Source organism: Streptomyces sp. NPDC111507 (assembly GCF_055638955.1).
Window position 1 is genome coordinate 1 of sequence record NZ_JBVKBU010000020.1, and the last position, 173819, is coordinate 173819.

The following is a 173819-nucleotide window of genomic DNA, read 5'->3' on the forward strand; positions in this document are numbered from 1 at the left end:
CTTTGTTCTTGCGTTTCCGACTCTATCAGACCGTTTCCCGATCCGATTTCCTCGGTGCTTTCCAGGTTTCCGCTTTCGCGTTTCCCTTTCCGGCGGTTCCGACTCTATCAGATCCTTTCGGGCCTGATTCCCAGTCAGCGGGGCTTGTCTTCCCAGCCCTTGGGCCGTTCCGACGTCCCAAACTTTAGCGGATCCTCTCGGCAGTTCCTAATCGGACCGCCGCGCCCCAGGCGAATTGAATTCGGGCACGCCGAATTCACCCGTTTGGGAGATCGTGCTGATGGTTGGGGTGCCGCTTCTGCGGCGGAGGTGTGACCGCAGAACCGTTACGGCTCCGTGGCAACTCGGAGAACTTTACGGATCCAGCAGGGTGGTGTCAACCGCCTCTGTCAAGATCTTTTAATCGAGGTCGCTGAGCCGGCCGCCCGCGTCCGGCTGAGCGTGCTCCACGCGTCGCAGGAGACGCGTCAGAACCTCGCCGAGGACACCGCGCTCGTCGGCGGACAGGTCCTGGAGGAGGTCCTCCTCGAAGACCGTGGCGAGGCGCATGGCCTCCAGCCACTTCTCGCGCCCCTCGTCCGTGAGCTCCACGATCACGCGGACACGGTTCGACTCGTCGCGCTCCCGGGTGACCAGACCCTCCGCGACCATCCGGTCGATCCGGTGGGTCATCGCGGCCGGGGTCAGGCCCAGCCGCTTGGCGAGGTCACTGGGGCCCATCCGGTACGGCTCGCCGGACAGGACGAGGGCCTTGAGGACCTCCCACTCGGCGTTGCTGATGCCGAGGGTGGCGGTCTGGCGGCCGTAGGCGACGTTCATACGGCGGTTGAGGCGGCCGAGCGCCGCCACGATCTTCTCGACCTGGGGGTCGAGGTCCCGGAACTCGCGCTGGTAGGCGGCGATCTGTTCGTCGAGTGTCGGCTCGGTTGTCGGCGCGGTGCGGCCGGGAGTGTCGCCCATGTCCGAAGTATCGCACGGGCTCACTTGGCGTTGAAGTCCTTGAAGCTGTACAGTTCAACATCTAACTTTAGCTTCGAAGTCTTCAGGCCTGCATCCATGCACGCCGAAGCTTCACGACCAAGGCAGGTGAAAGTGACCAGGGCGATGGGCGCAGCGATGCGCCGGATCCACGTGGGCAACGCACTCGGAGCGTTCGGGCTCGGCTTTACCGTCCCCTTCCTCTACGTCTATGTGGCGCAGGTACGGGGACTCGGCTCCATGACCGCGGGCCTCGTGCTCGCCGTCTTCGCCGTAGCCGCTCTCGTGGTGCTGCCGTTCGCCGGACGGGCCATCGTCCTGCGCGGCCCGCTGCCGGTCCTGCTCACCGCCCTGGTCACCGCCGCCGTCGGGGCGCTGAGCCTGGGGCTCGCGAGCAACGCCACGGCCGTACTGCTGTCGGCGGCGGCGCTCGGTGCGGGACAAGCGGTCATGCAGCCGGCGCTGGCGACGATGATCGTGGACTGCTCGACGGCGGACACGCGGTCGCGCGCCTTCGCGACACAGTTCTTCCTGCAGAACCTCGGGCTCGGCGTGGGTGGCCTGATCGGCGGCCACATCGTCGACACGACCCGCGCGAGTTCGTTCACGCTGCTGTTCGCGATCGAGGCGGCGATGTTCCTGGTGCTGGTCGTGATCATGGCGACCGTACGGGTGCCGCACGCGCCGCGGATCGAGGGGGAAGCGCCGCAGGCCGAGGGCGGCAGCTGGAAGCAGCTGCTGGGCAACCGGGCCATGGTGCAGCTGTCCGTGCTGGGCTTCGTGCTGTTCTTCGCCTGCTACGGGCAGTTCGAGTCGGGGCTGTCCGCGTACGGCGTCGAGGCGGCCGGGATCTCGACCTCCGCGCTCGGTACGGCGATGGCGGCGAACACGGCGATGATCGTGGTGGCGCAGTTCGCGGTGCTGAAGTTCGTCGAGCGCCGGAAGCGGTCGCGGGTGATCGCGGCGGTGGGCCTCATCTGGGCCGTGGCGTGGCTGGCCGCCGGATACGCGGGGCTGGGACACGGCAGCCAGACGATGGCGACGGCGGCGTTCGTCTCGACGTACGCGCTGTTCGGACTCGGCGAGGCGATGCTGTCGCCGACGGTCGCGCCGCTGGTCGCGGATCTCGCGCCGACGGGACTGGCCGGCCAGTACAACTCCGCCTTCGCCCTGGTGAAGCAGCTCGCGCTGGCCGTGGGTCCCGCGGTGGGCGGCCCGATGGGGGCCTCGCTGCACGGTCCCTACGTCGTGACGTTTCTGCTCTTCTCGCTCGGCATCACGTTCCTGGCGCTGCGGCTCGGGCGGCAGCTCAGCCCCGTACAGAACCAGCCGTGGCTGGCGAAGAGCCGGGTGGTGGCTCAGGGCGGGGCGGCACCCGCGGAGCCGGTACCGGCGAGCGCCTGACGGAGGTTCGTACGACGTTCTTACGACGGCTGTCACCACGTTTCACCGTGGCGGCAGCCGTCTGCTGTTTCTCGGGGAACGCCCTGGGTGTTTCTCGAGGAACACACCCGGGGCTGGGGTCAGCCGGCGGCGCGGGGCAGGGCGAACTCGCACCAGACCGCCTTCCCTCCCCCGGGCGTACGCCGCGACCCCCAACCGGAAGCGATCGTCGCGACGATCGCGATACCGCGGCCGGCCTCGTCGGCGGGCTCGGCGCGACGCCGACGCGGCAGATGGTCGTCGCCGTCGGTGACCTCGATGATGAGGCGGCGGTCGGTACGGCGCAGCCGAAGGCGCATCGGCGGGGTGCCGTGCTGGAGGGAGTTGGCGACCAGTTCGCTGGTGGCGAGGACGCCGAGATCATGGAGGTCGGACGGGAAACGCCAACTCGTCAGCACGCCGGAGGCGAAGGCACGCGCGCGTGGCGCCGCTTCCACGCCGCCCAGCAGCTCCAGGGCCGCGTTGCGGAAGAGCTCGCCGTCGGGGCCCGTACGGGCGGGGTGCTGGAGGACGAGGACGGCCACGTCGTCGTCGTGGTCGGCGGTGACGCCCGCGGAGCGGACGAGGCGGTCGCAGACGACCTGGGGCGTGCCCGTCGCCCCCGCGAGGGCGCGCTCCAGGGACGCGATCCCCTCGTCGAGGTCCTCGTTGCGTCGCTCGACCAGGCCGTCGGTGTAGAGGACGGCCGTGGAGCCGGGGCCCAGCGGGACCGAGCCCGAAGCGTGCATCCAGCCGCCGGTGCCGAGCGGTGGTCCGGTGGGTTCGTCGGCGCGGATCACGATGCCGTGCTCGTCGCGGACGAGGATCGGGAGGTGGCCCGCGGAGGCGTACACGAGCCGGCCCTCGTTGGGGTCATGGACGGCGTACGCGCAGGTGGCGATCTGGTTGGCGTCGATCTCCGTGGCGAGTCCGTCGAGGAGCTGCAGGACCTCGTGCGGGGGCAGGTCGAGGCGGGCGTACGCGCGTACGGCGGTGCGCAGTTGCCCCATGACCGCCGCGGCCCGCACTCCGCGGCCCATCACGTCGCCGATGACGAGCGCGGTGCGGCCACCGCCGAGGGTGATCACGTCGTACCAGTCGCCGCCGACCGCGGCCTCGGTGCCGCCGGGCTGGTAGGTGGCGGCGACGCGCAGGTCGTCGGGTTCTTCCAGCTCCTGGGGGAGCAGGGAGCGCTGGAGGGTGACGGCGGTCTCGCGCTGGCGGCGCTCGCTGGCGCGCAGTCGCTCAGCGGCCTCGGCGTGGTCGGTGACGTCGGTGACGAAGACGAGTACACCGCCGTCCTGGCCGTCCGGGGTGGCGTCGACGGGCGTGCAGGTGAAGGTGTACGAGCGACCGCCGGGGGCTTTGCGGGACTTGACCGTGCGCGGCTTGGCGCTGCGCAGCACCTGGTCGAGGAGCGGGAGCAGGCCGATCTCCGCGAGCTCGGGCAGCGCCTCGCGTGCGGGTTCGCCGACGGGGCGGGCGCCGAAGGCCGCCACATAGGCGTCGTTGACGTAGGCCACGCGGTGGTCGTGGCCGTGCACGAGGGCGACGAGGGCCGGGACGCGGTCGAGGACCTCACGCACGGGCAGGTCGTCGACGGCGGGGACGGGCGGCGCGTCGTCGGTCAGCTGCTCGGCGCGGGCCGCTGGCACGGAGCCCTCGCCTCGACGGTCCGGGGAGGCCGTGTGTTCGGTCCGCGCCGCGGCGCGGCGCTGCGTTCCGGGGAGCCGGGCGCTCCAGCGGGTGAAGTTCACCGAATCCTTGCCTCGTGATTGTCGTCTCCGGTCGGCTCCGGAATCCGGCCGGGGGTCCGGCCCGCGGCCGGAGCCACTGGAGCGCTGCCTCCCTGATCGGAATCCGGGAAATGCGGCGCTGGGGAAGAAGCCTGTGGGTGCGAATGAGCGAACCGTCGGCCCGCCCAAGGTCGGGACCAGTCTGGCCGACGGGACCGACATCCGTCAGACGCCTGCCTGATCGGTGGAGTTCCTGGGTCCGGTCAGGACGACCCCTTCGGGTCGAGCTTCGGGTCGATGGGATGCTTTCCACCGGCCGCGAGTTCGAACTCCGCTCGAGGATGTTCGAGCGATCCGAGGGACACGATCTCCCTTTTGAAGAGCCCCGCCAAGGTCCATTCGGCGAGCACGCGGGCCTTGCGGTTGAAGGTCGGGACCCTGCTCAGGTGGTAGACGCGGTGCATGAACCAGGCAGGATAGCCCTTCAGCTTGCGCCCGTAGACGTGCGCGACACCCTTGTGCAGCCCGAGGGACGCGACCGAGCCGACGTACTTGTGGGAGTACGTCTCCAGGGGCTCCTCGCGCAGGGAGTGGGCGATGTTGTCGCCGAGGACCCTGGCCTGACGTACCGCGTGCTGGGCGTTGGGCGCGGTCTCCTTGCCGGGCTCCCCGGCGGTGACGTCGGGGACGGCGGCGGCGTCTCCCGCCGCCCACGCGTGCGGGGCGCCGTCGACGGTCAGCTCCGCGGTGCACTTGAGGCGGCCGCGGTCGTTGAGGGGCAGGTCGGTGGCAGCCAGGATCGGGTGCGGTTTCACACCGGCGGTCCACACGACCGTGCGCGTGGGGAAACGGGCGCCGTCGCTGAGGACGGCGGTCCGGTCCGCGCAGGAGTCGAGGCGGGTTTCGAGGCGTACGTCGATGTTGCGGCGGCGCAGCTGGGTGACCGTGTACTTGCCCATCTCCTCGCCGACCTCGGGGAGGATGCGGTTCGAGGCCTCGACGAGGATCCACTTCATGTCGTCGGCGTTGACGTTGTGGTAGTAGCGGGCGGCGTAGCGGGCCATGTCCTCGAGTTCGCCGAGCGCCTCCACACCCGCGTAACCACCTCCCACGAAAACGAAGGTCAGGGCGGCGTCGCGGATCCCGGGGTCGCGGGTGGAGGAGGCGATGTCCATCTGCTCGATGACGTGGTTGCGCAGCCCGATGGCCTCCTCGATGGTCTTGAAGCCGATGGCGTAGTCGGCAAGTCCGGGGATCGGGAGGGCGCGTGAGACCGAGCCGGGGGCGAGGACGAGCTCGTCGTACGTGATCTGCTCCGTGCCCGCGCCCTCCTCGGCGGTGGCGAGCGTGCTGAGCGTCGCGGTGCGCTTGGCGTGGTCGATGCTGTGGGCCTCGCCGATCACGATCCGGCACCGGTCGAGGACCCTGCGCAGCGGGACCACCACGTGGCGCGGCGAGATCAGGCCTGCGGCGGCTTCGGGAAGGAACGGCTGATAAGTCATATAGGGGTCGGGGGAGACGACGGTGATCTCGACCTCGCCCCGATTCAGTTCCGGCTTCAACTTTCGTTGGAGGCGCAGGGCGGTGTACATCCCGACGTAGCCGCCGCCGACGATGAGAATGCGCACAGGTTCCTTCACCATCCCATGACGCACCCCGCTCTTGAGTTTGTCCACAGGCTCGACAATTTGTGTGACCGACGGCCGGGGGCCCGGGGGGTTGGCCGGTTTGCCGGAGTGCGGGAGGAGTGCGCAGGTCAGATGGGGTCATCGGAGGGTTCGGAGGGGGCGTAATCGGGAGGTAACCGACCCGTACTCCGATCGGGGGGCGCTCCGTGCGGAACCTGCCCCTTCTGAATTGACCCCCACTCAACTATGTTCGTGTGTCGACGGGGTGTAGGGGGATGCGCTCGACGAGTCCGCACGACGGGTTCGTGAATCAAGCTTGTTCCGCTCGCTCCGGCTTCCAATGGCGGGGAGAGTCTCCGGGGGGAGACGTCATTACCGGGGGAACGCTTATGCACATTCAGGATGCTCATTGGTCTTCCGCGTCTGCCATCGCGTCCGGTGGCACGGTCGGCGCGGCAACGGGCGGCAATGGCCGCGGTCCGGTGGACGGATCGCGGACGACGCCGCTACGGGTGGACGCACAGCGCAATCTGGAACACGTACTGCGCGCGGCGCGCGAGGTCTTCGGCGAGCTGGGGTACGGCGCGCCGATGGAGGACGTCGCACGGCGCGCCCGGGTCGGCGTCGGCACGGTGTACCGGCGCTTCCCGAGCAAGGACGTCCTGGTCCGTCGGATAGCCGAGGAGGAGACCTCCCGGCTGACCGACCAGGCACGCGCGGCGCTCGGTCAGGAGGACGAGCCGTGGTCGGCGCTCTCGCGCTTCCTGCGTACGTCGGTGGCCTCGGGTGCCGGGCGGCTGCTGCCGCCGCAGGTGCTGCGGGTCGGCGTCGCGGAGGAGGGGCCCTCGGCGGACGAGGCACGGGTGCCGCAGCAGCGGTCCCAGCTCGCCCCCGAGCTCCGGCTCGTCGAACAGCGGTCGGCGCCCGAGGAGGAGGCCATGGCCGCGGTGGCCGACGACGCCGGTGCGGCCGCGCTGCTCGACGTGGTGGGCCGGCTGGTGGACCGGGCGCGCGCGGCGGGCGCGCTGCGGGCGGACGTGACCGTGGCGGACGTACTGCTGGTCATAGCCACGGCGGCGCCCTCGCTGCCGGATGCCGCCCAGCAGGCCGCGGCCTCGGCCCGGCTGCTGGACATCCTGCTGGAGGGGCTGCGCTCGCGGCCGATGTGACGGCGGCCGGGGTGACGGAGTCCGAGGTGACGTAGTTCGGGGTCCGGGCATTCCGGCCGTGGCGCAACTGCCTTGTGGGGAGCGTTTATTGACTATTCCCCACACGGGTGACCACTAGTGCTGTCGTGTGGCAAGTCCCCACGGACGAGTGGTTGGTCCGTGCGGTGGGGTCCGGTCACTGCAGCGTGTGGCACTCTGTCCCGGTATTCGGGTCCGAGTGTGCAGGCGGGGGCTTTCCGCGATGAGCGTTGACGGGCGGGACGAGTCACTCGGTGACGGTGGCGCGGAGGCCGGCGGGCCGCCCTCGCGGCAGGTACCGAGCCAGGGCGGTCCGTCGGGCATCACCCCGGAACCCTCGGGTCCACCGGTTGCTCCAGGTACTTCGGGTGCTTCAGGTACTTCGGGTGTCCCGCGGGACGCGAGCGTTCCGGCGCAGCGCGACCGGTTCGACCGGCGTGATGGCGTCCTGCCACCCCCGATCGAGCCGCCGCCCTCCGACGCCGATCTGATCGGGCGGATGCGGGCCGGCGACGACACGGCGTACGAGGAGTTGTACCGCCGTCACGCCGAAGCCGTCCGTCGCTATGCCCGAACCTGCTGCCGGGACGCGCACACCGCGGACGACCTCACCGCCGAGGTGTTCGCCCGCATGCTCCAGGCGGTCCGCCGCGGCCACGGCCCCGAGCACGCCGTACGCGCGTATCTGCTCACCACGGTCCGCCGCGTCGCCGCGAGCTGGACGAAGTCCGCAAAACGGGAACAACTGGTCGAGGACTTCGCGGTGTTCGCCGCGCAGTCCTCCCGCACCTCCGAGGTGTCCGACGAGGAAACGTTGGACCTGGGTGCCGACGTACGGGCGATGCACGAGGCCGAACAGTCGATGGCGATGCAGGCGTTCCGGTCGCTGCCGGAGCGCTGGCAGGCCGTGCTGTGGCACACGGAGGTCGAGGACGAGTCCCCGAGCGAGGTCGCCACGCTCTTCGGGCTCGACGCCAACGGCACCCGCGTCCTGGCCAGCCGCGCCCGCGAGGGCCTCAAGCAGGCCTACCTCCAGGCACACGTCAGCGCCACGCTCATCATGGACGAGGAGTGCGCGCGCTACGCCGACCGGCTCGGCGCCTACGCCCGCGGCGGCCTGCGCACCCGGGCCGAGCGCGGACTGCGCAAGCACCTGGAGGAGTGCGCCAAGTGCCGACTGGCCGCGGGCCAGATCAAGGAAGTCGCCGGCGGGATCCCGGCGGTCGTGCCGGTCGCGGTCATCGGTTGGTTCGGTGCCGCCGGGTACGCGAAGGCCGTCGCGCTCATTGCCGGTGGCGCAGGAGCGGCCGGGGCGGCGGGCGCAGCGGCGGCGGTGAGCGGCGGCTCGGGCGGGGCGGCGGTCTCGGGCGGGGCAGCGGCCGGGGCGACCGGCGCGGCCGGGGCGACTGGCGGCGGCTCGGGCGGAGCGGGCGCCGGGGGCGGCGCGGCCGCCTCGGAGGGGCTCGGCGCGCCGGTCAAGGCCGGTATCGCGGCGGGAGTCGTCGCGGTGGCAGCGGCGGCGGTGGCACTGGCCCTCGTCGGCAACGGCAGCCCGGCCAAGAAGCCCGAGGCCAAGCCATCGGCCGCCTCGCCGGTGGTCGAAGCACCACAGCCGACACCGACACCGACGCCGACTCCGACTCCGTCGAAGAAGCCCGCGCCAGGGGCCCCAGTGGTGGCCTCCGCACCGAAGCCCGGCCCGACCCCGACCCCCCGGCCCACCCCGAAGCCCACATCCAAGCCGTCACCCACACCCACACCGACGCAGGCGAAGCCGCATCCCACCCCCGCACCGGCCCCCACTCCGACGCCCACACCGCCGCCGCCTCCCGCACCGGTCGTCTACCAGTGGAACGAATTGACGTACAACGTCACCGGTGACCACACCAGGCCCGAGATGCGGCTCGGCGTGAGCAGTTGGGTGTGGCAGCGGTGGGGAGTCTCGATCGCGGGTCAGCGGTACACCCACGGCGTGACCGTGCACGGCCGGTCCTCGGTCACCATCGACCTCAACCGCAGCTGCTCGGCGTACGACGCACTGGTCGGCGTGGACGACCTGACGCTGGGCCTCGGCCAGGTGAGTTTCTCCGTGTACGCCGACGGAGCGCGCCTGTGGCAGTCGCCGCTGATCAAGGGCGGCGAACCCGCGATCCCCGTGCATGTGGACCTCACCGGCCGTACGACGATTCGGCTGGCCGTCGAACCGCACACGAGATTCGACGCGGTGGCCCTGGCGGACTGGGCGGAGTCCACGTTCCAGTGCCGGTGAGGTGAACTACTCCTTCAGCGCCTCCGCGAGCTCCCGCAGGGCGTCGGCCTGGCTGAAGCCCGCCCCCGTCGTCCGCTCGGACTCATGGCGGACGGGACCGAGAGCGGCACGCGCGGCGGTCTCCGTGCGCTCGGCACGGGTGCGCTCCTGGGTGGGACGGGGGTGACCGCCGCGCCAGGAAGTACCGGCCGCGAGCAGACGGGCCGCTCGGGGATGGTCGCCGAGCTCGGACAGCAGGCCCGCCGCACTCTCGACGAGGCTCGCCGTCACCACGTCGGCGCACCGCCCCGCCACCGCCCCGGCCAACGCGTCGGCCATCTTGCGCAGGCCGGGCTCCGGGCCGGACTCGACGGCCGTGACGAGCGCCTCGACCCAGTTCAGCGCCGCCATGAACTGCGGCGGCGGGGTGCCGCGGGCGATCATGTCGCACGCCTGCTCCCACTGTTCACGCGCGACGGCGACCTCGCCGTCGTCCAGGGCCAGCTGGGCGCGGAGCAGACGGACGAAGGCGCCGGAGTCCGTGACGCTGTACCGCTCGGCCGCGGCGTTCGCCTCGTCCAGGGCGGCCAGCGCCTGCGAGCGCTCGCCCGCTCGGTAGGCGAGCTCTGCCAGCCGCGCCATGAGGAAGGGCGTCTCGGCGTACGCGCCGACCTCGAAGGCCAGCCGCAGTGCCTCCTCGTACTCGCCCTTGGCCTCGTCGTAGAAACCGCGCGCCATGGCCGTCTCCCCCGCGGCGCTGCACACCTGGGCGCGCACCCAGCGGTCGCCCACCCGCCGGCTGAGCACCCGTAGCTCCGCGAGGTCGTCGTCCACGCCCGGCATGCCGCCCGGGGCGTCGACGACCATGTGCGTACGGAACATCAGGGTGACGCCGATCTCCCACTCACCGCCGTACGCACGGCAGTTGGTGAGCGCCGCGTCCATCGAGGGACGCACGTCGTGCCAACCGCTCAGGAAGAAGGCGGTCATCGGCCAGACGATGCCCGGCATGGTCGCCGCGTCCGGACCGCCCTTCTCGAAGAAGTCCCGCACCCGCAGGATGTACTCCTGAATCCGCGGGTACTCACCCGCGTCCCAAGGATCGATGTCCACCAGCATGAACAGGTGGAGCATGCGCGCCCGCATCCGCATGCCGTGCAGCGGATGGGACTCCTCGTGGTCCGGGGCGTCGAGGAAGGCGGCCAGTGGGTCGAACCGGTCCAGGTCGGCGAAGAGGTCGCCACCGCCGCGGCCCTCGCACCCCTCACCACCGTCGCCGCTCTCCCCGCCGTGCGCCCCCTTCGCCTCGGACACGACGCGCCTCGCGTCGAGCGCCGCGCCCAGCCGCAGCAGGCGGTCCGTCCATTCCCCGCCCTCGCGACGGAAGTTGCGCAGCCACCAGAACCAGCCCATGGCGAGGACGATCGCACCGGTGTCCTCCTCCGCACCGGCGACGATCGCGCGGTGCAGCGCCGCCCGGATGTTGTCGAGCTCGGTCTCCAGACGGTGGATCCAGGGCAGCTGCGCGGCGGAGCGCAGCAGTGGCTCGGCCTCCTCGACGAGGTCACGCGCCCACGCGCGGTGGCGCCGCTCGGCCGCGGCGCGCAGCTCGGGGACTTCGGCGGCGCGCTCGGTGGCGTACTCGTGGATCGTCTCCAGCATGCGGTACCGCATGCCGCCACCACCGTCCTCGTCGTACGGGGCGGACGGGTCGGACGGGGTCGCGACGATCAGTGACTTGTCGACGAGCGCCCCGACAAGATCGGCCACGCCACCGGCGACCGGACCGGCGAGAGAAGCAGTGAGGGAACCGGTGCAGACGGCTTCGGCGGCCGTGAGGTCCCAGCCGCCCGCGAAGACGGACGCCTCGCACAGCACGGCCCGCTCCCGTTCGTCGAGCAGGTCCCAGGACCAGTCGACGACCGCGCGCAGGGTCTGCTGGCGGGGCAGCGCCGTGCGGCTTCCGGAGGTGAGCAGCCGGAAGCGGTCGTCGAGCCGGTCGGCGATCTGGCGTGGTGTCAGCAGCCGCAGGCGCGCGGCGGCCAGTTCGATGGCCAGGGGCAGGCCGTCGAGCCGTCGGCAGATCTCGTCCACCGCCTCGGTGTCGTGGAGCGCGGCGTCGGTGTCGGGGCGTACGGCCACCGCGCGCTCCATGAACAGCCGGCGCGCGGGGTCGGGCGGCAAGGGCTCCACCGGGCGCACCAACTCGCCGGGGACGCCGAGCGGTTCACGGCTGGTGGCGAGGATGGTGAGCCCCGGGCAGCGGGTGAGCAGGGTCTCGGCGAGTGCGGCGGCCGCGCCGATGACGTGCTCGCAGTTGTCGAGGATCAGGAGCTGGCTGCGCGGGGCGCAGTACTCGACGAGCAGGCCGAGCGGGTCGTCCTGGCCGGCCATCGCCATCTCGTGCGTCATCAACACGGTCTCGCGCAGACCGAGGGCGCTGACCACCGCGCCCGGGACCGCCTCGGGCCGGTCGAGCGGGGCCAGCTCGACCAGCCAAGCCTGCGGGAGCCCGGCGGCGGCTTCCTCGGCGAGGCGGGTCTTTCCCGAACCGCCCGGTCCGGTCAGCGTGACCAGGCGTGCCCTCTGCACATCCGAACGGATCGCGTCGAGTTCGGGTTCCCGGCCGACGAAGGAGTTCAGACGGGGGCGGAGGTTGCCGGTGCGCTCGGGGTCGAGGCGGGGGTCGGAGAAGTGTCCGTCCTCGGCCGATTGCGGAGCCGGCCGCTCTCTGGAGGCGCCGGCGTCGACGCGCCGGCCGCTGCGGGTGGCCGCCTCCGCCCCGCCCCCTTCCCGTCGTACGCGCTGGTCGGCGTCCACGGGTGTGGCCCCCGGCCCGCCCGCTCCCGCCGGGGCGAGCAACTCCGCGTGCAGCCTTTGCAGTTCCGCGCCGGGATCCGCACCCAGACCCTCCTGGAGGGCGCGGCGCACCCCTTCGTACGCGGACAGCGCGTCCGCTCCCCGGCCCGCGTCGCGCAGGGCGCGGATGAGCAGGGCGTGCAGGGCCTCGTCGTACGGGTGGGCGGTTGTCAGCTCCTTCAACTCCGGTACGACGTCGCAGGCGCGGCCCAGTCGCAGGTCCGCGTCGATACGGGTGCGCGTCGCCTGCAGGCGGAGCGCGTCCCAGCGGGTGGCGGCGTCTGGGTCGGGGAGGTCCGCGAGGGCCGGGCCGTGCCACAGGGCGAGGGCGGCGCGCAGGGTGTGGGCGGCGGTGGGCGCGTCGCCGCGATCGAGGGCGGCCTTGCCGTCCCGTACCTGCCGCTCGAAGACGAACAGGTCCACGTCGTCCTTGGTGGCCCGCAACCGGTAGCCGCCCGCCTCCGAGGCGACCGCGTCCTTGCCGATCGCTCGGCGCAGCCGGCCGACCAGGGCCTGCAACGCCGCCGGGGCGTCCAGTGGGGGATCATCCGCCCATACCTCGTCGATCAGGGTCTGGGGGGTGGTCGCGCGGTCCGTTCGTAGGGCGAGCGCCGTGAGCAGGGCGCGTACCCGGGGGCCGCCCAGCGCGACCGGGGCACCCTGTTCATCGTCCGCCTGGGCGACCCCCAGGATTCTGTACCGCACCCGCCTATTCTCACCTCGCCCGGTGCGCAGAACCGAGGCTTTCCCCGGCGGGCCCGCGCCCAGGTTCTCCGCCCCCAAACCCCCGGCAAACCCCCGATCGGCCTGAACGACCTCGTCCTCACACGCCGGACAAGCTGACGACGCGGGCCGGGGTGGACGGGGTGCGGCCACCAGCCACGCCCTGGAACGCCGGACGACCGGAGGCTTTCAGGGGCGCGGTGAACGGCGCGACCAACCCCCACCGCCCCGCAGCCGCCCCCGTACGAAAGGGGCCGTGCCGGTGCGTCGCAAGCCCGTCGCTTACGTTCAGGTCTGGAAGCGGCTCCCTGTAGGGCAAGGCCTGATCCGGCGGCGACGGGCTCGACGTACCGGCGCGGCCCCGACCCGACGACGGCCCAGAGCGACCCGGAGCGGCCCAGAGACGGCACAGACGACCCGAACACCCCAGAGACGACCCGCCCGCTAGCCCCGCCCCCCGGCCCCCGCCCCCAACGCCCGCCCCTGCGGCACGATCCCCGCGGGTACGGCCCGTTGACGGGCGGGCGTGCCCGTCCAGCACGTGCCGCGGCGGGCCAGCAGACGGCGCAGCCACAGTTCCAGGGAGACCAGATCCGCCAGCCCGTCCAGCGGCAGCGGCTCCCCCGCCGCGGCCGCCCGCAGCGCCTTGCGGACGACCCGTGCCTCGACGAGCCCCGCCTGCGCCAGCAGAGGAGTGTCGAACAAAGCGATCAGAGAATCCGCGGCCACCCGCAACCCCGTCCGCGCAGCGGCCGCCGAGGACGCGTGCGAGGGCGCGCCCCAGCCGGGCGGCAGGTCGGCCACCCCGGCACCCTCCAGGACGGTCCGGAGGATCGCGGCGCGCGCCCCGGGCTGAACCCGCAGCGCCTCCGGCAACTCACGGCACGCGCGGACGACCTGGTTGTCCAGGAACGGCGCGTGCAGCCGCTGGAAGCGGATCTCGGCGGCCTGTTCCAGAACGCGAAGATCGGCGGCGTGGCGCGCGAGCGCCGCCCGGGCGCGGAAGTCACCGGGCCGCTGCCCGGGACCGACCACCCCCGTCCGACCTGCGGCTCCTTGTAGGCGAACCGATACTTCAGCCAGCGCCTCACCGGTCAGCCAACGCGCCGCGGGACCAGGCCTGGCCCAGGTGAGCGCAGCGAGAGACGCACCCACCGCGCCTCCCGGTTCGTCGAAGCGCCGATGCAGCAGCCGGTCGGCGAGAACGTCGACGCCGGTCCGGTACGGCGTACGGGCGAGCTTGCGCGCGGCGCCGTACACGCGCGCGGGAACCATGACGGACCCGTCCGCCTTCGCCAACGCGGCGACGGGCCGGACCAGATGGCGTCTCTTGCGGTCCATCAGCAGGTCGGCCAGGCGCGCGGGGTGCGCGTCCAGGACCTGCCGGGCCCCGTACCCCGTGAAGTGGTCCGCGCTGCCGGAGGACAGCCGCGCGCGGTGCCGGGCCGCCGTCACCAGCGACGGCCCCGGCTCGTCCGTCAGCGGCCCCTCCAGGTCGGCGTACGGAAGCGTCTCCTCTCCCCCGGCGACGACCACGTGGTGCAGCCGGGGGTTCGCGGCAAGCGTCCCGGCCCGCTCCACCTCGGCCTCCCGTCCGCGCACGGCGAGGTCGTTGAAGGTGACGGCGAGGAGCCGCTCACCGGCGCCCGTGCCGTGCCCGAGGACCGTGCCGGGCGCCCCCGGCAGCCCCGCCGCGAGCAGGGCCAGCGTCCCGGAGGCGGGCCCTCCGGAGAGGTCGGCGCCGATTCCCGGTACGGGCATCCCGCGCGCCGCGCGCCGCTCCGCGGGCCCCATCCCGGGTACGGGCCCGGGGTCGATGTCGGTCCCGGGTACGTGCCGGGGAGCGGCGAGGCGCGCGCGTACGGCCTCCACCAGGGCGTCCCGGACGCCGTCCACCGCCCTGTCGGGGTCCGCGCTGGGCGCGGCGACGGCGAGGGAGGCGACGGGCTCGTAGCCGGCGACCTCGCGGGCACCCGCGCGCAGGATCAGCGCGTGCCCCGGCGGAATGCGTCGTACGCCTTCGTACGGGGTCGAGTCGTGGACCGCGGCCGGTACGTCGGGGGCGGCGAGCAGGGCCGCCAGGTGCCCGAAGTCGAGGTTGGCCTCGATGAGGTCGGCCAGGGGCAGGGCGGCGGTCGCGTAGGCCGTACCGCCCGCCCAGGGTGTGTGGAAGACGGGCCGTGCGCCCGCCAGGTCGCCCGCGACGGTGGTGCGGCGGCCGACCTGGACGACGGCGGTGTAGCTGCCGGACCAGGCGGTGAGGTGGCGCAGTGCGCCGCCGCGCGCGGCGAAGAGGCCGACCTTGAGTTCCTCGTCGCTCGCCCCGCAGGTGCCGAGGACGGCGATCCGGTTCTGCGCGTCGGCCTTGATGACGCGGACCTCGTCGGGGCGCCAGTCGCCGACCGCCCAGAGCGGATCCGGGTCGCCCCACAGGAGTTGGGAGCCCACCGGGTGCACGGTCTCGCCGTCGCTTCCGGTGGCGCCCGCCATGCCGATCTCGGGCGCTCTGGCGGCGGTACTGCTCCACCCCACCAACCACCGCATCGACGCCTCCACAGGCTGTGGACAACCAGTGCACCGTACGAACTCGGCTCCATGCTGCCACGAAGACCGCGTACGGGAGGGCCCCTGGGGCGGCTTGCGCCCCCTGGAATGCGCCCCCGCGAATACGTTCGCGCCGTTGGGAGGCCACTGCAAAGCCGATCCGAAGCAGATGCGAACACCCGCCCGAGGCAAGGCGATCACGAAGGATTCACTGGGAACGACGAGTGGGCGGGGGTGGATCGGCGACGCGAATGCGCCCCCGGTACGCTCCCCGAAAGCACCTCATGCGCCCTCAAGTGACGTGGTGGGAGCGATATTTGCCCGCAAAGGCCACCGTCGATTTTCGGCCAAATCGGCTGCGGGCGGACAGGCGTGCACACGCTCCGTACAGGCCCAGCGCACCGCTCCGACAACGCACAGTCCGGGAGGCGGAGTTCGCCTCCCGGACCGGTCCGCCGCCCGCGGGGATGTAGGCGGCGGTGTCCCCCAGCCCACTGGATCCAGTACAGCGGGCCGACCCACGCACGATCCATGGAAGCGCTCCCCCGGTGGCCGGAGAAGAGCGCACGGACGGGCGCACGGCCACACAGCGGGAGCACGATGCAACCGTCCGTACTTCCGTACGGACCACAATCCCGCCATCCGGAACAACGCCCCTTAACGCTTGGGATGCGGCGAACTACGCTGGGTTTACGAATGCCGCATGGTTATGCCAGCGCGGCAGCCGTCTGTGTCGAGGGGTGGCGCATGTCCAGGGAGCAACGCGGGCCGAACGAAAAACTCGGCGCCGTTCTCGCCCTCGCGGGAATCAGCAATGCAGGACTCGCGCGGCGCGTCAACGATCTTGGCGCTCAACGCGGGTTGACTCTTCGCTACGACAAGACGTCGGTGGCGCGCTGGGTGTCGAAGGGAATGGTGCCGCAGGGTGCGGCGCCACATCTCATCGCGGCCGCCATCGGTCAGAAGCTCGGCCGCCCGGTGCCGCTCCACGAGATCGGCCTGGCGGACGCGGATCCCGCGCCCGAAGTGGGCCTCGCCTTCCCCCGTGACGTCGGGCAGGCGGTGCGGTCCGCCACCGAGCTGTACCGCCTCGATCTCGCCGGCCGCCGGGCCGGCAGCGGCGGCATCTGGCAGTCCCTGGCGGGATCCTTCGCAGTGAGCGCTTACGCGACTCCCGCCTCACGGTGGCTGATAACCCCGGCCGACAGTTCGGTGGCGCGGGACGTGAACCCTTCCGAGGGCTCCGGGGCACCACTGAAAGTCGGCCACAGCGATGTGCAGAAGCTCCGCGAGGCAGCAGAGGACGCCAGGCGCTGGGACTCCAAGTACGGAGGTGGCGACTGGCGTTCGTCGATGGTGCCGGAATGCCTGCGGGTCGAGGCGGCACCGCTGTTGCTCGGCGCCTACTCCGACGAAGTGGGCAGAGCCCTGTTCGGGGCGAGTGCCGAGCTGACCCGCCTGGCGGGCTGGATGGCCTTCGACACGGGCCAGCAGGAGGCCGCCCAGCGCTACTACATCCAGGCCCTGCGCCTGGCCCGAGCCGCCGCCGACGTCCCTCTGGGCGGCTATGTACTGGCCTCCATGTCCCTCCAGGCGACCTACCGCGGATTCGGCGACGAGGGCGTCGACCTCGCCCAGGCCGCCCTGGAGCGCAACCGGGGGCTCGCCACCGCCCGCACCATGAGCTTCTTCCGCCTCGTCGAGGCACGCGCCCACGCACGCGCGGGTGACGCCCAGGCGGCCGGTGGGGCCCTGAAGTCGGCCGAGGGCTGGCTGGAGCGGGCCAGGGACGGCGACCACGACCCGAGCTGGCTCGGCTTCTACTCGTACGACCGTTTCGCGGCCGACGCGGCCGAGTGCTACCGCGACCTGAAGGCACCGCGCCAGGTGCGCCGCTTCACCGAGCAGGCACTGTCGAAGCCGACGGAGGAGTTCGTACGCTCCCACGGTCTGCGACTGGTGGTGTCGGCGGTCGCCGAGCTCGAGTCGGGCAATCTCGACGCGGCATGCGAGCAGGGCGTACGGGCGGTGGAGGTCGCCGGGCGGATTTCCTCCGCGCGCACGACGGAGTACGTGAAGGACCTTCTGCACCGTCTGGAGCCCTACGGCGACGAACCGCGTGTGGTGGAGCTGAGGGAGCGGGCACGGCCGCTGCTGATGGCCCCGGCCTAGGGCCTGTCCGGCGGATCAGGTCGCAGGAAACGGGCGGTGCCTCATCGACGCTGGCGAGTGGGGCTTGGTGCGTACAGCTGCAAGGCGGAGGAGGGCGTCGACGCGATGGGGGTCCCCCCGCTCGAGCGAAGCCGAGAGTGGGGGAGTCGGCAACCGACGACAACGCCGCAGATGTGCGTGCCAAGCCCCACGTCTGCGGCATGATCCGCCGGACAGGCCCTAGAACTAGGGCCTGTCGCGCCCACGCGGCGGATCCGCACCGTGCCGCAGCCCCGCGCCCCTTCGGGGACACGGCCCGCTTCCTGGGTTTGAAGGCATTGTCAGTGGCGCAGTGCACTCTTGAAGCCGGGAGGTGGAACAGGTGCGGGTCGCTTACGACTGCGATGTGCTGGTGATCGGCGGCGGGATCGTCGGCCTGGCGACGGCGTACGCGATCACGCGCGCCGCGCCGGGCACGCGGGTGACGGTGCTGGAGAAGGAGCGGGGCCCCGCCCGGCATCAGACGGGGCGCAACAGCGGGGTGATCCACAGCGGGATCTACTACCGGCCCGGCTCTCTGAAGGCGCGGTACGCCGTGCGGGGCGCCGCCGAGATGGTGAAGTTCTGCGCGGAGTACGACATCGCGCACGCCGTCACCGGAAAGCTGATCGTCGCCACGGAGAAGGCCGAGCTGCCCCGTCTGCACGGGCTCGTGCAGCGCGGCCGGGAGAACGGCATTCCGGTGCGGGAGCTGGGCCCCGCCCAGATAGCGGAGTACGAGCCGCAGGTGCGCGGGCTCGCCGCGATCCACGTGGGCACGACGGGGGTGTGCGACTACGTCGCCGTGGCCCGCCAGCTCGCCGAGTCCTCCGGGGCGGAGATCCGGTACGGGGCGCAGGTCGTGCGCATCGACCGCCGGCCCGCGCTCGGTGTCGCCGTCCGCACGGAGGACGGGGCGGTCGTGCGGGCACGGGTGCTGGTCAACTGCGCCGGGCTGCACTGCGACGAGATCGCGCGCCTAGCCGGGGACGAGCCCGGCATGCGGATCATCCCCTTCCGCGGGGAGTACTACTCCCTGGCGCGTCCCGAGCTGGTCCACGGCCTGGTCTACCCGGTCCCCGACCCCGCCTTCCCCTTCCTCGGCGTGCACCTCACCCGGGGGATCGACGGAGACGTCCACATCGGACCCAACGCGGTGCCCGCACTCGCCCGGGAGGGGTACGGGTGGGGGGTCGTCCGGCCCCGTGAGGTGGGCGTGGCCGTGGCGTGGCCCGGTTCCTGGCGGATGGCGCGGCGGCACTGGCGGTACGGGGCGGGAGAGCTGCGGCGGTCGGTGTCCAAGGCGGCGTTCACCGGGGCCGTGCGGCGGCTGCTGCCGGCGGTGACGCCGGACGATCTGATCCCGGCCTCGGCAGGTGTCCGGGCCCAGGCCGTACTGAGGGACGGCACCCTGGTGGACGACTTCCTCATCGAGGAGGGCCCGCGGACCGTACACGTCCTGAACGCACCGTCTCCCGCCGCCACGGCGTCGCTCCCGATCGGCCGCGAGGTTGCGCGCAGGGCGCTGGGGGTGCTGGCGGGGACGTGACGGGGTGACGGGCCGGTGGGTTCTTCGTCTGCGGGCCGGTGAGGAAGTCCGGGGCGGAGCCAGTGGGACGGGCAGGGGCGGCAGGCTGCTCCCGGGGGCGCCGTAAAATCGTCCTCACTGTGTCTGACTCCATTGACTCCCCCGAAGAGCCCCGGTCCAGCTCCGTCGCCGGAGGTGAGCCCCATCGGCATGTCCGGGCCAAAGGGGAGCCCCGGTTCCCCGACGGGCCGAAGGCCGACCCCGCCGGATCGCACTTCGAGCGGCGGATCCGGAGTTTCCAGCCGCGGCGCAGCCGGGTCACCACGGGCCAGGCGGACGCGTTGCAGCGGCTGTGGCCCAAGTGGGGGCTCGACATCGACGGGCAGCGGGTGATCGATCTCGCGGAGTTGTTCGGGGGCGAGCGGCCCGTCGTGCTGGAGATCGGGTTCGGGATGGGCGAGGCCACCGCGCGGATGGCGGCGGAGGACCCGGAGACGGGGATCCTCGCCGTCGACGTGCACACGCCGGGGCAGGGCAACCTGCTCAATCTCGCGGACCAGAACGGCCTCACCAACATCCGCGTCGGCAACGGTGACGCGATCATTCTGCTCAGGGAGATGCTCACGCCGGACTCCCTGAGCGGGCTTCGCGTGTACTTTCCCGATCCCTGGCCCAAGAAGCGGCACCACAAGCGGCGGCTGATCCAGCCGGAGTTCCTCAGCCTCGCCGCGACCCGCCTCAGGCCCGGCGCCCTCGTGCACTGCGCGACCGACTGGGAGCCGTACGCCGAGCAGATGCTGGAAGTGCTGAGCGCGCACCCGGACTTCGAGAACACCCGGCCGGACGGCGGTTACGCGCCTCGTCCGGACTTCCGGCCACTGACCCGTTTCGAGGGTCAGGGACTGGAGAAGGGTCATGTGGTGAACGACCTCCTGTTCCGGCGCGTACAGCACCGAGACCAGGACACATCCGGCGACTGAAGCCCCGCGGACGAACACCACCAGGCGCCGTCGCGGGCAGCGCCCCTCCCTCGTTAGGGTCAATGCCGTGGCCACCTTCCCCCCGTACCCGACGTATCCCGGCGGTCCCACCGGTGGGCCGGCCGACGGTGCACTGCGGCACGCGCACTGGTGGCAGCGGAAGTGGGTGCGCTACGGCGCGCTGATCACCCTGCTCGCGCTCTCCGGCCTCGTCATCCTGGCCCTGGTCCGCCAACAGACCGGCACCGAGGGCTTCCTGGTCGGGCTCGGCCTCGCCGTGCTGCCCGTGCCGCTCCTGGTCGCCGCGTTCCGCTGGCTGGACCGGGTGGAGCCTGGCCCCTGGCGCAATCTGCTCTTCGCCTTCGCGTGGGGCGCCTGCGCGGCGGCGCTGATCGCGATCGTCGCCAACAGTTTCGCGACCAGATGGATAGCGACCGCCACCGCCGACCCGTCCAGCGCCGACACGCTCGGCGCGACCGTCATAGCGCCGATCGTGGAGGAGTCCGCGAAGGCCGCCGCCGTGCTCCTGGTCTTCCTCTTCCGCCGCCGGGACTTCACGGGGATCGTCGACGGGGTCGTCATCGCCGGAGTCACCGCGACCGGCTTCGCCTTCACCGAGAACATCCTCTATCTCGGCACCGCCTTCGGCACGGACCAGCTCAACGGCGACCACGGCCTGGCCTCCGTCACCGCCGCGACCTTCTTCGTCCGCGTCGTGATGTCGCCCTTCGCGCACCCCCTGTTCACGGTGCTCACCGGAATCGGTTTCGGTATCGCGGCGCTGGCCGCCGAGCGCCAGCATGTGCGCCGCGTCCTGCTGCCCCTGACCGGACTGCTGCTCGCGATGGGCACGCACTCGATGTGGAACGGCTCGTCGAACTTCGGGGAGTACGGCTTCTACGCGGTGTACGGGGCGTTCATGGTGCCCGCGTTCGGTCTGCTCACCTTCCTCGTCATCTGGACGCGGCAGCGGGAGCTGAAGACCGTACGGACCGAACTCCCGGCGTACGCGGCGGCCGGGTGGCTCACCCCGCCCGAGCCGTACGTGCTCGGCTCGATGCGGGCGCGGCGGCTGGCCCGCGACTACGCCGCCCACCACTTCGGCAGGGCGGCGGCGCGCTCGGTCGCGCAGTACGAGGCGTACGCGACCTCGCTGGCGTTTCTGCGGCACCGGGGGCGCAGTGGCCGTGCCAACGCCGACTTCGTCGTACGGGAGCGGGAGTTGCTGCACGAGCTGTGGCGCCGCCGGGAGGTCGCCCGCCCCTCCCTCGCGTACGCGGCCCACGCGTCGGCCCCGGCCGTACCGGTGCCGCCGCAGCTACCGCCGCCGTGGCCCGGGTACGGCTACGCGCCGGTGCCCGGCCAGGTGAACCCCGCCGGCACACCCCCGTACCCCGCCGGCGCGACGACCCCGTATCCCGCCCCGGCAACGCCGTACCCCGCGTACAACCCCTACCAGTCGTAGGCCTCAGGCGGACGCTTCCGTCAGCCTGGCCACCTCCGCGTCCGTCAGGGTCAGGTCGGCGACCGCCAGCAGGGCCGGCAGCTGCTCGACCGTCCGTGCGGAGGCGATGGGCGCCGCGACCGTCGGCCGGGCGGCGAGCCAGGCGAGGGCGACCGTGGCGACCTCCGCGTCATGGGCCCCGGCGACCTCGTCGAGGGCGGCCAGGACGCGGATGCCGCGCTCGGTGTCGAGGTGCTTGCCTGCGCCCTCGGCCCGCGCGGAGTCGACCGTCGTACCCGGGCGGTACTTGCCGGTGAGGAATCCGGACGCGAGCGCGAAGTACGGCATGGCGGCCAGGCCGGTCCGGGAGGCGACCTCCTGGAGCGGGCCCTCATAGGTGTCGCGCGAGACGAGGTTGTAGTGGGGCTGGAGGGCGACGTAGCGGGCGAGGCCCTCGCGGTCGGAGAACTCCACGGACTCCGCGAGCCGCTCGGCGGAGATGTTGGAGGCGGCGATCTCCCGGACCTTGCCGGCCCGGACCAGTTCGTCCAGCGCGCCGATGATCTCCTCGACCGGCACCGAGGTGTCGTCGAAGTGGGTGTAGTAGAGGTCGATGTAGTCCGTGCCGAGGCGGCGCAGCGAGGCGTCGGCGGCGGCCTTGATGTTCGCCGGGGACAGGCCCTTGTACTCGGGGTGGGTACTGACCTTGGTGGCGAGGACGATGTCGGAGCGGTTGCCGCGCGCGGCGAACCACTTGCCGATGACCGTCTCCGACTCACCGCCCGTGTGGCCGGGGATCCACGCGGAGTAGCCGTCGGCGGTGTCGACGAAGTTGCCGCCCCCGGCCGTGTACGCGTCGAGCACGGCGAAGGACTGCGCCTCGTCGGCGGTCCAGCCGAAGACGTTGCCGCCGAGGGAGAGCGGGAAGACCTCGAGGTCGGAGGAGCCGAGCTTGCGTAGAGAAGTCATGCCTTATTTCAACAGCCGTAGCGGATTCCCATATTCCGCATACGGCCCGCGGGGACGATCAGGGGTTCAGGCCTTTGCTGTGCAGCCACGCCATCGGGTCGATCGCGCTGCCGCCGCCCGGGTGAACCTCCAGGTGCAGATGCGGCCCGGTCACGTTGCCGGTCGCGCCCACGCGCCCGATGACGTCGCCGGTGGCCACCTTCTGCCCCACGCTGACGCTGATGGAGGACTGGTGGCAGAACCACAGCTCCGTGCCGTCGTCGAGGGTGAGGATGGTGCGGTAGCCGTACGAGCCGGCCCAGCCCGCCTCCGTGATCGTGCCGCTGTGGATGGCCTTGATCAGCGTGCCGGTGGGGGCCGCGAAGTCGAGGCCGGTGTGGTAACCGGAGGACCACATGGAGCCCGCGTCACCGAAGCGGGAGGTCAGGGTGTACGAGGAGGTCGGCAGCGAGTAGCTCTTGGCGAGCTCGGCGAGGCGCGCGGCCTCGGCCTTCTGCTTGGCGTCCTCGTCCGCCTTCTTCTTCGCGGCGGCGACCTTGGCCTCGGCGTCGTCCTTCTGCTGGGCGGCCAGCGCGACCGCCTTCTTCGCGGCGGCGGACTCGGCGGCGTCCTGGGCCGCCTTGTCGATCTGGTCCTGCTGCGACTCGGCCTGCTGGATGATGCGGGCACGCAGCGCCTCGCCCGCGTCCGTGTTGCCCCGCGCGGCGTCGGCGCTGGTCACACCGGCGCTGGTGAGCGGGGTGGCGGAGCCCTTCGGCGTGCTGGAACCGCCGTCGGATATCAGCGCCTTGGCCGATTCGGTGACCGAGGAGAGGTCGGGCAGCGAGATGGAGACCGGCGGCTTGCCGGGCGCCGCGGTGGCCATGCCGCCCGCGCCGACGGCGGCGATGACGCCGACGCCCAGGACCGTGGAGCTGCGGGCGAGTCCTCCGCCGCGCTGCTTGGAGACGCGGTGCCGGCCACGGAGGGGACGGATGGAATCCTCGGTGGGGTTCCACTCCTCCCAGGGGCCCTCGTCCTTGCCGTAGGCGTAGCCAAAAGTCTGGGTGTCGTTCGGCGGGAACGAAGTGGGCTGGGCAGGCCGGTTGGACGCCACGTGGGCGTGCTCCTTTCCTTCCTTCTCGCCTACCGGGTTAGCTGACGGGTTCGGAGCAGGAAGGTCTCCTACGCGCGTCAACCCACGGTGTCTCCACCGTGAAAGACGCTCGATTCACCCCAAGTTGGTGGTTCCCCGGTTCCCTCGCGGGATTCGGCGCGTGCGCACGGAGCCGACTCTTGTGACGGCTGGGACGACCGCGCTGCGTTATCGAACGTTAATAGACGCGGGTACCGGATTCCAAGCTGTTCGTACTGATCATTAACGACTTTCGGCCAGGACTTACCGCCCATGACCGGCGGAAATCGGGCGAGTTGGCCGCGCCTCCCTACCTGGCGGTCATTTGACGGTGCATCAGTTGTTATGCGGAGGGACAGCGACCGATCACCCCTCGTGATATCGATCAAGAACGCCCCTTCCGTGGCTACGGCCGCCGTACGGCGAGCAGTGCCATGTCGTCCGTCAGGGCGCCGCCCGTGTGCAGCCGGACCTCCTCCACGAGCGTGGCCAGCAGGGCGTCGGGGCCGGGGAAGGTCCGTCCGGCCAGGCGCGCGGCCGGATCGTAGAAGCGCCCCTGCACGTCGCGGGCCTCGGACAGTCCGTCCGTGTAGAAGAGGAGCGTGGCCCCGTGCGGGAACTCCGTCTCCTCGGCACGGTCCGGCCAGCTGCCCAACTCGCCCATGCCCAGCGGCAGCGCGGGGTTCGCGGCGGAGAGCGTGACCAGCGTTCCGTCCGCATGCAGAAGCAGCGGCAGCGGGTGGCCGCGGTTGACGATCCTCACGAGGCCGCCCTCGTGCGTGATCTCCGCGAGGACGGCGGTGGTGAACCCCTCGAAGGCGTCGAGGCCCTCACGCCGGGTGCCCTCGCGGGCCAGCGCCCGCTCCAGCCGCTGCGCGACCGCCTCCGGCGTGGCCTCCTGCTCGGCCGCCTCCCGGAACGCCCCGATGACCACGGCGACGGCGGCCACCGCGTCCATGCCCTTCCCGCGTACGTCACCCACGGCCAGCCGCACCCCGTGCGGGGAGTCCTGCACCGCGTACAGGTCGCCGCCGATGAACGCGCCCGCCTGCGCAGCCTCGTAGCGCGCGGCGACGTCGAGGCCGCCGATCCGCCGGTCGGGTTCCGGCAGGACGGCACGCTGGGCCGCCTCGGCGATCTGGTGGGCCGAGGCGAGTCGTTCGTCGGTGCGGCGGACGAGAATGTTGATGAGCGCGGCCAGCACGCCGACGGTCGCCACGGTGGCGACCTCCGTGAGCGCGTCCACCTCGAGGACGATGCCGAGCCGGATGTGGATCGTGAGCACCGCGACGAGCGCCGCGACGCCGGTGAGCACGGTGCCGCGCAGCGAGAAGAGCGGGGCGGCCACGAGCGGCGCGGCCGTGAAGAGGGGGCCCGCGGTAAAGGCCATCGGGGTGAAGTAGTCGTAGAACGCGCCGACCAGGATGAGCAGCGCGGGCAGCACCCGGACGAGGCTGCGCGCGCAGGAGATCCGGCTGCGGTCCGCCTCGGGCCGTCGGGGCACCGGCTCGTCCCCCAGCCCCGGATCGGGCACGGGGTCCTCGGGCAACCGCCCACCGGACCGGTCGTGCTGCTTGTCATCCGGCTTCTCGTACGGCTCGCCGTACGGCTCCTCGGCCCGCTGCGCGCCTCCTTCCTGCTGCCCCACCCGTCCAGGCTTCCCGGCACGGGGGCGGGGGGCGAGCGGTGAGGGGCCGACCGGGGGACGCGTCAGTCCGAGGCCGACCACCGGACGCCGCCCGCTCCGCCGCGCCCGTGGTGGTGCCCGGCCGGGGCGACGACGGTCCCGCCGTCCGGCACGAAGTCATGACCGCCGTGACAGGCCCCGAGGAACAGCGCGCACACGGCGAGCAGCAGCGCGAGCGCCGGCGCGCGCCGGACCAGCCACCGAGGACGACTCATAGTGAGCGGAAGACTACAGAAAGTCGGGTCGGCAGGGAAAAACCGGGGCGGGACGGCGAACGGGAAAACCGGGCGGCAGGAAAACCGGAACGGCGAACGGGAAAAAACCAAGGGCCGGAACTCGTTTCCGAGTTCCGGCCCTTGGCCTTCAGTAGCGGGGACAGGATTTGAACCTGCGACCTCTGGGTTATGAGCCCAGCGAGCTACCGAGCTGCTCCACCCCGCGTCGTTGAAATTAGTGTACGCCATCCACGGGGCCCGATTCACCAGGCTTTTCGCGGACGACCGCGAGGCCGCCCCTACCCGGCCGCGAGAAGGTGACGATTGGGCGCCACAGCCCGCTCCTCGAACTCCGGCAGTACGACGACGTCCGCCCCCGCGGCCACGAGCAGACCGTTCCCGTCGGCCTCCGTCACGAACGTGTCGGGCTCGCGCCACGCGGTGACCACCCGCCGTACCCCCGCGTTGAGGATCAGCCGCGCACAGGGCGCGGGCCGGGACGCCCGCCGCGCGCACGGCTCCAGGCTGCTGTACACGGTGGCGGAGCCCAGCCGCGGATCCGCGGGGTCGATCTTCGCGAGTGCCGCCTCCTCGGCGTGCACGACGGGGTCGTCGCCCTCCCGCGAGTGTCCGCGCGCCAGCTCGGTGCCGTCGGCCGCCACCACCACCGCCCCTACGCTGAACGCGGTCTGCGACGGCGGACACAGCGCCGCCAGCTCGCAGGCGACGCCCAGCCAGTGCCGGTCCGCGGCGGAGGCGAGGGCACCTTCCCCGGGTGCGGTGGGGACGTAGCGGATGAGGACGACGTCCCCGACCGGCCGTGTCTCCACCAGCCGCATCCGGCCCGGCGGATATCCCCCGGGTCCGAACAGCCGTGGCGCGTGCGGCTCCCCCACGAAGAGCGGCGCGACGGCGAGCTGCAGCTCGTCCGCCAGCCCCTGTGTCATCAGTTGGGTGTGTACGCGCCCCCCGCCCTCGACCATGAGCCGCCGCACTCCGCGGACGTCGTGGAGGTGTTCGAGCACGACGCGCCAGTCCAGCTCGGCGCCGGTCGGGACCACGTCGACATCCAGTCCGCGCAGGGTGTCGGTGGCGCGTTCGGCGCCCTTGTCCGTCGTATAGACGACCTTCTCGCCGCCCGTGTGCCAGAACTGGGCGTCCGGGTCGAGATCGCCGGAGCCGCTGACGGTGACCTTGAGCGGGTACTCCGGGCGCCCGGCGGCGACCCGCGCCGCCCGCCGCTCGGCGGAGTTGACCAGCAGCCGGGGGTTGTCCGCGCGGATGGTGCCGGCGCCGATCAGGATCGCGTCGCTGGACGCCCGTACCTCGTCGACCCGGTCGAAGTCGGCCGGGCCCGAGAGCAGCAGGCGTTCGGGGCCGGTGTCGTCCAGGAAACCGTCGAGGGAGACGGCGGCGGACAACAGGACATAGGGGTGGGGCATGAGGCGCACTCTCCAGCTCCGAGCGCAGGGCTCCTAGTGGTTCAAGTTTTAAACAATACCTAGACTGTCGGCATGACGACCCGCTGGCTCTCCCCCGCCGAGCAGCGCGCCTGGCGCGCGTACATCGGCGCCGCCTCGCTCCTGGAGGACACGATCGACCGGCAGCTCCAGGCCGAGACCGGCATGCCCCACCTTTACTACTCCATCCTGGCCATGCTGTCCGAGGCACCGGACCGGCGGCTGCGGATGACCGATCTCGCCGAGACCCTGAAGATCACCCGCAGCCGGCTGACGTACGGCGTGACCCGGCTGGCGAACGACGGTCTGGTGCGCCGGGAGGGCTGCCACAGCGACAAACGCACCCAGGTCGCGGTCCTCACGGACGAAGGGATGGCCGTTCTGGAGCGGGCGGCCCCGGGTCACGCGGAGCAGGTCATGACGGCGGTCTTCGACCGGCTGACCCCTGAGCAGGTGGGGCAACTGGAGGAGATCTGCGAGGCCATCACCCGCGGCATCCAGGGGGAGAATCCCGGGGCCTGCGGGGAAGATCTGCCGTGGCGACGGCGTTCTTCGTGAGTCGGCGACGGCGTTCCTCGTGATCCGTACGGCAGCACTCTTAGTGAGCCGTATGACACAGAATCGAGCGAAACCGTTGCTTGAACTTTAAAGCACCGTGTACTGTCTGTCTCCGAGGCAGTGCTTCAAAACTGAAGCACCACCGGCACAACTCGCACCACACCCGCTGGACCGGAGAGACAACATGCGCGAATTCCCCACCGCCACGGTGCGCACCCGCGTCACTGTGCCCCTGCGCTTCGGCGACGGCTACTCGGTCGACGCGGAGTTGGTCACCTTCCACGGCCTCACCGACGACAAGGAACACCTCGCCGTCGTGCTCGGCAAGCCCGGCGCGACCCCGCTGGTGCGGCTCCACTCCGAATGCCTGACCGGTGACGTCTTCGGCTCGGCCCGCTGCGACTGCGGCCCGCAGCTGCGCGAGGCGGTGGAGCAGATCGCGGAGCGCGGCGGAGTGCTCCTGTACCTCCGTCAGGAGGGCCGCGGCATCGGCCTCTACAACAAGCTCGACGCGTACGCCCTGCAGGACCAGGGCCTCGACACCTACGCCGCCAACGCCGCCCTCGGCCTGCCCGAGGACGGCCGCGACTACACCGCGGCGGCCCAGATGCTCCAGGCCCTCGGCATCGACGACCTGGACCTGCTCTCCAACAACCCGGACAAGGCAGAGCAGCTGCGCGACCTCGGCGTCACGGTCTCCCACCGCGTCCCGACGGGCGTCTTCACCACGGCCCACAACGTGCGCTACCTGCGCGCCAAGGTCCTCCAGACCCAGCACACACTCCCCCTGCCGGAACTCACAGCAGGCTGAGCCACCGGGCCCCACACCCCCCGGACACACCGAAGCCCCAGGTCAGAATCCCTCTGACCTGGGGCTTTTCGGTAGACCCTGTGGGACTCGAACCCACAACCAATGGATTAAAAGTCCACTGCTCTGCCAATTGAGCTAAGGGTCCACACGTCGGCCCGTATCGATCCCGTGCCGATGCATCCCCGAGCATAGCCGGACGTGGCCGGGAGTCCGATCGGGTATCCGCGTCCCGGCCACGCCAACAGCGAACAGCCCTATGGATCAACCGGTTCGGGCGCGTCCTTGCGTGCCGCCACGCGGGCGAGCGTGCGGGCGTGGTCGGGGTTGAGGAACCAGTGGCGGGCCGACGCCAGCCACCAGGTCGCGGCGAAGCCGAGGACGACGAGGACCGCGACCGGGGCGTAGTTGAAGGTCTCCCAGGTGACCGGGGAGACCTGCGGCAGCATGAACAGGACCGTGATCACGACGACCCAGGCGACCGAGACGACGCCGATCGCGCGCGACCAGCGGCCCAGGTGCCACGGCCCCCGCTCGAACGCCTCCCCCTTGCGCAGCCGCAGCAGCGTCGGGATGACGTACGCGATGTAGAGCCCGATCACGGCGATCGACGTCACGGCCGCGTACGCCGTCACATTGATCAGGTACGGCAGCCCCAGCACGAGCGCGCCCAGGGCCGCCAGCCACACCGCCGCGACCGGCGTGCGGGTGCGCGGGCTCACGGTGTGCCAGACCCGGGAGAACGGCAACGCCCCGTCGCGCGAAAACGCGTAGATCATGCGGCTGTTGGCGGTGACGGACGCCATCCCGCAGAAGAGCTGCGCGCCGATCACGACCAGGAGCAGGAGTTTGCCCGCCGTCGCCCCCAGCGCGTCGAGCAGGATCTGCGCCGGCGGCGCGCCCGTCGCCGAGCCCAGCTCCTTGTCGTACGACTGGATGGCGAAGGTGAAGCCCAGCAGCAGCACGAATCCGGCAATCCACGAGGTCCAGATCGACTGCACGATGCCCTTCGGGCCCGCCGTCGACGCGTCGTGGGTCTCCTCGGTCATATGGGCCGAGGCGTCGTACCCGGTGAAGGTGTACTGCGCCATCAGCAGGCCGACGAGGACCACGTACACGCCGCTGCCCCACCCGGTGTTGTTCACGAAGTGCGTGAACACGAAGGACGCCGACTGATGGTGGTCCGGCACGAAGGCCAGCGCGCCCACGATCACCCCGACGCCCAGCACGTGCCACCACACGCTGATGTCGTTGAGGAGGGCGACGATCCGGACCCCGAAGGTGTTCAGCAGCCCGTGCAGGACGAGGATCCCGGCGAAGAGCAGGATCGTGCGGCCCGGCGTGATCGTGAAGTCGAACTGAAGGTTCAGATACGCGCCCAGGAAGGACGCCGCACCGAAGTCGATCCCGGCGGTCACCGCGACCTGCCCGAGGACGTTGAACCACCCCGTGAACCAGGCCCAGGCGGCGGCCGACCGCGCGGGCGCCAGCCGGTGGGCCCAGAAGTACAGCCCCGCCGAGGTCGGATAGGCCGAACAGATCTCGGCCATCGACAGCCCGACGAACAGCGTCATCAGTCCGACCGCGACCCACCCCCAGGTGATCACGGCGGGGCCGCCGGTGTTCATGCCGAACAGATACAGCGTCAGACACCCCGAAAGGACCGAGATGATCGTGAACGAGACCGCGTAGTTGGAGAACGCCGACATGCGGCGGGCGAGCACCTGCGTATAGCCGAGCTGGGCAAGCCGTTCTTCGTCCGACAGCCCACTCGCCTTGGCGTCATCTGTCATGCCCCCAGCGATTCCCTCGCCGAGGGATCGGCATGCACCGATCAAGACGTGGGGTTGGCTAGAAAAGGCCCCTGTAGCCCTGCCAGCCGCTCCCGATCTTCACCCGCGCCGCGAACGACCCCTTGCCGGTGCCGTTCTGACGGTAAAGATTCCCCGCGGTGTCCCGCGCGACCAGATCCGCCTTGCCGTCACCCGTGATGTCCCCGGCGCCGACGACGACGTTGTACGACCCGCCCCAGCCCGCGGCCACCTTCGTCCGCGCGCCGAACGACCCCTCAGAAGTCGGCTGATCGTACAGCGAGTTCAGAGTTTCCGGAAAGCATTTCGAAAGCACGGGGGCACCGCCACGGGTACGGAAAACGCCGTGGCCCCCACCGGATCGGTGGGGGCCACGGCGTTCAGCATGCGCGGACGTCAGCGGACGTCAGCAGATGTCATCGGACGTCAGCCGTTGCGCTTCCAGCGGGGCTTCTCGTCGCGGCGGCCGAAGGAACCGGTGCCGGTACCCGTGCCGGTGCCGCGGTGGTCGTCGCGACGGCCGTACGGGCGGTCGTGGCTGCCGGCGCGGAAACCGCTGGAGGGACGGTTGTCCTGGCGGTCGCGGTTGAAGGGACGGTCGCTGCCACGGTGACCGCCACGGTCGTCGCGGCGCTCGAAGGAGCGGCCGGCGGTGCCACGGTCGTTGTCACGGCGGAAGCCGGAGCCACCACGGTCGTCACGACGCTCGAAGGAACGACCACCACGGTCGCCGTCCCGGCGGTCGCGGTCGAAGCCGCCACGGTCGTCACGACGGTCGTTGTCCCGGCGGAAGCCGGAGCCACCACGGTCGTCACGACGCTCGAACGAACGACCACCACGGTCATCACGACGGTCGTTGTCCCGACGGAAACCAGAGCCACCACGGTCGTCACGACGCTCGAACGAACGACCACCACGGTCATCACGACGGTCGTTGTCCCGACGGAAACCAGAGCCACCACGGTCGTCACGACGCTCGAACGAACGACCACCACGGTCATCACGACGGTCGTTGTCCCGACGGAAACCAGAGCCACCACGGTCACCGCGGTCGTTGTCGCGGCGCTCGTAGTTGCCCCGCTCGTCACGGCGCTGACGCGGCTCGTAGGACGAACGCTCGGCGACGGGCTGCTCGGACACGGCCGGGGCCTCGGCGGGAGCCTCGGCCACCGCCTGCTCCGCCAGTGCCTCGGCGGCCGCGACGACCGCCGCCTCCGGGTCCTCGCCCCGCTCGCGCGCGGCACGGGCCACCAGACGGTCGGCCTCCCCACGCAGCTCGACCGCACGACGCTGCGCGCGCTCCAGCTCCTTGGTGAGCTGCGAGACCTCGCGCTCGGCCTGCTGCGCGGCGTCGCCGGCCGACTGGGCCTGGACCTCGGTCATCGACCGGGCGCCGGTGATCTCGGCGACCTCGGGCTCGAAGGCCGTACCGGAGTTGATGATGTGACGCGCGGCGTCGACGCCCGCGTCCTCCATCAGCCGGAAGATCTGACGGCGCTGGTGCGGCAGGGAGAGGGACACCACGGTGCCGCTGCGGCCCGCACGGGCCGTACGGCCGGAGCGGTGCAGGTAGTCCTTGTGGTCACCGGCCGGGTCCACGTTCAGGACGAGGTCGATGCCGTCGACGTGGATACCGCGGGCGGCGACGTCGGTCGCGACGAGCGCGTTGACGTAACCGTCCTTGAAGTCGGCCAGCGTCCGGGTCCGCGCGCCCTGGGTCATGCCGCCGTGCAGTGCGTCGGCCTTCACACCGGCGTCACGCAGCTGCTCGGCGATACGGTCGGCGCCCAGCTGGGTGCGGACGAAGATGATCGTGCGGCCCTTGCGGGAGGCGATCGCGGCGGTGACCGGCGCCTTGTCCTTGGGCTTCACGATGAGGATGTGGTGGGACATCGTCGTGACGTTGCCCTGGGCGCTGTCGACCTCGTGCGTGACCGGGTTGGTCAGGTAGCGCTTGACCAGCGTGGAGATCTCGTTCTCCATCGTGGCCGAGAACAGCATCCGCTGACCGCCGGCCGGGATCTGGTCGAACAGCTCGGTGACCTCGGGCAGGAAGCCCAGGTCGGACATCTGGTCGGCCTCGTCGAGAACGGCCACCTCGACGTTCTCCAGCGAGCAGGCGCCACGGTTGATGATGTCGCGCAGGCGGCCCGGGGTGGCGACGAGGACGTCGACGCCACGCTCCAGGGCGTAGATCTGGTTGCCCATCGACGTACCGCCGCAGACGACCTTCATCTTCAGGCCGAGGACGTCGCCGTAGGGCTGCAGCGCGTCGGCGACCTGCATGGCCAGCTCACGGGTCGGCGTGAGAATGACGGCGCGCGGCTTCTTCTTCTCGGTGTGACCGCCGGCGAGCCGCGCCAGGGTCGGCAGACCGAAGGAGAGGGTCTTGCCGGAGCCGGTACGGCCACGGCCGAGGATGTCCTTGCCGGCCAGGGCGTCCGGGATGGTCGCGGCCTGGATCGGGAACGGGGTGGTCACACCGTTCTGGGCGAGCTTGCGGACGACGCCCTCGGGGAGGCCGAGGGAGTCGAAGGTGATCTCGGGGGCGGCGTTGACGGCCTCGACGGTCTCGACCGTCTCCACGGTCTCGACGGCGGCCTGGACGCCCTCGTTGTTGTCGTTCTCGTTGTTCTCGGGCACGACGACGTGATCAGTACTGGAAACAGACATGCGAAATGCGAACCTTCCGGAGTTCTTCGGCACGCGCCCAAACTCCGTGAAGTCGCAATCGACCGCCTCTATGCGGTCCGGCCACGGCAAGGGAGAGTACGCGCCACACGCGGCGCTCTCTGCAATGGCGCCGGGCAAATGGGATCAAACGATCTACCACCATACGCACCCCCCACCCCTGAAGGCAAACTGACCCCCAAAGGGGCAGGTCAGGCATGCAGGGGAGGTCTTACGTCTGCTGGCAGGGGTTCCAACACCAGCGATGGCCGAGCGTATTCCCGCCGCCTCCGCCGACTTTCCCGCCACCCCTCCGCTCGTCGTTCCTCCGCCCCTCCTCGCCGCCCGTCCACCACCCCGTTCACGCCGGTTGGCCCGCCCGCGGCGCCGGCTCCCGATCCACCAGCTGCGTGGTCTGCTCATGCGCCGAGGACGAGGGCTCCGCCGTGGTCGGATCGGGCGTCGGCGACACGGGCGGTGGCGGAGGAGGGGGCGGCGGAGTCGGATCGGACGTGGCGTGCGTGGAACTCGGCACCCCGTTCGACGGCGGAGGCTGCTCCGGCTGCCCCTTGCCGTCCCCCTTGCCCGTCGCCCCGGCGGACGGCTTCGCACCGCCGGAGGCCGACACGGACGCGGACGCCGACCCGGAGGCCTGCTCACCGGGCTTGGCGGAGGCGCCGCCCTTCACACCCGTCCCTCCGTGGAACCCGCCACCGCCCCCGCTCTCCGCGGACCCCCCGTCGGGGGCCTGGCCGCCGTGCCGCCCCGCCGAGTGCGCGGGCCCGGGCCGGCCCGCGTCGTCACCCACGCTCACACAGCCGGCGGCGGACGCGACGACGATGACCGTGGCGGCCAGACGGACGGGTACGTACAAGGCGCGCACGGGCAGCCACCTCCGGAGGGGGTCTCCCCTGCTCGGCGAGGCCGAGAGCCTGGGGATGGATCGGGGAGTCCCCCTGCCCAACTCCCGCCGCCCGCAAGAGGACACGCGGGAACATGACACGCGTCCCGAGCCCCAGGGGGCGCCGGACCCCGCCACCCCCTCCCCGCTCACTCACCCGTAGCCGAGCGCGTGCAACCGTTCGTCATCGATCCCGAAGTGATGCGCGATCTCGTGCACCACGGTGACCTCGGTCTCCGCGACCACGTCCTCCCGCGTCTCGCACATCCGCAGGGTCGGCCCCCGGTAGATCGTGATCCGGTCCGGCAGCACCCCCGCGTACCACTCCCCGCGATCGGTCAGGGGAGTTCCCTCGTAGAGCCCGAGCAGCTCGGGATCGGCGGGGTCGGGCTCGTCCTCGACGAACACCGCCACGTTGTCCATCAACCGCGTCAGCTCCGGCGGAATCCGGTCCAGCGCCTCGGCGACCAGTTCCTCGAACTCCTCGCGCGTCATCTCCAGCACACGGCCATTGTCCGGCACGACCGCCTCGCAGGAGAGTCGACGACAGCCCCGGACACCCCGCATACCCACCCCCGCACTTGGGCATACGGGACCAATGGCCCGCGTCCCCGCTGCCGTCACCGCCGTCACATCCGCCGTCACCACCTCCATATCCGCCGTCACCACCGCCCTGACCCGTAAGCACCACACCCTCCGCACTCGCCACTTCCGCCGCACCCGCCGCTTCCGCCCCGTCACCGAGGAACTCGTCCAGCAGCCGAACCCCTACGCCCGGGCGCTCGGCCTGATGGCGGTCGTCCTCCTCGGCGCCTGGCTGGGCCTGCTGATCGTGGGCAATGTGCGCGTCCCGGTCGGCCCCATGAACACCACGATGACCCTGCGCCCCTCGGTGAGCGGCGGCACCAAGATCAACGTCTCCCCGCTCGGCGCCCTGGAGCTGAACAGCCACATCGCCCCGGTCCGCCTCGACGTGAACGTCGACCAGCTCGACCCGGTCCGCGCGCAGGCCCTGGTCGACCACCCCGAGCGGCTCTCGGGCCTTCAGGACGAGGTCGCGCAGGACGTCGAGCACGGCACGCTCGACCTGGCCGTACGGTCCTGCGTCGCGGTCGTGTCAGGCGCCACGGCCCTCGGCCTCGCGGTCTACCGCCGCCCGCGCCGCGCCCTGGCCGCCGGCGGCCTGGCCCTCACCCTGCTCACCGCCTCCGGCGCGACGGCCTTCGCCACCTGGAACCCGGATTCGGTGCTGGAACCGAGGTTCTCCGGACTGCTCTCCTCCGCCCCCTCCCTCGTCGGCAACGCCCGCAACATCGTCAGTGAATTCGACGTCTACCAGAAGGAGTTGGCGCGTCTGGTGACGAACGTGACGAAGCTGTACGACGTCACCTCCACACTCCCGACGTACGAGCCCGACCCGTCCACGATCCGGGTCCTGCACGTCTCCGACATCCACCTCAACCCCGCGAGCTGGAAGATCATCGCGTCACTCGTGAAGCAGTACGCGATCGACGTGATCGTCGACTCCGGCGACACCATGGACCACGGAACCTCGGCCGAGAACGGCTTCCTGGACCCCATCCCCGACCTCGGCGCGCCCTACATCTGGGTGCGCGGCAACCACGACAGCCTCGTCACCCAGCGCTACCTGCATCGCCTGAAGAACGTGCACGTCCTGGACGACGGCCGCGCGATCTCGGTCGCGGGCCTGCGCTTCGCCGGCATCGGCGACCCCCAGTTCACCCCCGACCGCTCAGTCACCCCGGGCGGCGGCGCGGCGGAGGACCTGGCCGGCGCCCGCCTGGCCTCCGCCCTCCGCGACCAGCGCACGGCAGGCACCCCCGTCGACATCGCCATCGCCCACGAGCCGTCGGCAGCCCGCGGGACGGACGGCGAGGTGCCCCTCGTCCTGGCCGGTCACCTCCACCACGAACAGACGGAGGTCATGAAGTACGGAACCCGCCTGCGCGTCGAGGGCTCGACGGGCGGCAGCGGCCTGCGCGCGATCGAGGGCAAGTACCCGGACCCCATCGAGGCCTCGGTCCTCTACGTCGACCGTGACACCCGCCGCCTCCAGGCCTGGGACGAGATCAAACTGGGGGGCCTGGGCCTGACGACGGCCGAGGTCAGCCGCCACCTCCCGAAGGAGAACCACCCCTGAGCCGCCCTCCCTAATCTGGTTTGGTCCGCGTCCAGGCCACGTAGTACAGTCTGTTCGTGCCCAAGGGCGCCGGTCAGGGCTTGACCGTCCCGAGCTTCTTTCGAAGCGGAGGAGAAGCGGAACCCCTCGGGGGGAAGCGGAGTCACATGCTTCTCACGTCCCCTTTGGGAACGCGAAGACGAAGCAGAGCGGTATTGGCTGTTCGCCCTCATCGTCTAGCGGCCTAGGACGCCGCCCTTTCAAGGCGGTAGCACGGGTTCGAATCCCGTTGGGGGCACGCAACACCGTGTGCGACACTGTTTACGCGTCGCACGCAACAGCTTGGTCCTGTGGAGCAGTTTGGAGTGCTCGCCACCCTGTCAAGGTGGAGGCCGCGGGTTCAAATCCCGTCAGGACCGCTGAGGTTTCACATGAAACCTCGTGGCTGGGTAGCTCAGTTGGTACGAGCGATCGCCTGAAAAGCGATAGGTCGCCGGTTCGACCCCGGCCCCAGCCACCACACCGAAGGCCCCGTCCATCACGGACGGGGCCTTCGTCGTACCTCCGGCGAGCCGAACTTGGCATGCCCCCGGCAGGACACTACGTTCTGGCTGACCGACGTCGTGTGGTGAGCAAGGGGGACCAGTGAGGGTGGGCAAGGACAGGGCGAAGCCGATCAGGGAGCTCGACCTGGAGCGATACCGGGCCCTGTACGGGCTGACGGCGGTCGTCCTGAGCAACTTCGCGATCGTCGCCGTCGCGATCGTGGGCGTATGGCGCCTGGGCGGCGACAAGTCGGTGATCATCGGCGTACTGACGGCGGCCTTCACCGCGGTCAGCACCATGACCACGGCGTACCTGGGCATCAAGGCCGTCTCCAACACCGCCCAGGCAATGTCCCAGGGCACCCCCCACCGCACCCCGACACCCCCGGACGAGACGCCGACACCGCCCACCACACCCGCCGAGACACCGACCCCCACGCCTCCCTCCCCCCGCACCCCCGACAACCCGCACCCCTGACCACCCGCAGCCACCGACCGCCCACGGCCGCCGACCACCCGAGGCCGCCCCGCGACGCATGGCCGCCCCGCGATGCATGGCCGCCCCGCGACGCGCGGCCACCCCGCGACGCGCGGCCGCCCTGCGACGCGAGGGGCCGTGGCGGTACGTCGCAAGCCCGTCGCTTACGTCCGGATCGAGCAGCGGCTCCCTTGCCCGGCCCACGTCTGATCCAGCGGCGACGGGCTCGACGTACCGCCACGGCCCCGCCCCACCACCGGCACCAGGCGCACCCACCACCCGCGGACAGCGGACCGGCGCAAGGCACCCCACGGCGCCCGAGATAAAGCACTCGCCAGTAATTTCGGCGAGGTGAGATCCTGGACGGCGTATGTCTACGCATCCTGCCCCCGTCCTCGGCGACCTCGCCCCCCGCCTGGCCGAGCTGTCCCTGCGCGACGCGCACCGGCTCGGCCGCAGGCTCGAGGGCGCGCGCCGGATCCGCAAGCCCGAAGCCCGCGCCGCCGTGCTCGCCGAGATCGACGCGGAGGTCACCAAGGCCGAGGCCCGCATGGCCGAGCGCCGCACCCGCGTGCCCGCCGTCACCTACCCCGAGCAGCTCCCGGTCAGCCAGAAGAAGTCCGACATCGCCGACGCCATACGCGACCACCAGGTCGTCATCGTCGCAGGTGAGACCGGCTCCGGAAAGACCACCCAGATCCCCAAGATCTGTCTCGAACTGGGCCGCGGCGTCCGCGGCATGATCGGCCACACCCAGCCCCGCCGCATCGCCGCCCGCACGGTCGCCGAGCGTGTGGCGGAGGAACTGGACACCCCCCTGGGCGAGGCCGTCGGCTGGAAGGTCCGCTTCACCGACCAGGTGAACCCGGACGGCACCTTCGTCAAGCTCATGACGGACGGCATCCTGCTCGCCGAGATCCAGACGGACCGCGAGCTGCGCGCGTACGACACGATCATCATCGACGAGGCCCACGAGCGCTCCCTCAACATCGACTTCCTGCTCGGCTACCTCGCCCAGCTACTCCCCAAGCGCCCGGACCTCAAGGTCGTCATCACGTCGGCCACGATCGACCCGGAGCGCTTCTCCCGCCACTTCGGCGACGCCCCGATCGTCGAGGTCAGCGGCCGTACGTACCCCGTGGAGGTCCGCTACCGCCCGCTCCTCGAGGAGGACGGCGACGACGCCGACCGCGACCAGATCACCGCGATCACGGACGCGGTCGAGGAGCTGCAGGCCGAGGGCAAGGGCGACATCCTGGTCTTCCTCTCCGGCGAACGCGAGATCCGCGACACGGCGGACGCACTCACCAAGAAGCAGTACCGCTTCACCGAGGTCCTCCCCCTCTACGCCCGCCTCTCCCACGCGGAGCAGCACCGCGTCTTCCAGCCCCACACCGGCCGCAGGATCGTTCTGGCGACCAACGTCGCCGAGACCTCGCTCACCGTCCCGGGGATCAAGTACGTCATCGACCCGGGCAACGCCCGTATCTCCAGATACAGCCACCGCACCAAGGTCCAGCGCCTGCCCATCGAGCCGGTCTCGCAGGCCAGCGCCAACCAGCGCAAGGGCCGCTGCGGCCGTACGTCGGACGGCATCTGCATCCGCCTGTACTCCGAGGACGACTTCACCACCCGCCCGGAGTTCACGGACGCGGAGATCCTCCGTACGAACCTGGCGAGCGTCATCCTCCAGATGACGGCGGCCGGCCTCGGCGACATCGAGAAGTTCCCCTTCATCGACCCGCCGGACCACCGCAACATCCGAGACGGCGTCCAGCTCCTCCAGGAACTGAACGCGCTCGACCCGTCCGAAAAGGACGTACGCAAGCGCCTCACGGACACCGGCCGCAAGCTCGCCCAGCTCCCCGTCGACCCCCGGCTGGCCCGCATGGTCCTGGAGGCCGACAAGAACGGCTGTGCGCGCGAGGTCATGGTGATCGCCGCGGCGCTCTCCATCCAGGACCCGCGCGAGCGCCCCGCCGACAAGCAGACGCAGGCGGACCAGCAGCACGCCCGCTTCAGGGACGAGACGAGCGACTTCCTCGCCTTCCTCAACCTCTGGCGTTACGTCCGCGAACAACAGAAGGAGCGGGGCTCGTCGGCCTTCCGCCGCATGTGCAAGCAGGAGTACCTGAACTTCCTGCGCATCCGCGAGTGGCAGGACATCTACACGCAGCTGCGCACGGTCGCCAAGCAGATGGGCATCCACCTCAACGAGGACGACGCGGCGGAGCAGAGCGTCCATGTCTCCCTCCTCGCCGGCCTGCTCTCGCACGTCGGCATGAAGGACGTGAAGGAGACCGGGGGCGAGAGCGGGAGGAGCACGGGCAAGAACGAGTACCTCGGTGCCCGCAACGCCAAGTTCGCGATCTTCCCGGGTTCGGCCCTGTTCAAGAAGCCGCCGCGTTTCGTGATGTCGGCCGAGCTGGTGGAGACCTCCCGTCTCTGGGCCCGGGTGAACGCCAGGATCGAGCCCGAGTGGGTCGAACCCCTGGCGGAGCACCTCCTCAAGCGCACCTACAGCGAACCGCACTGGGAGAAGGACCAGGCGGCCGTGATGGCGTACGAGAAGGTGACCCTCTACGGCGTCCCGATCGTCGCCCAACGCAAGGTCAACTACGGTCGTATCGACGCCGAGACGAGCCGCGACCTCTTCATCCGCAACGCCCTCGTGGAGGGCGACTGGCGCACGCACCACAAGTTCTTCGCCGACAACCGCAAGCTCCTGACCGAGGTCGAGGAGCTGGAGCACCGTGCCCGCCGCCGGGACATCCTGGTCGACGACGAGACGCTGTTCGACTTCTACGACCAGCGGGTGCCGGCCCACGTCGTGTCCGGCGCGCACTTCGACTCCTGGTGGAAGCACAAGCGTCATGACGAGCCCGAGCTCCTCGACTTCGAGCGTTCGATGCTCATCAACGAGAAGGCCGGGTCGGTCACCAAGGACGACTACCCCGACTCGTGGCGTCAGGGCCGCCTGAAGTTCCGGGTGACCTACCAGTTCGAACCGGGCGCGGACGCCGACGGCGTGACGGTCCACATCCCGCTCCAGGTCCTGAACCAGGTGACGGACGAGGGCTTCGACTGGCAGATCCCGGGTCTGCGCGAAGAGGTGGTCACCGAGCTCATCCGTTCCCTCCCCAAGCCCATACGCCGCAACTACGTCCCCGCCCCGAACTTCGCGAAGCGGTTCCTCGACCAGGCCGTGCCCCTTCAGGAACCGCTGCCGACGACCCTCGCCCGCGAGCTCAAGCGGATGGTCGGTGTGCCGGTCACGGCCGAGGACTTCGACTGGTCCCGTGTCCCCGACCATCTGAAGATCACCTTCCGGATCGTCGACGAGCGGCGCCGCAAACTGGCCGAGGACAAGGACCTCCCGACCCTCCAGCTCCAGCTGAAGCCGAAGGCGCGCAAGGCGATCTCGCAGGCCGCGGCGGCGACGGCGGAGCGCGAGGGCGGCGAGTCCCTGGAACGCACGGGCCTCACGGACTGGACGATCGGCACGCTGACGCGTGTCTTCGAGACGCGCCGGGCCGGTCAGCCGGTGAAGGCCTACCCGGCCCTGGTCGACGACGGTCCGACGGCGAACACCGTCTCCGTACGTCTCTTCGACACGGAGGCCGAGCAGGCGCAGGCCATGTGGACGGGCACCCGGCGGCTGATCCTGCGCAACATCCCGGTGAACCCTGCCAAGTTCGCCTCGGACAAGCTCACCAACGCCCAGAAGCTCGCCCTGTCCGCCAACCCGCACGGCTCCGTGCAGGCCCTGTTCGACGACTGCGCGACGGCGGCGGCGGACAAGCTGATCGGCGACTTCGGGGGCCCGGCGTGGGACGAGGAGTCGTACCGGAAGCTGTACGACAAGGTGCGCGCCGAGATCGTCGACACGACTGTCCGGACGGTGGGCCAGGTGCAGCAGGTCCTCGCCGCCTGGCAGGCCTGTGAGCGCCGTCTGAAGGCCACCAGCAGCCCCACCCTGCTGGCCAACCTCACGGACGTACGGACGCAGCTGAACGCCCTGGTGAAGCCCGGCTTCGTCACGGCGACCGGGCTGCGCAGGCTCCCGGACCTGATGCGCTATCTGGTCGCCGCCGACCGCCGCCTGCAGCAGATGCCGACCGGCGTCCAGCGGGACACCACCCGCATGGAGAAGGTCCACGAGATGCAGGACGAATACGCGTGGCTCCTGGAGCAGATGCCGCAGGGCCGGCCGATCCCTTCGTCGGTCCTGGACATCCGCTGGATGATCGAGGAGCTCCGGGTCAGCTATTTCGCCCACGCGCTCGGCACGGCGTACCCCGTCTCCGACAAGCGCATCGTGAAGGCGATCGACGCGGCGGTGCCGTAACGGGACCTGCACGGTGGGTGAGTTCGACCCCGGGCTCACCCTCCTGTACAGTCTCTTCTCGCAGCACAGCGCAAGAAAGTGACTGCGAAACCTGGTCCTGTGGAGCAGTTTGGAGTGCTCGCCACCCTGTCAAGGTGGAGGCCGCGGGTTCAAATCCCGTCAGGACCGCAAGAAATACGAGAGCCCGGGTCTTCGGACCCGGGCTCTCGTGCGTACGCACTCCGCGCAGCCGCACGAACTCACGGACCCCTCGCGCATCCGGGCTCCCGGACCGCCCGCGCGCCGAACCCCGGCAGCGCACATCCGAACCCCCGGCAGCACACGTTTCGGGTCCCTGGGCGCGCATCCGCAGACTCCGGGCGCCGTACGCCCCGTCACGCGCCTCGCGCGCCCACACCCCCACACGGCCGCTTCCCAGGCCCTCCCACCGAACGCAGGACGCGGCCCCGCCCCACCGGCGGAGCCCCCCGCACCTTGACGCCGTCACATTCGGCGGGTACCCCGGAATCCAGGGCACTCGACCTCCCGGAGGTGGTTCATGGCGGCGTCCGCTCGGCACGAGACGCGCGCGCTGCTCCGCGCCCATCTGTCGGCCGCTTCCGGGTACCGCCATCTGACGCGGCACTGCCCGATCTGCCATCAGCTCCTGAGACTGGCCATGGAGCCCTCCGCGCACGGCGAGGAGGACGAGACGGCAGCCGAGGACGAAACCCCCTCCCATGCGTGACCTCGCGCGGAAGGGCACATCCGCTCAACTCCCTTAGCGCAGACGCGTCACAGGCAACAAGGACTCTGACATGTGACGGGTGTCACCGCATAAGTTTTCAGAAGGTCGGAACTTACACCCCACCTACAACTGGTCAATTTAATATGTGCAATTGCACCACTCTCCGAGGACTCCCACAGGAGATCCGACAGCCCTCCCCAGACTCCGACAAGGCCGCTCACAGCCCCACCGCACGGCCCACACTCGCACCCCTTTCGGCGCCTGAGCAGGGCATAAAAAAATCGCGCTGGACCCGGCGGAGTCCAGCGCGATCGACGACGCACCCTTGTCGCATGTGTAACTGGGTCGGGCGTGAGTCCTGTTGGGGCAGGACCCGCGTCGCTTGGAGCTGTGGTTCGGGCGTCTTGACGGGTTGGGGGACCTGCCGAATTGCCCGATTATGCGATTGTTCAGGCTTCGCTGCGCTGCTGCGGGATACCCGCGAGTAGCGCGCGGACCTCAGCCTCGCGGTAGCGGCGGTGCCCGCCGAGCGTGCGGATGGATGTCAGCTTGCCGGCCTTCGCCCACCGCGTGACCGTCTTGGGGTCGACGCGGAACATCGTGGCGACCTCAGCCGGGGTCAGCAGCGGCTCGGCATCAGGGGTGCGAGCGGTCATGAGCGGCCTCCTCGGGAGAACCGAACCTTCTCGGTTCTTTCCTCTAAATTCTGCACCTTGACCCGCGTTGCCCGAAATGGCGGACGCGAGTCGAGTCGGTTATAGGACGAACGGCTTGTCCTCGGCACTACAACTACACCATCCGTCCAGCCGCGTCGGCCAAACCGATGGAATTGCCCTCCCAGGTGTTCATCAGCGACGGAAGCCGATGGACCATGCCATAGCGGACAGTCACGCCACTGTGACGATCAGTCACAGGACGATCAGGAGTCGTCAGACCCCCCATAGCGCGCAATACCGAGATTCCCACCCAAACATGGACGGATGGAGCCCTCCCCCGGGCTCCTTGTCCTATTTTGGCACGAGGAGGGGCAAGCGATGCAAGAGCCAGGTAAGTGCCATCCGTCACGCTTGACACATCGTTGACACAAAAGACCGGATCGGGACCTAGGTCCCACCTGCGCGGTCTTCTCCCGCAGTGAGGGTTCTTCAGCGTGCGAGGACCATACGTCAGTTCGGGCGAACACCAGTGAGAAGCACATCACACTTCTCGTGCGGCAAACCCGCTCCAGCCGTCCCGAGGCGCCCAGACGTCCCGAAATACTCAGACACCCCACAGGACGCACCGGACCCACAGGCCCCACAGAACCCACAGAACCCACACGGCACACAGGACCCACACGCCCTCGGGTCCAAAGACCCTGGACGCCCCTCAGTTCGCCGAACGCCGGTCCCGGACCGAGCGCCAGCGCTCCACGAGCCGCCCGTACGCCTCTCCCGCCGCCGCCCCGTCCCCGTGCCGCAGCGCCTCGATGCCTTCGGCGACGTCGGCCGCCGAGTGGTCGTCCTCGAGGTGCCCGGCCGGCAGGGCGTGCACGAGCCCGCCGTAGTCCAGCTCGACCAGCGAGCGCGGATGGAACTCCTCCAGCCAGCGCCCCACGTCCACCAGGCCGTCGATGAGGGGTCCCTCGTCCAGGGTGTCCCGCAGGGTCTTCAGGGCGCGGGCCGTCCGCCGCCGCGCCTGCACCATCGGCGTCCGGTAGCGCAGCGTGGGCGCGGCTCCGTCGCCGCCCGTCCCCTTCTCGTACCGCCGCTCCTCGTCGGTGACGAGCACGAACCAGTTCAGCGGCACCTGCCAGGTCGAGCTGCGGATCCACGGGCGGGCGTCGGGGTTGCGGGCAAGCCAGCGCTCGTAGTCGAGGGCCGTCTGGCGGCGTACGAGCGGCGGCAGGACCGCGTCCAGGACGGACACGGGCAGTTCGTCGGCCAGCTCCTCCAGCGCCAGCCAGCCGCGCAGCCGGGTGCGCCAGGGACAGACGCAGAGTACTCCGTCGACGCTCAGCACGAACGCGTCCGCGCTCTCGTGCACCGGCACGGGGATCGGCGGGGTGGGCAGCAGGTCGGCCAGGGAGCGGCGCAACTCGTCCTGGTACGACGGGCGCTCGGCGCGCCGTGCGTAACGCGCCCAGTGGGTCCGCTCAGGCTCCGGGAAAGCGGCCAGCGGTTCGTACACGCGCAGATAGGACGCGTACGGGACGATCACCGAGGACACCTTGGGCACCCCTGCTCCCTCCCCAACGGACCGGACACGAAACCCGGACGGAATCCCGGGCGAGCGGCACGCGGGCGACCGGGAAATCACTGCAAATCGTCCCACGACCGTGCGGAAACGTACTCCGGGAGGAGGTGATCCTGAACACTGCGCGGATGGCGACCGGGCACAGGCTCTAATCTCATGCCCACGGAAGCCCGCCATCCGCACGGGCACCGTCCACAACCGCCGCTACTTACCTGGGAGTCACCACCGTGACCGACGTAACCGACGGCGTCCTGCACACCCTGTTCCATTCGGACCAGGGGGGTCATGAGCAAGTCGTGCTCTGCCAGGACCGGGCCAGCGGCCTCAAGGCCGTCATCGCCATCCACTCCACCGCTCTGGGCCCCGCCCTGGGCGGGACGCGTTTCTACCCGTACGCGAACGAGGAGGAGGCCGTCGCCGACGCGCTGAACCTCTCGCGCGGGATGTCGTACAAGAACGCCATGGCCGGTCTCGACCACGGCGGCGGCAAGGCCGTGATCATCGGGGACCCCGAGCAGATCAAGAGCGAGGCCCTACTCCTCGCCTACGGCCGGTTCGTGGCCTCGCTCGGCGGGCTCTACGTCACCGCGTGCGACGTCGGTACGTACGTCTCCGACATGGACGTCGTGGCGCGCGAGTGCCGCTGGACGACGGGCCGCTCGCCCGAGAACGGCGGCGCCGGCGACTCCTCGGTGCTGACCGCCTACGGGGTCTTCCAGGGCATGCGGGCCAGTGCCCAGCACCTGTGGGGCGACCCGACGCTGCGCGGCCGCAAGGTCGGCATCGCGGGCGTCGGCAAAGTGGGCCACCACCTGGTGGACCATCTGCGCCAGGACGGCGCCGAGGTCGTGATCACGGACGTACGCGACGAGTCCGTACGACGGATCCTGGACAAGCACCCGACGGGCGTCACGGCCGCCACGGACACCGAGGCGCTGATCCGCACCGAGGGCCTGGACATCTACGCCCCCTGTGCGCTGGGCGGGGCGCTGAACGACGCGTCCGTGCCGGTGCTCACCGCGCGGATCGTGTGCGGCGCCGCCAACAACCAGCTCGCGCACCCGGGTGTCGAGAAGGACCTCGCGGACCGCGGGATCCTCTACGCGCCCGACTACGTGGTGAACGCGGGCGGTGTCATCCAGGTCGCCGACGAGCTGCACGGCTTCGACTTCGACCGGTGCAAGGCGAAGGCCACGAAGATCTTCGACACCACGCTGGCCATATTCGCACGTGCGAAGGAGGACGGGATTCCGCCGGCCGCCGCGGCCGACCGGATCGCCGAGCAGCGGATGGCGGAGGCGCGCCGCCGCGGATAACGGAACCCTCCATTCCGTCGCATTCCGCGCGCGTCTCGACGCTTGTCAGGGACCCGCCGAGGGGACACTTCGAGAGAACTCTCACTCCCGTCGGCGGGTCGTCCGCCAAGAAGAGGTTAAAATCGCGGTTGACCAGCGAGGACAGGGCACCTCGCGGGTTCTGGGCCAAGGCGCGTCCTGCGGGCGACGTACCGTATGGGCGCGGGCTCAGGTACCGTGGAAGCCCTACGGACCGGTCTCTCCACGGAGAGCCCGTTCCAGATCATGAACGCGTGTCAAGACTCTGGGGCCACCGAGCCCCGTATCCGAGGGGGTCGAGCCATGGGGCGCGGCCGGGCAAAGGCCAAGCAGACGAAGGTCGCCCGCCAGCTGAAGTACAGCAGCGGCGGGACTGACCTCTCGCGTCTGGCCAATGAGCTGGGCGCTTCGACTTCGAGCCAGCCGCCGAATGGCGAGCCGTTCGAGGACGACGACGAGGAAGACGACCCGTACGCCCAGTACGCGGATCTCTACAACGACGACGATGAGGATGAGGACGACCAGTCCGGTCCACAGTCTCAACGTCGCGGCGCTTGACGCACCAGCGTCCCTCGCGGTTTCCGCGATCTCTCGTAGCTGTAGCGGTGAGCAGATCTCTGTTGGCGGATTTCTCGTAGTAGCGGATTTCTCGTAGTAACCGCACTTCACCCGGTCCGGGGCCTCAACGCCGGACCGGGTTTTGTGCTGCCCCGAGGGCCTCAGCTCGCGTAGTCGCCGATCAGGGCCGCGCCCGTCGCGTGATCGCCGCGCTCGGTGATCTCACCGGCGATCCAGGCGTCCACGCCGCGGTCCGCGAGGGTGGCCAGCGCCGCGTCCGCCGATTCCTCGGGGACGATCGCGATCATGCCCACGCCCATGTTCAGCGTCTTCTCCAGCTCCAGACGCTCGACCTCGCCCGTCCTGCCGACGAGGTCGAAGACCGGGGCCGGCGTCCAGGTCTCGCGGTCCACGATCGCGTGCAGCCCGTCCGGGATCACCCGGGCCAGGTTGGCCGCGAGCCCGCCGCCGGTGATGTGGCTGAACGCGTGCACCTCGGTGGTCCTCGTCAGCGCCAGGCAGTCCAGCGAGTAGATCTTGGTGGGCTCCAGGAGCTCCTCGCCGAGCGAGCGGCCGAACTCCTCGATGTGCTGGTCCAGGCTGAGGTTCGCCCGGTCGAAGAGGACATGCCGGACGAGCGAGTACCCGTTCGAGTGAAGACCGGAGGCCGCCATGGCGATCACCGCGTCACCCGTACGGATTCGAGCCGGGCCGAGCAGCCGCTCGGCCTCCACCACGCCCGTACCGGCGCCCGCGACGTCGAAGTCGTCCGGACCGAGCAGGCCCGGGTGTTCGGCCGTCTCGCCGCCCACCAGGGCGCAGCCCGCGAGCACACAGCCCTCGGCGATGCCCTTCACGATGGCCGCCACGCGCTCCGGGTGGACCTTGCCGACGCAGATGTAGTCGGTCATGAAGAGCGGCTCGGCGCCGCACACCACGATGTCGTCCATGACCATCGCGACCAGATCGTGGCCGATGGTGTCGTACACGCCGAGCCGACGGGCGAGGTCGACCTTGGTGCCCACGCCGTCCGTGGCGGAGGCGAGCAGCGGGCGCTCGTAACGCTTGAGGGCGGAGGCGTCGAAGAGGCCGGCGAAGCCGCCGAGGCCGCCGAGGACCTCGGGGCGCTGCGTCTTCTTCACCCACTCCTTCATCAGTTCTACGGCGCGGTCGCCCGCTTCGATGTCGACGCCGGCAGCCGCGTAGGAAGCACCGGAAGCAGTGCCCGTCGACGAAGTCGACTGATCAGATACAGCAGACATTGCCTGGGATCTTTCGGGTTGGTGAAACGGGGCTCTGCGGCGCTTACGGGCGACGGATGGCGTCAGCCGCGGCCGTGGCTGCGGGACCCGCGGCCAGCTCGGTCTCCAGGAGCTGCTTGCCGAGCAGCTCGGGGTCGGGAAGGTCCATCGGGTACTCGCCGTCGAAGCAGGCGCGGCACAGGTTCGGCTTGGCGATGGTGGTCGCCTCGATCATGCCGTCGATGGAGATGTACGAGAGGGAGTCGGCGCCGAGCGAGGTGCCGATCTCCTCGATGGTCATGCCGTTGGCGATCAGCTCGGCGCGGGTCGCGAAGTCGATGCCGAAGAAGCAGGGCCACTTCACGGGGGGAGAGGAGATCCGGATGTGGACTTCCGCCGCACCCGCCTCGCGGAGCATGCGCACCAGGGCCCGCTGGGTGTTGCCGCGCACGATCGAGTCGTCGACGACGACCAGGCGCTTGCCCTTGATGACTTCCTTCAAGGGGTTCAGCTTCAGACGGATGCCCAGCTGACGGATGGTCTGTGAAGGCTGGATGAAGGTCCGGCCGACGTACGCGTTCTTGACCAGGCCGGCGCCGAACGGAATGCCGCTGGCCTCCGCGTAACCGATCGCGGCGGGCGTTCCGGACTCCGGGGTCGCTATCACCAGATCGGCCTCGACAGGGGCTTCCTTGGCGAGCTTGCGGCCCATCTCGACACGCGAGAGGTACACGTTCCGGCCGGCGATGTCCGTGTCCGGGCGGGCCAGGTACACGTACTCGAAGACACAGCCCTTGGGCTTCGCTTCCGCGAATCGGGACGTACGCAGGCCGTTCTCGTCGATGGCGACGAACTCGCCCGGCTCGATCTCACGGACGTAGGCCGCGCCGCAGATGTCGAGGGCGGCGGACTCGGAGGCGACGACCCAGCCGCGCTCCAGGCGGCCGAGGACCAGCGGGCGGATGCCCTGCGGGTCGCGGGCCGCGTACAGGGTGTGCTCGTTCATGAAGACGAGGCTGAAGGCGCCCTTGACCTGCGGGAGGACCTTCGCGGAGGCCTCTTCGACGGTCAGCGGCTTGCCGTCGTCGTCGACCTGGGCCGCGAGGAGCGCGGTGAGCAGGTCGGTGTCGTTGGTGGCGGCCACGCGGGTGGTGCGGCCGTCCTGCTTGGGGAGGTCGGCGACCATCTCGGCGAGCTGCGCCGTGTTGACGAGGTTGCCGTTGTGGCCGAGCGCGATGGAGCCGTGCGCGGTGGCACGGAACGTCGGCTGGGCGTTCTCCCACACGGAGGCGCCCGTGGTCGAGTAGCGGGCGTGACCGACCGCGATATGACCCTGGAGCGAACCGAGCGAGGTCTCGTCGAAGACCTGGGACACGAGGCCCATGTCCTTGAAGACGAGGATCTGGGAGCCGTTGCTTACCGCGATACCCGCGGATTCCTGGCCTCGATGCTGGAGGGCGTAGAGCCCGAAGTAAGTGAGCTTGGCGACCTCTTCACCGGGGGCCCAGACTCCGAAGACGCCGCAAGCGTCCTGGGGGCCTTTCTCGCCGGGGAGCAGATCATGATTGAGTCGACCGTCACCACGTGGCACGCCACCGAGTGTAGGCGAGATCGACCACTGGTCCGAATTGGGGATGCGGATCCTTGACGGATCACTCGTCGGCGACGGCTTGGACGGTTTTTCCGTTTGTGCTGGTCAGCGCGATGGATCGGTGATTCAAGTCGTATACGACCGTGCTGCCGAAGAGGCCCAGCAAGGTCTTCTCGGTGTCCATGAGTGAGCCGTCGCACATCATCCGGGTGGTCTTGGCGGCGCCGAGGGTGATATGTCCGTCGCGGACGGTGGCCTTGGCGGTGACCTGGTTGCAGCCGAGGCGTCCGGAAAGGGTGCCGTTCGCCTTGTCGAGGGTGAAGTGGGCGTCGGCCCCTTCGGGAAGGGACTGGGCCACGTCACCGTCCCCGAGGGAGGTGACCGTCCACTTCGTGCCGTACAGGGGTGCGTCCGGCTCCTTGGTGAGACTGACGCGGTCGCCGCCGTCGGTGGTGAGCGTCAGCTTGTCGCCCTTGACCTCGCTGGTGAACGTGTTGTCGACGTAGGCGCGGCTGAGGCTCTGCTCGAAGCTCATGGGGTCCTTCTGGCAGCCCATGTCGGTCGCCTCGATCTTCCCGAAGTCGACACGGTCACCCTTGAGGGTGACGGTCGAGCCGAAAGTGTTGCAGCCGAGGTTGCCGCTGACGCGACCGTCTTCGCCGATCCGCAGATACGCGCTGTCCGGCGCCTGCCGGGTCCGGCCATGCGTGGTGAAGGTGTCGACGCTCCAGTGAACGCCGGTGACCGGGGACGATCCGGTCCCCACGGAGCCGCCGCCCCCCGTTTCGGTGCCACAGGCCACGGCGAGCGGAAGCAGGGTCAGGACGCTGAGGGTCAGTCGCTGCTTGTCCATGACGGTGTGACGGGAGGGGTGGGGTGGCCGGTTCCCCTCCGATTCGCCTCCGAGGCGGAGGGGTGGGTTCCGCGGGTGGGTTCAGCCCATCAGGGGCAGCAGCCCGCCGAGGTCGGCCCGCTCCCCGCTCGAGCTGACCTTCGCCTCGTCCAGCGCGGTCCTCCACTGCGTGCGTCCCGTCGCCAGCCGGATCCAGGTCAGCGGGTCGGTCTCCACGACGTTCGGCGGCGTGCCCCGGGTGTGCCGGGGGCCCTCCACGCACTGCACGACGGCGTACGGCGGGATCCGTACCTCAGTCGACGCGCCGGGCGCCTTCACGGCGAGCGCGTCGGCGAGCAGCCGGGTGCAGGCGGCGAGGGCCTGGCGGTCGAGAGGGATGTCGAAATCCGGCACGGCGGCGTTCAGGTCGTCGGTGTGGACGACGAGTTCCACGGTGCGGGTGACGACGCAGTCGGCCAGCGGCATCGCGCCCGCGCTGGTGGCGAGCAGCCGGGTGCTGGGGTGGGCGTCGAGGCGGGCCGTGAAGTCCCGCTCCACGTCGGCCAGGAAGACCCCCAGGTCGGGGTGCTCCTCGGCCAGTCGGTGGGCTGTGTCCGCGATGGCCTCGGAGTTGGCGGAGGTCGCGAACGGCCAGTCGAGGACCGTGGCCTCCTGCTTCACAGGCTCTGGCTGGTCGAGGAGCCGGGCGACACCCGCGAGAGTCGTGCCGACGTGGGCGACCAGTTCACGCACCGTCCAGTCCCCCAGCCGGGTGGGCAGCGCGAGCCGCTCGGGCGTGAGGGCGCGGACGGCCTCCCGTATGTGCCCGAACTGTGCGAGAACCGCGGCGCGCGTCTTGGCGGGATCGTACGTCCGTGTGCGCTTCTTGACCGGGGGCATGGAGGCGAGCCTATGCCTCGTGGCATGCTCGCTCGGGTCCGGCGCACGGTCCACCCGGACACAGGGCCGGGCTGGAACGAGTACGCGTGCCTGACTTGCACGCATCGGACGACCGGGGCACCCGTAAGGATGATCGGCGGCGAAAACCGCTCCGCACCGCCGGCCCCGGACAACACTGGCCTTCGCCTGGAAGGGGGTGCAACATGACGGTTATGGCCGAGCGCACGTCTCAGATGTCGGTGGAGGAGTTCGAAACGATCGCCTTCGCCGCTCCCGAGACCGTCACGTTGGAGTTCATCAACGGACGGATCGGGGTCAAGAAGGTGACGGACGGAGACCACGACACCATCGTGACCTGGCTGGCCCGGCGCTGTATGCGGACCAGGCCCGACCTGGATCTGTACCAGGGCCGGGGGCTCCGGGTCGAGGCGTATCGAGAGGGCAGAGCGAAACCGGACGCGGTGCTCACTCCCGAAGCCCACTTCGCGGGTGCGGGCGAATGGGCCGATCCGGACGGCACGCTCATGGTCGTCGAGGTCACGTCATACGATTCCGATACCGACCGACGGGACCGGCACGAGAAGCCGGCCGCGTACGGCCAGGCCGGAATCCCCGTGTACCTCTTGATCGACCGGGACTCCTGCACCATCACCGTGCACAGCGCGCCGGACCGGAAGGTCGGGGGCTATCGCACCCTTCACACCGCGAAGTTCGGCGAGAAGGTGTCCGTCCCCGAGCCGATCGGCATCGAACTCGACACGGAGATCCTCAAGAACTACGTCCGATGAGTCGAGGAAGGCCCCACCCGGAAACGTGACTCCGGGCGGGGCCTCGTCGTACGACCGGCGACGGTCAGGCGAGCAGCGCCGGGATGGTCCCCTCGTGCGCCTCGCGCAGCTCAGCCAGGGAGAGCGCGAACTCGCCCTGGACCTCGACCGCGTCTCCGTCCACGACACCGATGCGGGTGACGGGCAGGCCCCGCGCACCGCACATGTCGTTGAAGCGGAGCTCCTCCGAGCGCGGGACGGCGACGACCGCGCGGCCCGCCGACTCCGAGAAGAGGAAGGTGAAGGCGTCGAGACCGTCGGGGACGACCAGCCGGGCGCCCTTGCCGCCGAGCAGCGCCGACTCGACCACGGCCTGGATCAGACCGCCGTCGGACAGGTCGTGCGCCGAGTCGACCATGCCGTCGCGGGAGGCCGAGATGAGGATCTCGCCGAGGAGACGTTCGCGCTCCAGGTCGACCTTCGGGGGCAGGCCGCCGAGGTGGTCGTGGACGACCTGGGACCAGGCCGAACCGCCGAACTCCTCACGGGTGTCACCGAGCAGGTAGAGGAGCTGGCCCTCTTCCTGGAAGGCGACCGGCGTGCGGCGGGCGACGTCGTCGATGACACCCAGCACGGCCACGACCGGCGTCGGGTGGATGGCGGCCTCGCCCGTCTGGTTGTAGAGCGAGACATTGCCGCCGGTCACCGGGGTGCCCAGCTGCAGGCAGGCGTCGGCGAGACCGCGGACGGCCTCGGCGAACTGCCACATGACGGCCGGGTCCTCGGGCGAGCCGAAGTTCAGGCAGTCGGAGACGGCGAGCGGCTTGGCGCCGGTCGTCGCGACGTTCCGGTAGGCCTCGGCGAGCGCGAGCTGCGCACCCGCGTACGGGTCGAGCTTCGCGTAGCGGCCGTTGCCGTCCGTGGCGATGGCGACGCCGAGTCCGGTCTCCTCGTCGATGCGGATCATGCCCGAGTCCTCGGGCTGCGCCAGCACCGTGTTGCCCTGCACGAAGTGGTCGTACTGGGAGGTGATCCAGGACTTGGAGGCCTGGTTCGGCGAGCTCACGAGCTTGAGGACCTGGTCCCCCAGCTCCTCGCTCGTCGCCGGGCGCGGCAGCTTGTTCGCGTCGTCGGCCTGGAGGGCGTCCTGCCACGCGGGGCGGGCGTAGGGGCGCTCGTAGACCGGGCCGTCGTGCGCGACCGTGCGCGGGTCGACGTCGACGATCTTGCCGCCGTGCCAGAAGATCTCGAGGCGATCGCCGTCCGTCACCTCACCGATCACCGTGGCGATGACGTCCCACTTGTCGCAGATCTCCAGGAACCGGTCGACCTTCTCCGGCTCGACGACCGCGCACATGCGTTCCTGCGACTCGCTCATGAGGATTTCCTCGGGAGAGAGGGTCGAGTCCCGCAGGGGTACGTCGTCCAGGGTGACGCGCATGCCGCCGGAGCCGTTGGAGGCCAGCTCGGAGGTGGCGCAGGACAGACCGGCCGCGCCGAGGTCCTGGATGCCGACGACCAGCTTCTCGGCGAAGGCCTCGAGCGTGCACTCGATGAGCAGCTTCTCCTGGAAGGGGTCGCCGACCTGGACGGCGGGGCGCTTCGACGGCTTGGCGTCGTCGAAGGTCTCACTCGCCAGGATGGAGGCGCCACCGATGCCGTCGCCGCCCGTGCGGGCCCCGTAGAGGATGACCTTGTTGCCCGCGCCGGACGCCTTCGCGAGGTGGATGTCCTCGTGCTTCATGACGCCGATGGCTCCGGCGTTGACGAGGGGGTTGCCCTGGTAGCAGGCGTCGAAGACGACCTCGCCGCCGATGTTGGGCAGGCCCAGGCAGTTGCCGTAGCCGCCGATGCCCGCGACGACGCCCGGCAGGACGCGCTTGGTGTCGGGGTGGTCCGCGGCGCCGAAGCGCAGCGGGTCGACGACGGCGACCGGGCGGGCACCCATCGCGATGATGTCGCGCACGATGCCGCCGACGCCGGTGGCCGCGCCCTGGTAGGGCTCGACGTACGACGGGTGGTTGTGCGACTCGACCTTGAAGGTGACGGCGTAGCCCTGGCCGACGTCGACGACACCGGCGTTCTCGCCGATGCCGACGAGGAGGGCGTCGGACTGCGGCGCCTTCTCGCCGAACTGGCGGAGGTGGACCTTCGAGGACTTGTACGAGCAGTGCTCGGACCACATGACGGAGTACATGGCGAGCTCGGCGCCGGTCGGGCGGCGGCCGAGGATCTCGACGACCCGCTCGTACTCGTCCTTCTTCAGGCCCAGTTCGGCCCAGGGCAGCTCGACGTCGGGGGTCGCGGCCGCGTTCTCGACCGTGTCCAGAGGCGTGCGGCTCATGCGGTGACCAGCTTCTTGAGGATCGAGGTGAAGAAGGGGAGGCCGTCGGTGCGGCCGGAGCCGACGAGGGGCTCGACGGCGTGCTCCGGGTGCGGCATCAGACCGACGACGTTGCCCGCCTCGTTCGTGATGCCGGCGATGTCGCGCAGCGAGCCGTTCGGGTTGACGTCCACATAACGGAACGCGACCCGGCCCTCCGCCTCCAGCATGTCGAGCGTGTGCTCGTCGGCGACGTACCGCCCGTCCATGTTCTTCAGCGGGATGTGGATCTCCTGGCCGGACTCGTAGTCGGCCGTCCAGGACGTCTCCGCGTTCTCCACCCGCAGCTTCTGGTCGCGGCAGATGAAGTGGAGGTGGTTGTTGCCGAGCATCGCGCCGGGGAGGAGGTGCGCCTCGGTGAGGACCTGGAAGCCGTTGCAGATGCCGAGGACGGGCATTCCGGACTTCGCCTGCTCGATCACGGTCTCCATCACGGGCGAGAAGCGCGAGATGGCACCGGCCCGGAGATAGTCGCCGTACGAGAAACCGCCGGGCAGCACCACGGCGTCGACCTGCTTGAGGTCCTTGTCCTTGTGCCAGAGAGCGACGGGTTCGGCACCGGCGAGCTTGATCGCACGCTGCGTGTCCCGGTCGTCGAGGCTGCCCGGAAAGGTGACGACTCCAATACGAGCGGTCACTTTCCTGCCTCCGCGACTTCCTCGACCTTGACGGTGAAGTCCTCGATCACGGTGTTGGCGAGGAAGGATTCCGCCAGTTCATGGATGCGGGCGAGCGCGGCGTCGTCCACCGGTCCGTCCACTTCCAGTTCGAATCGCTTTCCCTGACGTACGTCGGAGACACCTTCGAAACCGAGGCGCGGCAGTGCACGCTGCACCGCCTGGCCCTGGGGGTCGAGGATCTCCGGCTTGAGCATGACGTCGACTACGACGCGTGCCACTGGCACTCCCGGTGTGTGGTGCTGAGCAGGTCGCTTCAGACTACCCGCACAAAATTTCTACTCGCGTAGATTCGTAGAATCCTACGTGAGCCCGATCACGATCCCGCATCGACGCGGGGGCACGTACGGAAAATCCTGGGAAAAATCGCAGAAGAGCGGCTGGGCCCCATTACCTTCGGACACGCGGAAGGTTTTAGTCGGGCTTCACAATGCAATGCCCGGCACTGTACAAAGGAATTGGCAATAGCCGATACTTTGCCCAATAACAGCCGGACAGTCGACATCTCCCCGACAACTCCATGACGTCCACGCACGTCATGGGGGGCGATCGCAGAGGTGCCGCACGAAGGGACCGATATTCGTGGCGCAGCGTGTCGTAGTCACTCTCTTTGACGACATCGACGGCTCGGAAGCGGCGGAGACGATCGCCTTCGGACTCGACGGCAAGTCGTACGAGATCGACCTCAATCCAGCCAATGCCAAGAAACTGCGTAAGGTGCTCGCGCCCTACGTCGACGCCGGCCGCAAGCAGTCGAAGTCCGGGAAGGCGTACACGCACACCGCGTTGACCCCCGACCCGGCCGCCGTCCGCGCCTGGGCCCGCTCCAACAAGCTGGACGTCCCCCCGCGCGGCCGCATCCCCAAGAAGGTCTACGAGGCGTTCGCCGAGGCGCACTGAGTCCGAGGGTCCGCCGGATGGCTCGCCGGGGTCCCGCTCCGGCCGGCCATCCGCCCCCGCGCACAACCGACTTGCGCTGACCCCCTGCTGATCAGCTAGAGTCTGGAGCACGCCGAGGGGCAAGGCCGAAAAGCCGGAACCCGAGGAGTCACGCGGGTGTAGTTCAGTAGCAGAACATCCCCCTTCCAGGGGGAAGGCGCAGTGTGCAATTCCTGTCACCCGCTCTGCAGCCCTTACCGATCACTGTTGTGGATCAGGTAGGGTGGTGCTCGCACCGACCGGTGAAAGCTGGTCGGAGGCAATGCGGACGTAGCTCAGTTGGTAGAGCGCAACCTTGCCAAGGTTGAGGTCGCGAGTTCGAGCCTCGTCGTCCGCTCCAGAAAGCAAAGGCCCCGGTCATCGACCGGGGTCTTTCTCGTGTGCGCGGACGAGCGTCCCCTGACATTTGTCATGCGGAGTGATGACACCGCGCACTGCTGTCGGGTCCCGTCCGCGGGGACGCTGATTTCATGAACACGAACGAGCAAGATGACGTGATCGAGGTCACTGATCTGCGGCGCGTGTACGGGGGAGACCGGGGAGCCGGCGGAGATTTCGAGGCCGTGCGCGGAATCACCTTCTCCGTGGGCCGCGGTGAGCTCTTCGCGCTGCTGGGGACCAACGGCGCCGGCAAGACCTCCACCGTCGAGCTGCTGGAGGGCCTCGCCCCTCCGGCGGGCGGCCGGGTGCGGGTCCTGGGACACGATCCGTACGAGGAGCGCGCGGCCGTCCGGCCCCGGATCGGCGTGATGCTGCAGGAGGGCGGCTTCCCCTCCGAACTGACGGTCGCGGAGACCGTACGGATGTGGGCGGGCTGCACGAGCGGAGCCCGGCCGACCGCTCAGGCCCTGGGGATGGTCGGGCTCACCCAGCGGTCCGGGGTACGGGTGAAACAGCTGTCCGGGGGCGAGAAACGGCGCCTGGACCTGGCCCTCGCGCTCCTCGGCCGCCCCGAGGTCCTCTTCCTCGACGAGCCGACGACCGGCCTGGACGCCGAAGGGCGCCGGGACACCTGGGACTTGGTGCGCGAGCTGCGCGACGGCGGTACGACCGTGGTGCTGACCACGCACTACCTCCAGGAGGCGGAGGAGCTGGCCGACCGGCTCGCGATCCTGCACGAAGGGCACATCGCGGCCTCCGGCACCCCTGCCGAGGTGACCGCGTCCGCACCGTCCCGGGTCTCCTTCGAACTGCCCGACGGCTACTTCCTCGGAGATCTGCCCCCGCTCGCCGGACTCGGCGTGACCGACCACGAGACGGCGGGCCGTGCCGTCAGGCTGCGCACCGACGAGCTCCAGCGCACCGCCACCGCACTGCTGGTGTGGGCCCACCAGAAGCAGGTCGAGCTGCGGGGGCTCGATGTGCGGTCGGCCTCACTGGAGGAGGCGTTCCTGCGGATAGCGCGGGACGCCGCGGGCCGGGGGGCGGGTGCGCGGGACGCGGATGCGCAGGGCGCGGATGCACGGGGCCCGGGTGTGCGGGGCGCGGGTGTGCGGGGCGCGGATACGCGGGGCCCAGGTGTGCGGGGCGCGGATGCGCAGGGCTCAGGTGTGCGGGAGCAGGAGAGGGGGACGGTGGCATGAGCGCGACAGTCCCGGCGACCGGGCGAACCGCTACTGATGCGGGTACCGGCGCGGGTACGACGACGGCCGCGGGGCGGATGGCCGCCCTGGCGCGCGCCGAACTGACCCTGCTGGGCCGCTCGAAGGCGACCCTCGCCGCCGCCGTGTTCGTGCCGCTGACCTTGCCGTTCAGCCTCCGCTCGACGGTCGACCAGATGGACCTGAAAGGCGCCGGGCTCTCGGTCGGCTCGGCCGTCCTGCCGTCCTCCGTCGGCCTCGCACTCCTCTTCGCGGTCTACAGCACGCTGGTGAGCGTGTACGCGGCCCGCCGCGAGGAGCTCGTCCTCAAACGGCTGCGCACCGGGGAACTGCGGGACGCGGAGATCCTCGCGGGTGCGGCCCTGCCCTCGGTCGCGATCGGCCTGGTGCAGTGCCTGGTCCTGACGGTCGCGTGCGTCGCGCTGCTGGACGTCGGGGCGCCACCGGCACCCCACCTCGCCGTCCTGGGGCTGCTCCTGGGCCTGGCGATGTGGCCCCCGCTCGCGGCGATCACGGCGAACCTCAGCAAGAGCGTGGAGGGCGCCCAGGTCGCCGCCATGCCCTTGATACTCGTGTCGCTGCTCGGCTCCGGCACCTTCATCCCTCTCCAGTTCATGCCGGACCAGCTGGCCTCGGCCGGCGAACTGCTGCCCCTGACCCCGGTGATCACGCTGATACGCGGCGGCTGGACCGGCGACCTCTCCGCGCACGACACCCTGGGCGCGCTCGGGACGGCGGTGGCCTGGATCGTGCTCGCGGTGTTTGCTGTACGGCGGTGGTTCCGCTGGGAGCCGCGGCGTTGACCAGGGACGTGGTGGTGGGCATGGGCGGGCGCGGTGGCTGGTGGCGCGGCAAGAGCACGCCGGCGAAGGTCGAGACGTACACACGGTGGTCGTTCCACACCTTCCCGTTCATCGAGATCGCCACCTTCGCGCTGCCGGCCTTCGGATACGTGCCCGCTCCGGTGAACTGGATCCTGTTCCTGCTGGTGAGCGCACACGCCACGCTCGGCGCGGTGACGGCCTCGCTGACCCTGGACTGGACCCGTGGCCGCCGCCCCCTGCCGGTACGGCTGCTCTGGGCGCTGGGCACCGCCACCGTGGTGATCGCCGTCGTGAGCCTGCTGGTCGCGCTGCACGGCCCGCGCGGCACGGACAACGGGGCGGCGGCGGGCACGGTGTTCGTCGGCGTCCTGTCGTTCGGGATCGGCACCCTGGCGCTCGCGGTGCGCGAGACACGACGCATGGTGTACGGCGTGCTCGGCGGCGCCCTGGGCGCCGCCGCCGTGGCCGTCCCGGCGGGTGTCTCCGCGACCGGTGCCGCCGTCGCCGCCGGTGCGGTCGTCCTCGCCGCCGGTTTCTTCACCTTCACCTCCGCCTTCTCCGTCTGGCTGCTGAACGCCGTCTACGAACTCGACGAGGCCCGCGAGACCCGGGCCCGGCTCGCCGTCGCCGAGGAACGGCTGCGCTTCGGGCGCGATCTGCACGACGTGATGGGCCGCAACCTGGCGGTGGTCGCGCTGAAGAGCGAGCTCGCCGTGCAACTGGCCCGGCGCGGACGACCGGAGGCCGTGGAGCAGATGATCGAGGTCCAGCGGATAGCGCAGGAGACGCAGCGGGAGGTCCGCGAGGTCGTACGCGGCTACCGCGAGGCCGATCTCCGGACCGAACTCGCGGGCGCGCAAGGCGTGTTGACGGCCGCCGGCATCGACTGCGAGGTCAGCGGCCCGGCGACCGGACTGCCCGCGGAGATCCAGTCCGCGCTCGGCTGGGTCGTACGGGAGGCGACGACGAACGTGCTGCGGCACGGGGACGCCGGAAGGTGTGCGGTGTCCCTGCGAGTGTCGGAGGGCCGGGTGACCCTCACCGTCGAGAACGACGGGGCGCCGGGTACCGGTTCCCGTACCGATGCCGATACCGCCGAGCCGGGAAGGGGGTCCGGGCTCGCCGGGCTGCGGGAGCGGCTCAGGGAGGTGGACGGGGTGCTGCGGGCCGGGCCTGCCGGGGATGACCTGTTCCGCCTGACCGCCGAGGTGCCGCTGCCCCCCGGTTCGGTCCCGGAACGGGCTCCGGACCCGGAACCGGGTGGGTCGCCCCGACCCGCCCCCCACCCCGTGAGCGAGGTCACTTCATGACGTCCACCCCACCCACCTCGTCCACCCCATCCACCTCATCCGTCTCACCCGTCCCATCCGCGCCTCCCGTGCGGCTGTTGCTCGCCGACGACGAACACCTGATCAGGGGTGCGCTCGCCGCGCTGCTGGGACTGGAGGACGACCTCGTGGTGGTCGCCGAGGCCGCGACCGGGCCCGAGGCACTGGCGATGGCACTGGCGCACGAGCCCGATGTCGCCGTTCTGGATCTGCAGATGCCGGGGGCGGACGGTGTGAGGGTCGCCACATCGCTACGGGCCGAACTGCCCGGATGTCAGGTGCTGATCGTGACGAGTCACGGGCGGCCGGGGCATCTGAAGCGAGCGCTTGCGGCAGGCGTGCGCGGGTTCGTCCCGAAGACGGTGAGCGCACAGCGGCTCGCGGAGATCATTCGTACCGTGCATGCGGGAAACCGTTATGTGGACCCGGAATTGGCCGCGGACGCGATCTCCGCCGGGGACTCACCGCTGACCGCGCGCGAGGCCGAAGTGCTCGAGTTCGCCGCCGACGGGGCGCCCGTCGCGGAGATCGCGGAGCGGGCGGCGCTGTCCCAGGGAACGGTACGCAACTATCTTTCGTCGGCCGTCTCGAAACTCGGGGCGGAGAACCGTCACGCGGCGGTGCGTCTCGCACGGGAGCGAGGTTGGGTATAGTTGTCCTCGCACCACAGCGCATGCGGACGTAGCTCAGTTGGTAGAGCGCAACCTTGCCAAGGTTGAGGTCGCCAGTTCGAACCTGGTCGTCCGCTCAGAGAAAGAAGCCCCCGGCCCTTCAGGGCCGGGGGCTTCTTCGTGTGCTCCTTCGCGTCCTCAGCTCCAGCTGATGCCGGTCAGGCGCTCGTACGCCTCGATGTACTTGGCGCTGGTCGCGTCCACGATGTGCTGCGGCAGCGGCGGCGGGGGCTGCTCGCTCCTGCGGTCCCAGCCCGACTCGGGAGACGTCAGCCAGTCGCGGACGAACTGCTTGTCGAAGGACGGCTGGGCGTGGCCCGGCTCCCACACGTCGGCGGGCCAGAAGCGGGAGGAGTCCGGGGTCAGCACCTCGTCGGCGAGGACGAGCGTCTCGCCCTCGTAGCCGAACTCGAACTTGGTGTCCGCGAGGATGATGCCGCGCTCGCGCGCGATGTCACGGGCGCGGCCGTAGACGGCGAGAGTCGTCTGGCGCAGCTGGGCCGCCGTCTCGGCGCCGACCTGGCGGGCGACCTCCTCGTACGACACGTTCTCGTCGTGCTCGCCGACCGCGGCCTTGGTGGCGGGAGTGAAGATCGGCGCGGGGAGTTCCGAGCCGTCGACGAGGCCCTCGGGGAGGGCGAGGCCGCAGACCGTACGGGACTCGTCGTACTCGACGAGACCCGAGCCGGTGAGATAGCCGCGCGCGACGCACTCGACCGGCGTCATCCGCAGGGACTTGCAGATGAGGGTGCGGCCCTCCCAGTCGGCGGGGGCGCCCGGCGGGAGCTCGGTGCTCAGCACATGGTTGGGGACCAGGTCGGCGAGCTTGTCGAACCACCACAGCGAGAGCTGGGTGAGGACCCGGCCCTTGTCGGGGATCTCCGTGGGCAGCACCCAGTCGTAGGCGGACATACGGTCACTGGCGATCATCACGAGGTCGCCCGCCTCGTTCTGGTACAGGTCACGCACCTTGCCGGTGTGCAGATGTACCAGACCCGGGACCTGGAGGGGCTCGGGCTTTTCGACGAATCCGGACACGGTTCCTCCCCGTGGTTGAAGAAAAAGGGACGCCCGTAGGGCCCGAATGGGGTGGTGGTGGGCGACGGGTGGGCCAAGTGGCTCGATTCTCCCGTATCCGGAGAGCGGCTTCGGCCAGGGGGTTCCTCAGTCGCGTTTGCAGATGCGGTCGAGGAGGTTCGCGGTGGCTCGCTGGACACGGGCGTCGACGTGGCCGGGGCGGTCCAGGGCCGGGGACCACGCGAACGTCCCGGCCGCGAAGACCAGGGCACCGGAGGGAGCCCGGTAGAGGGAGGTCTCCTGATGGCGGGTGGCGCCCTCGCTGTCCTGGTAGGGGGAGTGGGCGAGCAGGATGCGGCCCTGGTGCTCGGGCAGCGGGGTGCGCGGGAAATAGCGGTCGGCCTCGCCCGCGACCATGCCGGCGAGTTCGTCGCCCTCGTGTGCGCCGGTCGACTCCCACAGCCAGTGGTCGGCGTTGCGCACGACCAGGGGGTGGGGTTCCGGGACCCTGCCCGCGTACTGGATGCCGATGAGCTGCTGCTCAGGACGGTCGATTTCGCGCCACAGCGCCGGCCTTCCCGGGCCTCTGCGTTTGCGGCAGGTCAGCAGGCGGTCGGCGACGCCGGACGGGGACGGGGCCAACTCCACCTGCCAGTACATGGTGTTGGCGGAGAGGAAGACCAGGGAGGTGCCGCTTTCGCGGGCGAGTTCCACGGTGCGGCGCATGGCCGACGACCAGTACTCGTCGTGCCCCGGGAAGACCAGGCCGCGGTAGCGGGTGGGGTCGACGCGGCCGGCGTGCAGGTCGCGGGCGTCGGCGTAGGCGATGTCGTAGCCGTAGCGCTCGGCCCAGCGGATGAAGTCGTAGGCATGGCCGACGTGGAGGGGGAGGCCCGCGCCGGCGTACGGGCGGTCGAAGGAGACCGTCGTCGCGGCCTCGGACTCGCCGAGCAGACGGCCGTTCTCGTCCCAGGCGTGGTAGAGGCTGGCGCCGGTGTGCCCGTCCTCCGGGTAGAGGTTGTACGCCTGCCAGGTGATGTCCGGGAGCAGGAGGAGGAGGTCCGCCGGGTGGTTGTCGCGGACGGTGAAGGGGACGTGGGAGCGGTAGCCGTCGGCCGTGGTGAGTACGGCCACGTACGCGCCGATGTTCCAGTAGCTCGGGATCTGCAGGCGCCAGGAGAGCCACCAGTGATGGCAGGAAACGGTTCTGTCGGCGGTGAGGGGCGGCGGCTGGACGATGCCCGACAGGCGGGGGCTGGTGGTGATCTTGCTGGCCCCGTCGCCTCCGTAGTGCCCGATGCGGTAGATGTCGACGCTGAATTCCTGGGGCGGGTCGACGGTGACGTGGAAGTCGATGGCCTCGCCCGGCGCGGCCGCGCCGTTGGAGGCGAAGCCCTTGATCTGGCGGTGCACGTCGTCGGCCGGGCGGGGGCCGCCGGCGCGGGGGTGGGGGATGGGGGCCTTGCGGGAGCCCTGGAGGGTGGCGGAGCCACCGGGGCCCCCTGCCTGACCAGGCTGACCGGCCCGACCTGCCTGATCGACGTGATCAATGTGATCGATGTACCACGGGACGACATGGCCCGTGTCGTCGAAGTACTGCTCGTCGCCCCTGAGCCAGGGAACGGGGCCCTGACCGAAGGGGTCCGTCACGGCGTGCGCGAGTGCGCCCGACTCCCAGCGGCGGATCTGCTCCGACCCCATGCCTGCTCCCCTCCCTCGTGCCCCCGTCGGTTCTGTAAGCCCTTGCCCTGCGCGCGATCGGTCCCAGCACATCACATTACGCACGCACTCCGTCACCGTTCGTCGCGAATTGACGTGAACGGAACGCGGTCCTCCGGTCGAAGAGGCGGATATCGGCGGCTGGGAGCAGGGACGGTGGTGACGGCGGCGTCAGACCAGGCGGACCGGTTTCTCGGGGCGAACGCCCAGCTGGCGGAGCCAGTCCCGGAGCGGTTCCGGGTCACCGTCCTCGACGAGGGTCAGGACCCGCGGCCCCAGATCGGCGGCCCGCACCCCGTCGACAAGAAGGGCGGGGCCATCGAGCCAGTCGAGCCCCGGCGCGGCCCCGGCGGTGTCCATCGCCGCACAACAAACCATCGCGGTGACATGGTCGGCCAACAGCTCACGCCCACTGCGCGGCGGCTGGAGCGGAAAGAGCGGCAGCATCCCGTCGTCCCAGAACGACCAGTCGGGGCCCGGCTGCTCCGCACCCCCGCCCGGCCCGGACGCGACGGCCGGCGCCGCCGCCTCCTCACGGGCCAGCTCCGCGCTGAGCCCGGCCGCGAGTGCCGCCGTCCGCTCACTCCCGAGCACGGGCTCGCCGTCCTCCCCGACCTCCTCCTCGGCCGCGGCTTCGGCCTCGACCTCGGCCTCGGCTTCTGTCTCCGTCTCTACCTCCGTCTCGTTCGGGCTCACGCCCGTGGCCCTCTCCCCGTACGCCTCGCGCCGATCGACGGAGAGGTCGGCGTCGTCCGTGGCCGACGTGGCGGCCGCGGTCAGATGGTCGAGCACGCGTGCCAGCGTCGGACCGCCCTGGTCGGGCTGGGTCGGATCCGTGGGGTGGCGGACGCCCAGCGCGTCCAGCACCCGGTGCAGCCGGGCCGCTTCGGTGCGCCAAGTGCGGTCGACGACCTCGTCCGGATACTCCTGCCAGTCCACCGGCGCCCAGTCGGGCCCCGGCTCCGCGGGCCCGCCGTGGAAGAGGCGCGCGGCGAGAAGCGAGGCCGCCTCGTCCACCGAACCGGGCTCTTCGAGCAGGTCGCAGGCGGGGCGCTCGCCGAGGCGGGACGCGAAGCCCTCGGCCAGCCGGTCACGGCGCGACAGCTCGGTGAGGGCCGCGACGACACCCACGTCCAGCCGGGCCGGCCAGCGGCCCATCCGCCAGGCGGGCAGCGCGACCCGGGTCAGCAGCCGGTCCCAGCCCGCGTACGCCAGGCCGACCTGTTCCTGGGCGACGATCCGCAGACCGTAGTCCACAGCCTGTGCACGCTCGGCCGCGGCAGCCGCCACGCCCCGTTCCATCTCGGCCGCATGACCCCGGCAGCTGCGCAGCAGCAGGCGGGTCACCCAGCCGACACCGGCGAGGACGGTGCGGACCAGGGGGCCGCGGGCGGGCTCGGAGGTCACGGCCACGGCCGCGTCCAGACCCCGTACGAAACGGCGGGCCGCGGCTATGTCGGGGTGCGCCGAAGGTCCCGTACCGGCGACGACCGGGGCGAGGACCGCGCGCAGCTCCCCGACCCGCATCCACCACAGGAAGGGCGAGCCGATGACGAGGACGGGAGCCGCGGGGGCTCGGCGGGCTCGCCCGGCTCCGCCGCTCAAGCCTCGCGCGCCCGCTATCTCGTCGCGGTACTCGGGCGGCGGCGGGCCGTGCGCCGGGTGGGTGCGGTCCTCCAGCCAGCTGTCGCAGTCCGGGGTCAGCGCTATCGCCGAGGGCGGCGGGACGTCGAGGCGGTCGGCCAGATCCCGGACCAGGCGGTAGAGGTCGGGAGCGGACGCCTCCGCGATCGGGACCGTGGGGCTCACGGCGGGCCGCGCGCGGGCGACGACGAGCGCGATGCCCGCGGCGGCGAGCAGCACGAGGGCGGCGAGGACCGTCACGATCCAGCGAGTGACGGGCCAGCTTCCGCCGGTGATGTGCCCGGTCGAGCCGCCGACGAGCAGCACGACGGCGACGGCCGCGGGCAGCAGGGCGACGGCCAGCGCCCTGCTGCGGATACGCAGCACGGCGAGCGCCCGGGAGCGCGCGGCCTGCGCGCCCACCTCCACACCCATACCGGTCACGACCGGATGTCACCCCCTGCTGTCGGCCCGGCCCGGGCTGTCTCGCAGCCCGCGCCGAAGGATGCCCTGGTGTTGCTCACTCCCCCACTGTGGCACCCGCCACCGACATCGCAATGCCGGTGGGCCAAGTGCCCGAACGCTTTCGCCGCACCCTAGTTGGGGCCTCGGCCCCCGTCAGCCGGATGGGGCATCGCTCACTCGATGGAATGGCTTTGGGGAAAGGTGGATGACCGTGGGCAAGGATCAGGCCCCGGATTCCGTACAGAATCCGGGGCCCAACGATGCGTGCGGGGGTGGGGGCTACGCCTCCGTCAGGGGCTCTACGCCTCGGTCGTGACGTCGGTCGTGGCCTCGGTCGTGGCGTCCGCCGCCGCCTTCGCCGCGATGTCCGTACGGTGCTGCGAACCGTCGAGGCCGATGCGGGTGACCGCCGCGTAGGCGCGGGCGCGGGCCTCGGTGAGGTCGGTGCCGGTCGCCGTGACGGAGAGCACCCGGCCGCCCGCGCTGACGACCGCGTCGCCGTCGTGCTTCGTCCCGGCGTGCAGAACGTACGCGTACGGGGCGTCCAGCGCCGCCACCTCGTCGAGCCCGGTGATCGGGTCGCCGGTGCGCGGGGTGTCGGGGTAGTTGTGGGAGGCCACGACCACGGTGACCGCCGCGTCGTCGCTCCAGCGCAGTGGCGCGAGATCGGCGAGGGTGCCTTCGGCGGCGGCGAGCAGGACGCCCGCGAGCGGGGTCTTCAGCCGGGCCAGGACCACCTGGGTCTCCGGGTCGCCGAAACGGGCGTTGAACTCGATCACCCGTACGCCGCGGCTCGTGATCGCCAGACCCGCGTAGAGAAGGCCGGAGAACGGGGTGCCGCGGCGGCGCAGCTCGTCGACGGTCGGCTGGAGGACGGTCTCCATGACCTCCTCGACCAGCTTCGGGTCCGCCCACGGGAGGGGCGAGTACGCGCCCATGCCGCCGGTGTTCGGGCCCTCGTCGCCGTCCAGCGCGCGCTTGAAGTCCTGGGCGGGCTGGAGCGGGACGACCGTCTCGCCGTCGGTGATCGCGAAGAGGGAGACCTCCGGGCCGTCGAGGAACTCCTCGATGACGACCCGGTCGCAGGCGAGGGCGTGCGCGCGGGCCTTCGCGAGGTCGTCGGTCACGACGACACCCTTGCCGGCCGCGAGTCCGTCGTCCTTCACGACGTACGGGGCGCCGAAGGCGTCGAGCGCCTCGTCGATCTCCTCGGGCGTCGTGCAGACATACGAACGTGCCGTGGGGACGCCCGCCCCTGCCATCACGTCCTTGGCGAAGGCTTTGGAGCCCTCCAGCTGCGCGGCCTCCTCGGAGGGGCCGAAGCAGGGGATGCCCGCCGCGCGCACGGCGTCGGCGACGCCGGCGACGAGCGGCGCCTCCGGGCCCACGATCACCAGCTCGGCGCCGAGCTCCGTGGCCAGCGCGGCCACGGCGGCGCCGTCGAGGGCGTCGACCGGGTGCAGCTCGGCGGTCTCCGCGATGCCTGCGTTCCCGGGGGCGCAGTGCAGGGCGGTGACGTCGGGGTCGAGGGACAGGGAACGGCACAGGGCGTGTTCGCGGGCGCCGCTACCGATGACGAGGACCTTCACGGGGTCAGCCTAACCGTCGGGGCCGGGTGCCTTTGTGGGGGCTTCCGAAGCGAGGGGTGGGGAGAGTTGGTGCGATCCTCCGAGAGGGGCCCGGGTGTTCACTCGTTGGAGAACTCCTCCACCACCGTCGCGCCCAGTTCGCGGACGATCAGGTCGTGGCCCGAGAGGGCGGACTCGTCGAGGTCGGGGTCGTCGTCCTCGGGGATGTCGTCCTCGGGGGCCACCGGAGGCGGCTCGTAGGCGACCGGGGCCGGCGGGGCGGGCGTCGAGGCGGGCGCAGCCGAAGCCTGGCCCGCGGGCGAGCCCTGCGACGCGGCGGGGCGCGGAGCCGGGGCCGGGGGCTGCTGGGGGGCGGGGCGCGAACCGGCCGGAGCTCCGCCGTAACCGCCACCACCAGCGCCGTAGCCACCACCGCTGCTGCCGCCACCGAACCCGGGACCAGGGCCGGAGGCCGACATCGGTGGCGGTGCCGAGCCACCGGAGGTGTCGACGATCGCCTCGATCTTCCACTGCACGTTGAACTGTTCGGCCAGCGCCTGCCTCAGGACTTCCTCGCTGCCGCTGCTCGCGAAGTTGTCGCGCGCGCCCGCGTTGACGAAGCCGATCTGCAGGGTCGTGCCGTCGTAACCGGTGACCTGCGCGTTCTGGCTGAGCAGGATCCAGGTGAAGCGGCGGCGGTTCTTCACGGCCTCCAGGATGTTCGGCCAGAGCATGCGGGGGTCGACGCCACCGGCGGCGGGGGCCGGTGCGGAGGCGGGGCCTGGGCCTGGGCCGGGGGTGGACGCCGTCGGCGCAGCAGCGGGTGCGGGTGCGCCGGGGGCGGCGGGGGCCTGTCCCCCGCCCGCGGGTGTCGCGGTCGGCCAGCCGCCCGGACGCCGACCGCTGCCCACGGCCGTCGCGGTGGGCCAGGCGCCGGGCGCCGCGCCGGACGGGGGCGCGGGCGGGGCCGTAGCGGCAGCCGGAGGAGCCGCGGGCGCGGCAGCGGCGGGACCCGGAGCGTGTGCCGGGGCCGAGGCAGGGGCAGGAGCAGGAGCAGGGGCAGCCCCCGCACCCGGCGCCGCAGCAACCCCGCCGGTAGCCCCCGCACCACCGGCCCCGTACCCCTCGTTCGCCGGTCCCTGTCCGCCGGGGCCCGGGCCCCGCACGGCGGCCCGGGCCGCGGCGACACCGCCGCCCGGCGGAACCATCGGAACGGCCGCGGCCTGCGCTCCTCCATGCACTTCGGGGCCGGGTACGTACCCCATGGCGGGGGCGCCCGCGCCGGCACCGGAGAAGTTCACCCCGCGCTCGATGCGGTCCAGGCGGGCCATGACGGATCGCTCGTCCCCGTACGCCGCGGGCAGGAGCACGCGCGCGCAGATGAGTTCGAGCTGGAGTCGCGGCGAGGTGGCGCCGCGCATCTCCGTCAGTCCCTCGTTGACGAGATCGGCGGCGCGGCTCAGCTCGGCGGCGCCGAAGACCCCGGCCTGGGCCTGCATGCGCTCGACGACATCCGACGGGGCGTCGATGAGCCCCTTCTCGGCGGCGTCGGGAACCGCGGCCAGGATCACCAGATCGCGCAGCCGCTCCAGCAGGTCCGCGACGAACCTCCGGGGATCGTTGCCCCCCTCGATGACGCGGTCCACGATCTCGAAGGCCGCGGCGCCGTCGCCCGCGGCGAACGCCTCGACCACGGAGTCGAGCAACGACCCGTCCGTGTACCCCAGCAGCGAGGTGGCCATGGTGTACGTCACACCGTCGGTGCTCGCCCCCGCGAGGAGCTGATCCATGACGGACATGGAGTCACGCACGGAACCGGCGCCGGCCCGCACGACCAGCGGCAGCACGCCGTCCTCGACGGGAATGCCCTCGCGCCCGCAGACCTCGCCCAGGTACCCCCGCAGGGTCCCCGGCGGCACGAGCCGGAACGGATAGTGGTGGGTCCGCGACCGAATCGTCCCGATGACCTTCTCGGGCTCGGTCGTGGCGAAGATGAACTTGAGGTGCTCGGGCGGCTCCTCGACCACCTTCAGCAGGGCGTTGAAGCCCGCCGGGGTGACCATGTGGGCCTCGTCGATGATGTAGATCTTGTACCGACTGCTCGCAGGCCCGAAGAAGGCCTTTTCCCGCAGGTCACGAGCGTCGTCGACACCACCGTGCGAGGCGGCGTCGATCTCGATGACGTCGATCGACCCCGGCCCGTTCCGCGCGAGGTCCCGGCACGACTGGCACTCCCCGCAGGGAGTCGGCGTCGGCCCCTGCTCGCAGTTCAGACACCGGGCCAGAATCCGCGCGCTGGTCGTCTTCCCGCATCCGCGCGGCCCGCTGAACAGGTACGCGTGATTGACCCGGTTGTTCCGCAGCGCCTGCTGCAACGGGTCGGTGACATGCTCCTGCCCGATGACCTCGGCGAACGACTCCGGGCGATAGCGGCGGTACAGCGCGAGAGACGACACACATACGAGGTTATAGGCGCCCACTGACAACAGGGACCGCTCACCGGCCCCCAAGCCCCGGGCCGCCGGGCCCCTGCGGCCGGACCCCCGTGCCGCATCCCGCCCCGGGAACGCAAGCGCCCCCCACGCACCCGCCAGAGCCAACCTACCCTTGCTGCCTTCCGGCCCTGGGGGAGTTCAGTCAGATAGCGCCACGTGAGGGGCTCCGCACAGAGTACCTGATCCGGGAGGGGGGAACGAGTTCGCGAGCACTCCTCAACGTCTTGTATTGTTTGCCGCGGAGGATTCGCCTAGAGGCCTAGGGCGCACGCTTGGAAAGCGTGTTGGGGGCAACCCCTCACGAGTTCGAATCTCGTATCCTCCGCCAGTGCCTCACCGGGCACGATGTCGAAGGGCCCCACCGCGAGGTGGGGCCCTTCGACGTTGTCCTCAACCCCCGTTGTCCTGGTTTTTGTCCACAGCGGGTTCTTCCGCAGGTCCCCAGATAGCTTCGGCGATCTTCCGGGCGACGTCCTTGAGCATGGTGTCCGGCACATGCAGGTACCGCGCCCGCATGCTCGCGGAGGTGCCCGGCTCCCACCCCATGATCTGATCAATGACGCGAGCCGGGACACCGAGCAGCATGAGCACGGTGGCGGCCGTGTGACGTGCGTCATGCAGTCGAGCGTTCCGAACCCCCGCGTCCTCCAGCAGCCGCTTCCAGTCGTGATAGTCCGTGTTCGGGCTCAGCGGGCCCCCCAGAAGCTTGGTGAACACGTAGTCCGACTCGGCCCACAGGTCGCCGGCCGCCTTACGCTCGCGCTCTTGCGTCTCGCGATGTGCACGGAGCATGGCGACCAACGGGCCCGGCAGGGGCACAGCTCGCCGACCCGCTCGGGATTTGGTGTTCTTGGTCTCGCGCCGGACCTGCACCTTGCCGGGGCAGTACCCCGCTTTCCGACCGCACGGCGAGGCTTCCGGACACCCGTGCTCGTACCGGGGGCGCAGACGGTTCCGGCGCAGTTTCAGGTACTCGTTGTCCAGATCGACATCAGCCCAGCGCAGTCCGAGCGTCTCGCCCTGCCGCAGTCCGAGCGCCAGTGCCAGCATCCAGCGCGCGCTGTTCCGGCGCTTGTTTGCTGCGAGCAGCAGGCACTGAACCTCTTCCACGGAGTAGGGCTCTACCTCAGATTCGTCCTCTTCCATCCGTGGCGGCTTCGCCAACGCAGCGGCGTTCTTCGCCGCGTAGCCGCGCCGCACCGCTTCCCCCAACGCGGTTCGGGCGGTGCGGTGGGCCTGGTGAGCCGTGCCGGCTTTGCGCTCCCCGTTCGCCTGCATGCGGCGATAAAGGCTCTCCAGGTGTTCGGGCTGCAAGCGGTCGAGCCGGTGCTTGCCGACACCGGGCACGAGGTGAACGCGCACGGCGACCTCGTAGCCGTCGTACGTGTTCTCGCTGACGGTCGGCTTGGCGATGTTCTCAACCCAGTGCCAAAGCCATTTCTCAACGGTCCATGCCTTACCCGGTTGCTGCGCCGAACCGCCGTCGCGCTGCTTCTCCAGCTTTTTGACTTCGTCAACCAGGTCATCGCGGGTCTTGCGCGTCAGGTGGCGACGGTAGGGCTCGCCGTTGTCCTTGTAGCCCATCGGGACTCGCGCGTGCCAACGGTCGTCCGCTCCGAAGTAGATGGCCGATTCGCCATTGGCGCGGCGAGTGCGCTTCTTGTTCTCCGCCACGAGCGGGCTCCTTCGAAAGTTCATAGATGCAGCTCGGAGCGCCACCCATCATTGGGTGGCGCTCCGAAAGAGAGGGGTCAGGCAGCTCGCTGCTGGGCCCGGCGCCGGGCGACGTACTCGGCGGGAGCATCGGCAGGAATCCGGCGCAGGCTTCCTATCGGGATGGATTCCAGCTCGCCGCTACGAATGAGCTGGTAGCAAGTGGTCCGGCCGATGCGGAGGCGACGTGCGGCCTCTTCGACGGTCAACAGCACCAACGTGGGGTCATCGACCTCACGAAGCTGAGGCGTGTCCATGGGTGGGGCACTCCTTGGTCTGTCTGCGAGATGGGCGGGCACGGTGCGTGGTCGCTTCCCCTTCTGGGGATCCGCAACATCCGCCACGCCGCAACATTGCTGGTCAGCGGCTTGAATCTGTGGCGGATGCCGTTTCTGTTGCGGATAGGTGCCGCCGCGCGGAGGGCTTGGCGGCACCTATCGAGTGGGCAGTGTCAGACGACGCTGCGGAGGGTGTGTGTGTCGGATTCCGCGAACATGTGGCGGGTCTGGGACGGGGCATCCGCCACAGATTCACCCCCGTTGACCTGCGGTGTTGCGGCTGTTGCGGATGTTGCGGATTCTCCGGGGGGAGGGGGGCAGTAGCGGGCCCACGCGTCGCTGAGGTCTTCCGCGTAGTAGCCCTTGGGGGTGGTGCTGCCGACTCGGATCCCCTTCGGTTTGATCGTGGTGTTGTCGGGGCGGACGTACTGGCTCAGGAGCTTGGCCATGGCGCGGGCGGTGAGCGGCTTGATGTTCTGCCCGTCCTCGCTCATGTCGGCCCACGGGGCGTCATCGATCCCGAGGAGCACTTCGAGGATGGCGGCGGTGGGCAGCTTGTCGACCCCGCAGAACACGCGGTCGCGCAGGTCGGTCAGCAGCCGCACCCCGAGCGAGGCTTCATCTCCTTCCCTCGCGGCCTTGATCAGCGCGACACAGGCGGCGCGGGCCCGTTCGGGCCAGGGCCCGCCGGCCGCATCGGCGACCGCGAGCAGGGGTTCCCACACGTCGGCCGGCCGGTCCGTGACGCCCTCGGGCATGTCCGGCCAGGCGTCCGCGATCTGGTCGTGCAGGGGGGCGGTCCAGTCCGCGAGTCGGTCACGTAGGGCGTGGCCCTGCTTCTCGTGGACGCGGCGCCGGTAGGGCTCGCACTTCTCGTTGGGTGCCTTCTTGCGCATTCGGATGATGACCGACCTGGTCAGGATCGTGTCGGGCAGCGAGCCGAGTCCAGCCATGGCGACCGCGCAGAACGAGGGGAGGAAGGCGGCTTTCTGGTCGGATCCGTCGCCGATGCAGCGCAGGGACTTGGCGCCGCGCCGGTAACCGGAGTTGAGGAACCCGCGGACTTCCTCGTTCCCGCCCGCTTTGGGCCCGAAGACGGTGTCGATCTCATCGAAGAGGAGAGTCGGGGTGCCCTCATCTGCGGAGACGAGCCGAAACAGGGCGTTCGCGGAGGCGTTGACGGTGGTCGCGGAGCGTGGGGTGAGGGTCTCGATGATCTCCAGTGCCCGCGACTTCCCCGAGCCCGGTTCGGGGCTCAGGAAGGCGATACGGGCGGTGCCGTCGAGCGCGTCCATCAGGTGCGCGTGTGCATCCCACAGGGTGACGGCGACGTAGGCGTGTTCGGTGGGGAAGACGTTGAAGCGGCGGTGGAAGGCTTCCACCTCATTCAGCAGCGCGGCCCCGTCAATGGTGGCGGTCATGAGGCGTACCTCCTGTCGGAGCAGCGGGCCGTGCCCGCGATACGGAGGACAGTGGGAAGAGCTGAAAGGACGCCCTGACGGGCGAACTTCTCCCGGGCGCCCACACCCGTTGCCCCGCGGGCCTGTTCGGCGTCCTGCGGTCCGTCCGTGGCGGGGATGGGGCAATCCAGGTGGGAGGAGCGGGGGGCGGTCATACGGCCTCCCGCGGTGTCGCGTTGGCGAGCAGCCACTCCATGGCGCTGCGGATGGTGGTGCGGCACTCGGCAGCCGGCAGTCCCGTCGACTCCCCCGCCGCCTGGATTGCTTCTTCGACCGTGGGGCGGGAGATGTGGCCCCAGGCGACGAACCGGGCCACCTTGCAGGTGCTGCGGTACAGCGTGTTGTTCCGCCCGTGCGGGCCGCCCTCGCTCGCGGCCCGGATGACCGCGCACTCCCGCTCCAGCGCGGTGCGGGCGGCTTTGGTGCCGTCCCACACGCGCGTCGGGACGGGCGGGGCCGCCGGTTTGGCGGTCTCGGTGAGGAGAGCGGCGAGCCACGCGGGGAGCGGCGCGACGGGGGCCGCCTCGGCGACTTCGTAGATGCCCTGCTCGGTGGTACTGCTTGCGGCCACGACGTAGCCGCCCCAGGCGCGGGTGTCGATGTGCGGGGCAAGCCGCTTCACGCTGCACTTCAGCGTCATGCCGGGCGGGGCGGTGAAGTACAGGTGGCTGCCCCCGCTGGGAGTCCGCACCTGGTAGGTGAGCGGGATGGGTTGTCCGGCGCGCTCGCAGAGCGCCTTGAAAGAAGTGGCGCCGTCAGGCGCTCCTTCCTGCTCTTCCGGTTTCGGCACGTCCAGATCGACCACGAGCAGCCCGGCGGGGCCGGTGGCGATGCCGACGTTGTACGGGCGGTTCGCCCATGCGACCTGGATCATCTCGGCGTCGGTGGTGGCGCGCTGCTCGGGGGTTCGGTGGCCGCTCGCGCAGCGCCCGTTACCGGGGCAGGTGCGTTCGGGGTGCCCGGCGGGCCGTTTAGTGCCGGGGTGCAGGGGGATGACGGGCCAGTCGCGCTCTGCGGAGAGCAGGGCAGCGGCGAGCAGGTGCAGGTTCTCCAGGGCCACGGGCAGGGGCTCGCTCATGCCTGCCTCCGTGACCAGTGCGGCTGTAAGCCGCACTCTCGCCGAATGTCGGTGGGTTGCGTCATGCTGGGAGACCTCCACAGGTCTGTTGATGGCAGGTGGACAAGGGCGGCCCCGGTTTCATTGGCGTGAGGTTGGGGGCCGCCCTTGGCGTTGCTAGAAGGGGGGCTCTGCGCTGTACTCCGAGCCGCCAGTGGCGTCGCTGGTCTTGGCCCACGGGTCGTCGCCGGCGGGGCCGTTCTGGGAGGCGCGCTTGGCGTTGATGGTGACGGTGGTGAACCGGATGGAGGCGCCGATGTCGTCGATCTCGACGGCGAGCATGGAGCGCTTCTCGTCCTGGTCGGTGGTCCAGTCGTGCTGCCGCATCCGCCCGCTGGCCACGACGCGGGAGCCCTTCTTGAGGCTGTCGGCGATGTGCTCGGCCAGGGTGCGCCAGGCGGCGCAGCGGTAGAACGCGGTGGTGCCGTCCTTCCACTGGTTGGAGGTGCGGTCGAAGGTGCGCGGGGTGACGGCGATGGTGAACTTGGCGAGCGCGGCGCCGCCCTCGGTGAACTTCAGTTCCGGGTCGCCGGTCAGGTTGCCGACGATGGTGATCGGGGTCTCTCCGAACGACATGCTGTCTCCCAGATGGTCAGTGCTTGCGGGCGAGCTTGAGGGTGACGCCGCCGACCCCGATGGGCCCGGCTGCGCCGGCGATGACGGTGGCGGTGTGGGCGGCGGCATCGAGCAGGAAGCAGAGGGCGGCGACCAGTCCCCAGCCACCGAGGACCGCGGCCCCGGCGATCGCGAACGGGACCACGATCCGGCGCAGCGTGATGGCGTTCTCGTTCGTCGGCGCGGTGACGATGACGACCGGCTGACCGGTTGCCTGCGCGCGGTTCCAGGCGTCGGCGGGTATGTGCGGGGCGATGATTCCGGGCGGGTCGTTGTGGCCCATTGGGGGCTCCTTCGGGTGTGCCGCGGGCCCGCGCCAACAGGTGGCGCGGGCCCGTGCGGTGGGTGGGTTGCTTGTCGCGTTGCTTGTCGTCTCTCTTGTCGTGCGGCTTGTCGCTTGTCTTGTCTTGTCGCTTGTCTTGTCGCTTGTCGCCTCCCAGGTCACAAGCCGTTTCCGGGCCCCACGGACCCGCTGCACGGCTCCTCATTGGGCGGGGGTGACAAGCGACAAGGTCAGCTTTCGGGAGGCGTTCCGGGGGCGTTGTCGCGGTGGACGTAGCGGGCCTTGGTGCCTTCCCCGACGCGTACGGCGGTGCCGTCCTTGAACCATTCCTGGAGCCAGCGAACGACCGTCTGACGGGTGGTCCCGTACTCGTCGGTGAGCGCGCGGGAGATCGCGGACGCTCCCGTGCCCTCGGTCCCGGAGGCGAGCAGCAGGGCGAGCGCGGCCCGCTGCGCCGGACTGTCCTGCTCCTGCTCGCGGTTGAACGCGGACAGGTTCAGCCCACCCGGCACCGGGGGCTCCGCACGCGCCGCGGCCGGCTCGGGAGCGGTGCCGAACTGCGCGTCAATCTCTGCCCGGAAGCGGCGCAACATCTCGTCCTCGTGCGACGGCGCTTCGGGCTCGCTGCGCAGCGCGGACAGCTTCAGCCCCTCCCCGGCCACCCCGGCCGGAGCGGCGCCGGCGCCGGTGTCGGGGGTGTGGTCCCGCATCCATGCGATGCGGCTGGCGTCCCAGCGGCGGGCGTAGTCGGGCCCGGCTGCCTTGGCGGACACGGCATCGAGCACGGGGTGCCGGTCGCTGGTGGCGGCGATGATCTCGCGGATCTGGTTGGGCAGGATCCGCCACGCCTTGAACAACGCGGCCGGAGACTCCGGAGTGCCCATGAACCCGGCGCCTTTGAAGGGGGCCTGGTCGACGCGCAGGCCGCGGGAGCCGGGGAACATCTTGCCCAGGTCCATGCCCTCGGTCTCCCCGCCCGTGAGGGCGACGCGGACCTTGGCTTCCCGGCGGATCATCAGGTTGCCCAGCACCGCCCCGGTGGCTCCGAGGGCGGTCAGGACGGTGCGCACGCCCATGGCGCGGGCGATGCGGATGACTTCCAGGATCTTTTCCGCGAGCTTGCGCATCGCCCGGTCCGAACTGGCCAGGATCTCCGCGCCCTCATCGATCACCAGCATGATCTGAGGGATCTTCCGGCTGATGGGCAGCAGGTCCGTGTTGGCCTTGGACAGCAGGTCCTGGTAGCCCATCTTGCGCTGCTTGGCGACACGGACCGCGGTCTCCAGCATGGCCATGGCTTCGTCGTAGGTTCCGGCGAGCCAGTCGATCCCCGGCCGCACGGGCTTGCCCTCCGGGGTCTCGATCTCCCCGTTCAGCGCGGGCAGGACCCAGGGCAGACCGGCGGACCCGGCATTCAGGTCGATGACCCAGGTCAGGACGTCCTCGGCGCGGGCGAACCCGGCCAGGATCGTGTGGACCATGTTCGTCTTGCCCGAACCGGTCGGCCCGACCACCAGTGCGCACTGCTCGCGCAGGTAGGCGAGGATGCTCGTCGCGTTCGTCCGATACCCCCACGGGATCCCGGTGAGCAGGGACAGCGTGCTGTAGTCGGTGGGGTAGGTGCGCTCTTCCTCCAGCACGTTGACGGTGGTCACGTCGATGATGACCCGGCCCTGATGGATGCCGGGGGACGCGGTGGCGGTGCAGCCGTGCGGCAGCCGGGCGTCCGCGGACAGCTTCGCTGACTCGGCGGCGATCTTGGCGTAGGTGGCGCCGCCCTGGGGGAGTTCGGCGTCGATGGAGAATCCGGCCCCGGTGGGCCACTGCTCGACACCCAGCACGCGCACGGTGATCCCGCACACCCGCTGGATGCGCTCCACCCATTCCGCGGCGATCGCCCGGCGCTCCGCGGACAACTCCCGCGCGATCTGCCGCTGAGCGGCGGCGGTGGCCTCTTCTTCGCGGGCCTCCTCGAACAGCGCAGTCGACCGGGCGGCGGCCCCGATCCCCACGCCGATGGTGGCCAGGGATCCGAGGGCGGCCCAGGTGAGGGGGCCGTGGGTCATGGCCCACGTGGTCCACCCCGCGCCGACGAGCCAGGACGCGGCGCGGGTGGCGAGGGTGCGGCCGGCGTTGCGGACCCGCAGCCCGACGATGGTGTGGCCGAGGGCGCCGGCCGCGCCGACGGCCAGGGCCCAGCCCGGGGGCATGGCGGTGGCGGCGCCGGTGGTGGCGACGGCGAAGGCTCCGGTGGTGGCGGACAGGGCGCCGGTCACTGGTCCGTGACCGGCCGCCCAGTCCAGCACCGGGCCACTGCCCTGCTGTTTGGCGGCGGCAGTGCTGCTCATGTCAGACGTTCCAGCCCTTCTCTGCCTCGGTGCCGTTGCGGGGGTCCTCGTGCCGGGCGATGTCCTGCGCGTGGACCTGGCGGAACATCGGCCCCATGTCCTCCGCGACCGCGACGGCGCTCATCAGGGCGCCGAAGATGTCGCTGAATCCCTCCGCGACCTGCTTCTCCAGCGGGAACTCCGAGTCGGAGCGCTCCGCAAGGATCTTCATGATGTTTGCAATGCAGGTCAGCGCGGTCGGCAGGTTTTCGACCATGGCGAGGATCTCCATGCAGCCGTCCGGCTCGTAGGTGTTGGCCGCGGCCATCATGTCGATGGCGTGCTCTTCGAACCTGAATCCGGTAATCAGGGACACGTTCTCTCCTTCACTCACAGGGGCGTTCGTGCTGGTCGGGATCTGTGTGGCGGGCCGCTGGACGTGGTCGGTGATGCCGTCGGTGCCGTCCGCGGCGGCCTCGGCATCCGCCGCGGCCTCCCGCTCGCCCAGCTCCTCGCGGATCGCGGCATCTCGGACGTTGCGCTGCTCGCGGGCGGTCTGGCACAGCCGCCGATACAGCCGCCGACCCGGGTGGACCAGCCACGGCAACTTCAACTTGCGGCCGATCGGACTGGTCAGGAAGCCGAGCACGCCGACCGGCAGGGCGAGCAGCGCGGCGAGCAGGCGACGACCGTGGAAGCGGGCCGCGGACCGCCACAGCGCGCTGCGGGCCGCCTTCCTCGCGGGTGCCTTACGCACCGCGCCGCGCTGCGCGTCGACCGCGGCGCGGGCCTTGCCGTCCCGCCGCGCGCGGTTCCTGGCGATCGCCGCATCCCGCACGGCACGGGCCTTACGCGCCGCGCCACCGAGCATCCGCCCGGCCAGACCACCCGAGCGGCCCGACCGGCCCCCGCGGCTGGTGAAACCGGCGCCGCCGGCGGCCTTGGCGTTGCGGCGGGCATCGGCGACCGCGCGACGGGCAGCCGTGGCCTGCGCCCGCTGACCGGCACGCGACCCGCCCGCACCCTGCTGCGCCGCACGCAGCGCCCGCACTTGGCCGGCCCGGCCCGCAGCCTGACCCACACCACCATGCACGCGCTTGGGCGAACCGTGCGCGCCACCGCGGGTCTTGCCGCTGGTAGCGGTACTGCCATGCCGTGCGGCGGTCCCCGACCCGCGGCGATGCTGGCCCGGCACCCGGCCAGACCGGTCACCCGCGCGCCCGGCGCCGGTCCTGCCCGTGCCGCTATGGCGTAGGCCGGTGGTGCGGGCGGCGGCCCGGCCTGCGGTGCGAGCAGCAGCGCGCCGCTGTTCGCGGCGTGCGCCGGGCTTGTGGGAGCGGGTGGCGGCGACCGTTCCGAGGACAACGGCCCCGGTGGCGGCCACCATGGCGGCGATCGGACCGCCCGCGAGGGATGCGGCGGCGACCATGCCCACGGTCGTGTTCGCACCCGACAGGGCCAGCGGGACGACCGGCCAGCCACCGGGCGTGTGGTCCACCTCCGCCGCGGCCGGGGTCGGGGCGAGCGGGGTGTCGGGCGGCGGGGGTGGTGCGGTCGGGGCAACCTCTACGGCTACCGGTTCCGTGCTGAGTTCCGTCATGCTGGAGTGCTCCGTCTCGAAGAGGTTCGGGGTGCTGGCGCGGCCCTTTGGCCTGCAAGCGCGGGGCCGCGCCGGGCTGAGCTAGAACGCGTCCGGCTCCAGCGAGAAGAACAGGACCGTGAAGTCGCCGTGGCCCAGCTCGTCCGCGGCAATGGCCCGGATCTCCTGGTAGGCCTGCGAGCGCGAGAAGTACGCAGGGTCGAAGGTGGCGACCGACGACACGGTCAACTGCTCGCCGCTGCGGGTCTGGACGGTCAGGATGTAGTGGAAGCCGACGGCCCTACCGGCATCGGTCGTGGTCGGGGTCTGGGTGCTCACGGGCACAACTCCTCACAGAGGGACGGATGTTCAGGCGGTGCGCTGTTCCTCGGTGGTGATGCACATGCCGCAAATCCCGTAGGAGCGCGGGATGCAGTAGCCGACATCGAGCCGGCAGCGGGGGCAGGTGCGGCGGGCAAGCATCGCCAGCGCGAGCGCGCCCCACTTGCGGGAGGTCATCGGCCGGACGGGCTTGGCCAGGTCGGTGCGGTAGAGGTAGGCGACCTGGTGACCGCCGGCGCGCCGGTTGATCCGCATGAGCTGCGCGGCGATCGGCTGCCCGCCCGGCCGTAAGCCCCGGGCGCGGAGCTGACGGCGGGTGGCCAGGCCGGCGGGGGCGAGGCGGTAGGGGTAGGCGGGGATGCCGTAGCGGAGCCCGGTCGGGTCGTAGCAGTCGGCGTAGGCGAGTGACATGACCGTCTCCCGCTCAGCCGGCGATCGCGGTGGGGAAGTCGGTCAGGTACGGCTCACGCGTCTTGACCCGACCCCGCGCGGTGCGGGCCGTCGACTCCGACGCGCCCAATCCCGCGGCCGTCATCGCTTGCGTCATGCGGGCGGTGCTGGGCTGGGTGAAGTCGGTCCCGTACAGGGCTCGGACCAACTGATCGATCCGGTTCGGGTAGACCACGGGCGTGCAGAGGTCGACGGCCGTCGACGACGCGGTGACGGGGGTCGCTTCCACGGTGACGGGCGTCGACGCGGGCTCGACGTCCGGCACGGTCGCCGGGAGTTCCGGCACCTGCTCCGTGCCGCCGGCGGGCTCTACGGGGAGCGGGACCGTGGTGCGGTCGACGCTGATCGTGACGGGCGTCGACGGTGCTTCGACGCCCGGCGGCGGCGTGTTGACGCCCGTCATCGCGCGGCGGGCGAGGTAGGCGTGCACCTGCCGCATCAGCGCGCCGAACGCCAGCAGCGCGGCCACCGGAGGCACCGCAGCGACAACGTAGTTGAGGGCGTTTGCGTCCTGTCCGACTCCGGCCACGTTCAGCCCGATGGAGGCGCCGTCACCTGCGGTGACCAGGCCGATTGCCCACCAGTCGACCCGGTGAGCGAGCGAGGCACGCAGGATCAACAGCTCACCGATCACGATGAACAGATCCACCGTGGCCGGCCAGGCCCACGAACGGGCCACCGCTTCCGCCATCCCGTGCGCGGCGGCGACTTCCTGCAAGTGCTCGTACGACAGCCAGAACGCCACCGCGGTGAGCACCACCGTCAGCACACTCGCCAGGGCAGTGATCGCATGCTCCACGCCGACGGGCGTCAACGCGGGCTCGACGCCCGTCGACCGTGCGTCGACGCGGGCCGCGCCGCTCATGCCGCACCCGCTTCCACCGTCGCCGGCTCATACGTGGCGTACACGTGGAACTTGACCCGGTAGACCGTCGCGTCGAACTCCAGCGACGGCCGATCACCGATCCGGTCGGCGACCACCTTCTCGGCGGGGACGCCCAACGCCTCGCGCCACGCCTCCAAGGCGCTGGGACTGCCGAGCTGCACGCTCAGCTCGTTCGGGGCGTATCGGCTCGCGGTGATGTAGGCGGCGGGGAGGTTCGGGTGGCTGACCGCGATACCGGCCAGGCACGTCAACGTGGCCCCCTGCGCGGCCATGGTCCCGGCGCTCACGCGGCCACCTCCGAGACCGCAGAGGTATGGTTCGCCACCGCGAGGCATGCGGCCAGCACCTTGCGCCGAGCCCGCCGCACCCGACGCGTGTCCACCTCCGTGACCGGACGGTCCAGCAGGCTGATCTGCGCGTCCAACAGCTCGACTTCCGCCCTGATGAGCGGCATCTCTCGCTCGATCGCGTCCAGCTCCGCATCCGTAGGCTCCAGCCACGGAGCGAACGCGGTAACAGCGTCCTGAACAGTAACGATGTGTTCCATTGGGTCGTGTCTCCCTAGTAGCAGGCAACGGCCCGAACAGAGCCCTCGGTGTTCCAGCACCGGGGGCTCGCGCCGTTGAAGTCGGTAGATCCGGCTCCCCTCAGCGCTGCTCGTACGAGACGAGCAGCGGAGGCAACCGGCCGCAGCGAACGCCGCGAGGGTCGAAGCGCGACCTAGCCGCGCAGTCCGCCTTTTCGACTCGGGGAGGCGGAGCCCACCTATGCAGTTCTCAAGCAACCACCAGCGCGGGGCCCCTAGTTGCGGAGGGCCATCCCGATCCGGAACCACTCCTCACGGAGGAGGAGCGGCGTTGCATCTACAGACTGGACCGGTGGACCGGTCCAGTCAAGCGATGTAAATCGAGTTGGAGGGCACCGAATGGAGTTTGCGCAGCTCAGGCGGCGTGACGGGGTGTCAAAAAAGCTGGACCGGCGGACCGGTCCAGCTCGGTTGGGGGTTCCCTACATGGCGTAGGTGTCCACCTGCTCGAAAAGCGAGGATGGGGTGACGCCTTCCTCGCAGACCAACGGGCGACCGTCCTCGTCGTACGCCGTGTGGAGGAGCACGGCGACCGCAGTGCCCGCCGCTACATGCAAGCGCTCCGCCTCCGTGTCCGTAGCGAGTCGCACGGTGGTGATATCCGCTCCTTCGACCGGGAACCGACCAGTCTGCCGACGGACGTAGCGTGTCGTGCCCTCGGCGATGGGAGCAGTGTCGGCGAGGCGAGGTGCTGCCTCCGCGATCTCTGGGGGAAACCACGCCTCCACGCAGCTATTCGGGGTTCCGTCCGGGAGCTGGAGGACGCGGATGCGTCGCAGCGCCAGCACTCCGGGGGAGATCCCGAGCGCATTGGCGACGCGGGCGGGAGGTTCTGCCCAGTCGGGCGTACCGATCCTCAGGAACGGCATCCCACCCAAGATGCGCGCCGACCCGGCTCGGCGGGCGCCGGCGGGGCGCGCTACAGGTGTCTCCGTGACGACGAACCCGGTGCCCTGCTTGGCCACCACCACGCCATCGTTGCGGAGCACGTCCACGGCTTTGATGGCGGTGGCTCGTGACACGTCCCACTGCTCGGCCAGGTCGCGGCCGGACGGGATGGTGGCGCCAGGGGGGAACTCACCAGCGGCGATGCGGGCGCGCAGAGACTCGGCGATCTCTTCGTACTTCAGAACGGCCATGGCTTCCCCTACTCCGCGCGCTGGACTGGTCCACCGGTACACAGGATACTGCGACCATGTCGAATCTCGAATTGGCTCCCTCCGTGATGCGGTTCTACGGCGAGACAGTGAACGAGGACAGCCGCCTGCGTAGCTCGGCAGACGGACGTATGGAGTTGGTCAGGACTCAAGAGCTCCTCCGACGCTTCTTGCCCCCAGCGCCGGCGCGCGTGCTCGACGTGGGAGGGGGGACCGGGATTCACGCTGAATGGCTTGTGAAGGACGGTTACGAAGTCACGCTCGTGGACCCCGTGCCCCGCCACGTCGAGCACGCGTCGGCCGTGTGCATGGCGATCGTGGGAGACGCCCGCGATCTGCGCCAGCCGGACGACAGTTTCGACGTGGTGCAGCTCCTTGGGCCGCTGTACCACCTGCCCGACCCCGACGACCGGCGTAGGGCACTGGCGGAAGCCCACCGCGTGGTGAAGCCGGGAGGGTTGGTCGCGGCGGCTGCAATCAACCGCTACGCGTCGCTCTTTGAGCACGTCACGTACGCCCACCTACACACCGAGCGGATTCGTGACTCCGTCGCCAAGATCCTTGAGACGGCCGTCTATGACGGTGTACGAGGGTTCACCTTGTCCTACTTCCACCGCGCTGAAGAGCTTGTGGCGGAATTGGTGGCCTCCGGGTTGACGGACGTGCAGGTCTTCGGGATCGAGGGGCCCGCATGGTCACTCGTGAAGGCGGCCGAGCAACAGCCCGGCGACGGGCCCACGGACGAGCTGATTGCCTCGGCAACGGAGGCGGCGCGCATGGCGGAGCCGTACCCGGAACTGCTTGCTGCCAGTTCGCACCTACTGGCCGTGGGCAGGGCTCCCGTTGACATCAACGTCTGACATCAACGGCGGCGAGAACCGTCGCGACGTAGGCGCGGTAGAACATTCCCTACTCTCATCAAGCCGAGGAGGGCCCCATCGACGTATGCGGGACCCTCCGTATGCCAAAGGCGCGGTATCTCGGCAGAGTCGGCGGACTACCCTAGCTTGCGGGCTACGCTGTCGTATTTATCCTGAATATGATCCTCTTTGATTTTTCCATTGCGGGCCTGCCGCAGAAATACCATCAGATCTTTTTCGTTCAGCGGCAGAACGAACTTGTTCTGCATCGCGATACGTTTGATGTGGCCATAATATGCAGGTTTCATCTCACCTCGAAACACTACGACAATGAATCCGCCGCTGAACTCATTGAGGTAGTAGCTCAACTGGTGGAAGTCGTCTGCATGCAACTCCGCATAGTTCTTGCACTCCCAGATGACTTGAGTGGCCCCGTATCTGGTGCGCATAGCTTCCCAGAAACCGCCACTTGCGCGATTAGAAGCAATCCAGTCCCGTACGACTCGGCCATCGTGACTTCGCGATCTGGGTTCTACGTTCCCGAGGGCGCGAAAGAAGCAGAGGCGAATTACATCGCCGACTATCTCTTCAAAGTCCTGCGCACCAGCGGTGCCTAGTTCGATCTGCTTGATATCTTCCATGAGCATCTCGACATGGGCGACGTACTCGGTCCTGTCGACACCCCCGGGCAGATCCTCAATCTTTCCAATTTTGCCAAATTCGGCGTCATCAGGAATGCTTCTAACCAGGGTGTCTTGGAGGTCCAGTGCATCCCAGTAGCAGCGATGGATGACGACGTCCGTGGCGTTACTCACTGGGGGAGGGCTCGTGTCGAGCGGCCCTAGAGCGCGGAACTTTGGACTCTTCCCTGCAACGCGAATCCCAACGAACCCAATATCATAGAGAAGGCGGATGAACTTTTCGGGTGAAGCGTTGACGGATAGCCATGTGCCACAAAGTTGCACAACTTCTGGATCTTTCATCAGCTTTCTGATGAGGTCCTCAATTGCTCCGAACGTAAAGGCGTTGCCTAGCCCATAAAAACGGGATAGCACGGTAGCCACCTGTGGGAAGTTCTCCGAATACTCATCCCCGAGGTCGCGGAATCGATTATCAGAGAACCGGCGCCGCGCCTGCTGAACATCCTCAAGAAGGATTTTCTCGTGGCCAGCTCCCTGAGCGGCTTCCACTGCATTGCTGGTGTAGATCAGAATGTCGCGTGGTCGCCTCTGGCAATATTCAAGAACATTGCTCCATGCCTCGTCCGGATGCTCGAAGAAGGCCTGCCAGGTTGCACCACGTAGCCCGAACTTTGCCGTGAGATTCCGATTCAAACGCTTTTCGATAACCTCCAGTAGTTGGCGTTCATTCCACTCCATGCCGACTACTGCCGTTTCAAGTCTAGAGGACTCCGTGTCGAGTCCACGTACGCGCTCATAAATGTTCTCACGAAGAAAAATGATCGCGCGTGCCCAAGGGATCTGAGTGGAAATCTCCTGACACGCGTGCATGAACGCGGTCAGGTAGATCAGCCCCTCGTCGCTCCCCTCCCAGTAGTCATCGATACTATCGATCAGTACAGTGTGGGTGGCGAGTCCTTCAGCGGACAGTTGCTTCATCTCATCCGCAACTCGCTTCGCGATCTTATTCTCGGTTAGCCAGCGCTCGTCGTCGCCGTCAACAAGGGCGCCACTAATTCGCGCAATGATTCTTAGGCAACGAAGGTCGAAATCCATGGCTGCATATTCATCAAGCTCGGCTTGAATTTCGTCGGGTAGTCTGTCGCGGCCAGGGCGATCTTGAAGCCACATCGAAAGAATCTCTACTTGCAACGCTCTACGGAATGCAAAAACGAGAGACCTGAATGGCTTACCCTTGACGTTCGTCAAGAGATCGATCTCTTGCAGGGTTGAAGAGGGGCTGAAAATCTCTGGAACGATGACGCGTGTGGCGCCGCCGTTCATTCCACAGAACTTCCTGACAGCCGTTTTCCCGGTGCCCCGCCGCCCTACAAAGAAGACCTTCTCGCTGTTCGGGTCCAGGGCGGCTTCAAGCGCCGCCGTATGCACGTAGATGCTTGGATCGCTCAGAGCGCTGTCATACTCGGCGAATGACTGTCCGATGTTGATTCGCCTAATGGCATCTTTCGGGAGGCGAAGCCCAGCCAGCGGCTGTGACGCTTCCCGCGCAGGAGGAGTAGCTGATTCAGGCGCTGCGGAAGACTTGGACTCTCTGCCCCTTTTACGACGAACCACGGCAGCTCCCCAGACCGACGATGATCGATTCGCACCATAGTGCCTGAGTCGCTGAGTGTGTGTTCAAGAAACGGGCAAAAATCCAGCTTCTCAGGGCGACGGTCAGGGTTTGAGGGTGTCGGTACCGGTCTGCCCCGTGTGTATGACTCAAAGTGCGGACCGGGGCGCTGGCCCAGCCGAGCGCAGAGCCCCGTGGGCCAACTGAGCGCGGCCCACGACAGCCGTCACGACCCCCCGCAACCCGCACCCTTGAACATCTCTAGATGTGTCGTCCGCACCAGCCGCTGCGGGACCTGATCGGTCACCGTCTGCGGGCCGACGCACGAGCAGTGTGGGCGGACAGCCTTCGTCTGGTACTGAGCCTTCGCGGAACCTGCGGCGCCGCGGGCGGACTTGTTGGGGGGCGGGAAAGCCTCCTGTGGTCGTCCCAATAGCCGACCGTGGCCACCCAAGCCAAGCTTGCAGCGATGATGCCCTCGGCCCAGAAGAATGCGATGTAGTCGATCAACGATCCGATTGGCGGAGTCCCCGGTGCGGCGTTGCGCAAGCCGACAAGGGCGAACAATGTCGCTGCCATCCAGCCTAGAGATGGCCAGATGAGCCCCTGATGCTGGCGCACCAGCACTGTCGCACTTGCCAACACGGCCACGGCTAGTGTCCACATGGAGAAAAATAGGAAGCACGCCAGAATGAAAGTGCCTCCGGACCGACTGATGTTCATTTCAAGGCCGGCAGTCCCGGGGTCAAAAATCCATGCACGGACTGAATTCATGGTGAAGAACGGGTCTTCGTTCCGAAAGGCCATTGCGACTGGAATATGGGTTCCATCCGAGCTGGTGGCCTTCCATTGGATAAACGTCGAGTAGCTGTCCCAGGGGTAGTCGGTCGGCCCGCCGTAGAGCACAATCGAGAGCTGCTGCCTGTGAGGCATGGCGTCCTTGGCGAGAAGCACGTCTCCTCCGGAGAGGTACGGGCTGGTGAGTCGTACGTCCTCAGTCAGGGCGTACCCCGTATCCGTGCGCTTCCCCAGGGTTCCTCGGGCAGCAGGCCATACGGTTAAGACCACCTGCCCAGTGCCGGGGTCTACCTTTTTCGCGCTGACGTCGAGATCTAGCCACATTGGAGTCTCTCGGTGAATATCTCCACTATCGGCCAATGTGGACTTCTGGGACGACGTGTTGCTGGCATACAGAAACATGCCTGTCTCGGCGAGCACCGCAACCAAGACCGCAATGACGAGTGTGGTCCCCACGTACAGCAGCCACGGCCGAACCCCCCAAATCCTACGGAGCCCGTTCGGATCCGGTGTGCGTCCAAGCGGACCGGTGGGAGTTCGGGGCGACTCAGCCATTTGACAAGCCTGGCTCGACGCTCGCACAACGGGGGGCTCGCCACGCCGTTGACGTGTGGCGCCGGGCTTCGGGCAGCCGGGTCGGAAAGGGGAGCACACGCCCGGGCCGGCCGGTCGTAGGACCCACTCTGCGACGAGGGAGCCCCAGGCGAGCGGGTCGGGGGCGATGCCGTCCCTCCACTAGCCAAGGTAGTTGACGATAGGGCGAGATGCGCCGTTCGCCTGGGTTGCCGCAACAGCCGGAGTGACCTGGGGAACGGCGCCGCCGACCACGTCCGCCCTTACAAGGCAGCGGTCAGGCGCTCGTTGGTTGGAATCCAACTGCGGCCTTCGGGGCGGTGCTGAGTCGCGCTGTGGGCCATGCGTGGGCCAGCGCGCTCGTGATTCTGCCGCGTCGACTAATAGGCGCAGGTCAGAGGCGGCGCCGGTAGCTATACAGCGACGCTCTTGAAAGCCGTCCGGGTGACCGGGACCATATGAGGGATGAGGTGGAAGCCTTCTCGGCTCCACCCGGCGCGTTGTCCTGGTCTTTGTCCAGTGCGGCAACGGCCGCCACCGTTCACCGCCGTACGCGCACTCCCTCTGACCTGCCCCGTGAACCCCTACGAACACCCTCGGACGGCAACGCGGACAGTTGGAAAGCGTGTTGGGGGCAACCCCTCACGAGTTCGAATCTCGTATCCTCCGCCAGTGCCTCACCGGGCACGATGTCGAAGGGCCCCACCGCTTGTGGTGGGGCCCTTCGACGTTGGCCGCCTCGGTCGTAGGCGTGTGGCGGGCGTCATGAAGTCGCCCGTGATCGGGCAGACCGATCGTGCGGCGCCGCGGCCGTGCGCATGCCGGGGCCGACGTCGGTTCTTCCGGATGCGGACGTATCCCGCGTCGCGGTCGACGTCCTCCCAGGGGAACCCGAGCGCTTCTCCTTGCCGAAGCCCGAGCACGAGGGCGACCACCCAGTGCACTGTTGCCGAGCTCGGCCGCCTCGAGCCGCCTTCATCGTCGCCGGCCAGTGGCCGCAGACCCAGGCCGCGCCGCCGGCCCGGAAGAAGCGGTGGATCCTCGTCTCCGCGGACGTCCGGATCATGCGCCAGTCCCGCTGAGCCCCGCCGGGCCTGCGCGTCGCGGACGTCTCGGTCGTGATCGGTGCGCGCTGTGCCGGTTTCCTCCTGGTGGGAGCCGATGCCCTGTCGCCTCGTCAACTCCCTGCGCCTACAGTCTCGTCGGAGTGACGGGCGAGCGGGGTGGGATGGGTGGGCATGGAGTCGGCGCAGCGTGTGATCCATCGGAGTGGGCTGTTCTCACGGCTGCTGGTCGTGCTGGTGGGCGTGGCGGTCCTGCTGCTCGGCTACAGCCTCCTCAGGGAGAACCTGCCGGCACGGCTGACCCATGACTGGCCCTGGAAGCTCAAACTGCTGGACATACAGAGCGCCGTCACGGCGGTGCTCGGTACGGGAGGAGCCGCGCTGGCCCGGGCCCAGTACGCGCGGACGGTGCGGCCCGCCATCGGATACGGGGGCCGCGTCGTCGCGAACACGGCTCCGAACGAGCGGCTGGCCTGGCTGTGCAAGCTCCTCAACGGCGGGCAGGAGGTGGCGATCACCGCGGACACCAGCTACTGGATCGAGTACACCTCCGCGGGACGCGCCGCCGGCGCCGTCGACTCGTCGGAGTGGACGGGCCAGCCGGAGGCGACAGCGGCGATCGTGAGCCGTGGGCTGGCGGAGCGCCAGGACTTCCAGCTGAACCTTGTCGGCCGCGGTTACCCCATCCCCGGGCAGGGGCAGGGGCAACTGTTTCTGGGCTGGTTCACCGAGAAGGCCATGCGCGACCTGGAGAGCGTATACGTGCGGGTGCGGGTGGTGGACCGGGTCGGCGATGTCCACGAGCGCGTCGTCAACTTGCTGAAGGGCGCCGATCGTTCACCCACCCATCCGGACGCTTCCCCCTTCTGAGTACCCCGCTCTCCCCCGGGGCGGGGTACAGCTAGCTACACCCCCGGTTCGGGAGTGCACCTCATCGTTTCGGCGCACGGACGACGGCATCGTTGAACCCAGCTGGTCCCAGAGGTTCACAGCTCCCCCGTCCGGAAGGAAAGCCCATGAACGCGCTGCTCTCGTCCAAGCCGGAGACGGGCACGAGGACGGGCATGGAGACGGGCACGAGGAGGGGCACGGAGACGGAGTCCGCGGTGCGGGGTGCGGAGCGGGCCGGGACCAGCACCCACGACACCCGCCGGATACCGGCGGCCCCGGCCGCCGCCCTCGGCCCGCTCGCCTCCTTCGCCCGGTTCGTCCTCTGCGGCGGCGGCATCGGCGTCCTCTCCAGCTTCGCCGTCCCCCTCGTCGCCGGTCTGATGCCCTGGGCGGTGGCCAACGCGGTCATCACCGTCGCGTCGACCATCCTCTGCACCGAGCTGCACGCACGCTTCACCTTCGGCAGCGGGAAGCACGCCGGATGGCGCCAGCACTGGCAGTCCGCGGGATCAGCCGCGGCCGCCTACGCCGTCACCTCCGTCGCGATCCTCATCCTGCACACCCTCCAGACCTCCCCGGGCATGCTCACCGAGCAGATCGTCTACCTCAGCGCCTCCGGCCTCGCCGGCATCGGACGCTTCCTCCTCCTGCGCCTCTACGTCTTCGCCGGCGGACGGACCAGGGCCACGGAGCCGGTACGGGTGAACAACCCGGCACGCCGCCCGCACCGGGCCCTGGCATGGGCCTAGGCCAACCCGTCCGCCCTCCCCATCAAGCCACCAGTCCGATCACCCGACCGCACCCGTACGATCACCCGTCATGGAGGACTGGCTGGAGCGCGCGGCGAAGCTGAGGCAGTGGACCGGCAACGGGGTCCGCGCCCCGCACAAGCCCCTGCTCCTCCTCTACGCCCTCGGCCGGTTCCAGCGGGACGCCGGCGGCGAGTTGCGCTACAGCGCGGTCGAGGACGATCTCAAGCGGCTGCTGGCCGAGTACGGTCCGGCCAACCGGACGACACCGGCGTACCCCTTCCACCATCTGGTCGGCGACGGGGTGTGGGAGGTGCGGACCGATCGCGGACCCGGCAGCCCCGGCAGCGGGGTGCGGGAACTGCGGTCGACGGGCGCGGCGGGACGGCTGGCGCCGGACCTGCGGGCGGCGCTGCGACGCGATCCCGCGCTCCTCGGCCGGATGGCCCGGATCCTGCTCGACCTGCACTTCCCGCCCTCGCTCCACGACGAACTGTGCGAGGCCGTGGGCCTGGAGTGGGAGTGGGAGCCGGAAGGATCGGTGCACCTGCCGGACGCGGGGCCGCGGGACCGGCGCCGACGCGACGGGCGGATGCGGGAGCTGGTCCTGACGGCGTACGAGTACCAGTGCGCGTTCTGCGGGTACGACGGCCGGATCGGGGCGGTGCCGGTCGGGCTGGAGGCCGCGCATGTGCGCTGGTGGGCGTTCGACGGGCCGGACGACATCGACAACGGTCTGTGCCTGTGCTCGCTGCACCACAAGCTGTTCGACAAGGGCGTCCTCGGTATCGGGGACGGGCACCGCATCCTTGTGTCGCAGCGCTTCGTCGGACGGAGCCTGGCGGCCCGCGACCATGTCATCGCGCTGGCGGGCCGTCCGCTGACCGGTCCCCAGCCGGGCACCGCGCCCGTCGCCGCGCACCACCGGACCTGGCACACCCGGCAGGTGTTCCACGGAGCTCCGCGCCCTGCCGCGCCCGTCCCCACCGCACACGGGGAAGTGTGATGCAGGTCACGGGAAGTCGGTGCCGGGTGCCGGACAGCTCATAGGGGTGAGCATTGATATGCGTACCCGGGTACGGGCCGGGGAATCGAGCGCCTTCGCGGAGCTCTTCGACAGTTATGCGCGCGCGGTCTACAACCATGCCTTCCGGCTGACCGCCGACTGGTCGACGGCCGAGGACGTGATGGCCGCGACCTTCCTGGAGGCATGGCGGCTGCGTGACCGGGTCGACCCCGAGGGCGGCTCGCTGCGGCCCTGGCTGCTGGGCATCGCCACCAACACCGCGCGCAACCAGTACCGGAGCAACCGGCGTTACCGGCAGGCGGCCCAGGCCGCCGCCGCGGCCGAGCTGTCGGTGCCCGACCACGCCGAGGACGTGGCAGGGCGGGTCGACGACCGGGGCCGCCTGGCGACCGCCCTCACCGCCCTCGCGACGCTGCGTCCCGCGGAGCGCGAGGTCATCGCGCTCTGCCTGGGGGAGGGCCTGGACTACGAGGCCGCGGCCGAGGCGCTGGGGATTCCGGTCGGCACGGTCGCCTCCCGGCTCTCCCGCGCCCGCAAGAAGCTGCGCGCCCTCACCGACCCCGGACCGGCGCGCCAGGAACCCGAACCGCCGCTGAAAAAAGTTCGCGGAAGACGGGAAGGCAGCCGCCGCGCCCGACAGATAACAGGCGATCGCACCCAAGTGATCCGGCCCGCACAGGAAGGAAACCGATGAACGCGAACACGCCCCGGCAGAGTCCGGCCGAGCAGGACGAGAGCGCCCAGCAGCTCCTGTCCCGCACGGCGCGCGACCTCCCGGCGGGCCGTCACCAGTTCCACAAGGAGCGCCTGATGGCCCAGATTCACCAGATCCAGCAGGAAGAGCGCACGGCGGCCGCGGAGGCGGTGGCCCCGGCGCGGACCCGGCGCTTCCGGCTGCCGCGTCCGGCGATCACGCTGCCCGCGCTGGCCGCCGCCCTGGCCGGTACGGTCGTCGCCGTAGCGGCGATGAACGACGGCGGCGGGGTCAGGGACGGCGGCGTCGCCACCGGGCCCGCCCTCACCACCCACATCGGTGCCGCGACCACCAAGGACGTCCCCCAGTTGCTGGGCCAGATCTCACTGGCGGCGGCCGAGACCGAGGGAAGCCACCCGGCCGTCAAGCCCGGCCAGTACGTCTACATAGAGTCCAAGACGGCCGACACCTTCGTGAAGACCGTCGACGACAAGAGCAGCCTCGCCAGCCACGCGCTGCACACCCGCAAGGTCTGGCAGTCCTCCGACGGCACCAAGGGCTGGCTGATCGACCCGGCCTCCAGCGACGACCCCGCGGGGGAGACCCTGAGCCTGCCCGACGAGCAGGGGAACACCCTGGTCGGCGGCCTGAACCACCCCACGTACGACTACCTGGCCAAGCTGACCACCGACCCCGACCGGCTCCTGGCCACGATCTACAAGGAGACCAAGGGCCACGGCAACTCGCCCGACCAGGAGGCGTTCACCACCATCGGCGACCTGCTCGGCGAGAGCTATCCCCCGGCGCATCTCTACCCGGTGCTGTTCAAGGCCGCAGCGAAGATCCCCGGTGTCGTCGTCGTCGACGACGCGGTGGACGCGGTGGGCCGGCAGGGGGTCGCGGTGGCACGCCTGGACGAGACCAGTGGTCAGCGCGAGGAGTGGATCTTCGACAAGAAGACCCATGTCTTCCTGGGCGAGCGCTCGGTCCAGGTGAAGCAGGGCACCGGCGAGGACGCCCTGATGACGCCCGGCACCGTGACCTTCACCAGCGCGATCCTCAAGCGGGCCGTCGTCGACGGCATGAAGCAGACCCCTTGAGCCGATGCAGACCCCGTGAGCCGATGCGGTGGTCCCGTCAGCCGATCTTCACGGTCTTCGACACCGTGACCTGGTCGATGTCGGTGGTGCGGACGGTGGCCTTCATGGTCCAGGTGCCGGCCACCGGGAGGGTGACGCCGTCCGCGGCCCAGTAGCCGCCCTTGTCCGTCAAGCCGGCGTCGATCGGGCCGATCTGCTGGGATTCCAGAGTGAAGGTGAGGCGCAGTTCGGGCACCGCGGCGAAGCCGCCGTCGGAGCCGTAGATCACGGCCTGCACGGAGTTCTCGCCCACCCGGCTCGGTGTCAGTTGGATCTGCACCTTGCCGTGTCCGCCCTGCGCGCCGATGTCGAACGGAATCGTCGTCGTCGAGGCCGTGGTCTCTCCGGAGGCCGCGGTGGCGGAGGCCGCCGCGGCCTCGGTGGCCGCGCGGCCCGGCTGGGTACCGGTGAGCAGGGTGGTGATCACCAGCACGACGATGCCGACGACGACCTCGACCAGCACCGAACGGCGCAACGCCCGCCGGTACCGGTCGGCCTCGTCGGAGGCCGTGCCCGAGGCCTTGTCGGAGATCTTGCCCGAGCGCTTGTCGGAAGCCTTGTCCGAGGGCGCGTGATCCGGATCCGGTGCGCCGTCGTCCGATTCACCGTCGTCCGAGGGGCCATCGTCCGAGGGGCCGCCGTCCGAGGGAGCACCGTCCGACGGGCCGTCCGCCCTCCCGACCCGTACGTCGGTGGGGGCGGCCGAGGCCCCCACCGTCTGCGGCACCCGCTCCTCCACCAGCACCGCCGCCGCTGTCCGTGCCTCCTCCGCCGCGAGCATCAGCCGCCCGGTCCAGCGCCGCGAGGCCCCCGCCCCCGCCAGCAGCACCAGCACCGCCACCAGCTTGGCGAGGAGGAGCCTGCCGTACGAGGTGGAGGTCAGCGCGTCCCAGGAGCCGAGGCCGCGCCAGGACTGGTAGACGCCGGTGACGACCAGGACGGTGACCGAGGCGAGGGCGAGGCGCGAGAAGCGGTTGACGACGGCCGCGGGGAGCGGCTCGGCCGACCGGTACAGCGCGGTGAGCAGGGCAGCGAGGCCGCCCAGCCAGACCGCCATCGACAGCAGGTGCAGTACGGAGGAGACCATCGCCACGGGGACCTGGATCCCGGCGGACGCGTGCTCGGCGACGGCCCAGGTGACGGCGAGGGAGACGGTGAGCAGCCCGCCGAGCGCGAGGACGAGCCGCCCCCGCGTCTGCTCGCGTACCGGATAGAACACCGCCGCCCCGAGCAGCACCAGCCGCGCCAGCAGGGCCAGTCCCGGCCTGCTGGTCAGGGTCTCGCTGAGGACGGACGGGTCGAAGGCGTCCGCCGGTCCGCTGCCGCGCTCGTAGGGTCCGCGCAGGAGCAGCAGCGCGACGGTGGACCCGGCCAGGATCCACCAGCCGGTGAGGAGCAGCCGCCGCACCGGACCCGGGAACCCGCAGACCAGGACGAAGGTGGCCGCGCCGATGAGGAGGGCCAGACCGCCGTACGCCAAGTAGCGGGCGGCGTCGTAGAGCGTGCCCGCGGCGGTGTTCCCGGAGGGGTCCACGGGAACGGGCGGGGGGGTCGCGGAGGGTTTGCCGATGGAGAAGGTGAAGGCGCCGGAGACCGGGTGGCTGTCGGCCGAGACGACCCGCCAGGCCACCGTGAAGGTGCCGGTGCCCAGGCCCTTGGGCAGGGTCACACGGGCGGTGTCGGAACGGTCGCCCGCGTGCCCCGGATCACCGGTGTGCACGCGTCGGTTGTCCGGGTCGAGCACGCGGAAGGAGTCGTCAAGGAGCCCGATGGACTCGCTGAAGGACAGCGTCACCTCGGTGGGCGCCGTCTTCAGCACGCTGCCGTCCTGCGGATCGGTGCCGGTCAGCGCGGCGTGGGCGGACGCGCCGCCGACACCGCCGAACAGCACCAGGACCAGCACGGTGCCCAGCAGTGCCAGCCCCTGGGCGATCCGCCGTCGCTCCCGCTGTCCGCCTCCACGTCCGCTCACACGCCGTCTCCGTCGTCTCCGTCGTCCCTGCGGTCTCCGCATTCCGGTCCGCACTTCCAGAGTCACGGATACGTACGGACGAATCCGGCGCCGTGCTCACTCCCCCGGCGAGGAACCCACCGATCAGCCCACTGGGGAACCCGGCGAGGAAGCCTCCCGGAGGGCCGTCGCCCGGGTCAGAAAGGCCAGCCGGGCCCGCTTCTCGGGCAAGTAGACCCCGGGAAGGTCGATTTCGGGAAGCACGATCTCCGGGCCGACTACGAAGCCCTGTCGGACCAGACGCGCGATCGCCTTCTCGTTGCGCGCGTCGGGTTCGACCACGACCCGCTGCCGGTCGAGGCCGACCAGCACGTACCGGGTGAACGCGGTCAGCAGCGCGGACGACCAGCCCGGCCGGCCACCTCCGGACCCCGCGGGGCCGATCAGCAGGTGGACGCCGATGTCGCCGGGTTCGACGGCGTAGCACTCGCTGACCCGGTCGGCCTCGGGCTCGTACGTCTGGAAGAGCGCGGCGGGCTCGCCGTCCTTGACCGCGAGGAAGGCGTGGTGGGTGTCGAGGGAGTCCAGATGGACGTACGTCTCCAGCACCTGCTGTTTCGTGAGTCCGTTCATGCCCCAGAACACGGCACGCTCCTCGCTCACCCAGCGGTGGATGACATCCAGGTCGGCGTGCGGGTCGACGGGCAGGACGCGCACGGTCCCGAAGCCGTCGATGTTCTGCTCGTGCACGGCCTCGCGGTCGGCGGCGTACGGCTCACTGCTCATGGTGTCCTCAACCTTCTCTGTCTCCTGCTCCGGTGTCAGCCGGCTCCAGTCGGTGCTGACCGGGACCAGTTCTCCCTTGAGCCACAAGGGGAGTTGGTCGCGGTGGTGGGCCGAGCCCGGGACGCCCGAGGCGCCGAAGGGGACCACCCAGAGGCTCTGGTCGCGGTCGGCGAGGTCCCAGACATAACGGGCCGCCGGGCCGCGCGCGCTCAGGTCGGTCAGGCCGGGGACCGCCGAGGTGCACAGCACGCAGTCGTGGTCTCCGGAGAGACCCGGTTCGTCGTACGAGGTGGTCGGGAGCGCGCGCCAGGGCGCGAGCCGGTGGGTGTCGCCCCAGACGCCGAGCGGCCCGGCGGCCGCCTCCTCGACGGCCTCGCGGACGAGGGCGGCGCGATCGATGCCGTACAACTCCTCTGTCCTCAGCAGGTGTTCGAGGGCGAAGGCGACACGGGGGAGGAGGGCGAGCCAGGGGCGGAAGACCTCGGGGTACGCGGGCGGGTCGGCCAGCGCGGCGAAGGCGGGGTGCGCGGCGAGCCGCCGTACGACCGCGCCGCGCACCGCGGAGTAGGCGGCCGCCGCCATGCTGTCGGCCGTCATCCGGCGGTCCCAGCCGAGCAGCCAGTCGCGCAGGGCGGTCGCCTCGATGCCGAGTCCGTCGAGCGCGGCGAGGTGGTCCATCAGGGGCGCGGCGGAGGCGAGATGGGTGTCCATGTGGATGTCCGCCATGTCCTGGGCCGACCACTTCGGCCGTTCGTCGAGGAGCTGCCGGATCCGGGCGGCCCGGTGGACCGGGGCGAACTCGACACCGAGCGGGCCGGCGGGGCCGCGCTGGTTCGCCATCACGGCGACGCCGTCCTCGACCGTGCCGTACGGCATCTCGTGCCAGCCCCGCCATTCATGCCCGGGCTCCCAGGCGGCGACGATCCGGGTGCGGTTGTCCGCGCCGCGGAGCGGGACCCGGCCGGCGACCCGGTGCAGCACGCCGCCCTCGGTGTCGGCGGCCTGGACGACGTTCACGGGCTCGGCCCAGTGGTCGAACGCCCGGTCGACGTCGGCGACTTCGCGGGCCCGGAGGAGCGGGAGGAGCGCGCTGAAGCCGAGGTCTTCGGTGACGCGGGGCGGGTAGCGGAGGCTGATGGCTTCGACGCCCTCGGTCTGTTCCGCTCCGCCGATCACGACCGGTCCGCGCGGGGTCTCGACGACCTCGACCTCGACGGGTTCACCGCCCGCCACCTCGACCGTCTCCACGTGCCGGGCGACGGCCCGCCACTCCCCGTCGGGGTCGAGCGCCTCCCACTCCTCCGGTCGCTCCGGTCCTTCCGGTCCCTGGGGCCCGACGCGTCGCAGTCGTTCCCGGTACAGGTCCTGGTAGTCGGCCATCGCGTTGGTGATGGCCCAGGCGACCGTGCCGGTGTGGGCGAAGTGGGCGATGCCCGGGACGCCGGGGACGGCGAGGCCGACGACGTCGAACTCGGGGCAGGAGAGGTGGATCTGCTGGTAGACGCCTGGGTCCTCGATGAAGCGGTGGGGGTCGCCCGCGATGACCGGGCGACCGGTGCCGGTGCGCTCGCCCGTGACGAGCCAGCCGTTGCTGCCGGAGGTGCCGGGACCGTCGGCGGCGAAGAGGTCCACGGCCTCCGGTCCGATCCGGCGGACGACCTCCTCCCTCCACAGCTTGGCGGGGAAACCGGCGAAGAGGATGTGCGCGCCGAGCCAGACGCCGAGCGGGGTCCAGGGCTCCCAGCGCCCCGGGGCGAGCCCGGTCTCCGCGAACTCCGGGGTGCGCCGGGCGCCTTCGGCCAGCCCCTCGTTGACCCCGTCGACATACGCCACGACCCAGTCGGCGGTCTCCGGATCCCGTCTCTCCAGCGCCGCGAAGCAGCGTCTCGCGGTGTCGTCTAGCCGGGCCCGGCGTGCGAACCGGTCCCAGCCGACGGCCTCGGCGCCGAGGAACGCGGCGGAGGTGCCCTGCGCGCGGTGCCGTTCGACCTCCAGTTGCCAGGCGCGGTCGAGGGCGGTGACACGGCCCTGGGCGCGGGCGAGGGCGCGGGCGTCGGTGGCGCGCAGGTGGGGGATCCCCCAAGGGTCACGGTAGAGCTCGGCGGTCACAGTCCATCCCCACTCTTGTCAGGTTAGGCTAACCTAACTTTTGCTGTGGCGAAATCGTACGTGAGGGGTGGAGGGCCGATGGGCCAGGGGCATGGCTGGGAAGGCGCGGTACTCAAGCTGCTGCGCGGCAAGGACTTCGAGTTCACGGTGACCGGAGCCGAAGACATCACCCCGCGCTACCGGCGCCTGCGCCTGACCGACGGCGGCATGCTCGCGGCGACCGGGGTGCACCCGACCATGTGGGTCCGGCTGTGGTTCGACAACGCGGGCAAGCCGCACCAGCGGGCATACACCCTGGTCGACCCCGACCCCGCGAACGGCACCTTCGGGCTTGAGTTCGCGCTGCACGAGGGGCGCGCGAGCGACTGGGCGCGGGCGGCGCAGCCCGGGGACACCATCGCGGCCACGGTCCACGGCACCGCGTTCACGGACCCGGACCCGGACCCGTCCCACGTCTTCGCCGTCGCCGACTCGGCCTCCCTCCCCGCCCTCAACTCCCTCCTGGACGCGGTGGGTACGGCCCCGGCGACGATCTGGTTCGAGACGGACCACGGCACGGACGGGCTCCCGCTGCGCACCCGCCCCTCACTCCACGACCTGCGCCCGGTCCCGCGCCGGGGCGCGCCGCTCGTCACCCGGGTCAAGGAGTCCCTCCCCGGCCTCCTCAAGGACCAGTCCGCCCCCTATGTCTGGATCGCCTGCGACACCACCACGACCCGCGCGCTCACGACGTACGTCCGCAAGGAACTCTCCGTCCCGAGGCAACGGGTGAACGCGATGGGCTACTGGCGCACGGCGGCCTGAGAGGCGTTCCGCACCCTCACGCGGGATCATCGAGACATGGACGTCAGCCTTCACATCGCCCAGGATCCCGAAGCGGACGCGTTGCTCAGCCGCAGTCCCCTCGCCGCCCTGACCGGGATGCTGCTGGACCAGCAGGTGCCGATGGAGTGGGCGTTCAAGGGACCGCGCACGATCGCCTCGCGCATGGGGGCGGACGAGTTGGACGCACACGAGATCGCCGCGTACGACCCGGAGAAGTTCGCCGCGCTGCTCACGGCGAAACCGGCCGTGCATCGCTATCCCGGGTCCATGGCCAACCGGATCCAGCAGCTGTGCCAGTACCTCGTGGAGCACTACGACGGGGACGCGGCCAAGGTCTGGGACGGCGTCAAGAGCGGCGAGGAGCTGCTGCGGCGGCTCAAGGAACTGCCCGGGTTCGGCGCCCAGAAGGCCCAGATCTTCCTGGCCCTGCTCGGCAAGCAGTTCGGTGTGCGGCCCAAGGGCTGGCGCGAGGCGGCGGGGGCGTACGGCGAGCCGGACTCCTTCCGCTCCGTCGCCGACATCACCGGGCCGGAGTCCCTGGCGAAGGTCCGCGCCCACAAACAGGAAATGAAGGCCCAGGCGAAGGCCTCCGGCAAGTAGCCCACCACGTTCCTCGCCCCGCCGCAGCGCTCCTCAGGGGCACGGGGAACTGCGCAGGGGGCAGGGGCGGCGGGGGCGTGGGTCCGCCGGATGGGTCACCGCGGTGGCAGAGCGGCCCCACGCGGCCAAAGCATGAAACATGAGCGAGGTACCGAACGCCCCCCACCAAGGCCCGCAGTACGACGACCGCCACGTCCACGACCGCGAGCCACGCGTCACCCCCGAAGGACCCCTGCACTTCCTCGCCCGCAGCGCCTGGCAAGCCGTCCTGCTCGCCGGCGTCGCGGCCTTCGTCCTGGGCGTGCTGGTGCTGGTCTGGCCGGGCGCCTCCCTGCTGGCCGCAGGCGTGCTCTTCGGCCTCTACCTGCTCTTCAGCGGCGTACTCCAGCTCGTCGCCGCGTTCGGCACCCACGTCGCGACCTCGCTGCGCGTCATGGCCTTCATCAGCGGCGCCCTCTCGATCCTGCTCGGCCTGTTCTGCTTCCGCGGCCCGATGCAGTCGACCCTCCTCCTCGCCCTGTGGATCGGCATCGGCTGGCTGTTCCGCGGCATCACCCAGACCCTGGCCGCCGCGTCCGACCCGACCGTGCCGGCCCGCGGCTGGCAGATCTTCCTCGGGATCGTCAGTTTCCTCGCGGGGATCGTCCTCATCGTGTCCCCGTTCACCTCGGTCGCCGTCCTCACCCTCGTCGGCGGCTGCTGGCTCATCGCGGTCGGCGTCACGGAAATCGTCACGTCGTTCGTGATCCGCGGCCGGGCCAAGCACATCCCTGCCGTCGTCTGACCGCACGCCCGACCGCACGCCGAGTCCACGCCGTACGTCAACTCCACGCCTCTCCCGTAGCCCATGAGGGCGGATCTCGGCGCCGACGCGATGAACCACCCACTCCGGATGGGGACACGACCTCCTATGAGCTCCTCTCCGCACCGCCGGCCGCGCCCGCCGCACCGGCACGCGTGGATGCGGGTTCTCACGCTCCTCGTCGTCACGATCCTCGCGATGGGCGCCTACGTCGACGCCCTCGCCCCGACCCCCGTCGTGGCCTCCGCCGAAGCGGGCTGCGGCGCCGAACACGACGTACTCGACACGGCCCTTCGCCCGCCCGCCCGGCAGGACCACCGCCCCCTCGCCCCGCTGCACCCCGCGCCGACCTCTCCCGACTGCCCGGAGCCGGCGCCCCGCCCCCGTCACGTACCGCCGTCGCACTCCCGCACGCTGCACGCCCTGCGCTCCGTGGTCCTGCGCTGCTGACAGGCCCGGCCCGGCCTCCGGACCGTCCCCACCAGCCAGTCAGTGAACCGAGCGAACGCAAGGACACAGCCATGCCCACCGACCCGTACGCGGTCCTGCGCGCCCTCCTGCGCGCGGAAGCCGTCCGCAACACGCCCAAGCCGCAGCCCGAGCCCAGGCCCGCACCGGACGCCCGGCAGATGCAGGCGCCCCCGCCCAAGGAGCACGGAAACAGCTAGGGGAACGGTGAGGCGACCGTCCCGCCCGCGGGCGGGGCGGTCGCCTCACCGCCTGACAGATGACAACTGACAACTGACAGATATCAAAAACTGACCACCAACCACCGGCTACCAACCACCGGCTACCGGCTACCGTCTGCGCCGAGCCGTCCCGAAGAGGGAGCGGGTGATCTCCCTGCCGATCTGCGTGCCCATCGACCGTGCCAGGGACTTGAAGATCCCGCTGCCGACGACCTGTTCGACGACCGAGGGTTCCTCCTTCGCCCGGCCGCCGCCCTTCGCGGGCGCCCGCCCGGTCTCCGCGGCCCCCTGGGCGGCGGCCTGCGCGGCTGCCGCGTCCCGCGCCGCGAGCTTCTCGTACGCGGACTCGCGGTCGACCGCCTGCGCGTAACGCCCGTACAGCGAGGACGCCTGCACCGCCCGGTCCAGCGCGGCCGGATCGACAGGGCCCATCAGGGACTGCGGGGCCCGCAGCCGGGTCGCCGCGACCGGCGTCGGCGCGCCCTTCTCGCTCAGCACGGTCACCACGGCCTCGCCGGTGCCGATGCCGGTGAGGACCTCCTCCAGGTCGTACGGGGAGTTGGGGAAGGTCTTCACCGTGGCCTTCAGTGCTTTCTGGTCGTCCGGGGTGAAGGCGCGCAACGCGTGCTGGACGCGGTTGCCGAGCTGCGCGAGGACGTCGGACGGCACGTCCTTCGGGGTCTGCGTCACGAAGAAGACACCGACCCCCTTCGAACGAATGAGCCGCACGGTCTGGGTGATCGACTCCAGGAAGGCCTTCGACGCGCCGGTGAAGAGCAGGTGCGCCTCGTCGAAGAAGAAGACCAGTTTCGGCTTGTCGATGTCGCCGACCTCCGGGAGGTCGTGGAAGAGATCGGCGAGCATCCACATCAGGAAGGTCGAGAAGAGCTGCGGTTTGTCCTGGACCTCGGGGAGTTCGAGGACGGACACCGTCCCGCGCCCGTCGGACGCCGTCCGCAGCAGCTCGCTCGTGTCGAACTCCGGCTCCCCGAAGAACGGACTCATGCCCTGCGCCTCGAAGGCGGTCAGGGAGCGCAGGATCACACCCGCCGTCGCGGGCGACAGTCCACCGATGCCCTTCAGCTCCGCCTTGCCCTCGTCCGAGGTCAAGAAGGTGACGCCGGCCCGCAGGTCCTTGAGGTCGAACAGTTCAAGACCCTTCTGGTCGGCGTAGTGGAAGATCAGGCCGAGCGACTGCTCCTGGGTCTGGTTCAGCTGGAGCACCTTGGAGAGCAGCACCGGGCCGAAGCTGGTGACCGTCGCCCGTACGGGGATGCCCCTGCCCATGCCGCCGAGCGCGTAGAACTAGGCCGGGCAGGCGGTCGGCGTCCACTCCTGGTGCACCTCCTGGGCACGCGCCAGCACCTTGTCGTTCGACACGCCCGGCGCCGAGATCCCGGAGACATCACCCTTGATGTCGGCGAGGAACACCGGCACGCCCTGCGCGGACAACTGTTCGGCGATCAGCTGCAGCGTCTTGGTCTTGCCGGTGCCGGTGGCTCCGGCGACCAGCCCGTGCCGGTTGAGCACGGGCAGCGGAATGCGGATCCGGGCGTCCGGCAGACACCTCCCGTCCCAGAGCAGGGCGCCCAGGTCGAGCGCGGGTCCGGCGAACGCGTAACCGGAGGCGATCTCCAGGGCCTCCTGGGGGAGCCCGCGGGCGCCGCTCACACCTTCGGGTGCCACCACGGGAGGTGCTTCGCTGTCGCTCATATCAGGCCCCTGTTCCCGGTTTGCACTGATTTACGGCGTCTTTTCCAGCGTCGCACTCCGTCGCCATGGCTGCGCCCGGAAGGTCTGGGCCGGTAGGCTTTCCGTGTGATCTTCAAGCGCATCGGAAACGGACGGCCGTACCCCGACCACGGCCGGGAAAGCACCCGGCAGTGGGCGGATGTCGCGCCGCGCCCGGTCCGCCTCGATCAGCTCGTGACGACCAAGGGTCAGCTGGACCTGGAGACCCTCCTCGCCGAGGACTCCACGTTCTACGGAGACCTGTTCGCGCACGTAGTGAAGTGGCAGGGCGACCTGTACCTCGAGGACGGCCTGCACCGCGCCGTACGCGCCGCGCTGCAACAGCGCCAGGTGCTCCACGCACGCGTGCTCGAACTCGACTGACTCGGTCGACTCGGTCGACTCGACCGAGATGAACTCGGCCGGGACCGGGCGCCTGGGACGCGAGGGCCTCCTTGAGGCCCAAGATCCCCGCTCGTTGACCCTTTTGGGTTGGACTGAACCTCGACCGATGATCATTTAGTAGGAATCACCGCCGCGGCACACTACGCTGCGCCCATGAGCATGCTCACTCCCCCTGGCATGGGCGGCCAGTACCGGATCACGGGGGACAAATACCCACGGATGCGCCGACCCCGGGGGCGTCGCAGGCTCGTGTTCCTGGTCGTCGCCTCCGTCACCGCGCTCGGGCTGATCGGGTGGGGAACCCTGCAGCTCATCGACGTCTTCACGGGCAAGGGCGACAAGGCCACAGCCGCCGGTACGAAGGGCGACTGCACGTCCAAGACCGGCCCGTCGGCCAAGGCGAGCACGGCGTCCACCGCCGCCGGGACACTGCCCAGGCCCGGGCAGATCACCGTCAACGTCCTCAACGCCACGCCGCGCAGCGGGCTCGCCAAGCAGACGGCGGACGAGCTGAAGAAGCGCGGGTTCCGCATCGGCGACGTGGGCAACGCGACGGCCACGTACGACAAGAAGGTCAACGGCGCCGGGATACTGCTCGGCGCCAAGGGGGCCGCACAGGCGGCGCTGCCGGTGCTGGGCACGCAGTTGTCCGGCGCCGAGGTGAAGACGGACGGCCGCGCCCAGGCCGACCGGGTCGACCTGATCATCGGCAACGCCTTCAAGAGCCTCACGAAGAAGCAGGACGCCGACAAGGCCCTGGCCACCCTGTCCGGGCCCCGGCCGGCCGCATCCGCCTCTCCGAAGAGCTGCTGAACGGCGAAGGCTGTCGGCTGCCCCGTAGGGACCGCGGACAGCCTTCGTGAGACCGCTGATCGTTCGGAACCGACCGCTGGACCCCTGACCCCTGGACGGCCCCGGCAAGGCCGCTGAGGGCTCGAGGGGCGATCGCAGGCCCGTAGGGGCCGCGACGGTCCCGTAGGACCCGTGGCAGGTCCCGCGCAGATGCGGGGCGCAGATGCGGGAACCAGGTCCCGCGCGGGTGCCGGACCCTACTCGGCCGCCCCGTACATCCGGTCCCCCGCGTCGCCCAGCCCCGGCACGATGTAACCGTGCTCGTTGAGCCGTTCGTCGACCGACGCGGTCACGACCGTCACCGGCGTGCCCGCCAGCTCGCGCTCCATGACCTCGACGCCCTCCGGGGCGGCGAGCAGCACCACGGCGGTGACGTCGTCGGCGCCGCGCTTGATCAGCTCCTGGATCGCCGCGACGAGCGTGCCGCCGGTGGCCAGCATCGGGTCGAGGACGTACACCTGGCGCCCGGAGAGGTCGTCCGGCATCCGGGTCGCGTACGTGGACGCCTGGAGCGTCTCCTCGTCGCGCACCATGCCAAGGAAGCCCACCTCGGCGGTCGGCAGCAGCCGCACCATGCCGTCGAGCATGCCGAGGCCCGCGCGCAGGATCGGCACGACCAGCGGGCGCGGGTAGGACAGCTTGACGCCCGTGGTGGGGGCGACCGGGGTCACGATGTCGACCTGCTCGGTGCGCACGTCGCGGGTGGCCTCGTAGGCGAGCAGGGTGACCAGCTCGTCGGCGAGCCGCCGGAAGGTCGCGGAGTCGGTGCGCCGGTCGCGCAGGGTGGTGAGCTTATGGGCGACCAGGGGGTGGTCGACGACGTGGAGACGCATGGCCATAACAGTAGCCGTGCCCCCGTGTCCCTCGCGCTGGCATCAAACCGCCCGTCAGAGGGAAGGCGGTAGGGACGCACCTGGGGTGGTGGGCCTATGCCGGACCGGGAAAAGGAGCCCCCGGAGCAGCTGGACCGACTCGGACGAGCCGAGGGGGCCGAATGGGCCGATGCGGCCGAACGGGCCGATGCGGCCGAACGGACGGGACGACTTCGCCGCGTCGAACAATCCGAACGGGCCGAACAATCCGCACGGTCCGAACGGATCGGGCAGCCGGAGACGGACGCCGAGCGACGGCGGCGCCGGGCCCAGTTCCTCCGGGATCTCACCGAGGCGCGCGAGCTGCGCGACCGCGTCCAGCCCCGCCGCGCCAAGGTCGCCCGCCTCCGTCACGCCATGCGCATGCGCACCTTCCGTTGGTAGCTCCTTCGGTAGCTCCTCCAGTGGCTCCTTTGGTAGTCCTTTGGTAGTCCTTCGGTAGCTCCTTGGTGTCCGGCCCACGCCGTGAGGGCGGGGACATGCACACACGACGCCGAGGGCCGCGTACGATCCGCTGTTAGCGATCAAAAGAGGCAGACACAGCAGGCCGAAGACGTCCCCTGAACGCTCTGTTTCTGCCACGATTCCGAGTGGGTGGGGTCTCGGAGCAGCACTCCCCGCCCAATCGACCTCCGCCGGGGGGACCCCCAACCGGCACGCCTATGACCAGTGGGAGAGTCACGGTGTACTTCGCCGCACTGCTCGCGCGCACCGAAGACGGGTGGGAAGCGAGCGACACAGAGCTCGACGATGTGGAGACCCTGTCGGATCTGACCGATCTGGCCCGTGAAGCCTCGGAGGAGGACACGGTGCTCGTACTCATCGAGCAGGAGGACGCGTGGTTCGGCGTCGTCCGCGTGGACGGTGAGGAGGACCCTCGCATCTACGTCTCGGACGCCGCAGCCGCTGCCCGCAGCTCGTACGGCGAGATCCTGCTCACGGACGAACTACTAGGACGGGAGCCCGGCGACGACGACGCCGACCTGGACTCCCTCGACCTGGACGGCACCGAGGACGGTGAACCCGACGACGCAGACGACTCCGAGGACGACGAGGAGGAGAGCGTCTCCGACGAGATCGTCTCGCACAGCCCCGTCGGGGACCGCGAGATCCTCGCCGACCTCGGTGTGAGCGAGAAGGAACTGCTCGCCCTGGACGAAGGCGACGCGCTCAGCACGATCGCCGAAGCCCTGGGAGCGGCAGAGGTCCTGGAGACCGTCCGCTAGGGCCTGATCCGCCGGACGGGCCCCAGGACCCGATCCGGAAGGCAGGGCCCGGCTCCCGCGGTTCCGGGGGAGGCGGTTTCCCTGGCGAGCCCGATAGATTTCCCGGGTGAGCCCGACAAAAGAGACCTTTCCAGCAGATCCGGCAGATCCGGTACGCGACCGCTGGCGGGCCGCGATGCGGCTCGCCCTGGACGAGGCCCACCGGGCCGTCCAGGGCGGGGATGTTCCCGTCGGCGCCGTCGTGCTGTCCACGGACGGTACGACGGTGCTCGCGACCGCACACAACGAGCGCGAGGCCACGGGCGATCCGACGGCGCACGCCGAGGTGCTCGCGATCCGCGGGGCCGCCCAGCGGCTCGGCGAGTGGCGGCTGGCCGGCTGCACGCTCGTCGTCACCCTGGAGCCCTGCACGATGTGCGCGGGCGCGCTCGTCCAGTCCCGGGTGGACCGGGTCGTCTACGGCGCCCGCGACGAGAAGGCGGGCGCGGTCGGTTCCGTGTGGGACCTCGTGCGCGACCGCCGGCTCAACCACCGCCCCGAGGTGATCGGGGGCGTACTCGAGGACGAGTGCGCGAGTCTGCTCACGCGTTTCTTCCGCGACCGCTGACTCCATGGAGCGGCGGGAAACGGATTTCAGACCACGGCCCACCTTGGGGTAGGGTCTCCCTCGGTAGCGTGTCCGAGCGGCCGAAGGAGCTCGCCTCGAAAGCGAGTGTGGCGCAAGTCACCGAGGGTTCAAATCCCTCCGCTACCGCTTGAGAAGGGCCTCGTCGCAAGACGGGGCCCTTCGTGCGTACGGCAAAGGACCTCGGCCAGCGGGCCGTTGGTCCAAAAAAGTGGGGTGAAGGTTACACTCGCCGCCGGCACACGGGGCCCAGTGGGCGCATCAGTCACAGGGGAGGCCGCGATGGCGGTGAATTCGAAGAAGATCGCCGTCTACATACTCGTGGTCTTCGCGCTCTACGTGATCATCACGGATCCGGCGAAGGCGGCCGATTACGTCCAGATAGGGTTCGAGGGCATTTCGACCGCCGCCCGGTCCATCGGCGACTTCATGACGTGGATCGCCGACGGGGCCAAGAACTGATCGGCCGCCCCCGCACGGCCCGTACCACCAGGGAGTACCCGTGATCCGCCATCTGGTCCTCTTCAAGCTCAACGAAGGCGTCGAGCGTGACGACCCCCGCGTCGTCGAGGGCGTGGCCGCCTTCCGCCCGCTCGGCGACCAGATCCCCGAGCTGCGGTTCTGGGAGTGCGGCTGGAACATCACCGACCGGCCCGTCGCGTACGACTTCGCGATCAACTCCGCGGTCGACGACGCCGACGCCCTGAAGCGGTACTTGGAGCATCCGGCGCACCAGGCGGGCGTCGCACTGTGGCGCGAGTTCGCGACCTGGGTGATCGCCGACTATCCGTTCTGAACCGATCCGAGCCGACACGCTCTGGGCCCCTCGCCGGAATCCGGCGGGGGCTTTTGCGTTTCGTATGCCCCAACTCTCCCTAAATCCTGTTCAACACGGGGTTATGCGGTGCTTGCACACAGTGCACATGTCTTGTGATGCTATGACCGCTTTTGACGGATGAGTTGATGGATCTGACGGATCATAGAGGTGGAGTTGACCGTGCCGGCCAGTACTGCGCCTCAAGCACCGCCACAGGAAATCCCCAAGGAACACATCGCCACGGAACCCCTCGCCCAGGAACGTGTCACCTCGGAACGCGCCGCCACGGAACCCCTCGCCCCGGAGCACATCGCCCACGAACGCGTCACCCCCGAGCAGGCCACCCCTGAGCGACGCCGCGGCGCCGACACCCGGGCCCTCACCCAGCTGCTCTTCGGCCAGCTCAAGACGCTGGAGCCGGGCACCACGGAGCACGACCGCGTACGCGGGGCGCTCATCGAGGCGAATCTGCCGCTCGTGCGGTACGCGGCCGCCCGTTTCCGCTCCCGCAACGAGCCGATGGAGGACGTGGTCCAGGTCGGCACCATCGGCCTGATCAACGCGATCGACCGCTTCGACCCCGACCGGGGCGTGCAGTTCCCGACCTTCGCGATGCCGACCGTCGTCGGCGAGATCAAGCGGTACTTCCGCGACAACGTCCGCACCGTCCACGTACCCCGCCGGCTGCACGAGCTGTGGGTGCAGGTGAACAGCGCGACGGAGGACCTGACGACGGCCTTCGGGCGCTCCCCCTCGACCGCCGAGATCGCCGAGCGGCTGCGCATCACCGAGGAGGAGGTGCTGTCGTGCATCGAGGCCGGACGCTCGTACCACGCGACCTCCCTCGAAGCCGCCCAGGAGGGTGACGGGCTGCCCGGACTGCTCGACCGGCTCGGCTACGAGGACCCGGCCCTCGACGGGGTCGAACACCGCGACCTCGTCCGCCATCTCCTCGTACAACTGCCCGAGCGCGAGCAGCGGATCCTTCTCCTTCGCTACTACAGCAATCTGACGCAGTCACAGATCAGTGCCGAGCTGGGAGTCTCCCAGATGCATGTGTCAAGGCTGCTCGCCCGGAGCTTCGCACGACTTCGATCCGCAAACAGGATCGAGGCGTAACCAGTAAGAGCGAATCGCTCAACGTCTCCTTTTCCGACAGTTCAGCGTCGAAAAACTTCCAGACCCCCCTTTTCCAGGGCCGATTCACCCCCTCCATGTCGACATGTCACTACAGCGTGTTGCCGACATGTGACATTCTGCCGGAAGAGCGTTTGGCGCAGCCCCGCCTCCGGTATTCAGGTGGAGGCTGCGTTCCTCCGACGGGAGCGTCCGCCGCTACCGTCCGCGACCCAAAGGGGGTGGCATGTCCGCAGACCAGGGCAGCTCGAAGGTGCTCACGCTCACGAAGAGCGAATCCGCGCCCGACGCGCTTCACGATGTCCCGGCCCTCCCGGCCCCCGATGCCGCTCCGGCCCTCGAAGCCGTCCCGGCGGCCCCCGAGACATCGGGAGCCATCGACACCCGCACCCTGTCCCGCTCCCTGTTCCTGCGGCTCGCCGCACTCGGCGAGAACAGCCCCGAGCGTGCCTACGTCCGGGACACTCTCATCGAGCTCAACCTCCCGCTCGTGCGGTACGCGGCGGCCCGCTTCCGCTCCCGCAACGAGCCGATGGAGGACATCGTCCAGGTCGGCACCATCGGCCTGATCAAGGCGATCGACCGCTTCGACTGCGAACGCGGTGTGGAGTTCCCGACGTTCGCGATGCCGACGGTCGTGGGCGAGATCAAGCGGTTCTTCCGTGACACCTCGTGGTCCGTCCGCGTCCCGCGGCGCCTCCAGGAGCTGCGCCTGGCCCTCACCAAGGCCAGCGACGAGCTCTCCCAGAAGCTCGACCGCTCGCCGACCGTCGCCGAACTCGCCGCGGTCCTGGGCGTGTCGGAGGAGGACGTCGTCGACGGCCTCGCGGTCGGCAACGCCTACACGGCCTCCTCCCTCGACTCCCCGGCCCCCGAGGACGACGGTGGCGAGGGCTCCCTCGCGGACCGCCTCGGCTACGAGGACACCGCCCTGGAGGGCGTCGAGTACCGCGAGTCGCTGAAGCCGCTGCTCGCCAAACTCCCGCCCCGCGAGCGCCGGATCATCATGTTGCGCTTCTTCGCCAACATGACCCAGTCGCAGATCGGCGAGGAGGTCGGCATCTCGCAGATGCACGTCTCCCGCCTCCTCACCCGCACCCTGGCCCAGCTCCGCGAGGGCCTGATCTCCGACTGAGACCTCCCGCGCTCACCCCTTCATAATTGACGGATCGTCAGCCACACTGGCGCGATGCGTCGAGCGACTTGGCTCCATGGCCGTCGAGGCGCCCTGGTGGGCGCCTCGACGGCTGTTGTCTGCCTGGGTGCGGTTCTGGCCGCATGCGGGGACGGGGGGAGCGGCGGCGGATACGTGGCGGTGGGGGCGCCGGCCGGTTCGGGACCCGTGGTGGCCCCGACCGGGAACGTCTCACTGACCCCGCTGCCGGAGTCCACGTCACGCGCGCAAGCCGCCAAGGGAGCCCCTCAGCAGGGCAGTTCACCCTCGCGGTCCCCGCTTGCCGCTTCGCCCGGCACGGCAACGGACCCCGGTGACGACAACTCGCCCCCTACGGGCGCCGATTCGGGCGCGACGTCGACGCCCTCCGCTCGGCCGACCCCGGGTTCCACGGCAGGCACCGGTACTCCCGGCCTTCCCGGTACCCCCAGTCCTGCCGGTCCCGCCGTTCTCGACGTGAGCGAGCCCGCGCGGGAGGCCGCCGACGAGCGCTGGTGCGAGAAGGTGACGGTCTCTTTCCGCAACACCGGTGGCAGCGCCGTGCGTTCGGGCACGGTGACCCTCGGGACGCACATCATCGGGGCGCTCGGCATCGACTGGGCGACGATCGACTCGACGCGGGATCTGCCCGTGCCGATCGCGGCCGGAGCGGGCAGCACGAAGACCTGGACGGTGTGCGTCGACGACTGGCGCGTGCCGCTCGGCATGCACATCGAGACGCGGGACGTGTCCGTCCAGTGGAAGTGACCCGCCTCCACCGGTCCTACCGGCGGGGCGGGCGGGTTGTTGCCCTTACGCCAGCGCGAGCCACGCCACGGCGGCGACGACCACCACGGCGACGACGATGCCGATGATCAGGCCGATGCGGGGACCCGCCGGAGCGGCCGCCTGCTGCTGCCGGGCCTGGGGGCCCTCGTCGACGAAAGCGCGGAACATCTGGGTGCTACCCGCGGGGTCGTAGTTGCCCTCGGGGCCCTGGGTGTTTGCCATGGCCCAGGACCCTAGCGAATACCTGCCCCCTACCCAAGTGCCGGGTTCCCCTCGCCCTCCCGTTCCCCGGTTCTGGATGGCCCGGGCATCGAGCCGAATGACACCCGCCCCGCCAACAGCACCCCGCCAGGAACGCAGGCGACCGAGCCCCCAGCCCCGCCGGCCGACAGCCGCAGACCTCCGGCTGGACGGTCGCCCACCCAACAGCCCGGGACCCCCGCCCGGTGGGGAGGGCGGGGCGCAGCCCAGGGCGAGGCCAGACACTCACCTCACCCAGACACCCACCCCCGCCCACCAGGCAACAAGAAGCCTCACCGGCCGCCGGAGCGCAGCGCCGGCCAAGGATCGGATTCCCAGCCGCCGGCAAGGTGCGGGCAAGGCGCAGGGTGCAGGGTGCAAGGCCGAACAGTCCGGCCCCCACCCCGCCCCGCCCCATCCCATCCCGCCCCGCCCCGCCCCGCCCCGCGAAGGGCACGTTCCGTCGATCCACAGCGGCTTCAAAGCCATACACGCCGCCCACCAGCAGGTTTACATTCGCCAATACTTGCCTTTGCCATCTTTTTAGCCCAGCGGCAGCGATATCGTTTGCCTGCAGCAACCAACTGGATTTATGGTTGCCCCAAGCAACGAAACCAGGAGGGGTGATGGCCGAGCAGGCGCAGTACGAGGAATTGGCTCGTCAGCTCAGTGCCATCGGTGCCGTGAAGCGGGAGCTCGGGCGGATCCTGCCGCACGACTGCCCCGCGGGCTCCGCCGCCGTACTGACCCTCCTCGGCCGGCACGGCGACATGCGGATGAGCAAGCTCGCCGAGCTGCTCGCCGTGGACATGTCGGTGACCAGCCGCCACGTCGCCCACGTCGCCGACCGGGGCTGGATCGAACGCCTCCCCGACCCCGCCGACAAACGCTCCCGCATCCTGCGCCTCACCGACGCGGGACGCGAGCAGCTCACCGAACTCTCCCACCGCTCCTCGCGGCTGTTCGCCGACCGGCTGAGCGACTGGTCCGACCACGAGGTCGGCCTGCTCATCCACCTGATGGGCCGGCTGCGCGAGAGCTTCGGCGACTGCCGTGCCGTACCCCGGCCGCCCTACGTGCCGGAAGCAACCGAACTGACCACCCGTACACCCGCGTAAGACAAGAGAAGGAAGCCCATGGCAACGACCACACCAGCCGGTGTGCGGGCTCACGCCAAGCACGGAGGTGGACCCTCCGACGGCGCTCCGATGACACACCGCCAGATCATGGAGGCCCTCTCCGGGCTGCTGCTCGGTATGTTCGTCGCGATCCTGTCGTCGACGATCGTCACCAACGCACTCCCCGAAATCATCGGCGACCTGGGTGGCGGCCAGTCCGCCTACACCTGGGTCGTCACGGCCTCGCTGCTGGCCATGACCGCGACCACGCCTCTGTGGGGCAAGCTCTCCGACCTGTACAGCAAGAAGGCGCTCGTACAGATAGCCCTCGTCATATACGTGCTGGGATCGGCCGCCGCCGGTCTGTCCCAGAACCCCGGCATGCTCATCGCATGCCGTGTGGTCCAGGGCGTCGGCGTCGGCGGTCTGTCCGCCCTCGCCCAGATCGTCATGGCGGCGATGATCTCCCCGCGTGAGCGCGGGCGTTACTCCGGCTACCTCGGCGCGACCTTCGCTGTCGCAACGGTCGGCGGCCCGCTGCTCGGCGGTGTCATCACCGACACCTCGTGGCTCGGCTGGCGCTGGTGCTTCTACGTCGGCGTGCCGTTCGCGGTCATCGCGCTGATCGTGCTGCAGAAGACCCTGCACCTGCCCACCGTGAAGCGCGACGTGAAGGTCGACTGGGGCGGCGCGTTCTTCATCTCCGCCGCGGTCTCGCTGCTGCTGGTCTGGGTCACCTTCGCCGGTGACAAGTACGACTGGATATCGGGGCAGACGTACGCGATGGTCGGCGGCGCGATCGTCCTCGGCCTGCTGTTCGTGCTCGTCGAGTCCAAGGCGAGCGAGCCGATCATCCCGCTGCGGCTGTTCCGCAACCGCACCATCACCCTTTCCTCCCTCGCCTCGCTCTTCGTGGGCGTCGCGATGTTCACCGGCACCGTCTTCTTCAGCCAGTACTTCCAGCTGGCCCGGGACAAGTCCCCGACGATGTCGGGCGTCATGACCATCCCGATGATCGGCGGCCTGTTCATCGCCTCCACGGTCTCCGGCCAGGTCATCACCAAGACCGGCCGGTGGAAGTACTGGCTGGTCAGCGGCACCGTCCTGATCACCGCGGGCCTGGGCCTGCTGGGCACCATCCGCTACGACACGGCCTACTGGCACGTCGCGATCTTCATGGCGCTGCTCGGTCTCGGCGTCGGCATGACGATGCAGAACCTGGTGCTGTCCACGCAGAACCAGGTGGCCCCGTCCGACCTCGGCTCGGCCAGCTCCACGGTGACGTTCTTCCGCTCCCTCGGCGGTGCGATCGGCGTCTCCGCGCTCGGCGCGATCATGTCCACCCGGATCACCGACTACGTCAAGGACGGCCTGGCCGGCATCGACCCCAAGTACGCGGCCGCCGCGTCCGGCTCCGGCTCCGGCACCATCCCGAACATGGACGCGCTGCCCGCCCCGCTGCGCACCGTCCTGGAGAGCGCCTACGGTCACGGCATCGCGGACGTCTTCATGATCGGCTCCGCCCTGGCACTGCTCGCCTTCCTCATCGTCCTCTTCATCAAGGAGGTCCCGCTGCGGACCTCGGGCGCACTGGCCCAGGCCGCGGAGGCGAAGGCGGAGGCCACCGCGCCGGAGGCTTCGGCCGCCGCCGAGGCACCCGCCGCCGACGAGAGGATCCCGAGCTGGGCGGCCGTCGCCGAGACGAGCCTCGCGACAGGACCCGAGGGCACACAGCAGCTCGCCGCGGTCGCCACCGCCACACGGGAGAGCGCCCCGCTGCCCGCCTCCGGCGGCATCCCGGTCCGCGGTCACGTCCGCGGCGCCGAGAGCGCCCCCGTCCCGCAGGCCGCGGTCACGCTGATCTCGCTCGCGGGACGGCAGCTGGGCCGGTCGGTCGCGCAGGCCGACGGCTTCTACACGGTGGACGCGCCCGGCACGGGCTCGTACGTCCTGATCGCCTCCGCCGACGGCTTCCAGCCGCAGGCCTCGACGATCATCGTCAACGACGAGCCGGTGGCGTACGACATCCTGCTGAGCGGCACGAGCGGGCTGAGCGGATTCGTCCGGGCCGCCGGGACCGGCACCCCGGTCAAGGACGCCATGGTGATCGTGACCGATGTCCGCGGTGACGTGCTGGCCACCGGGACCACCGGTGAGCAGGGCCAGTTCACCTTCGCCGAACTGGTTCCGGGTCCGGTGACCATCGCGGTGAACGCGGCAGGCCACCGCCCGCAGGCCCTCACGGTCGAGGTCGGCGGCGCCGGGGTCACCCGGGTCGAGATCGAGCTCAGCGCGGGCGCCCAGCTCCAGGGCGTCGTACGGGCCCCCGGCGGCCCCCTGGGCGACGCCCGGGTCACGCTGGTCGACGCGGCCGGCAACGTGATCGGCACCGCCAGGACCGGCACGGACGGCGCGTACGCCTTCACCGACCTGGACGGTGGCGAGTACACCGTCATCGCGACGGGTTACCCCCCGGTGGCGACGGCTCTCACGGTCACCGGCCGTGGCGTCGACGACCACGACATCACCCTCGCCCACCCCGGCGAGTAGTCGATACCCCGGCCCGTGGGGACGCGCGCACTCTGAGCGGAGGTGCGCCCCCCCACGGGCCGGCTTCATTGCGACCAATTTTTAGTGCTTTGCAGGGAGAAAACGGGATGGGACTGACCGCACGGATTCGCACGCGGGACGGATGGGCCGTGTCGCACGCGGTCGTCACGGTGACCGACATGACCGGGACGCAGGTGCTGCGCGCCGAGGCGGACACCGAAGGAGCCGTGCACGACCAGACCCCCCTCACGCCCGGCGCGTACACCGTGATCGTGACCGCGGTCGGGTACGCGCCCGCCGCCTCCAGCGCGATCGTCACGGCGAGCGGCCGGGCCGAGATCGGCAACGTGACCCTCGCCCGCCAGGGCGGCAACGAACTGCCGCCGCCCGGGCCCTGGACCGTCGACCCGGCGCACTCCTCCGTCGGCGCCGTCGCGCAGCACCTGGGCATCTCCAGCGTGCACGGCCGCTTCACGGACTTCTCCGCGACGATCGAGATCGCCCCGGACGACGTGTCCAAGTCCCGCGTCGAGGCCGTGATCTCCGCGGCCTCGATCGACACCGGCAACGGCATGCGCGACGGCCACCTGAAGTCCCCCGACTTCCTCGACGTCGAGACGTACCCGCAGATCACCTACCGCTCGACCGGCCTGACCCCGGCCGGCTCCGACCGCTGGACCGTCCACGGGGAACTCACCATGCGCGGCATCGCCCGCCCGGTCGACCTGGACCTCGCCTACCTGGGTACGGGCGGGGACCCCTGGGGCGGCACGCGGGCCGCTTTCCGGGCGACGACCGAACTCCACCGCGAGGACTTCGCCATGAACTACAACCAGGTCATCCAGGCGGGCATCTCGGCGATCGGCACCACGCTGAAGGTGGAACTGGACGTCCAGGCGGTACAGGGAGTGCCCCTCCCGCAGGCGTGAGGTGAGCGCGCCTCCCCGGCGGGCGGCCTAGGCTGACTCACATGGCACCGAACATCGCTACGAACACCGCCGTGTCCCTGGACGAACTGCTCGACTTCGTACGCCCCCGCCACCGCGCCATCCTGCTGACCCGGAGGGCGGACGGCAGCCCCCAGGGCTCCCCCCTGACCTGCGGGGTCGACGACGCCGGGCGGATCGTCGTCTCGACCTACCCCGAACGCGCGAAGACCCGTAACGCCAAGCGGGACGAGCGGGTCAGCCTGATCGTGCTGAGCGACGAGTGGAACGGCCCCTGGGTCCAGATCGACGGCACGGCCGAGGTCGTCGACTCCCCCGAATCCGTCGAGCCGCTCGTCGAGTACTACCGGAACATCGCGGGCGAACACCCGGACTGGGACGAGTACCGGGAGGCCATGCGCAAGCAGGGCAAGTCGATCATCCGGGTCACGCCGGTGAAGTGGGGCCCGGTCGCGACAGGCGGCTTTCCGGCCCGACTGACACCCCAGGAGTAACCCAGGGACAGCCGAGGAGGAGCGGGACAGGCCCTAACCTCGGGCGACCATCGTCTCGATCCCCGCGATCAGGGTTTCCAGCGCGAACGTGAAGTCCCGCTCCCGCATCTCCTCGACCGTGTCACCGCCGCGGGCCTCCATGAGGTCCGCGGCGTTCTCGAAGTTGGCGGAGAACTGCGGCTGTTCGCCGATCGTGCTCATGGCCTGACGGAAGTACTCGTCCTGAGTCATCCCCGCCGAGGCGCAGCGCTGTACGAAGTGGCCCTCGATGGTGCCGAACCCGTACACGAACTGGAAGACCGCCGAGAGCGCGCCCATCTGGCCGTGCCGGGGCAGGCCGGTGTTGCGGATCACCTGCTGGACGCAGAGCGAGAAGGCCATGGAGTGCGGGCCGATGTTCAGGAACGTCCCGATCAGCGGGGACACCCAGGGGTGGCGGACCAGCAGCGCGCGGTAGCCGGTGGCGAGGGAGCGGAGCTGGTCGCGCCAGTCCTCTCCCGACTCCGCGTCGGGCAGATCCAGTTCACCGAAGACCGCGTCGAGGGCGAGTTCGAGCAGGTCGTCCTTGGTGTCGACGTACCAGTACACGGACATCGCGGTGACGTTCAGCTCGGCGGCCAGCCGGCGCATGGAGAACTTCGCCATTCCCTCGGCATCCAGCAGCCGTACGGTGACCTCGGTGATCCGGTCCCGGTCGAGCCCCGACGGCTGCCCGCCCCCGCGCGCCGCAGCGCCCCGGGGAGCCTTGCCCTCCAGCCAGACACTGGTCCGCGCCGGACGCTCGGCACGGTCGGCTGCCCTCACCATGGCGCACCTTCCTCGGAACTCGGAACTCGAAACTCTGATGCTAAGCGGGCGCTACGTCGATACCGCCACCGCGGAGTCTGCCCTCTCCGCACGTCGTAGCAACGCCGCGGCCAGCAGTCCACCGAGAAGGACGGCCACCGCGCCCACCAGTTGGCTGGTCTCCAGGCCCGACGAGAACGCGTCGGTGATCCGCCCGCGCTCCTCCCGCGAACCCGCCGAAGCCAGCGCCGCCGGAAGCGAGGCCGCCGCCACCGGAATCAGCGCCGCGAACCGGGAGTTGAGGATCGCCCCGAGCACCGCCACGCCGAGGCCGTTGCCGAACTCGGCGAGCGTGCCGTTGATGCCCGCGCCCACGCCCGCCTTCTCCGGCGGAATCGCGCTCATGATGGCGTGTGCCATGGCCGGGTTGGCCACGGCGGCGCCCGCGCCGATCAGCAACAGCCCGAGCAGCGTGCCGCCGTAACCGTGCGCGGCGAGCATGGCGATCGACACCAGCCCGGCCGACATCAGCGTCATGCCGAGCGCGATCGACACCGGAGTGCCGAGTCTCGCCGTCCACTTCGCCGAGAGGCCGGAGAAGTTCAGCGCCACGACCGCGAGCGCGAGCGGCGCCGTACGCAGTCCGGCTTCCAGGGGGCCGTATCCCAGGACGAATTGGAGGTGCTGGGTGAGGAGGAAGAGGGCCCCGCCCATGCCGAAGGTGATGAGGACGGCTCCGGCGACGGCTCCGGTGAAGCGCCGGTCGCGGAAGAAGTGCAGGTCGAGCATGGGGTACGGGATCCGGCTCTCCCAGTACGCGAAGGCGGCCAGCACCAGCACGGCGACCGCGTCCGTGGCCAGGACCCGGCCCGACGTCCAGCCGTGTTCGGGGCCGGAGATGATCGCGTACACGAGTGCGGTCATACCGATCGTGGAAAGCAGCGCTCCCAGGAGGTCGGGGCGGTCTCCGCGCGGACTCTTCGATTCCGGTACGAGGGCCACCACCGCGGCGAGGCCCAGGGCCACCACCGGCAGGTTGATCAGGAAGATCGCGCCCCACCAGAAGTGGTTCAGTATGAAGCCACCGAGGAGCGGTCCGGCCGCGAAGCCGAGGGCGTTGACGGCGCTCCAGATGCCGATGGCCTTCGGGTGCTCCGCGGGGGTGAAGACCTGCATGGCGACGGCGAGCGTGGTGGTCAGCAGGAGCGCGCCGCCGACGCCCATCCCGGCCCGTGCGGCGATCAACTGGCCCGTGGAGTCGGCGAGTCCGGCCACCACCGAGCCGATCCCGAAGAGGACGAGACCCGCGATCAGCATCTTCTTGCGGCCGTAGCGGTCGGCCGCGCTGCCCGCCGTGAGCAGCAGCCCGGACTGCACCAGCGAATAGGCGTTGATCATCCACTGGATGTCGGAGGTGGCCGCGCCCAGCTCCCGGGTGAGGGAGGGGATCGCGACGTTCAGGACGGTGTTGTCGAGCAGCACGGTCAGCTGGGCGAGGCAGATGACGCCGAGGATCAACCAGCGTTGGGGGTGACCTGGCGGCTGGTCCTCGGGGTGCCCTGGGGGAGTCGTCGACATGCTGTACACCGTAGAACAGTTCCCATACAGCGTACAACGCGGTTTTCCGGACGTACGAAAAGAGCGGTGGCCCGGAGCTGGATCGCTCCGGGCCGCCGCCCTGCGTACAGGACCTGCCGTCAGCTACTTGGCCGACTGCGTCAGGTCGTAGAAGGTGGCCGAACCGACCGTCACCTTCTTGAAGTTGGCCGTGACCCACGTGCTGATCTGGGAGGACGTGGAGGTGGTGGTGGAGGAAGAATTGCCGCCGCCCATGCTGCCGCCCGAGATGAAGTAGTGGATCTTGCCGTCCGTCACGTACTTCTTGAACTGGGCCAGTGTCGGGGACGGGTCGGTGCCGTTGAAGCCGCCGATCGCCATCACCGGCTTGCCGGTGGCGAGCTGGTAGCTCGCGGAGTTCTGGGAACCGATGGCCGCTGCCGCCCAGGTGTAGTCCTCCGCGTTCGTCTCCAGCAGCTTCTTGGCCGCGGAGCTGACGGTCGCGCCGTTGAGCAGACCGCCCACGCCGCCACCGCCCATGCCGCCCTCGCCCATCGCGCCACCGCCGGGCATGCCGCCCTGCTGGTTCTGGCCCTGGGTGGTGCCGTTGCCCTGCTGGTTCTGACCGGGGAAGCCGCCGGTGCCACCGGTGCCGCCCGTGCCGCCCGTCGGGGGCTGGCCCATGCCGCCGCCCTGCTGGGTGGTGCCGTTGCCGCCCTGCTGGTTCTGGCCCTGGGTGGTGCCGCCACCGGGGAAGCCGCCCCGCATGCCACCGCCGCCACCACCGCCACCGGGACCACCCCGGCCGCCCATCATGCTGGCGCCCGCAGGACCGGCCGTGACGATCGAACCGGTGTGCCCGGTGTTCACCGTGGACAGCGTGTACGCCGTCGGGCCCGCGACCGAGGCCACGAAGCTCAGTCCGACCGCCGCGAGGGCCAGTTGACGGCCCAGCCTGGCCGCGAAGATCAGGCCGAGCGCGCCGACCAGACCGCCGATGAGGACCAGCCACTTCAGCCAGGGAAGGTAGGTGGGGGTGCGGTTGAGGAGGACGTACCCCCAGGCGGCGGTCGCGGTGACCGCGCCGGCGAGGGTGAGCGAGGCCCAGACCTTGCTCCGCTCCTCCCACAGCACCGTCGCGCCCATGCCGACGACGGCCGCGATGTAGGGGGCCAGGGCCACCGTGTAGTACTGGTGGAAGATGCCGGCCATGTAGCTGAAGATGATCGCCGTCATCAGCAGCGCGCCACCCCAGGCGAGGAACGAGCTGCGCGTCAGGTCGGTCCGCCTGGCCTTGCGGGTGAGCACGATCCCCGCGACGAACAGGATCAGCGCGGCGGGCAGCAGCCATGCGATCTGGCTGCCGATCTCCGAGTTGAACATCCGGTTCCAGCCGGTCTCGCCCCACTGGCCGGTGCCACCACCGCCGCCACCACCGACGCTGCCGGTCTCGTCGCCGTTGATACGGCCGAGGCCGTTGTAGCCGAAGGTCAGCTCAAGGAAGGAGTTGTTCTGCGAGCCGCCGATGTACGGGCGGGAGGACGCGGGCCACAGCTCCACGATCGCCACCCACCAGCCGCCGGCGACGACCATCGCCACCGCCGAAAGACCCAGCTGGGCGAACCGCTTCCTGAGCTGCACCGGCGCGCAGACCGCGTACACGACCGCGAGCGGCGGCAGGATCAGGAAGGCCTGCAGGGTCTTCGCGAGGAACGCGAAGCCGACCGCGACACCCGCCCAGACCAGCCACTTCGTCCGGCCGTCCTCCAGAGCGCGGACCACGCAGTAGACCGTGACGGTCATCAGCAGCGCGAGCATCGCGTCCGGGTTGTTGAACCGGAACATCAGCGCGGCGACGGGAGTGAGCGCGAGCACCGCACCCGCGATCAGACCGGCCGCTGGGTTGAAGCGACGGCGCAGGGCCCCGTACAGGACGCCGACCGTGGCGACGCCCATCAGCACCTCGGGGACGAGGATCGCCCACGAGTTGAGACCGAAGATCCGTACCGACAGGGCCATCGGCCACAGGGAGGCCGGGGGCTTGTCGACGGTGATGGCGTTGGCCGAGTCGAGCGAGCCGAAGAAGAGGGCCTTCCAGCTCTGGCTGCCGGCCTGGACGGCAGCGGAGTAGAAGGAGTTGGCGTACCCGGAGGCGCTCAGGTTGTAGAGGTAGAGCAGGCCGGTGGCGACGAGCAGGGCGAGGAAGGCGGGGCGCACCCAGCGCGGGTCCTCGGGCCGGCCGCGCCAGACGCGGTGGAAGAACGGCTGCTTGGGCTCACCGGACCGGGGGGCCGCGGTGGGCGGCGCCACGGGCTCCTGCAGAGCCGTCGAGCTCGGCGGTCCCCAGGAGAGCTCGGCGCCCCCGGAGGGGCTCGCGCCCCCCTGATGGCTCGTATCGGACTGAGTCGTCATCGTGCGTCCCTCGTGTCCCTCGGGTCGTGATCGTGCGGGCGCACCGCTTGCAGCTGCATGGTTGCGTCCCCCCAGGTGCGGTCCGCGGCTTCACCGGCGCGGAACTCGTTGGTCTGGTTGTGGTCGTAGTGGATGTACGGAGCGTGGGGCGCCGTCGCGTTCGGGCGCTGGGGCAGCGGCGTGTGCGAGTGCTGCTGGTGCGGGAGCTGGTGCTGCTGGTGCGCCGCCGTCGTCGTGCCGTAGGTGGGCGAGGACGGATTGTGCGAGGCCGGGTTGTGCGAGGCGACGACGGTCGAGGTCGCCGTCTCGTCACGCCGGTCCGGGAAGACCCAGGCGCGGAAGAGCAGGAACCGCAGCACGGTCGCCGCGAGGTTGGCGGCGATGAGCACCGCGAGTTCGGTGGAGTGCGCCGGGCTGCTCGTCGCCGCGTTCAGGGCGGCGAGCGAGCCGCTGGTGAGGGCGAGGCCGATACCGAAGACGACCAGGCCCTGCGCCTGGTGGCGGACCGCGCTGCCGCGACCGCGGACGCCGAAGGTCAGACGGCGGTTGGCCGCGGTGTTGGCGACGGCCGACACGAGCAGGGCGAGCGCGTTGGCGATCTGCGAGCCCGAGAACGAGCGGAAGCCGCTGTACAGGAGCAGGTAGAAGAGGGTGGACAGGGCGCCCACCACGCAGAAGCCGACGAGCTGGCGGGCCAGGCCCTTGGGTACGTCGGTCAGGTCGCGGTCGCGCGGATCGTCCCCGAAGGGGCGCGCGAGCCGGTCGAGCGGGAGCGAACCGGTGGCGAGAGCGCGCCCCACGCGCCACACGCCCTTCAGGTCGTCGGTCGCGGTCTTCACGATGTGCACGGTCGAGTTCGGGTCGTCGACCCAGTCGACCGGCACCTCGTGGATGCGCAGTCCGGCGCGCTCGGCGAGCACCAGCATCTCGGTGTCGAAGAACCAGCCGGTGTCCTCGATCAGTGGCAGCAGTACCTGGGCGACATCGCGGCGGATCGCCTTGAAGCCGCACTGCGCGTCCGAGAAGCGGGCCTGCAGCGAGCCGCGCAGGATCAGGTTGTAGGTGCGGCTGATGAACTCCCGCTTGGCACCGCGCACCACGCGCGAGCTGCGGGCGAGCCGGGAGCCGATCGCGAGGTCCGAGTGGCCCGAGATCAGCGGGGCCACCAGCGGGAGGAGGGCGTTGAGGTCGGTGGACAGGTCCACGTCCATATAGGCGAGGATCGGAGCGTCCGAGGCCGACCACACGGTGCGCAGCGCGCGCCCGCGGCCCTTCTGCTCAAGCCGGAAGGACCTGACTTCCGGTATTTCCGACTCCAGCCGTGCGGCCACCTGAGGGGTGGTGTCCGTCGAGGCGTTGTCCGCGACCGTGATGCGGAACGCGTACGGGAAGGTGCGCTTGAGATGCTCGTGCAGTCTCACCACACACGGCTGGAGATCCTTCTCCTCGTTGTAAACGGGGATCACTACGTCCAGGACAGGCGTACCGGCGGACCCGGCCGGGAGGTGCTCCCGCGCCGGCAGGTTGCCGGGAGAAGAGTCGGTTCGCATACGAACGACTCTCGTCAAACGCCCTGTTGCACCCATGTGGTGGCGCTGTGCTGTGCCTGTGAGAACAGTTGCGCCTTTGTTTCCACGAACGGATCGACGGCGATCGCGGGCAAATGAAGGGTGAACACCGTCCGTCCGGGCATGCTGTCCACGGTGACGGCACCGCCGTGCGCGGCCGCGACGGCCTGCACGATGGCCAGTCCCAGGCCCGTCGAGCCGGAGGACCGGGAACGCGAGGAATCACCGCGTGCGAAGCGTTCGAAGACGCGCGGCAACAGGTCGGGCGGGATGCCGGGCCCGTCGTCCTGGACGTCCACGCACAGCCACGGTCCGTGCCGGTGCACGCGTGCGGTGACGGTCGTACCGGGCGGGGTGTGCGTTCTGGCGTTCGCGAAGAGATTGACCATGACCTGTTGCAGCCGTGCGGCGTCCGCGAGGACCAGCGCGGGCTCCTCCGGCAGTTCGAGCCGCCAGTTGTGGTCGCGTCCGGCCGCCCGGGCGTCGCTCACGGCGTCGATGACGAGCGGTACGAGGTCGGTCTGGTCGTACTGGAGCGGGCGTCCGGCGTCCAGCCGCGCGAGCAGCAGCAGGTCCTCGACGAGCAGGGTCATGCGCCCGGCCTCGGACTCGATCCGGCCGAGGGCGTGCCGGGTGTCGGGCCCGGTCTCCTCACGACCGCGTCTGGTCAGCTCGGCATAACCGCGGATCGACGCCAGCGGTGTACGCAGCTCATGACTCGCGTCCGCGACGAACTGCCGTACGCGCATCTCGCTCTGCTGGCGTGCGTGCAGGGCGCTGTGGATGTGGTCGAGCATGCGGTTGAGCGCGGCGCCGACCTGGCCGACCTCGGTGTGCGGGTCGGCCTCGGACTCCGGCACCCGCTCGTAGAGGGTGACCTCGCCGGTGTGCAGGGGAAGTTCGGAGACACGGGTGGCGGTGGAGGCGACCTTGCGCAGGGGGCGCAGGGCCAGCTCGACGAGGACGCTGCCTGCGATACCGGCGGCGATGAGACCGGCGGCGGTGACGCTGACTTCCACCCAGATGAGGGTGTTGATGGTGTTGGTGACGTCCGTGGTGGGGATGGCTACGTAGTAGTCACCCTTGGGGCCGCTCATGTACATGACGCGGTATTCGCCGAGTCCGGGCAGTTCCACGGTGTGCTTGCCGGTCTTCGCGACGGAACCCAGCGCCGCCTTCTGCGCGGCCGTGAGGTTCTTGGCGGTCATGCTCGCAAAGCCACCGCCGCTGGTGGTGTTCTCCTTCTTGATGACCGCCTTGGTGACCACGCCGTTCTTCACCACCGCGGCGACGGTGTTCTCCGCGTTCGGTCCTCGGGTGAGGAAGGTGAAGGGGTCGTTCGTGGTGTCGTCGAGGTTCCCGCCCGGAGGCGTATCGGTCGGGTTCCCGTTCCCGCCGCCCGGTTTCACCGGTCCTCCGCCGGCCGCCCGCATGGCGGTCTCCGCCACCTGGCCGTCCAGCTGGTCGTACAGATGCGAGCGCAGCGCGAACGTCGTCACCGTACCGATCACCGCACACACCACCGCGATCAGCGTCACCGCGGAGACGACGAGCCGCGTCCGCAGCGTGCGCGGCTGTCGTCCTCGCCCCTGCTTACGCGGCCGTCGTCGCCCGCTCATGACGCCGCGGGCTTGATCAGGTAACCGGCCCCACGCCTGGTGTGGATCATCGGCTCACGTCCGGCGTCGATCTTGCGGCGCAGGTACGAGATGTAGAGCTCGACGACGTTGGCCTGGCCACCGAAGTCGTACGACCACACGCGGTCGAGTATCTGTGCCTTGCTGAGTACACGCCGGGGATTACGCATGAGGAACCGCAGGAGTTCGAACTCGGTCGCGGTGAGGTGGATGTTCTCCCCGGCACGCGAAACCTCGTGGCTGTCCTCGTCGAGGGTGAGGTCGCCGACGACGAGCACGGAGTCGGAACGCCGGTCGGCGGCACCGGAACGGCGGATCAGTCCGCGCAGCCGGGCCACGACCTCCTCGAGGCTGAAGGGCTTGGTGACGTAGTCGTCGCCGCCGGCCGTCAGCCCCGCTATACGGTCCTCGACGGCGTCCTTGGCCGTGAGGAAGAGGACGGGCACGTCGGGCAGGTCGCGACGCAGGCGCCCCAGAACCGCGAGGCCGTCCATGTCCGGCAGCATCATGTCGAGGACAACGGCGTCGGGCCGGAACTCGCGCGCGGTCTGCACCGCACCCTGTCCGTCACCCGCACTGCGGATCTGCCAGCCTTCGTAGCGAAGGGCCATGGAGAGCAACTCGGTGATCGACAGCTCGTCGTCCACTACCAGCACTCGGACGGGGCTCCCGTCCGGCCTCAGCAGTTCGGTGCGCCCCTGGGGCGAGGTCGTGGTCATAGCGGACACCTTGTCGGGGTCCTCTGAGAGCACGCTTTCGGGAACCTGTGATTTTCCTGAGAAACACACAGGTGCCTCTCAGGGAACTCCTGGGAAGATCACGAAGTTCCCCAAGGGCGTTTCCAGGGCGCCCCGTTCAGGGACTGATCGCGAAGAGACGAGCGCCGTTCTCGTAGCAGACGGCCCTCAGCCAGTCGTCCCCCAGCCCGAGCCGTTCGAGGGCGTGCAGCTGGTGGACGTACGGATAGGGGATGTTCGGGAAGTCGGTCCCCAGCAGGACCCGGTCACCCAGGGTGGCGAGCCGGGTCCTGGCCTCCCGCGGAAACGGCGCGAACCGCTCGCTGAAGTCCGTGAACGCCATCGTCGTGTCCAGCCGCACCTCCCCGTAGCGCTCCGCGAGGGCAAGGAAGTCCTCGTACTCGGGCATCCCCATGTGCGCCACGATCAGCCGCAGTCGGGGATGCCGGGCGAGGACACGGGCGACCGGCTCGGGCCCGGTGTGTTTGCCGGGCGCGGGACCGGACCCGCAGTGGATCACGACAGGGACCCCGGCCTCGGCGAGCAGCCCCCAGGTGGAGTCGAGGAGTCGATCACTCGGGTCGTACGCCCCCACCTGGACGTGCGCCTTGAAGACGCGAGCCCCTTGTTCCAGGGCCTCCCGCACATACCCCTCGACGCCCGGCTCGGGGAACAGGGTCGCGGTGTGCAGACAGTCGGGCGTCCGGCGGGCGAAGTCGACAGCCCAGGAGTTCAGCCACTGCGCCATGCCGGCCTTGTGGGGGTAGAGCATCGCGGTGAAGGCCCGTACGCCGAACTCCCTGATCACCGCGAGCCGTTCGCTCTCCTCCGCGCGGTAGGTGATGGGCCACTCGACGCCGCCGGTCAGCGGCCCGAGCGCGTCGAAGTAGTCCCACACCTTGTGCAGGACGCGCTCGGGCATGAAGTGCGTGTGGACATCGACGAGCCCCGGAAGCTCGAGCCGCTCCCAGAACCGCCGTACGTCTTCCCCACCGGACTCGTCAGACCCACCAGTCCCATCAGGTCCGCCAGTCCCATCAGCCCCATCAGTCCCGCCAGTTCCGCCAAACCTGTCGGTCCCGCCGGACCCGTCAGTCGCCCGCACGCTCGCTCCTGCCACTCCGCCCTACCTCCGTGCCCCGCTCGGTCCCGATGCTCTGCTCATTCCCCCGGAGTCCGCTCGAACCCATGGCTCCGTTCGACCTTGGCGATGTGCAGCGTGTAGCGCTCGTACCACTCGGCGCGGCCACGCTGCTGCGCCGCACGGTGCTCGGCGTGCCCGCTCCACGCCCTGATCGCGTCCGCGTCCCGGAAGTACCCGACGGTGATCGACAGGCCGCCCGGCGTGTGCGCCTGGTCCATGCCGAGGTAGCCCGGGATGTCCTTCACCAGCTCCTCCATGCGCTCGGCGGTCTCTCCGTACCCTCCGTCGTTGTCGGTCTTGACGGAGGTGAACACGGCGGCGTAGTAGGGGGGTTCATGGGCTGCGACAGGCGTAATGGAGTGATCGCTCATGTGATCCACTGTCGGACCGCGTGTCCCCGTTCGTCCAGGTCCTTTCCGAACGGGATCCAAGAGGGATCCCTCTCTTGACCCGCGGAGAACGGCATCCGCTCGGGCACTCGGACTCGGACACTCGGGCTCGGACACTCACACGTGCGCACTCCGACCCGGGCATTCAGAAGAGCCCGTCCTGCCTCACACTCCTGTCCTCCCACTCCCTGACAGGAACCGTCAGTTGCTCCCCCTTGACCGCGGTCAGCTCCCACCCGGTCATGAGCCGTGTATCGACCACGACGACCCCGCGCCCGGTCGCCAGATGCAGATCGGGCCCGGCCGCGGCGACCAGCTCCCCGCTCACCGCACCGCCCGCGACCAGCTCGCTCACGGCACCGACGGCGGGCGGGAGCCCTTCGAGTCCGAACACCCCGGTGTGATCGACGGCCTGGAAGGGCGCCCGCTCCAGGGACTCGGGCCACCCTTCGAGCTCCATGACCCGCGCGTGCAGCTCCCGGATCTCCTCGAGCCGCTCGGCCGCCCCCGGCAGCGCGGCGCGCACCGCCCGCTTCTCGGCGTACGGGATCCGGTCCGGCACCCGCAGCGCCGCCCGCAGCAGTTCCTCGGTGCGCCGCGCCGCCATCAACGGCCCCTGCCCCAGCCAGCTGAAGACGACGGCCCCCTGCTCCAGCAGCCGGGCCGATCCGCGCGCGGCCCCGGTGATCCCGACCTTGACCATGCCGGGCCCGAACCAGGCGAGATACACGCGGTAGGGCCGCGGGTCGTCGGCCATCGTGTCGGCGGCCACGGAGTGCGCACGGTCCAGCCGCGCGCACTCCTCACAACGGGCCCCCGCACTCCGCGCGGACACCACCGCCCGCACCGGGCACGCGTTCCCCCGCGCTCCCACACAGGTCCGTACGCCCCCGTCCACCACGCCAAAGGCCACCCGCTTCCCCCGGGACAGCGCACTGTCGCGCCCGCCGCCCCACATCAGCACGGGGCCGTCCGGCGACCACCGCAGACCCGAACATCTCCACGTCTGTGCCATCACTCACGAGCGTAGGCGTTGCCACCGACAACGGGGCCGGCGATCACGCCGCCTCTGCCAGGGCAGCCGTTCAGGTGGCGGACTCGGTCACGGGTTCACCACTCACCGGCTTACCGCCGACCGCCACGTCCGACCTGATCGCGGGCCGCCCACGCCCCGCCAGCCGGCACCCCACACACCCGGGGTGCCCGTGCCGCGCGGCGAGGTCCCTGACACGCAGTCCCCACTCCGAGGTCGGCCGTCGCCCGGGCGGCTTGCCCCACCCGGCGAGATGGAGCACCCAGGTGACCAGCACGCTCGCGGCCACGACCGCCGACCCGCCCCACTCGCCGAGGGCGTTGTCGGCACAGACCCCCAGCCCGATGCCCGCCACCCCCACGGTGGCGATCCCGAATCCGATCCAGCCCGCGAGGGTGTGCCCCTCGTCATGCTTGCTCACGTATTGCCTCCCTCTGTCCGAACAGCGGAGTTTCGTGATGTGAGGGACTAGAATCCCTCATACGCTAAGAAATCTACCCCAGAAACATCTCACGCACTAAGGGAAATGCCCATGCAGCAGGGCACGCCGCGCCCACCCGCGACTCCGGCCCAGGCGCTGAGCGCCATGGACCACCTCATCGCGACGGGCATGATCGGCCAGCAGGAGATGGCCCAGCGGCTGAACCTGAACGTCACCGACCTCACGTGCTTCGGCTTTGTCCTGGAGGCGGGCGACACGCTGCTCACGGCCGGCGACCTCGCGGAGCGGGCCCATGTCACGACGGGTGCCGTCACGGGGATCCTCAACCGCCTCGAACGCGCCGACTACGTCACCCGCCGCCCCGACCCCGACGACCGCCGCCGCGTCCGCGTGGCCGCGAACCCGGACGCGGTCGCCCGCGTCAAGGCCCTCTACGAGCCGCACTACGCCCGCGTCACCGAACTCTTCTCCGACTACTCGCCCGCCGAAATCGCGGTCCTGTACGACTGGTTCACCCGTACGGGAAGGCTGATGGGCGAATACCTGGAGGAGCTGCGGAAGGGCGAATGAGCCGACGCGCCTTCACCTAACGTGGGGAGGGCCCGAAGCCGCACGTATGGGATGCGACTTCGGGCCCTTCTCCTTGGTACGGCGCCTCCGGCGCCCCGGCATCCCCCGGCGCCCTCCGGCGTCCTCCTAAGGCAGCACGTACACCGGCGCCCCGTCCGCCGCGCACGCGCTCCACCGTCAGCCCGGTTCGCCGGCGATGTCCCCCAGCCGGTACTGCGCCTTCCCCCGCACGAGGGCGGGCGCGAGATACGCCGCCACGGCGAGCACATCCGCGGTGCCGACAAGATTCCTCGCCTGCCATCCCGCCAGCAGTTCCTGCGGAGTCATCACCGGCGACTTCCCGCCCCGCCGCCCGCCCCCATCCGCCCCGCGATCCGGTCCAACGACTCGGCCACGCGCCCCAGGGCCGCCGCCATCGCGCCTTGACTCCGGGCGATCACCTCCTGGCTGCGAGCGATCACCTCCTGACCCCGGAAGTTCATTTCCTGACTGCGCGCCATCGCGCCCTGTCTCCGGGCCGTGGCGCTCCGGTCACCGTTCGACTCCCGCAACAGCTGATTCCCCCGGCGCAACGGCGTGCGGGCCGGGGATTGTGCTCGGATCAACGGCGTCGGTCAAGTCCCGACTTCTCGCGTCACGTGATTCAGGGGCATGACCCGATTCAAAGGGCCGGGCCTAATGGACCTATGCGATGCACGGCCGGAAACCCGTAAGTCGCAGACCATTCATCAACCTACTGTCCCCCTCTCCCCAATTCCACGGGATGTGAATTTCCATGACTCGCCGTTCCTCTTTCCAGCGACTTGTGCTGCTCGCCGCCTCGACCACCGTGATCGCCGGAGGCGCGGTGCTGCCCAGCACCGCGATGGCCGCCACGGCGGCGCCGCATACGGCCACCGTCACCACGGTCGCCTCCGATCACGACGCTCACCGTCAGCGCGGCGGCCCCGCCTCCGCCAAGCACTGGGTGGAGACCACCGACGCCGTGAGCGGCATCAAGTTCCGACTCCCCGGAAAGCCCGCGGTCATGCAGTTCACCCAGGCCGCGGACGGAATGAACGGTCGCCTTTACAAGGTGAGGACCGATAACGGAGTCATCGTCTTCGCGGTCTTCGACCTGCCCTGCGCCAAGGGGGAGCTCGACGACGCTCTTCAGGGCTTGGTGGACGGCTACAACGCGGGCGCCCAGTCCCCCCAGCACAAACTCTCCAGCACCGGCGTCCACAAGATCAAGGTCCACGGCCGGCCGGGCCTCGACGCGCGTCTCTCCGCCCCTGACGGCGCTGCGGGCTCCGCCCGCCTCATCGCCGGCGACGCCCACTTCCTCGAGATCGTCTCTCTCAGCCCGAAGGGGAAGGAGAAGCCCATGCAGGAGACGTACCAGCGACTCCTCGCGAGCGTCCACAACCCCCACACCCACGCCCCCCGTGCCGACTGACCCCCACGGGACCGAGCGCTCCGACCACGACCGAACCCACAGCCCCGTACTCCCCGGAACGCCACGGGCCCCGGATCCCTCCGGGGCCCGTGGCCACCGGGCGTGTACGACACGCCCGGCGACTGTCTTCAAGTGGTTTGCGCTAGGGGTTGCATTGGGTGGCGCCTGCACCGGTGGAGGGGCGGACGCAGAAATCGATGCCGGGCCCGCCGTCGTTGGTGTTCGTGCCGGGGCCGCCGTCGAGGGCGTCGTTGCCGCTCTGGCCGAGGAGGGTGTCGTTTCCGGCGGCGCCTTGGAGGACGTCGCTGCCGTTGCCGCCCTCGATGCGGTCGTTGCCGTCGCCCCCGGTAAGGGCGTCGCTGCCGTCACCGCCGCACAGCAGGTCGTCGCCGCCGAGCCCGTTGATGGTGTCGCCGCCGCCGAGCCCGAAGATCGCGTCTCGTGCCTGGGTGCCGATCAGGACGTTGGGGAGGTCGTTGCCGGTGATGACGTTGAAGCCTTGGGCCCGCAGGTCGGCGGGGCTGGTGGCGCAGGTAGGGGCGACGGGGGAATGCACGGTGAGTGTGAACTGCCGTGAGGCCGCAGGCACGTTCGGGTTGGGGTCGGTGGCCGTGACGGTGAACGTGGACGTGCCCTGTGCGGTGGGAGTGCCGGAGATCTCTCCGCTGTCCGGGTCGAGGCTCAGGCCGGGGGGCAGGGAGCCGACAGTAACCGCGAAGGTGGGGTTCCCGGTGCCGCCGGTGGTCTGCAGGGTGGTGGAGTAGGCGACGTTCTGGGTTGCGTCAGGCAGCGGGCTTACCGTGCTGAAGGCCAGGTCCTGGACCGTGTAGGCGATGGTCACCTGACCATTCGCGTCATGGGTTCCAACGGGCGAGGTGGAATACGCGGTGCTGGTGCCCGTGGGGGTGGCGAAACTGCTGCCTCCACCGCCGCTCCCTCCACCGGCGGCACCCAGGGTGGTGGCCGAAGCACCCCCGCCACCACCGCCGAAGTAACCGCCTCCGCCACCTCCGCCGCCGGCAACGACAAGACCGGTGCCACAGCCGGAGTAGTTGCCGCCTGAGCCCCCGGTGCCGACCATGCCGGCGGAGAAACCACTCCCTGTGCCGCCGGCCTCGGCCATGCACGGCGGGGCGAAACCGGCTGCACCGCCGGTGCCTCCTGCGCTGCTGGTACCCCCGCCACCGCCGCCTCCAGGGGAACCGCCGACAGTTCCTCCTGGATCTCCCGCAGTGCCGTTCGGGGTGCCGCCGTTACCCCCGTTGGAAGGGAAATTGCGTCCCCCGGTACCGCCGCCCCCGCCCGCTACCACGAGCAGGCTGCCGCCCGTTGACACACTTGACGCCCCACCCCCACCCGAACCGTTGGAAATTGGAGTGGTGGGTCCCGCTCCACCCGGCGCTCCGCCGTTGAACCCGCCGACGGCACCCACGTTGCTACTACAGCCCCTGCCGCCGGCTCCACCCACATTGACCGTGACGGGCGTCGGGGTCGCGGAGGCCGGGAGAGTGGTGACCACCCGCGCCCCTGCACCACCCGTTCCGCCATTGACGCAAGAGCCGTTGCGGGTGGTGCCACCGCCGGCGCCGTCCGCGGTGATCGTTACCGCTGTGTTGGCCGGGACGGTGAAGCTCTGGGGAGCACCCGTGAAGGTGAAAGTCTCAGTGAGGGGAACTGCACGGGGCGACGCCGTAGCCGTCGTAGCCGGAACCAGCCCAAGACCGGACAGGACCAGACACAGGGCCGTCGCCGTGCCTGTGCCATACCACCGCGCGCCGCCGAGCCTGCCGTGGCGAGGCACTGATCGCACGATCAGAGCCGGTTTCCGCGCATGCCTGTTGTCCACCGATCTCTCCCGAGGCTTTTGAAGCGATGCCCGTGCTTGATCAGCAGCAGGCCTGCACCTCCGTATCCGGCGGCGCACAAGCGCACCGTACACAACAGAATGACAAATAAGACGAATTGCCGTTTCTGTGTCATAAACGGGCACTCCGGGCCGATATGACTGCCCGCGGCTCAGCACCGGGTCGTCAACCGTCGGGGCTCCAAGGTCTCGCGCCCGCGTGCTCGCCACCGGGAAAGCCGACTCGCCGCGGGAAGCCGACACCTGCGCACTCGGCATGCCGTACGCGCTCCTGCCGGCGGCCCGGGACCGCTCCTTCGAGGCGCTGTGCAGCCGGTGTCCCGGGAGCCGTCCGATCGGCTCCCAGGACTATCCGATGAGGGTCTCCTTCGGCCGGACCACGCAGAACTCGTTCCCCTCCGGGTCGGCCAGCACGGTCCACGACTCGTCGCCGCTCTGTCCGACGTCCGCTCGGCGAGCGCCGAGAGCGAGGATTCGCTCGATCTCGGCTTCCCGGTCCTCCGCCGTGGAGGTCAGATCGAGGTGCAGGCGGTTCTTGACGGCCTTGCGGTCGGTCACCGGCATGAAGCAGATTCCCACCGGAGCCGTCTCGTCCGGCCCGATCACGACCTCCCGCTCCCGTTCGGACAGGATCCGCCAGCGCAGCACCTCGGCCCAGAACCGGGCCAGGGCGGGCAGGTCGTGGGCGTCGATGACGATGTGATGCAGCGAGACAGGCATGCCGAACAGTGTTCCCTCTGAGCTCATGGACAGACCTCTGGGCTCAGAGACAGAACAGAAGCGGTTGCCGTCGAACACTGCCGTCAAGGCAAAAGCCAGAGGCCCTGTGGATCACTCCACAGGGCCTCTGGTCTGGTGTGCACTCGGCAGGATTCGAACCTGCAACCTTCTGATCCGTAGTCAGATGCTCTATCCGTTAAGCTACGAGTGCTTGTTTTCTTGTTTCCTGCTTCGTCCCGCTTCCCGGGCTTTCGGCCCGCTCGCGGCGACAGGAAGAACATTACATGACTGCCGCCGCCATGTGAAATCCGTTTGCCGCACCCCTTGTGAGCTGGGCAAACGCGCTCCAGAGGTACTCAACGCCGAAGCCCCGGTCCAGCTGGACCGGGGCTTCGGATCTTGGCGCGGAGGCGGAGGGATTTGAACCCTCGATGGGCTTTAAGGCCCAAACCGCATTAGCAGTGCGGCGCCATAGACCGGACTAGGCGACGCCTCCCGCACAACCGCCCACGCGAGCGCGAGTGGTGCGTGCAGATGATGACACAGCCGGGTGGGGTGTCACCAATCGGCTCCTACGGTACTAGGCAGTCGGGTCACAGAGCAAAGTCCCGAGGAGCCGGTGAGCCGGAGCGCCGAGCCTCTGAGAGGCGCGCGGGGGCAGGCGTCGGCCGCGCGCAACCGCTCGGGGCCCCTCGCGTTAGTCAGGTCATGTTGCGTCGTCTCGTCCTCACCGCCGCCGCGTCCGTCGCGGCACTGTCCGCCGTACCCGCCCTGCCCGCCGCCGCCCAGGCCGGAGCCGCCCGCGCGGAACCGGCCTCCCTGAGCCTGATGCCTCCGCCGGCCCGCGGCGAGGATTCCGGGGACCGGCTGACCGTGACCGTCCAGCACACGGAAGGCGGCGACGGGACGTACGAGCTGCGATGTCATCCCGATGGCGGCAGTCACCCCGCCGTGGGCAAGGCGTGCGCGACGCTGGACCAGCGGACCACGTGGGGCAAGGACCCCTTCGCCCCCGTGGCGCCCGGCACGATGTGCACGATGATGTACGGCGGTCCGGCCACCGCCCATGTGACCGGGACCTGGGCCGGGCGGCCCGTCGACGCGCGGTTCGACCGGGCGGACGGCTGCCAGATCGCGCGCTGGGACGCCCTCGTCCCCCTGCTCCCCGGCTCCGCCCACAGCCGCGGCACGGCTCGGTCATGGTGACGTCATGATTCGGCGAGGCAGGGAGGGAAGGGGTGAAATGCGCGGTCACAGGTTCTTCCGTTCTTCTGCGTGCGACCTCCCTCTCATCCGGCGCCGCGAGCGCGGCCTCTGCCCGTAGACTCCCTCGCGTGACACGCTGCGGGCAGGTTGGCAAGATGGCCCTCGCGGTAGGCAAGGTGCGGTAACAGGGAGGAAGCGTCTCGTGAGCAGCAGGCCATCCCGAGGCGCTGCTCGCCTCGCAGCCATACTGGACGCGCTGCCCGATGCGTTGGTGCTGGTCAACGCCAATGGCACGGTCGTCAACGCCAACACCATCGCCCTGGAGGCCTTCGAGGCCCCGGGTACGGCTCTGGTGGGCCGGGGGCTGCTCGATCTGCTGCCCGAGTTCGACTCGCGGCTGATCCCCGGGTCCATGCGGCGGCCCGAGACGATCGACCAGAGTGGGCGGACCAAGCCGACCAGGATGATCGCGCGGCGGACCGACGGCAGCGAGTTCCCGGTCGAGGTCACCAGCGCGAACCTGGAGAACGGCCAGCAGGCCTACGACAGTTACGGTCCCGCCCCTGACGAGCTGCTCATGCTCGTCGTACGCGATCTGTCGGGCACCGTCGACACCGAGGCCGAACTCGCGCGTTCGCAACGGCAGACCGAGATGATCCTGCGCGCGGCGGCCGAGGGTGTCGTGGGCACGGACACGGAGGGGCGGGTCGTCCTCGTCAATCCGGCGGCCGCTCAGATACTGGGATATCGGGCCAGTGATCTCGGCGGGCAGGACCTGCACGCCCTCATCCTTCACTCGCGCGCGGACGGCGAGCCCTTCGCGTACGAGGAGTCCCCGCTCGCCGACACCCTGCGCTCCGGGCGCAAGCACCGGGTGCGCGGGCAGGTCCTGTGGTCCAAGTCCGGGAACAAGGTGCCGGTCGACCTGACGACCGCTCCGGTGCGCGACGGGGACCAGCTCGTCGGCGCCGTGATGACCTTCACCGACCGACGGCCGTACGACAGCCTCGTCGAGGAGAAGGACGCCGAGGCCACCCAGCACGCGGAGGAGATCGAGCGGATCGGCGAGGAGCACGCGGCGGAGCTGGCTGCGCTGCGCGAGCGGCACGCCGCCGAGCTCGCCGAGGTGAGCGAGCGCCACGAGGAGGAACTCGCCGCGGGTGACGAGCGGTACGCGGCGCTCGGCGAGCGCGAGAAGGACCGCTACGAGGCGCTGACCGCCCGGCACGATCAGCTCCTCTCCGTGCTCGGCCAGTCCCTGCGCGGGCCTCTCGACCAGCTGCGCGGTGAGCTCTCCAAGCTCGCCGCCGACGACGCCGGCCAGCTGTGGCCCGAGGCCAACCAGGTACTCCACCACCTCGCGGCGGGCTACTCGCGGATCACGACCCTCGTCGACAACGTGCTCGGCTATCAGCGGCTGGACGCGGGGGCCGAGCAGATCGTCCGTACGAACGTGATGCTGGACGCGGTCGTCGCGGCCGGTGTCGACGGGGCCGTCGAACTGATCGGGCCCGGGCGGGTGCAGTTCGCCGTGCACGCGCCGCCCATCGAGGCCGAGGTCGACCCGCAGCGGCTCGCGCAGGCGCTGGCGCACCTCATCGCGGACGTGGCCGGAGTCGACGCGACCGGCAACGCGCCGGTGTCCGCGGGCGGCTACATGGACAACACCGTCGTCGTGGCGGCGGCGCAGCGCGGCGAGGTCGTACGGATCGAGGTGCGCGGGCCGTACAGCGGGGGAGACCCGGTGCACGAGCCGATCGTGCGCGGGATCGTGCGCGCGCACGGCGGCGTGCTGCAGACGCACGAGGTGCCGGGCATGAGCGGCAGCGCTTTCGTCCTGGAGGTGCCGATCGGCGACGGGGCCGGAGCCATGGCCCCCGCGGCTCCGGTGTCGACCGGTGCCGAGATCGCCCTCCCCGAGCAGGCCTCGCACCAGAACGGCGGCAACCAGGGCGGTGGCAGGCGGCGGGCCCGGAGGTCCTCCGTGGACGCCTTCCTGGAGAGCGAGGTCGCCCCCGCGGAGCCGGTCACGACCGAGGGCGGTGCGGCCGCTCCCACCGGGCGGCGCAGGCGCCGTACGGCCGCGGAGCAGGAGGCCGCCGAGGTGTCCGTGCCCGCGCAGGCCCAGGGCCCCGGTGACGGCGATGGCGTCGCCACCGGGCGCCGTCGTGGGCGGCCGAGCACGGTCGAGGGAGCGGACGGCGACGCGGCCGAGGGTGTGTCGGAGGGCGCGGTCGTCATGGCGGCCGAGCACGGGGCGGGAACCGCGGCCGTGGGTACGGGTCTGGGCGGGACGGTGCCTCCGCAGGGGGTTCCTGTGGCTTCTCCGCAAGGGGTGCCCGTGCCGTCCGGGCGGCGGGCACGGCGTGACGGCGAACAGCACGCGCTGCCGCCCGCGTTGCCCGCGGCTCCCAGCGCCCCGAGCGCTCCGGGTGCCCCGGAGGCCGTCCCCGCCGAAGGTGTCGACGCGCAGCCGACCGGGCGACGTCGGCGGGCTCTGGCCGCGGCGGCCGAGCGGGCCGCCGCGCAGGAAGGTGGCGCCCGGACCGTGTTCGCGCTTCCGCCCGCGGAGGCGGACCGCTCGCCCGAGTACATCGAGGCCGAACAGGCCCAGCAGGCGCAGCGTGCCCAGCAGCAGCTCCTGGAGCAGGCGGGCGACGCCGTCGGTGCCGTAGCCGGTCGTGGCCAGGGGGACGAGGGCCGGCACGACGGGATGCCGCACGACCCGGCCGACGATCACACTCCGCCCCAGCCGCACCCGGTTCCCGCGCCGTCGGGAGTGCGGACCCGCCAGGCACCGGCCCCGGCTCGGCCCGACGTGGCGGCGGTTCCGGCCCAGGGCGTCCCCGTACCGGCCGCCCCGGCGCCCGGAGCCCCGGCGCAGGCCGTCCCCGCGCAGGCCCCGGCCCCTTGGCCCGCCCCGAACGCCGACGACACCTCCGGCGCCGGCATCCCCGTGCCGCCCGGCGCCCCTGCCCCGGCGGCGGCCGCCGCCCGTCAGGCCCAGCCGCAACCGCAGACGCAGACTCCTGCCCCCGGCACCCCCCTGCCGCCGGAGCAGCCCGCGCGGTCGGTGCCCCGGCCAGGGGCTCAGCCGCGGGTCGCCCAGCCGCTGCCCGCCGAGGCCGCCGCGCCGGTCGACCCCAACTCGACGCAGGGGCGCGCGTTCAGCGTGCGGACGCTCGGGCAGGGCGTGCCGTTCAGCCGTCAGTCGGCGCCGAACAAGCCGGGGGCCGTACCGGCCCAGGCGCAGGCGCAGCAGACCGCCACGCCTCCTCCGCACCAGACCAACGGCTCCGGCCGCCGCCGCAAGCTCGGCACTCCCCCCGAGCCCGCCGCCGAGCGCCCCGAAGCGACGGCGCGCCCTCACCCGCAGGCCGGGCAGACCGCCACGGCTCCCGGGCCGAGGCTGCCCGGAACGACCGAGGGCGCCGGTCGGTCGTACGCCATAGGAGCCCCGGACAAGAACGCCGACGAGGGTCCCGAGCCGCTGGACGGTCCCGGTGGCGCGGTCGAGGTCGCCGACCAGCCGCAGCCGCGACCCGTCGACGACGAGCTGCCCCCGGAGCCGCTGGACAACCCGCGCCGCCTCCTCGTGTGGCCCGCGCCGGACGTGACGACCCAGCAGGCGCTGAGCGACCGTGGCTACCGGCCCGTCATCGTGAACTCGCGCGAGGAGGTGGACGCGCAGATCGCCGCGTTCCCGGCCGCGCTGTTCGTGGACCCGCTGACCGGTCCGATCACACGCACCGCGCTGCAGTCGCTGCGTCAGGCCGCCGTCGCCGCCGAGGTCCCGGTACTGGTGACGGCCGGACTGGGGCAGGCGACGCGGGAGGCAGCGTACGGCGCCGATCCCGCCGTACTCCTGAAGGCGCTCGCGCCGCGGGACTCCGAGCAGCACCCGCCGCGTGTGCTGCTCATCGAGGAGCACGCGGAGATCGCGCTGGCGTTGACCTCGACGCTGGAGCGGCGCGGAATGCAGGTGGCGCGGGCGTCCACGGACGCGGACGCGGTCACGCTGGCTTCTCAGATGCGGCCGAACCTGGTCGTGATGGATCTGATGCAGGTACGGCGTCGGCGCGCCGGGATCGTGGACTGGCTGCGAGCGAACGGGCAGTTGAACCGCACACCGCTCGTCGTCTACACCGCGGCTGTCGACCCGGCCGAACTGCCGCGCCTCGCCGCGGGTGAGACGGTCCTGTTCCTCGCCGAGCGCTCGACGAGCGTCGAGGTGCAGGACCGGATCGTGGATCTGCTGGCGCGCATCGGAACGAACTGACCCGCTGCGCTGCGGGCCTGCTGACCTGCTGGCCTCGAACTGGGTTCACACCTACGACGGTTGGGGTGCTGTTTCACGTGAAACAGCACCCCAACCGTCATTCTGCCGCCGAGGACCTCAGAGCTGGGTGACGTCCAGCGTGCCCTCCGCGTACTGCCTGCGCAGCACCTTCTTGTCGAACTTGCCGACGCTCGTCTTCGGGACCGCCTCGATGATCGTCCAGCGCTCGGGAAGCTGCCACTTGGCGATCTTGCCCTCCTCGGCGAGGAAGGTGCGCAGCGACGCGAAGTCGGCGGTGGCGCCCTCCCTCAGGACGACCGTGGCGAGGGGGCGCTCGCCCCACTTGTCGTCGGGGACGGCGACGACGGCGGCCTCGGCGACGGCTGGGTGCGACATCAGCGCGTTCTCCAGGTCGACGGAGGAGATCCACTCGCCGCCCGACTTGATGACGTCCTTGGCGCGGTCGGTGAGGGTCAGGAAACCGTCGTGGCTGATCGTGCCGACGTCGCCGGTCTTGAGCCAGCCGTCCTCACTGAACTTGTCGGCGGGGCGAACCGGTTCGGTGCCCTGGCCGCCGTAGTACGCGCCCGCGATCCAGGGGCCGCGCACCTCCAGCTCGCCCGCGGACTCGCCGTCCCAGGGGAGGCGTTCGCCGCCGGGGCCGGAGAGTCGGGCCTCCACGCCGGCCGGGAAGCGGCCCTGGGTGAGGCGGTACGCGAACTCCTCGTCCGTGCCGACGACGCTGGCCGGCGGCCGGGCGATCGTGCCCAGCGGGGAGGTCTCCGTCATGCCCCAGGCGTGGCAGACGCGCATGCCCAGCTTGTCGAAGGCCTCCATGAGGGAGGGCGGGCAGGCCGAGCCGCCGATGGTGACCTGGGTGAGCGAGGAGACGTCCCGGGGCTTGGCGTGCAGTTCACCGAGCAGGCCCTGCCAGATGGTGGGGACGGCCGCGGCGTGCGTCGGCCGCTCGGACTCGATCATCTCGGCGAGCGGCGCGGGCTGGAGGAAACGGTCCGGCATGAGGAGGTTGACGCCGGTCATGAACGTGGCGTGCGGCAGGCCCCAGGCGTTGACGTGGAACTGGGGGACCACCACGAGCGAGGTGTCCTGGTCGGTGAGCCCCATCGACTGGGCCATGTTGACCTGCATGGAGTGCAGGTAGATCGAACGATGGGAGTAGATGACGCCCTTGGGGTCGCCGGTGGTGCCGGAGGTGTAACACATGGCCGCGGCGGCACGCTCGTCCAGCTCCGGCCAGGCGTACGTGGTCGGCTTGCCCGCGATCAACTCGTCGTACTCGTGCACCTGGACGCTCGCGCCCTCGAGCAGCGAACGGTCACCGGGGCCCGAGACGACCACGTGCTCGACCGTCGGCAGATGAGGGAGCAGCGGCGCGAGCAGCGGGAGCAGCGAGCCGTTGGCGATGATCACGCGGTCGGCCGCGTGGTTGACGATGAAGACGAGTTGTTCCGCGGGGAGGCGGAGGTTGAGCGTGTGCAGGACCGCGCCCATGGAGGGGATCCCGAAGTACGCCTCGACATGCTCGGCGTTGTTCCACATCAACGTCGCCACACGGTCGTCGTCCTCGACACCGAGCTCCTCGCGCAGCGCGTGCGCGAGTTGGGCGGCCCGGTCGCCGATCTCGGCGTAGGAACGGCGCTGCGGCTCTCCCTCACCCGTCCAGGTGATCACCTGCGAGGTGCCATGGATGGCCGACCCGTGGGTCAGGATCCTCGAGATCAGCAGCGGTACGTCCTGCATCGTGCTCAGCACGGCGTCCTCCCGGGGCGACATTGCCTACGAGGCGGTAAGGGATGCGCTGATTCTGCGCACATACCACTCGGTATGTCACTAGCTCCGGACGATCGATCAGGTCACAGGGGTCGTTCGGCCCGGACGGGAACTTTTCCGCAGGGGCCGTTCGGCCCGAATCTGCCGAAGGTCAGCGCACGGGTTCCAGCTCCGGGTCCTCGCGCAGCTTGCCCAACGCCCGTGACACCGCCGACTTGACCGTGCCGACGGAGACACCGAGCACCTCCGCGGTCTGTGCCTCGCTCAGGTCCTCGTAGTACCGCAGGACGACCATGGCCCGCTGCCGTGCCGGGAGCTTCATGATCGCGCGCCACATCGCGTCGTGCAGCGCCTGCTGCTCGGCCGGGTCCCCGGCGGGGACGTCCTCCGGCTCCGGGAGCTCGTCGCACACGAACTCGTCGACCTTGCGCTTGCGCCACTGCGAGGTCCGGGTGTTCAGCAGCGCCCGCCGTACATAGCCGTCGAGCGCGCGGTGGTCCTCGATCCGCTCCCACGCGACGTAGGTCTTGGTCAGCGCGGTCTGCAGCAGGTCCTCGGCGTCGCTCGGGTTCGCGGTCAGCGAGCGGGCGGTACGCAGCAGCACCGGCTGGCGGGCCTTCATGTACGACGAGAACGACGGGTACGGAAGGGTCCGTGTCCCGCCGTTCGAACCGCTGGTGCAGACGAGTGAGGTCATGGCTCCACGCTAGGAGTGACCCCTACCTTTTCGGATCGGCCGCAGGTCCCGAAGAGGTGTCCCCCTCAGGTTGTAGGAGGGGGGCTGGCCCCACCTCCTGAGGGTGGACGAGCGGCGCCCGCACCCTGAGGGTTCACCCCTGACAGACCGATACGGCCGTAGTACGGCGGCTGCCGCCGTACCACCCGGGATGTCCCCGAGGGGCTCCGTGACGCGGGGCGAGAGGGGAGAACGGGACGAGCGGGGAGAGCGGGGAGAGCGGCGCGAGACCGACAGCGTGCTCATCCCCCGTCCGCCCCCAGGATCAACCCCGACGTGGGGACCCCGGTGCCCGCGGTGACCAGGGTGCGACCGGCGCCCGGTATCTGGTTCACGGACGTGCCGCGCAGTTGGCGTACGGCCTCCGCCACCCCGTTCATCCCGTGCAGATACGCCTCCCCGAGTTGCCCCCCGTGGGTGTTCAGCGGAAGCCGCTCCTCGGCGACGAAGTCCGCGGCCTCCCCCGGCTTGCAGAACCCGAACTCCTCCAGTTGCATCAGCACGAACGGTGTGAAGTGGTCGTACAGGATGCCCACGTCGATGTCCGTAGGGGTCAGCCCCGAGGTCCGCCACAACTGACGCGCCACGACCCCCATCTCCGGCAGCCCGGTCAGCTCGTCCCGGTAGAAACTCGTCATCTGTTCCTGCGCCCGGCCCGCGCCCTGGGCCGCCGCCGTGATCACCGCAGGCGGATGCGGCAGCTCCCGGGCACGCTCCACGGAGGTGACGACCAACGCCTGGCCGCCGTCCGTCTCCTGGCAGCAGTCCAGCAGCCGCAGCGGCTCCACGATCCACCGCGAGGCCGCGTGTTCGGCGAGGGTGATCGGTCTGCCGTGGAAGTACGCCGCCGGGTTCGTCGCCGCGTACTTGCGGTCCACCACGGCGACGTGGCCGAAGGCCTCGGGCGTCAGTCCGTAGGTGTGCAGATACCGCTGGGCCGCCATCGCCACCCAGGACGCCGGGGTGAGCAGCCCGAACGGCAGGGCCCAGCCCAGCGCGACGCCCTCGGCCGACGGCTCCCGCTGCTGCACCCCCGCTCCGAATCTCCGCCCCGACCGCTCGTTGAACGCCCGGTAGCAGACGACGACCTCGGCCACCCCGGTCGCCACCGCGAGCGCCGCCTGCTGGACGGTCGCGCAGGCCGCACCGCCTCCGTAGTGCACCCGGGAGAAGAAGGACAGCTCGCCGATCCCGGCCGCCTGGGCGACGGTGATCTCCGGGCTGGTGTCCATGGTGAACGTGACCATCCCGTCCACCTCGGCCGGTGTCAGCCCCGCGTCGTCGAGCGCCGCCCGCACCGCCTCCGCGGCGAGCGTCAGCTCGCTGCGCCCGGAGTCCTTGGAGAACTCGGTGGCCCCGATGCCGACGATCGCCGCCCGGCCGCCGAGCCGGTCCCTCGTGCGTACGCTCACGAGGCACCGCCGGGCGGCAGGGTGACCGTCACGGTCCCGGCAACATGTCTGCCGATGCCGTTCGCCCCGAGGACGCGCACGGTCACGGTGTCGCCCTCGGCCTCTTCGATTCTGCCGGTCAACACCATCGTGTCGCCGGGGTAGTTGGGCGCTCCCAGCCGTATGGCGACCTTGCGCAGGACGGCGTCCGGTCCGAAGTGGTCCGTGATGTACCGCCCGACGAGGCCGTTGGTGGTCAGGATGTTCATGAAGACGTCGGGGGAGCCCCTGTGCCGTGCCAGCTCGGCGTCGTGGTGCACGTCCTGGTAGTCCCGGGACGCGATCGCCCCGGCCACGATCAGCGTGCGCGTGATCTCGATCTCCAGCGGCGGCAGCTCGTCGCCGGCCCGCACCCGCTCGCCCTCCCAGGCCCGCACCCGCTCGCTCTCCCCGGCCCGCACGCGCTCCCCTTCCCCGACCCTCATGTCTCCTCCTCCCCGCTCGCGATCAGCTCCCCCAGTTCCTGGAGGACTTCGCTCCCGCATCCCAGGTACGCGTCCAGCTGCCGCCCCCACAGGAAGTGCCGGTGCACCGGGTGCTCCAGGTCGGCGCCCGTGCCTCCGTGCAGATGCTGGCCCGCGTGAACGACCCGCTGACCCGCCTCGGACGCCCACCAGGCCGCGGTCAGCGCGTGCGTCGCGTACGCGAGCCCCTCGTCACGCCGCCACGCCGCCTCGTACGCCGTCACCCGTATCGCCTCGGTGTCCATGTACGCGTCCGCGGCCCGGAGTTGGACACCCTGCTTGGCGGCGAGCGGACGTCCGAACTGCTCGCGTGTGTTGGTGTGCTCCACGGCTCGTGCCAGCGACCCGGCGCACACCCCGGCCTGCAGCCCGGCGAAGGCCGTCCGGGCGGTGGCGAGCACGTCGTCGCAGGCGTCCGCCCCGCCCACCGGCTCACCCGGCGTCCCGTCGAGCGTCAGCCGCCCCGCCGCCCAGGGCGCCGTCAGCTCGACCGGCGCGCAGCGCGCGTCAGCGGTCCGTACGAGCCACAACCGGCGCCGGTCGTCCGCTACGAGCACATGGGTGGCGTCCCGCAGCCACGGCACCACGGGGACGACTCCGCTCAACCGCCCCGCCGCGTCCGCCCGAACGCCTCCCGGCTCGAAGACCGCCCCGCACACCACCGCCGTCCCGTCGTCGATCCCCGGCAGCAGCCGCTCCCGCTGCTCCGGTGAACCGTGGGCGGACACCGCCAGCAGCCCGTACACACAGCTCGCCGCGAACGGCACCTGGGCCGTGGTCCGCCCCTGTTCCTCCAGAAGCAGCACCAGGCCGAGGAGCCCCGTGTCCGCGACGGCCGCCACCAGCCCGGCCGCGCACAGCGCCTTCCATGTCTCGGCGTCGCTGCCGGTGCCGGCCGCGGCGAGCCGCTCCGGGGTGGAGAGGTCGCCGAAGATCCGCGCGGCCAGGTCGCGGGCGGCCGCCTGCTCCTCGGTGGGCGTGAAGTCCATGTCAGCGTCCCCCCTCCGCACCGGCACGGAAGACCGGCAGCACCAGCTCCTCGTCGTAGCGCTCGAACCGGAGCCGCACGGGCATCCCGATCCGCACCTTGTCGTACGGCACCCCGATGACGTTGCTGACGATCCGGACGCCCTCGGCGAGCTCGATCAGGCCCACGGCGTACGGAGGGTCGAAGGCGGGGAACGGCGGGTGGTGCATGACGACGTACGAGAAGACCGTCCCGTCTCCGCTCGCCTCGACCGTGTCCCACTCCGGGGAGCCGCACGCGCCGCACCCAGGCAGCCAGGGAAACCGCAGCGTCCCACAGCCGCCGCACCGCTGGATCAGCAGCTCGTGCCGGCCGACGCCCTCCCAGAACCCGGCGTTGTCCCGGTTGACGACCGGTCGCGGCCGGGCCGCCTTGGACTTGATGCGCGCCGGGGCGTACTTGAGGATCCGGAACCGGTGCGTCCCCGCCGGCTCCCCGTTCGCCCGTACGTCCATCCGTGTCGTGACGAAGTGCCCGGTGCCCAGCTTGGTGGTCTTGCGCTCGGAGACCGACTCGATCACCGCGTCGAAGGTGATCTCGTCGCCGGGCCGCAGCGGGCGCAGATACTCCTGCTCGCAGTCGGTGGCGACCACGGAGGTGCAGCCGGCCTCGTCGAGCAGGCCGAGCAGCTCGTCGTACGCGTCCGAGCGGCCCTCGTGCCCTGACAGGCCGCCCATCGTCCAGGCCTGGAGCATGGTGGGCGGCGCCACGGCGTCCGGACCTGTGTACGCCGCGTTGGTGTCACCCATCGCCTCGCACCAGTGCCGGATCATCGGCTCGTTGACCGGGTCCTTGCCCACGCCCGCGACGGCGGCCGCACGCCCTTCGTACGCCTTGAGCCGCGCCTCGTACGCCTTGAGCCGCACCGCCGGCTCGGCCGCCTGGTCGCTCACCGCCGCCCCCTCGTCATCCCGAGCCGCATGGTCGCCACGATCTCCCGCTGCACCTCGCTCACTCCGCCCCCGAACGTGTTGATCTGCGCCGCCCTGTTCATCCGCTCCAGCTCGCCGTCCCCGAACACACCCGGCGAACCGGAGCGCACCAGCGCCTGCGCACCCACGACTTCCTGACACATTCGGTACGAAGCGACCGCCGATTCCGTTCCCGCGACCTTCACGCCGCTCGCGTCGCCCGGGGCCAGTCGGCCGGCCCCGACATCCCCCACCAAACGCCAGTTGAGCAGGCGTGATGCCGCCAGCCGCGCATGCACCTCGGCCAGCCGGAAACGCACCCAGGGCTCGTCAACCCGACGCCGCCCCGTCACCGGATCGGGGGTGCGCGCCGCTCGCAGCGCGGCCGCGTAGAAGTCCTCGGCCTGCATGCCGATCGCGGCGAGGGCGACCCGCTCGTGGTTGAGCTGGTTGGTGATGAGTTCCCAGCCGCCGTTCTCCTCGCCGACGAGGTTCGAGGAGGGGACGCGGATGCCGTCGTAGTACGTGGCCGTGGTGGTCAGCCCGCCCACCGTCTCGATCGGTGTCCACGAGAAGCCCGGCGCGTCCGTGGGCACGAGGACGATCGAGATGCCCCGGTGCTTGGGCGCGTCGGGGTCGGTGCGGCAGGCGAGCCAGATCCAGTCGGCGTGCTGGGCGTTGGAGGTGAAGATCTTCTGCCCGTCGATCAGCCAGGACTCGCCCTCCCGCACGGCGCGGGTGCGCAGCGAGGCCAGGTCCGTGCCCGCCGAGGGCTCCGAGTACCCGATCGCGAAGACGAGGTCACCCCTGAGGACGCGCGGCAGGAAGTACTCCTTCTGCGCCTCGCTCCCGTACTTCATGAGGGTCGGTCCGACGGTGTTCAGCGTGACCATCGACACCGGCGCTCCGGCCCGGTACGCCTCGTCGAAGAACACGAACTGCTCGTCGGCTCCGCGCCCTTGGCCCCCGTACGCGACGGGCCAGCCGATCCCGAGCAGTCCGTCGGCGCCGATGCGGCGCAGCAGCGCCCGCTGCCTGCCGGGGTCGTCGGCGGGCGGGGGACCGTCGGGCATCAGGTCCCGGAAGTACGTACGCAGTTCGGCGCGCAGCCGTTGCTGGCGCTCGGTGGGGGCGAGGTGCACGGCGGCGGCCCTCCCGGACCTCGTACGAACAAGGTTTTCTGACTGTCCGTCAGATAGCGGGAGCTGTCAAGGTCACGACGTGGCCGTTGGAAAGGTCACGACGGGACTGTCGAGGACGACAGCCGGCGGCGCAGCTCCTCGGGCACGCGAAAACGTCTGCGCGACGACACCGAAGTGCCGTCGCGCAGACGTGTTACCACCCCACAAGAGCACCCCACACGGTGCTTCCGGGCCGACGAGCCCGTCGAGAGCGGGCGAATCGGCCCCGGCTCACCAGAGGTTGGTGAAGTTGACGACGGCGTTCGACTGGTCGATGGCCGTGAACGCGGAGCCGTTGACCTGAGCCGTGTTGTTCTGGTTCGAGGCCCCGGAGCCGACCGCCTGCTGCTGCGTGGTCGAGGAGTTGCCGCTGTTGTTGTGCCCGACCCCGCTGCCGCTGACGGTTGCCACGCCCGCGTTCGATCCGTTGTCCGCGAAAGCGCCGTTGTCCGCCGTGGCCACACCCGTGAAGAGGGCGGCGGCGAGGGGCAGAGCCGAGACGGCGGCGAGAACACGGGCGGTACGGATGCTTGCCATGTGAATTCCTCCAAGAACCGGATGTACGGACCGGCGCGAACCGGGAATTACTGCTCGTTCCAAGGCGGTTGGCCGACCGCCCGGCGCTGATCACGACGTCGCGACTCCAGAGTTGCCCACCGAATCCCCGGCGAACCACCCCGGAAGCCGTGATTCGCCCTCAAGCGTGAGTACATGTCGATAAACCCTCTTCATGACAAGAAACCCCAGCTCAGACCGGATCGGACAGCTCGATCCCGGGCGCCCCAAGGGGGGAACCGTTCCGCCACTTTTTGGCCAATCACTCTTAAATCACCTTCCCGGCATCCCCGGGTCCAGCAAGCCCTTCCCTTTTTCGAACACTCGTACGAACATGGATGCATGGCCACCATCGACCGGCAGGCCACGACCCTGGCCCTGGCCCACGCCCTGTCCGCCGCCGAACGCGGCCTCGCGGTGATCCCGCTGTCCCGCACGAAGCTCCCGGCCCTGCGCTCCCCCCACCGCGACGACCCCGATCCCGACCCGACGTCCCCTCCCTGCCACGGCGCATGCGGCCGCTTCGGACACGGCGTGTACGACGCCTCGACCGACCCCCGCCGCATCCGCGCGCTCTTCGCCGCCGCACCCTGGGCGACCGGCTACGGCATCGCCTGCGGCCTCGACCCGCACCGCCTCATCGGCATCGACCTCGACACCAAATCCGGTACGGACTCCTCGGCCGCCCTGCGCGAACTGGCCCTGCGCCACCTGTTCACGATCCCGGAGACGGTGGTCGTGCTGACCCCGAGCGGCGGCCGCCACCTCTGGCTGACCGGACCGCCCGACGTGGTCGTCCCCAACTCGGCGAGCCGACTGGCCCCGGGCATCGACATCCGCGGCGCCGGCGGCTACCTCGTCGGCCCCGGCTCCCGCACCGAGCACGGCGTGTACGGAACGGCCCCGGGCACCGCCCAGTTGGCGCCCGCGCCCTGTCCGCGTGAACTCCTGCGCCTGCTCACGCCCCCGCCCCGCACACACCACCGCGCGCCCCCTGCGACCGGCCAACACGGCCAGGGGCTGGTCCAGTTCGTGCTCGCCGCCCACGAGGGCCAGCGCAACACCCGCCTCTTCTGGGCCGCCTGCCGCGCCTACGAGAACGGCATCGGCCCGGAGCTGAGCACCGCACTCGTCGAGGCCGCCGTCCGCACCGGCCTCACCGAACGCGAGGCCCGCTCGACGATCGCCTCGGCGTCCCGGATGACGTTCCCACGCCCCGGGCCACCGGAAAACGGAACGACACCACGAACCGCCCGTCCCTAGGCTGCGCGCCATGGCACTGACCCGCATCACCCTCACCTCGGGCAGAACCGTCGAGACATCCGACCTGCGTCTCACCTCGACCTACGGCGGAATGCTCGAGGGCTACCCCTTCAAGCGCTGGAACGACCGCATCATCGACGGCCTGGCCCGACGTACCGCCACGGCGTTCCCCAACACCCCGACACACCTCGTCACACCCCACCGAGCCCATCCGGACATGCCCGCCGGCGGCTTCGGCCCGGTCGAACTGCTCCCCGCCGTGACCTGCGTCGGCCTCTTCCTCTCCAGCGCGGTCGACCCCGCCGTCGACGCCGTCCTCCATCGCTCGGCCCTCGCGGTCGCGTGGTTCCAGGCCACCCCCGACATCCCGTCCGGCCACACCGCCGATCCGGGCCTGCGCGCCATCCCCTGGGAGGAAGCCGCCCAGGACTTCGAACTGTGAGCCGTCGCGGAGAACGCCTGAGAGCGCGTGTGTCCAGCCTGGCGGGCTAGCACTTCAGAGGCTGGGTCAAAGGCGCGACGAGCCGGCCAGGGGCTCAGATTCCGTTGGCCCCGCCCGCGGAAAGCCCCCGGTCCGGAGGGCCGGGGATCCTTTGCATGTTCGGCTGACACGTCCGCCGGAGACGGCCGCTGCCGTCAGCACCAGAAATCCCACACCCACACGTCCACGCCGCGGTAGCCGCCGGCCACCACGACGAAAGCGCTGCCCGTGATCAGTGCGAGCACCCCACGACGCATCACGGCGTTTCCTTCCCTCGCTGTCTTCGGCGTGGGCGTCTTCGTGGCTCTCGGCAACGCTCTCGTGGACAGCCGACCGCGAGAAGGTGCCGTGCCCCCGCCGTGCCCGATCCACCGGTAACTGACGGGGAACCACGGCGGGTTGACGGACCACGCACATGAGAACGACCCCCGACCGATTTACCTGGTCAGGGGCCGTTCACCTGCGGTGGGTGTGGGATTTGAACCCACGGTGACATCGCTGCCACGACGGTTTTCAAGACCGTTCCCTTAGGCCGCTCGGGCAACCCACCTCTGCCTCGCCCACCAGGGGCGGAGCGGGTACAGCGTACCGGCTCCAGACGTTTCACAGCGGCCGTGGTCCACACAGGGGCCACTGGCCCTGTTCCACGCCCCAGGCCCACTGCGCCGAACATCGGCACCCGGTCCGTGGCCCCAGGCCGACGCGGTACAGCCCAGGACTGTGCTGGCCTTGTCGGCATCGCCAGGGGAAAGGCCCCGCTGGGTCATGTACCCGCGCCTTCCCGCGACTCCGTGGAGCAAGTGCGCAGAGAGGCCCCTGCGACCTTCTGATCCGTAGGATCGGGCGTCGTCTTGTGGAGGGGCTCGGTCCTGGCCTGGCTGGATGACCAAGGTGGGTGATCACCGGCCTCTGTGTGCCGTCTCGGCCGTCACCTCAGAACGGTGGCGCCGGCCGCCACGGCGGCTCTTCGGCCCGGCCGCCTCAGTTCCACCAACGGCCCAAGGTCGAGCGCCCATCCAAGGTGCTTCGGGACGAAGAGGTCGCTCCGTAGAGCGCGGCGCATGGGACACCGCCTGCTCAGGGTTTTGTCCCTGTCTCAAGGGCACTCGGCCAGTGAACGCGGAGGTACTGAGATGAGTGCCGGAGAGAAAGCCAAGGCAAAGGCCGAACAGGTTGTCGGAAAGACCGTGCGAAAGGCGGCCCACGCGGTGCACAAGGATGCCCTCGCAGCAAAGGGTGCCGCCCTCGAAGCGCGGGGCAGGATGCGGGGCGCGAAAGAGAGGACCAAGGACTCCTTCAACCGCTGACAATTTCATGACATTGAGTCACCGTGGCCGCGTGGCACTCAACCGTTGATGAGGCAGTGGCCACCTGGGGAGCCGTTCTGCCAGGGGGCGCAGCAGAGGAGGTTCGTGTCCTAGGCACGGTGGGCGCCCGACACACCTCCGACACAGCCTGTGTCGCTGGCGCCCTCTGATGAACTCCGCCGCAGGTCAGAGAACTATGCGGGGTGATCGGCGCAATCTGAGTCAGTCTTACACCCTCGACGCACCCAGACGCCGTCCGCCGCCGTTGATGACCTTGGCGACAACCAAGTTCGCGGGCGCAGTCATGGGCCATGGCCCCGACGATCACCAGTGGCCAGTTCACGGTGATCCTTTGTTCCGGGCGACGTAGCGAATGACCTCGACCTCGTCAAGGATGACCATGCCTTCGCTGACGAGTTCGTCCAGTTGTGGGAGGAAGGCACGGATGACGTCTTCGGTGTCGACGATGATGACGGTCACCGGCAGGTGTTCGCTGACGGCCAGCAGCCGAGGGGTGTGGATCAGCGAGGAGGCTCCGTAGCCTTCGACGCCTCGGAAGACCGAGGCTCCGGCCAGCCCGGTGGCGCGGGCCCGGTGGACGATCTCGGTGAAGAGGGGCTTGTGGTGCCAGGTGTCGTTCTCGCTGATGAAGATCGTCACGCGCAATGCCGTACCAGTCAGTCTCATTGCTGCTGCCTCCACCTGTTGACGCGGCGGGTCGGTGTCGCTGCGCTCCATACCGACGCCAGGGCGGTTCGGCATCGTCCCGGCTGGATGGACGAGTCCGGTGCAGCGTGGCCGCCGTTCACGAGTTTCCGGATGGCGACGGGGACGGGACCGCTCCGTTGCTCAGGGTCACAAAGCGGAACGCCACAGCAGGCCTCCCTGGTCGGATGCTCCCCGAATCCCGATCACACAATGTCCTCGGAGCGGGTCACAGCCAGGTCAGGAGGGCGTAGCCGGCGACTGCGGCAGCGAGGCCGAGCAGGAGGCTGCCCAGGGCGTTGAGTCCGGCTTCGGCGAGGGAACCGTCCTCGAGGAGGCGGACGGTCTCGAAGGAGAACGTGCTGAAGGTGGTCAGTCCGCCGCACAGGCCGGTGCCGAGCAGCAGCATCACGGACGCCGGCAGGCCGTGGGCTGCCACAGCTCCGGCCAGTGCGCCGAGGATGAACGAGCCGACCACGTTGACGGTAAGCGTGCCGAGGGGAAAGACGCTGTCGTGGCGAGCCTGGACGGCCTTGTCAGTGAGATACCGCAGAGGGGCGCCGATCATGCCGCCCAGGAAGACCATGAGGACGGGCATCAGCTCATCTCCCCCTCGGCGAGCGGACGAGGCACGCCGATGAGGTGGGCGACCACCTGCACCGGGTCCAGGGTCACCAGCGCCTGGGGGACGATGTCGCGGACCTCCGAGAGGAAGGCACGCACACGGTCCTCCTCGTCGATGACCACGACGGTCAGGGGGAGGTCTTCGGCGAGGTCGAGCAGGCGGGTGGTGTGCACGAGCGAGGAGACGCCAAAGCCCTCGAAGCCACGGAAGACGCTGGCGCCGGCGAGCCCGGCGCGGTGCGCGCGGTGGACGATCTCGGTGTAGGCCGGCTTGTGGTGGTACTGGTCCCACTCACCGAGGTAGACGGTCATGCGCAGGCCCGTGCCTTTGAGGGGCGCGCGTGGCGCGCGAGAGGGAAGGCCATCATCCACCTGGTGGCGCCGGGGAAAGTGCGGGTTCATCGCGAACTTCCTTTACGGGGCGGATCGCCGGGTGAGGCGGGTAGCCGTGTCGGCGGGGGCGCGGAGGGTGTCTGGTCGCGGTGGCTGGGTCCGCGTCGCACTGGTAGCCCGGCGGCCCGGCGGGCCACCGCGATGCCTGTCCAGACCGCTACGAGTCCGACGACAAGGCTGGTCAGGGCGTAGGCGTCGGCCATCGACCAGTGGGTGGTGGCGAGCAGATGGCGCATCTCCACGGTGAAGGTGGAGAACGTCGTGTAGCCGCCGAGGACGCCGACACCCAGGAACGGGCGCACGTAACGGGAGGGCGGCCACACCTCCAGGACGTAGACCATGAGGAGTCCCAGCGCGAGACTTCCGGAGATGTTGGTGACGAACGTCGCCCAGGGAAATCCCTGGTTCGGGGTCGGCCAGGCGTGGGCGAGGCCGTAGCGGGCGATGCTGCCCAGTCCGCCGCCCAGCGCAATGACTGCCAGGACGTCCGCCTGCCGCGGCCGCCGGGTGCCGGGGGACGGCTCCCCGGGTGGAGCCTGCGGTTCGGCGCTCACGGCGACATCAGGGTCGACCGGCAGGGTCTCAGCCGGGGGCAGGTCGTCGCGGGGCTGGGCCCCGGGGCCCTCTCCGCCGGACATGCGGCACTTCCTTGTGCGGGCTGGGCTAGGGGTCCCACGGTGGCCCGCGCGGCGCAGGCCACCCTCGTGGGTTGCACCGGCCGCTAGGGGTGGCCGCAGTTCCGTGCGGGCTCCCGGTATTACGTCCCTGTTGCGGCGGGGGGCTGAATGGCCGGGGCATGATCTTCTCCTACCTGTGGAGATGCCTGCGTGGCAGGTATCAGGTAGGGACTGTTGTCGACCCAGTCGTAGCGGTCGCGGTTTCGGCGAGCCCCACCGCCCTCTTCTTGCACTTCCCAGCGTACGACGCAAATCCGCTGATATACGGCACGGAACCCTTGGATCTCCACCAGCCACATCCGCGCGCGGCGCCGGTGGCGGACTTCCCGGACCGGAGCTGTGCGCGGCGCCGACAGCCGAGGACGCTGGACGCCCCGGGCACGCGGGAGCGCAAGCACGGGCCGGCTAACCGCCCCCGGCGGCCGCCCGGCGGATCAAGGACTGGACAGGCGGCGGTTCACCACGCCTGGCTGTCGCGGCCGGCCCCCGGCGGGGCTATCGACGACCTCTACGGGCTGGAGAGTCGCCAGAAGGACCCCCTGCATGCGGTCAAGCCGGGTCACGAACGCATGCAGGACGACCATGTCGTCGACGAGGACGATCTCGGCCGGAAGATGCTGAACAACCGGGAGCGCACTCTCCCTGCGCACGGTGCCGGCATCACCGAACCCCGCGATACCGCAGCGCACGCTCGCCCCCCGCAGTTTTCCTTCCAGCGCACGGATCACAATCTCCGTGACCAGCGACCGGCGCCGCCACTGCCGCGCGGCATCGAGGTAGATCGTCAGGCGGCCCCAGCCGGCCGATGAAGTCATGGCTCCTCCTCCCTTCGTCAGGGCGGGAAACCCCTGTGGCTCGCGGCGCTGTGGATGCCCCACTCCCAGGGTGCACCGGGTATGTCCACAATGCCTTGCGGCGGGAGGAATCGCGCTGACTTCCTCCATGCGTAACCGTCCCCCGCCCGGCTGGAGCTGCTGGGCCACACGCGTACTTTTATCAATCGCTCACTTTGCGGCAGGCAACTGCATTTCTCGCACTCGATGGCGCCATGGACGCCACGACCGCCCTCAAGCGCGTACTGCATTGCTATGCCGCGTCGCCGTCTTCCTTCAGTGACGTTTCGATCTTGGCATTGGCGGCTGGGCCTTCGCCTGCCGCGCGGACGCCGTCGAGTCGATAGTTGAGGCGGTACTGGATGTCTTCGAAGACCTCTGCGTCGGTCAGATCGAGTACGGGGCGGTCCGACGTCGTCAGCCACTCGTACGCGGCCTTCAACTCCACCGGCGGCTCCTCCCCGGCGTTCGCGGGCACAAAGCCCCACCGGAACGCGAGCAGATCCGTGTCCTCCGGAACGCCCTCGCCTCGCTGACCCATGGCGAGGGCCACAGCGGCAGGCCCGTCCGCCGTGCTCTCGCGCGTCTTCGCAGCGCTGGTACGCCAACGTCCGGCGACGCACCTCCGGCAGAACTCGAACCACCGCAACAACGGCTTGGCATCTGCGGCTTCGGCTGCCGCACGGACTTCGGACTCCGGCAGACCCGACTCAACATCGAATGCTTCGCCGCGCCGCATGACCTGCCACAGCTCCGACCTCCGGCTGTCGGCGAGCGCCGACGTGGCGAAGGTGTCGCCGTGCACCAGTCCGGCGACCACCCAACGCAGCCGGTAGAGGCGGGACTTCCGACCCGTCTTCGTGACTTTCCACAGCCGGATGTCGAGGGAGTAGCCCGGCCTGGCCGACCCGCGGGGGCGCCCGGCCGGAGCGTCGTTCGTCGTGCTCACGCAGCGTCCTCCCACTCCGCAAGCCAGCGCTCGTATTCGGAACGCCAGGACTCGTATTCGGAACGACGGATGCGCACATCACCGTGGGGCAGCTTGATCGCGCGGGGAGCCTTCCCGAGTTGGCACCACCGGTAGATGGTCGATGTGGGGGCTGTGGCTTGCGTGTCTGGTGTTCTCCATCTGGTTCGTCGCAGAGGTGATCACGCGGTTCCTGCGGGCCGAAGTCCTGGTGACGCGGGCGGGGTGGTGGACGGTTCGAGCACGGCCGGTGTCAGGGATCAGACTCGCAGCTCAGCGCCTTGCCAGGTCGGGCCCCAGCCCGGTTACGCAATCTTCCCAACTGGGGCTCTAGCGGTCGCCTGTCGGCATCCTCGCCGCAGTCCGGGTACGGCGAGCCCCACCGCCGAGCGAACGGCCTGACACGGCCGCCACGGCCGCCACGGCCGCCGAGAGTACCGGCCGACACCCGCGCCCGGCCAGCACGTGCTTCACCCATCAGGCGCCCCTCGACCATCGCCCTCTCGGGTGGATCAGCACAGCCAAGCGGGAGCGAGCACCCCCGGTGGGGACCAATGGTCTCGCGGGCGAGGTCCGCGGTCCGCCACAAGGGAGTCGACGGACCGGTGCCTGATGAGGGGCGAGGATGGAAGCTTCAGTGAGCAGGGTTGCCGTGAGCAAGTTGCCGCTGGTCGGCGCAATGTTCTGGGCGACCAAGATCGTGGCCACAACGCTGGGCGAGTCGGCATCGAACTTCGTCACGATGGCGCCATTGAATCTCGGCTACGCCGTCGGCGCGATCATCTTTCTTGTGGCCTTCGCGCTCACCCTGGTGATGCAGCTCAAGGCCGACCGCTTCCGCCCGATGGTGTTCTGGTCGGTCATTCTGACCACCAGCATCGTGGGCACCTCGATGTCCGACTACATCAACCGCACCGCTGGACTCGGTTACGCCGGCGGCTCAATTCTGCTGACCAGCCTGCTGGCGATCGTGCTGATCGGGTGGCGGATGACCGGACAGACCATGGATGTGGAGCGGATCGCCACGACGGAGGGCGAGGTCTTGTACTGGACCGCGACACTGGTGTCCAACACGCTGGGCACCTCCAGTGGTGACTTCCTTTCCGGTGGTCTGGGTCTCGGCTTCCGCGACAGCTCTCTGTTGCTGTGCGGGGCCATGCTCGTGATCCTTGCCGCGCACTATCTGACCCCGGTCTCGGGCACGGTGCTGTTCTGGGCGGCCTACGTGTTGACCCGCCCTCTGGGTGCGGTGGCGGAGAACGCGGTGGAAAAGCCCGTCGCGCAGGGCGGACTCGGAGTAGGAACCACGATCACCTCATCCGCTCTGCTCGCCGTCCTGGCAATTCTGGTGGGCTGGCAGATGCTCACCGACCGCCAACAAACCCACACGGTGGATACCGTCCTCGCATCCGATAGCCGCTATCACCAGTCCGCTGGTCAACCAACAGAAACTTCTGCGGATGACTACGCGGGCAAACCCGACGACACGCCACGCGCACCAGAAGGAAGGCGACCGGGCCGATCATTCTGAACTGAGTGGGGGCTGAAGCTGTCAACAGGAGGACTTCAGTCGAGGCGTTGTTTCTCGCCGTCGGGGCCACGGGGCCCAAAGCTGCATCCGAGCCAGCTGCGGTGGCTGTACAGCAGCGGAGTACAGCCACCAACGGCTGTCGATGACCCTTGGCCGGTTGCAGCGCCTCGGTGAAGTACGCGCGGGCCTCGTTGTACTGGCAGGCGTCGAAGTAGGTCCAGCCGGTGAGGCGTGCCGACTCGGGCGCGATTCCTTAGAGCTTCGCCGCCGTGCTGATCACCGCTTCCAGCATGGCTGTGCTGAGGCTTGTCCGGTGGCCAACGCAAGGATGCTGTGAGGCGGCCGGTCTTCGTGAAACCGACTTCGCCCTTTCCGAAGAGGGCTGGGGCGAAGTCCTGCTCTCCACGAGCATGCCCCGAGTCGGCTCCGGATGGACCGATACGGGTGAGCCGTTCGATGCGCGCGGCCTGAAGAAGCGGGCCCGCAAGGCGACCCGGCCGGTGCCGATTCCTCCGGTTCTCGTGCGCCTGGTCCGCGAGCACGTCAAGGAGTTCGGCACCACCGAGGATGGCCGGCTGTTTCGTGCCCCGCAGGGTGGCCACCTCCGCGGGCCAACCAGCAGATCCAACAGGCTCTCGTCGCGATCGACGAGCACGACGACGAGTAGGTAAACCGGCTCGTACGGGGGTCCCTTGTGGGGCGCCTCTCCTGCTTTTGGGAAACGGGATCATTCCCGAACCGTTTGCCTGCGTCCTGCCTTCATGGATCAAGGACTTGTGGCACTCGTGTCTGCTGGCGTCGGCCTTTTGGGTGCGCTCGGTGGTGCGGCCATCGGCGGGGTCGCCGCCGCAAGAGGGGCACGCCTCGATGCTGAGACGACGGCAAGGGCGACCGCCAACACCCCGGGCGCCAGTAGTGGCCGTTCACCGAGCCGGTTCGGAGTACGAGCAGGCTACCCACGACACGCCGAGCGGCCTGCTTCCCTCGTAGCGTTGTGCTGCCTGCCGTGAGCTCTGGCCGACCGTACGGCGCCTGCGCGCGATGAACACCGCGCCGGTGCCGACCGGCCACGACCGCGAAACCGACACCCGCGACGACGGGAGTACTGCTCGACGCGCTGGTCCTGATCGCGTGGCACCATACGCACCGCCTAGCGGGGCGATCGCGTTCTCACGCACCGGTACCTTGCGCGCCGGGGCGTTGCTTCTGGGCGTCGACGACGGCCCGCTCCAGCACGGCGGTGTATTCGAGGACTGTGCCGGGCTTGATGCCGTCGGCCTGCTTGACCTGGACAGCGCGGCTGCCGAGATAGGCGTACGTCTTGGGGTCGAAGATCCACTCGGTGCGGTCGCCGCTCTTCTGGTCGACGTGAGCCAGGGCGATGCCCTCGCGTCCCGCGGCGTCCTTGACATGGTCCACCACCACCACCCCGGGGATCTTGGCCGCGGCCCGGTACAGCGCCGCGTTCAGCTTCGCCGGTGCGAGCTGCTCCCCCAGCAGGCCGCCGACCGTGGTGAATGCCTCCTGATCCGGGGAGTTCCCCTGGCCCTTGGTCTCCTTGTAGATCTTCTTCAGCAGGGCGTCCGGGTCGGTGGGCAGCGTCTTGAGGTAGTCGTAGGAGGCGGCGCCCAAGCTGGGCTTGACGTTGTTGTCGAGGGTGACACCGCCCTTGGGCTGGTAGCCGGGCTCGTCCAGCCAGCCCTGCTTGCCGTCGGGGGAATTCCAGGCCTCACGGATGTGCAGGGGCTCGACCAAGGTCTTGGAGTCGTCCGCGTCGGTGTGCGAGACGGAGAGGTAGGAGACCTTGCTCTTGATGTAGATGTACTGGCCCGGGCCCGGTTCGGGCGTCTTGCCGGCCGAGGCGGCGGCGGCGATGTGCTCGACGGTGGAGGCGAGCTGAGCGGTGCTGCCGGGCTCGATGCGGACGACCGGCGCTTCGACCGGGGGCGGGGTGGCCGCGGCAAGGCCGCTGCCCCCGGAATTGGTCAGCGCGGTGAAGGCGAAGGCGCCGGCCAGGGCGGCGGCGGTGACCGGGACACCGATCAGCAGGACACGGCGTGCCGGGCGGCGGGACGGCGCAGTGGCGAGTGCGGGGACGGGGACGGTTGCGGTGCGCTGGATCTCGTTCATCAGGTGCTCCTCGAGAAGCAGGTGACGGTCGAGCGACAGGTGCGGGTCTCCCGGCGCCGGCAGCAACCGGGCCAGTTCCGCGTCGTCCAGCGACTCCTCACGCCGAGACTTCTTGCGGATCATTCGGACCTCTCCTCGTACGACTCGTGTGACCGGGCCGCAGAAGTGCGGCCGCCCTGTACTTGTCCGTTGCGCGGTAGCGGTTCCCTGCGTTTCCTCAGTTCTTCGTCGGCCAGCTTGCTCAGCCGTTTACGGGCGCGGGACAGGCGCGAGCGCACGGTGCCGACCGGGACGCCGAGCACGGCCGCCGCCTCCGCGTAGCCGAGCCCGGACCACACACACAGCGTGAAGACCTCGCGCTCACTCCGGCGCAGCTTCTTGAGCGCCCGCTGGGCGGCGGCCAGCTCGTCGGCATCGGCTACGCGGCCTACGAGTTCGTCGGCGAAGTCCGGGACCGCTTCCTTGGCCGGCAGACGCTGCAGAGCCCGCTGGTGACGGCGCGCCGCGCGGGTGGTGTTGCGCAGTACGTTCACGGCGATGCCCATCAGCCAGGGGCGCGGGCTGTCGCCCTCGTCCCGCAGCTTGGCGCGCAGCCGCCACGCCTCCAAGAAGGTCAGCGAGACGATGTCCTCGGCGACGGTCCAGTCCCCGGTCACGCGCACCGCGTGCCGGTGGACCAGTCGGGCGTGGTCACGGAAGAGCTCGCGGAACGCCTCGGGGTCGCCTGCCCGTATCCGGGTGTGCAATGAGTAGTCCACGTACATCCTTGTCCACGCGGCGGGGCCGGTTCCCGTGGCGTGCGTCACACGGTCAGGAGACATGGGGCTCCGCGGCCAGGCTCGCACAGCACGACCGCCGCCTCCGTGGGCTGAGCGGCACCTCGGGCGGCAGCGAGTACTGGGCGGCACGGCCGTTGAGCAGCAGGGCAGATGGCGTTCTCAGGTTGAGTGGAGGTCTTGCCCGTCATCGGCTCGAACTGTGGAGATCTTCTAAGAGCTCGCGCAGACAGGCGAGTTGGAGTGCCTCGGTAGGAGAACAGGCGCAGGCCCTGGTGATCACGGAACTGCGGCGCTGTGATCACCAGGAGACCTGTGCCTGCCCTGCCCGCGGCCCGACATCCGGTCCACGCCTGGTCCACACACACTGATCCACAACGTGACGAAGCCGGATCAAGGTGAGACAGACCCGATGCAGAAGGGGTGCCTCTCAGCGAGAGGCACCCCTTCTGACCAGCCCGTTCCCTTAGGCCGCTCGGGCAACCCACCCCGCGCCGCCGGCGATCGCCGGTGGCACGGCGACAAGACCAACCGGTCAGCTGTCGCCGTCGCGCTGTCCGAGGGTGACCTCGGCCGTGCGGGTCTTTCCGTCGCGCGTGTACGTGAGCTTCACGACGTCACCGGGCTGATGGGTCCAGATCTCGCCGATGAGGGTCGGGCCGCTGTCGATCACCTGGTCGTCGAGCTTGGTGATGACGTCGCCGGGCTTGAGACCGGCCTTGTCGGCGGGGCCGCCGGAGGTGACCGCCGCGGAGCCGCTCGCACCCTGCTCGGTGATCTTCGCGCCGCCGGTGCCGTCCTCGAGGGAGACCGAGGCGCCGATCACCGGGTAGACCGGCTTGCCGGTCTTGATCAGCTGCTGGGCGACGTGCTTCGCCTGGTTGATCGGGATCGCGAAGCCGAGGCCGATGGAGCCGGACTGGCTGGTGCCGCCCAGACCGCCGCTGCTCGAGGACTGGATCGCCGAGTTGATGCCGATGACCGAGCCCTGGGCGTCCAGTAGAGGGCCACCGGAGTTGCCCGGGTTGATCGAGGCGTCCGTCTGCAGGGCGCTCATGTAGGAGGCCTTGCTGCTGGCACTGCCGTCGCTGGAGGCCACGGGGCGGTTCTTGGCGCTGATGATGCCCGTGGTCACCGTGTTCGAGAGGCCGAAGGGCGCGCCGATCGCGATCGTGGAGTCGCCGACCGCCACCGCGTCGGAGTCACCCAGGGTGAGCGGCTTCAGGTCCGACGGCGCGTTCTTGAGCTTGATGACCGCGACGTCGTAGCCCTGCGCGTGGCCGACGACCTCGGCGTCGTACTTCTTGCCGTTGGGGAAGGTCGCGGTGAGCTTGCCGCCGTCGACCGCGTCCGCCACGACGTGGTTGTTGGTGAGGATGTGGCCCTGGGTGTCGAAGACGAACCCGGTGCCGGTGCCGCCCGAGCCGCTGGTGCTCTCGGCCTCGATGGTGACGGTGCTCGGCAGCGCCTTGGCGGCCACGTTCGCGACCGTGCCCGAGGCCCGCTTCACGTCGCCACTGCCGCTCGGCGCGGAGACGGTCGTCGAGTCGGTGGCGTTGTCGTTGTTCTTGGCCAGCGAGTAGCCGATACCGCCGCCCACGCCACCCGCGACCAGCGCGGCCACGAGGATCGCCGCGACCAGGCCGCCGCGCCCGTTCTTGGGCTTCGGCGCGGGCTGCTCGTAGGAGGAGCCCCAACCGCCCGCTCCCGAGCCGCCACCGTCCGCGTACGAGGGAACGGCGGGCGGCGGGGGCGGCCAGCCCGCCTCGGCGGCGGAGACCGGCGCTCCGGACGCTCCGGGGGCGTGCCCGTGCGCCTCAGGAGCCCCGGCGCCCATCGACGCGTACGGCTGCTCCGGTGCGCCGGGGGCGCTCGGAGGCACCGCCGGGAGCTGCGCGGTCGGCGCGCCCCCTTCGGGCGCAGCGCTCTGCGCGGAGGCAGCGGGAGTTTCCACCGGCACAGGAGGTGCGGACGGGGCCGGGGGTACTGCAGTGCCCTCGTTCTCGGTGCTCACAGCTCTTCTCCTCGGTCCACGGCTGTTGTTCTCGGTCGCACTCGGTCACGCTCACTCACGCTTGTCAGACGGTCCGGCGCGATGCAGCTGTGCTGGTGTGCATGTGCTTTTTGTACGCCGTCAGCTTTTCCCACGGGACGTCAGAGCACCATAAGCGGTGGCTGTGGGTCCAGGACCATTCTTTATATCGGGCTTTTTATACTAAAAAGAAACATTCCTGGTGTCTCGGCCCCCACGTCGGCCCTGTGACGGTGGCACCATGACGCCGTGACCCACGCACGACAGCACCCGATTCAGGTCGTCGCCCACCGCGGGGCCTCCGAAGACGCTCCCGAGCACACCCTGGCCGCGTACAAGAAGGCGATCGAGGACGGTGCGGACGCCCTCGAGTGCGACGTCCGGCTGACCGCGGACGGACATCTCGTCTGTGTGCACGACCGCCGCGTCAACCGTACGTCCAACGGCCGCGGAGCCGTCTCCGCCCTGGAGCTCGCCGAGCTCGCCGCCCTGGACTTCGGCTCCTGGAAGAACCGCGACGAGTCCCCCGACTGGGAGTACGGCCCCGGGGACCCGCAGGACACCTCCGTCCTCACCCTGGAGCGACTGCTCGAACTCGTCGCCGACGCGGGCCGTCGCGTGGAGCTGGCCATCGAGACCAAGCACCCCACGCGTTGGGCGGGCCAGGTCGAGGACCGGCTGCTGCTCCTCCTGAAGCGCTTCGGCCTGGACGCCCCGGCGAGCGCCGCCACCTCTCCGGTGCGCGTCATGAGCTTCTCGGCGCGCTCCCTGCACCGCGTCCGGTCCGCGTCCCCGACGCTGCCGACGGTCTATCTCCTGCAGTTCATCTCGCCCCGGCTGCGCGACGGACGACTGCCGGCCGGTGTCCGGATCGCGGGCCCCTCGATGCGGATCGTACGCAGCCACCCCGGATACATCGAACGGCTGAAAAGAGCCGGTCATCAGGTCCACGTCTGGACGGTGAACGAACCCGAGGACGTCGATCTCTGCGTTGAACTGGGCATCGACGCCATCATCACCAACCGCCCACGCACGGTGCTGCACCAACTCGGCCGCTGACCTCGCGGCTCGCCGTCCGGAAACCATCGCTCGAGGTGCCGCGGCGGCCGTCGGACCACGTCAACCACCGCCGAAATCCAGCCACACGGTTACAGGGAGTGCACCGGCGCGTTCGTTCCGTATCCGATCGTTACGAGTGCGTCAGCAGACGTGGATTGGCCGGTTTCCGGTCCAGTCCAGAGGGGCATCCACACCGTGGCGTGGGGCAAAGGAGGTCTCGGGGGTGGCGTTGGTGGTGGCACAGGAGGTGCCCACGTCGTCGAGCATGGCCGTTCCCCATGGCCCTGCGGGCGTGGGTAAAGCAAGACATCGGATGCGCGATCAACTGCGCACCGGTGGAGTGACGGAATCGGTCATCGACGACGCCGTACTGATCCTTTCCGAACTTTTGAGCAATGCGTGCCGGCACGGCAGGCCCCTCGGCGACGCCCTCGCCGGGGACGGCGACGTCCGGGCCGCGTGGCGCGTCGACGCGTCCGGCAGGCTCACCGTCGAGGTGACGGACGGCGGTGGTCCGACCCGCCCGGTTCCCGCCACTCCCTCGGTCACCGCACACGGCGGCCGCGGGCTGAACATCATCACGGCGCTGGCCAAGGACTGGGGCGTACGGGACGACACCCACGGAGAGGTCACCGTGTGGGTCGTCGTCCAGGACGACGTGACGGACACGGCCGCCGCGCGCCGGCGTGACGACTTCGCTACGCGCGTCGCGTCAGCGGGTGTGACGGGGCTGCCCGGGCTGGACTTCGCGGACGCCTTCGACGACTTGGACTGACCAGGACGGGACACGACAGGACGGGGCAGGGCGCGACGGAGCGGGGCGGAGCGGGGCGGAAACCCGTGGGCGGGAGCCCCGGACGGAAGGTCCGGTTCCGGGCCGACTCGGTGCGTTGTCCACAGGGTCCCGTCGGCTGACGTACGAGCGGCTAGGCTCGCGCCAGTACGAGACGAGCCGTGATCGGGAGACACCCACGATGGCCAAGAAGCGACCCCAGACGAAGGCCAAGCAGCCTCAGCTCAAGGACGGGGAGATCCCGGTAGTCGGCGCTCGCGAGCCCTGCCCCTGCGGCAGCGGCCGCCGCTACAAGGCCTGCCACGGCCGGGCCGCCGCACACGCGGTGACGGAGCTGGTCCAGCGCCCCTTCGAGGGCCTGCCGAGCGAGGGCGACTGGGTCGCGCTGCGCGAGCTGGTGCCCGCCGCCACGGTCGAGCTGAAGCTCAAGGAGAGCCTGCCCGAGGGAGTTCCCTCGGTGACGCTCGCCACCGTCCTGCCGATGGCCTGGCCCGCGCTGCGCCGCGACGACGGCTCGGTCCTGATCGGCCTGCAGAACGACACGGCGTCCGGCGACATCAGCCGCGACCTCGCCGACACGCTCCAGCGCGCGCTCACGGCCCAGCCCGGCACCCCGATCCAGGGCCGCCGTGCCCCGGCCGACGGCCCGCGACTGCAGGAACTGCTCGACCCCGAAGGCGCGTTCGAGCCAGTTGTGCACTCGGGCTTCGAGTTCTGGGTCCCGGACGCGGAGCACTCGACGCCGGAGGTGTCCGCCTCCCTGGAGCGGGCCAACGCGGCGGCGATCCCGACCGTGAAGCTCTCCGGCGTGGACGCGGCGTACTGGTGCGAAACCCCCGACAAGAACCACCTGCGCTGGGTGATGCCGTACCCCGAGGAGCAGCTTCTGGACGCGCTCGCGCGGCTGCACGCGGCCGGTCGCTCGAGCCTCGGCGAGGGCACGCGGCTGGTCGGCTCCTTCCGCGCGCACGGGCTCACGGTGCCGGTCTGGGACCTGCCGACGGGCGTCACGGCCGACGACGTGGAAAAGCCGGCGGCCGAGTTCGCCGAGCGCCTCGCGACCGCCCTGGCCTCGGAGGCACCGCTCACTCCGGACGAGCGGCGGGCACGCGGCGGCCTCACGAACCGACAGGTCACGCTCAGCTGACACACAGCTGGGGCACTGACCGACCGGTCAGCTGGTCGGCGCTTCACGGAGCAGGTGACTCCTGTCACAACTCCCGGCGGTGACAGGTAAATCCGTGTCCGAATAGCCGAGATCGAATTTGCGAACCGCCGATCTCTTGTTACCGTTCGAGTAGCCCGGTTGCTGGTGCATCCCCCGTCGCCAGCAACCGGGTCTTTCCATGTACGGATTTTCCTGCGGCGCCAACAGCCTTGCTACGGGGCCGAGTTGCTCCCCGAGGCGCTCTACGGGCCGCTTCCCGAGGTGCTCTCGGAGTCGCTCCCCGAGGCGCTCTCCACCTCGCTTCCCGACCGCAGCAGCATCGGCCCGCTCCCGGCGCTCCTCGCGAACTCGGCGACCGCCGTGTACGCCCCCACACCCCCCGCCGTACGCCCTCTGGGCGTCTCGCACACCCCTGGGTCGTCCTCGGCGCCCACCGCGCAGTTCATCTCCACGGTGCGGCCACCGGGGCCCATGAGGCTCAGTGCGGAGCTCAGCTCGTCACCGGTCGCGTTGCGGTAGTAGGTGCGCGCCCAGGTGTCCTCCCCCTGGGTCATGACACAGGTCTGCGCCTCGACGCCGTCGGGGGAGGAGAGCTCGGGGCCGCACCGGGCGGCGGTGGCCCGGCCGAGGCCCAGAAGCCGGGGCACGGGCGCGGAAGCGGGAGGGGTCGCGGAAGCGGAACGGGGCGCGGCGGGGGCCACCGTTCCCTTGTCGTCGATCCTCTGGGACGCGCGTACGGCCTCGGAGCTCCCGTCACCGACGGGTCCTGCGGAGGCCACGGTCAGTGGCAGGGCGACCGTGAACACCACGAGGCCCGCCAGCGCCACCAGGCGAACCCTTTGGAGGTCCGGCCCGGCACGTAGAGACGATGGGGCTCGGTGTCCCCCGGAATGACGCTGCATAGTGCGGAACATAACGAGCGCGGGTGGGCGCGCGGCTCACCGCGCGCCGGGCGCCCTACAACTCGGGCGCGCTCACACCCGTACGAGTGAGCGCCTCCACCACCGCGTCCACCACGGCCTCCACATCGGGCACCCACGGCGCGGCCGAGCCGGGCAGTGGGGCGCGCTCCCAGCGGATCTGGCCCTGGCCGGTCTCGGACGGGGGCAGCGCGATGTAGCCGCCCTCGCCGTGGAACCGCAGGGACCCCGGCACGAAGTCCTTGGCGTAGAGGAGCTCGCCGAGCTGCTCCATGGAGTAGGGCGCGACGAGGATCGCCCAGCGTGTGGGCGCCGCGACGACCGGACCGAGGCGCATGCCCGTGCGGTCGAGCGCGTCGAGTGCGCGGGCCGCCGCGAGGGCGGGCAGGCTCACCGCGCAGGGGGCCATGCCTCCGGTGGCCAGCACGATGGGTGCGGACGGCCGGTTGGTCCACCACCAGCGCACCATGCGCTCGTCGGTGGTGGCCGCGAGGAGGCCGGGGTCGAAGGGGTGAGCACCGGGCACCGTGCACTCCGGGTCCGGGCATCCGCAGCGGGCACGCCCCTGCGGGTCCGGTGCCACACCCGGGAGCACGGGCCACTGCCAATCGGTCGCGAAGGTCAGGGCCGCGCTGAGCATCTCAGGCCTCCCGTTGTTTCGCCTGGACAGGAGCCTGCGTCGCCTTCCGAGGATCTCGCGCATGAGCGCTCGTTCCTTTCCGTTGCACGCCTGGCAACACCGTGGATCACATCACACCATGTGTCGATCACTTCACTGTGCGTACCTGCTGGCGCATCACACCCCTGCGTAGGGCAAGGGGAACCCATCTGGGCCGAGCATTGGCTGCGTCCGCGTCCATACTGCGTCTGTCTAAAGCATGGGCATGGCGTGGGGTGGCGGCGCCTGGCGTTTTGCCGTCCCGCTGTTTCTTGCCGCCTCCGCCACGGGAGGATGGGGCACGGTCGTCGGTGGTTATGACGCCCGGGTCCGTCGCCAGGTTCCGGGCGGATCCCAACCACCCCTGGCCTTCACCGAGTACGTACCCATCACGACCGCTGTGACGCTCCGTCGAACGAGGCCAGTCGACCTCAATGACCCGTTACCCGAGTCAGTTTTAAGCCAACTTTGCTTTCCCGCAAGGGTTACCGAGGGTCTCATGGACACCAGGAATCCCAGCAGGACAATGCTGGACATCCCCTCACGAGTGCGTGTACATGTGGAGACACTGCTAGCGGCGCAGAACGACATGGGGGTTTGCGATGCTATTGAGCAATACGCACCGGTCGGAAAGCCGGACGCCATGAACGCCCCTCACGTTCCGAAAGTGGCCGGAATCGATTCAACGGTTCCCGCGCCCGCACACACTGTCGCGCCCACGACCTCCGTCACGGGTTCCACGGCGGGCTCCGCAACGGGCTCCTCTTCGGCCACCTCGCCCACCGGCCCCGGAGCCGTTCTCCAAGATCGACTCGCCGGCTGGGTGTCCGACCTCACCACCCTCCACGAACTCACCGAGCGCCTGGTGCGCACCGCGACACTGAACGACGCGCTGCAGGAACTGCTGCGCGCCGGAGCCGCCCTCGTGGGTGCCCGGCGCGGTCTCGTCGTCTTGGAACCGGGCGACGGACTCGGCCCGGACACCACCATCGGCCTGGGCCTCGCCCGCGCCGACCTCGGCCACATCGAGACCGTCCCGCGCAGCGCCATGTCGTACGGCAGGATCCTGGACGGGCTGCCCGGCGGCGAGGACGAGATCTCCCAGCCCGACCTCCTCTCCGAGGACGGGCTCGACCCCCGCCACCGCGAGGTGGCCGCCCGGCTCGGCTACGCCGCGAGCTACGCGCTGCCCCTGTCCACCAAGGCGGCGGGCCGGCTGGGCGCCGCCGTATGGCTCTACGACGAACCCGCCGAACCGGTGGAGCGCCAGCGCCACCTCGTCGGCCTCTACGCCCGCTACGCGACCGAACACCTGGCACGGCTGCTGGAACTGGACCGCACACGCGCGTGCATGAAGACGATCTCCCAGGAGCTGCTGCCGCCGCGGCTGCCCCGGGTCTCCGGTGTCCAGCTCGCCGCCCGGCACCGCACGGGCCCGCGCGGCGGCGGCGACTGGTACGACGCGCTGCCGCTGCCCGACGCCGCGCTCGGCCTCGCGGTCGGCTCCGTCACCGGGGCCGGGCCCAGCGCCGTCGCCGCCATGGGCCGGCTGAGGGCCTCCCTGCGGGCGTACGCCGTGATGGAGGGCGAGGACCCCGTCGCCGTCCTGTCCGACCTCGAGCTGCTGCTGCGCCTGACCGAGCCCGCCCGCTCCGCGACCGCCCTCTTCGCGTACTGCGAGCCCGCCCTGCGCAAGATCACGCTCGCCGGTGCCGGACACAGCCCGCCGCTGGTGATCGGCGCGCGGCGCACCGAATTCGTGGAGACCTCGCTGTCCGCGCCCCTGGGCATGCTCGCCTGCTGGGAGGCGCCCAGCGTCGAACTGACGGCCGAGCCCGGCGAAACCGTGCTGCTCTACACCGACGGCCTGCTGCACCGCACCGGCGACCCCATGGACCGCGCCTTCGCCCGGCTGCACGCGGCGGCCGCAAGCGTCCCCAGGACGCTGCGTGAGGATCCCGGCGCGCTCGCCGACCATGTTCTGCGGTCCGTGCTGCCGGACGGGCTGGACGAGGCGGACAGCGCGGAGGACGTCGTACTCCTGGCGGCACGCTTCGAGTGAGGTCCACGCTTCGAGTGAGGTCTGTACTTGGGGTGAGGTCTGCACTTGGGGTGAGGTCTGCACTTGGGGTGAGGGTGAGGTCCAGGCTTCGCGTGCCGCTCTGGGGCCGCCGCGCCGAGTTCCGCGCGTAACAGGACTTCCGGCCCTGGGCCCACTCCTGTACGACCGTACGATGATGAGTGTCCCCCTGCTCGAGCACAGCAGAGAGCTGGAGGGGAAGATCCAGAGTCGTATCTAGGAGGCAGACCGTGTCGGAGGCGCTCAACCCGGAGACCCCGGAAGCCGTGCTCGACGATGCCGCTGACGAAGCGGGCGAAGAAGAGCCGATCAAGCAGCGCAAGAACGGCCTGTACCCCGGCGTGTCCGACGAGCTCGCCGAGAACATGAAGTCCGGATGGGCCGACACCGAGCTGCGCGGCCTCACGCCGATCGCGCAGGCCGAGTACACCGCCACCCGCCGAGCCGCGCTCTCCGCGCGCTTCCCGGGCGAGCGCCTGGTGATCCCGGCGGGCAACCTGAAGACGCGCTCGAACGACACGGACTACCCCTTCCGCGCCTCGGTCGAGTACGCGTACCTCACCGGCAACCTGACCGAGGACGGCGTCCTGGTCCTGGAACCCACCGTCGCCCCGGACGGGAACGGCGGCCACAAGGCGACGATCTACCTGCTGCCGCGCTCCGACCGCGAGAACGGCGAGTTCTGGCTGTCCGGGCAGGGCGAGCTGTGGGTCGGCCGCCGCCACTCCCTCACCGAGGCCGAACAGTTGTACGGCATCCCCGCCTCCGACGTGCGGGAGCTGGCCGGAAAGCTGCGTGAGGCCACCGGCCCGGTCCGGGTCGTGCGCGGCTACGACGCCGGCATCGAGGCGGCCCTGACCGACAAGGTCACCGCCGAGCGCGACGAGGAGCTGCGGGTCTTCCTCTCCGAGGCGCGGCTGATCAAGGACGACTTCGAGGCCGGCGAGCTGCAGAAGGCCGTCGACTCGACGGCGCGAGGCTTCGAGGACGTCGTGAAGGTCCTGGACAAGGCCGAGGCGACCAGCGAGCGCTACATCGAGGGCACCTTCTTCCTGCGCGCCCGGGTCGAGGGCAACGACATCGGCTACGGCTCGATCTGCGCCGCCGGCCCGCACGCCTGCACGCTGCACTGGGTGCGCAACGACGGGCCCGTGCGCTCCGGAGACCTGCTGCTGCTCGACGCGGGCGTGGAGACGCACACGCTCTACACCGCCGACGTCACGCGCACGCTGCCGGTCAACGGCCGCTACAGCGAGATCCAGAAGAAGATCTACGACGCCGTGTACGAGTCCCAGGAGGCCGGTATCGCGGCCGTGCAGCCCGGTGCCAAGTACCGCGACTTCCACGACGCCGCGCAGCGCGTGCTGGCCGAGAAGCTCGTCGAGTGGGGTCTGGTCGAAGGCCCGGTCGAGCGCGTCCTGGAGCTGGGTCTGCAGCGCCGCTGGACCCTGCACGGCACCGGCCACATGCTCGGCATGGACGTCCACGACTGCGCCGCCGCGCGGACGGAGACGTACGTGGACAGCACGCTGGAGCCGGGCATGTGCCTGACGGTCGAGCCGGGCCTGTACTTCCAGGCGGACGACCTGACCGTCCCCGAGGAGTACCGGGGCATCGGCGTGCGCATCGAGGACGACATCCTGGTGACCGAGGACGGCAACCGGAACCTGTCGGCGGGGCTGCCGCGTCGCTCCGACGAGGTCGAGGCGTGGATGGCGGCTCTGAAGAGCTGACCTGGGGCTGGTCCAGGGCTGACGCAGGACTGACGTAGGGCTGACGTAGGGCTGACGGCCGGGTACGAGAAGTGCGTGCCCGGCCATTCGTCTGCGGGTAGGTCGTGGCTGGTCGCGCGGTTCCCCGCGCCCCTTTGGGCGCGGGGAACTCACGGGGGGGGGATGAGTGGGCGCCGAATTCTGGTCCGGTGTCGGGGTGGATCTGCATCTGGAACCGGACGTGGCCGCGGGGCGCAGGACCGGGCTGGAGCGGGCTCTGCGGGACGCGGTGCGCGACGGACGGCTCGCTCCGGGCACACGGCTGCCCCCGACCCGGCGGCTCGCGGCCGAACTCGGCATCTCGCGCGGGACGGCCAAGGGGGCGTACGACCAACTGGTCGCCGAGGGGTATCTGACGGCCCGGCAGGGGTCGGGCACCGAGGTCGCGGTGCTTCCCGCGGACGCCGTGTCGGAGGCCGTCGGGGCTCCCCGCGCGCGTGCGCCCCGTTTCGATCTGCGGCCGGGCAGCCCGGACGTCGGTACGTTCCCGGCGGCGGCGTGGCTGCGGGCGCTGCGCCGCGCGATCGCGACGGCGCCCTCCCTGGCGTACGACTACGGGGACCCACGCGGCCGGATCGAACTGCGGACGGCGCTCTCGGGCTACCTGGGACGGGCCCGGGGCGTGATCGCGCCGCCCGAGCGGATCGTGATCACCTCGGGATACGTGCAGGGGCTCGCACTCCTCACGCGCGTGCTGGACGGCGGGGTGGTCGCGATGGAGGACCCCGGGCTGCCGTTCCACCGGGACGTGGTGCGGCGGGGCGGAGGCACGGTGGTGCCGCTGAAGGTGGACGAACGAGGCGCCTGCGCGGGGGAGTTGGCTTCCTCACTGGCGGACGCGGTCGTCGTCACGCCCGCCCATCAGTATCCGACCGGGGTGACCCTGCACCCCGAGCGGCGGCGGGCGCTCACCGACTGGGCACGCGCGCGCGGCGGACTGATCGTCGAGGACGACTACGACGGTGAGTTCCGCTACGACCGGCAACCCGTCGGCGCCCTCCAGGGCATGGCACCGGGGCAGGTCGCCTACCTGGGTACGGCGTCCAAGACGCTCGGCCCCGCCCTGCGGCTCGGCTGGATGGTGCTGCCGCCGCACCTGGTCGACGCGGTGGCCGACGTGAAGCTGCACAGCGACCATCACACCGAGTCCATCGGCCAGTTGGCGCTGGCCGAGATGATCACCAGCCACGCGTACGACCGTCATGTGCGCGCCTGCCGGCTGCGGTACCGGCGGCGCCGGGACCAGTTGCTCGACCGGCTGGGGGCGCGCAGGAGCGTACGCGGTATCGCGGCCGGGCTGCACGCACTGGTGGACGTGGCGGACGAGGCGGAGGTACTGGCGCGGGCGGAGGAGGAGGGGCTCGCCGTCGGGCATCTCGGCGAACACTGGCACGAGCGCGGCGAGGGGCGCCCTCAGGGCTTGGTCGTGGGCTACGGGACTCCCCGGGAGCGGATCTATCCGGAAGCGCTGGCGGCGTTGGGGCGAGTGCTGGACGGGAGCCGGGGGGTGCCGGGCGGGAGCCAATTGGGTCGCGAAAAGGCATAAGAATTGGGCCTGTTGACGGGTCCACCGGGCCCGTAGCGTCGAAGCCATGACGAATCCGGCAGCATCCGCGCGGTCGAGCCGCCTCGTCCCGCCCGCGGGACCGCAACGCGTCCTGGCCGTCGCCCAGCTGACCAACTCCGTGGGGGACGGCGCCTATTACGTGACCTCCGCGCTGTACTTCACGCATGTCGTGGGGCTGGCCCCCGCGCGCGTGGGGCTCGGGCTGACCGTCTCCTGGGCGATCGGCTCCCTTGTGGGCGTACCGCTGGGGCGGCTCGCCGACCGGCGCGGGCCGCGTGGCACGGCGGTGCTGCTGGCCCTCGCGACCGGAGCGGCGGTGGCGTCCTTCCTGGTCGTCCGCGGCTTCCCGCCCTTCGTCCTCGCGGCCTGCGCGTACGCCTCCGCGCAGTCGGGGCTCGGGGCGGCCCGGCAGGCGCTGCTCGCCGGGCTGATACCGGCCGGGGAGCGCACCGGGCTGCTCGCCCATCTTCAGTCGACCCTCAACGCCGGTCTGGCGGTGGGGGCGGGCCTCGGCGGGCTCGCACTGCACGCCGGAACACGGGACGCGTATCTCGGGGTGTTCGCGCTGGACGCGGTGAGCTTCCTGCTCTGCGCGGGTGTGCTGCTGCGGCTGCCGTCCGTGCCTCGCGTGACCGTACGGCGCGGTCACGGGGCCGGTGTCCTGCGCGACCGCCCGTACGTGCTCGTCACCTTCCTCAACACCGTGCTGCTGCTTCGGATGCCGCTGCTCAGTCTGGGCATCCCGCTGTGGATCACCGAGCGCACCCAGGCGCCCGTCTGGCTGGTCTCCGCGCTGTTCGTCCTCAACACCGTTGCGGTGATGGTCTTCCAGGTGCGGATGGCGCGCGGTGTGACGGGCCTCGCCCCGGCCACGCGCGCGATACGCCGTTCCGGGCTCGTGATGCTGGTGTCCTGCGCGGTCTTCGCACTGTCCGCCGGTGCCTCGCCGTGGGTCGCGGCTGGGGTCCTGGTGGCGGGCGCGGTGCTCCAGGTCTTCGCCGAGATGCAGCAGTCGGTGGGTTCCTGGCAGGTGGGCTTCGACCTCGCCCCGGCCGACCGCATGGGCGAGTACCAGGGCTTCTTCGGCACGGGCGTCACGGTGGCGCGTACCGCGGGCCCGCTGGTCCTGACCGCACTGCTGGTGGGCTGGGGCACGCCGGGATGGCTGCTGCTGGGGGGACTGATGCTGGGGGCCTCGTACGGGATGGGCCCAGCGGTGCGGTGGGCCGCCACGCAGGAGGTGACAGCCCACCGCCGGAACCAGGACCGGAATCAGGACCGGGACCAGGACCAGGACCGGAATCAGGACCACGACCGGGGCGGGAATCAGACCCAGGACCGGGTCAAGCGGCAACCCGTGCCGGCGAACTGACCACCACCGGAAGCGAGTCCACGAACAGGGCGCCCGCGAGCAGTCCCCCCGTGCCACGCGGGCTCCACGCGCGCGTGTGGAGGTCGTCGTCGAAGGCGGCCAGAGCGGCGCGGCCGGCCTCCGTCGCCGTACCGCCTGCCTCCAGCACGCCCCGGGCACCCGCCTGGACGTGCCGGAGCCCGTGCGGGCCCGCCGTGTACAGCAACTCGGTGTCCTGGAGGGTGGACATGACGGTGAGGAGGGCGTCGAGCCTGGCGTACGGCTCGGCCGCGCCGGCGGAGCGGGAGGCGGCGAGCGCGTCCAACGCCCATCGTACGTGCGGGAATCCGGCGCGTGCCTCGCCCCGCGCCCCGGCCGCGCCGTACTTCGCGGACATGGACGACCCCCGGGAGGGCCGCCGCGGCGCCCGCCGGTCGGGGTGCGCCGCGATCCGCTTGGCGGTGGTGGCGACCTCAAAACCCTTGGCTCCTGGTTCCAGGGCCGCCGCCGCGACCAGGAAACCCAGGACCCACAGCGCCCCGCGGTGGCCACCACCCGCCAGCGTCACCGAGTGTTCGGTGGACCGGCCGATCGCGCCCAGTTCCGTGCGGAGTTCGGGCGTGGGCCCGCCGATGCGGCGGGCGGCGGCCGCCATGGCCGCGAGGCCGGGCGTCAGCGCCTTGGCCGACCAGCGCAGGGAACACAGGTCCCGGCGGGTGGCCCGGGCGCCGAGATCCCGCGGATCGGGCAGGCCGGGCTTGGGGGTGAGTTCCAGTTGCCCTGTCAGCGCGGCCACGGCGGCCCGCGCCAGCGTCTCGTCCTCGCGGCCACTCACGCGCGAGCCCTACGAGGACGCCGAGGCGGACGGACTGGCACTGTCGCTCGGGGCGTCGCTCGGGGCACCGCTCGGCGGCGTACCGGTCGGAGCGCCGCTCGGGGGCGTACCACCGCCACCGCTGCCCGCGCCGGTGCTCTCGGCGTCGGGGTCGATGCCCAGGATGATGGACCCCTTGAAGCCCTTGGACGGGTCCTTCTTGTGGACCGGCTTGAGGACGAGCAGCCCGCTGGAGGTGCCGCCGCCGTCATACACCATGTCGTCGGCGAGCTTGGTGTAGCTGCCGGTGTGCTTGGAGTACGGCTCCAGGGCCTGGACCTCGGCGGCGATGTCGTCGTCGAAGAAGAGCTGGCCGGTGAAGTTGACCTTGCCGCCCTCGTAGGTGCCGTCCGCCTTCTCGCCGCCGGTGTGCACCTTGACGTGGATGTGCGTGGTGCGGGGCGTGTACCAGCCGGGGAAGATCGTCTCGAACTTGACGACTCCGTTGGCGTTGGCGACCTGGTAGCCGCGCAGGTAGGTCTGGTCGTTCGCGGTCGAGCCGTCCTCGCTCTCGGCGGGCGCGGAGCCGCCGGGGTTGGCGGTGGTGTAGCCGGAGTAGTAGCCCCAGGCGTCGCAGTGCCAGATCTCCACGGCCGCGCCCGCGACCGGGCCGCAGGAGTCGGTGGTGTCCTGCACCGTGATGCGCAGCGTCAGCGGGACGCCGCCCTTGCCCTCGGTGATGTCCTTGCGCACCAGAGCGCCGTCGAGGTAGTACGGCCCTTCCGTGACGCTGGACATCAGCACGCACTGGCCACTGCTGGTGGAGGTCGAGGTCGCCGGGGCGGTCGCCTCGGCGTCGGTGGCGGTGGTCGTCTCGTCGGCGAACGCCGATTGGTAGCCGGCGACCGCGAGCCCGCCCGCGGCGACGGTGCCGCCCGTCACCGCGAGCGCACGGCGCCGGGTGACCGAAGTGTCTTTGTGGCTTCTCGTCATGATCGGAAAGCTAGGAAGGGCAGCCGTCAGGGGCATGGGGTGGGGCTGTGAGGAGGGTAAGAATCCTGAGAAAGCTGAAGTCGACGGGAAATCGCCCTCTACAGGGAGCCCGAAAACGAAGGGCCCGAAAACGAGGGAGCCCGAAGGCGAGGGAGCCTGAAAACGCCGAGGGCGTCACCACTCGTACGGCAGGTCCACCTCGATCACCGTCGGCCCCCCGACAGGGCTGGTCAGGCGCACGGCCCCGTCGAGCGCGGCGACCCGCCGTCGCATACCGATCAGTCCCGAACCGGCCGCCTCGTCGGCGCCACCGCGGCCCTCGTCGCGGACGACCACGCTCAGCCCCGTCGGCGTACGGGCGAGCCGGACCGCCGCCCGCTCCGATGCGCTGTGCTTGCCCGCGTTCGTCAACGCCTCGGCCAGCACGAAGTACGCGGCCGCCTCGATCGCCGCGGGGGCCCGGAATCCGTTCTGCGCCCCGTCCTCCAGACCGTCCACGTCCATGGTCACGTCGAGCCCGCTGCTCGCCGCGAGCGCCCGCGCCGCCCCGACGAGTCCACGGTCGGTGAGGATCGGCGGGTGGATGCCACGGACGACATGACGCAGTTCGGTGAGCGCCTCTTCGGCCTGGTCCTGGGCGTCGTCGAGGAGTTCGCGGGCGGCGTCCGGGTCGCTTTCGTACGCCCGTTTGGCGATGCCGATCCGCAGGGAGAGGGACACCAGTCGCGCCTGCGTACCCTCCTGCAGGTCCCGCTCGATGCGGCGCAGTTCGGCCTCGTGCGCGGCGACCGCGCCCGCCCGGGTCTCGGTCAGTTCCTCGACCCGCTCCGCGAGCAGGGCCTTGGGTGAGGGCTTGAGCAGGGCGGTGGACCATCCGGCGTCGAGGTCCGCGAGACGGCTGATCAGCGGCAGGACCAGCGGTGAACGGCCCAGCACACCCTGTCGTACGCCGTCGACGAGCAGGCCGGCCGGCCACAGCGGCAGCGCGAGGACGCCCAGAAAGCCGTAGGCGTAGTGGGCGACCATCCAGCGCAGGTCGTTGAAGGTGCCCGGGTCACGCACCGCGGTGCGCAGCCGCCGGCGGAGCGGACCCTCGACGCGCTGGTACGCCTCGGGGATCTCCCGGCCCGTCCACTCGGCGACCTGGCGTCGCTTGGCGCCGGCGAAGCGGCGCACCAAGAGCACCGTCTCGGGCAGCAGTCCGGCACCGACCACCACGAGGGTGGCGACGGCCGTGAACAGCAGCACCGTGATGAAGATGATCGAGCCGAACGCCAGTACGGCGGCCCGTCCCAACTGGACCGTGGCTCGCGCCGCCTGCCGCACCGTCGTTCCCATGCCGTCCAGGCTAGGCACGCCTGATGCGGCTGCGCGGGAGAGCAGGCTCCGGATAGATGGTGTAGCCCGCTACACCACAGGTTCGGGAGAGCACTCACTCGTGGCGGCGAGCTTCCGACGGGATCGTTGAATCCGGAAGCTCACGCCCCTACAGACTCCCGCCGAAGGAAAAGGTTCATGAAGTCGCTGCTCTCCTCGATCGTGCTCCGGTCGCTGTTCCTGGTCGGCCTCTCCGCCACCGTGGCCTCCGGTGCCGCGTTCGACGGCACGCAGAAGGACGTGGCCACCTACGGCGGGCTCGCCCTCTCCCTCGTGGCCGGCTCCCGTATCGCCAAGAAGGAACCGGTCAAGTCGTTCCTCTCCTCCCCTCCGGTGCTCTGGTTCCTGTTCCTCTTCAACGGAGTCGTCGCCGCGGCCGCCGGCTTCGCCCTCGACGGCGTGCAGGGGATCACGGCCGCCGCCGCTATGGGCCTCGTCTCGCTCGGCGCGGGCTTCGGCCTCCTCCAGAGCCGCGGGACGCGAAGCCGCGCGGCAGAGAACCACGGGATGCGGAGCCGCGGAACAGAGAACCGCGGGACACAGGCCCTCGAAACGCAGGGCCGCAGGACGCCGACCCCGGCCTGACGCACCTGCCGCTCCGACGGCGGCCCGACGCGCTTACAGAACACCCCGGCATGCCCTCGCCCTCGCAGCGCCCCACCGCTCGCTGCCCCGAACACAGACCTTGGAGACCCCTCCTGTGGCTACTTTCCTTTATCGACTGGGCCGTACGGCCTTCCGGCGGCGCTGGTACGTCGCTCTCATATGGGTGGCCGTGCTGGCCGCGGTCGGTTTCGGCGCCGCCAAGGCCCCCGCCGCTCCTGATCCGAACAACTCCATGCCCGGGATCGAGTCCCAGAAGGCATTCGACCTCATGGAGCAGCGCTTCCCCGGGGCGACCGCCGACGGCGCCAGCGCCCGGATCGTGTTCGTGGCCCCCGACGGCCAGAAGATCACCGCCGCCGAGAACAAGAAGACCATCACCAAGCTGGTCAACGAGGCCGGCGACGGCACGCAGGTCGCCAGCGCGGTCAGCCCCTTCCAGGCGAAGGCGGTCAGCAAGGACGCGACGACGGCGTACGCGACCGTCACCTACAAGGTGAAGGCCGACGACCTCACCGACGCCAGCAAGAACGCCCTGAAGGACGCCATCGCGCAGGCCAAGCACGCGGGTCTGACGGTCGAGGTCGGCGGCACCGCGCTGGCGACCCAGCCCTCCGCGGGCGGCTCGGCCGAGGCCATCGGTATCGCCATCGCCGCGCTCGTCCTGATCATCACCTTCGGCTCGCTGACCGCCGCCGGGCTGCCGCTGCTCACCGCGATCATCGGTGTGGGCATCTCGATGGCCGCGATCATGGCCCTGTCCAGCGCGTTCGGTCTGTCCTCCACCACCGGCACACTCGCCACCATGCTCGGCCTCGCCTG

Annotated in this window: 148 protein-coding genes, 14 tRNA genes, 1 other RNA gene, 1 pseudogene and 1 riboswitch; of the genes and pseudogenes, 73 read left to right on the forward strand and 91 right to left on the reverse strand. The window is 70.3% G+C overall.

Going from position 1 to position 173819, the window contains the following annotated elements:
• Positions 1 to 399: 399 nt before the first annotated feature.
• Positions 400 to 960, reverse strand: a complete 561-nt coding sequence (locus ACZ7M2_RS44875; RefSeq protein WP_352053901.1) for a MarR family winged helix-turn-helix transcriptional regulator — start codon at positions 958 to 960, stop codon at positions 400 to 402.
• Positions 961 to 1104: 144 nt separating this feature from the next.
• Between ACZ7M2_RS44875 and ACZ7M2_RS44880 the strand changes: the two genes are divergently transcribed.
• Positions 1105 to 2382 carry an MFS transporter gene (locus ACZ7M2_RS44880; protein ID WP_403702068.1) on the forward strand — a complete coding sequence of 426 codons (1278 nt, stop codon included), beginning with the start codon at positions 1105 to 1107 and terminating at the stop codon, positions 2380 to 2382.
• Positions 2383 to 2501: 119 nt separating this feature from the next.
• On the opposite strand, the gene ACZ7M2_RS44885 is transcribed toward ACZ7M2_RS44880, so the two are convergent.
• Positions 2502 to 4157 carry an ATP-binding SpoIIE family protein phosphatase gene (locus tag ACZ7M2_RS44885; protein ID WP_471600212.1) on the reverse strand — a complete coding sequence of 552 codons (1656 nt, stop codon included), beginning with the start codon at positions 4155 to 4157 and terminating at the stop codon, positions 2502 to 2504.
• Positions 4158 to 4399: 242 nt separating this feature from the next.
• Positions 4400 to 5779 (reverse strand): NAD(P)/FAD-dependent oxidoreductase, encoded by a 1380-nt coding sequence (locus ACZ7M2_RS44890; protein WP_471600213.1) that lies wholly within the window; start codon positions 5777 to 5779, stop codon positions 4400 to 4402.
• A 374-nt stretch (positions 5780 to 6153) separates the two neighbouring features.
• On the opposite strand from ACZ7M2_RS44890, the gene ACZ7M2_RS44895 reads away from it, so the two are divergent.
• Both ACZ7M2_RS44895 and ACZ7M2_RS44900 read left to right on the forward strand, forming a co-directional pair.
• A complete protein-coding gene (locus tag ACZ7M2_RS44895; RefSeq protein WP_471600214.1) occupies positions 6154 to 6933 on the forward strand; it encodes a TetR/AcrR family transcriptional regulator in 780 nt (259 codons plus the stop codon).
• Between the two features lie 241 nt (positions 6934 to 7174).
• Entirely contained in the window at positions 7175 to 9220 is a 2046-nt protein-coding gene (locus tag ACZ7M2_RS44900; protein ID WP_471600215.1) for a sigma-70 family RNA polymerase sigma factor, read from the forward strand.
• Between the two features lie 6 nt (positions 9221 to 9226).
• Here ACZ7M2_RS44900 and ACZ7M2_RS44905 read toward each other — a convergent pair whose 3' ends face one another.
• Both ACZ7M2_RS44905 and ACZ7M2_RS44910 read right to left on the reverse strand, forming a co-directional pair.
• A complete protein-coding gene (locus tag ACZ7M2_RS44905; protein WP_471600216.1) occupies positions 9227 to 12763 on the reverse strand; it encodes an AfsR/SARP family transcriptional regulator in 3537 nt (1178 codons plus the stop codon).
• Positions 12764 to 13225: 462 nt separating this feature from the next.
• Positions 13226 to 15325, reverse strand: coding sequence for an asparagine synthase-related protein (locus ACZ7M2_RS44910; RefSeq protein WP_471600217.1), 2100 nt, complete (start codon positions 15323 to 15325; stop codon positions 13226 to 13228).
• 747 nt (positions 15326 to 16072) lie between these two features.
• On the opposite strand from ACZ7M2_RS44910, the gene ACZ7M2_RS44915 reads away from it, so the two are divergent.
• From ACZ7M2_RS44915 to ACZ7M2_RS44930, 4 genes are all read left to right on the forward strand, one after another.
• On the forward strand, positions 16073 to 17497 hold the full coding sequence (locus ACZ7M2_RS44915) for an MFS transporter (RefSeq protein WP_352053434.1): 1425 nt from the start codon (positions 16073 to 16075) through the stop codon (positions 17495 to 17497).
• Between the two features lie 361 nt (positions 17498 to 17858).
• Entirely contained in the window at positions 17859 to 19064 is a 1206-nt protein-coding gene (lhgO, locus tag ACZ7M2_RS44920; RefSeq protein WP_471600218.1) for an L-2-hydroxyglutarate oxidase, read from the forward strand.
• A 119-nt stretch (positions 19065 to 19183) separates the two neighbouring features.
• A complete protein-coding gene (gene trmB, locus ACZ7M2_RS44925) occupies positions 19184 to 20023 on the forward strand; it encodes a tRNA (guanosine(46)-N7)-methyltransferase TrmB (RefSeq protein WP_099921855.1) in 840 nt (279 codons plus the stop codon).
• Positions 20024 to 20090: 67 nt separating this feature from the next.
• Complete coding sequence (locus tag ACZ7M2_RS44930) at positions 20091 to 21488, forward strand: PrsW family intramembrane metalloprotease (protein ID WP_471600219.1); 1398 nt, start codon at positions 20091 to 20093, stop codon at positions 21486 to 21488.
• A 3-nt stretch (positions 21489 to 21491) separates the two neighbouring features.
• Here ACZ7M2_RS44930 and ACZ7M2_RS44935 read toward each other — a convergent pair whose 3' ends face one another.
• The 6 genes from ACZ7M2_RS44935 to ACZ7M2_RS44960 all read right to left on the reverse strand — a co-directional run bounded on the left by ACZ7M2_RS44935 (position 21492) and on the right by ACZ7M2_RS44960 (position 26894).
• The gene (locus ACZ7M2_RS44935) at positions 21492 to 22436 is read right to left on the reverse strand and encodes an aldo/keto reductase (protein WP_352053431.1); all 945 of its coding nucleotides are present in this window, start codon (positions 22434 to 22436) and stop codon (positions 21492 to 21494) included.
• Positions 22437 to 22494: 58 nt separating this feature from the next.
• A complete protein-coding gene (locus tag ACZ7M2_RS44940) occupies positions 22495 to 23532 on the reverse strand; it encodes a M23 family metallopeptidase (RefSeq protein WP_471600220.1) in 1038 nt (345 codons plus the stop codon).
• Positions 23533 to 23543: 11 nt separating this feature from the next.
• Positions 23544 to 23701, reverse strand: a riboswitch (cyclic di-AMP (ydaO/yuaA leader).
• A 255-nt stretch (positions 23702 to 23956) separates the two neighbouring features.
• Entirely contained in the window at positions 23957 to 25084 is a 1128-nt protein-coding gene (locus ACZ7M2_RS44945) for a PP2C family protein-serine/threonine phosphatase (RefSeq protein ID WP_471600308.1), read from the reverse strand.
• Positions 25085 to 25260: 176 nt separating this feature from the next.
• Positions 25261 to 25452: a hypothetical protein gene (locus ACZ7M2_RS44950; RefSeq protein ID WP_403702099.1), complete on the reverse strand. Its 192-nt coding sequence runs from the start codon at positions 25450 to 25452 to the stop codon at positions 25261 to 25263.
• Positions 25453 to 25604: 152 nt separating this feature from the next.
• A tRNA-Met gene (locus ACZ7M2_RS44955) sits at positions 25605 to 25678 on the reverse strand.
• A 73-nt stretch (positions 25679 to 25751) separates the two neighbouring features.
• Entirely contained in the window at positions 25752 to 26894 is a 1143-nt protein-coding gene (locus ACZ7M2_RS44960; protein ID WP_471600221.1) for a dihydrofolate reductase family protein, read from the reverse strand.
• A gap of 72 nt (positions 26895 to 26966) precedes the next feature.
• Here ACZ7M2_RS44960 and ACZ7M2_RS44965 point away from each other — a divergent pair, with 72 nt between their 5' ends.
• A complete protein-coding gene (locus ACZ7M2_RS44965) occupies positions 26967 to 27470 on the forward strand; it encodes a MarR family winged helix-turn-helix transcriptional regulator (protein WP_403702105.1) in 504 nt (167 codons plus the stop codon).
• A 184-nt stretch (positions 27471 to 27654) separates the two neighbouring features.
• Entirely contained in the window at positions 27655 to 28281 is a 627-nt protein-coding gene (locus ACZ7M2_RS44970; protein WP_352053426.1) for a GTP cyclohydrolase II, read from the forward strand.
• A gap of 72 nt (positions 28282 to 28353) precedes the next feature.
• Here ACZ7M2_RS44970 and ACZ7M2_RS44975 read toward each other — a convergent pair.
• The 6 genes from ACZ7M2_RS44975 to ACZ7M2_RS45000 all read right to left on the reverse strand — a co-directional run bounded on the left by ACZ7M2_RS44975 (position 28354) and on the right by ACZ7M2_RS45000 (position 34164).
• A tRNA-Lys gene (locus ACZ7M2_RS44975) sits at positions 28354 to 28426 on the reverse strand.
• A gap of 109 nt (positions 28427 to 28535) precedes the next feature.
• Positions 28536 to 30071: an amino acid permease gene (locus ACZ7M2_RS44980; RefSeq protein WP_099942178.1), complete on the reverse strand. Its 1536-nt coding sequence runs from the start codon at positions 30069 to 30071 to the stop codon at positions 28536 to 28538.
• 58 nt (positions 30072 to 30129) lie between these two features.
• Positions 30130 to 30321: an FG-GAP repeat domain-containing protein gene (locus ACZ7M2_RS44985; protein WP_471600222.1), complete on the reverse strand. Its 192-nt coding sequence runs from the start codon at positions 30319 to 30321 to the stop codon at positions 30130 to 30132.
• A 194-nt stretch (positions 30322 to 30515) separates the two neighbouring features.
• Complete coding sequence (locus tag ACZ7M2_RS44990; protein WP_471600223.1) at positions 30516 to 32762, reverse strand: DEAD/DEAH box helicase; 2247 nt, start codon at positions 32760 to 32762, stop codon at positions 30516 to 30518.
• A gap of 358 nt (positions 32763 to 33120) precedes the next feature.
• Positions 33121 to 33642: a hypothetical protein gene (locus ACZ7M2_RS44995; protein WP_471600224.1), complete on the reverse strand. Its 522-nt coding sequence runs from the start codon at positions 33640 to 33642 to the stop codon at positions 33121 to 33123.
• 171 nt (positions 33643 to 33813) lie between these two features.
• On the reverse strand, positions 33814 to 34164 hold the full coding sequence (locus tag ACZ7M2_RS45000; protein WP_067377126.1) for a metallopeptidase family protein: 351 nt from the start codon (positions 34162 to 34164) through the stop codon (positions 33814 to 33816).
• A 94-nt stretch (positions 34165 to 34258) separates the two neighbouring features.
• On the opposite strand from ACZ7M2_RS45000, the gene ACZ7M2_RS45005 reads away from it, so the two are divergent.
• The 8 genes from ACZ7M2_RS45005 to ACZ7M2_RS45040 all read left to right on the forward strand — a co-directional run bounded on the left by ACZ7M2_RS45005 (position 34259) and on the right by ACZ7M2_RS45040 (position 41898).
• Positions 34259 to 35821 (forward strand): metallophosphoesterase family protein, encoded by a 1563-nt coding sequence (locus ACZ7M2_RS45005; protein ID WP_471600225.1) that lies wholly within the window; start codon positions 34259 to 34261, stop codon positions 35819 to 35821.
• A gap of 204 nt (positions 35822 to 36025) precedes the next feature.
• Positions 36026 to 36098: transfer RNA gene (locus ACZ7M2_RS45010), tRNA-Glu, on the forward strand.
• A gap of 46 nt (positions 36099 to 36144) precedes the next feature.
• A tRNA-Asp gene (locus ACZ7M2_RS45015) sits at positions 36145 to 36219 on the forward strand.
• 24 nt (positions 36220 to 36243) lie between these two features.
• Positions 36244 to 36320: transfer RNA gene (locus ACZ7M2_RS45020), tRNA-Phe, on the forward strand.
• A gap of 131 nt (positions 36321 to 36451) precedes the next feature.
• Positions 36452 to 36823 (forward strand): hypothetical protein, encoded by a 372-nt coding sequence (locus ACZ7M2_RS45025; RefSeq protein ID WP_471600226.1) that lies wholly within the window; start codon positions 36452 to 36454, stop codon positions 36821 to 36823.
• Between the two features lie 370 nt (positions 36824 to 37193).
• Complete coding sequence (gene hrpA, locus ACZ7M2_RS45030; protein ID WP_471600227.1) at positions 37194 to 41171, forward strand: ATP-dependent RNA helicase HrpA; 3978 nt, start codon at positions 37194 to 37196, stop codon at positions 41169 to 41171.
• A gap of 93 nt (positions 41172 to 41264) precedes the next feature.
• Positions 41265 to 41339 (forward strand) — tRNA-Asp (locus ACZ7M2_RS45035).
• Positions 41340 to 41709: 370 nt separating this feature from the next.
• Positions 41710 to 41898 (forward strand): DUF6274 family protein, encoded by a 189-nt coding sequence (locus tag ACZ7M2_RS45040; RefSeq protein ID WP_075031369.1) that lies wholly within the window; start codon positions 41710 to 41712, stop codon positions 41896 to 41898.
• A gap of 449 nt (positions 41899 to 42347) precedes the next feature.
• On the opposite strand, the gene bldC is transcribed toward ACZ7M2_RS45040, so the two are convergent.
• Positions 42348 to 42554, reverse strand: coding sequence for a developmental transcriptional regulator BldC (gene bldC / locus ACZ7M2_RS45045; protein WP_003949541.1), 207 nt, complete (start codon positions 42552 to 42554; stop codon positions 42348 to 42350).
• A 712-nt stretch (positions 42555 to 43266) separates the two neighbouring features.
• Positions 43267 to 44115 carry a DUF8083 family protein gene (locus ACZ7M2_RS45050; RefSeq protein ID WP_471600228.1) on the reverse strand — a complete coding sequence of 283 codons (849 nt, stop codon included), beginning with the start codon at positions 44113 to 44115 and terminating at the stop codon, positions 43267 to 43269.
• A 245-nt stretch (positions 44116 to 44360) separates the two neighbouring features.
• Between ACZ7M2_RS45050 and ACZ7M2_RS45055 the strand changes: the two genes are divergently transcribed.
• On the forward strand, positions 44361 to 45449 hold the full coding sequence (locus tag ACZ7M2_RS45055; protein WP_471600229.1) for a Leu/Phe/Val dehydrogenase: 1089 nt from the start codon (positions 44361 to 44363) through the stop codon (positions 45447 to 45449).
• Positions 45450 to 45770: 321 nt separating this feature from the next.
• Positions 45771 to 46025 (forward strand): DUF3073 domain-containing protein, encoded by a 255-nt coding sequence (locus tag ACZ7M2_RS45060; protein ID WP_037615441.1) that lies wholly within the window; start codon positions 45771 to 45773, stop codon positions 46023 to 46025.
• Positions 46026 to 46186: 161 nt separating this feature from the next.
• Here ACZ7M2_RS45060 and purM read toward each other — a convergent pair whose 3' ends face one another.
• The 4 genes from purM to ACZ7M2_RS45080 form a co-directional block, all read right to left on the reverse strand.
• Positions 46187 to 47287 (reverse strand): phosphoribosylformylglycinamidine cyclo-ligase, encoded by a 1101-nt coding sequence (gene purM / locus ACZ7M2_RS45065; protein ID WP_471600230.1) that lies wholly within the window; start codon positions 47285 to 47287, stop codon positions 46187 to 46189.
• A gap of 43 nt (positions 47288 to 47330) precedes the next feature.
• Positions 47331 to 48857: an amidophosphoribosyltransferase gene (gene purF / locus ACZ7M2_RS45070; RefSeq protein ID WP_403702294.1), complete on the reverse strand. Its 1527-nt coding sequence runs from the start codon at positions 48855 to 48857 to the stop codon at positions 47331 to 47333.
• Positions 48858 to 48918: 61 nt separating this feature from the next.
• A complete protein-coding gene (locus tag ACZ7M2_RS45075; RefSeq protein WP_352053579.1) occupies positions 48919 to 49710 on the reverse strand; it encodes an META domain-containing protein in 792 nt (263 codons plus the stop codon).
• Between the two features lie 81 nt (positions 49711 to 49791).
• Positions 49792 to 50589, reverse strand: coding sequence for a maleylpyruvate isomerase family mycothiol-dependent enzyme (locus tag ACZ7M2_RS45080; RefSeq protein ID WP_471600231.1), 798 nt, complete (start codon positions 50587 to 50589; stop codon positions 49792 to 49794).
• A 203-nt stretch (positions 50590 to 50792) separates the two neighbouring features.
• Here ACZ7M2_RS45080 and ACZ7M2_RS45085 point away from each other — a divergent pair, with 203 nt between their 5' ends.
• Positions 50793 to 51377, forward strand: a complete 585-nt coding sequence (locus ACZ7M2_RS45085) for a Uma2 family endonuclease (protein ID WP_471600232.1) — start codon at positions 50793 to 50795, stop codon at positions 51375 to 51377.
• 64 nt (positions 51378 to 51441) lie between these two features.
• On the opposite strand, the gene purL is transcribed toward ACZ7M2_RS45085, so the two are convergent.
• Genes purL through purS form a run of 3 tightly spaced genes read right to left on the reverse strand, consistent with a single transcriptional unit; the run spans position 51442 to position 54637 of the window.
• Positions 51442 to 53700, reverse strand: a complete 2259-nt coding sequence (gene purL / locus ACZ7M2_RS45090; protein ID WP_471600233.1) for a phosphoribosylformylglycinamidine synthase subunit PurL — start codon at positions 53698 to 53700, stop codon at positions 51442 to 51444.
• Positions 53697 to 54377: a phosphoribosylformylglycinamidine synthase subunit PurQ gene (gene purQ, locus ACZ7M2_RS45095; protein WP_054235044.1), complete on the reverse strand. Its 681-nt coding sequence runs from the start codon at positions 54375 to 54377 to the stop codon at positions 53697 to 53699. The genes purL and purQ overlap by 4 nt, the downstream gene beginning before the upstream one ends.
• The gene (gene purS, locus ACZ7M2_RS45100) at positions 54374 to 54637 is read right to left on the reverse strand and encodes a phosphoribosylformylglycinamidine synthase subunit PurS (RefSeq protein WP_005482678.1); all 264 of its coding nucleotides are present in this window, start codon (positions 54635 to 54637) and stop codon (positions 54374 to 54376) included. Before purS ends, purQ begins: the two co-directional genes overlap by 4 nt.
• 361 nt (positions 54638 to 54998) lie before the next feature.
• On the opposite strand from purS, the gene ACZ7M2_RS45105 reads away from it, so the two are divergent.
• The 8 genes from ACZ7M2_RS45105 to ACZ7M2_RS45140 all read left to right on the forward strand — a co-directional run bounded on the left by ACZ7M2_RS45105 (position 54999) and on the right by ACZ7M2_RS45140 (position 59856).
• A complete protein-coding gene (locus tag ACZ7M2_RS45105) occupies positions 54999 to 55316 on the forward strand; it encodes a histone-like nucleoid-structuring protein Lsr2 (protein ID WP_352053582.1) in 318 nt (105 codons plus the stop codon).
• A gap of 152 nt (positions 55317 to 55468) precedes the next feature.
• Positions 55469 to 55540 (forward strand) — tRNA-Gly (locus ACZ7M2_RS45110).
• A gap of 79 nt (positions 55541 to 55619) precedes the next feature.
• Positions 55620 to 55695: transfer RNA gene (locus ACZ7M2_RS45115), tRNA-Gly, on the forward strand.
• Positions 55696 to 55825: 130 nt separating this feature from the next.
• Positions 55826 to 56938 carry an ABC transporter ATP-binding protein gene (locus tag ACZ7M2_RS45120; protein ID WP_471600234.1) on the forward strand — a complete coding sequence of 371 codons (1113 nt, stop codon included), beginning with the start codon at positions 55826 to 55828 and terminating at the stop codon, positions 56936 to 56938.
• Positions 56935 to 57759, forward strand: a complete 825-nt coding sequence (locus tag ACZ7M2_RS45125) for an ABC transporter permease (protein WP_471600235.1) — start codon at positions 56935 to 56937, stop codon at positions 57757 to 57759. The genes ACZ7M2_RS45120 and ACZ7M2_RS45125 overlap by 4 nt, the downstream gene beginning before the upstream one ends.
• A 20-nt stretch (positions 57760 to 57779) precedes the next feature.
• Positions 57780 to 59090, forward strand: coding sequence for a sensor histidine kinase (locus ACZ7M2_RS45130; protein ID WP_471600309.1), 1311 nt, complete (start codon positions 57780 to 57782; stop codon positions 59088 to 59090).
• Between the two features lie 68 nt (positions 59091 to 59158).
• A complete protein-coding gene (locus ACZ7M2_RS45135) occupies positions 59159 to 59761 on the forward strand; it encodes a response regulator transcription factor (RefSeq protein WP_060898434.1) in 603 nt (200 codons plus the stop codon).
• 22 nt (positions 59762 to 59783) lie between these two features.
• Positions 59784 to 59856, forward strand: a tRNA-Gly gene (locus tag ACZ7M2_RS45140).
• Positions 59857 to 59917: 61 nt separating this feature from the next.
• On the opposite strand, the gene ACZ7M2_RS45145 is transcribed toward ACZ7M2_RS45140, so the two are convergent.
• The 6 genes from ACZ7M2_RS45145 to ffs all read right to left on the reverse strand — a co-directional run bounded on the left by ACZ7M2_RS45145 (position 59918) and on the right by ffs (position 68835).
• Positions 59918 to 60817: a phosphoribosylaminoimidazolesuccinocarboxamide synthase gene (locus tag ACZ7M2_RS45145; protein ID WP_099921831.1), complete on the reverse strand. Its 900-nt coding sequence runs from the start codon at positions 60815 to 60817 to the stop codon at positions 59918 to 59920.
• A 126-nt stretch (positions 60818 to 60943) separates the two neighbouring features.
• Positions 60944 to 62497 (reverse strand): N,N-dimethylformamidase beta subunit family domain-containing protein, encoded by a 1554-nt coding sequence (locus ACZ7M2_RS45150; protein ID WP_471600236.1) that lies wholly within the window; start codon positions 62495 to 62497, stop codon positions 60944 to 60946.
• Positions 62498 to 62686: 189 nt separating this feature from the next.
• The gene (locus tag ACZ7M2_RS45155) at positions 62687 to 64573 is read right to left on the reverse strand and encodes a hypothetical protein (protein ID WP_471600310.1); all 1887 of its coding nucleotides are present in this window, start codon (positions 64571 to 64573) and stop codon (positions 62687 to 62689) included.
• 329 nt (positions 64574 to 64902) lie between these two features.
• Positions 64903 to 66192 (reverse strand): phosphoribosylamine--glycine ligase, encoded by a 1290-nt coding sequence (purD, locus tag ACZ7M2_RS45160; protein WP_471600237.1) that lies wholly within the window; start codon positions 66190 to 66192, stop codon positions 64903 to 64905.
• A 98-nt stretch (positions 66193 to 66290) separates the two neighbouring features.
• Positions 66291 to 68627, reverse strand: coding sequence for a DNA polymerase III subunit gamma and tau (locus tag ACZ7M2_RS45165; RefSeq protein ID WP_471600238.1), 2337 nt, complete (start codon positions 68625 to 68627; stop codon positions 66291 to 66293).
• 109 nt (positions 68628 to 68736) lie between these two features.
• An RNA gene (gene ffs / locus ACZ7M2_RS45170) (signal recognition particle sRNA small type) lies at positions 68737 to 68835 on the reverse strand.
• 71 nt (positions 68836 to 68906) lie between these two features.
• Between ffs and ACZ7M2_RS45175 the strand changes: the two genes are divergently transcribed.
• Positions 68907 to 68994 (forward strand) — tRNA-Ser (locus tag ACZ7M2_RS45175).
• 62 nt (positions 68995 to 69056) lie between these two features.
• Here ACZ7M2_RS45175 and ACZ7M2_RS45180 read toward each other — a convergent pair.
• From ACZ7M2_RS45180 to ACZ7M2_RS45245, 14 genes are all read right to left on the reverse strand, one after another.
• Positions 69057 to 70340 (reverse strand): tyrosine-type recombinase/integrase, encoded by a 1284-nt coding sequence (locus ACZ7M2_RS45180; RefSeq protein WP_471600239.1) that lies wholly within the window; start codon positions 70338 to 70340, stop codon positions 69057 to 69059.
• Positions 70341 to 70417: 77 nt separating this feature from the next.
• The gene (locus tag ACZ7M2_RS45185; RefSeq protein ID WP_388081352.1) at positions 70418 to 70636 is read right to left on the reverse strand and encodes an excisionase family DNA-binding protein; all 219 of its coding nucleotides are present in this window, start codon (positions 70634 to 70636) and stop codon (positions 70418 to 70420) included.
• Positions 70637 to 70830: 194 nt separating this feature from the next.
• Positions 70831 to 72078, reverse strand: coding sequence for a DUF3631 domain-containing protein (locus tag ACZ7M2_RS45190; protein ID WP_471600240.1), 1248 nt, complete (start codon positions 72076 to 72078; stop codon positions 70831 to 70833).
• Positions 72079 to 72268: 190 nt separating this feature from the next.
• On the reverse strand, positions 72269 to 73195 hold the full coding sequence (locus ACZ7M2_RS45195; protein ID WP_471600241.1) for a bifunctional DNA primase/polymerase: 927 nt from the start codon (positions 73193 to 73195) through the stop codon (positions 72269 to 72271).
• 156 nt (positions 73196 to 73351) lie between these two features.
• Positions 73352 to 73810 carry a single-stranded DNA-binding protein gene (gene ssb / locus ACZ7M2_RS45200; protein WP_471600242.1) on the reverse strand — a complete coding sequence of 153 codons (459 nt, stop codon included), beginning with the start codon at positions 73808 to 73810 and terminating at the stop codon, positions 73352 to 73354.
• A gap of 16 nt (positions 73811 to 73826) precedes the next feature.
• Entirely contained in the window at positions 73827 to 74132 is a 306-nt protein-coding gene (locus ACZ7M2_RS45205; protein ID WP_471600243.1) for a hypothetical protein, read from the reverse strand.
• 230 nt (positions 74133 to 74362) lie between these two features.
• Entirely contained in the window at positions 74363 to 76480 is a 2118-nt protein-coding gene (locus ACZ7M2_RS45210) for a hypothetical protein (RefSeq protein WP_471600244.1), read from the reverse strand.
• A 1-nt stretch (position 76481) separates the two neighbouring features.
• Positions 76482 to 78059, reverse strand: coding sequence for a hypothetical protein (locus ACZ7M2_RS45215; RefSeq protein WP_471600245.1), 1578 nt, complete (start codon positions 78057 to 78059; stop codon positions 76482 to 76484).
• 81 nt (positions 78060 to 78140) lie between these two features.
• The gene (locus ACZ7M2_RS45220) at positions 78141 to 78377 is read right to left on the reverse strand and encodes a hypothetical protein (protein ID WP_471600246.1); all 237 of its coding nucleotides are present in this window, start codon (positions 78375 to 78377) and stop codon (positions 78141 to 78143) included.
• A 30-nt stretch (positions 78378 to 78407) separates the two neighbouring features.
• Positions 78408 to 78791, reverse strand: coding sequence for an RRQRL motif-containing zinc-binding protein (locus tag ACZ7M2_RS45225; RefSeq protein WP_471600247.1), 384 nt, complete (start codon positions 78789 to 78791; stop codon positions 78408 to 78410).
• Between the two features lie 13 nt (positions 78792 to 78804).
• On the reverse strand, positions 78805 to 79695 hold the full coding sequence (locus ACZ7M2_RS45230; protein ID WP_471600248.1) for a DUF2637 domain-containing protein: 891 nt from the start codon (positions 79693 to 79695) through the stop codon (positions 78805 to 78807).
• The gene (locus tag ACZ7M2_RS45235; protein WP_471600249.1) at positions 79692 to 80003 is read right to left on the reverse strand and encodes a hypothetical protein; all 312 of its coding nucleotides are present in this window, start codon (positions 80001 to 80003) and stop codon (positions 79692 to 79694) included. The genes ACZ7M2_RS45230 and ACZ7M2_RS45235 overlap by 4 nt, the downstream gene beginning before the upstream one ends.
• Positions 80000 to 80263: a DUF6284 family protein gene (locus ACZ7M2_RS45240; protein ID WP_471600250.1), complete on the reverse strand. Its 264-nt coding sequence runs from the start codon at positions 80261 to 80263 to the stop codon at positions 80000 to 80002. Before ACZ7M2_RS45240 ends, ACZ7M2_RS45235 begins: the two co-directional genes overlap by 4 nt.
• A 461-nt stretch (positions 80264 to 80724) precedes the next feature.
• Positions 80725 to 81441, reverse strand: coding sequence for a GntR family transcriptional regulator (locus tag ACZ7M2_RS45245; protein WP_471600251.1), 717 nt, complete (start codon positions 81439 to 81441; stop codon positions 80725 to 80727).
• A gap of 56 nt (positions 81442 to 81497) precedes the next feature.
• Here ACZ7M2_RS45245 and ACZ7M2_RS45250 point away from each other — a divergent pair, with 56 nt between their 5' ends.
• A complete protein-coding gene (locus tag ACZ7M2_RS45250) occupies positions 81498 to 82319 on the forward strand; it encodes a class I SAM-dependent methyltransferase (protein WP_471600252.1) in 822 nt (273 codons plus the stop codon).
• A 137-nt stretch (positions 82320 to 82456) separates the two neighbouring features.
• Here the strand turns inward: ACZ7M2_RS45250 and ACZ7M2_RS45255 are convergent, their stop codons facing one another.
• Together ACZ7M2_RS45255 and ACZ7M2_RS45260 are read right to left on the reverse strand one after the other, a co-directional pair.
• Entirely contained in the window at positions 82457 to 84574 is a 2118-nt protein-coding gene (locus tag ACZ7M2_RS45255) for a P-loop ATPase, Sll1717 family (protein WP_471600253.1), read from the reverse strand.
• Between the two features lie 301 nt (positions 84575 to 84875).
• A complete protein-coding gene (locus tag ACZ7M2_RS45260; RefSeq protein ID WP_471600254.1) occupies positions 84876 to 85826 on the reverse strand; it encodes a DUF4436 family protein in 951 nt (316 codons plus the stop codon).
• 1373 nt (positions 85827 to 87199) lie between these two features.
• Here ACZ7M2_RS45260 and ACZ7M2_RS45265 point away from each other — a divergent pair.
• The 5 genes from ACZ7M2_RS45265 to ACZ7M2_RS45285 all read left to right on the forward strand — a co-directional run bounded on the left by ACZ7M2_RS45265 (position 87200) and on the right by ACZ7M2_RS45285 (position 91468).
• Positions 87200 to 87877: a hypothetical protein gene (locus tag ACZ7M2_RS45265; RefSeq protein ID WP_471600255.1), complete on the forward strand. Its 678-nt coding sequence runs from the start codon at positions 87200 to 87202 to the stop codon at positions 87875 to 87877.
• A 236-nt stretch (positions 87878 to 88113) separates the two neighbouring features.
• The gene (locus ACZ7M2_RS45270) at positions 88114 to 88647 is read left to right on the forward strand and encodes a GtrA family protein (RefSeq protein WP_471600311.1); all 534 of its coding nucleotides are present in this window, start codon (positions 88114 to 88116) and stop codon (positions 88645 to 88647) included.
• Positions 88648 to 88717: 70 nt separating this feature from the next.
• Positions 88718 to 89653, forward strand: a complete 936-nt coding sequence (locus tag ACZ7M2_RS45275; protein ID WP_471600256.1) for a phosphorothioated DNA-binding restriction endonuclease — start codon at positions 88718 to 88720, stop codon at positions 89651 to 89653.
• A 58-nt stretch (positions 89654 to 89711) separates the two neighbouring features.
• Entirely contained in the window at positions 89712 to 90368 is a 657-nt protein-coding gene (locus ACZ7M2_RS45280) for an RNA polymerase sigma factor (protein WP_471600257.1), read from the forward strand.
• Positions 90365 to 91468, forward strand: coding sequence for a CU044_5270 family protein (locus ACZ7M2_RS45285; RefSeq protein WP_471600258.1), 1104 nt, complete (start codon positions 90365 to 90367; stop codon positions 91466 to 91468). Before ACZ7M2_RS45280 ends, ACZ7M2_RS45285 begins: the two co-directional genes overlap by 4 nt.
• A 37-nt stretch (positions 91469 to 91505) precedes the next feature.
• Here the strand turns inward: ACZ7M2_RS45285 and ACZ7M2_RS45290 are convergent, their stop codons facing one another.
• Positions 91506 to 93521, reverse strand: a complete 2016-nt coding sequence (locus tag ACZ7M2_RS45290) for a copper resistance CopC/CopD family protein (RefSeq protein ID WP_471600259.1) — start codon at positions 93519 to 93521, stop codon at positions 91506 to 91508.
• 81 nt (positions 93522 to 93602) lie between these two features.
• On the reverse strand, positions 93603 to 96353 hold the full coding sequence (locus ACZ7M2_RS45295; protein WP_471600260.1) for a GNAT family N-acetyltransferase: 2751 nt from the start codon (positions 96351 to 96353) through the stop codon (positions 93603 to 93605).
• A gap of 78 nt (positions 96354 to 96431) precedes the next feature.
• Between ACZ7M2_RS45295 and ACZ7M2_RS45300 the strand changes: the two genes are divergently transcribed.
• From ACZ7M2_RS45300 to ACZ7M2_RS45320, 5 genes are all read left to right on the forward strand, one after another.
• Positions 96432 to 97157 carry a siderophore-interacting protein gene (locus ACZ7M2_RS45300; RefSeq protein ID WP_471600261.1) on the forward strand — a complete coding sequence of 242 codons (726 nt, stop codon included), beginning with the start codon at positions 96432 to 96434 and terminating at the stop codon, positions 97155 to 97157.
• Positions 97158 to 97193: 36 nt separating this feature from the next.
• On the forward strand, positions 97194 to 97778 hold the full coding sequence (locus ACZ7M2_RS45305) for an HhH-GPD-type base excision DNA repair protein (protein ID WP_471600262.1): 585 nt from the start codon (positions 97194 to 97196) through the stop codon (positions 97776 to 97778).
• A gap of 139 nt (positions 97779 to 97917) precedes the next feature.
• A complete protein-coding gene (locus ACZ7M2_RS45310) occupies positions 97918 to 98562 on the forward strand; it encodes an HdeD family acid-resistance protein (RefSeq protein ID WP_471600263.1) in 645 nt (214 codons plus the stop codon).
• A gap of 126 nt (positions 98563 to 98688) precedes the next feature.
• A complete protein-coding gene (locus tag ACZ7M2_RS45315) occupies positions 98689 to 99030 on the forward strand; it encodes a hypothetical protein (RefSeq protein WP_471600264.1) in 342 nt (113 codons plus the stop codon).
• A 71-nt stretch (positions 99031 to 99101) separates the two neighbouring features.
• Entirely contained in the window at positions 99102 to 99248 is a 147-nt protein-coding gene (locus ACZ7M2_RS45320) for a hypothetical protein (RefSeq protein ID WP_403702357.1), read from the forward strand.
• A gap of 129 nt (positions 99249 to 99377) precedes the next feature.
• On the opposite strand, the pseudogene ACZ7M2_RS45325 reads toward ACZ7M2_RS45320, so the two are convergent.
• A pseudogene (locus ACZ7M2_RS45325) lies at positions 99378 to 100982 on the reverse strand (helicase HerA-like domain-containing protein).
• A 105-nt stretch (positions 100983 to 101087) separates the two neighbouring features.
• On the opposite strand from ACZ7M2_RS45325, the gene ACZ7M2_RS45330 reads away from it, so the two are divergent.
• Entirely contained in the window at positions 101088 to 101384 is a 297-nt protein-coding gene (locus ACZ7M2_RS45330; protein ID WP_003999914.1) for a type II toxin-antitoxin system VapB family antitoxin, read from the forward strand.
• A gap of 198 nt (positions 101385 to 101582) precedes the next feature.
• Positions 101583 to 102218: a LytR C-terminal domain-containing protein gene (locus tag ACZ7M2_RS45335; protein WP_471600312.1), complete on the forward strand. Its 636-nt coding sequence runs from the start codon at positions 101583 to 101585 to the stop codon at positions 102216 to 102218.
• A gap of 236 nt (positions 102219 to 102454) precedes the next feature.
• Here ACZ7M2_RS45335 and upp read toward each other — a convergent pair whose 3' ends face one another.
• A complete protein-coding gene (gene upp, locus ACZ7M2_RS45340) occupies positions 102455 to 103090 on the reverse strand; it encodes a uracil phosphoribosyltransferase (protein WP_054235115.1) in 636 nt (211 codons plus the stop codon).
• Positions 103091 to 103186: 96 nt separating this feature from the next.
• Here upp and ACZ7M2_RS45345 point away from each other — a divergent pair, with 96 nt between their 5' ends.
• The 9 genes from ACZ7M2_RS45345 (at position 103187) to ACZ7M2_RS45385 (ending at position 108855) form a co-directional block, all read left to right on the forward strand.
• On the forward strand, positions 103187 to 103513 hold the full coding sequence (locus tag ACZ7M2_RS45345; RefSeq protein WP_471600265.1) for a hypothetical protein: 327 nt from the start codon (positions 103187 to 103189) through the stop codon (positions 103511 to 103513).
• 299 nt (positions 103514 to 103812) lie between these two features.
• On the forward strand, positions 103813 to 104355 hold the full coding sequence (locus ACZ7M2_RS45350) for a tRNA adenosine deaminase-associated protein (RefSeq protein WP_471600313.1): 543 nt from the start codon (positions 103813 to 103815) through the stop codon (positions 104353 to 104355).
• A 175-nt stretch (positions 104356 to 104530) separates the two neighbouring features.
• On the forward strand, positions 104531 to 104962 hold the full coding sequence (gene tadA / locus ACZ7M2_RS45355; protein ID WP_352050509.1) for a tRNA adenosine(34) deaminase TadA: 432 nt from the start codon (positions 104531 to 104533) through the stop codon (positions 104960 to 104962).
• 62 nt (positions 104963 to 105024) lie between these two features.
• A tRNA-Ser gene (locus tag ACZ7M2_RS45360) sits at positions 105025 to 105109 on the forward strand.
• Positions 105110 to 105262: 153 nt separating this feature from the next.
• Entirely contained in the window at positions 105263 to 105442 is a 180-nt protein-coding gene (locus tag ACZ7M2_RS45365) for a hypothetical protein (RefSeq protein ID WP_067377012.1), read from the forward strand.
• 40 nt (positions 105443 to 105482) lie between these two features.
• Complete coding sequence (locus ACZ7M2_RS45370; RefSeq protein WP_352050474.1) at positions 105483 to 105776, forward strand: Dabb family protein; 294 nt, start codon at positions 105483 to 105485, stop codon at positions 105774 to 105776.
• A gap of 195 nt (positions 105777 to 105971) precedes the next feature.
• Positions 105972 to 106916, forward strand: a complete 945-nt coding sequence (locus ACZ7M2_RS45375) for an RNA polymerase sigma factor SigF (protein ID WP_471600314.1) — start codon at positions 105972 to 105974, stop codon at positions 106914 to 106916.
• Between the two features lie 244 nt (positions 106917 to 107160).
• Positions 107161 to 108069, forward strand: a complete 909-nt coding sequence (locus ACZ7M2_RS45380) for an RNA polymerase sigma factor SigF (protein WP_054235068.1) — start codon at positions 107161 to 107163, stop codon at positions 108067 to 108069.
• 495 nt (positions 108070 to 108564) lie between these two features.
• Positions 108565 to 108855, forward strand: a complete 291-nt coding sequence (locus ACZ7M2_RS45385; RefSeq protein WP_471600266.1) for a hypothetical protein — start codon at positions 108565 to 108567, stop codon at positions 108853 to 108855.
• A 45-nt stretch (positions 108856 to 108900) separates the two neighbouring features.
• Here the strand turns inward: ACZ7M2_RS45385 and ACZ7M2_RS45390 are convergent, their stop codons facing one another.
• On the reverse strand, positions 108901 to 109098 hold the full coding sequence (locus ACZ7M2_RS45390) for a hypothetical protein (RefSeq protein ID WP_352050473.1): 198 nt from the start codon (positions 109096 to 109098) through the stop codon (positions 108901 to 108903).
• A gap of 644 nt (positions 109099 to 109742) precedes the next feature.
• On the opposite strand from ACZ7M2_RS45390, the gene ACZ7M2_RS45395 reads away from it, so the two are divergent.
• The 4 genes from ACZ7M2_RS45395 to ACZ7M2_RS45410 all read left to right on the forward strand — a co-directional run bounded on the left by ACZ7M2_RS45395 (position 109743) and on the right by ACZ7M2_RS45410 (position 114225).
• Positions 109743 to 110234 (forward strand): MarR family winged helix-turn-helix transcriptional regulator, encoded by a 492-nt coding sequence (locus tag ACZ7M2_RS45395; RefSeq protein ID WP_352050472.1) that lies wholly within the window; start codon positions 109743 to 109745, stop codon positions 110232 to 110234.
• Between the two features lie 90 nt (positions 110235 to 110324).
• The gene (locus tag ACZ7M2_RS45400) at positions 110325 to 112784 is read left to right on the forward strand and encodes an MFS transporter (RefSeq protein ID WP_471600315.1); all 2460 of its coding nucleotides are present in this window, start codon (positions 110325 to 110327) and stop codon (positions 112782 to 112784) included.
• Between the two features lie 107 nt (positions 112785 to 112891).
• Complete coding sequence (locus ACZ7M2_RS45405; protein ID WP_471600267.1) at positions 112892 to 113713, forward strand: YceI family protein; 822 nt, start codon at positions 112892 to 112894, stop codon at positions 113711 to 113713.
• A 41-nt stretch (positions 113714 to 113754) separates the two neighbouring features.
• Positions 113755 to 114225 (forward strand): PPOX class F420-dependent oxidoreductase, encoded by a 471-nt coding sequence (locus ACZ7M2_RS45410; protein WP_403700401.1) that lies wholly within the window; start codon positions 113755 to 113757, stop codon positions 114223 to 114225.
• 33 nt (positions 114226 to 114258) lie between these two features.
• Here the strand turns inward: ACZ7M2_RS45410 and ACZ7M2_RS45415 are convergent, their stop codons facing one another.
• The 10 genes from ACZ7M2_RS45415 to ACZ7M2_RS45460 all read right to left on the reverse strand — a co-directional run bounded on the left by ACZ7M2_RS45415 (position 114259) and on the right by ACZ7M2_RS45460 (position 125909).
• Positions 114259 to 115032 carry a TetR/AcrR family transcriptional regulator gene (locus ACZ7M2_RS45415; protein WP_471600268.1) on the reverse strand — a complete coding sequence of 258 codons (774 nt, stop codon included), beginning with the start codon at positions 115030 to 115032 and terminating at the stop codon, positions 114259 to 114261.
• A gap of 51 nt (positions 115033 to 115083) precedes the next feature.
• A complete protein-coding gene (locus tag ACZ7M2_RS45420; protein ID WP_471600269.1) occupies positions 115084 to 116589 on the reverse strand; it encodes an MFS transporter in 1506 nt (501 codons plus the stop codon).
• Positions 116590 to 116712: 123 nt separating this feature from the next.
• Positions 116713 to 118980, reverse strand: a complete 2268-nt coding sequence (locus ACZ7M2_RS45425; RefSeq protein ID WP_471600270.1) for an ArnT family glycosyltransferase — start codon at positions 118978 to 118980, stop codon at positions 116713 to 116715.
• Entirely contained in the window at positions 118977 to 120530 is a 1554-nt protein-coding gene (locus ACZ7M2_RS45430) for a bifunctional glycosyltransferase family 2/GtrA family protein (protein WP_471600271.1), read from the reverse strand. The genes ACZ7M2_RS45425 and ACZ7M2_RS45430 overlap by 4 nt, the downstream gene beginning before the upstream one ends.
• Positions 120531 to 120544: 14 nt before the next feature.
• A complete protein-coding gene (locus ACZ7M2_RS45435) occupies positions 120545 to 122167 on the reverse strand; it encodes an ATP-binding protein (protein ID WP_403700390.1) in 1623 nt (540 codons plus the stop codon).
• On the reverse strand, positions 122164 to 122904 hold the full coding sequence (locus ACZ7M2_RS45440; RefSeq protein ID WP_054235077.1) for a response regulator transcription factor: 741 nt from the start codon (positions 122902 to 122904) through the stop codon (positions 122164 to 122166). The genes ACZ7M2_RS45435 and ACZ7M2_RS45440 overlap by 4 nt, the downstream gene beginning before the upstream one ends.
• A 136-nt stretch (positions 122905 to 123040) precedes the next feature.
• Entirely contained in the window at positions 123041 to 124027 is a 987-nt protein-coding gene (locus ACZ7M2_RS45445; RefSeq protein ID WP_471600272.1) for an amidohydrolase family protein, read from the reverse strand.
• 56 nt (positions 124028 to 124083) lie between these two features.
• Positions 124084 to 124437: an antibiotic biosynthesis monooxygenase family protein gene (locus ACZ7M2_RS45450; RefSeq protein ID WP_471600273.1), complete on the reverse strand. Its 354-nt coding sequence runs from the start codon at positions 124435 to 124437 to the stop codon at positions 124084 to 124086.
• A 163-nt stretch (positions 124438 to 124600) separates the two neighbouring features.
• Positions 124601 to 125470 carry a DUF2797 domain-containing protein gene (locus ACZ7M2_RS45455; RefSeq protein ID WP_471600274.1) on the reverse strand — a complete coding sequence of 290 codons (870 nt, stop codon included), beginning with the start codon at positions 125468 to 125470 and terminating at the stop codon, positions 124601 to 124603.
• Positions 125471 to 125540: 70 nt separating this feature from the next.
• Positions 125541 to 125909 (reverse strand): HGxxPAAW family protein, encoded by a 369-nt coding sequence (locus ACZ7M2_RS45460; protein ID WP_471600275.1) that lies wholly within the window; start codon positions 125907 to 125909, stop codon positions 125541 to 125543.
• 111 nt (positions 125910 to 126020) lie between these two features.
• Here ACZ7M2_RS45460 and ACZ7M2_RS45465 point away from each other — a divergent pair, with 111 nt between their 5' ends.
• A complete protein-coding gene (locus ACZ7M2_RS45465) occupies positions 126021 to 126500 on the forward strand; it encodes a MarR family winged helix-turn-helix transcriptional regulator (RefSeq protein ID WP_352050461.1) in 480 nt (159 codons plus the stop codon).
• 177 nt (positions 126501 to 126677) lie between these two features.
• On the opposite strand, the gene ACZ7M2_RS45470 is transcribed toward ACZ7M2_RS45465, so the two are convergent.
• Positions 126678 to 126827 (reverse strand): hypothetical protein, encoded by a 150-nt coding sequence (locus ACZ7M2_RS45470; RefSeq protein WP_471600276.1) that lies wholly within the window; start codon positions 126825 to 126827, stop codon positions 126678 to 126680.
• Positions 126828 to 127275: 448 nt separating this feature from the next.
• Between ACZ7M2_RS45470 and ACZ7M2_RS45475 the strand changes: the two genes are divergently transcribed.
• Entirely contained in the window at positions 127276 to 127938 is a 663-nt protein-coding gene (locus ACZ7M2_RS45475; RefSeq protein WP_471600277.1) for a hypothetical protein, read from the forward strand.
• A 142-nt stretch (positions 127939 to 128080) separates the two neighbouring features.
• On the opposite strand, the gene ACZ7M2_RS45480 is transcribed toward ACZ7M2_RS45475, so the two are convergent.
• From ACZ7M2_RS45480 to ACZ7M2_RS45495, 4 genes are all read right to left on the reverse strand, one after another.
• Entirely contained in the window at positions 128081 to 128779 is a 699-nt protein-coding gene (locus ACZ7M2_RS45480; protein ID WP_471600278.1) for a calcium-binding protein, read from the reverse strand.
• Between the two features lie 1371 nt (positions 128780 to 130150).
• On the reverse strand, positions 130151 to 130522 hold the full coding sequence (locus ACZ7M2_RS45485; RefSeq protein ID WP_471600279.1) for a VOC family protein: 372 nt from the start codon (positions 130520 to 130522) through the stop codon (positions 130151 to 130153).
• 138 nt (positions 130523 to 130660) lie between these two features.
• A tRNA-Arg gene (locus tag ACZ7M2_RS45490) sits at positions 130661 to 130733 on the reverse strand.
• A 194-nt stretch (positions 130734 to 130927) separates the two neighbouring features.
• Positions 130928 to 131018 (reverse strand) — tRNA-Ser (locus ACZ7M2_RS45495).
• Positions 131019 to 131230: 212 nt separating this feature from the next.
• On the opposite strand from ACZ7M2_RS45495, the gene ACZ7M2_RS45500 reads away from it, so the two are divergent.
• Positions 131231 to 131728, forward strand: coding sequence for an SSI family serine proteinase inhibitor (locus tag ACZ7M2_RS45500; protein ID WP_471600280.1), 498 nt, complete (start codon positions 131231 to 131233; stop codon positions 131726 to 131728).
• 202 nt (positions 131729 to 131930) lie between these two features.
• Entirely contained in the window at positions 131931 to 136007 is a 4077-nt protein-coding gene (locus ACZ7M2_RS45505) for a hybrid sensor histidine kinase/response regulator (protein ID WP_471600281.1), read from the forward strand.
• Positions 136008 to 136124: 117 nt separating this feature from the next.
• On the opposite strand, the gene ACZ7M2_RS45510 is transcribed toward ACZ7M2_RS45505, so the two are convergent.
• The 8 genes from ACZ7M2_RS45510 to ACZ7M2_RS45545 all read right to left on the reverse strand — a co-directional run bounded on the left by ACZ7M2_RS45510 (position 136125) and on the right by ACZ7M2_RS45545 (position 144105).
• Positions 136125 to 137801, reverse strand: a complete 1677-nt coding sequence (locus ACZ7M2_RS45510; RefSeq protein WP_471600282.1) for a long-chain fatty acid--CoA ligase — start codon at positions 137799 to 137801, stop codon at positions 136125 to 136127.
• Between the two features lie 148 nt (positions 137802 to 137949).
• Positions 137950 to 138495 (reverse strand): SigE family RNA polymerase sigma factor, encoded by a 546-nt coding sequence (locus ACZ7M2_RS45515; protein ID WP_095853762.1) that lies wholly within the window; start codon positions 138493 to 138495, stop codon positions 137950 to 137952.
• A gap of 281 nt (positions 138496 to 138776) precedes the next feature.
• Positions 138777 to 139946, reverse strand: a complete 1170-nt coding sequence (locus tag ACZ7M2_RS45520; protein ID WP_343324622.1) for a lipid-transfer protein — start codon at positions 139944 to 139946, stop codon at positions 138777 to 138779.
• Complete coding sequence (locus tag ACZ7M2_RS45525; protein ID WP_471600316.1) at positions 139943 to 140338, reverse strand: MaoC family dehydratase; 396 nt, start codon at positions 140336 to 140338, stop codon at positions 139943 to 139945. Before ACZ7M2_RS45525 ends, ACZ7M2_RS45520 begins: the two co-directional genes overlap by 4 nt.
• A 68-nt stretch (positions 140339 to 140406) precedes the next feature.
• The gene (locus ACZ7M2_RS45530) at positions 140407 to 141438 is read right to left on the reverse strand and encodes an acyl-CoA dehydrogenase family protein (RefSeq protein ID WP_352050449.1); all 1032 of its coding nucleotides are present in this window, start codon (positions 141436 to 141438) and stop codon (positions 140407 to 140409) included.
• Between the two features lies 1 nt (position 141439).
• Complete coding sequence (locus ACZ7M2_RS45535; protein ID WP_471600283.1) at positions 141440 to 142369, reverse strand: bifunctional MaoC family dehydratase N-terminal/OB-fold nucleic acid binding domain-containing protein; 930 nt, start codon at positions 142367 to 142369, stop codon at positions 141440 to 141442.
• Positions 142366 to 143529 (reverse strand): acyl-CoA dehydrogenase family protein, encoded by a 1164-nt coding sequence (locus ACZ7M2_RS45540; protein WP_099942242.1) that lies wholly within the window; start codon positions 143527 to 143529, stop codon positions 142366 to 142368. The genes ACZ7M2_RS45535 and ACZ7M2_RS45540 overlap by 4 nt, the downstream gene beginning before the upstream one ends.
• A gap of 270 nt (positions 143530 to 143799) precedes the next feature.
• A complete protein-coding gene (locus ACZ7M2_RS45545) occupies positions 143800 to 144105 on the reverse strand; it encodes a hypothetical protein (RefSeq protein WP_067376930.1) in 306 nt (101 codons plus the stop codon).
• Between the two features lie 360 nt (positions 144106 to 144465).
• Here ACZ7M2_RS45545 and ACZ7M2_RS45550 point away from each other — a divergent pair, with 360 nt between their 5' ends.
• Both ACZ7M2_RS45550 and ACZ7M2_RS45555 read left to right on the forward strand, forming a co-directional pair.
• Positions 144466 to 145386 (forward strand): bifunctional DNA primase/polymerase, encoded by a 921-nt coding sequence (locus ACZ7M2_RS45550; RefSeq protein ID WP_352050446.1) that lies wholly within the window; start codon positions 144466 to 144468, stop codon positions 145384 to 145386.
• Between the two features lie 10 nt (positions 145387 to 145396).
• A complete protein-coding gene (locus tag ACZ7M2_RS45555) occupies positions 145397 to 145828 on the forward strand; it encodes a hypothetical protein (RefSeq protein WP_471600284.1) in 432 nt (143 codons plus the stop codon).
• A gap of 502 nt (positions 145829 to 146330) precedes the next feature.
• On the opposite strand, the gene ACZ7M2_RS45560 is transcribed toward ACZ7M2_RS45555, so the two are convergent.
• Positions 146331 to 146417 (reverse strand) — tRNA-Ser (locus ACZ7M2_RS45560).
• A gap of 583 nt (positions 146418 to 147000) precedes the next feature.
• Here ACZ7M2_RS45560 and ACZ7M2_RS45565 point away from each other — a divergent pair.
• Positions 147001 to 147174 carry a hypothetical protein gene (locus tag ACZ7M2_RS45565; protein ID WP_471600285.1) on the forward strand — a complete coding sequence of 58 codons (174 nt, stop codon included), beginning with the start codon at positions 147001 to 147003 and terminating at the stop codon, positions 147172 to 147174.
• 339 nt (positions 147175 to 147513) lie between these two features.
• On the opposite strand, the gene ACZ7M2_RS45570 is transcribed toward ACZ7M2_RS45565, so the two are convergent.
• From ACZ7M2_RS45570 to ACZ7M2_RS45595, 6 genes are all read right to left on the reverse strand, one after another.
• A complete protein-coding gene (locus ACZ7M2_RS45570; protein ID WP_471600286.1) occupies positions 147514 to 147861 on the reverse strand; it encodes a DUF190 domain-containing protein in 348 nt (115 codons plus the stop codon).
• A gap of 247 nt (positions 147862 to 148108) precedes the next feature.
• Positions 148109 to 148477, reverse strand: coding sequence for a fluoride efflux transporter CrcB (gene crcB, locus ACZ7M2_RS45575; RefSeq protein WP_471600287.1), 369 nt, complete (start codon positions 148475 to 148477; stop codon positions 148109 to 148111).
• Positions 148477 to 148815, reverse strand: coding sequence for a DUF190 domain-containing protein (locus tag ACZ7M2_RS45580; protein WP_471600288.1), 339 nt, complete (start codon positions 148813 to 148815; stop codon positions 148477 to 148479). Before ACZ7M2_RS45580 ends, crcB (ACZ7M2_RS45575) begins: the two co-directional genes overlap by 1 nt.
• Before the next feature lie 86 nt (positions 148816 to 148901).
• Positions 148902 to 149534 carry a fluoride efflux transporter CrcB gene (gene crcB / locus ACZ7M2_RS45585; protein ID WP_471600289.1) on the reverse strand — a complete coding sequence of 211 codons (633 nt, stop codon included), beginning with the start codon at positions 149532 to 149534 and terminating at the stop codon, positions 148902 to 148904.
• Between the two features lie 473 nt (positions 149535 to 150007).
• Positions 150008 to 150388 carry a DUF190 domain-containing protein gene (locus ACZ7M2_RS45590; protein ID WP_471600290.1) on the reverse strand — a complete coding sequence of 127 codons (381 nt, stop codon included), beginning with the start codon at positions 150386 to 150388 and terminating at the stop codon, positions 150008 to 150010.
• 271 nt (positions 150389 to 150659) lie between these two features.
• Complete coding sequence (locus ACZ7M2_RS45595) at positions 150660 to 151355, reverse strand: hypothetical protein (protein ID WP_471600291.1); 696 nt, start codon at positions 151353 to 151355, stop codon at positions 150660 to 150662.
• 670 nt (positions 151356 to 152025) lie between these two features.
• Between ACZ7M2_RS45595 and ACZ7M2_RS45600 the strand changes: the two genes are divergently transcribed.
• Positions 152026 to 152904, forward strand: coding sequence for a COG4705 family protein (locus tag ACZ7M2_RS45600; protein WP_471600292.1), 879 nt, complete (start codon positions 152026 to 152028; stop codon positions 152902 to 152904).
• Positions 152905 to 153173: 269 nt separating this feature from the next.
• The gene (locus ACZ7M2_RS45605; protein WP_471600293.1) at positions 153174 to 153575 is read left to right on the forward strand and encodes a hypothetical protein; all 402 of its coding nucleotides are present in this window, start codon (positions 153174 to 153176) and stop codon (positions 153573 to 153575) included.
• A gap of 499 nt (positions 153576 to 154074) precedes the next feature.
• Here the strand turns inward: ACZ7M2_RS45605 and ACZ7M2_RS45610 are convergent, their stop codons facing one another.
• The 3 genes from ACZ7M2_RS45610 to ACZ7M2_RS45620 form a co-directional block, all read right to left on the reverse strand.
• Complete coding sequence (locus tag ACZ7M2_RS45610) at positions 154075 to 155157, reverse strand: CU044_5270 family protein (protein ID WP_471600294.1); 1083 nt, start codon at positions 155155 to 155157, stop codon at positions 154075 to 154077.
• Complete coding sequence (locus ACZ7M2_RS45615; protein WP_471600317.1) at positions 155154 to 155798, reverse strand: RNA polymerase sigma factor; 645 nt, start codon at positions 155796 to 155798, stop codon at positions 155154 to 155156. Before ACZ7M2_RS45615 ends, ACZ7M2_RS45610 begins: the two co-directional genes overlap by 4 nt.
• A 547-nt stretch (positions 155799 to 156345) precedes the next feature.
• Positions 156346 to 157824, reverse strand: coding sequence for a S1C family serine protease (locus tag ACZ7M2_RS45620; protein ID WP_471600295.1), 1479 nt, complete (start codon positions 157822 to 157824; stop codon positions 156346 to 156348).
• Between the two features lie 267 nt (positions 157825 to 158091).
• On the opposite strand from ACZ7M2_RS45620, the gene ACZ7M2_RS45625 reads away from it, so the two are divergent.
• From ACZ7M2_RS45625 to ACZ7M2_RS45635, 3 genes are all read left to right on the forward strand, one after another.
• A complete protein-coding gene (locus tag ACZ7M2_RS45625; RefSeq protein ID WP_471600296.1) occupies positions 158092 to 158901 on the forward strand; it encodes a glycerophosphodiester phosphodiesterase in 810 nt (269 codons plus the stop codon).
• 136 nt (positions 158902 to 159037) lie between these two features.
• A complete protein-coding gene (locus ACZ7M2_RS45630) occupies positions 159038 to 159676 on the forward strand; it encodes an ATP-binding protein (protein WP_471600297.1) in 639 nt (212 codons plus the stop codon).
• A gap of 199 nt (positions 159677 to 159875) precedes the next feature.
• Positions 159876 to 160841 carry a DUF5926 family protein gene (locus ACZ7M2_RS45635; RefSeq protein ID WP_471600298.1) on the forward strand — a complete coding sequence of 322 codons (966 nt, stop codon included), beginning with the start codon at positions 159876 to 159878 and terminating at the stop codon, positions 160839 to 160841.
• Positions 160842 to 161104: 263 nt separating this feature from the next.
• On the opposite strand, the gene ACZ7M2_RS45640 is transcribed toward ACZ7M2_RS45635, so the two are convergent.
• Positions 161105 to 161764 carry a hypothetical protein gene (locus ACZ7M2_RS45640; RefSeq protein ID WP_471600299.1) on the reverse strand — a complete coding sequence of 220 codons (660 nt, stop codon included), beginning with the start codon at positions 161762 to 161764 and terminating at the stop codon, positions 161105 to 161107.
• A gap of 55 nt (positions 161765 to 161819) precedes the next feature.
• The gene (locus tag ACZ7M2_RS45645) at positions 161820 to 162485 is read right to left on the reverse strand and encodes a bifunctional DNA primase/polymerase (protein WP_403700298.1); all 666 of its coding nucleotides are present in this window, start codon (positions 162483 to 162485) and stop codon (positions 161820 to 161822) included.
• Positions 162486 to 162966: 481 nt separating this feature from the next.
• Here ACZ7M2_RS45645 and ACZ7M2_RS45650 point away from each other — a divergent pair, with 481 nt between their 5' ends.
• The 4 genes from ACZ7M2_RS45650 (at position 162967) to ACZ7M2_RS45665 (ending at position 169231) form a co-directional block, all read left to right on the forward strand.
• Complete coding sequence (locus tag ACZ7M2_RS45650) at positions 162967 to 164502, forward strand: PP2C family protein-serine/threonine phosphatase (protein ID WP_471600318.1); 1536 nt, start codon at positions 162967 to 162969, stop codon at positions 164500 to 164502.
• Between the two features lie 248 nt (positions 164503 to 164750).
• On the forward strand, positions 164751 to 166253 hold the full coding sequence (locus ACZ7M2_RS45655) for an aminopeptidase P family protein (RefSeq protein WP_471600300.1): 1503 nt from the start codon (positions 164751 to 164753) through the stop codon (positions 166251 to 166253).
• Between the two features lie 196 nt (positions 166254 to 166449).
• Complete coding sequence (gene pdxR, locus ACZ7M2_RS45660) at positions 166450 to 167838, forward strand: MocR-like pyridoxine biosynthesis transcription factor PdxR (RefSeq protein WP_471600301.1); 1389 nt, start codon at positions 166450 to 166452, stop codon at positions 167836 to 167838.
• A 46-nt stretch (positions 167839 to 167884) separates the two neighbouring features.
• Entirely contained in the window at positions 167885 to 169231 is a 1347-nt protein-coding gene (locus ACZ7M2_RS45665; protein WP_471600302.1) for an MFS transporter, read from the forward strand.
• On the opposite strand, the gene ACZ7M2_RS45670 is transcribed toward ACZ7M2_RS45665, so the two are convergent.
• From ACZ7M2_RS45670 to ACZ7M2_RS45680, 3 genes are all read right to left on the reverse strand, one after another.
• A complete protein-coding gene (locus ACZ7M2_RS45670; RefSeq protein WP_471600303.1) occupies positions 169203 to 170045 on the reverse strand; it encodes a triphosphoribosyl-dephospho-CoA synthase in 843 nt (280 codons plus the stop codon). The genes ACZ7M2_RS45665 and ACZ7M2_RS45670 overlap by 29 nt on opposite strands.
• Before the next feature lie 9 nt (positions 170046 to 170054).
• Positions 170055 to 171017 (reverse strand): intradiol ring-cleavage dioxygenase, encoded by a 963-nt coding sequence (locus ACZ7M2_RS45675; protein ID WP_471600304.1) that lies wholly within the window; start codon positions 171015 to 171017, stop codon positions 170055 to 170057.
• Positions 171018 to 171191: 174 nt separating this feature from the next.
• Entirely contained in the window at positions 171192 to 172355 is a 1164-nt protein-coding gene (locus ACZ7M2_RS45680; protein WP_471600305.1) for a sensor histidine kinase, read from the reverse strand.
• A gap of 177 nt (positions 172356 to 172532) precedes the next feature.
• Between ACZ7M2_RS45680 and ACZ7M2_RS45685 the strand changes: the two genes are divergently transcribed.
• Together ACZ7M2_RS45685 and ACZ7M2_RS45690 are read left to right on the forward strand one after the other, a co-directional pair.
• The gene (locus tag ACZ7M2_RS45685; RefSeq protein WP_471600306.1) at positions 172533 to 172979 is read left to right on the forward strand and encodes a hypothetical protein; all 447 of its coding nucleotides are present in this window, start codon (positions 172533 to 172535) and stop codon (positions 172977 to 172979) included.
• A gap of 115 nt (positions 172980 to 173094) precedes the next feature.
• A partial coding sequence (locus ACZ7M2_RS45690) for an MMPL family transporter (protein ID WP_471600307.1) occupies positions 173095 to 173819 on the forward strand: 725 nt, incomplete at its 3' end.

What these genes read in the sequence shown, in the direction of transcription:
- ACZ7M2_RS44875 (WP_352053901.1), bottom strand. Translation starts at nt 960, where the DNA reads ATGGGCGACACTCCCGGCCGCACCGCGCCGACAACCGAGCCGACACTC.
- ACZ7M2_RS44880 (WP_403702068.1), top strand. Translation starts at nt 1,105, where the DNA reads ATGGGCGCAGCGATGCGCCGGATCCACGTGGGCAACGCACTCGGAGCG.
- ACZ7M2_RS44890 (WP_471600213.1), bottom strand. Translation starts at nt 5,779, where the DNA reads ATGGTGAAGGAACCTGTGCGCATTCTCATCGTCGGCGGCGGCTACGTC.
- ACZ7M2_RS44895 (WP_471600214.1), top strand. Translation starts at nt 6,154, where the DNA reads ATGCACATTCAGGATGCTCATTGGTCTTCCGCGTCTGCCATCGCGTCC.
- ACZ7M2_RS44900 (WP_471600215.1), top strand. Translation starts at nt 7,175, where the DNA reads ATGAGCGTTGACGGGCGGGACGAGTCACTCGGTGACGGTGGCGCGGAG.
- ACZ7M2_RS44910 (WP_471600217.1), bottom strand. Translation starts at nt 15,325, where the DNA reads ATGCGGTGGTTGGTGGGGTGGAGCAGTACCGCCGCCAGAGCGCCCGAG.
- ACZ7M2_RS44915 (WP_352053434.1), top strand. Translation starts at nt 16,073, where the DNA reads ATGTCCAGGGAGCAACGCGGGCCGAACGAAAAACTCGGCGCCGTTCTC.
- ACZ7M2_RS44935 (WP_352053431.1), bottom strand. Translation starts at nt 22,436, where the DNA reads ATGACTTCTCTACGCAAGCTCGGCTCCTCCGACCTCGAGGTCTTCCCG.
- ACZ7M2_RS44950 (WP_403702099.1), bottom strand. Translation starts at nt 25,452, where the DNA reads ATGAGTCGTCCTCGGTGGCTGGTCCGGCGCGCGCCGGCGCTCGCGCTG.
- ACZ7M2_RS44960 (WP_471600221.1), bottom strand. Translation starts at nt 26,894, where the DNA reads ATGCCCCACCCCTATGTCCTGTTGTCCGCCGCCGTCTCCCTCGACGGT.
- ACZ7M2_RS44965 (WP_403702105.1), top strand. Translation starts at nt 26,967, where the DNA reads ATGACGACCCGCTGGCTCTCCCCCGCCGAGCAGCGCGCCTGGCGCGCG.
- ACZ7M2_RS44970 (WP_352053426.1), top strand. Translation starts at nt 27,655, where the DNA reads ATGCGCGAATTCCCCACCGCCACGGTGCGCACCCGCGTCACTGTGCCC.
- ACZ7M2_RS44980 (WP_099942178.1), bottom strand. Translation starts at nt 30,071, where the DNA reads ATGACAGATGACGCCAAGGCGAGTGGGCTGTCGGACGAAGAACGGCTT.
- ACZ7M2_RS44990 (WP_471600223.1), bottom strand. Translation starts at nt 32,762, where the DNA reads ATGTCTGTTTCCAGTACTGATCACGTCGTCGTGCCCGAGAACAACGAG.
- ACZ7M2_RS45005 (WP_471600225.1), top strand. Translation starts at nt 34,259, where the DNA reads ATGGCCCGCGTCCCCGCTGCCGTCACCGCCGTCACATCCGCCGTCACC.
- hrpA (WP_471600227.1), top strand. Translation starts at nt 37,194, where the DNA reads ATGTCTACGCATCCTGCCCCCGTCCTCGGCGACCTCGCCCCCCGCCTG.
- ACZ7M2_RS45040 (WP_075031369.1), top strand. Translation starts at nt 41,710, where the DNA reads ATGGCGGCGTCCGCTCGGCACGAGACGCGCGCGCTGCTCCGCGCCCAT.
- bldC (WP_003949541.1), bottom strand. Translation starts at nt 42,554, where the DNA reads ATGACCGCTCGCACCCCTGATGCCGAGCCGCTGCTGACCCCGGCTGAG.
- ACZ7M2_RS45060 (WP_037615441.1), top strand. Translation starts at nt 45,771, where the DNA reads ATGGGGCGCGGCCGGGCAAAGGCCAAGCAGACGAAGGTCGCCCGCCAG.
- purM (WP_471600230.1), bottom strand. Translation starts at nt 47,287, where the DNA reads ATGTCTGCTGTATCTGATCAGTCGACTTCGTCGACGGGCACTGCTTCC.
- ACZ7M2_RS45075 (WP_352053579.1), bottom strand. Translation starts at nt 49,710, where the DNA reads ATGGACAAGCAGCGACTGACCCTCAGCGTCCTGACCCTGCTTCCGCTC.
- ACZ7M2_RS45080 (WP_471600231.1), bottom strand. Translation starts at nt 50,589, where the DNA reads ATGCCCCCGGTCAAGAAGCGCACACGGACGTACGATCCCGCCAAGACG.
- ACZ7M2_RS45085 (WP_471600232.1), top strand. Translation starts at nt 50,793, where the DNA reads ATGACGGTTATGGCCGAGCGCACGTCTCAGATGTCGGTGGAGGAGTTC.
- purL (WP_471600233.1), bottom strand. Translation starts at nt 53,700, where the DNA reads ATGAGCCGCACGCCTCTGGACACGGTCGAGAACGCGGCCGCGACCCCC.
- ACZ7M2_RS45120 (WP_471600234.1), top strand. Translation starts at nt 55,826, where the DNA reads ATGAACACGAACGAGCAAGATGACGTGATCGAGGTCACTGATCTGCGG.
- ACZ7M2_RS45125 (WP_471600235.1), top strand. Translation starts at nt 56,935, where the DNA reads ATGAGCGCGACAGTCCCGGCGACCGGGCGAACCGCTACTGATGCGGGT.
- ACZ7M2_RS45130 (WP_471600309.1), top strand. Translation starts at nt 57,780, where the DNA reads ATGGGCGGGCGCGGTGGCTGGTGGCGCGGCAAGAGCACGCCGGCGAAG.
- ACZ7M2_RS45150 (WP_471600236.1), bottom strand. Translation starts at nt 62,497, where the DNA reads ATGGGGTCGGAGCAGATCCGCCGCTGGGAGTCGGGCGCACTCGCGCAC.
- ACZ7M2_RS45155 (WP_471600310.1), bottom strand. Translation starts at nt 64,573, where the DNA reads ATGGGTGTGGAGGTGGGCGCGCAGGCCGCGCGCTCCCGGGCGCTCGCC.
- ACZ7M2_RS45185 (WP_388081352.1), bottom strand. Translation starts at nt 70,636, where the DNA reads ATGGACACGCCTCAGCTTCGTGAGGTCGATGACCCCACGTTGGTGCTG.
- ACZ7M2_RS45190 (WP_471600240.1), bottom strand. Translation starts at nt 72,078, where the DNA reads ATGACCGCCACCATTGACGGGGCCGCGCTGCTGAATGAGGTGGAAGCC.
- ACZ7M2_RS45195 (WP_471600241.1), bottom strand. Translation starts at nt 73,195, where the DNA reads ATGAGCGAGCCCCTGCCCGTGGCCCTGGAGAACCTGCACCTGCTCGCC.
- ssb (WP_471600242.1), bottom strand. Translation starts at nt 73,810, where the DNA reads ATGTCGTTCGGAGAGACCCCGATCACCATCGTCGGCAACCTGACCGGC.
- ACZ7M2_RS45205 (WP_471600243.1), bottom strand. Translation starts at nt 74,132, where the DNA reads ATGGGCCACAACGACCCGCCCGGAATCATCGCCCCGCACATACCCGCC.
- ACZ7M2_RS45210 (WP_471600244.1), bottom strand. Translation starts at nt 76,480, where the DNA reads ATGAGCAGCACTGCCGCCGCCAAACAGCAGGGCAGTGGCCCGGTGCTG.
- ACZ7M2_RS45215 (WP_471600245.1), bottom strand. Translation starts at nt 78,059, where the DNA reads ATGACGGAACTCAGCACGGAACCGGTAGCCGTAGAGGTTGCCCCGACC.
- ACZ7M2_RS45225 (WP_471600247.1), bottom strand. Translation starts at nt 78,791, where the DNA reads ATGTCACTCGCCTACGCCGACTGCTACGACCCGACCGGGCTCCGCTAC.
- ACZ7M2_RS45230 (WP_471600248.1), bottom strand. Translation starts at nt 79,695, where the DNA reads ATGAGCGGCGCGGCCCGCGTCGACGCACGGTCGACGGGCGTCGAGCCC.
- ACZ7M2_RS45240 (WP_471600250.1), bottom strand. Translation starts at nt 80,263, where the DNA reads ATGGAACACATCGTTACTGTTCAGGACGCTGTTACCGCGTTCGCTCCG.
- ACZ7M2_RS45245 (WP_471600251.1), bottom strand. Translation starts at nt 81,441, where the DNA reads ATGGCCGTTCTGAAGTACGAAGAGATCGCCGAGTCTCTGCGCGCCCGC.
- ACZ7M2_RS45250 (WP_471600252.1), top strand. Translation starts at nt 81,498, where the DNA reads ATGTCGAATCTCGAATTGGCTCCCTCCGTGATGCGGTTCTACGGCGAG.
- ACZ7M2_RS45275 (WP_471600256.1), top strand. Translation starts at nt 88,718, where the DNA reads ATGGAGGACTGGCTGGAGCGCGCGGCGAAGCTGAGGCAGTGGACCGGC.
- ACZ7M2_RS45280 (WP_471600257.1), top strand. Translation starts at nt 89,712, where the DNA reads ATGCGTACCCGGGTACGGGCCGGGGAATCGAGCGCCTTCGCGGAGCTC.
- ACZ7M2_RS45285 (WP_471600258.1), top strand. Translation starts at nt 90,365, where the DNA reads ATGAACGCGAACACGCCCCGGCAGAGTCCGGCCGAGCAGGACGAGAGC.
- ACZ7M2_RS45290 (WP_471600259.1), bottom strand. Translation starts at nt 93,521, where the DNA reads ATGCGGAGACCGCAGGGACGACGGAGACGACGGAGACGGCGTGTGAGC.
- ACZ7M2_RS45300 (WP_471600261.1), top strand. Translation starts at nt 96,432, where the DNA reads ATGGGCCAGGGGCATGGCTGGGAAGGCGCGGTACTCAAGCTGCTGCGC.
- ACZ7M2_RS45305 (WP_471600262.1), top strand. Translation starts at nt 97,194, where the DNA reads ATGGACGTCAGCCTTCACATCGCCCAGGATCCCGAAGCGGACGCGTTG.
- ACZ7M2_RS45310 (WP_471600263.1), top strand. Translation starts at nt 97,918, where the DNA reads ATGAGCGAGGTACCGAACGCCCCCCACCAAGGCCCGCAGTACGACGAC.
- ACZ7M2_RS45315 (WP_471600264.1), top strand. Translation starts at nt 98,689, where the DNA reads ATGAGCTCCTCTCCGCACCGCCGGCCGCGCCCGCCGCACCGGCACGCG.
- ACZ7M2_RS45320 (WP_403702357.1), top strand. Translation starts at nt 99,102, where the DNA reads ATGCCCACCGACCCGTACGCGGTCCTGCGCGCCCTCCTGCGCGCGGAA.
- ACZ7M2_RS45335 (WP_471600312.1), top strand. Translation starts at nt 101,583, where the DNA reads ATGGGCGGCCAGTACCGGATCACGGGGGACAAATACCCACGGATGCGC.
- upp (WP_054235115.1), bottom strand. Translation starts at nt 103,090, where the DNA reads ATGCGTCTCCACGTCGTCGACCACCCCCTGGTCGCCCATAAGCTCACC.
- ACZ7M2_RS45345 (WP_471600265.1), top strand. Translation starts at nt 103,187, where the DNA reads ATGCCGGACCGGGAAAAGGAGCCCCCGGAGCAGCTGGACCGACTCGGA.
- tadA (WP_352050509.1), top strand. Translation starts at nt 104,531, where the DNA reads ATGCGGCTCGCCCTGGACGAGGCCCACCGGGCCGTCCAGGGCGGGGAT.
- ACZ7M2_RS45365 (WP_067377012.1), top strand. Translation starts at nt 105,263, where the DNA reads ATGGCGGTGAATTCGAAGAAGATCGCCGTCTACATACTCGTGGTCTTC.
- ACZ7M2_RS45380 (WP_054235068.1), top strand. Translation starts at nt 107,161, where the DNA reads ATGTCCGCAGACCAGGGCAGCTCGAAGGTGCTCACGCTCACGAAGAGC.
- ACZ7M2_RS45390 (WP_352050473.1), bottom strand. Translation starts at nt 109,098, where the DNA reads ATGGCAAACACCCAGGGCCCCGAGGGCAACTACGACCCCGCGGGTAGC.
- ACZ7M2_RS45395 (WP_352050472.1), top strand. Translation starts at nt 109,743, where the DNA reads ATGGCCGAGCAGGCGCAGTACGAGGAATTGGCTCGTCAGCTCAGTGCC.
- ACZ7M2_RS45400 (WP_471600315.1), top strand. Translation starts at nt 110,325, where the DNA reads ATGACACACCGCCAGATCATGGAGGCCCTCTCCGGGCTGCTGCTCGGT.
- ACZ7M2_RS45405 (WP_471600267.1), top strand. Translation starts at nt 112,892, where the DNA reads ATGGGACTGACCGCACGGATTCGCACGCGGGACGGATGGGCCGTGTCG.
- ACZ7M2_RS45410 (WP_403700401.1), top strand. Translation starts at nt 113,755, where the DNA reads ATGGCACCGAACATCGCTACGAACACCGCCGTGTCCCTGGACGAACTG.
- ACZ7M2_RS45415 (WP_471600268.1), bottom strand. Translation starts at nt 115,032, where the DNA reads ATGGTGAGGGCAGCCGACCGTGCCGAGCGTCCGGCGCGGACCAGTGTC.
- ACZ7M2_RS45420 (WP_471600269.1), bottom strand. Translation starts at nt 116,589, where the DNA reads ATGTCGACGACTCCCCCAGGGCACCCCGAGGACCAGCCGCCAGGTCAC.
- ACZ7M2_RS45425 (WP_471600270.1), bottom strand. Translation starts at nt 118,980, where the DNA reads ATGACGACTCAGTCCGATACGAGCCATCAGGGGGGCGCGAGCCCCTCC.
- ACZ7M2_RS45430 (WP_471600271.1), bottom strand. Translation starts at nt 120,530, where the DNA reads ATGCGAACCGACTCTTCTCCCGGCAACCTGCCGGCGCGGGAGCACCTC.
- ACZ7M2_RS45435 (WP_403700390.1), bottom strand. Translation starts at nt 122,167, where the DNA reads ATGAGCGGGCGACGACGGCCGCGTAAGCAGGGGCGAGGACGACAGCCG.
- ACZ7M2_RS45440 (WP_054235077.1), bottom strand. Translation starts at nt 122,904, where the DNA reads ATGACCACGACCTCGCCCCAGGGGCGCACCGAACTGCTGAGGCCGGAC.
- ACZ7M2_RS45450 (WP_471600273.1), bottom strand. Translation starts at nt 124,437, where the DNA reads ATGAGCGATCACTCCATTACGCCTGTCGCAGCCCATGAACCCCCCTAC.
- ACZ7M2_RS45455 (WP_471600274.1), bottom strand. Translation starts at nt 125,470, where the DNA reads ATGGCACAGACGTGGAGATGTTCGGGTCTGCGGTGGTCGCCGGACGGC.
- ACZ7M2_RS45465 (WP_352050461.1), top strand. Translation starts at nt 126,021, where the DNA reads ATGCAGCAGGGCACGCCGCGCCCACCCGCGACTCCGGCCCAGGCGCTG.
- ACZ7M2_RS45470 (WP_471600276.1), bottom strand. Translation starts at nt 126,827, where the DNA reads ATGACTCCGCAGGAACTGCTGGCGGGATGGCAGGCGAGGAATCTTGTC.
- ACZ7M2_RS45475 (WP_471600277.1), top strand. Translation starts at nt 127,276, where the DNA reads ATGACTCGCCGTTCCTCTTTCCAGCGACTTGTGCTGCTCGCCGCCTCG.
- ACZ7M2_RS45485 (WP_471600279.1), bottom strand. Translation starts at nt 130,522, where the DNA reads ATGCCTGTCTCGCTGCATCACATCGTCATCGACGCCCACGACCTGCCC.
- ACZ7M2_RS45500 (WP_471600280.1), top strand. Translation starts at nt 131,231, where the DNA reads ATGTTGCGTCGTCTCGTCCTCACCGCCGCCGCGTCCGTCGCGGCACTG.
- ACZ7M2_RS45510 (WP_471600282.1), bottom strand. Translation starts at nt 137,801, where the DNA reads ATGTCGCCCCGGGAGGACGCCGTGCTGAGCACGATGCAGGACGTACCG.
- ACZ7M2_RS45515 (WP_095853762.1), bottom strand. Translation starts at nt 138,495, where the DNA reads ATGACCTCACTCGTCTGCACCAGCGGTTCGAACGGCGGGACACGGACC.
- ACZ7M2_RS45530 (WP_352050449.1), bottom strand. Translation starts at nt 141,438, where the DNA reads ATGGACTTCACGCCCACCGAGGAGCAGGCGGCCGCCCGCGACCTGGCC.
- ACZ7M2_RS45545 (WP_067376930.1), bottom strand. Translation starts at nt 144,105, where the DNA reads ATGGCAAGCATCCGTACCGCCCGTGTTCTCGCCGCCGTCTCGGCTCTG.
- ACZ7M2_RS45550 (WP_352050446.1), top strand. Translation starts at nt 144,466, where the DNA reads ATGGCCACCATCGACCGGCAGGCCACGACCCTGGCCCTGGCCCACGCC.
- ACZ7M2_RS45555 (WP_471600284.1), top strand. Translation starts at nt 145,397, where the DNA reads ATGGCACTGACCCGCATCACCCTCACCTCGGGCAGAACCGTCGAGACA.
- ACZ7M2_RS45565 (WP_471600285.1), top strand. Translation starts at nt 147,001, where the DNA reads ATGAGTGCCGGAGAGAAAGCCAAGGCAAAGGCCGAACAGGTTGTCGGA.
- ACZ7M2_RS45570 (WP_471600286.1), bottom strand. Translation starts at nt 147,861, where the DNA reads ATGAGACTGACTGGTACGGCATTGCGCGTGACGATCTTCATCAGCGAG.
- crcB (WP_471600287.1), bottom strand. Translation starts at nt 148,477, where the DNA reads ATGCCCGTCCTCATGGTCTTCCTGGGCGGCATGATCGGCGCCCCTCTG.
- ACZ7M2_RS45580 (WP_471600288.1), bottom strand. Translation starts at nt 148,815, where the DNA reads ATGACCGTCTACCTCGGTGAGTGGGACCAGTACCACCACAAGCCGGCC.
- crcB (WP_471600289.1), bottom strand. Translation starts at nt 149,534, where the DNA reads ATGTCCGGCGGAGAGGGCCCCGGGGCCCAGCCCCGCGACGACCTGCCC.
- ACZ7M2_RS45590 (WP_471600290.1), bottom strand. Translation starts at nt 150,388, where the DNA reads ATGACTTCATCGGCCGGCTGGGGCCGCCTGACGATCTACCTCGATGCC.
- ACZ7M2_RS45610 (WP_471600294.1), bottom strand. Translation starts at nt 155,157, where the DNA reads ATGATCCGCAAGAAGTCTCGGCGTGAGGAGTCGCTGGACGACGCGGAA.
- ACZ7M2_RS45615 (WP_471600317.1), bottom strand. Translation starts at nt 155,798, where the DNA reads ATGTACGTGGACTACTCATTGCACACCCGGATACGGGCAGGCGACCCC.
- ACZ7M2_RS45635 (WP_471600298.1), top strand. Translation starts at nt 159,876, where the DNA reads ATGGCCAAGAAGCGACCCCAGACGAAGGCCAAGCAGCCTCAGCTCAAG.
- ACZ7M2_RS45640 (WP_471600299.1), bottom strand. Translation starts at nt 161,764, where the DNA reads ATGCAGCGTCATTCCGGGGGACACCGAGCCCCATCGTCTCTACGTGCC.
- ACZ7M2_RS45645 (WP_403700298.1), bottom strand. Translation starts at nt 162,485, where the DNA reads ATGCGCGAGATCCTCGGAAGGCGACGCAGGCTCCTGTCCAGGCGAAAC.
- ACZ7M2_RS45650 (WP_471600318.1), top strand. Translation starts at nt 162,967, where the DNA reads ATGCTGGACATCCCCTCACGAGTGCGTGTACATGTGGAGACACTGCTA.
- ACZ7M2_RS45665 (WP_471600302.1), top strand. Translation starts at nt 167,885, where the DNA reads ATGACGAATCCGGCAGCATCCGCGCGGTCGAGCCGCCTCGTCCCGCCC.
- ACZ7M2_RS45675 (WP_471600304.1), bottom strand. Translation starts at nt 171,017, where the DNA reads ATGACGAGAAGCCACAAAGACACTTCGGTCACCCGGCGCCGTGCGCTC.
- ACZ7M2_RS45680 (WP_471600305.1), bottom strand. Translation starts at nt 172,355, where the DNA reads ATGGGAACGACGGTGCGGCAGGCGGCGCGAGCCACGGTCCAGTTGGGA.
- ACZ7M2_RS45685 (WP_471600306.1), top strand. Translation starts at nt 172,533, where the DNA reads ATGAAGTCGCTGCTCTCCTCGATCGTGCTCCGGTCGCTGTTCCTGGTC.